The sequence below is a fragment of the Amycolatopsis sp. NBC_00345 genome (assembly GCF_036116635.1).
Taxonomy (GTDB): domain Bacteria; phylum Actinomycetota; class Actinomycetes; order Mycobacteriales; family Pseudonocardiaceae; genus Amycolatopsis.
The window spans coordinates 1196678-1423350 of the sequence record NZ_CP107995.1; the positions used below are offsets into that span (position 1 = coordinate 1196678).

Here is a 226673-nt window from a genome sequence, read left to right on the forward strand (position 1 = left end):
AACTGCGGATAGTTGGGCCATTCCCACACGTACAGCGCGCTCGTGGTGTCCAGCACCACCTGGCCGCCGAGGGTGGCGCGGACGCGCCGGGGCACCGGCTCCACGTGGTCGGTCTCGGTGATCATCGCCGGGTAACCGGGCACGGCTGCTCCTCAAAGAGCTGGGCACGGCGCGCGGATTCGCTGCCTGCGCGCCGTTCTGGGGGCCGTCAAGGCCTCCTTACCCGCGTGGGACGCGGGTAAGGAGTCCTTGACGGTTGTTGACGCCCTGAAGGCCACCTTGAGGGCGCGCTATGCCCTGAAGGTGGCCTTCAGGGCATAGGTCAGGCGGTCGCCCGCTTGGGCAGTTTCCAGCCGGGGCGGGGGAAGTGGCAGGTGTAGCCGTTGGGGATTTTCTGGAGGTAGTCCTGGTGTTCGGGTTCGGCTTCCCAGAAGTCTCCGGCGGGGGTGACTTCGGTGACGACCTTGCCGGGCCAGAGGCCGGAGGCTTCGACGTCGGCGATGGTGTCGGCGGTGACCTTTTTCTGGTCGTCGTCGGTGTAGTAGATCGCTGAGCGGTAGCTGGCGCCGAGGTCGTTGCCCTGGCGGTTTTTGGTGGTGGGGTCGTGGACCTGGAAGAAGAATTCGAGCAGGTTCCGGAAGTCGGTCTGTTCGGGGTCGTAGAGGACCTCGATGGATTCGGCGTGGTTGCCGTGGTTGCGGTAGGTGGCGTGGGGGATCTCGCCGCCGGTGTAGCCGACGCGGGTGGCGACGACTCCGGGCTGGTGGCGGAACAGCTCTTCCATGCCCCAGAAACAGCCGCCCGCGAGAATCGCCTTCTTCGTTGTCATCCGTATCTCCCTACTCGCTCTCGGCGGTGGTGAACAGGGCCCGGTAAGCGCCGTAGCCCTCTTTTTCCAGGTCGTTCAGGTGGATGAAGCGCAACGACGCGGAATTGATGCAGTACCGCAGGCCGCCCTGGTCGGCCGGGCCGTCCTCGAAGACGTGCCCGAGGTGGCTGTCGCCGTGCATCGAGCGGACCTCGGCGCGGATCATGCCGAGGCTGAAGTCCTTCTTCTCCACCACGTTCGCCTGCTCGATCGGCCTGGTGAAGCTCGGCCAGCCGGACCGGCTGTCGTACTTGTCCACCGAGGCGAACAGCGGCTCGCCGGAGACGAGGTCGACGTAGATCCCGGGCTCCTTGTTGTCCCAGTAGACGTTGTCGAACGGCCGCTCGGTCCCGTCCTGCTGGGTCACGCGGTACTGCTCGGCGGAAAGCCCGGCGACGGCATCCGGGTTCCGGTGGTATGACGCCTGTTCCTGGGACACAGCTCTCCCTTCACGGCCTCTCGGCGCGAACTTGGGAACCAGGTGAAACGCACCTGGACGTGCGGTTACCAGGACAATCTACGGCCGTTTTCTATTCCGCCGCCGCCCCGTGGCCACCAGTGTCGGAGTTTCGTAAGGTCTGCCGCCGCTTGCCCGCGCCGGGGCCCAGCGCGCCGTCGTCCAGGAGGTCGAGCAGGGTGCGCAGCGCGCGGCTCGGCGGCCGTTCCGCGTGGGACGCGGCGGTGAGCGGCCAGGTGAAGCCCACCTCCGTGAGCGGCACCACGATGACGCCGGGCACGGACAGCGGGACGACGTCGGGGACCACCGCGACCCCCAGGCCGGCGGCGACGAAACTGGGCACCGCGCGCAGGTCCGCCACCTCGACGGTGACGCGCCGCGGCGAGCCCATCGCGGCGTAGGCCCGGTCGACGGCGATCCGGTTGCCGAACCCGCGCGGGGTGTCGACGAACCGCTCGCCCGCGAGGTCCGCCAGCCGCAGCGAGCCGCGCCCGGCCAGCTCGTGGCCCGAGGGGACCAGCGCGTGGTACGGCACGGCGATCAGCTCCCGCACGGCCAGCCCGCCCAGCTCCGTTTCGGGCAGGCCCAGCAGCGCCACGTCGAGGCGGCCGTGCCGGATGTCCTCGGCGAGGCCGGTGGAACCGGTCATGGAGACCGTGACGTGCATGTCCACCAGCGGGTGCTGCGCGTGGAAGGCGCCGAGCAGCGCCGGCAGGTCGAGCGCGCTGACGCTGGTCATGGTCCCGATCCGCAGGCTTCCGCGCAGCCCGGCGGAGGCCTCCTGCACCACCGAGCGCGCCCGGTCGACGGCTTCGAGCGCGGTCTTCGCCTCCGGCAGGAACGCGCGGCCCGCCACCGACAGCGCGACCCGGCGCGTCGACCGGTCGAACAGGGTCGTGCCCAGCTCGGTCTCGAGCGTCCGGATCGTGGCGGACACGGTCGACTGCACGGTGAACAGCCGTTGGGCGGCGCGCGTGAAGCTCAGCTCCTCGGCGACCGCGACGAAGTACTCCAGCTGGCGGGTTTCCACGGCATCGATTATCGCTCAAGACGATAACTCTGACAATCATTTTTCGTTGGACCGAATGAGTCGGCGCTGGCATCGTCTAAGGCACCAGCCCTTCCCGGAAGGCCACCATGCTCGACATCTCTCCGCGCACCCTGTCCTCGTCCCCGGCCAGGCGTGTCAGCCACGGCTGGGGATTCGGCGTGATCGCGTTCGCCTTCGCCGTGTCCCTCTCCTTCTCGACGCTGCCCACGCCGCTGTACACGCTGTACCAGCAGCGAGACGGCTTCCCGACCTTCGTGGTCACCATCGTCTTCGCCGCCTACGCGGTGGGCGTGATGGCGAGCCTGTACCTCGCCGGGCACGTCAGCGACTGGCTCGGCCGGCGCCGCGTGATTCTCGCCGCGACGCTCGCCGAAGCGCTGTCGGCGGTGATCTTCCTGGCCTGGCCGGAAGTTCCCGGTCTCGTCCTCGCCCGGTTCGTGTGCGGCGCCGGGATCGGCGCGCTGACCGCGACCGCCACCGCGCACCTTTCGGAGCTGCGCGCGGTCGCGCGGCCGCAGGAGGACCCGGGCCGGGCCGGCCTGGTCGCCACCGTGGTCAACATGGGCGGCCTCGCGCTCGGCCCGCTCGTCGGCGGCTTCTTCGCCCAGTACGCGTCGGGCCCGCTGACGACGCCGTTCCTGGTCTTCCTGGTGCTTCTGCTCCTCAGCGCGCTCGCGGTGAGCCTGGTGCCCGAGACCGTGGAGCGGCGAGAGGAGCGCCCGGCCTACCGGCCCCAGCGGGTCTCGCTGCCGGCCGCGGCCCGGCCCGCGTTCTTCGCCGCGGCCATCGGCGTCTTCGCCGCGTTCGCGATCACCGGGCTGTTCACGGCGCTCGCGCCGACGCTGCTGGCCCAGGGCCTGCACGAGCCGGCCAAGCTGCTGGCGGGGACCGCTGCGTTCTCGCTGCTCGGCTCGGCGGCGCTCGCGCAACTGCTCTTCGCGCCGGTCGCGACCGGCGTCCAGCTGCGGATCGGCTACGCGCTGATGGTGGCCGGCCTGGTCGTGCTGCCGGTCTCCGTGCTCGTGCCCACGCTCTGGCTGTTCTTCGCCGGCAGCGTCCTCGCCGGTGCCGGGGTGGGGCTGGGGTTCCGCGCGTCCGTCCGGACCGTCGCCGCGCTGGCCGACCCGCGGTCACGGGGCGAGGTGCTCGCCGCGCTGTTCCTCGCCGCCTACGCGGGGCTCGTGGTGCCGGTGCTGTCCGTCGGGCTCGCCGTGGTGTGGGTTTCGAGCCCGGTGGCGCTGCTCGGGTTCTCGGTGGCCGAGCTGGTGCTGCTGGCCTTCTCCGCGCGCCGGGCGTTCAGCGGGGCAGCCGCCCGGCGGTGAGGCGGACGGTGAACCCGTCCTCGTCGCGGACCATCGCGACGTGCTCGCACAGCTGGTGCGTCAGCCACAGCCCGAGCCCGCCGGTGGCGCGGTCGGGTGCGGGCAGCAGCCCGGCGAACGGGTCGGCCGGGCCGGGGCCGGTGTCGTGCACGCTGACCACGGCGTGGCTGTCGTCGGACCACAGGCGCATCCGGACCGGGCCGCGGCCGTGGCGGTGCGCGTTCGTCACCACCTCGCTGACGGACAGCACCAGGTCGTCCAGCGCGTCCGGGGACAGCGCCGCCCGGTTCGCTTCGGTCACCGCGCGCCGCGCGGCCGCCGGATCCGGGTCGACCAGGTCCAGCTGCGGCGGCCGGAGCTGGACCGGGTGCGGCGGCACCGGCCACGGCGCGGTGAGGAACGCCCGCGGCTCGATGTAGTCCACTGTGGACACCCCGCCGGGGCCGGTGACGAGCGGGTGGGTGCGCCGGACGTCGTCGAGCACGTGCGGCGGCACGATCCGGGTGTCGTAGGCGCACAGCGTCCGCACCGGGAACTCGGCGTAGGCGTGGTTCACCGCGGACTCGTAACGCGCCCACCAGTCCCAGGAGTAGCCGAACGCGACGGGGGGCAGCTCGCCGATGATGCGGATGTCCACGGCACCGGCGGCGACGTAGTCCGCCATCCTCTTCCGGTACGCCTTGAGCACCGAAGCGGGCCGTGCGTACAGGTCCCCGGCGGCGACGAAGGTGAGCCCGGCCGAGTCCGGCACGGCCTCGTAGATCAGCTCGGCGCGCCGCGGCTCCAGCGACACCAGCGCCGGCTCGCCGGCCAGCAGCCCGGCCTGCAGGAACGGCACGGCGACGGCCAGGAACTCGTCGTCGGAGGAGTGGCAGAAGGCCTGGTGGTCGCTGCCCCGCAGGCCGGTTTCGGGCACGGCCGTCACGCGCGGTGCCCCGTTCGCCGGGACGCCGGGGCGGGCAGGGCACGGCCGCGCGGGCACTGAGGGTGCTCCTCGCGTGAAATCCCGGGCCTGCCCGGCAGCTGCATGGCGGGCAGCTTACGCCGCCGGGTTCCGGTCACCGGTCACCCGCCGTGTTCCAGCGCATGGTCACGGTGGTGCCGTCCGGTCGCTGCGCGTACTCGCTTTCGTGGGCGAGGCCGCGGATCAGCAGCAGCCCGCGGCCACGCAGGCCGTGGGTGTCCTCCGGCGGCTTCCACGTGCCGTGGTCGGTGACCACGACGGTGATCCGGCCGTTCCGCATCGTCGCGACGACGTCGAGCACCCCGGCCTGGCCGTCGCGGTAGGCGTGCTCGGCGGTGTTGGCCATCGCTTCGTAGCCGGCCATCACCACGTCCTCCTGCAGCTCGACGGCGATGCCGAGCGCGGACGCCCAGCGGGCCAGTGCGCGGCGCAGCTCGATCAGCGGCTCCGCGGTGGCGGTGACTCGGCGGCGGAACTCCGGCGGGGGAGCGGCGCGCTCACCCGTGGTGGGGCCGGTCATGCCGCGCCGCCGGGCCGGTGGTGCACGTGGATCAGGGCGATGTCGTCGTCGTGGCGGCCGCCGGTGAGGTCCTGGATCAGCCGGTCCCACGCGGCCCCGGCGCCCTCGCCCGCGCGCAGCCCGCCGAGCGCGGCCAGCAGCCGCTCGATGCCGAGGGTGAGATCGCGGGTACGGCCTTCGACCAGTCCGTCGGTGTAGAGCACCAGGCCCGTGCCGGGCGGGAATTCCGCTTGCCGCTGCGGGAATTCCCGGCCGACGCCCAGCGGCTGCGCCAGCGCCTCGCCGATCTGCTCCGGCGGGCCGCCGGGGTGCAGCAGGATCGCCGGCAGGTGCCCGGCGTTGGCGTAGGCGAGCGTGCCGGCCACCGGGTCGTGCACGGCGTAGAAGCAGGTGACGAAACTGGCGTCGCCCAGGCTCCCGGTGAGCTGGGAGACGTTACGCAGCAGCTCCGACGGCGGCAGCTCCAGCAGCGCGTACGAGCGGATCGCGGTGCGGACCTGGCCCATCACGGCGGCCGCGGTGACGCCGTGGCCGACCACGTCGCCGATCACGAACGCGGTGCCGCCCGAGGCCAGCCGGATCACGTCGAACCAGTCGCCGCCGATCTTGATGCCGGTGGCGGCGGGCAGGTAGCGGGTGACCAGGTCCAGCCCTGGGATCTCCGGGGTGGCGGGCAGCATGCTGCGGGACAGCTCGGTGGCGAGGTGGCGCTCGCGGTCGAACAGCCGCGCGTTGTCCAGCGCGATGGCCGCGTAGCCGGCGATGCCCTCGGCCAGGTACTCGTGCCGCTCGGTGAACCGCCCGGTTTCCGGGTGCCCGAAGAAGAATCCGCCGAGCACCTCGCCGCTGGTCGGGCTCACCACCGGCACCGCGAGGTAGCTGCGCACGGGCAGGTGGCCCTCGGGCATGCCGTGGTACGGCGCGTTGTGGCCGAACCGCGGGTCGGCTGTGATGTCCTCGCTGCGGACCGTGCCGAGGCCGTCGAAGGTCGGCGCGAACACGGCGGTGTTGCGGGGCATCGGGAAGCGGGAGAACGCCTCGCGCGGCACCCCGGAAAGCGTGTACAGCGTGTAGGACTCGCCCGTCTGGTCGATCAGGTTGTAGAAGAACGCGCCGAACTGCGCGCCGGTGGCCGTGGTGGCGGCGTCGGTGGCGTCCTGCACCAGGCGGGCGATGTCGAGCTGCGCGGTGAGCCGCCGCCCGATCGCGTGCAGCGCGTCGACGAGCCCGGCCTCCGCGCGCAGCTGCCGGACGGTGCCCGCCAGCTCGGCCGTCGCGGCGGCGATCCCGGCCGCCACCGGGGCGAGCCCCCGTCCGCCGGGTGCGCGGCTGACCAGCAGCACGGCGCCGGCGTCGTCGGCCAGCACCACGGCGCCGGTGACCGAGCGGGGGTCCGGGACGAGCCCGGCCAGCGTGGCCTCGTCCGGGACCACCACGGCGTCCCCGTCGAGGAACCGCGCCGGCTCCTCGCCCGCCAGCCGCCGCGCCTGCACGGCGACCGGGGCGCCGTCACCGTCCACGAGCGACTTCAGCACCGCGTCCACGATCGGGCCGAGCCCGCCGGCGCCGGTCATCTCCCCGCCAGCGCGGCGGCCAGCGTCGGGAAGACGGCCAGCTCGTCGGTCAGCCGCGTCATCTCCAGCGGCCGCAGCGTGAGCCGCCCGCTCGCCACCACCCGCACGGTCGAGGGCGCGGTGTGCCGGTGCGCCCGCACCAGCACGGCCATGCCCGCCGACGCCAGGAAGTCGACCGCGCTCAGGTCGATCACCAGCAGCCGCCGCCCCGGCCGGGCCGCGCGGTCCACGAGCTGCTGCAGCTTGGGCGCGAGGGCGAGGTCGAGCGCGCCGCTCACCCGCAGGACCGTCGCGTCGCCGTCCTCCGACAGCACCACCGCGCCCGCCGGGGTCTCCGCGCGGCCGAGCGGCTCCGCTCCCGAGTCAGCCATCCGCCAATACTGCCAAGCGCGGCGCCCGCGCGCCTGGTCATCTTCGCGAAGGCGCCGGTTCGGCGTAACCGGCCGTTCGCCCCCCGGCTGGTCCGCACCGGGCCCGCGGGCCGGGGCTAACCTTGGGCGGTGCCACTGGATCCGCGAGCCCAAGCCCGCCTGCGCCGGCTCGAGGCGATCACCGACGCCGCGCTGGGGCATCTGGAGCTGGAGCGGCTGCTGCACACGATGCTGGAGCGCGTCCGCGAGCTGTTCGGCATCGAAACCGCCACCGTGCTCGCGTACGACCACGAAGCGCGGCAGCTGACGGCCATCGCGGCCACGGGCATCGAGGAAGAGGTCTTCCAGGGCGTGCGGGTTCCGCTGGGCGCGGGGTTCGCGGGGCGGGTCGCCGCGTCGCGGGAGCCGGTGGTGGTCAACCGCGGCGACGGGTCGCCGGTGGTCAACGCGCTGCTGTGGGAGCGGGGCCTGGTGTCCTTGCTCGGCGTCCCCATGCTGGCGGGCGACGAACTGGTCGGGGTGCTGCACATCGGCTCCACCGTGGCCCGGGTCTTCGGCCCCGACGACATCGACCTGCTGCGGCTGGCGGCGTCGCGGCTGGCGCTGGCGATGCGCGTGGAGGTGGCGAGCGAGGACCGGGCCGCCGCCTCGGCGTTGCAGCGCAGCCTGCTCCCGGCGCGCCTGCCCGAGGTGCCGGGGCTGGAGTTCGCCGCGCGGTACGTGCCGGGTTCGGGCACCGCCGTCGGCGGCGACTGGTACGACCTGTTCCCCCTGCCTGGCGACCGGCTGGGCGTGGTAATGGGCGACGTCGCCGGCCACGGCCTCGGCGCGGCCGTGGTGATGGGACGGCTTCGCAGTGCGCTGCGGGCGTACGCGCTGGAATCCGGCAGCCCGGCCGAGGTACTGGGGAAGCTCAGCCGGAAGGCGAACCACTTCGAGCACGGCGTGATGGCCACCATCGCGTACGGCATCGTGGAGCCGGGCCGCGACCGGCTGGTGCTGTCGCTCGCCGGGCACCCGCCGCCGGTGCTCGCCGTGCCGGGCCGGCCGGCGGAGCTGGTGGACGTGCCGCCGGACGTCCCGGTGGGCCTGGGGCTCAGCACCTCCGGGCGTCGCGACACCGTGGTCGAGCTGCCGCCGGGGAGCCTGCTCGTGCTGTACACCGACGGCCTGGTCGAGCGCCGCGGCGAAGACCTCGACGACGGGCTGCGGCGGCTGGTCGGCGCCGTCACCACCGGCGCCCCGGAGTCGGCGTGCGCCCGGGTGATGGCGGCGCTGATCGGGGCCACGGCGGCCGAGGACGACGTCGCGCTGCTCGCGGTGAGCCGGACGCCGGCGGACACCCCGTGAGCACGCCGGTTTCCGCCGGCGCGTAATCCGGTTTTACCGGCCCCGGGAAATGTGCGTACAAATTAGACCGACATTTCCCGCGAATTGTTCGAACCGACCAGGATGTGAAACCGGTTGGCGCCCACCGGTTTCCGCTCTAGCTTCAGTTCGCGGCGGATCTTGTTCGCCGAATCGCGACGAGGGGAGCCGGGGCGTGGCGACGGGCGAGATCACGGCGATGGCACCGGTCGGCCTCGGCTGGCTCGTCGCCCGGATCGGCGAACGGACGGCGCGCGGCATCGCGAGTGCCGTCTCCGGATTGATCCGCGACGGCGAAATGCTGCCCGGCGCCCGCTTGCCGACCGTGCGCGCGCTCGCCGCGGAACTGTCGGTGAGCCCGACGACGATCGCCGAGGCGTGGGCGCAATTGCGCGCGGCCGGGCTGATCGGCACCGGCCGCCGGCGCGGCACCACCGTGCTGGCGCCGCCGCCCGGGCCTTCGGCCGTACGGTCGTTCGAAGGCTGGCGCACCATCGACCTCGAACACGGCCTGCCCGACCCGGCGCTGCTGCCGCCGCTGGAGGACGCCGTCGCCGCGGGGGTGCGCACGGAGCGGTTGAACAGCGCCTCCAAGGATTTCATCACCCCGCGGCTGCGCGCCGCGGTGAGGCCGACGTGGCCGTTCCCGGCCGAAGCCTGGACGGTCGCCACGGGCGGGCGCGAGGGCGTCGCGCTGGCCTGCCAGTCCGTCGCCCGCCCCGGTGACGTGATCGCGGTGGAGGAGCCGACGGCGCCGTGGCTGCTGGAAATGCTGCGCCGGTCCCGGATCCACGTCGTCCCGGTGCGCTGCGACGAGCACGGCCCGCAGCCGGAATCGCTCGCGGTCGCGCTGACGCACCGGCCCGCCGCGTTCGTCTACCAGCCGCGGGCCCACGTGCCGCTGGGCCATTCCGTGCCCGCCGAGCGGGTCGCCGCGCTCGCCGCCGTGGTGGCCGCGGGCCGCGCCGGCCCGGTCGTGATCGAGCACGACGACCTCGGGCCGCTGGCCTCCGCGCCCGCCGTCAGCGTCGGCACGCACCTGCCGGACCGGGTGCTGCTGGTTCGCTCGTACTGCACGGTGTTCGGCCTCGAACTGCGCAGCTGCGTGCTCGCGGGCGCGGCGCCGCTGGTGGAGCGCGTGCGGGAGCTGCGGACGTTCGGCATGGTCTGGTCGAGCCGCATCCTGCAGGACGCGCAGGCGTTCCTGCTCACCGACGCGGCCACCGGCGTGCTGCTGCGCCGCGCGCGCCAGCGGTACGCCGATCGCCGGGCCGCGCTCGCGGACGCGTTGGCGGACAACGGGATCCGGGTTTCCGCGCGGGACGGGCTGGCCCTGTGGGTGCCGGTGCCGGACGAGACCCGCACGCTCGTCACCCTGGCCGCGAACGGCGTCTCGGCCGGCCCCGGCAGCCGCTGCTTCGCCCGGCAGGCGCCCGCGCCGCACATCCGCGTCGCGATCGGGCAGCTGCCCGACGACCCGGCCCTGGTGGCTGACCTCGCGACGATGATCGCCACGGCCGCGGACCGCCGTCCGCAGCGGTCGGCCTGAAACCCCCGAACGAAGTAAAGGCATGAACCGATGACCGAGTCCGTCCTGGGCAACGCCGCGTGGGCCTCGCTCACCGGCCCGCACGCGCACTTCGCCGAGCGGAAGGGGCAGGTGCTGCGGTATCCCGTGGACGTCGCACACTTCCTCGCGGTGCCGGACGAGCCCGACGGGCACGTCTGGCGTGACATCGCGGACCTCGCCGGCCCGGGCGCGGTGGTGCCGCTGCCCGCGCAGGCCGGCCCGCCGCCGCCCGGCTGGGAGATCCTGCGCGACGCGACCGGCGTCCAGCTCGTCGACGACCACGTGGCCGCCGCGCCCGACCCCGAGGCGGTCCGGCTGACCGCCGCCGACGTGCCCGAGATGCTCGACCTGGTCGCCAGGACGAAACCCGGCCCGTTCCAACCGCGCACCGTCGCACTGGGCACGTACCTGGGAATCCGCCGGGGCGGCGCGCTCGTCGCGATGGCCGGGGAACGGCTGCACCCGCCGGGCTGGACGGAGATCAGCGCGGTCTGCACCGACCCGGCCTTCCGCGGCCGGGGCCTGGCCGCCCGCCTGGTCCACGCCGTCGCCGCGGGCATCCGCGACCGCGGCGAGACCCCGTTCCTGCACGCCGCCGCGACGAATACGAACGCCATCCGGCTCTACGAAACGCTCGGGTTCCGCCTGCGCCGCCGGACGGTGCTCGGCCGGGCCCGCGTCCCCGCGGACGAGCGGCTCAGCACCCCCGCCCGCTGACCCCGCACTTCAGGGCTTGTGAGTGTTTATGACGGTTAGAACCGTCATCGCCACTCACGAGTCCCTTGGGACGGACGCCGTCAAGGCCTCCTTACCTGCGTAGGACGCGGGTAAGGAGGCCTTAACGGACTTTGGCCGACGCGGGGCAGCGGCACGGGCGGGGTCAGGAGTTGGTCACCGGCAGCCCGGGCGGGTTCACCTGAGCGGCCGGCACGGCTTCGTTGCCGAGACCGTAAGCGGCGAGCCACTTCTGGTACTGGCCGTGCGCGATCAGGTAGTTGATCGCGTCCGCGAGGGCGGCGGCGAGGCCGTTGTCCTTCTTGGTGGTCGCGGCGATCAGGCCCTGCAGCGAGGACCCGGCGCCGGAGTACTTGCCCGCGCCGTGCGTCGGATTCGGTGTCTTCGCGGTCTGCGCGGCGTGGTAGGCGATGCCGGGGTTGGGCGCGAAGTAGGCGTCGATGCGGTGCGAGGACAGCGCGAGGTAGGTGCTGTTCTTGTCCCCGAACGTGCGGACGTCGAGCTTCTTCCCTTCCGACTTCAGCTTTTCCTGCCACTCCAGCAGGATCTTCTCCTGGTTGGTGCCCGAGTCGACGGCCACCGTCTTTCCGGCGAGGCTCTCGTAGTTCCCGTCGAAGTTCCAGACGTCGGCCTTGTCCACTTCGAAGCCGAGGTTGTCCTCGCGGTAGGAGGCGAAGTCGAAGCCCTGCTGCTTGCGCTGCTCGGTCACGGTGATGTTGGAGAACCCGGCGTCGAACTGTCCACTTTGGATTCTGACGAACAGGTTCTGCCACGACGCGTTCTGCAGCTCCGGCGTGAGCCCGAGCACGGCGGCGACGAGGCGCCCGAGGTCCGGTTCGGCGCCGGTGAGGTTTCGCTGGTCGGCGCCGACGTAGGCGAGCGGCGGGAACCCCGACGGCAGCGCGCCGACGCCGATGACCAGCTTCCCGCTGTCGAGGATCTTCTTCGGCACCTTCGCGCGGAGCTCCGGCACCGCGGTCACGCTGAGCTGCACGGGTTTCGCGTCGGCGGTGTTGCCGGCGACGGTGACGGACTGCGGCCCGTCCGGGCTGGTCGCGGCTTCGGTGGCGCCGCCGCAGGCGCCGGCCAGCAGCGCGACGGCGGCGAGCGCGGGCAGGATCGTGCGGGTTCTCATCGGTTCTCCTGGGTGGTGCGGACGACGCGGCCGAGGAACTCCCGGGTCCGTTCGTGCGCGGGACGGTCGAGGACGGTGGCGGGCGGGCCCTGTTCGACCACGCGCCCGGCGTCGAGGAACACGACGTGGTCGGCGATCTCGCGGGCGAACGCGATCTCGTGCGTCACCACGATCATGGTGGTGCCGGAGCGGGCGAGGTCCTTGATCACGGCGAGCACCTCGCCGACCAGCTCCGGGTCGAGCGCGGAAGTCGGCTCGTCGAACAGGATCAGCCGCGGCTCCAGCGCCAGTGCCCGCGCGATCGCGACGCGCTGCTGCTGCCCGCCGGAGAGCTGGCGCGGATAGGCGCCGGCCTTGTCCGCCAGGCCGACGCGCGCGAGCAGTTCGCGGCCGCGGGCCTCGGCGTCCGCCCGGCGCCGCCGCTGCGTCACCACGGGCGCCTCGACGACGTTGTCCAGGATCGTCAAGTGCGGGAACAGGTTGAAGCTCTGGAACACGAACCCGATGCGCGAGCGCTGCCGCAGGATGGCGCGCTCGCTCAGCTCCTTGAACCGGTCGCCGTGCACGCGCACGCCGATGAGCTCGCCGTCGATGCTCACGTAACCGCTGTCGAGCCGTTCGAGGTGGTTGATCGCGCGCAGCAGGGTCGACTTGCCCGAGCCGGACGGCCCGATCACGACGGTCACCTGCCCGCCGGGCGCGGTCAGGTCCACGCCGTCGAGGACCCGGGCCGCGCCGTAGGACTTCACCGCGCTGCGCAGGTGGACGGTGGCGCTCACCGGGCCACCCCCGCGGACCGCAGCCGGGCGCGGAAGCGCTGCAGCGGCGTCGGCGGGACGGTCCGCAGCGCGCCGCGGGAGAAGTAGCGCTCCACGTAGTACTGGACCACCGACAGCACGCTGGTCAGGATCACGTACCAGGCCGTGCCGACCAGCAGCAGCGGGATGATCTGCCCGCTGTTCGTGCTGGCCTGCGTCTCCACCACGCCGAACAGCTCCAGCAGCGACGTGATGTAGACGACCGACGTGCCCTTGAGCAGGCCGATCAGCTGGTTGGCGTAGGCCGGGACGATCGCGCGGGTCGCCTGCGGCAGGATGATCCGCCGGTACTGGCGCGAGCGCGGCAGGCCGAGCGCCGCGGCGGCCTCGAGCTGGCCCTGGTCCACCGAGATGATGCCGGACCGCACGATCTCGGCGGCGTACGCGGCTTCGTTGAGGCTCAGCCCGAGCACGGCTACCACGAAGAAGCTGAGCAGGTCGGTCGCGCTGAACCGGACGAACGACGGGCCGAACGGGATGCCGAGGCTCAGCGTGTTGTACAGCGCGGTGACGTTGACCAGGAACAGCAGCAGCACGATCAGCGGGATGGAGCGGAAGATCCAGACATAGGCCCAGGAAACGGCCTGGAGCAACGGGTTCTTCGACAGCCGCATGAGTGCGAGCACGACCCCGCCGACGAGCCCGAACACGGCGCTGAGGCCGGTCAGCTCCAGGGTGAGCAGCAGGCCGTCGAGGATCACCGGCCGGAAGAACCAGTAGCCGAACACGTCCCACTGGAACACCGGGTTGGTCACCAGCGCGTGGGCGAGCTGGGCCAGCAGGACGAGGACCACGGCGGCGGCCACCCAGCGGCCGGGCCGCCGCAGCGGGGCGACCTTCCGGGCGGCGAGCTCACGCAGGCGTTCGTCACCCGCGGGCTCGACGGCGGGCCGGGTGGCCGGGGGAGAACTCAACAGGGGCTCCTGGGGGATGCGGGGGCGTGCGGCCGCTAGCCACTGTCACCCGCGCGATCCGCCGTGTCGAGCGTCCTCTCGGGACTCCCACATGCTGAACCGGGCTTCTGTCAACGGTTTTCTGTGCCGGGCTTGTACCAGGATCGTCCACTGTGGATCCGGGACGGGATCGGTGGTACGTCAAGGGTGTTCAGGGAGTGGGACCGGGTGGCGGTGGTGTCCGGGTGCCGCCGCCCGGCTCCCCGGGGCTGTCAGCCCCACTGGTACTTGAGGAACTTCCCGTCCATGGTGACGACCACGCGCTCGCCGCCCGGGTCTTCCCGGCGGCCGACGTCGATCTTGAAGTTGATGGCGCTCATGATGCCGTCGCCGAACTGCTCGTGGATGAGCTCCTTGATGGTCGGCCCGTAGACCTGCAGGACCTCGTAGAACCGGTAGATCGTCGGGTCGGTCGGCACGGGGTCGGCCAGCGCGCCGCGCGTCGGCTGCAGCCGCAGGGCCGCCTCGACGTCCTCGGCGAGCTCCAGCACCTGGACGGCCTTCGCGGCCTTCTCCGCGGGCACCGGGTGCTGCCCGAGCAGGGCCGAGGTGGTCCACGCCAGCGGCGCGTCGAGCGTCTCGGCCAGCTGCGCCCAGCTCAGCCCCAACCGGGTCTTGGCCGCGAGCACCGCGTCGGCCGCTTCCTGTTTCGTCGTCATGTTTCCGCACGCTAGATCACCTCGTCCGGGAGGACCAGTGCCTCGGGGTTGTTCGCCGTCGGCGAGAGTGGTGGTGCCCGGGGCGGGCGGGCGCCAGAGTGGGGGCATGAGGCTTCTCGTACTGGGTGGAACGGCTTTTGTCGGGCGGACGGTGGCGGCGGAGGCGCTGCGGCGCGGCCACGAGGTGGTGTGCGCGGCGCGTGGGGAGTCCGGCGTGGTGCCGGACGGCGCCAAGCTGGTGCGTGTCGACCGGGACGCCGAGGACGGGCTCGCGCCGCTGGACGGCGAGGAGTTCGACGCGGTCGTGGACGTCGCGCCGCTGTCGTTCCCGTGGGTGGCGCGGGCGCTGCGCGCGCTCGGGGAACGCGCCGGGCACTGGACGTTCGTCTCCACGGTGAACGTCTACGCCGATGAGGCGACCCCCGGGCAGACCCCGGCCACCGGCCCGCTGCACGAGCCGCGCGAACAGCACGCCACGATCGAGCAGATGCGCGCCGAGGGCGGGACCGAGCTGTACGGGGCGATCAAGGTGGCGTCCGAGAACGCCGTGCGCGCGGCGATGGGGGAGCGCGCGTTCGTGGTGCGGCCCGGCCTGATCACCGGCCCCGGCGACGGCAGCGACCGGTTCGGCTACTGGCCCGGCCGTTTCGCCCGCGGCGGGCGTGTGCTCGTGCCGGCGGCGCCGGACCAGCCCGTGCAGCACCTCGATGTGCGCGACCTCGCCGAGTGGATCGTCACCGCCGCCGAGACCCGCCTGGGTGGCACCTTCGACGGCGTCGGCCCGGTCCACCGGCTCGGCGGGCTGCTGAAGGACATCGCGGCGGCGGTGGGCGGCGACGTCGAGCTGGTGCCCGCCACGGGCGACCAGCTGACGGCCGCCGGCGTCAACCCGTGGGGCGGGCCGCGTTCGCTGCCGCTGTGGTTGCCGGGTGATTACGCGGGCGTCGCCTCACACGATCCGGCGCCGTCCCTCGCGGCGGGCCTCCGGATCCGGCCGCTCGCCGACACCGTGGGCGCCGCCCTCGACACGGAGCGGGAGCTGGGCCTTGATCGCGAGCGACGCTCGGGGCTGTCGGCGGGGGAAGAAGCGGAGGTGTTGGCGGGGCTGTGAAACGGGGCAGCGACTGTCTGTTGTGGACGGTCGCCCGGTGGGCCGCGGGGATGGTCGCCCGGTGGAGTCCGGGGCGGGCTGGTGATCGGTCTGCCGGCTGAGTCCGCTATGGACAGTTCAGCTGGCGGCGAGCCATTTCGCGCGCCCGGCGCCCTCGGCACGGAGCGGGTGCTGGGCTTCGACCGCGAGCGACGCTCGGGGCTGTCGTCGGCGGAGGAAGCGGAGGTGTTGGCGGGTCTGTGAAACGGGGCGGCGACCGTCTGCAGTGGACGGTCGCCCGGTGGGCCACGGGGATGGTCGCCCGGTGGAGTCCGGGGCGGGGCTGGTGATCGGTCTGCCGGCTGAGTCCGCTATGGACAGTTCAGCTGGCGGCGAGCCACTTCGCGCGCCCGCCGCGGCCCGGCACCCAGCAGCCGCCGGAGGGGGCGTCGGCTGTGTCGTCTTCGGGCAGGGCGAGCAGTTCGGGGAACACTTCGGCGGCGGTGCCGGACGAGCGCCACAGCCAGGTCCGCGGCGTGAGCACCTGTTCCTCGGTGCCGGGCAGGCGCGCGGCGACGACGTCGTCCTCGGCGTTGAGCCGGATCACGTCCACCACCGAGCCGTGCGCCCGCACACCCACCACGGCGAGCACCTCGCCGTGCTCGTCGGCCGGGTGCACGAACTGGTAACCGCGGGAGATCAGTTCCCGGAGGCCGGCCTCGACGTCGAACGGAGCTGGGTCGGTCATGGCCCCCGCCTTCCGGTCCGGTACGTGCCGCCGTGGTCCCGGCGTTCGCTTCATCCCCTTGATGATCCGGACGCTAGCACGCTCACCCATTAGAGTGAGTAGACATACTTTGTCTTCTAGCCGAAAGTTTGATGTTCTGTAGAAGTAGTGACAACGCCGGGGAAAATGCACTCACCGGTACGCGAACCGCTCGGAGTCGCTGAGTCGACAAGATCTCGACGTTACTACGGCCAACTGTAGGGTGACACTTTGATCGACAAGTGTCACCACTGTCGGGTGGAAAGCCTGTTGGCGGCGTGGCAAGGACGGTTAGCATCGGAGGCGTCCCGCCGGCGGCTCCCACGCGCCGGGCCGGGAACGCGGGCGTGTCCGGCCGGTCCGTGGTTGACCCTGCTCTTGGTTGACGCTGTCCCTGGTTGACGCTGTTCTTGGTTGGCTCCTGTCCCCGGTTGACCCTGTAGCCGTGCCGCTCCCGTGTTCACACCCCTGGGGTCCGTGATGGTCCAGTACGCCCTGCTCGCCGGTGGCCTGCCGCTGGCCTACGCGCCCGCTTACCTGGCCTTTCTGCTGCGCCGGCGCAGCATCGGCGCCGGCCGCCCGCCGCTGTCGGCCGAGGAACTGCGTGCGATCGCCGACGTGCTGCCCCGGACCCGCCCGGTCGTCCCGGCCTCCGCGCCGTGCCCGCCGCCGCGGGCCAAGGACCCGAGCCCGGTGCTGCTGGCGGCCGAGCAGTGCGTGCCGTGCCTGAGCCGCCGCGCGCCGGTGGTTCCCGCGCCCCGCCGTCCGGAGTCCGTCCCGGCGCAACGGGCCGGAGCCCGCTGAGCCGTCTCGAACCGGGCGTCAGCGGAGCCGGCGCGGCGCCCCGAACCGGGCCGGGACGCCGGGGGAGAACAGCACGCTCACCGGTTCCCCGCTGACCGGGACACCGGAGGCGGGCACCAGTTCGTCGGAAAGGTGCAGCAGGGTCGCGCGGTGCAGCGGCCACTCCGGGTGGTCGTTGGGCACGTAGAGGGTGCGGCCGTGCCAGCGGACGTGCAGGCCCCAGCGCGCGGTCAGGAACCGGTCCAGCGCCGTGGGGTGCCGGACCGGCGGCCCGGTCCGCACCACAAGCGTGCTTTCCGTGTGCTGCCAACGCCTTCGGCAGTGGTAAGTGAGCACGTCGCCGTCGCGGTGGAGGCTCATCGACGACCACCGGTACGGCAGCGAGAACCCCAGCCGCCCGGCCAGCGCCGGGACGAGCCGCGCCGCGTCGAGCGACCGGAACACCACTCCACGGCGGCCCGCGCTGTCCATCGAGTACAGCCGCACGTTCGTCTCGCAGAAGCTCCCGAGGTACGGCACCGGCGGCCCGCCGAGCGGCCGCACGCGGTCCATCCGGAAGGGCACGAGCCCGGCGTACGTGACGTCGCCGAGCACGTCCGGCCGGGTGCCCGCGGGCAGCAGCCCGGCGACCGCCGCCGGGTCCACCGGCCAGTGCACGAACGTCAGGTCCCGCCACCACTGCGCCAGCACGCCCCGGCCCACGCGTCGCGGGCTCGTCACGCTGATCGGCTCCACGACGTTGTCCACTGCCCCCACGCTACGGAACGCGGTGACCGTCACGGCCTGGCACGAGCAGGGCGGGCACGACGGCGAGCGCGGTGAGCGCCACGGCGCACAGGAACGCCGTGCCGAACGCGCCCGTGGCGCCGCCCGACCTCGTAAGGACGGTGGCGAGCACTGCCGTCCCGAAGGAACCGCCCAGCTGCTGGAGCACGCGGACCAGCGCGCTCGCGTCGGGCAGGCGATCGCGCGGCACGTCGCGGAAAGCGCCGGACATCACGGCGACGTTGGCCATGCTCAGCGCGCCGCCGCGGACCACCAGGGCGGCGCCGAGCAGTACGAGGCTGGGATGCGTTCCGGCGAAGACGTAGGGGAGCGTCGCCACCGCCGCCAGCGTCACCCCGATCACGGCGAACCAGCGCGGCCCGGTCCGGTCGACCGCGGCGCCGACCCACCGCGTCAGCAGTGAGCCGACGCCCTGCAGGCCGAGGAAGAGCCCCGCGGCCAGCGCGTCCATCCCGCCGGCCCGCTGGTGGTAGAGCGGCAGCAGGAACATCGCGCCGTACAAGGAAAGCCCGCTGAAGAACAGCACCGCCGCCGCGGCCGCGAACGAGCGCACACGGAACAGGCTCAGATCGAGGCAGGCGCGCGCCTTCAGCCGGACTGAGCGGACGGTGAAGACCGCCAGCAGCGCGGCCCCGACCGCCAGCGGGCCGATGATCTTGGGCTCCCCGAATCCGCCGCCCTCGGCCGTTTCGGTGAGCGCGTAGATGAGGCCGACGAGCGCCGGGCCGAGCAAGAGCAAGCCGGGCCCGTCGAGCCGGCGGCGGCGCGCAGGGGCGTCGGCGGGCACGTACGCCAGGGCGAGGGCGAAGGCGGCCACGCAGACCGGGACGTTGACGAAGAAGATCGACCGCCACCCCGCCGTGGTCACCAGCGCGCCGCCGGTCAGCGGTCCCGCGATCGGGCCGATGAGCACCACGAGCGTGACGATCGTGAGCACCCGGCCGAGCTTCCGGGGCCCGGCGGCGCCCACCAGGATCGTCTGCAGCACCGGCTGCAGGATCCCGGCGCCCACACCCGTCACCGCGCGGAAGGCGACCAGGCTCGGCAGGTCCCACGCCAGCCCCGCGGCCACGGAGCCGGCCAGGAACAGCGCGAGGCCCAGCAGCCACAGGCGCCGTCCGCCGATCCGGTCGGTCGCCCAGGTGGTGACCGGGATGGTGACGGCCAGCGCGAGCAGGTAGCCGGTGGTCACCCACTGGACGTCGGCGACCCCGGCGTGGAACTGCGCGGCCAGCTGGGGCAGCGCGACGGTGACGATCGTCGTGTCGAGCAGCGGCGCGATGCCGCCGAGCACGAGCACGAGTGCGAGCCGGATCAGCGGCCGGCCGAGACGGTCCTCAACAGGGGACACAGCAGTATTAGACACAGTGTGTATCTAAACACGACTGGACCCGATTAGGAAACATTGTGTATCTTACGAGGGTGAGTACACCCCAGGTCCGGCGCCGCGGCGCCGCCCTCGAAGAAGCCCTGCTCGACGCCGCGTGGGCGGAGGTGAAGTCGGTGGGCTACGCGGCGCTGACCGTCGACGCCGTCGCGCGCCGCGCCGGCACCAGCCGTCCGGTGATCTACCGGCGCTGGGAGAACCGCGCGCAGCTCGTGCTGGCAGCGATGCGCGCGCACGTCACGTCGATCGCCGACGAGGTCCCGGACACGGGATCGCTGCGCTCGGACGCGCTGGCCGTGCTCCGCACCGCGATGGGCCGTTACCGGGACGTCGGCGCCGACGTGGTGAACGGCCTGCTGAGCGAGCTGGGCGACCTGCCCGCCGACGTTTTCGCGCTCGTGCCGGACGTCTTCCGCACGCTGACCACCCGCGCCACCGCCCGCGGCGAACTGCCCCCGGGTGAGGTCCCGCCCCACCTCCTGGACGTCCCGATGACCCTGGCCCGGTACGACGCCATCGTCACCCGGCGGCCCCCGTCGGAGGCCCGGCTGACCCAGATCGTGGACGACATCTTCCTGCCGTTGGTGCAGCGGCGGTGAATTCGCGGACCTGAGGGGTCCACTGTGGACAGGTGGGAGACGGGGCCGCCCCCAGGAAGGCCCCGCCTCCCGGCCGGGGTCAGCCGCAGTGGCCGGAGGGGGCGTCGAACTTCGTGGTGCCGATCGAGCCGCCCCAGGTGACGCACTGGCCGGCCGCCGAGGCGGTGACCGGGCCGGCGAACCAGGAGTACGGGCCGGAGTCGGTCTGGCGGGTGCTGCCGGCCACCTGGAGGTACGCGGCCGTCGCCGTGGCGGTGCCCGCGGCCGCCGCCTTCATCGTGGTCACGCAGTTCTTGCCGGTCGCCGCGTTGTAGGACAGGTAGACCGTGCCCTCGGCGCCGAGCGAGCCCTGGTCGACCACCGCGTAACCCGCGCCGCAGGCCGGGGCGCCGAGCTGGGCGTCGGTGAAGGTGGCCCAGCGGATCGCGGAGTACGGGCTGGTCGAGCCGGCCTCGAACAGGACGCCCGCCGTGCCGGCGGTGGCCGTCGTGCCGAGCGCGATGAGATCGGAGTACGCCGTGTCCTGGCTCCACACCAGGAACCCGTCGGTGTCGCCGGTCCAGCTGCCGCCCGCGTCGAACGACGAGCGGATGCGCAGCGCGTGCCGGTCATTGCACACCGAGGGCCCCGCGAACAGCAGCCGCGTGTACCGGCCGCCGGTGTCGGGCGTGCTCATCGCGACGGTCGAGCCCTGCACGTCCGGGGTCTTGGCCAGATCGGGCTCGGTGACGAACTTCTGGCTGAACGTCTGCCCGCCGTCCGAGCTGATCGCGTACGCGCGTTCCACTGTGGAGCACATGGTGCCCGCGTTGTTGCGCGCGGACGCGTAGATCCGGCCGTCCGGCAGCTCGGTGAGGCTGATCTCCTGCGGGTTGAGCGTTGTGCTCGCGTCGGTGGCGCCGCGGTGCCAGGTGGCGCCCCGGTCGTCGCTGTAGGCGATCGAGCCGGTGCCCGGCGAGTTGCTGGTCAGCTGATAGCTCATCCCGGCGACGATCCGTCCTTTGTGGGCACCGCGGGTGAGCACCGACGCGTGCGACGGCCCGGTCGCGAGCCAGCCCGGCGCCGTCGTGAAGCCGAGCTGCGTCGTGAGCACCTGCGGCGCGGCCCACGTGGCGCCGTTGTCCTTGCTGATGCTGACGCGCGGTGTCCGCCCGCACGAGGCGTGCGGGGCGATGCACTGCATCACCGACAGCAGCACGACCCGCCCGTCCGGCTCGGCCTCGGTCGGCGGGAGGACCACGGGGGTCGGGTTGCCCTTGGTGTCGCCGAAGCCCTGGATGACGATCTGCGGCGTCGCGGACCAGGTCTTCCCGTTGTCCTTGGACCGCTTCATGACGAGGTCGATGTCACCCGCGTCGGCACAGCTGTTCTTGCGGCCCTCGGCGAACGCGAGCAGGTCGCCGTTGGCAGCCTTGACGATCGCCGGGATGCGGAAGCACGAGTAGCCGTTCGTGCCCGCCTGGTACACCACGGTGGTGGCCGCGTCCGCCGAAGCGGCGGGGACCGCGCCCGGCAACACGGCCACCGCGGCGACTCCGGCGAGGCCCGCGAGCAGCGCTCGCACGGCACGTCTGATCTTCACTGTCCGTCTCCGTCCTGGGGAGTAAAAGTGCTCCCCAGGCTCCGGTGCCGCCGTACACACCTCGTACAACTGCGGCGGAAACACCTTTGTACCAACGGAAAGTGTTTCCCCTACGGTGACCTCGCCGTTATCATCCCACGTCCTACCTGTGGCTACTGGGCCAGCCGGGGGAACAGGGCTTCCGCCGAAGTGCGGTGCACGGCGGCCAGCTCGGCCTCCGACAGGTCCTCATAGGTGTCCAGCCAGGTGTCGTACTTCTTCCGCGACGGGGCCGGGTTGAAGGGGAAGTCGCTGCCGTACAGGATGTGGCCCGGGGCGGCGAAGGCGAGCAGTGACGGCAGGGACGTCGGCGTCGAGGACAGGGCCGTGTCGAAGTAGAAGCGGCGCAGGCCCTCGAAGATGCTTTCCTCGGTGGTGTCCGGGTTGAACATCGAGGCGAAAGTGAAGCGGTGCGCGGCGTAGGGCAGGAACCCGCCGGCGTGCGAAAGGATCACGCGCAGCCGCGGGTGGCGGTCGAAGACGCCGTTCGCCACCAGGTGCAGTGCGCTGCGCGTGGTGTCGAACGGGAAGTCCAGCACCGGGCTCGGCAGGCCCTCGAGCCGGGGCATCGGCGGCTCGGCCGGGTGCACGAACACCACCGCCGAGCGCGCGTCCAGCTCCGTCCACAGTGGCTCGTACGACGGGTCGCCCAGGTAACGCCCGTGCGCGTTGGACAGCACTGCGACGCCGTCCGCGTGCAGTTCGTCCAGCGCGCGCACCGCTTCGGCGGTCGCGCCCTCGACGTCCGGCAGCGGCAGCACGGCGAACTGGCCGAAGCGGTCGGGCCGGTCCTTGACGAGTTCGGCGTGGTAGTCGTTCGTCGCCCGGGCCAGCTCGCGCGCGGCGGCGTCGTCGCCGAAGTGGACGCCCGGGGCGCTGATCGACAGCACGCCGGTGGCGATCCTGGCCTCGTCCATCATCGCGAGCGCGGTCTTCGGGTCCCAGTCCGGCACCGGCCAGCCGCCCGGGGTCCGCCCACTGCCGGTGAACGCGCGCTGGTACTCGGGCGGGAGCAGGTGCTGGTGGACGTCGATCTTTCCGGTCATGGTCGCTAGGCTCCTAATAACTAGGTTGCTAACTATTGTGCTGCTAAGGTACCACTCGTGAAGACCACCGCGCTGACCGATCCCGAAGCCGACGAGCTCGCCCAGGCCGCCGACGAGCTGTTCTTCGCGATGCGCAAGGCGCGTTCGGCGGGCGCGGACCAGGACGGCGGCCTTTCCCTGCCGCAGCTCACGCTCCTGGAACCGCTGGTGGCCGAGGCGGAGCTGCCCGTGGGCCGCCTCGCGGCCGCCGCCGACGTCACCATCCCCACCGCCACCCGCATGCTGCAACAGCTGGAGACGGCCGGCGTCGTCACCCGGCGGCGTTCCCCGGAGGACGAGCGGAAGGTCATGGTCGGCCTGACCGAGGACGGGGTCACCCGGCTGACCCGCCTGATCGCCCGCCGGCGTGAGCGCCAGGCCCTCGCGTTCGAGGAGTTCACCGCGGCCGAGCGCCGTCAGCTGGTCGCGCTCCTCGGGCGGCTGACCGGGGTGATGAAGGAGTTCAGGGAATCGCCCTGAGCGGTGAACCGGACGGCGCGCACCCCCGTGTAGGGGAGAACTGCTTCGAGGGAAAGGATCCTCGTGTCTCCCTTCACGCGTTCACGGTCGCGCCCCGCCGCCGAGCCGCCTGACACTGAGCTACCCGACACCGAGCTACCTGACGCCGAGTCGACCGACACTGAGCCGTCGGCTGCTGAGCCGCCCGTCCGCAGCCGGGCCCGGCGTGTGGCGGCCGTGGTGCTGACCGTCGCGGCCGGCCTGCTCGTGCTGTTCGGCCTGCTCGCGCCGATCACGCTGGGCGCGATGACGCCCACGGCGTTCCTGCGGCTGCCCGTCGAGGCGCTGGTGGTCGCCGGGCTCGCGGTGGTGCTGCCGCCGCGCTGGCGGCGGGTGCTGGCCGTGGTGGCCGGCGCCGGGCTGGGTGTGCTGACCGTGCTGAAGGTCGTCGACCTGGGCTTCGACGAGGTGCTGAGCCGGCCGTTCGACCCGGTCCTCGACTGGAGTTTCGTCAGCGCCGGCCTGGACTTCCTCGCCGGCGAGCTGGGCGGGCCGGGCTCGATCGCGGCTGCGGCCGGGGTGGTGGCGGTGATCCTCGCGGTGGTCGTGTTCACCACACTGGCCGTGCTGCGCCTGACGCGGCTCGCGGCCGGGCGGCGCACGGGGTCCACCCGCGTGATCGCCGTGCTCGGCGTGGTCTGGATCGCCTGCGCGGTGTCCGGAGTGGAGCTGGCGCCCGGTCAGCCCGTCGCGTCGCGCAGCGCCGCCAACCTCGCGTACGCCGACCTGCGGCAGGTGGGCACGGACTTGAACGACAGCCAGGAGTTCGCGGACGAGCTGGCCACCGACGCGTTCCGCGCCACCCCCGGTGACCAGCTGCTCAACGGCCTGCGTGGCAAGGACGTGCTGCTCACCTTCGTGGAGAGTTACGGCCAGTTCGCGATCCAGGGCTCCGACATCGCCCCGGCGATCGACGCGCAGCTCGACGCCGGCACGGCCAGCCTGCGCTCGGCCGGGTTCTCCGCGCGCAGCGCGTTCCTCGACTCGTCCACCTTCGGCGGTGGCAGCTGGCTCGCGCACTCCACGGTGCAGTCGGGCACCTGGGTCGACAACCAGCAGCGATACAACGACCTCCTGGCGAGCGACCGGCTTTCGCTGACCCGCGCGTTCGGCCGGGCGGGCTGGAAAACGGTGCAGGACGTGCCCGCCCACACCCAGCCGTGGCCGGAGGGCCGGTACTACGGCTTCGGGCAGTACTACGACGCGCACGGCGTCGGCTACCAGGGTCCGGGCTTCGCCTACGCGACGATGCCCGACCAGTACACGTTTTCCGCGCTGCAGCACAACGAGCTGGCGGCGAAGGACCGCCGCCCGGTGATGGCCGAGATCGACCTGGTGTCGAGCCACGCGCCGTGGTCGCCGCGTCCGTCCCTTGTGGACTGGAATCGGGTCGGCAACGGCTCGGTCTTCGCCCCGATGCCCGCCGCGGGGGAGGCCCCGGACTCGGTGTGGCGCGACCCGGACCGCATCCGCGCGGCGTACGGCGCGGCCATCCAGTACTCGCTCGACACACTCGTCTCATACCTGAAGACCTATGGCACCGAGAACACCGTCCTGATCTTCCTCGGCGACCACCAGCCCCCGGTCGTCACGCCGCCGGGCGTCTCGCACCAGGTGCCGGTCACGATCGTGGCGAAGGACCCGGCCGTCCTGGACCGCATCGGCTCCTGGCACTGGCAGGACGGCCTCCGCCCGGCCGCCACCGCGCCGGTCTGGCGCATGGACACCTTCCGGGACCGGTTCCTGACGGCGTTCGCGAAGTAGCGTGCCGGTCCCGCGCGGGGCCACGGGATCGGGGAAGCTGTCGTGGTGAGCAGCGAGAGCGAGGCCCAGCCGGTGACTGACGGCCAAGGGGCGGGCTACCGCCGATCGGCCGGGTCGGCGCGGGGCGAGGCGCGGCGGCGAGAGTTGCTGGAGCGCGTGACGGACGACCTGGCCGTCAACGGGCTCGTCGACTTCTCGCTGCGGCGGGCCGCGCGTGCCGCGGGTGCCACGCACAAGGTGCTGCTCTACCACTTCGAGAGCGCGGAGGACCTGCTCGGCCAGGCCGTCTTCACGCTGCGCGAGCGGCGGATCGGCAACGCGATGGCGGCCATGGCCGAGGGGGCCGAGCGGCGCACGCTGGCCGAGCGGGTGCGCGTCGCGTGGCACACGTTGCGCGACGAGGACCCCGGGCTGCAGCGGGTGCTCGACCAGGCCATCGGGCTTGCCATGTACGACCCCGCGCGGTACGGCGAGCTGGGCCACGGCGCGTCGGGCCAGTACCTGCCGCTGCTCGTCTCGTTCTGCCCCGAGCACTGGACCGGGCCGCGCAAGCTGGAGGTGGCGCAGATGGTCCTCGCGACCCTGCGCGGGTTCACCGTGCACCGCGCCATCGGCGGCGATTCCGACGGCGCCGCGGCGGGGTTCGCGGCGCTCGTGCGCGCGCTCGACCACGAGGAGGCCTAAGCGCCGCACGATGGACAGTTTGCGAACCACGTGGTTCACTTCTCTCGGCGGGACGAGTCCGGGAGGTCGGCATGCAGCGTGAAAAGGTCAGGTTCGACAGTGGCGGGACGGAGTGCGCCGCCTGGCACTACCCGGGGACGAACGGCGCGTGCCTGGTCATGGCGGGCGGCTTCGCCGTGACCAAGGAGCCCGGCACGGACCTGTTCGCGAAACGGTTCCAGGACCAGGGATTCGGCGTGCTGGCCTTCGACTACCGCCACCTCGGCGAGAGCGGCGGCACGCCTCGCCAGGTCGTGCGCGTGCGGGAGCAGCTGGCCGACTGGCACGCCGCGATCGGCTTCGCGCGGACGTTGCCGGAGGTCGACCCGGCGCGCGTGGGGATCTGGGCGTTCTCCGCGTCCGGCGGCCACGTTTTCCCGGTGGCCGCCCAGGATCCGCGGCTCGCGGCCGCGATCGCGCAGACGCCGAACGCGGACGGCCCGGCCACCGCCCGCAACGCCGCGCGGTACCAGAAGCCGTTCGCGATGCTGCGGTTCACCGGACGCGGGATCCTCGACGCGCTCGGCAGCCTCGTCGGGCTCCGGCCGCGGCTGGTCGCGCTCGCCGGGCCGCCCGGCACCGTCGCGCTGCTCACCACGCCCGACTCGCTTGACACCGATCGCGCGCTGCACTCCGAGCGGTATCCGGACTGGCACCAGGCCGTGGCCGCCCGCTCGGCGCTACGGCTGACGCTCTACCGGCCCGGCCGTGCGGCGTCACGCGTGCGCTGCCCGCTGCTCGTGGTCGTCGCCGACCAGGACCGGTCGGCCCTCGCGGAGCCGGCCGCCACCGCTGTCCGCCGCGCGCCCCGGGGTGAGCTGGTGCGGGTGCCCGGCGGGCACTACGCGCCGTTCCTCGACGAGCACGAGCACGTCGTCGAGGCCGAGATTTCCTTTCTGCGCCAACACCTTCTGACGCCCGCGCGGACGGGGACGCCCCCGGCCTGACCCGGCCGCTCAGCGTTCCAGCGGGACCGCCGTCGCGGCGGCGAAACGGGGTGACTCCGCCTCGTCGAGCATGGCCGCGGCGACGGTCGCGCGGCTGACCCGCGCGGGGAAGAGCCGTTTCGGGACGTCGCCGAGGCCGACGGTGCGGCGGGTGCCGCTCACCGGCCCGGCCGACAGCGGGCCGGCGTGGAACACGGTGCCGCCCGCGGCCAGTATCGCGGTGTCGGCGCCGACCTTGTCGGGGATTTCCTTGCGCAGGACCAGCTTCAGCAACGTCCGGGTCACCGGGCCCGCGGCGGCGGCCGACGCGCCGGTGCCGAAGGCGCCGAGCCACAGCACCCGGCCGGGCCGGGCGTCCAGCACCGCCCGCGCGCCCGCCGTCAGCGTGCCCGGCGGGTCTCCGGCCGCGACGCCGAGGCCGGACAGCACCACCGGGGCGTCCCGCAGGGCCCGGGCGACGGACTCCGGATCGTGCACGTCGGCGGCCACCCGGCGCAGCCGTCCGGAACCCGTGACCTCGATGCGCTCGGGCCGCCGCGCGACGGCCGTCACGGTGTGCCCGCGGGCCAGTGCCTGGCGGGTCAATTCCAGCCCGGTGCCGCCCGAGGCGGCGAGAATCGTCAGTTCCACCGCGATCAGTCCACAGTAGACAGGACGGTGACCGCGGCCTCGTGCAGCGCGGGCGCCGCGACGAGCACGTCCGGGCTGCCGGGACGCCACGGCGAGCCGTCGATCCGGGTCGCGATGCCACCCGCCTCGGTGGCCAGCAGCATCCCCGCCGCGGTCCCGGACAGCACCGGTCCGTACTGCCAGAACACGTCGTTCTGCCCGTTCGCGAGCAGCAGCATCGGGAACGTCGACGGCACGGACATCCGGACCGCCAGCGCGCGGCCCAGCATGGCCGTCACCGACTCGCCGATCCGGCGGTACGTGCCCGCCTGCCCCGGCTCGGCCTGCCCGGTGGTGACGATCGCCGCGTCGAGGTCCCGCTTCGCGGAGACGTGCAGCCTTACTCCGTCACGCCAGGCGCCCTCGCCGTGCGCGGCGGTGTAGGTGAGGTCGCCGATCGGCTGGTGCACAACGGCCAGCACGGGCGCCCCGTCACGCAGCAAGGTCACGCTGACCGCCCACTCGGCCAGGCCGTGCACGTGGTTGACGTTGCCCTCCACCGCGTCGACCGCCCACCACTCGCCGGGTGGCAGCCCGGTCGTCTCCTGGTCCTCTTCGACCCAGCCGGCGCCGGGCCGCGCGGCCGCGAGTTCGGCGCGCAGGCCGTCGAGGGCCACGGTGTCGTTGCGGCGGACCGCGGTGTACATGTCGGCGCGGCCGGCCGGGCGCGCGTCGGGGGAGTGGACGGCGAGCAGCCGGGCGCCCGCTTTCTTGGCGGCTTCGGTGACGGTGGTGGACAGGGTCATGGGGTGCCTCCAGGGTTTCGGTGATCTCCTGCCCCCGACGCTAGGTCGGTCCACTCATGACTTCCAGTGCAATCTCGGCAACTCAACAGTTACCCTCGTGCAGGTGGACCTCAACCTGCTCGTCGCCCTCGACGCCCTGCTCGAAGAGAACAGCGTCGCCGCGGCGGCCGACCGGCTCCGGCTCTCCGCCCCGGCGATGAGCCGCACCCTGGCCCGGATCCGGCGGGCGACCGGCGACGACATCCTGGTCCGCACCGGCCGCACGATGAGCCCGACGCCGCGCGCGCTCGAACTGCGCGACGAGGCGCACGAGCTGGTCCGCCGCGCCGCCGCCGTGCTCACCCCCGCGCGGGAGCTGGACCTGGACGGGCTCGAGCGCGTGTTCACCGTGCGTGGGCACGACGCGCTGGTCGACGCGCTGGCCCCGTTGCTGGTCGGCGCGATCGCCGCCGTGGCCCCGCGGGCCGGGCTGCGGCTGCTGGCCGAGACGTCGGCCGACAGCACCGATCTCGCGCGCGGCCACGTCGACCTGGAGGTGGGCGCGACCCGGCCGGAGCGGCCCGAGATCGCGGCCGAGACGATCGGGTCCGACCGGGTGGTGGCCGTCGTCCGGCGCGGTCACCCACTCGCCGGCGGCGACCTCACGCCGGAGCGCTTCGCCGCCGCCGTGCACGTGTCGGTTTCGCGCCGCGGCCGCCGCCACGGCGCGATCGACGAGGCGCTGACCGGGCTCGGGCTGAGCCGCCGGGTGATCGCGTCCCTGCCCACCAGCGCGGCCGCGCTGGACCTCGCGGCGGGCAGCGACGTGGTCGCCGTGGTCGCCGAACGCGTCTGCCGTCCTTTGTGGACGAAACGGGACCTGGTGGTCCGGGTGCTGCCGTTCACCCTGCCGGCGGTGCCGGTGGTGCTCGCCTGGCACCACCGGCACGACAGCGACCCGGCCCACGCCTGGCTCCGCGACGAGGTCCGGCGCGCGCTGGAAACCGTGGTCGCGCCGGACGGCGGGCTCACGCCGTGACGAGCCGGTCCTCGCGGGCGGCGGCGCGGCGGTCCGACCGGCCGGACAGCAGCGCCAGGCCGAGCGCGAGCACCGTCATCACGGCGCCGACCCAGTTGGTCGACGCGTAGCCGTAGCCGGCCGTGATCACCACGCCGCCCAGCCACGCGGCGAGCGCGTTGCCGAGGTTGAACGCGCCGATGTTCACCGCCGACGCGACGGTCGGGGCCGCCTCGGCGCTCGCCAGCATCCGCATCTGCAGCGGGGGCACCGTCGCGAAACCGAAGCCGCCCAACAGGAACAGCGTGACGATGGCGGGCACGGCGGCGTGCGCGGTGAAGGCGAACACGGCCAGCACCACGGCGAGCGCGGCCAGCACCGTGTACAGCGTCGGCATCAGCGCGCGGTCGGCGAACCGGCCGCCGAGCAGGTTGCCCAGCACCAGCCCGACGCCGAAGAGCACCAGCAGCCAGCTGACCGCGCCCGCGGGCAGCCCGGCGACCTCGGTCATCATCGGCGCGATGTAGGTGAAGGACGCGAACACCCCGCCGAAGCCGAGCACCGTCGTCCCGATCGCCAGCCACACGCGCGGGTGGCGGAACACGGCGAACTCGGCGCCGATGCGGGCGTTCACGGGCCGCGCGGTGTCCGGCACGAGCGCGGCCACGCCGAGCAGGCCGAGCACCCCGAGCCCGGCGACGACCCAGAACGTCGCGCGCCAGCCGAGGTCCTGGCCGATGAACGTGCCCATCGGCACCCCGAGCACGTTGGCCAGCGTCAGCCCGGTGAACATCAGCGCGATGGCGCTGGCCTTCTTCTCGGGCTTGACCAGGTCGGCGGCCACCACGGAGCCGACGCCGAAGAACGCGCCGTGCGTGAGCGCCGCGACGATCCGGCCGGCCATCAGCAGGCCGTAGCCCGGGGCCAGCGCGGACAGCACGTTGCCGGCGATGAACAGGGCCATCAGCAGCAGGAGCAGGTGCTTGCGGCGCATGCGCGTGCCGAGCGCGGTCATCGGCAGCGCGCCGGCCGCCACGCTCAGCGCGTACCCGGTGATGAGCCAGCCCGCCGCGGGGATGGACACCCCGAATTCGACGGCGACCTCGGGGAGCAGCCCCGCGATCACGAACTCCGTGGTGCCGATGCCGAACGCGCCGATGGCCAGCGCGAGCAGAGCGAGCGGCATGGTGCTTCCTCCTGAGTGGTGGTGAGCGTTAGCTGTGCGTGCGAGAACTACCGTCGCTTACAATAGTTGCATACGCCGTATATATGCCAGAGCTGACTACGGGTGTGATCAGCTAGACTCGGGGGTGGCCGGACCGGCGGTGCCCGGCCGGCGCCGAAGGAGGTCAGGCCATGTCGTTGTCCGACGACGCCGAGGAAGCCCGCGCCCAGGGCTGGCGCACGCTGGCGGCCCTGCACGCGCGGCTGGAGACCCGCATCGAGCGCGGCCTGCAGGCGGGGCACAAGCTGGGCGTGAGCGAGTACAGCGTGCTCGACCTGCTCAGCCGCCAGGACGGCTGGCACATGCGGATGCAGCAGCTCGCGCGCGCCGTCGTGCTCAGCCAGAGCGCGACCACCCGCCTGGTCGCCCGGCTGGAGAAGCAGGGCTACCTCGCCCGTTACCTGTGCGAAGACGACCGCCGCGGCATCTACACCGAGGTCACCGACGCCGGCCGCGCGCTGCTGGCCGAGGCCCGGCCCACGCACGACACGGCGTTGCGCGAGGCGCTGGAAGAGGCCGCCGAGATGCCGGAGCTGCAGCCCTTGGTCGAGGCCGTGAACCAGCAGGCGCTGGCCCGCGGCTGAGGGGTCCCCGTGGTTGTCCCGTGGCGAAATCTTGCGGGCCGACCACGGGGACACGGGCTCGCCGGGCTGCCACGCTGGTGCCCCCGGCGAAAGGACGTCGCTCATGCGCTCAGCGAAGAAGCTGCTCGCGGTGGTCGCGGCTGTGCTCGTGGTGCTCGGCTCGGCGACCGGCCCGGCCGGCGCCGAAAGTGTGAAAAAAGGCGTCAGCGCGGCGAATTTCGACGGCGTGACGGACGCGCTGTCGGACGTGCGGGCCGGCTGGTTCTACACCTGGGCGTCGGACCCGCAGGGCATCAGCGCGCCGCCGGGCGCGGAGTTCGTCCCGATGATCTGGGGCCAGGGCTCGGTGACCGACGACCAGCTCGCCGCGGCCAAGGCGAACGGCACGACGCTGCTCGGGTTCAACGAGCCGGACCTCGACGGCCAGGCGAAGATGTCCGTGGACACCGCCCTTGACCTGTGGCCGCAGCTGGAGGGCACCGGGCTGCGGCTCGGCGCGCCCGCGGTGGCGTTCGGCGGCGACGTGGCGGGCGGCTGGCTCGACCAGTTCATGAGCGGGGCGCAGGCGCGCGGCTACCGCGTCGACTTCATCCCGCTGCACTGGTACGGCGGGGACTTCTCCGCCGCGGCGACCGGGGAGCTGCAGTCCTACATCGAGGCCGTGCACAACCGTTACCAGCTCCCGATCTGGGTGACCGAGTACGCGCTGACCGACTTCTCCGTGTCGCCTCCGAGGTACCCGTCTTCGGCCGAGCAGGCCGACTTCGCGGCCCAGTCGGCCGCGATGCTGCAGGGCCTGTCCTATGTGGAGCGTTACGCCTGGTTCTCCTTGTCCACCAATACAACCCCGACCGGCCTGTACGACGGCACCACGCCGAACGACACGGGGGTGGCCTACCGCGACGCGGGGTAGGTGGGCAGGTCGATGGCGTCCGAGGGCGGGTTGGTGAACCGGGTGGCGAGGCGGCTGACCCGGGGATGGGTGGCGAGGCCGGCGACGGTGGTCAGGAGCCGGATCCCGGCGCGGGTTTTCGGGGAGGCCAGGCGAGGCGCGATCCAGGAGACCTTCTGGGCTTGGTCGACGTAGGGCCGCATGATGGTTTCGTAGCTGCGGAAGGCATCGTGGTGGTCCTGGTGGCGGCTGAGTTCGCCGGCGAGGACGTAGGCGCCGACGAGGGCGAGGCTGGTGCCCATGCCGCTGAGCGGCGAAGCGCAGTAGGCGGCGTCGCCGACGGCGGCGATCCGGCCGCGTGACCACTGCTTCAGGTACATCTGCCCGACGGACTCGAAGTAGAAGTCCGTCGAGTCACCCATGTTGCCGAGCACGCGCGGGGTTTCCCAGCCGGCGTCGGCGTAGTGGTGGCGCAGGAACTCCTTCTGCGCCGGGAACTGCAGCCGTTCGAGCCCGGATTGTGGGGTGAGGAAGGACAATGAGGCCCGCGTGGTGCCTTGGTTGTCAGGTCGCAGGAGCACGACGCGGCGGCCGGGGGCGTTGTACCAGCGGGCCCAGCGCCCGTCGGATTCCGCGCGGGGAATGGTGAAGTAGGCGGTGTAGAGGCCGAACGACCGGGTGCGGGCGAGGTCGGCGAGGACGAGGTCCCGGGTTCGGGAGCGCAGTCCGTCGGCGAGGACGACGAGGTCGAAACGGCGGCCGGGACCGGTGCGGAAGGTGACGTCCACGCCGTCGCCGGTGTCGGTCAGGCCGGTGATCTCGTTGCCGAAGACGTACTCGGTGTCGCCGCGGGTCCGCTGGTAGAGCAGGTCGGCGAGTTCGCCGCGCAGGAGTTCCAGCTCGGTGACGAACCCGTCGCCGCCGAGGGAGTCCGCGCCGAACGAGGCCCGGACGCGGTCGCGGCCGTCGACGAAGTGCAGTCCCGCTTCGTGGGTGAGGCGGTCGCGGGCGGCCTGGTCCAGTCCCATGCGCTCGATGACGGTGCGTCCGGCGCCGCGCAGGTCGACGGTCTGCCCGCCGGGGCGTAATCCCGGTGCGCGTTCGATCACCGTGGGGGCCAAACCGTGCTCGTGGAGCCAGTAGGCGAGGGCCGGGCCGGCGATGCTGGCACCGGAGATCAGGATGCTGCGGGACACGAGGGTGTCCTCCTCACGGAACGGGGACGGGCGTGGCGGCGATCTCGGCCTCGTCGGGCCGGGCGCGCCGCGGGAACAGTGGCGAGATGAGCAGGAACAGCCCGATCACGATCGCTTGCACCACAAGGGCTTCTCGGAAGCTGTCGGTGGCCTGGCCGGTGAGGGCGCCGGCGAAGAACACGGTGCTGAACACCGCGACGCCGACCGAGCCGCCGAGGGACTGGACCGCGGAGAGCACGCCGGACGCGGAGCCGACCTCGTCGTCGGCGACGGCGCCGAGGACGGTGTTGAACACCGCGGCGATCACGATGCCCGCGCCGATGCCGGCGAGGACGCTGCCCGGCACGATCCGCCAGATCGTGAACCCGCTGGTGTCGGCCAGCGCGAACCACAGCCAGGCGATCCCGGCGAACTGGACGACGGCGCCGGCCTGCAGCACCCGGCGCCCGAGCTTGGCGGCGAGCAGCCCGCCGCTGATGCCGCCGCCGACGGCGGTGCCCAGCGCGACCGGGAGGTTGCCCAGCCCGGCCTGCCCCGCGGTGAAGCCCTGGCCGAGCTGCAGGAAGAACGTCAGCACCAGCTGGGTGCCGATCAGCCCGCCGAAGAACAGCGCGACCGCGACCAGCCCGACGGTGAACGCGGACTTGCCGAACAGGCTGGGCGTGACCAGCGGGGCGCGGTCCCGGCGCACGGCCCGGCGCTGCCACAGCGCGAACGCCACGTAGCCGATCGCCGCCGCGGACAGCGAAAGCCAGGTCCACAATGGCCACCCCGAGGACTGCCCTTGGTTGAGCGGAAGAACCAGCAGTGCGGAGGCGGCGGCGACGAGCACGGCTCCGGCGATGTCCACGCGCAGGGCCCGGGTCCGGCCGCCGCTGGGCACGAGGCGCCAGGCCAGCGCGAGCGCGGCGAGGCCGATCGGCACGTTGACCAGGAACACCAGCCGCCAGCCGAGGCCGAACAGGTCCCAGTCGACCAGTGCGCCGCCCAGCACCGGTCCCAGCACGCCACCGAGCCCGAGCACGGGGCCGAAGACGGCGAGCGCCTTGGTCAGGTCGCGCGGCGCGAGGTTGTCCCGCAGGAGGCCCAATCCCTGGGGCAGCATCATCGCGCCGGCCACGCCCTGGACCAGCCGGAAGGTGATCAGCAGGCCGATGCCGGGGGCGATCGCGCACAGCAGCGACGCGAGGGTGAAGCCCACGAGCCCGGCGAGGAACATCGGCCGCCGGCCGTAACGGTCGCCGAGGCGCCCGCCGAGCACGAGGCCCGCCCCGAGGGTCAGCGCGTAGCCGCCGATCACCCACTGCAGCCCGACCGGGCTCGCCTTCAGTGATTGCTCCAGCGACGGGCCCGCGACGTTGACGATCGTCGAGTCGAGCAGGTCCATCAGTTCGACGACCAGCACGGTGGCCAGCAGCCACCACATCGGCCGTGGTGTTTTTCCGGGCGCGGACATGTCTTTCGCTCCAGGCGTTGGCTATGAGCGCACCCTTTGGCGCGCAGGGGGAATCGCGGGACGCCGTGGCCGGCGCGCCCCGGTGGGTACGGGCGGGGTCAGCCCCGGGGGAGGGCGTCCGCGGTGTCGGTGTAGATCCGCACGACCCCGGTCAGGAAGTCCTCGACGACGTCCCGCTCGCCCGGGCTCAGCGCCTCGACGAGGCCCTCCACGCCGTGCAGCAGCGGGTGAATGTGGCCGAAGATCCGGGTCATCGACTCCGGGGCCGGCTCGACCAGCACCTTGCGGCGGTCGGTGGCGTGGGGCCGCCGGGTGATGTGCCCGGCCTTCTCGAGCCGGTCCACGATGTGGGTGCTCGCCGCGGTCGAGACCCGCAGCCGGTCCGCGAGTTCCTTCGCGGTCAGCGGGCCTTCGCTGGTGAGGTGCTCCATCGCCGAGAGGTCCGTGGGGTTGATCCCCAGTGCCCCGCTGACGCGCTTTTCGATCACCCGCGTCAGCGTGCCCACCTCTTGCAGCCGCTCCATCACGGCGTTGCCCACGCCGGGGGAGTCGACCTGCCACGAGTCCGGTGAGGAAGTCATGAGAAGAAGACTACTAAAGAAGTTACTAACTAGATTAGCGAACTACTGTGACGGTCGACACCCGGGCGGCGGCCCGGACGCGTCCCGCCGACCAGGGCTACCCGCGGTCGAGCAGGCCGGTGAGCGTGGTGGCGTAGTCCTCGACGGCCGCCGGGTGCAGGTCGAGGAACTTGACCGGGGCGACGGACTCGATTTCGAGCAACAGGAGCCTGCCGGTCCGGGGGTGGCGCAGGAAGTCGAGGCGTACTGACGCCGGATCCGTTTCCACCGTCGCCAGATAGGCCCGGTGGGCGGCATCGATGTCTTCGGCGTCCGTCTCCTGGCGGTCCAGGCAGATCCGGGCGTTCGGGTGAAAGCCGGAGCGGTCCTTCCCCGGTTGCAGGATGGCGTCCTTGGTGATCACGTGCGACAGGCGCCCGCCGATCATGACGGCCCCGACTTCGCCGAGGGAGTCGATCGAGGTGATGTAGGGCTGCACGCATACGGTCGTTCCCGCCGCCGAGAATTCTCGCAGCTTCGCCGACAGCTCCGCTTCGGTGGTCAGCCGGACGGCGTCGAGGGCGCCGCCGGAGGAGATCGGCTTGACCACCACCGCGCGGGAGCCGAATTCCCGCTCGGCCTGATCGAGCGATCCCGTGGCCGCTGCCGGGCCGCCCGGCCGGACGATCGCCGTCGGAATCGTCACGGCGCCTTCCCGCGCGACACGCGGAAGGTACGCCTTGCTCATCCCGCCGACGACGACCTCGTGCGGATTGGCCAGCGGGATCCCCCGTCGATGGAGGCTGCCCAGCCATTCGCCGAAGACGGCCAGTTTCCGCCACATGCTCCAGGGCGATTGCAGCACCACCAGGTCGAACGAGTCCCAGCGGGCGGAATCCCCGGTATCCCAGGCCACGACCTCGACCGTGTGCCCCTTCCCGCTCAAGCACGCTTCGAGCGGCGGAGTGTCGCGATCCTTCCAGTCCTCTCCCGGGAAGGCGGCGGAGGTCACCAGTGCGATCTTCTTGGGCTTCACAGAACAACCTCTTCCGGTTCGGGGAATCGCTCATGGCGCGTACGGGGGTCGTGAGTCATTCCTCTTCCTCACGAGGCGAGGATTTCCGCAGGTCCAGCTCCGCGCGGGTTCGCAGCACGCGTCGCAGCGTGTCGGCCACCAGAGTGGTGTGGTTGAAGAAGAAGATGCTCGCGGCCCGGTGACCGGGGTCGCCGGCCGGATCCCGGTGATCGGCGAGAAGGCCGAGTGCGCAGTCCGGGGCCGCGGTCACGGCCGCGGCGATCTCGTCCACCGCCGCCTGATAGCCGGGGTGCTCCAGCTGTCCCGGGACGCCGAGGGACAGTGACAGGTCGGTCGGTCCGATCCACACGGCATCAACACCGGCGGTGCCGGCGATCGCGCGGCAGTTCCGCACCGCCTGCCGGTCTTCGGCCTGGACGACGACCACGGTGTCCCGGGCCGCACCGGCCAGGTGGTCGGCCAGGCCGGTGCCGCCGTAACGCGCGGCCCGCGTGCTGAGCGCGAGGCTGCGCTCGCCCCTCGGCGGGTAATGGGCGGCGCGGACCGCGGCTTCGGCGGCCTCGGCGGTGGAGACGTGGGGCACGACGATGCCCGCCGCACCGGCGTCCAGCGCGCGCAGGATCACCGTGGGCTGCGGGCCGCCGACCCGGACCAGCACCGGGATGCCGGCCGCGTCGGCCGCCCGGAGGTGCTGTTCCAGCTCGCCGGTGTCGGCGCTGCCGTGCTCGGTGTCCAGCAGGACGAGGTCGAAACCCTCGTGCCCCGCCATTTCCACCATGGCGTGCGAGGGCATCTTGAGGATCAGGCCGTACAGGGTCTCCGCGCGGGCGATCCGGGATCGGAGGCTCATCGGCGGCCTCCGCTCCGCGGCCGGTTCCAGCCCCGGGCCCGGTCTCCGGGCGCTTCCCAGCCTCCGGCCGTCACGATCAGGGTGTCCTCGAGCTTCACGATGCCGACCTCGGGATGGGCCATCGTGGTCTCCAGGGACAGCACCATGCCGGCTTCGAGCGGGGTGCCGGCGTGGTCGGCGGGGTAGGGCACCGGACCGGTCGCGGTCAGCCGGGGAGCCTCGTGCGTGATCAGGCCCATGCCGTGCGCGACGAAGAACATCTCGCCGGCGTGCGGGCACCCGGCGAGCGCGGCCTCCGCCGCCGCGAAGATCTCGCCGCCGGGCCGTCCCGGCGCGACCGGCCGGCGCGAGGCCTGCTGGACCGACTCGACTTCGGCCAGCAGCTCGGTCATCAGCGGGGTCGGCTCACCGGCCACCCCCATGCGGGCCAGGTCCCCGATGTAGCCGCGGTACATCCCGCCGGAATCGAGCGAGAGCGCCTCGCCCTCCCGCCACACCCGGTTCGAGGGGGCGCGGTTGAACTCCGCGCCGGTGGAGACGAGGCAGTAGTCGAACACCATCCCCCGGCCGGTCTGCTCCCGGCGGAACCGCTCGACGATCTCGGTCTTCGTCTCCCCGGGGCCGGACGCGGCGAAAGTGGCGTCCATCGCGTCGATGATCCCGGCCGACGCGGTCCGGACGAGGTCCAGCTCGCGGTCCGACTTGACCGCGCGGACGCCTTCCAGGATGCGCCGGGCGTCCACGAACTCCACCTCCGGCAGTTCGGCCCGCAGCACCTCCCAGGCGTCCGCGGGCAGGAACGCCTTCTCGACGGCGACGGTCCCGCTGTCCTGGCGGCGCTTGCGCAGGCCTTCGACGACCGCGTAGGCGGTGTCCACGCTCGACCATGACCGGTGCTGGACGTCCGGTACCCACAGCGGGAACACGTCGGTTCCCCATTCCTCGTTGGCGCAGCCGACATAGAACGCCGCCTCGGCGTCCCCTTTCGGATACGCGAGCGCGGGAAGATACCGGGAAAGGCCGATCGCGTCCATGTTCGCGAAGAAGAAGTACCGATACCCCCCGAGTAAATGGTCCAGGGCAAAGCGCGTGGTGGCGACGACGACGTCTACCCCGGATTCGTCCATCAGTGAATCAAGTCGCCCGTGATCAAAAGGCAGGTTCATGTCCCTCTCCGGTCAGGCTCGTTGACGGGGCTTCTCGTGATCGTCTAGATTGCAGCGGAACCACATTTCCCGGAACTGAATGGACGAGATATGCCTGTACAACGCGATGACGTCTATTCCGGCATACGCGGCCAGAGCGTTCTGGAACGATTCCGGCTGGATGGCAAGGCCGCGGTGGTGACCGGTGCCGGGCAGGGCATCGGTCGCGCGTTCGCCCATGCCCTCGGTGAAGCGGGGGCCAGGGTCGCCGTGATCGACCTCGACCGCGGGCGCGCCGAGGACGTCGCGAAAGAGCTGGCGGACAAGGGGATCGAGTCGATGGCGGGCCAGGCCGACGCCGCCGGCCCCGCCTCGATCGAGGAGTTCGTCAATGAGGTGGTCCGCCGGTTCGGGCAGCTGGACATCGCGGTCAACAACGCCGGAATCAATCTCAACTCGGCGGCCGAAGACACGACTCCGGAAGAATGGGACATGGTGCACAACCTCAATGTCAGGGGCGTTTTCCTGGCCTGCCGGCAGCAGGCTCGGGTGATGTTTCCGCAGGGCTACGGAAAGATCATCAACACCGCGTCCATGGCCTCGATCATCGTTCCTCATCCGCAGAAACAGGTTTCGTACAACGTCTCCAAAGGGGCAGTGGTCACGCTGACCCGGACCCTCGCCGCCGAGTGGGCCGATCGCGGAATCCGGGTCAACTGCATTTCGCCGGGCATCATCCGGACCGCGCTGATCGACCAGTCCCCGGAACTCGCACCGCTGGTCGGGCAGTGGGTGGCGACGATCCCGGCGGGCCGCATCGGCGAGGTCACCGACCTGCAGGGCGCGATCGTCTACCTGGCCAGCCCGGCATCGGACTACATGACCGGTCACAACCTCGTCATCGAAGGCGGGCAGACACTCTGGTAGGCCGGATCCGGCGGGTGGCCGGCGGCGATCCCGCGCTGGAGCGCCACAGCTCCGGCGAGTTCGCCGTCGGCCACGTCGTCGACGAACGTGACACCGCCGATGCCGACGGGCAACGGCAGGCGCTGCTTCCCGTCACGATGCTTGACGGTGTCGCGCAGGGCTTCCGCGAGTATCCCGGGCGCCATCAAGGGGTTCCAGGTGGGCAGGCCGAGTGCGGACATGACCGAGAACACCCGCCGGCACTGCGCTTCGTCCACCAGTCCCCGGCGGGCTGCCAGCGCCGTCGTGAAGGCCATGTCCACGCTCACCGCCTCGCCGTGCAGCAACGAGGGAAGCGCCCGCATCTCCAAGGTGGGGCTGAACGTGTGCCCGTAGTCGACGCATCTCTCCAGCGTGTGTTCCCACAGGTTCGGCTCCAGCTCCTCGATCATCCCGTCGACCGCCGCGTCGAGCACGTGGACGGCGGCGCGTTCGCCCTCCGGGGACAATCCCTGGAACTTCTCCTCGACGAGGAGCTTCCCGTGGCTTTCCAGCACACCGAACAGGGCCGCGTCCTTGATGAGAGCGATCTTGAGGATCTCCGCCATTCCGTTGACGATGTGGCGCTCGGGCAGGGTCGACAGGAACATCCGGTCGAGCAGCGTCAGACCGGCCTCGGCGTAGGTTCCCAGCCGGTTCTTGCGGCCGTTGAAGTTCACGCCGTTCTTGACGCCCACCCCCGCGTCCGCCAGGCCGATCAGGGTCGTCGGAACCCGGATGAACGGAGTTCCCCGGCGGTACATGCCGGCCGCGAAGCCGACGATGTCCATGAGGACCCCACCGCCGACGACGATGACCGGCTCGCGCCTGCGGTCGATCCCGAACGCGTCGAGTTCTTCGGCTACTCGCAGGACCGGGTCGATTTCCTTCCGCTGTTCACCCGCGTCCATCGTGACGATGCGATGCACCACGTCGTGATGGTCGAAGTACTCCCGGATCGCGCTCCCGTACAGCTGGTCGACGGCGCTGTCCACCACGACGAGGCGACGCTGCGGGCCGGTGCCGGGAGGCCCGCCCCCTTCGAGGAGATCGCGGCGGCTCACGTCGAAGACCCGATCACAGGACCGGACCTCGTAGCCCACGACCTTGGTCGCGCGGACCTGCCACGAGGAACCGGTCGTCCGCTCCTCGTGCGACCGGCTCGGCGCGTTCTCGGAACGAGGCATTCGGCCACCATCCTTTTGCTGAAGACTCGCCGGAACGGGCGCCGTTGTTTTCTGGCGTGAACGGCGGCCGCACGCGTGCAGGCTTCCCCCGGCACTGGGCAGCAGCGCCGGCAGCGGGTGCAGTCCCACCGCGGTCAGCGACAATCCCGCTTCACGGGCGATGGCCTGCGCTTCCCTCAGGATGCGTCCTTCCGAGGGATCCCAGATCGTGACCAGCAAGCGGCTGCCGTGGCCGTGCAACTCGTGGCAGCCCGCGCGCAGCACTTCGGTGACGTACGCCAACCGCGCCAACGCCGGGTAGGAGTCCACAGTGCGCACGGAGGCGACGGCACTCCATGCTTCGTCGTTGCGGGCAAGGGCTTCGAGCGCGTCACGCGGCGTACGGCCGGGTGTGGCTCCATGCGCGGTGTCTTCCAGCTCCGCGAGCGAAGATGTCGAATCCACGCTGAGGCCCGCGGCCCGGGTACGGGCGTGGATGAGGCTTCGGACCAGGGCCGCGCGTTCGCGGGTGTCCACTTGCCACTGCCGCCACAGCGCGGGCCGCAGCAGTGGACGGGCCTGGTCGTCGAGCAGCTCCATGAGGTAGTGCAGCCGGGGCAGTTCCCAGCGCAGTGCCGGGTGGACATCGAGGGCGCTGGCGCTTTTCACCGCGCGGGCCAGCCCGGTCGTGGCCGCGCTGACGGAAGTCTCGTAGTCCGACAGGCCTGGCACGGTCGTGATGGAACTTACTTCGGCGGCGTCCCGGCCGTGGCTCGCCGTCAGCGCTATCTCACCGGCCGGGGAGGAAGCACGCAGCGCCCCGGTGCCCCACAGGCACATTCCCGAGTAGACCAGGACTTCGGAGCAGCTGATCTTGGCGCGTTGTGACAGCCCGGCACCGCGTACCCAGTGCCGTGTCCCGGAGTCGTCGTCGAGGGCGACGTACCACCCGGTCCCGGCCGGCGAAGTCTCCGCCACCGCGGCGGCGCCGGTACGGAGCCCGTCGGCGGCCAGTACCGCCAGCAATCGATCCAGGCCACGCTGTGCCCGCCGGGAGGCCCTGGTGTCCGGAGCGGCGTGCAGCGTGTACCGCGAAGTCAGCTCGACAGGTCCGCCATCCAGCGCGCCGGCGTGATGTCTCCAGCGCACGGGAATCGGTGCGGCAGGTGCTTGCCAGGTCATGGTTCCTCGCAGAAGGGTCGTTCATCCGGTCACGAAGAAAGGGGCCTGCGGTCAAAGAATCGATTCGCCGTCGTCCGCGGCCACTCCGGCCGGCCGGGGATCCGCCGGTTCATCCTCGCTGGGCGAGTGCCGCGTATTTTGGTGCGACTTCGCGGGTTTCGAATGTGGTTTTGCTGACGATGACAAAAGCCATCCAGCCGGTCCCGACCCGGCCGTGCGCGTCCAGGACCGTGACCTGCCATCGGCTGTAGGAACCCTGCGCTTTGACGCATCGGGCGGTGAGCCGGATTTCGGCGCCGATGACGACTGGCCCGCTGTGCTCGAACTGCTGGCCGTTGCCGAGCGAGCAGTGACCGTGGGGTGTCACGGCCAGCAGTGCCTGCATGCAGACCTGCTCGCAGAGGCGGATGATCGCCGCGGACGCGACCACCGGGGGTTTGTCCGACCACTCCCGGCCGGGGCCGGACTCCTGGACGCAGTCGCTGGGCTTGGTGAGGTAGGAAATGGTGTGCGTGGTCCCGGTTTCGGCGAGTGACAGGCGCCGCGGTTTTCCGAACCGGAAGGAACGCGGGCTGGGAATCCGGGTGGCTTTCATGCCCGCACCCGGGTTTGCACTGGCGGGATCTGCGCCGCCGTCGCCTGGGCGCGAAGATCCGCCTCGGTGGCGAAGTGGCTTCGGATGATTCCCACCTTGATCCCGGCGACGGCCGCGACCTCGTCGAAGCCGGCATCCGGTCGGCTCTCGTAGACATCACGTGCCGTTTCCAGAATGTATGAGAGCATGACGTACCCACCTCTCGTTGGTATTCATGCGAAAATGCTGATGCGAAGACAATGGGGGAGATGAACGCCGGCACTGGCGTTCGAGTCGATGCGTACCGCCATCTGGCCGAACGATAAGGTCGCGCCTTCGGCCACGTCAAGTGTTAAGTCGATCACCGGGTGCTACGAACTTCCTTTCGCCGCACCGTGTTTCGGCCGCGTTACCGCACTCGTCCTCTGGTGGCTGAAAAATGAACAAGCGGAGAAGATTACCCGGCTCATTGAGATAATCTTATTGCGACCGGAAGTAATTTTCACGGTGTTCGCCGTGCGGGCCGGTCGATGGTGGGGTACTCGGTCGCCGACGTCCAGTGGGTTGATCCCCCAAGTCCAGCTCACGCGCTTGGGCACTCGCCCACGTGCCAAAAATTCCCCACGCATCACTGACTTAGATGACAGATACCCATCATCGGGAATTTCGAGGTGTCGAGGGCCCGGCCGAGCCGTCCTCGTTCCGCTACCATCGCCTACCGCCGGACGAATTACCGTACGCGCAACCAGAAAGGGAGGCGCGACATGGATGACGGCGACGACCGTTCGGCGGTGGCGCAGTTGTTCGACCGGGCGTCGGAAACCTATGAAGCCGTGGGAGTGGACTTCTTCGCTCCTTTCGCCGGCGAATTACTGGCGAGGATCGGCTTGACCGAGGGTGAACGCGTCCTCGACGTCGGATGCGGACGTGGCGCGGTGCTGTTCCCCGCGGCCGGCGCGGTCGGTGCCGCCGGCTCGGTCCTGGGCATCGACCTGTCCGCGCGGATGGTCGAGCACACGGCGCTGAACCTCGGGAAACGCGGCGTGGCCAACGCTTCTGTCGTCGTGATGGATGCCCAGGCGCCGGATCTCGCCGACGCGTCGTTCGACGTCGTCGCGGCTTCCTTCGTGGTGTTCTTCCTGCCGGACCCGGTCGCCGGACTGCGCGCGTGGCACCGGCTGCTCAGGCCGGGCGGCCGCGCCGGGATCACGACGTTCGGGGGTGACGATCCCCGCTGGGCCGGCGTGCGCGAGCTGTTCAAGCCGTTCGTGACGCCGGCGATGGCGTGGAGCCTGGCGTCGCGGGCGGCCCTGTTCGCCTCGATGGCGACTTTCGACCAGGCCGTGGAGTCGGCCGGTTTCACTGACGTGCGGTCCGAAGAACGCCGGGTCCCGGTGACCTTCGCGGATCCCGAGCAGTGGATCTCCTGGTCCTGGTCGCACGGGCAGCGGATGTTCTGGGAGCTGGTGCCGGAAGACCGGCGGCTCGCCGTGCACGCCGCCGTGCTGCGCGCGCTGGAGCCGCTGCGGGAACCCGACGGTAGCGTGGTGATGAGCCAAGCCGTGCGCTACACCGTCGCGCGCCGCGGGTGATCGCGGTCCGGCCCTCGGTGGTGTCAGTCTCACTTCTCGGGACATATCCGGTCCCGGCGGCTAAGTTGCGTGGTGCAACCCACTCGTGCAGAGACTTGTGGAGAAGCCGGGAGGCCTCGTGAGCACCACCACGTTCGCCGCGGTGTCCGCCGTGAAGCAGCGGTCCGAGCACGCGTTCGACGTCGACCTGAGCCCGCAGTGGACGATCGGCGGCCGCCCCAGCGGCGGGTACCTGCTGGCCGCGATCGCGCGGGCCGCGGGGGTTGTCGGCTCGCACCCCGACGTCCTCGCCGCCAGCGCGCACTACCTGCGCTCACCCGAGCCCGGCCCCGCCGAGGTGGAGATCGAGCCGTTGCGCGCCGGCCGCGGCACGAGCCAGGCGCGCGGCCGGCTGGTGAAGGACGGCGTGTCGTGCGTCGAGGCGTTGCTGACCCTCGGGACGGTGCCGGAGGACGGCCGGGTGCGCTGGGCCGACGGGCTGCCCGACCCTCGGCTGACCGACCCGGCCGGGGGCGTGCGCGTCCCGGGCGGCACACCGGGCGGGGTCACCGCCGCGATCTTCGACGAGATCGAGGCGCGGCTGGACCCGGACAGCGCCCGGACGTTCCTTGAGGGCCCCCGAGGACTCGGCGAGCTGCGCGGCTGGCTGTCGCTGCCTGGCGACGAGCCGTTCGACCCGGTGTCGCTGCTGTTCGCCGTGGACTCCTTCCCGCCCGCGACCTTCGACATCGCCCCCAGCGGCTGGGTCCCGACGCTGGAGCTGACCGCCTACGTCCGCGCGCGCCCGGCGCCCGGCCCGGTCCGGGTCCTGCATCGCGCGCAGCTCATCGCGGACGACCGCGTCGACGAGTCGTGTTTCGTCTGGGACCGGACAGGCCGGCTGGTCGCGCAGTCCACGCAGCTGGCGGGCATCCGGCTGAGCTGATCCCCGGCCGGCGGCCGGTGAGAAAAGCTTGTCAGCAGGGGGAATTCGGCTTCACGGCACCGAGCACACCGGTGACCCGGCCGTCGGTCAGCACCCACGCGGCGTCGTGCGCGCCGATCCTGGCCGCGGCCGCCCGCCGGCTCTCGCCGAGGCCGACGGCGGGCAGGGTCTCCGTGACATGGGCGGTGATCGGCTCCTCCCGGCGAACCAGGCCGGCCGCGTCGGCCGCGCGCAGACGGCGGACGTCGAGCGTGCCCGTCACCTCCGCGACAGCGGGCGAGCCCGCGGCGCCCGGCCGCGGCACCGTCACCGCCCACAGGTCGCCCGGGCCGTCGTGGTCCAGGGCCTCGCCGACTGACGACGTCGAGGGCAGCCACGAGCACGGGCCCGCGGCTTCGGCGACGGTCGGCTCGTCGTGTCCGCCTTCGAGGAAACCGAAGCTGCGCAACCATTCGTCGTCGTAGTACTTCGACAGGTACGAGCGCCCGGAGTCGGGGACGACGACCACCACGAGGTCGTCCGGCGAGAGCGTGGCGGCCAGCCGCAGCGCCGCGGCGACGGCGGTGCCCGCGGACGCCCCGAGCAGCAGGCCTTCCTCGCGCGCCAGCCGCCGGGCGGTGAGGATCGACTCGCGGTCGCCGATCGGCTCGACGACGTCGAGCACGTCACGGTGGTACGACTCGGGCCAGAGGTCCTCGACGGTGCCCGGGTGCAGGTAGTGCCCGATGCTCTCGACGAAGTACGGGCTGCCGTCGCCGCCGGAGTACACGGAGTACTCCGGGTCGGCGCCGATCACCCGGACCCGCCCTTCGCTGGCCTCTTTCAGGTAGGCCCCGGCGCCGCTGATGGTGCCGCCGGTGCCGATGCCCGAGACGAAGTGGGTGACGCGGCCGCGGGTCTGCCGCCAGATCTCCGGGCCGGTGCCCTCGTGGTGCGCCGCGGGATTGGCCGGGTTGTCGTACTGGTTCGCCAGCCAGCCGCCGCTTTCCTCGGCGATCCGCCGCGCCAGCTGGGAGACGTGCGCGGGGTCTTCCCGGGGCACGGCACCGGGCGTGACCACCACCTCGGCCCCGTAGGCCTGGAGGATCAGCGTCTTCTCGCGGCTGCTCTTGTCCGGCACCACGACGGTCAGCCGGTAGCCGCGCTGCGCGGCGACGATCGCGAGGCCGATGCCGGTGTTGCCGGACGTCCCCTCGACGATGTGCCCGCCCGGCTTCAGCGCCCCGCTCCGTTCCGCGGCGAGCACCATCGACAGCGCGGCCCGGTCCTTCACGCTGCCGCCCGGGTTCAGGAACTCGGCCTTCACGTACACCGGCGCCCCCGCCTCGGGCGCGACCCGGGCCAGGCGGATCAGCGGCGTGCCCCCGATCGCCTCGAGCACCGAATCGAAGGCCGCTACGCCGATCGCCTCACCGTTGATCTCAGTCACCCGGCCAGCCTAGCCGTCTTCACGCCCGGCCCGCAGCTCTGTGCCACCTGGGCTCTTGGCCGCTTTGTGCCATTGTGCGTGCGAACAATTCCCGTTTTCCCAGCGCGCGGAATCCGTTGACGCACCGGGAGAACCACGGAAACCATCGGGGGCCTCACCCCCGATCGGAATCGAGTCCATTGTGGTCACTACGGAGAAGAGCGCCGCGGAATGGCTGGCCGTGGCGAAGGACGTCGCGGACAAGCTGGCGGTCGACGCGGTCGAGCGAGACCGGGCGAACGCAACGCCGTACGAGGAGGTCCGGCTGCTGAAGGACACCGGGCTGGTCACCCTGCTCGGCCCACCGGAACACGGTGGCGGCGGGCAGACCTGGGACACCGCGTACCGCGTGATCCGGGAGGTCGCGCGCGGCGACGGCTCGATCGGCCAGCTCCTCGGCTACCACTACCTGTGGGCCTGGGCGGCGCGGCTGGTCGCGACCGAGGCGCAGATCGCGGCCGTGGAAGAGCTGTACACCAGCGAAAACTACCTGTTCGGCGGCGCGGTCAACCCGCGTGACGGCGACCTGACGATCATCGACGAGGGGGAGGAGATCGTCTACAACGGACGGAAGTCGTTCTCCACCGGCAGCAAGGTTTCGGACCTGACGGTGCTCGAAGGCGTGCTCACCGGCACCGAAGACCACATCTTCGCGATCGTCCCCTCGGCGCAGGAGGGAATCGTCTTCCACGACGACTGGGACAACATCGGCCAGCGGCTCACCGAATCCGGCAGTGTGTCGATCACGGACGTGCGGGTGCCGTGGGCGAGCGCCGCGGGTTACGTCGACAAGGAATTCCGGCCGCTCACCTACAACACGCTGAACGTGCCGGCCATCCAGCTCGTCTTCGCGAACTTCTACCTCGGCATCGCCCAGGGTGCGCTGGAAACGGCGGCGGCCTACACCCGCGGCCACACCCGGGCGTGGCCTTATGGCGGCGACAACAAGGAATCGGCCGCCGAGGAGTGGTACGTCCTCGACGCTTACGGTGACCTGCAAGCGAAACTGTGGGCCGCGGAAGCCTTGGTGGACAAGGCGGGCGCGGCGATCTCCCGCGTGCTGCACGCCCCGCGCGAAGAGCTGACACCGCAGGAGCGCGGGGAAATCGCGGTGCTCATCGCCGCCGCCAAGCAGCGGGTGATCGACACCGGACTGGAGATCGCCACGAAGGTCTTCGAGGTCACCGGCGCGCGGGCCAGCGCGTCGAAGATCGGGCTGGACCGCTTCTGGCGCAACCTGCGCACGCATTCCCTGCACGACCCGGTCGCCTACAAACGCCGTGAGGTCGGCGCCTACGCGCTGCTCGGCGAGCTGCCGGAGCCGACCTGGTACACCTGATCCCCCGGGCGCCGCGCCGTCGGACATGCGGTTTTTCCCGGAAAGCCGGGTTCGCGGCGCAGGCCGCGCCGACGGCGCCTAGGGTGGCTGCCATGGCCGATCGTGCGCTGTGCCTGGAGCCAGTGGAGCTTTCCGGGCGGGAGCGGTCCGTGCTGCGGAGCGTCGCCGCCCGCGGTTCGGGATCGTCGCTGAGCTGCGAGCTGGAGGCCGGGCACGGCCACGAGCACGTGGCGTCCGTCGAGGACGGGTGGTGGCTGCGCTGGTGGCCGGGCCGCCGCGTGCTGGAGAGCCGGGCCGCCTGCGCGGTCGCGGCCGACGGCGGCGAGCGCTGCCGGGTGCCGGCCGGGCACGAGGGCGGGCACTCGTTCGACCTCGCCGTCCGCCCGGACGCCGACGGGGCCGACCAGGTCGTGGCCGACGCCGGATGGCTCGGCGGCCGCCGGTAAAGTGCCCCTTCATGCGCGAAGGCTTCCAGGACGACCTCAGCCGCCTCCACGGCCGGCTGGCCGCGATGTCCGAAGGTGCGGCGGAGGCGATGCGCGGGGCCACCCTGGCGCTGCTGAACGCCGACCTGCGGCTCGCCGAGCAAGTGATCGGCGCCGACAGCGAGCTCGACGAGCTGCGCTCCCGCTGCGAGGAGGAGGCGTACTCGCTGCTCGCGCTGCAGTCTCCCGTCGCGGGTGACCTGCGCATGGTGCTGGCGGTCGTCTACTGCGCGGAGAAGATCGAGCGGATGGGCGACCTCGCCGCGCACGTCGCGAGCACGGCCCGCCGCACCCACCCGGACCCGGTGGTGCCCGCCGAGCTCGAGCCGGTGTTCCGCGAGCTCGGCGAGGCCACCTCGCACATGGCCGACCGCGTGGCCGAGCTGGTGCGCACCGGCGCCAAGGGTGGCCACGCGGAGCTGAGCCACGAGGACGAGACCGTCGACGCCCTGCACGCGCGGGTCCTCGCCACCATCACCGCCGAGGGCTGGGAGCACGACCAGCGCACGGCCGTCGCGTTGACGCTGGTGACGCGGTTCTACGAGCGTTTCGCCGACCAGGCCGTCTCGGTCGCCAAGCGCCTGGACTTCGCCGCGACGGGCGATCTGCCCGCCTGACGTCCCGGCCCCGTCTTTGGCTCAGCGCGGCCGCGGGGGCCGTTGCTGCGGCGGTTGCTGAGGCCGTTGCTGCGGTGCCGGCGGCTGGTCGGGACGGGGCCGGACCGGCCGGTTCACCGGCGGCTGCTGCTGGACCGGGGCCTGGCGCTGAACGGGGGCCTGGCGACGGGCCGGGGGCCGCTGCGGGCGCTGGTCCGGCTGCTGCTGCTGGCCTGGCTCCGGCAACGGGCGCGTCCGGCGATCCTGGGCGGGGCGGCGTTCGGGCGGCGCCTGACGGTCAGCGGCCGGGCGGGCTCCGCCGACCGGGCGTTCTGCCACGGGATGACGACGTTCGGGCCCGTCGGCGGGGGGACGCTCGCCGGGGTGGCGCGGCCGGCGCCCGTCGGGCACGCGGCTGATCAGCTCGGTGCGGTCGTCGTCGACCGGGTACGGCTCGTCCGCCTCGGCGGGGTCGCCCAGCAGCCGCCATGGCACGCGGCCGGCGAAGCGGTCGACCAGGTCCGTGGCGCGGTCGAGCGCGAACCGGTGCGCCAGCCAGGCGATGGCCGCGCCGAAGAAGAGCCCGGCCAGCACGTCGTGCGGGAAGTGCGCCCCGACGAACACCCGGGAGAACGCCATGAGCGCGGCCAGCGAGAAGAGCCAGGGCATCGCCCGCCGCCACGCGTAGACGGCGCCGAGGGCGGCGGACGCGGCGATCACGGAGTGGTTGCTCGGGAACGACCAGTCCCCGGGGTCGGGGCACTTGCCGATGATCGAGGTCACGGGCAGCCCGCGGCACGGCCGTTCCTCGTGGATCATGGTCTTGAGGACCTCGCTGAACAGGTACGCGACCAGCGTCCCGGCCGGGGCGAGCAGGGCCAGCGCCATCCGCCGGGAGGACCCGCTCGCGCGCGCCTGCCACCACACCCACGCGAACAACGGGACGACCAGCACCAGCCCGTACTTCGTGTAGGCCAGCATCAGCCCCTGCAGGAAGCCGGGACTGTGGACGCCGAGGCTGGTGATAGCGTCATACACCCCGCTGCCGGAACTCGACGCGTGGTTCAACGCAGTCACCGTTCAGCTCTCCTTCGCCGTCTGTTCGCCTGGTGGCCATGCCGCGTTCAGCTGCAGATCACGAGGTTACGACGTCGTGGGAAAGTCCCGCCCAGCGCCTCCTGGTACGGGCCCGGGGCGGCCCCGTGCCCAGCGGAAACTCGCCGCGCGGGGGTCCGTCCACTATGGACAGCGTGAAGAGACTGTGTGGTGGCGCGGAATTCAGCGAGTGGTGAAGCGCTCGGACCATGCCCGGAGCAGTGCTCGGAGTGCCCTCCGGGGAGCGCCCCGACGGCGCTCCCCGGAGGCGGTTCAGGAGGAGCTGATCGCGGACGGTGCCGTCCGGGTGGTGGTCAGGAGGCCCGACAGGACCCGGCCGAGGGCGAAGCGGCCCGGGCCGGTGAAAACCAGGACCAGCAGTGTCCAGCTGAACAGCGCCGCGGCCTCGCCGCCGTTCTGGATCGGGAACGGGCCGTTCGCCAGGTGGACGGTGAAGTAGGCGAAGGCCATCGAGCCGGAGCCGATCAGGGCGGCGCCCCGCGTGCCGATGCCGAGGCAGACCAGCGTGCCCCCGACGAGCTGGATCAACGCCGCCCACCAGTCGGGCCAGGTGCCCACCTCGGCGGCGCCGTGTGCGCCGAGCACGCCGAAGATGGTCTTCACGCCGTGGCAGGCGAACAGGAAGCCGATGACGATGCGGAAGAGCCCGATCGCGTGCTCGCGGGTCGTGTCCAGCCGGTGCATTGTTCCTCCACAAAGGACAGTAGGCAGGTACCGGTCGGTGGGAACGTCGCCGCCGGCTGGGGGACGGGTCCAGTGGTCCAGACCAGTGGTCCGGTCAGCGCTGAACGGACGCGGTTGTGGTGGGAACACTCAGATATACCGGGCCGGCGAAGCGGCTCGATACCTGCGAAAGTCCTATCTCGGCGGACAATCGCCGTCACCTGGATGAAACATCACGCTCGGTTTCGCATCCCGCGACGCTGATCCGTGTCCGTCTGGGAGAGACGGGGGAGCCGGCGGTCAGGCCGAGGTGGCCGGGGCGAGCAGCCGGTAGCCGGCGTTCGCGGAGAACTCGGCGGTGAGCGCGTAACGGTCGCCGCGGACCAGGGTGTGCCGCCATTCCACCGGGCGCCCCTTGGTGTGGCTGAGCCGGTTGATGGAGAACGCGGCGACGTCGTGGGCGCAGTGCAGCTGGTTGCGCTCGGCGGCGGTGGGGATGACGGCGTGCACGTCCTCGCGGCCGTGGTCCAGCCGGATGCCGGTGCGCCGCGACAGCTCGGCGTACAGCCCGGTGTGGGTGAAGTCGGCCTCGAGCAGGGGAGTGGCGAGGTCGGCGGGCAGCCAGACGCGGTCCAGCGCCAGTGGCTCGTCACCGGCCAGCCGCAGCCGCTCGAGGTAGATGAGCGGGGTGGACGCCTCGAGTTCGAGACGCTCGGCGACCAGTGCGTCGGCGCGGGTGTCGAAGGCGCGCACGACGCTGTGCTGGGTGAGCCCGGCGGCCTCGACGGACGCGAAGAGGCTGTACAGCGCGCCCATCGGCACGGTGATCTCCGGGGGCGGCGCGACGCGGGGCTGGCGGCCGCGCTCGGCGACGATCACCCCGTCGGCCCTCAGTTGGCGCAGGGCCTGGCGCACAGTGTGCCTGCTCACGCCGTACTCGTCGACCAGTGCCAGCTCGCCGGGGAAGCCGCCGGTGAACTCGCCGGCGTCCAGCCTGGTCAGCAGCTCCTGCTGGAGCTGGCGCCAGAGCGGCTCCGGGCCGACCCGGTCGAGCGTGCGTGCTGGCATGTCGTCCTTCCCGCTCCTTTGTGTGGCTTGGGGTGACTCTACCGCTGGTCGTATGTCCGGACATGCGCTAATCTAAATGTACGTACATTTGATCGGCCCGCTTCTGGCGGCACATCTCGGTGAGGAGAGTGCGATGACGGCGACCCAGGACGCGCGACCGGCGCCGGCGGTGGAGCGGCCACCGGTCCGGGGCGTCGCCGGGCTCGTGGTCGCGCTGCTCGTCGCCGGGGTCGCGACGGCGCTGGGCACGCTGGTGCCGATCGTCGGCGGGCCGGTGTTCGGGATCCTGCTGGGCGTGCTCGCCGCGGCCGTCGTGCCGGCCCTGCGCGCGCCGCGGTTCGCGCCGGGCTACGCGGTGGCGGCGAAGCCGGTGCTGCAACTGTCCATTGTGGTCTTGGGCACCGGGCTTTCGCTCCAGCAGGTGGTCCGGGTTGGCGGCCAGTCGCTGCCGGTCATGCTGGGCACGCTCGCCGTCGCGCTCGGCGGGGCCTGGCTGCTCGGCCGGTGGCTCGGCGTGCGCGGCGACACGCAGATCCTGATCGGCGTCGGCACGGGCATCTGCGGCGCCTCGGCGATCGCCGCCACCACCGCCGTGATCAAGGCGAAGCAGGCGCAGGTCGCCTACGCCATCGGGACGATCTTCACCTTCAACATCGCGGCGGTGCTGCTGTTCCCGCCGCTCGGGCACCTGCTCGGGATGAGCCCGCACGCGTTCGGGCTGTGGGCGGGCACCGCGATCAACGACACCTCGTCGGTCGTGGCCGCGTCGTTCGCCTACGGCGGCGACGCCGGCTCGTACGGCCTCGTCGTGAAGCTCACCCGCACGCTGATGCTGATCCCGATCGTGGTGTTCCTGGCCGTCCGCACAGCGCGCCGCGACGCCCGGCTCGCCGCGGCGGAACGCGGTGAGCCCGTCGCCGGCTTCAGCCTGCGCGCCATGCCGTGGCGCAAGATCGTGCCGCTGTTCCTGATCGGCTTCATCGCCGCCGCGACGCTCGACAGCCTCGGCGTGATCCCCGAGTCCTGGCACCCCGTGCTCTCCGTACTGGGCACGTTCCTGATCACCACGGCGCTGGCGGGCATCGGGCTGTCGCTGCGGCTCGCGGACATGCGCCGGGCCGGGAGCCGTCCGCTGCTGCTCGGCGCGCTGCTGTGGGTCGCGGTCGCGCTGAGCAGCCTCGGGTTGCAGGCGCTCACCGGAACGCTCTGAGCTGTTCACTCGGTCACCGAACTATCTTGTGACGATGATGTGCGGTTATGCTAGCCATGTAGTTCTGTTGAAGAACTAAATCGGAGGTGTGTCGAGCGTGCTGCTGGCAGAGCGGCCCCGGCCGCGGGTGGTGCGGGAGCACCGGAACGCGGGCTGGTTCGCGGTGGGCGCGGTGTGCTTCGGCGCGTTCATGGGGCAGCTCGACGCCAGCATCGTCACGCTGACCTTCCCCGCGTTGCAGTCCGAGTTCGCCGAGCCGCTGGCCGCGGTGCAGTGGGTGTCGCTGTCGTACCTGCTGAGCCTGGTCGGGCTGCTCGCGGCGGTCGGGCGGATCGCGGACGCGGTCGGGCGCAAGCTCACCTACGTCTACGGCTTCGGCGTGTTCACCGCGGCGTCGATCGCCTGCGGGCTGGCCCCCGGGCTGGGCTGGCTGATCGCGTTCCGGGTGCTGCAGGCGGTCGGCGCGGCGATGCTGCAGGCCAACAGCGTCGCGCTGGTCGTCACCAGCGTTCCGGCGTCTCGGCGCCGCGCGGCCCTCGGCGTGCAGGCGGCCGCGCAGGCGCTCGGCCTGGCGCTGGGGCCCGCGGTCGGCGGGCTGCTGGTGGCCACCGCCGGGTGGCGCTGGGTCTTCCTGGTCAACGTGCCGGTCGGGGTGCTCGGCCTGGTCGCCGGGCGGCTGCTGCTGCCGCGCACCCGCGAGCGCACGCCGATGGGCCGGTTCGACGGCGCCGGGGTCGCGCTGCTGGCGACCGCCACGACGGCGGTCCTCCTGGCGTTGTCCGGGCTTTCCGGCCTGCCGGTGCCGGTGCCGTTGCTGGTGGCCGTCGCGGTGCTCGCCGCGGGCGGGTTCGTCTGGCGGGAGGCACGCGCGAGCAGCCCGGTGGTGCGGCTTTCGGTGTTGCGCCCGCGCGCGGTGTCGCTCGGCCTGGTGGGTGCGCTGTGCGGGTACCTCGTGCTGTTCGGGCCGTTGACGCTGCTGCCGCAGATCGGCGGTGCGCGGGGCTCGACCGGGCTGATGCTGACGGCGTTGCCGGCCGGTTTCGCCGTCGCCGCGCTGGCGGCCGACCGGGTGCTGCCGCCGGCGTTCACCACCCGCGCGCGTTCGATGCTCGGCGCGGCCGTCGCCGTCGCGGGCTGTCTCGGGCTGCTCGGCGCGACCGGGCCGTGGACCGGAGTGTCGTTGTTCGTCGCGGGCCTGGGTCTGGGACTGTTCATCCCGGCCAACAACGCGTCCATCATGGGCGCGGTCCCGGACAGGATGTCGGCGACCGGAGGGGGACTGGTGAACATGGCCCGTGGGCTGGGCACCGCGCTGGGCGTCGCGCTGGTGACGTTGTGCCTTCATGTCGGCGGGACCGCTTTGGCTTTAGGTGTGCTCGCGGCGGCGGGGGTGCTCGCCGGTGTCACGGGCGCGCTGGTCCGGGGGACCGCGCGGTGACCGACGAGACGGCGCTGGCCGAGGTCGTCGCCCGGCTGCGGCGGGCCATGCGCCGCGCGGCGCGCAGCGCGGACCCGGACAACCCGCTGTCGGTCGCGCAGCTGGAACTGTTGTCCTGCATAGGGGAGAACCCGGGCGCGCGGCCGAGCCGCTTGGCGCAGCTGCTGAAGCTCGCGCCCAACTCCGTCACCACCATGGCGAACGGCCTGCGCACCCGTGAACTGGTCACCCGCACCGGCGGCGGCGAGGACCGGCGCACCGTCGCGCTCGCGCTGACCCCGGCGGGCGAAGACGCCGTGCGGCAGTGGCAGGCGCACAACGCGGAGATCCTCCACGCGGCGACGGAACGGCTTCACCCGGCCTGGCAGCACCTGCTCACCGCGTCGCTGCCCGCACTGGGGGAACTGGTGGCGGCGATCGACGGCTTGGTGCTCGAAGATTTGGCGGAGGAGTAGGAAAGGGGAGTGGTCACCTCTTTCCCTTTCCAAGGTATAGCGCACCGGGGGGCTTGCCGCAAGACCCGGGTGGTGCCGCAGAATCGTCGTCCTCAGCCGGAATCGGCGAAAAGGGGAGTGACTGAGTGCGAGTGTTGTTGTCGACGTTTGGGTCGCGTGGGGACGTCGAACCGTTGCTGGCGCTGACCATGCAGTTGCGGTCGCAGGGCGCGGACGTGCGGGTGTGCGCGCCGCCGGATTTCGCGGAGCTGCTGGCCGGGGCCGGCGTGACGCTGGTGCCGGTGGGCCCTTCGGCGCGCGAGCTGATGAAGCAGGCGCCGACGCCGTCGTCCCTGCCCGAGCGCGCGGCCGAAGTGATCGCCGCGCAGTTCGAGGCGATCACCCCGGCGGCCGAGGACTGTGACGTCCTGGTGGCGACCGGCATGCTGCCGGCCGCGGCGGGCGCGCTGTCGGTGGCCGAGAAGGTGGGGATCCCGTCGGTGTACGCGAGTTTCCAGAAGCTCGTGCTGCCGTCGCCGCACCACGCGCCGATGGCGTACCCGGGCCGCCCGTTCCCACCGGGGGTGACGGACAACCGGGTGCTGTGGGAATGGGACGCCGCGAGTGTCGAGGTGCTGTTCGGGGAGGCGCTGAACACCAACCGGGCCCGGAACGGGCTGCCGCCGGTGGACCACGTCCGGGATTACGTGATCGGCGAGCACCCGTGGCTGGCGGCGGATCCGGTTCTGGATCCTTGGCTGGGCTCGGATCTCGGCTCGGGGTTGGGGGCTTCGGGGGCGGGCCTGGTTTCGCGGCCGGTGGCCACGGACCTGGACGTCGTGCAGACCGGCGCGTGGTATCTGCCCGACGACCGTCCGCTCCCGGCTGACCTGGAAGCGTTCCTGGAGGCCGGTGAGCCGCCCGTGTACGTGGGTTTCGGCAGCATGCCCATGCACGGCTCGGAGGATCTGGCCCGGGTGGTCGTCGAGGCGGTCCGCGCGCAGGGCCGGCGCGCTGTCGTCTCCCGTGGCTGGGCCGACCTGTCCCTGATCGACGATGCCGACGACTGTTTCGCTCTCGGCGAGGCCAACCACCAGGCACTGTTCGCCCGTGTGGCCGCCGTCGTGCACCACGGCGGCGCGGGCACCACATCGACGGCCACCCGGTCCGGCACGCCCCAGGTCGTGGTCCCCCAGCTGGCGGACCAGCCGTACTGGGCGGCCCGGGTGGCGGACCTGGGCATCGGCGTGGCCCACGACGGCCCGTCGCCGACCTTCGAGTCCCTGTCCGCGGCCCTCCGGACGGCCCTGACCCCGGAGATCCACACCCGGGCCGCCGAGGTGGCCGCCACCACCCGCACCGACGGGGCGACGGTGGCCGCGAAGCTCCTGCTCGAGATGGTCAGCCGGGAGGGAACGCCTGTGCCCGCTTGGATCGCGCGGGGGTTGGTTGGCCGGGAAGGGGCGCGCGTGCCCGGGCGAACCGGACGGGCAGGGCAGTCGGTGAGCCGCATGCACGCGCCTGAGCCGGGTGGCGGTGGTCGGCCGGGAAGCCGCCTGCACTCATCTGGATCGGATGGGCAGGGCCGCCGGTGAGTGGCTTGCGCTCGCCTGAACCGGGTGGCCGTGGTCAGTCGGGAAGCCAGTTGCGTTCGCCTGAACTGGATGGGCACGGGCAGCCGGTTGCACTCGCCTGAAACGGGTGGCCGTGGGCGGTCGGGAAGCCGCTCGCACGCGCCTGAGCCGGGTGGCGGTGGTCGGCCGGGAAGCCGGTTGCGCTCACCTGAACCGGGGCGGCAGTGATCAGCCGGCAAGCCACCAGCACTCGCCGGAACCGGATAGGCACGGGCAGCCACGAAACCCACGAAACCCACCCAGCACCCGCCTCAACCCACCCGGCCGCCGGCACCCAGGAAAAGCCGCCCCCACCCGCCGGAATCACGCAGGATCGTCAGATCCCGCACAACCGCCAAGCCCCACCCATTCCGCGTTCCGCGAAGAGGGGGCTTGACAAGAGGTGGACAATAAAAAATCGGCGTGTCTTCCACAGTTTCACCAGTAACCCGTGGAATACCCGCCGTCGATAACATCAGAATAGCCGCTGTGAGGGGTTTGTGTCAACTCAGGGGTACGAAGACGAATTGCGGTCCGAGCGGAGCTACGTGGCCGGGCTTTACGCGCGGCTCGACGCCGAGCGTGCGCGGGTGAAGGGGGAGTACACGACGGCGTTGGGGGGTAACGGCGGGACGCCCATGGAGCGGGACGTCGAGGTGCGGGCGCGGGCCCGGGAGATGCGGCGGCTGGACGTGGCCGACGACGGGTTGTGCTTCGGCCGGTTGGACGCGCTTTCGGGGGAGCATTCCTATATCGGGCGGATCGGGCTGTTCGACGAGGAGAACGCGTACGAGCCGGTGTTGCTCGATTGGCGGGCGCCGGCGTCGCGGGCGTTCTATGTCGCCACGGGGGCCAGTCCGGAGAACGTGCGGCGGCGCCGGCAGTTCCACACGCGCGGGCGCCGGGTGGTCGAGTTCACCGACGAGGTGCTCGGGCGTCCCGGTGAGGGCGAGCACGGGGACGCGGCGCTGCTCGCGGCGGTCAACGCGCCGCGTGGTGAGGGCATGCGCGACATCGTCGCGACGATCCAGGCCGAGCAGGACCGGATCATCCGGCTCGACCATCCTGGCGTGCTGGTCATCGAGGGCGGCCCGGGCACCGGGAAGACCGTGGTGGCGCTGCACCGCGTCGCGTACCTGCTCTACACCCAGCGGGAGCGGATGGAGCGCCACGGGGTGCTCGTGGTCGGGCCCAACCCGGCGTTCCTGGACCACATCGGCCGCGTCCTGCCCTCGCTCGGCGAGTCCGACGTGGTGTTCATGACCGCCGGCGACCTCGTGCCCGGCCTGCGCGTCACCACCGAGGACGGGCCGGAAGCCGCGCGGTACAAGGGTTCGCTCAAGATGCTGGACGTGCTGAACGCGGCGGTCGCCGACCGGCAGCGGTTGCCGGCGCAGCCGATCCCGATCCAGCTCAAGGACGTCACGGTGCGGATCGACGCCGAGACCGCCGAGTGGGCCAGGGACGAGGCGCGCGCGAGCGGGCACCCGCACAACGAGGCGCGCGCCGCGTTCACCGAGATCGTCACGTACGTGCTCACCGAGCGGGCGATCGCGCGGATCGGCCGGGGCTGGCTGACCCGGGACGACCGCGAGGAATGGGAGAGCATGCGGGCGGACCTGCTCAAGGAGCTGGCCGACGACGCCGAGTTCACTGCCGCGCTCGACGAGCTCTGGCCCGTGCTGACGCCGGAAACCCTGCTGTCTCAGCTGTATTCCTCCCCCGAACGGCTGCGGGCGGCCGGCGCCGACCCGGTACTCCAGCGCGCCGACGGTGACGCCTGGACCGTGTCGGACGTGCCCCTGCTCGACGAGCTGGTCGACCTGCTCGGCCGGGACAAGACGGCGGACAAGCCGGTCGACGAGGCGGCCGAGCGGGAGCGGCGGGCCGAGGCCGAGTACGCCGCGGGCGTGCTGGACGTGATGAAGCTGGACCGCGAGGAAATGGACGAGGACGTCCTGCTGTCCGCCGAGAACCTGCTCTACGCCGAGGACCTGGCCGACCGCTTCGTCGAAGCCGACACCCGCACCCTCGTCGAGCGCGCCACCGCGGACCGGGACTGGACCTACCGGCACGTGGTGGTCGACGAGGCCCAGGAACTGTCCGAAATGGACTGGCGGGCGCTGATGCGGCGCTGCCCCAGCCGGTCGTTCACGGTGGTCGGCGACCTCGCCCAGCGCCGGTCGGCGGCCGGGGCGACGTCGTGGGACGCGATGCTGGAGCCGTACGTGCCCGGTCGCTGGACCTACCGGTCGCTGTCGGTGAACTACCGCACCCCGGCGGAGATCATGGCCGTCGCCGCCACGCTGCTCGCCGAGTTCGCGCCCGGGGCCCAGCCGCCGGAGTCGGTCCGCGCGTGCGGGGTCCGGCCGTGGTCCCGGCACATCGGCGGGGACGAGCTGGCCTCGGCCATCGAGGAGTTCGTCCGGGACGAAGCCGGTCGTGAGGGCACCAGCGTGGTGATCGGGCCGCCGGGGGTGCCGGGCACGATCCCGGCGTCGGAGACCAAGGGACTGGAGTTCGACGCGGTCCTGGTCGTGGACCCGGACCGGATCCTCGCCGACGGCCCCCGCGGCGCGGCCGAGCTGTACGTCGCGCTGACCCGCGCCACCCAGCGCCTCGGCGTCCTGCACCAAGGCCCGTTGCCGGAGGCGCTGAGCGGGCTCGCGGAGATCGGCACCGAGGCCGTGAGCCGGCGGCCGGCGTGACCGGCGAGGCCGCCCGGGTACGCGCGCCGGGCGGTCTCAGGACCGGGTGAGCACGCAGTCGCCGCAGACGGCGCCGGAGCCGGTGGGGGCGACGCGGTAGATCAGGCAGCAGCTGCGCCGCCGGAACCGGCCCTCGGCGCGGGTGCTCGTGCCGAGCAGGGGTGCGCGGTCGAGCAAGGCCGTGGCGAGCGCGTGCGCCCGCACCGTCCATTCAGGACGGTCGGTGCCCAGCATTGTGGCGGCGCCGTTCACGGCGGAGGCGACGTTGCCCCACAACACCTGGCCGGACAACGGGAACAGCCCGGTGACGAGCCGGATCGGGCCGTCGAGAACCTGCGAGGCCAGGGCGTCCACCAGTGCGTCGTCCGGAAGCGGCGGCCCGGACGGCGGCCGGACCGACAGCGGGACCGCGCCGCCGGGCACCGGCTCCCACCAGGTCCCGGCGAGGCCGAGGTCGAGCACCGTCCCGTCGCGGACGGCGAACGCGAGCGCGGGGGAGAGCAGCCGGGCCACCATGCCGAGGTGTGTCACGGACGCCGCGACCCGCCACTCGACGGCGTCGTCCGGGCGGCCGCCCGCGAGCGCGGTCCGGACGGAGGCGATGCGGGAGCCGAGCACGCTCTCGTCGGCCACCAGCTCGTCGAGCGGGCGCCACGGCGGTGTGGCCGTGGCGCCCGTGACGTGCGTGTGTACCGCGAAGAACGGGCCGAGGCCGGCGAAGTCCTCTGTCACACGGCCTGCGTGGCGGTGGTCCGGCGTTCGCGGCTGAGCAGCCGTTCGGCGAGCGGGCCGAACGACAGCCCGAGCGCGCCCCACAGGATCACCTGCGCGATGAGGGAGTAGAAGCGGAAGTCGAACAGCGTGTCGGCCGGGAAGCCCGGGTAGACGATCGCGCCGGCCGGGTTCTTCAGCGGCAGCGGGGTTTCGGTGGGCTGGACGCCGTACTCGGCCACGTTCGCCGACAGGTGCCCGAACGGCGGCAGCACGGCCATCAGGATCCCGATCACGACCACGAACGCGGCGCCCGCGATCAGGGACGCGTTCCAGATCCCCAGCCGCGGGGCGAGCCGCCGGCCGAGCCAGACTGCGGCGGCCAGGAACACCAGCGAGCCCACGACCATGATCAGGTACAGCCCGCCGCGGTCGCCGATGGTGTCCGGGTGCCCGATGGACGGCGGGTTGGCCGGGTACTTCAGGAACGGCACCAGGTACATGCCGAGGAACCCGGCGCCGGCCACCAGCAGCGCCAGGGTGCGCGGCCGCACCTTGCCGACGCGGCCGAGGCAGACGGTGTAGACGACCGTGAACAGCAGGCCCATGGCCAAGCCGAAGAGGATCATCCCGGCGCCGATGCCGACGTTGGCCTGCACGGCGCGGCTGAACAGCTCGGGGCCCTCCGACTCGGCCGGCTGCCCGGCGGCCTGGTCCAGCACGGCCTGCGCCGCGTCCCGGCCGCTCTCGTAGTCGATCGCCGCCTGGATCTGCGGTTCGGCGAAAATGCGGGCGAAGACGAACGCCAGCAGGCCCGCGAAGGCGCCGGTGAGCGCGCCGCGCAGGAGGAGCTTCTTCTCCATGTCCGGTTGTCCCGATCTTTCCGTGGTTCTGGATCAGGTTCAGTGACAGGGGAAGCCGAGGAAGTGCCGGGAGTCGTGCACGAACTCGTGGATGTGCATGTCGCTGCCGAACACCGAGGTCGCGCCCTGGTCGATGCCGATGAAGTAGTACAGCGCGAGTGCCAGCAGGGTCGCGCCGGCGAGCCAGACAACGGCCTTGGTCACGGGCAGGACGACCGGCGTCGAGGATTCGGCGGGCAGGGTGGTCATGGGGCCTCCTTCAGGGGATAACGCGTCCCACATCGGCTGGAGCGGCCCGGCGGTTCCTCGACCTGACTTGCCCGCGGCTGCAGTACAGCCACGGGCACACAGTGGCGCGACCGTGCCGGAATCTCACCGGCTTCGGGAAACCGCCGCGCCGCACGACAGTACGTCGCGGCGCGCGGGGGCGTCAATTGCCGTTGCCACCACTGGCCCCGGCTGTGCGGACGGTCACCGCCGCGGGCCTGGCGGAGTTACTCGGACTAGATATAGTCGGACGTCCTAGTGTTCTGTGGAAGGGCAGCACCAGATGAGCTACGAGACCATCACCGTCGGGCGTCCGGAGCCGCGCGTCGCGCTGATCACGCTGGACCGGCCGAAGGCGCTCAACGCGCTGAACCTCCGGGCCATGGCCGAGATCACCGCCGCGGCGGCCGAGCTGGACCACGACCCCGACGTCGGCGCGATCGTGCTCACCGGGTCGGACCGGGCGTTCGCGGCCGGGGCCGACATCAAGGAGATGGCGCCGCTGTCGTTCGCCGAGGCCCACGCGGCCGACTGGTTCGCGGGCTGGGACGCGCTGGCCCGCGTCCGCAAGCCGCTGGTCGCGGCGGTCGCCGGGTACGCGCTCGGCGGCGGCTGCGAGCTGGCGATGATGTGCGACCTGCTGATCGCGGCCGACACGGCGAAGTTCGGGCAGTCCGAGATCACCCTCGGCGTCATCCCGGGCATGGGCGGTTCGCAGCGGCTGACCCGCGCGGTCGGCAAGGCGAAGGCGATGGACCTGTGCCTCACCGGCCGCACGATGGACGCCGAGGAGGCCGAGCGCGCCGGGCTGGTGTCGCGGATCGTGCCGGCGGCGGACCTGCTCACGGAGGCGGTGGCCGTCGCCGCGAAGATCGCGAGCATGTCCGCGCCCGCGACGATGATGGCCAAGGAGGTCGTCAACCGCGCGTTCGAGACCGGGTTGGCCGAGGGGCTGCTGTTCGAGCGCCGGGTCTTCCACTCGACTTTCGCCACGCACGACCAGAAAGAGGGCATGGCCGCGTTCACCGGGAAGCGACCGCCGGAATTCCGGCACGCCTGAGCTGCTCAGCCCGCCGACCGGCCCTCGATCCAGTACGACTGGGTGAAGCTGTGGGACCGGTCGAGGCCGAGGTGGTCGCGGAAGACCGGGCGCACGGCCTTGACCAGTGACCGCTCGCCGGCCGCCCACGCGTAGCGGTCGGGGGCGGCGCTTTCGGCCGCGGTGATGGCCGCGGCGAGCGCGGCGCCTCGCTCGCCGTCCGGGGTGACCCAGGTGAACTCGGTGCCGGCGCGGGGTTCCTGTGGCAGGGCGAGGTGGTCGTCGTGGGAGTCTTCGAGGTAGACGCGGACGGCGACGGTGTCCGGCACATGCGCCAGCCAGCTGGTGATCGCGGGCAACGCGGTCGCGTCGCCGGCCAGGAGCACGGCCGTGGTGCCGTCGGGCACCGAGATCTTCGCCGGGGTGAGCGCGGCCTCGAGCTTTTCGCCGGGCTCCGCGCGGCGGGCCCACTCGCCGGCCGGGCCCGCGGTCTCGTGGAGGACGAAGTCCAGCGCGAACGTGCCGTCGCCGGGCCGGACGTCGACGAAGGTGTAGCCCCGCTGGCTCACTTCACCCTCGCCGCGCGCCGGGTTCGGCACCCACAGCCGTAGCCACAGCGTCGGGAACACGTCCAGCCCGCGCACGAACTCCGGCGCGCTGAACACGATCCGCCGGTACCACGGGGTGAAGTCCTTGATCGACACCACTTCGACCGCGTGGTTGCGCACGCCCATGAGGCGCAGCACGCCCCGTTGCCAGTTGGCCATCTGCGGTTCCTTCTTCCGGGGGGATGCGCCCCAATGTGGCGTTCGGTGCGCTCAACGCACCCAATGTGGCGTTCGGTGCGTCCAACGCAACCAACGCCACATTGGGGCGGTTCACGAGGTCTTCCGGCTCCGGCGGGTGAACAGCACCAGGCCGGTGCCGGCCAGCAGCAGGACCGCGCCCCACCACAGCGGGGCGAGGGTCGCGCCGGTGGAGGCCAGGTTGCCCGGCCGGAACGCGACGTCGGGGACCAGGTCGTTGCCCCCGCCCGTCCCGGCGCCGGTGCCGCCGGTCCCGCCCGCGGCGGGCAGCTGCGCGCAGTCCGCGGCGAGGGTCACCGCGGGCTCGTCCGCCGGCTCGCCGCCGTGGTAGAAGTCCGCGAACACGTCCGTCGGGTTGAGCACGGCCTTGATCCCGGACACGGTGAGCAGCCCGGCACCGGGTTCGTTGCGGGCCGCGGTCAGGTCGAGGGTCGCGAGCGCCACCCCCGGCCGGCTGACCGGCGGTGACGGCGCGCCCGTGCTGGTGGCGAGTTCGGCGTCCGCGTACAGCGTGCCCTTTCCTTGCGCCACCTGGATCTTCGGGTTCGCCAGGGAGAGCGTGAAGAAGTGCGCGGGGTAGCTGAAGGTGACCTTCCCGCCGAACTGCGCGGTGAACCCGCCCGCCGAGGTGTACCGCCCGGACTTCAACGCGAACCGGTAGGCGCCGGACGGGAGCCGGGAGTTCGCCACCTCGTCGACGGAGGTGATCACCGCGCCGTCCGACGCGGTGATCGAGTTTCCGGTCCCGTTGCCGACGTACTGCCGGAAGCTCTTTTTGAAGCCCCACACCAGGTTCCCCTGCGCGACCGCGCCGGGCTGCAGCACACAGGACGACGGCGGGGTGTTCGTGGGCGGGGTCGTCGGCGGGCCGGTGGGCGGGTCCGTGGGCGGTTTACCGGCCTGGCCGGGGAAAACGAGCTGCCCGGCGTCCAGCGCGTCACCGGTTTTGTAGAAGCCCGCGAACGCCGAGGCGCCCGCCTCCGTCAGCGTGGCCGAGGCGATGTCGGCGACCACGTCGTCACCCTGCTGCCGCGGCGCCCCGGCGAACTTCAGCTCGGCGAACACCACCGGCGCGGGCGCGCGGACCTGCTGCGGCGCGTCCTTGGTGCCGTAGAAGGAATACCCGACCGTGCCGCTGAGCGTGCCGGTGCCGTCGCCGCGGAAGGTGACCTCCGGGGCGGCGAAGCCGAAGTCCCAGATCTGGTGCGGCTCGAGGGTGAACCCGACCTTGCCGCCGAACGCCACGGTGCCCTTGCCCGTCGCCGGGTCGTAGCCGGACTTCGTGAACGGCCAGGTGTAGGGGTAGGGCGCGGCGGCCGGCGCGGCTTGGTCAAGGGTGGTCCCGGCCGAGGGTGTAATCGTCCCGCCGAACCGGCTGATGTAGCCGCGCCAGGACTGCTTGACGCCCCAGTGCAGCCCGGCCGTCCCGGTGCCGGGATCGCTGCCGCCGCCGGTGAAGCCCAGCGGCGTGGTGCGGTCCCAGGTGAGATCCGGCGTGTCCCAGCCGAAGACGTACACGCTGAACGGCTGGGTCTTCGCGTTGTACGTGGTCCCGAGGCTGGTGTACTCGGCCTTGACCGTGACGGTCAGCTCCCAGCTCCCGTCGGCGGCCAGCGGCAGCTGGGTTCCCTGCGGGTCCTTCTTGACCAGCTTGGCCACCTGGAACCCGGTGCCGAGGCGGTCGCGCACGTCGGCCTTCGCCGGGCCGACGCGCACGCCGTAACCCTTGCCGCCGTTGGCATCCGGGTCGAAACCGGTGCCCTTGACGGTGATCGACGTGCCCGCCGGGTCGAGCCCGGTGGCCGGGGTGACGGTCACCGCCGGGGTGAACGCCGGGCGGTCCGCGGCCAGCGCGGGCGCGGCGGACAGCCCGCCGAGCTGTGTTGTGCCAAGCAGTGTGGCGGCGAGCAGGGCGCCCGCCCATCTGCGTACGGTCACGGGGGTCATTTCCCTTCCTGATCGGCTCCGCGCGTGCGGCGGCGCCGCAGCAGGAGCGGGGTGAGGACCGCGGCCAGCACGACCACGGCCGCGATGACGGCGTAGACCCACCAGGTACTGCCCGAAGACTCCGCGGCGGCGTCGCGCACGGGGGGAGTGGCCACAGCGGACGGAACCGGCGCGGCGGACGGGCTCGGCGGCGCGCTGGAAGTGGGCGGCGGCGGGGTGCTGCTCGACGGCGCGCTGGGGGTGGCCGGCGGTGGGTTGTCCGGCGCGGCTTTTTTCTGGCCCGGCACGGCGAAGGAGATCGGCGTGAACGTCTCGTTGTTCGCGTTGGCCACGCCGTGCGCGCCCACCGTGATCAGCCCGCAGCTGGTCTTGAGGCAGTCGACGTCGACCACGTTCCCGTCGCGGTCGGTCGCCTTGAACCGCGCGCCGGGCACGACGAGCTGCGTGCTCCACGAGCCGTCCGCGGTGATCTCGCCGCCGTTGGCCGAAGACGCGGTATCGCCGCCGGGGAAGGAGATGAACCGCTGGAAGCCGCGGTTGTCCTTGGTCTCCTTGTCGGGCACGTAACGGTAGGTGGCGCCGGACGCCCCGCCCTTGCTGGGCTGCCACGCGCCGTCGGACACCCAGCCGAACAGCAGGTAGATGCCGCCGAAGCCCTTCGGCACCGACTGGAAGCCGGAGCCGCTGACCTTCAGCACGGTCGCGTAATCGGGGTCGGCGGTCGAGGGGGACGCCTGGACGTGGGCCGCGGGGGCCGGAGCCGCCGACGCTGCCCCGGGCAGGGCGGTTAGCAACACCGCCAGGGGCAGTGCCGTCAGCATCGCGATGGGGGACTTGCGCATCAGCTCTCCTCGGCTGGTCGGTGGGGCTGGGCCGGTTGGCTGGATTCGGCTGGTTGGCCGGGCTGGGCTGGTTCGGCGGGCTGGGCCGGTTGGCTGGATTCGGCTGGTTGGCCGGGCTGGGCTGGTTCGGCGGGCTGGGCCGGTTGGCTGGATTCGGCTGGTTGGCCGGGCTGGGCTGGTTCGGCGGGCTGGGCCGGTTGGCTGGATTCGGCTGGTTGGCCGGGCTGGGCTGGTTCGGCGGGCTGGGCCGGTTGGCTGGATTCGGCTGGCTCGCCGGGCTCGGCTGGTCGGTAGGGCAGGGCCGGTCGGCCGGATTCGGCAGGCCGGCCGGGCAGCGCTGGCTCGCCGGGCGGGGCCGATCGATAGGGCAGGACCACAGGGCGGCCGGTCCGCGGGTGCGCGAACACCTCGACCGGATGCCGGTAGACCTCGCCCAGCAGCTGTTCGGTCAGCACGTCGGCGGGTGGTCCGAGCGCGGCCAGCCGTCCGGCCGACAGCAGGGCGACGCGGTCCGCGTGCGCGGCGGCCAGCCCGAGGTCGTGCAGGACCACCAGCACGGCGTCGCCGGCGGCGGCGCGGGCCGCGGCGACCGCGAGCACTTCCTCGGTGTGGCGCAGGTCGAGCGCGGCGGTCGGCTCGTCGAGCAGCAGCACGCCGGTGTCCTGCGCGAGCACCCGCGAAAGCGCCGCCCGCGCCTGCTCCCCGCCGGACAGCGTGGTGAACCGGCGCCCGGCGAACTCGGTCAGGTCAGTGGCCGCGAGCGCGCGGGCGACGGCGGCGTCGTCCTCGGCTTCGTTCGGAGTGCCCGCCCACGGGGTGCGGCCCATCCGCACGACGTCGCCGACGGTGAACGGGAAGGTCACGGTGTGCTGCTGCGGCAGCACGGACCGCCGCCGCGCCAGGTCCACTGTGGACCATTTACGCAGCGGGGCGCCCAACACGCGGACCTCGCCTTCGTCCGGGGTCAGGTCGCCGGCCAGCAGGGCCAGCGCGGTGGACTTGCCCGCGCCGTTCGGCCCGGCCAGCGCGAGCACCTCGCCCGCCCGGACGTCGAGGGAAACCTGGTGCAGCAACGGTTTCCCGTCCACCGAGTAGGAGACCCCGGCCAGTTCGGCGGCGACCGTGCCCGCTTCAGGACGCCGGGGCAGCGTGCTCGTGCGGCGGCTCATGCCCACCCGCCCGAACGGCGCCGCGTGCGCAGCAGCAGCCAGAAGAAGAACGGCCCGCCGACGAGCGCGGTGAGGATGCCCAGCGGCAGGTCGGCGTAGTCGAACAGGGTGCGCGCCGCCAGGTCCGCGGCGCTCAGCAGCAGCGCGCCCGCGAGCAGCGACGCCGGGATCAGCACCCGGTGCCCCGGCCCGGTCAGCATCCGGACCGCGTGCGGCACGATCAGCCCGACGAACCCGATGATGCCCGAGTAGGACACCGCCGCCGACACCATCAGCGCCACGGCCACGATCGCCGTCAGCCGCAGTGCTTCGACGTTCACGCCGAGGTGCCGCGCGGGCCGTTCGCCGAGCGCGAGCAGGTCGAGCCGCCGCGCCAGCGTGACGGCCACGGCGATGCCGGCGACCGCGAATGGCAGCAGCGTCACCACGTACGGCCAGCGCGCCGAGGACAGGGAACCCAGCTGCCAGAACACGATCTGCTCACGCGCGGCCTGGTCCCCGGCGAACAGCGTGAACGAGATGACGGCGCTCGCCACCGCGTTCACCGCCACGCCGGTGAGGATCAGCGTGACCACTTCGGACCGTCCGCGGGAGCGGGCCAGCGCGTAGACGCCGAGGGTGGTCACCAGCCCGCCGGTGAAGCCGAGCGCGGGCGTGGTGAACGCGCCGAGGAACGTCGCGCCGGACACGATGGACAGGCTCGCCCCGACCGCCGCGCCCGAGGAGACGCCGACCACCGCGGGCTCGGCCAGCGGGTTGCCGAACACGCCCTGCATCAATGCGCCGGACACGCCGAGCACCGCGCCGACCAGCAGCGCGAGCACCACCCGCGGGAACCGGACCTGCCACAGCGTGCCCTCGGCGAACGGGTCGGTGATCCCCGGGCCGAGGCCGGCGCGGTGGGCCAGCGACGCGGCGACGTCGCCGATCGGGATGCCGAACTGGCCGGTGCCCGCGGAGAAGAGCGAGACCGCCACCGTGGCGACGGCGAGCACCACGAAAAGCGTGGTGACGCGGACTTTCCGGCTCATCCGGCGGCACCGGGGGAGTAGAGGGTGCGGGCGAGCGCGTCGAGGACGTCGGCGGTGTGCGGCCCGAAGCTCAGGATCTGCGCGTCGTCCATGTCGACGAACCGGCGGTGCAGCCCGGCGGGGGTCTGCGCGACCCCGGGCACCCGCAGCGCGCCGTCGACCCCGCCGACGGACTGGAGTCCTTTGGTCATCACGAGGATCACGTCGGGCTTGGCCTTCACCAGCGCTTCGGGGTTGACCGGCCGCATGCCCTCGACGCCGGCCTCGGTGGCCACGTCCTCACCGCCGAGCGCGTCGATCAGCGAGTCGGCCCCGGAGCCTTTGCCGAACAGGTAGTAGACGCCGGCTTGCCCGCGCAGGTAAAGGAAGACGATCCGCAGCCGCCGCGCGGGATCGGCGGGGGCGACCTTCGTGATCTCCGCCTTTTTCGCGGTTATCTCGCCGTTCAGGCGCGTCGCGAGCTGTTCCCCGGCAGCCGGGGCGCCGAGCGCGTCGGCGACTCCGCGCACGAGCCGGCCGACGGTGTCGATCGTCCTTTTCGGATCCAGCACCACGACCGGCACGTGCGCGTCCCGCAGTTGCAGCACCGCGTCCCACGGCCCGATCGTCGTGTCGGTCAGCACGACGGTCGGGCGCAGCGCGAGGATCGCCTCGGCGTTGAGCTGGTGCCCGTTGTGCGTGACCAGCGGCAGTTTCCGCGCCGACGGGAACGCGGTCGAGACGTCCCGGCCGACCACCCGGTCCCCGAAGCCGAGGCCGAACACCGTCGCCGCCAGCGTGCCCGCCATGTCGAAGGCGAGGATCCGGCTGGTGTCGGTGACCGTGACGCGGGTGCCCTGGTGGTCGGTGACCGTGACCGGCAGGTGCTGGGCCGGCGCCGGTGGCGCGACGATGTCCGGCTGGCCGAGCACCGCCGTGGCCGGGCCGGTGAACGACCTCGGGTCCGACGGTGGTGTCAGCTCCGTGAGCGGCGGGCGTGGTCCGCCGGCCGGACCGGCCGGGCTCGCATCCGGCGCCGCGCATCCGGCCAGCAGCACCAGCGTGAGCAGAACCGCAGCAGGCAGCAACCCCCTTGACAGCATTAGGCAAGGCTAACCATATTGGCAACGCATAGGTAAGCCTTGCCTAATGCTGTTACTTCGTTGTGATGGAAGGACTTCCTGACATGTCGAAGAGATCCGTGCTGCTCCGTGCTGCCCTGGTCACCGCGGTCGCGGCCACGGCGGCGGGCCTGGCCGCCGCACCGGCGTCCGCTGCCCCGGGCAACGCCACGCACAACGGCCTGACGCTCTCGGCGTCCAACGCCACCGGGCTCGCTGCGGCGGGCGAGACGATCACCGTCACCGGCAGCGGTTACGACGCCGCGAAGGGTTACTACGTCGCGTTGTGCGCGGTGCCTTCGGATTACAGCTACGGCGCCAAGCCGGGCCCGTGCGCCGGCGGCAACGGGCAGGGCGGCACCGGGGTCGGCCCGTCGGCCTGGGTGACCAACTCGGCCGGCGGCACCTCGCCGATCGCCGCGAACGGCTCGTTCACCACGCAGATCCGGATCGCCCGCGCGAACAGCGGGCTCGACTGCGGCGACGCGGCCGTCACCTGCGCGATCGTCTCGCGCCGTGACCACCTGTCCGCGGACGACCGCACTGCCGACGTGTTCATCCCGGTCAGCTTCAGCTGATCTTCGCCCGAAGTCCCTGAAGGCCACCATGAGGGCACCGAGGTCCCTCATGGTGGCCTTCAGGGCAAGCACGTCCGGAGGAAGTCGTGAGCGGGGGTGTGGTTAGGCTAAGTTAAGTCCGGCCAACCCCGAGGAGTGTCCCCATGAGTCTGTCCCGTCGCGGTCTTCTGCTCGGCTCCGCCGGTGCGGCGCTGGTCCTGGCGGGCTGCGGCTCCGGGACGCAGGACTCGGCGGCCCCCGCCGCGGCGGCCGGGTTCCCGGTCACCGTGCCGGGAAAGCTCGGCGCGACAACCGTGACGGCGCCGCCGAAGCGGGTCGTCGCTTGCGGGTATCTGCGCGACACCGACCTCGCGCTCGCGCTCGGCGCGAACCTGGTCCTGTCGGTGCGGAACCAGTCGTTCGCGAGCGGGCTGGCGGAGTGGGCGAAACCCGGCGCGGGCGTCGAGGTCGTGTACAGCGAGAGCGGGCTGCCGTTCGAGAAGATCGCCGCGGCCAAGCCGGACCTGATCCTGGCGAGCGACGACTACGACCTCACCAAGGACTTCCCGACGCTGGGCAAGATCGCGCCGACGCTGGGCTACCTCAACGGCACCGGCAAGGACAGCTGGCAGCAGATGGCGCAGCGCACCGGCGACGTGCTCGGCCGGCGCCCGCGGGCCGACGACCTGATCAAGCAGGTCCAGGCAAAGGTCGCCGCGGCCAAGGCGGCGCACCCGGAGTTCGCCGGGAAGACGTTCACCTTCGGGCCGGCGTCCTCGGGCCAGATCTACACGATCAGCAGTGAGACCGACGCGGCGACGACGTTCTTCGCGCAGCTCGGGCTCAAGCTGTCGCCGAAGGTGACGAACCTGCCGGCTTCTTCGACTCCCGGCCGCTCGCAGATCTCGCCGGAGCGACTCGACCTGCTGGACGCCGATGTGCTGATCCTCAGCTACAGCGACCAGAAGTCGCGCGCCGAGCTCGAGGCCAACCCGCTCTTCCAGGCCCTGCCCGCGGTGAAGCGCGGTTCGTACGTGCCGCTGGACCAGGGCACGGCGATCGCGATGGCCTTCCCTTCGGTGCTCAGCATTCCGTTCGCGCTCGACGCGGTCGTGCCCAAACTGGCCACGGCGGTCAAGAGCGGGGCATGATCGCCGGTGTGCGAAGCCTGACCGAGATCCGCCGCCCGGTCCGCGGCCGGGTGACCGTGGCGGCGGTGCTGCAGGCGGTCGCCGCTGCGCTGTCGGTGGTGCCGATGGTGGCGGTGGTCGAGATCGGCCGCCGTCTGCTGGAGGGACGCACCGAAGGGCTGTGGCCGATCGCGTGGCTCGCCGTCGGGCTGCTCGCGGTGCGGCTGGTGCTCTACCTGGTTTCCGGGCTGGTGAGCCATTTGGCCGACGCCGAGCTGGCGATCACCCTGCGCCGCCGGCTGGCCGACCACCTCGCGGTGCTGCCGCTGCGCTGGTTCGCCGGCGGTGTCTCGGCGAAGGTCAAGACCACCGTGCAGGACGACGTCGCCGCGTTGCACCACGCGGTCGCGCACGCCCAGGGCGACCTCGCCGCGGCCGTGACCGGGCCGGTGGTGATCGTCGCGTACCTGCTGTGGGCCGACTGGCGGCTGGCGCTGCTGACCGTCGCCGTAGTCGCGGGCGCGCAGGCGATCCGGATGCGGCTGGCCCGGCGCGCCGCCGAGCCGGTGGGGCGCATCGCGGCCGCCAACGTCGAACTCTCCTCCGCCGCGGTCGAGCTGGTGCAGGGCATTTCGGTGGTCAAGGCGTTCGGCGCCGCGCAGGCGCCCGAGCGGTTCCGCGCCGCGGCCGAGGCGTACGTGGCCGCGAACGACGACGCCCAGCGGGTGTTCACCGGACAGCGCAGCCTGACCCGGGCGACGGTCGCGCCGGCCACGATCCTGTTGCTGGTCACCGGGTGCGGGGTCGCGTTCGCCGCGGCGGGCTGGACGCGGCCGATCGACGTCGTCGCGTTCGTGCTGCTCGCGGTGGGCCTATTCGAGCTGCTGACGCCGATCTACTCGGCCCGCGACCAGCGCCGTCGCGCGGTGGCCGCGGCGGGGCGGGTGAACGCGCTGCTGGACGAGCCCGCGGAGCCGGTGCCCCAGCGGCCCGCGACCGTGCCGTCCGGGCCGCTCACCGTCGAGTTCGCCGACGTCCGTTTCGGTTACTCCAACGGCCACGAGGTGCTGCACGGCATCAACGCGGTGCTCGCGCCCGGCACCGTCACCGCGCTGGTCGGCCCGTCCGGCGCGGGGAAGTCCACGCTCGGGCTGCTGCTCGCGCGCTTCCACGACGTCACCGGCGGCGAGATCCGGCTGGGTGGGACCGACATCCGCACCCTGGCGCGCGCCGAGCTGTACCGGCACGTCGGGTTCCTGTTCCAGGACGTGGTGCTGCTGCGGGCTTCGGTGCGGGAGAACATCGCGCTGGCCGACCCGGACGCGAGTGACGAAACCGTGGTGGCTGCGGCCAAGGCGGCGGCCGTGCACGAGCGGATTCTCGCCCTGCCAAGGGGTTACTGCTCGGTGGTGGGGGAGGACGCGCTGCTGTCCGGCGGGGAGGCGCAGCGGGTGAGCATCGCCCGCACGCTGCTCGCCGACACCCCGATCCTGGTCCTCGACGAGGCCACCGCTTTCGCCGACCCCGAATCGGAGGCCGCCGTGCAGGACGGGCTGGCCGAGCTGGCGGGCGGGCGCACCGTCCTGGTCATCGCCCACCGGCTCCGCACGATCGCCGACGCCGACCAGATCCTCGTCCTGGACGACGGTCACGTCGTCGAGCGCGGCCGGCACCAGGAGCTGCTCGCCGCGGACGGCCGGTACGCCCGCATGTGGCTGGCGCAGCAGGGGGGACGCTCGTGATCACGCTGCTGTTCCGGGTCGTCGGCGACACGCGCCGCCGGCTGTTCACCCGGTTCCTGGTGTCCACTGTGGTCTATTCGCTCGCCGAGGGCGCGGCGTTCGGGCTGCTGGTCCCGCTGCTCACGGCGTTGCTGGGCGGGCAGCCCGGGGAGGCGGCGTGGTGGCTGCTGCCGCTGGCCGCGGCCGTGGTCGTCGGCTGGTTCGCCCACTACGACATGGGATTGCGGGCGCTGGAGCTGTCCTCGGCGTGGCGGCGGTCGCTGTACGAGCGGCTGGGCCGGCACGTCGCGCGGCTGCCGCTCGGCTGGTTCACCGGTGCCCGCACCGGCGAGCTGCAGCAGCTGCTCGGCCAGGGCGTCGGCACCGCGGCGCGCACGCCCACGCTGGTGCAGGCGCTGATCGGCGTGGTGGTGACGCCGTCGGTGATCTTCGTGGTCCTGCTCTTCGCCGACTGGCGGGTGGCGCTCGCGGTGCTGGTCACGGTTCCGGTGGTGCTGCTGGTGTTCTTCTTCGGCGGACGGCTGACCGTGCGGGCCGAGGCGGCGCACGACGCGGCTTCGGCGGAGGCGAGCGCGCGCCTGGTGGAGTTCGCCGGCGCGCAGCCGGTGCTGCGGGCGAACGGCCGTTCCCGCGGTGGCCGCGCGCGGCTCGACGAGGCGCTGGACGGGCAGTACCTGGCGGCGCGGCGGGAGGTGCTGGGCGCGTTGCCGGGCCAGCACCTCGGCCAGCTCGCCATCCAGCTCGCGTTCACCGCGGTGCTCGTCGTCGGGCTGCTGCTCGCGACGGACGGGGTGGTGACGCCGGCCCGGATCGTCGCGGTCCTGGTGCTGGGCCTGCACTTCCTGCAGCCGTTCGGGGTGGTCGCGGGGGTCGCGAACTCGCTGCGCGCCTCCCGCGCGGCGCTGGAGCGGATCGACGCCGTGCTGAGCACCCCGCCGCTGCCGGAGCCGGCCGAGCCGGGTCGCGTCGGCGAGCCGTCGGTCGAGCTGCGCGACGTGCGGTTCGGCTACGGCGATTCGCCGGTGCTGGACGGCTTTTCCCTGACGGTGCCCGCCGGGTCGACCACGGCGCTGGTCGGCCCGTCCGGCGCGGGCAAGACGACGGTGACGAAGCTGGTCGCCCGGTTCTTCGACGTCGACGCCGGGTCGGTGACCGTCGGCGGCACGGACGTGCGCGAGCTGTCCACTGTGGATCTGATGGCCGCGGTCTCCCTGGTGTTCCAGGACGTCCACCTCTTCGACGGCACGATCGAGGAGAACATCCGGCTCGGCCGCCCGGCCGCGACCGCCGAGCAGGTGCGCGACGCCGCCCGCCGCGCCCGCGTCGACCCGATCGCCGACCGGCTGCCCGGCGGCTGGGCGAGCCGCGTCGGGGAGGGCGGCCGCCTGCTGTCCGGCGGCGAGCGCCAGCGCGTCGCCATCGCCCGCGCCCTGCTGAAGGACTCGCCGATCGTGCTGCTGGACGAGGCGACGTCCGCGCTCGACGCGGAGAACGAGGTCGCGATCCACGAAGCCCTGCGGGAGCTGGCGGACGGACGCACGCTGCTGGTCATCGCCCACCGCCTCTCGACGATCACCCACGCCGACCGTATTGCCGTGCTCGACGGCGGGGTCGTGGCGGAACTCGGCCGCCACGAAGAGCTTCTGGAGGCGGGCGGCCGTTACGCGCGTCTCTGGCACGAGCACGAGCGGGCCCGCGGGTGGCGGATCACCGCCCGGGAAGGCTGAGAGGTGTGTGCCCTGAAGGCCACCTTCAGGGTCGTATCTGCCCTCATGGTGGCCTTCAGGGCACAGCGCGAGGCGCCCGGTCAGTCCAGTGCTGAGTTCTTCGTCTCGGGTGCCCACAGCACCGACACGACCAGCCCGATCACCAGTACCACGGTCAGGATCAGCATCGTGGCGGAGAAGCCGATCCCGTCCAGGCTCAGCGGGAGCAGGAACGTGCCGATCGCCGACCCGATGCGGCTGAGGCCGTTGAGCAGGCCGACCCCCGAGCTGCGCAGGTCGGTGGGGAACAGCTCCGGCGGGTAGACCTGGTCCAGGTTGACCGCCGCCGACATGGTGAAGGTGAAGACCAGGAACAGCGGGAACAACAGCGCCGTCGGGGCGTCCGGCCAGATCGCCATCGGCGCCATGGACACGATCAGGACCACGAACGACCAGATGGTCAGCCCGCGCCGGCTCGACTTGGCGACCAGCCACAGGCCGCCGAGGCTGCCCGCGAGCAGGAAGAGGTTGAGCAGGCCGTCGCTGGTCGTGTCCTCCCCGCCGACGCCCATCTTCAGCAGCACCAGCGGCAGGAAGGTGTAGATGGCGAAGTACGGCACCACCTGCGCGTTGTAGAAGATCGCGCCGAAAGCCGTGTTACGCCGGTACTTCGGGCCGAACAGCTCCCGATAGGACACCCGCCGCACCGCGCGGTAGGTGCGGACCAGCGACTCGAACGCACCGTCGTCGCCGCCGAGCCGGCGCACCACGGCCCGTGCCTGCTCGACGCGGCCCTGCGTGAGCAGCCACCGGGGCGATTCCGGCACGCCGATGCGCAGCAGCACCACGGCGATGGCGGGCACACAGCTCGACGCCAGCAGCCAGCGCCACGAGTCGTCGCCGAGGGAGACGACGTAGTTGCCGAGGAAAAACGCCGCCACGTAGCCGACGGTCCACAGCACGGTCAGCGAGGCCAGCAGCCCGCCGCGGTACTTGCGGGGCACGAACTCCGCCACCAGTGTCGGCCCCAGCGCGTAGTCCGCGCCGATCCCGATGCCGATCAGCAGTCTCAGCACGAACAGCTGCACCGGGTCGTGCACGAAGAACTCGGCCGCCGAAGCGACGGCGATCAGCAGGAAGTCCACTGTGTACAGACGCTGCCTGCCGATCTTGTCGGCCGCCCAGCCCACCACGATGCTGCCGAGGAAGATCCCGATCAGCGCGGACGCCCCAAGTAGCCCCTCCCACACCGTGCCGAAGCCGAGCTGGGCGGCGATCACCGGCAGGGCGATGCTGATGATGCCCAGCTCGTAGCCGTCGGAGTAGTTGGCGCAGAAGGTCAGCGCGGTGATGCGGATATGGAAGCGGTTGAGCGGGACGTCGTCGAACACTGGGGAGTCGGACGCTGCTGTCTCTCCTCCCTTTTTACTCGGGGAGGAAGAGGTCTTGCTCTGCGGCATAGTCTTCGAAGCCTTCCAGTCGTTGCCGGGCCAGGGCGCCGGCCGCGTCGGCCATCGCCTCGACCAGCGCCACGGTCAGCGAGACGACCGCGGCGTGGGAGTCGAACACGAACTCGGAGGCGACGGCCGCGCTCAGCACGTCGTCGGCGTACGGGGTGAGCGCCGAGACGGGCCGGTCCGTGATCAAGAGGGTGCGCAGGCCCAGTGAGCGGGCCTGTTCGAGGGCGGCGGCGCTTTCCCGTGGGTAGCGGGGGAGCGCGACCACGACCAGCGTCCGCGCGCCACACCGGTCGGCGTGCCGCAGGGAGTCGCCGAAAACGCTGCCGGAGTCGGTGAGCAACCGGACGTCCGGGTGGATTTTGGTGGCCAGGTAAGCGAAAGACGCCGCCTGCGCGGCCGAAACCCGGTAGCCGGCCACGACCAGCGGGCGGGATTCCATCAGTCCCGCCGCGATGCCGCGCAGCCGTGTGTCGTCGGCCAGTTGTGCGCGCAGCGCGGTGAGGTTGCGCAGGTCGGCGTCGATGGCGTCCTGGAACTTGGTGCCGCCGGCCTCGGGTGCGGGCAAGGCCGAGGCGTCGCGCAGGTAGCGGCGGAACCCGGCGTAGCCGTCGAACCCGAGCAATGCCACGAACCGGGTCACCGACGGCTGGCTGACCTGCGCGTACTCGGCGAGCTCGGCGCTGGTGAGTGCCGCGGCGTCGGCCGCGTGGTCGGCGAGGTAGCTGGCGATGCGCCGCTGCGCCGGGGTCAGCCGGTGGGCGGTGAGCAGTTCGTGCAGCGACCGGGACACCCGGGCCTCCGTCCTCGCCGTCTGGTCTTGCCATCGGGGCGAATGAATAGTTTCATGTCACAATAGGAATGAATGAAAACTTGTCAAGAGGGATGGCGATGACCGACACCAGCCGGATCGAGATCAGCGGGGCCGGGCTCCGGTGCGCCGACGTGGTCCGTGTGGCGCGGCGCAGCGCGTGGACGGAGCTGGCCCCGGAAGCGCTGGCCCGGGCGGAGCAGGGTTACGAGCTGGCCGTGGAACTCGGGGCCAAGCGCGCTGTGTACGGCCGCACGACCGGCGTCGGCGCGAACCGGCACACCGTGGTCGACCCGGAGTCCGCCGACCACCACGGCCTGCGCCTGCTGCGCAGCCACGCGAGCGGCACCGGCGAACCGCTGCCCGACGACGTGGTGCGCGCGGTGATGGCGATCCGCCTCAACCAGCTCGCCGCCGGCGGCAGCGGGGTGCACCCGCGGCTGCTGGAGGCGCTGGCGACGGCGTTGCGGGTCGGCGCGCTCCCGCTCGTGCACTCACGCGGCGCCATCGGGACCGGCGACCTCACCGCGCTCGCGGAGATCGCGCTGACGCTGGCGGGGGAGCTGCCCTGGGCGGCGGGAAACCTCGACCCGCTCGCGATCAGCCCCGGCGACGCGCTCGCGTTCATCTCCAGCAACGCCGCCACGCTGGCCGAGGCCGTGCTCGCGTGGCACGACCTGACCCGTCTGCTCGCGGCGAGCCACGTCGTGACCGCGCTGACGTTCTGCGCGCTCGGCGGCTCGGCGGAGGCTTATTCGGAACGCGTGCACGCCGCCCGCCCGCACCCCGGCGCGGTGCGCTGCGCCGCCGAACTGCGCCGCCTGCTCACCGCGGCCGGCGACCCGCCCGAGGGGCGGCGGCTGCAGGACCCGTTCGGGCTGCGCGCTTTCCCCCAGGTCCAGGGCCCGGCGCTGGACGCCGCGGCCGCCGTCGAGCGGGTGCTCGGCATCGACCTCAACGCGGCCGCGGAGAACCCGCTCATCGACATCGAAACCCAGCAGGCCTACCACCACGGCCAGTTCTCCACGGCTCACGTCGCGCTCGCGTTCGACCACCTCCGCGCCGCGCTGCACCACGTCGCGGAGCTGTCCACGGCGCGCCTCGGCGACCTGGTGGAGCCGGATCTCAGCGGCCTGCCGCCGTTCCTCAGCGAGGGGCCGCCGGGCAGCTCGGGGATCATGATCCTCGAGTACGTCGCCCACGACGCGCTGGGCACGCTGCGCCACGCGGCCTCCCCGGTCACGCTCGGCACCGCCGTGATCTCCCGCGGCCTGGAGGACCACGCGAGCTTCTCGACCCACGCCGTGCGCAGCACCGTCGCCGCCACCGCCGCGTACCGGACGGTGCTCGCCTGCGAACTGCTCGCCGCGGTCCGGGCCCTGCGGATGGCCGGCACGGAACTGCCGGACACCCCGGTGCGCGAGGCCTTCCGGCTGGCCGCGGGCAGCCTGCCGCACATCGCGGAGGACCACCCGCTGAGCGCGGAAATCGGGCAGGCCGAGCGGCTGCTGGACCGGCTCGCGGTGCTCTGAAGCGGCTACGCCGGCAGGTCGGCCGTGGTCAGCTCGGCTTTGGCCGACGTCCGGCGAGAAGGCGGCGGGCTCGTGGAGCGTGCCGTCGGCCCGGCCGCCCGGCACACCAAACTGAGCCGCGGCACCGCGTCGGCCCGGTCTGCATCGAGGAGGCACGTGCCGCGATCGTCGCGGCGGAAGCGGCCGTGCTGGGGACGGCGACGTCGATCGGCGCGATGGACCTGGCTGTCGTCAGGCAGCCGAGTCCATCGCGCTTCGAGGAGCGATGCCGGCGGGGCTACGCCGGCAGGTCGGCCGTGGTCAGTTCGGCTTTGGCCATGGTGTGGTTGAGATAAGCGGGGAAGACCTGGCCGTGGCCGGCGGCGACCTCGTCGGCGGCCTCGGCTTTCACCGACCAGCCCTGGGCGCGCAGCCAGGTGGCGGGGTCGCGGCGGGGGACGGTGTTGAGCAGGCCGTCCATCTCGATTCCGACGCGCTCCGAGGCCTTCAGCTCCCGCATCATGCGGTCCATCGACTCGACGTCGCCGCCGGGGACCTGCTCGACGCCGATCCGGCTGCCGGGCGCGGAACGGGCGTGCACGATCTCGAACAGCTCTTCCTCGGCCCGCGCGGGCAGGTACGGCAGCAGTCCTTCGGCGAGCCACACGGTCGGCCGGGACCGGTCGAAGCCGGCGCTTTCCAGTGCGGCGGGCCAGTTGTCACGCAGGTCCGCGGCGACTGGGTGACGACGGCAGCGCGGGCGGGCGTTCAGGCTGTCGAGCACCTGCTGCTTGAACTCCAGCACTCGCGGCTGGTCCACCTCGTAGACGTCCCGGCCGGTCAGGTCCAGGCGGTAGGCGCGCGCGTCGAGCCCGGCCGCGAGGATGACGATCTGGGGCGCGCTGGAGCCGGCGATGAGGTCGTCGAAGAAGCGCGAGCGCAGGCCCATGTACGCGGACATCGCGGCCCACATCTCGTCGTCGCCGGCGTCCTCCGGTCCCGTCGGCATCGGCCGCGGCGGGTTCGCCGCGCGCACGAACGCGGCCGCGAACGGGTCGTCGACCAGTCCGTCCGCGGAGCCGGTCGCGATCGCCCGCGCCGACGCGACCGCCAGCGCGGTCAGGCCCACACCGGTGGTGATGTCCCACTGCTCGTGCGTTTCGGTCATCGGTGCCCCTCTCTACCTCCGGCTTTTCCGAGCCTCAGCATGGCACTGTGCGATCATCCGGGTGCGTACGGTGAGCGAAATGCCCGACTTGATCTTTGTGGCCCGCGTCACTATTCATGGGAATCCGTAAGGACTCGGCAACCGGTTCCGGCGCTTCGCGTGGCGTACAAAGGGACGCAGAGGTGATGCCCGTGTCCGTCGTACGGCGTGAGCGGTTATGGCGGTGGGCGGTGGCCGGCGTGGTCGCGGTGCTGCTCGTCGCCGCGCCGCTGGTCGCCGGCGCCGTGGGGCCGTCCGGGAATTCGATCGACGCCGGGCGGCTGCGGGACCTGGTGCAACGCTCGGATTCCGTGATGTACGACGGTGAGGCGCAGAGCACCGGCTCGCTGGCGTTGCCGGAGCTGCCGAACCTCGCCGACGTTTCGGCGCTGTTCGCCGGGACCACGACGATGCGCGCGTGGTACGCGGGGCCCGACCGGTATCGCGTGGCCACGCTGACCACCGCGGGCGAGCACGACGTCTACCGGCTGCCCGAGGGCGAGTACACCTGGGACTACGGCGCGAACATGCTCACCGAGCTGGCCGGGCGGCCCGCCGTCCGGCTCCCGCGCGCGAGCGACCTCCTGCCGCCCGAGCTGGCGCGGTGGATTCTCCGCTCGGCGCCGGGCGAGGCCGTGACCACGCTGCCCGCCCGCCGCGTCGCCGGGATCGACGCGTCCGGGCTGCGGCTCGTGCCCGCCGACCCGGACACGACGATCGGGCAGGTCGACCTCTGGGCCGATCCGGTGAGCGGACTGCCCGTGCGCGTCGAAGTGACCGCGCGCGGACAGCGGAATCCCGTGCTGGTCACGGGTTTCGAGGAGGTCGAGCAGCGCCCGCAGGTGGTCACCACCCCGCGCCCGGCGCCGGGCAGCGGCTTCACGGTGACCAACGCGCCGGACATCTCCAAGGCGCTCGGTTCGTTCGGGCGGACGCGGTTGCCCGGCACCCTCGCGGGAAGGCCGGTGCGCCAAGCGGAATTCGGCGGTGTCGAGGGCACGGCGCTGTACGGCTCGGGGCTCTCCACGTTCGCCGTCGTGGGCGTGCCCCGCAACGTCGCGGACGCGGCCGCCGACGCCGCGTCGAAGGCGGGCGGCACCGAGTCGGCGAACGCTGTGCTGCTGTCGATCACGCCGCTTTCCCTGGCCATCGTCCGCCCGCCCGGCACACGCCGGGCGTACCTGCTGGCGGGCCCGGTGGCGACGCCGGTGCTGGCGTCGGCCGGCGACGACCTGTCCCGACTGCGCCGGAGCGGCCGATGATCGTCACGCGCGCGTTGACCAAGCGCTACGGACGCACGCTGGCGGTCGACGCCGTCGACCTGGAGGTGCGCGAGGGCGACCGCTACGGCTTCCTCGGCCCGAACGGCTCCGGCAAGACCACCCTGGTCCGGATGCTGCTGGGACTCGTCTACGCCACCAGCGGCGAGATCGAGCTGCTCGGCCGTCCCGTGCCGAAGCGGGTCTCGGAGGTGCTGCCGGAGGTCGGCGCGCTCGTCGAGGGCCCCGGCGCGTACGCGCACCTGTCCGGACGGCGCAACCTCGCCCTGCTCGACGCCTCGGGGCGCGGCGGGGGCAGGCGGACGCGCCGCCGCCGGATCGAGGAGGCGCTGGAACGCGTCGGGCTGGCCGGCGTCGACCGGCGGCCGGTGAAGGCGTACTCGCTCGGCATGCGCCAGCGGCTCGGGCTCGCGGGCGCGCTGCTGAACCGGCCCCGCCTGCTCGTGCTCGACGAGCCCACCAACGGCCTGGACCCGCAGGGCATCCGGGAGATCCGCGAGCTGCTCGTCGAGCTGAACCACAACGGCACCACGGTGTTCCTGTCCAGCCACCTGCTGGCCGAGATCGAGCAGCTGTGCACCCGCGTCGGCGTCGTCGACCGCGGCCGGCTGGTGCTGGAGGACGACCTCGCGGCGTTGCGCGCGGAGACCGGGCGGGTGCTGCTCGGCACGCCGGACGCGGCGGCGGCCGTCGCGGTGCTGGACGGCCGGGTCGAGCACCGTGACGGCGACAAGCTACTGGTCCGCCACGACAATCCCGCGGAGCTGAACGCCTTGCTGGTTGCCGGGGGCGTGCCCGTCACCTCGCTGCAGGCCGAGCGGCGGACGCTGGAACAGGTGGTGCTGGACGTGACCGGCGCCGGGTCCGACCGGTTCGGAGAGCGCCGATGATCGGCGTCGAACTGCGGAAACTGGTGCTGCGGCCGCGGGTCTGGGTGAGCGTGCTGCTGCTCTGCCTGCTGCCCGCGATCGTCGGTGTTTTCCTGGCCACGGCGGACTTCGCGCCGCCGCCGGGGCAGGGCGGCGCGTTCCTGTCCGCGGTGGTCAGCGACGGCTCGCTGTTCCCGGCGGCCGCGCTCGCGCTGGTGCTGCCGCTGTTCCTGCCGATCGCCGTCGCCGTGGTGGCGGGCGACTCGGTGGCGGGCGAGGCGGCCGGCGGGACGCTGCGGTACCTGCTGGTCCGGCCGTCGGGGCGGACGCGGCTGCTCGCGGCGAAGCTGGTGGCGCTCGCAGTGTACGTGACCGGCGCGATTGTCATCGTGGTGCTGACTTCGCTGGTGATCGGGGTGATCCTGTTCGGCACCGGCGGGCAGGCGGTGGGCCCGGGCGGGCAGACGGCCGCCGCGGTTTCGCTTTCGGGCTCGTCGCTCAGCTCCTCGGGGCTCGGGCTGCGGCTGCTCGGCGCGGTCGCGTACGTCGTGCTGTCGATGCTCGGCTTCGCCGCGATCACGATGTTCCTGTCCACGCTGACGGACTCGGCGCTGGGTGCCGCGCTCGGCGGGCTGGCCGTGCTGATCACCAGCTCGGTGCTGGAAACGCTCGACGCGGCCGCGCCGGTGAAGCCTTACCTGCCCACGCACTACTGGCTTTCGTGGATCGACTTCTTCCGGGATCCCGTGCTGTGGCGCAACATCGACCACGGCCTGCTGCTGCAGGCGGGCTACATCGTGGTGTTCTTCGCCGCGGCGTGGGCGAATTTCGCGACCAAGGACATCAAGAGCTGAGACACCCCTGGCCGAGGCACGCTAGCTGAGAAACGCTAGCTGAGGCACCCGGTGGGCGCCCGCAGTGGTGCCGGGCCGAGTGCCCGCAGGACCAGCGCGGTGACGGCCGGGTCGGTGGGCAGGTCGCCGTGCGCGGCGCCGTCGGCGGGGCAGATCCCTTGCAGCGCAACGTTCACCGCGCCGTCGAGCCGGGCCGACTCGGGCGGGGTGACGGTCTCGTCGTGCTCCGTCCACACCGACAGCCACGGCAGTCCGGGCGGCAGCGGTGGCAGCGCCCGCAGCAGGGGACTGCCGGGGATCAGCTGCTGGCACGCGGTGGGGCACGCGCCGGGGACCAGAGCGCCGCCGGCCGCGGCGAGAGTGGTGCCGTGCATCGGCGAGCCGAGCGTGACGACGCGGCGGGCCTGGTGCTCCCCGCCGTCACGCGCCACCCAGAGCCGGGCCACGACGCCGCCGGCCGAATAGCCGATCACGTCGACGGACGGGGCGCCGTTGTCGTATGCGCGCTCCACCGCGTCGGCGAGGACATCGACCTGCTGCCCGAGGTCACCGGTCCCGTCGCCGACGAGGGTGAGCACCTGCGCGTCGCGGCCGGTGGCCCGGTGGATGCGGTCGGCGAGCTGCAGCAGCCCGCCGCGCCCGCCGCCGTAGCCGGGCACCAGCAGCACCGGGCCGGGCCGGTCCTGCGCGGGCCGGCCGGACCGCGGCGCGGCGCTGGACCCGGCCGTCGTCAGCACCGCGGCCACGACCCCGGCGACGACCACCAGCGCCGCACCGCCGAGCAGCACGCGGCGGCGGGGGCTCAGGCCGGTCCAGGGGTTCCGCATGCCTCCATGGTGCCTGCGCGGGTCCGGCGGTGCGCCCCAATGTGGCGTTCGGTGCGTTGGACGCACCCAATGTGGCGTTCGGTGCGTTGAGCGCAACCAACGCCACATTGGGGCGCTGGGGCGCTGGGGCGCCGCTGGAACGGCTCAGGAAGCGGCGGCGGCCTCGCGCTGGATCTGCTCGAACTGCGCCCCCATCGCGGCGGCCAGCGCCTGCGCGGCGGACAGCGGGCGGACCATCACCGTCAGCTCGTCGACCAGGCCGTCCGCGTCGAGGTGGAGGAAGTCGGCGCCTTCGACCCGGGTGTCGCCGATCCGGGCTTCGAAGACGAGGGCGTGGGCCCGGCCGTCCTCGCCGCTCAGCTCCCGGACGTAGCGGAAGTCCTCGAACACCCGCAGCACCCCACGCAGGATCGCGGCCGTGATCGCCTTCCCCGGGTACGGCCGGAACGCCACCGGGCTGGTGAACACCACGTTCTCCGCCAGCGACGCGGCGATCGCGTCGGGATCGCGTGCCTCGACGGCTTCGCGGAAGCTCTTCATGCCCTACCTCGACTTTCCGGTTCTCCTGGGTGCACGGACAGCTTAGGTCCCGGGTCCTTCGGCGGCGTCGGTGATCAGGTGCCGGTGGGCAGTCCGCCAGACCGAGCAGCCGGTACGGCCGAGCGGCCGCCACGGCGAGCAGGCGCGGCACCGGCCGCGCTCGTCGGGGTCGTGCGCGGCCAGCAACTCCCGCCACGCACCGGTCATCTGGGTGATCACGGTGTCGGCCAGCGCCGACTTCGACGCCTCGTCGGCCTCACCCACGATGATGTCGAGGTAGTCGAGGCGGCTGTACACCGCCGTCCGCAGCTTCGAGATCTCGTCCACGATCGTCTCCTCCTCCGGAAGGGGCCCGGACCGCCACGTCCGCGAATCCGGCGTACCGGGCGGTCATGCCGCGCTCACCGCGTCCGTGTCCGCGCGCGGCGCGGGCACCTGCTGCACCGGGGCGGCCGCGGTCACGCGGACGTCGGCCTGGCACAGCAGCCGCTTCGGGGTTTTGACGGTGCGCTGATCGCCGAGCGGATCGCGGCCGTGCGCGACCTGGCGCTGGTCGAGTACGAGCAGATGCCCGCGGCTCAGCCAGATCCGCCGGGTGAGCGGCTCCAGCAGCTCACCGAACCGCAGCAGCACCGGCCGGTGCTGCTGGTTGCGCGGGTCGGCCGGCAGGCTGCCCGCCCATCGGATCCAGCCGGCCCCGTCCGGAGCGGGCTCGAGCACGGGGAACGGCAGCCGCGGCCGCCCGACGCCGCGCGGCTTGTCGGCGCGGCTCTCGTAGAACACCGCCCGGGACAGCAGTTCCCGGTCGACGGTGGTGAGTTTTGCCGCCGCCTGGCGTAAATTCGCGATCCGGCAGGCGCCGCCGCCGGCCGGGTCCGGGCGCAGCATCAGCAGCGCGGTGTAGTCCGGCGGCCGTTCGACGCCGGGAGCGTCGATGTGCAGGGACTGGCCGCCGAAACCGCCAAGGCTCGCCGGGCCGGCCTCACGACGGCTTTCTCCGCGCAGCCATACGCCGCCCTCGGGCGGCACGACCGACTGGAACGGGTCGCCGACCGCGGCCAGCAGCCCCGCTGCCACCCGCAGGAAGGCCTGGTCGTTACGTTGCCGCGGCACGGCGAGGACGGCCCAGCCGCTTTCGCGGAGCCGCTCGGCCAGCCGTCCGGTGAGATCAGCGCCCGCCGGCGTGCCGGTGATGGCGTTCCGGGCCATGGCGACCTGTGCGGGGGCCGGCTGGTGCTTGTCCGTGTCGTCGGTGATGCGCAGCGCCCTCGCCAGTTCGGACGAGACGGGGATGCGGTATTCGGGCGTCACGAGATCGTTCCTTCACGTCGGGAATCCCTTGTCGGCGCTCCATGAAGCGCCCGGGACGGCACCGGCGGCGGGGTTCGTGCGCGCTTGGCACGCCGATTGCCAGATTGGCACTCGGACGGCCCATCTCGGCACTGTCGCCAGGGGGCGCCTGATGAGGGACCATGAGTGCGGGAGGTTCGCCGCATGGATCCCACGGACCCGTTCTGGAGAAGCCACGACCTGCTCGCCGCCTCGGCCCAGCGCCGCTACGGCTGGATCGTGCACACAGTGCGGATGCTGCGCGGCGAGACGTTGAAGCAAGTCGCGGCCCGCTGCTCGATGGCGGCGCCGAACCTGTCCCGGCTCGAAACCGGGCGGCGCGCGCTGCGCGACGTCGAGCTGCTGCAGCTGCTGGCCGAACAGCTCGAGATCCCCTGCCACCTCCTCGGTGTGGCGCCGCCGCCCCATGCAGCGCCCCGGCGGCCCGCCGCGCGGAAGACGAGTTTCGGCCCAGCAGCGGCCGATGATCGGAGTGACGCCGTGCGACGACGGAAGTTTCTCGCCGGGCTGGCCGGGCTCGCCGGTGCCGGGATCCTCCCCGGCGTCGCCGCGGCCGGCGGGCGCCAGGCCCAGCTCGACGACCTCCTGCTGGCCGCCCACATGTCGGCGGCACCGATCCCGCTGCCACAGCTCCACGCCCGGCTCGACCAGGCCAGGGTCGCGTTCGCCGCCTGCCGGTACGGCGAGCTGACCGCCGCACTGCCGCACATCGTCGCCGTCGCCCACGCCACCCTCGAAGCCGCATCCGGTGACTGGCAACGGGAAAAGGCCTCCGCCGCACTCGCCCGCGCCTACCTCGTCGGCTCCGAACTGGCCGTCAAGCACGGCCGCGCGACCATCGCGGCGATGATCGCCGACCGGGCCCTCACCCACGCCCGCGACGGCGGCGACGTGCTCGCCGTCGCCGCCGGATCCCGCCAGGTCGCGATCGCGATGCGCCTCGAAGCACTCGCGACGGCCGATCCCGTCGCCCGCGCCGACGGCATGAACGGCGCCATCCGGATCCTCACCGGCACCGCGGCCGACCTCGGCGCCGACCACGGCACCCCGCTCCCGCCGGTGCTCATCGCCTACGGTTCCCTGCTGTGCACGGCCAGCTACTCCGCCGCGCAACTCGGCCACGCCCGCGAAGCGATCGGACTGCTGCAGGCGGCCGAAGACGCCGCCGCCCGTGTCTCCGCCACGGCCGCGTTCACCGCGGACACCGTCGCCGTCTACCGGGTCAGTGTCCACAATGCACTCGGCGACCCGGCTTCGGCCCTCGCGCACGCGCGCATCGTCAACCCGGCCAACTTGCCCACGACCGAGCGCCGGATGCGGCTGTACACCGACACCGCCCGCGCCTGGCAGCAACACGGCGACATCGCCCGGGCCGCCACCACACTGGGCCGGCTCGCCCAGACCGCTCCCGAGGAACTCCGGCGGCCTTCCGTCAAAACCATGATCACCACGATGATCGACGCTCCCGGCCCCACTCCGCGTGAACTCGAACCGCTGGCCCGGGCGCTCGGCTGACGCCTGCCGCGCCCAGTATCCGGGGCCGGGCTTGCACGAACCTCGCAGCGGCTTCACCACGCCCGGCCCGGTCCGTCAGTAGGCTGGGCGCATTGGCCAGATCGGCGAACGGGAGTTATGCATGAAGATCGGGATCGGCCTGCCGAACCAGGTGCGGGACATGGACCCCCGGGTCCTGCCCGAGTGGGCGCGGCGGGCTGAGGCGGCGGGCTTCTCGACGCTGGGCACGGTGGGCCGCACGGCGTACCCCGGCGTGATGGACACTGTCGCGCTGGCCGCGGCCGCCGGCGCGACCGAGCGGATCGGGCTGCTCAGCAACGTTCTGCTCGGCCCGGTGTGGCCGCCGGTGCTGCTGGCGAAGGAGCTCGCCGGCATCGACGGCGTCTCCGGGCACCGGCTGACGATCGGCCTCGGCATCGGCGCCCGCGAGGACGACTTCGTCGTGGACGGGCTGGGCCCGAAGGGGCTCGGCAAGCGGATCGACGCCGACCTCGAGACCTACCGCGGCCTGTGGGACGGGGAGCCCGTCGGCGGCGGGACCAACCCGGGGGTGCCGCCGGGCACGCGCCGGGTGCCGTTGCTGTTCGGCGGATCGGCGCCGGCCTCGTACGCCCGGATGGCCAAGTGGGGCGAGGGGTACGTCGGCGGTTCCGTGCCGCCGGAGATGGTGGCGCCGGCGTTCGACCAGGCCCGGGCCGCCTGGACGGAGGCGGGCCGGGAAGGCACGCCCCGGCTGGTGGCCATCGCCTACTACGCGCTCGGGGACCCGGAGCAGGGGCGGGGCAAGGTCCGGGACTACTACAGCAACTTCGGCGATTTCGCCGACATGATCGCCAGCGGGGTCCGGAGCACGGCCGACGACCTGAAGAAGGCGGTCTCGGACTTCGCGGACCTGGGCGCGGACGAGCTGATCTTCAACCCGGCCACGGACCACCTGGCCGACATCGAGGCGCTCGCCGAGATCGTGCTGTAGCCGCTGAAGGTTCAGCCGCGCACGACCGCCTGGGCGCGGTGGCTCAGGCGGTCGTGCGCAAGGCGTCCTGCAGGGCGGCCAGGCCGACCGGGCCGACCGCCAGCGCGTCGTGGTGCCAGGCGCGCAGCGTGAAACCCGGGCGGGCCGACGCTTCCTCGCGGGCCTGGAGCCAGGCGCGTTCGCCGAGTTTGTACGCGATGGCCTGGCCCGGCCAGCCGAAGTAGCGGACCACCTCGGCGTGCACCTGGTGCTGTCCGGCCAGGCCGCGCTCGTGCAGGACACGGCAGGCGGTGCCGAAGTCCCAGCGGGAGCCGTCCGGCAGCGGCAGGTCCAGGTGGGCGCCGATGTCGATGACCACGCGGGCGGCCCGCAGCGCCGAGCCCGACAGCATGCCCAGCCGGGTACCGGGCCCGGTGTACCAGCCGAGTTCGTCCGCCAGGCGCTCCGCGTAGAGCGCCCAGCCTTCGGCGTGGCCGCTGACCGAGTGGACCCGCGCGAAGCGGCTGACCCGGTCGGCGGCCAGGCTCGCGGTGCCGACCTGCAGGTGGTGGCCCGGCACGCCCTCGTGGAACACCGTGGTCAGCTCCCGCCACACGGCGAACCGCTCCCGCCCGCCCAGCGGCCACCAGGTGCGGCCCGGCCGGGCGCCGTCCTCGCTCGGGCCGGTGTAGTACGGCGCGCCGGACGCCGAACCGTGCGCGATCGTCACGTCCAGCGCTTGCAGGGGTTCCGGGATGTCGAAGTGCTCCGCCGCCGCTTCGAGTGCGCGGTCGTGGGTGGCGCGCAGCCAGTCCAAATAGGACTCTTCGCCGTCCACGCTGTGCGCGGCGTCCAGCAGTTCCTGCGCCTGCGCGACGCTCGCGCCCGGACGCACCCGCGCGGCCTCCGTCGCCAGCTCGCGCTCGATCCGCTCCAGCTCGGCCCAGCCCCACTCGTACGCCTCGGCCAGGTCGACGTCCGCCCCCAGGCTCAGCCGCGCGCCCGCCGCGTAACGCTCGGCGCCGACGCCGTCCACCTCGGTCGCGCGCGGCGCGTACTCGTCGCGCAGATACGCGGCCAGCCCGGCATACCCGCGGTAGGCGGCGTCGGCCGCGGCGCGCAGTTCACCGGACAGCGGGCCGTCGCCGTAGCCGGCCAGCAGGGTCTCGTGTTTCCCCACGTACTGGTCGGCCTGCGCGGCCGTCTCCAGCGCCTGGCGCCGCGCCGCGGGCAGGCCCCGGTCCAGGCCTTCGCCCAGCGCCGAACGCCAGCCGGCCAGCATGGTCTCCACCCCGGCCAGCCGCAGGGCGATCACGCGCCAGTCTTCGTCACCGGTGCGCGGGAGCATGTCCACGGTGTCGCGCACCGAGGTCAGGGTCCCGAAGTGCGCCTTGACGGTGCGCAGCGGCTCGCCGAGGTCGTGCCAGGCGAGCTGCGCCTCCAGCCGCTCGCGCAGGTGCGCGCCCGCGATCCGGTCCTGCGCCGACTCGGGCGTGAGCCGGTCCAGTGCCGCGAGTGTGCGGCGGGCCAGCCCGGCTCGGGCTTCGATGCCTTCGGGGCTGTAGTCGGTCAGCGCGGCGGGGTCGGCCGCGATGCCGCGCATCGTCGCCGCCACCGGGTCCAGTGCGGCTTCGGCGGTCACATGGTCGTCGCAGAGCTGGAAGATCGGCGTCACCCGGCCACGCTATACCGGGCCGCTCCGGTAAGCCACGGCCCCGCCCGGTCCTTTGAGGACGGAGCGGGCGGGAACGGCGGTCAGCCGCCGGCGAGGCCGTCCGCCGCGTCGAGGCCGAGGACGTCGAGCAGCAGGGCGCAGTCGTCCGCGTCGGTGGACCTCGACGCGACCGTCCGGGCACAGCGTTGGCGCTGCTCCGGGGTCAGGCCGAACGGGTCGGGCAGCGAGGCCGGCTTGGGCGGCGGCCACTTCGCCGCGTGCCGGGCCGGCTTCACCGCAGGCTCCGCGGGGTGCCCGGCGGGTGGGCGTCGAGGATGTCGGTGGCGCGCACCAGGTCGGCGGGGGCGTCCGGGGCGGACTCGTGCGGCCGGACGGGCACCCAGGTGGTGCCGGTGTGCTCGTCTCGGAGGCTGCGGCCCGCGACGGTCCCGTCCTGCTCCCGCCAGTCCGGCGCCGGGACGTTCGCGGCGTCACGGGTGCCCCGGTGCGTGCGGCAGCGATAGCTGACCTGCCAGCCCGGCGGGTAACCGCCGCCGTGGCGGGTGGGCCAGGTGCGTTCCCCGGAGGCGAGGGCGCCCGGCTGCCCGGAGTCCTTGGCCTCAGCCATGATCCGGCTTCCGGTTCACCCGAAGACCGGGCCGGTGCGGAGTGCGCGGACTCTCTTCCGCTGGCATCTGCTCGCTCCGCTCTGCTCGGGGACACGTTTCGGTCGCCGAGGTCCGGGGCGGTGTTCCAGAGTAGGCGCCGCGGCGGCCCGGCGGCTGGGCCAGCCGGGTGGTTCCCGAACGGGCCAACGGCAAAGGTAGGAACTCTACTGAGAGTAGGTGGGCTGGTGTAGCCCCGGATCCTGTCCCGTATTGTCCGGAAAGCCCTGGGGTAAACCGGGAACGACGAGGATTCGGCCCGCCGGAGGTATCCGCGAATCGGCCCGGTGTGACTATATTCATCTGATGTCTATCCGCTGACCCGCCGGAGAGCCTGATGCGAATCGTCACCGTTGCCGCGCACCTGGTCACCGCCGCAGCCACTATCGCTGCCGTCGGCACCGCCCCGGGGCGGGCGCCCGACCTCCTCTACGCCGCCCCGTCCGGCCACGGCTCGTCTTGCAGCGCCGCCGCCCCGTGCGACCTGCCCACCGCGCGCGACCGCGTCCGCGGGCTGCTTCCGCACGCGGCGGGTGACGTCGTGGTCGAGCTGCGCGGCGGCACCTACCGGCTGACCGCGCCGTTACGGCTGGGCGTGCAGGACTCCGGCACCCCCGGCCACCAGGTGGTCTACCGTGCCGCGCCCGGGCAGGCCCCGGTCCTCAGCGGCGCGATCCCGGTGACCGGCTTCCAGAAGACGGACGCGGCCAAGAACATCTACCGCGCGCCGGTGCCGAAGGGGACCGTGAGCCGGAACCTGTTCGTCGACGGCGTCCGCGCGCAGCGGGCCCGCTCGGCCCAGGACCCGGCCGGGTTCTCGGTGACGGCCACCGGGTTCGGCACCGCCGACCCGTCGTACACCTCGTGGACGAACGCGAGCCAGGTCGAGGTCGTCGCGAACAACGCGTGGAAGCAGCTGCGCTGCCCGCTGGCCTCGATCACCCCCGGCGCCTCCGGCGGCTCCGCGCTGACCGTCGACCCCGGCTGCTGGAGCAACAACCACAGCTCGGTCCCGAACCCGGGCTTCCCGTTCAACGGCGCGGGCCTGCCGACGCTCGACCGCGTCACCTGGCTCGAAAACGCCTACCAGCTGCTCGGCACCCCGGGGCAGTTCTACCTCGACAGCGCCGCCGGCTACCTCTACTACGTGCCGCGCCCCGGTGAAGACCTGGCGAAGGCCGACGTCGAACTGCCCGTCGCGCCGGAACTGCTCGACCTCGCCGGCACGCCCGGGCACCTCGCGCCGCTGAACGACTCGGACTGGCGCGCCACCTACACCGGCAGCTGGAGCTACTCCTCTGGACGGCCCACCGGCGACCTGGGCGGCGACGTCCACTACACGCAGCAGAACGGCGACGCCGTCTCATACACCTTCACCGGCACCGGCCTCCAGGTCCTCACCGAGGCCAACTCCGACGAGGGCGACATGGACGTCTACGTGGACGGCGCCAAGGTCTCCACGGCGTCGGCCAAGAGCGCCGAGCGGCTCGCGCAGCAGGCCGTTGTTTCGGTCACCGGGCTGCCGAAGGGCAAACACACCGTGCGCGTGGTGAAGACGAGTGGTGACTACCTGCTGATCGACGGCTTCACCGTCATCCCGGACGTGATCGCGCCCGTGCACGACATCTCCTTCAGCGGCTTGACCTTCGCTTACACCGCGTGGAACGCGCCGAGCACCGCGGGTTACGTCGACAACCAGGCCGGGGTGCTGTGGGACCCGGCGACCCACGCGCCGATCCGCATCCCGGCCGCCGTGCAGGTGCACCGGGGCGCGCGGATCGGGTTCACCGGCGTCACCGTGCGGCACACCGGGACCGCGGGCGTCGACTTCGCCGACCAGACGCAGGACTCGACGCTGTCGGGCAGCTCCGTCACCGACACCTCGGGCGGCGGGGTCGCCGTCGGCGAGGTCGACGACTACTACCAGACCCAGCCCGCGCTGATGACCAGCGGCAACACCGTGTCCGGCAATGTGGTGCAGCACCCGGGCCAGGAGTACCAGGACGCGGTCGGCGTCTGGGTGGGCACCAGCCGCGGGACCACGCTGGCGCACAACGACATCGGCTACACGCCGTACTCCGGCGTCTCGATCGGCTGGGGCTGGGGCTGGGCGTCGAGCTGCGCGCTGCAGGCGAAACAGGGCCTGCCCGACCCGTGCAAGCACGGCAGCACCTACACCGGCGGCAACCATGTGACCGCCAACCACGTGCACAGCGTGATGGGCGTGCTGAACGACGGCGGCCCGGTCTACACCCTCGGCGGCCAGTCGTCCGGCTCGGACTTCACCGGCAACGTGCTGGGCGAGTGCGTCAACGGCTGCAACGAGATCTACCACGACGAGGGCAGCTCGCTGTGGGACACGCACGGCAACGTGGTGCGGATGAGCAACGGCTCCCCGTGGCTGCACCTGTGGACGCCGACCATCCACGACGACCACATCTACGGCAACTACTCCGACACCGCCCAGTACCAGAACAACGGCACCGACATCACCCTCGAACAGTCCACAGTGGTCCCCGACGGGCGCTGGCCCGCGGCGGCGCAGGCGATCATCGACGCCGCCGGGCCGGGCACCCCGCCGGGCCCGGTGATCGACGACGACGACCTCCGGATCTCCTACCTCGGCACCTGGTCCTCCAGCGGGTCGCGTAACGACGGTGACCTGGAGAACGGCGTGCACTACAGCCGGCAGGACGGGGACTCCGCGTCCATCACCTTCACCGGCACCGGGATCAGTTTCCTCACCGAAACGAATTCCGACGAGGGGGATATCGCGGTCACTCTCGACGGCGCCGCGAAAGGAAAGGTCAGCGCGAACACCGCCCAGCGGCAGAGCCAGGTCCCCGTTTATTCGGTGACCGGGCTCGCCGCCGGGCGGCACACGCTGACCGTTTCGAAAGCGGGCGGAAGCTATTTCCTGGTGGACGGGTTCCGCGTCGCTCAGTGATCCGTGCCGGCGGGCGAAGGAACGCCCTGAAGGCCACCTTGAGGGCATGTAGGTCCCTGAAGGTGGCCTTCAGGGCACGCAGGTCCGTCAAGGACTCCTTACCTACCTTGGAGGTAGGTAAGGAGTCCTTGACGGCGACGGAGAACCTCGGGCTAGGGGTTCAGGAGCCGCAGGTCGATCGCGTCGGCCATGGCCTGCATGCCGGCTTCGTTCGGGTGGAGGTGGTCACCCGAGTCGAAGCCGGCCCGCAGCGCGGCCGGATCGGAGGGGTCTTGCACCGCCTTGTCGAAGTCCACGACGCCGTCGAACTCGCCGCCGGTGCGGATCCAGGCGTTCGCCGCCTGGCGGATCGCCTCGGCGGGCGCGCTGTAGTAGCCGGCGCCCTTGTCCGGCAGCATGGTGCCGCCGATGATCCGCACGCCGGCCCGGTGCGCCTGGCCGATCAGCGCGCGGTAGCCGTTGATCAGGTCCTGGGTGGTGAGCGGCGCGCCATCGGGGCCGGCGTTGTTGCCGATGTCGTTGATGCCCTCCATCAGGATCACCGTGCGGACGCCGGGCTGGGCCAGCGCGTCGTGGCCGAACCGCTTGAGCGCGCTGACACCCTGCCAGATGTTCGGCACGTCGGTGAGCACCCGGTTGCCGCCGAGCCCGGCGTCGACCACGGCGGTCGGGCGCGGCCCGGCGAGCCGGCGAGCCAGGTCGTCGGACCAGCGGCGGTACGCGCTTGTCGGGGTGTTGTAGCCGTCGGTGATGGAGTCGCCGAACGCGACCACGGTGCCGCGGGCAGCGGGGGAGACCACGTCGAGCCCGGACAGGTAGTACCAGGAAGTCGTTGCGGTGACGTAGTTCCCGTCCTCGGCGTCGGCGGTGTGGTCGCCGGGCTTCGAGAGGTAGGAGACGTCGAACGCGTCCGAGTGCCAGGTCGCCGAGCTGGTGGCCTGCGGCAGGTAGACGCTCACCAGCACGTTCTGCTCGGCGCGCACCGGGATCGGCACCGGGTCGCTGACCATCTCCCGGCCGGCCGGGATCGTCAGCGACCGCGCGTGCGAAAACGTGACCACCCGCTGCGACCCCGCGACGGCCGTCGCCCGGTCCGCCTGCAGGGCCACGCTCACCGCGCCGACGGCGAGGGGGGTGGTGCCGCGCAGATTCGACAGGTGCAGGCGTAGGCCCGCGCCGCCGGTGCTCGGATGGGCGACCATCCGCAGGGTCTGGTCGGTGAAATTCGGCCCGCCGATCGTCATGCTCGGGGACCAGGAAGAAATCCACGGGCCGTTCGGATGATCCGCCGCGGCGGCGGTATTTGTGCTGCTCATTATTCCCAGAATAACCGCCATCGCGCACAGCAATGTCTTCTTTGTCATCACTGGTAATCGCCTTTTCTGTCGGAGAAATACAGTATTACTGTTCTCCGGTCCGAGAGGAAAGACTTATTTTCGAGTGGTGTCAGCGATGGGGGTAATGCGCGGCGAGGGCGGCCCAGACCTCGAGCACGTCCAGCGCCTGCCGCGGGCCGGCGGCGGCGAACCGGACCGTGCGCCCGTCGATCCGCTCGGTGCCTGGCACCCGGGCGGCCAGGTCGGCCGCGCCGTTGGGGCGCAGTTCGGCCTCGACGAGCAGTTCGTCCGGAATGGACAGTGGCCGGACGGCACCGGAGAGCGCGTTCCGGACGGCGCGCTCGGCCCCGGCGGTGATGGCTTCGCGGGCGACCGCCGGATGACGGCTGCGCGCGGCGGTGCGGCCGAGCGCGGTCTTCACCGGAACGGTCACCACGCCGGGGAAGACGCGCTCCGCGTGCGCGCAGACCACGTCGTCGCCGGTGACCAGCCCGACCGGCACGCCGTGTTCCGCGGCGATCAGCGCGTTCAGCTCGGCTTCGCCGATGGGCATCCCGCCCAGTCGGACGTCGGCGAACCCGCTGCCGCTGAAGGTGTGCGCGAGCACGCCGGTGGGGTCCGCGGCTCCGGCGTGGTAGCCCACGAAAAGCACCACGCCACGGCCGGACGGCACCTCCTGCATCATGCCGAGCGGTGTGGGCTCGCCGATCACGTAGTCGGCGCGCCGGTCGAGCTGCTCGCCGAGCAGGTTGTCCGACGGCCCGTGGCTGTCGTTGACCACCACGGAGGTCGCGCCGCCCTCGAACGCGCCGGCCACCGCGGCGTTGGCCTCGCCGGTCATCAGCTCGCGCGCCGCCGGGTAGTCCCGGCCGCCCGGCCCGATCTGCTGACGCGTGGCGATCCCCGCGACGCCCTCCAGGTCCACCGAAATCAGCACGTCCACGGCGTTGGCCCCCACTCGCTCGTCCTGGCCGGAGCCTACCCACGCGTGCGCGGCGGCCCGATCAGGTGTAAACCTAGTCGTACTAGGTTTTAAGGCCGCGAAAGGAGCCGCCGATGATCGAGACGCCGCTGCCCTCCCCGCTGGTCCGGATCGAGGGCGCCGCCGAGGTGCTGCCCGTCGACGGCGGCGTCCGGCCCAGCCGACTCCCGGCCGCGGCGCTGCGCCAGGCCCCGACGCCGTTCTTCGCGCTGGTCGCGGCCGCGACGGCCGGGATCAGGCTCCGCCTGCGCACGGCGGCGACCACGCTGGAGCTGGCGACCGTCCTGACCCGCGCCGCGGTGCCGGGCGTCGGCACGCTGCCCGCCGTATTCGACCTGTTCGTCGATGGCGACCGGGTCGCGCGGGTCCCGGCAGAGGGCGGCGCGGTGATCGGGCTCGAGGCCCCCGCTTCGGGCAGCGACGACGATGCCCGGCAGGTCATCCGGTTCGCGGGCCTGGCGGCGCGGGAGAAGGACGTCGAGATCTGGCTGCCGCACACCGCGCTCTGCGACGTGCACTCCGTCCGCGCCGACGCCCCGCTGATCGAGCCGCCGCCGTCGACCGCGCCGCGCTGGATCCACTACGGCTCGTCGATCAGCCACTGCATCGAGGCCGAAGGGCCCAGCGACACCTGGCCCGCGGCGGCCGCGCGCGCGACCGGGCTCGACCACGTGAACCTCGGCTTCGCCGGCAACGCCATGCTGGACCCGTTCGTCGCGCGGGCCATCCGCGACCAGTCCGCCGACGTGATCAGCCTGAAGATCGGCGCGAACATCGCCGAGCAGGCCACCATGCGCGTGCGCACCTTCCTGCCCGCGGTGCACGGTTTCCTCGACACGATCCGCGAGACGCACCCGGACACGCCCGTCATCGTCCTTTCGCCGATCATCTCCCCGGTCATGGAGGAGCTCGGCGGCCCGGTGGTGTACGACGGCGGCGTGACTAGGACGCTCGGCACCCGCCTCGACCTCGAACACGGTGCGCTGAACCTGCGGATCGTCCGGGAGCTGCTGGCGGAGCTGGTCGCCGCGCGTGTGGCCGAGGGCGAGGCGCTCACCTACGTCGACGGCCGCGAGCTGCTCGGCGAGCCCGAAGACCTCCACGACGGCATTCACCCGAGCGCGCCCGCGTACCTGCGGATGGGCGCGCGGTTCGCGAAAGTGCTTACGGGCCAGGGTTTCGGCCAGTCATGACGACCGCGGCACCGGGCGGACCCGGTGCCGCGGGGCTCTCTCAAGAGGGGATCAGCCGCGGGCCCACTTCTGGTTGCCGTCGCCCGAGCAGGTCCAGATCTGCAACGGTGTGCTGTCGGCCGTTCCCGCGTCCTTGGCGTCCAGGCAGGTGCCGGACGCGACGTTGACGACCGTTCCGTCCCCGTGGACCCGCCACTGCTGGGTGGCGCTGTTGTCGCAGCCTTCGATCTCCACGCCGGTGCCGTCCGTGGTCGTCCCGCCGATGAGGTCGAGGCATTTGCTGTCATAAACCGTCAACTGGTTGGCGCCGTTGGACGTCCAGGTCTGGTTGTCGGAGCCGAAGCAGTCCCACAGCGCGGGCTGGGCGCCGTCGTCGCGGCTGGCCGCGGGCACGTCCACGCACCGGCCCGAACCCTGTCCCCTGAGCGGGCCCGCCGCGTTCCGCCGGGCCCAGTTCTGGTTGGCGCCGCCGGTGCAGGTCCACAGCTCCAATGGTGTGCCGTTGGCGTACGACTGGCCGGTCGCGTCCAGGCACGTGCCGGAGGCGACGTTGACGACCGAGCCGTCGGGCTTGACCGTCCACTGCTGGCTTCCGCTGCCGGAGCAGTCCTCGATCTCCACCGGGGTGCCGTCGGCGGTGGCGCCGCCGGCGGTGTCCAGGCACTTGGTGCCGTAGACCATCAGCTGCTTGGCCGGGGTGGACGTCCAGCCCTGGTTGGCGCCGCCGTTGCAGTCCCACAGTTCGACGACGGTGCCGTTGGCCTGGCTCAGCGCCGGGACGTCCGCGCACAGCCCGGAGTTCTGGTCCTTGAGGAAGCCGCTGACGGAGCCCGCGGCGTTCGGCGTCACCGACAGGTTGTCGAACTGGTCGGTCTGGTAGCCGACCACGCCGACGCCGACCTGGCCGGTGGGATAGGAGTTGTCGTGGACGGTGCCGAGCGTGGCGCCGTCGAGCTTGGCCGTGATCTCGTCACCGGAGAAGCCAAGCGAGAGGGTGTGCCAGCTGTTCAGCCCCGGCGCCGCGTGGGTGCCGGAGAGGAGCGTGCCGAGATTGCCCGCGCTGGTGTTCTTGTTGATGGACCAGGACCCGGTGTCGCCGACCCTCAGCTCGTAGGCCGCCTGATGGCCCTGCGGCCGGGACTGGGTGTTGGCCCGTCCGAGCAGTTCCGCGGTGCCGGCCTGCTGGAGGTCGACGTCCGTGCTCACCGTGTAGTCGGACCAGGTCGGATCGCCGGCCAGCGTGAACGCGTCCGAGTCTTCCTGCCACTCGATCGGCTTCACCGGGGTGACCTGCTGGACGCACTGGCCGGACCGCCCGTCCGCGCACGGCCGCACCTCGTACGAGCCCTGCATGTCGGAGAGGTACTTCGCCTCGGTGCCGGTGGCGTCGTTGTCGAAGTTGTCGCTGTAGGGCAGGGCGAGCGCGTGGTCCGCGGGTGCGGTGGCGGTGCCCTTGCCCTGTCCGGTCGTCGTGGTGACGGTGTAGGCGTAGCCCGGCTGCATGGTCAGCGAGTACGACCCGTTGCTCGGCGTGATGTCCTGCGTGTGGATGAAGTCCGTCGACGCGCTGGGGTGGTTCACGTTCGTGGCCCACACGTGCACCGGGCCGGTGGACAGGCCGCCCGTGACGGTGAAGTTCGCGGTCTGCGCCGCCGTGGCCGTCGTGGTCTCCAGCACGGTCGAGTAGTCCGTGCCGTTCGGCGACTTCAGCGTCACGTAGCTGCCGTTGGACTCGGCGCCGCCGAGGTGGCCGGAGCCGGCGTCGATGAACTTCCAGCCCGGCTGGGCGAACTGGGTGACCTGCGCGGTCGCCCAGGTGTTCTCGCCGATGCTGTAGTGCCCGGACCACGGCGAGTTCGCCGTGGACAGACCCACTGTCGCATAAGGGAGATTGGGGTAGAGCGCCGCGAGCAGCGGCCAGTTCAGGTACGCGGTCATGTCGGCGTCGACGTACCCGCGGGTGATCGAGCGGATCAGCGCCGGCGCGCCGGCGTCCATGTCGATCGAGCCGTTTTCGCTCGCCCACAACGGTTTGCCGTTGTTCTTCGCGGCATCGGTGCTGGAGCAGCTGTTCGCGTTGCCGCCGTCGCCGCCCTCGCAGGGGTAGTGCGCGCCGATGACGGACACGGCGTCGTTGAACGCCGGGTTGGCCGCCATGTCGTCCGCGACGCCCCAGCCGCTGTCGTCACCGACGATCTGCACCCCGGAGTACCCGGCGCTGTTCAGCGCCGAGCGCAGCTGGATGTACCAGTTCACGTCGTGCCCGCGCTCGTTCCACCCGCCGAGGTAGTCGATGGTCAGCCCGTTCTGCTTGGCGCATCCCAGCCACGTGATCAGGTAGTCGATGGTGTCGGCCGACCAGAACCCGCCGTTGATCCAGCCCGGCGCCGTCCAGGCCAGCGCGGCGAGCTTGAGGTCCGGGTTGCGGTCCTTTGCCTGCTTCATCAGCCAGAACCCGTACCCGACATTGCAGTTGACCTGGCCCTTGACGTGCTCGACCGACGGCTCGGAGCCGTCCGTGGAGTTGGCGTCACCGCCGATCTCCGTCTTGAGGATCTGCAGGTTCGCGCCGTAGTGCGGCTTGAACAGGTAGTCGAGGATCTGCGCCTGCTGGGCGGCCGGATAGTCCGTCAGCAGCCGGGAGTTGCCGCCACCGCCGCTGATCGCGCCGATGCCGTCGAACGTCCGCCCGCCTTGGCCGCCGTCCACGGTCACGGACGTCTCGGTCGCGGCGGGCTTCGCCGGATCGGCCTGCACGGGTGCGGCGGTCGACGACAGCACGCCGGCGAGCAGCGCCATGATCCACAACGGGGCAAGTCTGTGTGCTCGGGACACCGTCGGCCCACCTCCACTCCGGGATGGTGAACAGTGTGCAGTTGTGTGTGTTTCACGGTCAAGATTCCCCACAGGTCAAACATGGACAAACATGCCGAGCGGCGCGGCCGAGGCGGGTGCCCGGCCGCCAAGATCAAAAGCCGCCGCTGCCGATTTGCTTACCATCGCCGGGTTATGGGTGCTTGACACGAATACCGGCCCGAGATCACACTGACCGTCATCGTCTCGGAACGGCCGGCGACATTTTCTTCCTGACCCCACGGCGCGACTCCGGACGCGCTCGCTGTCATGGCTGGGTAATTCGGAGGGTTTCTCTATGAATGCGCAAAAATGGGGCAGAAAAACTGCTTTCGCGATTATCTGCGGCGTCGCGGTGTCGGTGGCACTGGGCGCGTCCACCGGTACCGCGGGTGCGGCCCCGGTGATGGGGGTGCACAGCTCGCCCGCCGCGAAACCGTTGTTCCGGCAGCTGATCGGCCATGTCGTCGCCAGCGGATATTTCGAGGCCAGCGCGCCGGTCGCGGGCAGCTATGCCATCGAGTACGACGTGACCAAGGGCATCGTGTACTACGACACGCTGGTGGACGAAGTGGGGCTCGGCTCCGTCGGCGGCCCGGCCGGCACCACCAATCGGACGCAGCCGACGCCGTTGACCGCCGGTGGTCATCTGGTGAATGTGGCCGGGGGCGAGGGCGCCGGCGAAGCCGACCTCTATCTTGTGCAGATTTCCTGATCAGGCGACGGTGGGAATCGAAATAATTCGAGCTGTTTATTCGACGATTTCGCCGCGCTGAATCCTGGGCGCGTGCGTTTCCGGCTGGGTGAGCCAACGAGGGAGAGGGTCGGCGTGACTGTGCATTCGGGTCGTGTTGCTGCACGAAAGTACCTGTCCGTACTCGGCGCGGCCGTGCTCTGCGCCGCCCTGTCCGTCAGCGCGATGGGCCCGGCCGCCGCCGCGGCTCCGGCCGATTCGTCGCTGCCCTGCGACATCTACGCGGCGGCCGGCACGCCGTGCGTGGCGGCCCACAGCACGACGAGGGCGGTGTTCGCCTCCTACGACGGGCCGCTCTATCAGGTCACGCGGGCCTCGGACGGGGCCGCCCAGGACATCGGCCCGCTGTCCGCCGGCGGTTATGCCGACGCGGCGGCACAGGATTCGTTCTGCGCCGCCACCCCGTGCCAGATCACCAAGATCTACGACCAGACCCCGAACCACAGCGACCTCACCCCGGCGCCGGGCGGCACGGCGAACAATGCGGCGGACCGTGGCGCCGACGCGAGCGAGCTGGCGGTCACGGCCGGCGGCACCAAGGTGTACGGCGTCTGGACCTCACCCGGCGTCGGCTACCGGTACAACGGCGTGGCGAAGGGCGTCGCGACCAACGGCGCGCCCGAAGGCGCGTACATGGTCGCCAGCGGCACCCATGTCGGCAGCAACTGCTGCTTCGACTACGGCAACGCGGAGAGCAGCCCCGCCGACAACGGCAACGGGCACATGGACGCGGTCAGTATCGCGACCACCTGTTACTTCGAGCCGTGCAGCGGCTCCGGTCCCTGGGTCGAGGCCGACATGGAGAACGGCATGTTCCAGGGCGCCGACGGCTCCAACACCGCGAACACCGGCAACAACAGCAGTTACGTCACCGCCATGCTCAGGAACGACGGCCAGACCACCTACTCGCTGCAGGGCGGCGACTCCCAGTCCGGTGGGCTGTCGACCTGGTGGGACGGAGCGTTGCCGAACCGGGGCGGTTATCAGCCGATGCAGCAGGAGGGCGGCATCATCCTGGGCATCGGCGGCGACAACAGCAACTGGAACATGGGCACCTTCTTCGAGGGCGTGATGGTCGCCGGCTTCCCGAGCGACGCCACCCAGAACGCGGTGGCGGCCAACATCGCCTCGGTCGGCTACACCGGTGAGACCAACGTCCCCAACGGTCCGCAGGGGAACGTCACCGGTCCGGACGGCCAGTGCGTCGACGTGGCCGGAGACGACACGGGCGGCAACGGAACAGCCGTCCAGCTGTGGAACTGCCAGAGCTACGCGGAAGACCAGTATTGGACGCACCAGCCGAACGGTTCGCTGACCACCGTCGGCCGCTGCCTCGACATCAGCGGCGACAGCACGACCGCCGGCGCGCTGCTCGAACTGTGGGACTGCAACGGAGGCGGCAACCAGGTGTGGCAGCAGCAGCCGGACGGCTCGCTGCTCAACCCGCGGTCCGGTTTGTGCCTCGACGATCCGGGCGGCAACTCGGCCAACGGCACGCAGCTCGAGATCTGGGGCTGCACCGGCGGTGCCAACCAGAAGTTCACCCTGCACAGCGGTTCCTGACGCCGGAGGAATGAGCCCATGGACCAGATTCCCCGGCGCCGTTTCGTGGCCCTGGCCGCGGGGGCCGCCGTCGCCGGCGTGGCCGGCCCCCTCGGCGTTGCCTCCGCGCAGAGCCCGGCGGCACCGCGCCCGGCGCCCGGCGTCTCACCCGCGGACCCGGGTGGATTCGTCTACCCGGTTCCCGGGCAGACGACCGGCCCCGGCGTCCTGCCGGCGAAGCCCGCGAGCGTGGAATACCTGGGGCGGCAGGACTACGGCACGGAGGTCGCCCGTGACCTCGGCTTCTCCGGCGTCGTGAACGGCCAGTCCGTGTGGACCTTCGGCGACACCCTGCTCCCGGACGGCAACGGCGGCTACGCGCTGGTGGCCTCCGACAGCGTCGGGCTCGGTGACTCGTCGAATCCGCTGCGGGTGTACGACCGGGCCGACTCGTCCGGGCCGACCGAGTGGATCCCGCTCAACGACGCGGAGAACGCCAACGGCGGCCTGGGCCGTTACGGCATGGGCGGCACCAACGTCATCGAGTACGCGCCCGGCCAAGGGCTCGTCTGGTACCTGAAGAACGACCGGGGCGCGAACGGGCAGGGCATCGTCGGCGCCGGCGTCGCGACGGTCGCCATCGGCCCCTACGGCCCGATCGCGACCCGGGCGAGCGACACGATGTGGGGCCCGACCGAACCGTGGTGGGGCGACAACGGGGTCACCTACAACCCGCTCGACGGAAAGGCCTACGTCTACGGGCACGGCCCGGCCCCGTTCGACAACAACGTGTACCTGGCCCGGGCCACCGCGGCGGCCGCGACCGACGTGTCCGCCTACGAATACTGGGATCAGTCCTCGCAGTCGTGGACTCCGCGGCGGTTCAGCCTCAGCGGCGCTCTCGGCACGGTGGTGCTGTCCGACGCGCTGGCGATCTTCCCGAAGGGTGAACTGGGCCAGTCCAACGCGTTCTGGAGCAATTACTACAACACGTGGATGTACGTCGCCGGCGCCAATGTCGGCTACAGCGACATCATGGTGTCGACCGCGCCTGCGCTCGAAGGCCCGTGGACCACTCCGGTCACGATCGCGTCCTCCTGCCCGAGTGGTAGCTGCGGCCTGCGCTACGCCATCGCGCCACATCCGGAGTACGACCCGTCTGGGGCCAGCATTCTGGTCACGTGGACCGACTCGAACGTTATCTACACCGCGCGTATCCATTGGCAGTGAGATGTTTTGTTCACTCGATTTGGTGACGTTTTTGATGGGTGGCGTCGGTAAAATTGAAGAGTGAGCAATTATGGGGATTCTTCTTTACATGACGCTGGCGATGTGTTGTCTCGGATTCATGAACGGGCTGTCCGAGTGGCGCGGCTGGAGGCCGAGCAGGCTGCTGATGTCGCATTGTTTGCGGCAGCAGGTGGGTCTGCCCGGTCCGTGGCGGCCGAGTTGGCGTTGGAGTTGTCGGTGACAGAACGCCGCGCCGGTGCTGATATTGCGTTGGCGCAGGCGCTGACGACCCGGTTGCCGGAGACGTTCGCGGCGTTTCGTCGTGGGGAGATCGATGCTTTCAAGGCGCGGATGGTTTTCGAGCCGACGATAGCTCTCTCTGATGAGATGGCCGGTCGGGTCGATGCGATTGTGGCGGCCCGGTTGGCGGGGAAGAATCCGTCGTCGTTGCGGGCGGCGGTGAATCGGGTGGTGCAGAAGGTGGATGCCGAGGGATATGGGCGAAGATCCCGGGCGCGTCGGCGCGACCGTAACATCTGCTTGGTGCATCAGGACGAGACGATGTCCACGTTGCTGTGTGATCTGCCCGTGGAACAAGCGTCGGCGATCTACACCTCTCTCGATCAGGGGGCGCGGAGGCTGCGTCGCGGCGGTGAGGTCCGGACTTTGGATCAACTGCGTGCGGATGTCCTGGTCGATCGGCTGCTGAACCGGGCGCCGGGTGACAGCGGCATCAAGCCCGTTGTCTACTTGTATGTGGACCTTTTGACGCTGGCCGGGTTGAACGAGGATCCCGCCGAGTTGTCGGGTTGTGGCACGGTTCCGGCGTGGCTGGCGCGGGCGCTCGCGGCGGACTCGAACTCGGTGTGGCGGCGGATCATCACCGAACCCGACACCGGGCAGGTCCTCAGCGTCGGCCGCACCCGCTACCGGCCACCAGCCGCCCTCGCCGACCTCGTCCAGGTGCGGGACCGGGTGTGCCAGCACCCGGGATGTCATCAATACCACTAAGTTAAGCCGCTGGAGGCTGTAGGGTAATGGTCGGCGGGCCGGCGTGTCGAATGCTGCGGTCGGTGGACTTTTTGACTCTGTAGCGGTTGTATCTGAGTCTCCTGAGGGCGCGTGGGTTTGTTCGGTGTCGCCGCGGCAGGTGGCGACGTTCAAGAATTTCAGTCGTCGTCTCCGCGCGTGCCTTTTTCAGTTTTTGAGGGGGAAAAAGCCGCCTGACTTGTGACCTGGCGGCGGATGACGCGGAGAGTGCGCATGAACGACAATCGGTCGGGATCGACATCGGCTTCGTCGGCAGCCCGGCACATGAGCGCCCGTATGCTGTAGTGAGTCAGCAGCAACGCCCATATTTCTTGCCTGACCATATCCGGCGATTGAGACCTCAGCACTCGCCCTGGCCCGCGTTGATGAGTCTTGACCTCATCAAGTAGGCTTTCGTACTCCCAACGCTCACTATAAGCAGTAGCTAACTCGATAGCGGGTATGTCTTCAGGGTCGAGTATTGAGGTGATCAGGCGAATGGTGTCATGTTCCTCGGTTCGCTCACGGTCGGGAATCTCGTATTCGACGACACGCACCACCATGGCCTGAGTCGTGTGCGGCATGGCACCGTCTCGGATCCGTGTGAGGATTTCCTCCTTGTGGTAGTTGCGTAATTTCGGCGGGAACACGGCCGAGAGGTAGGAACCGTCCGGCAGGACACGCGCGACCGGCAGCAGAAGATTCGACTTCACCCGCCACAGGGCATCGGCGCCGGTCTCGAGCGTCTCCTGCCAGGCAGGGAAGCTGTAGAAGCTGCGGTCGGCGGTGATGAGCATGTCTGCCTCGAACGAGCGGGTCAGCTCCTTGGCCAGGGTCGTCTCTCCGACAGGCGCACCGCCAAGCGCGGCATCGACGAGGACATGTGAGCCGCATTCGCCAAGCCCGACGACTCGCACGATCGGGTAGGCACTCGCATTCGGACCGTTGTTGGATCGATTAAACTCGGCGACGTTGGCCGCGGTGTCCGGAATATTCAACGTGCACCCGTCAACCGACATCAACCGCCACGATCTCAGCCATGCGCCTTTCGTGCCCGGGCCCGCCACGGGAACCGCTATATCCTCGAACAACTCCCGCAACGGCTCGGCGCCCAAACGCTGCCGAGCCTGAGTGATCGCCGAGGTCGAAGGAACATGCCACGAATCCGACCACGATCTCATATCCTTCAAAGATCCCACGAGTTTACGCATCACTTCCTCGTAGTCATCATCGAAGAACAAGCACATCGCCATGCAGAAACGAACCATCACATGGGCTGGCAGCAGTCGAGATCGCTGCTCGCGACGCCCAGTTCTATTCAGCACGTCTTCAATGAAATCTCTCGGCACCACATCAGACAAGACCCCCAGTGAAATCCGGTCCGTCAACCGAACGCCCGCTCCACCGTTTCCCAGCAATTTCACATGCCCAGTTCGACTCACCACTCAATACTACCCAATCCCGATACCCAAGGAAAGCAATTTCCAGGCGTGTTGCCAAATCATTTCCACTGCGCAGACACCCTTAACTTAGTGGTATTGGGGATGTCATCGCCCGTCGCAGTACAGCGATATCGACCACACCCGAGACTTCGCGCAAGGCGGCCACACCGCCGAAGACAACCTCGGCCCGCGCTGTCGGCGACACCACCGCCTCAAAGACGAACCCGACTGGACCTACACCACAGCGCCCGGCGGTGAAGGCACGATCACCACACCGACCGGCCGGGTGTACGCGACAAACCCGCCGCCACTGCACGAAAGCCGAGTCAGGGACGCCGCAGGTGACACCGGGACCGGGCACGAAGCAGCCGCCTGATCCCGGCACATAGTCGTCGGCGACGAACAGGGCTCACTCGCGCGCCACATCAAGCGTGGCACCCCAGGAAATCACGCGGGGCCCCTGGACTCCAGGACTCGGTCTTCGCAAATCCAGTCCTACCGGCGGCCCCACGCCTCATTCCGCGACAACACCCACCCCTACTGGGAAAACCTCAATGTGGCGTTCGGTGCATGACGGGCAAGCGGGGAGACGACAATCCGGACGGCGGCCTGCGCGTCCCGCCACCGGCTCAGGAATTCACATACGCCAGCACAGCCAGTACCCGCCGGTGTCCGCTGTCCCCGGCCGGAAGGCCGAGTTTGCGGAAGATGTTGCCGATGTGCTTGGTCACCGCGCGTTCGGTCACGACGAGGCGCTCGGCGATGGCGAGGTTTTCGTGGCCCTGCGCCATCAGATGCAGCACCTCGCGTTCGCGCGCGGTCAGGGAGTCCAGCGGGTCGTGGCGGTTCATCAGCTGGGTGACGACTTCCGGGTCGAGCGCGGTGCCGCCCGCGGCCACGCGCTCGAGCGCGTCCAGGAACTCCTCGACTCGGCCGATCCGGTCCTTGAGCAGGTAGCCGGTCCCGTTGGCGCCGGTCGCGAGCAGTTCGGTGGCGTAGGCCTGCTCGACGTACTGCGAGAGCACCAGCACCGGCAGCCCGGGCAGCTGCTTGCGGGCCTCGACGGCGGCGCGCAGGCCCTCGTCGCGGAAGGTCGGGGGCATCCGGACGTCCAGCACGGCGATGTCGGGGCGGTGCGCCAGCAGCGCGGGCACGATCTCCGGCCCGCTGCCGGCCACGCCGACGACCTCGTGCCCGGCGCTCTTGACCAGGAGCACGATTCCCTCGCGCAGCAACGTGTTGTCCTCGGCGATCACTATCCGCATGGCAGCCGCACCTCGATCGTGGTTCCCCCGTCGGCCGGGCTGGTGATGCTCGCGCTGCCGTCCAGCGCGGCGACGCGGCGCCGGATGCCGAGCAGGCCCGAGCCCGAAACCGGGTCCGCGCCGCCCTGGCCGTCGTCGCGCACGACGATGCGCAGGTGCGCCCCGTCGCCGTCCACGGTCACCTCGGCGTGCCCGGCGGTGCTGTGCTTGGTCACGTTCGTCAGCGACTCGGCGACGACGAAGTACGCCGCGGCCTCCACCGGCGCCGGCGGGCGCGGCAGATCGTCCGGAATGGACACCGACACCGGGATCCGCTGCCCGCCCGCGAGCGCGTGCACGGCGCCGCCCAGCCCCCGGTCGGCGAGGATCGGCGGGTAGATGCCGCGGATGACGCCCCGCAGGTGCCCGAGCGAGTCCTCGATCCCGGTGCGCGCGTCCTGCAACAGCGACAACGCGGCGGTGGGCTCGGCCCGCAGCGCGCGTTCGGCGAGCCCGAGCCGCACCGCCACGGACACCAGCTGGGCCTGGACGCCGTCGTGCAGGTCGCGTTCGATGCGGCGCAGCTCCGCGCCGTGCGACTCCAGCGCCTCGGTCCGGGTCTCGGTCAGCCGTTCGACCTGCTGCTCCAGCAGCACCCGCTCGGTCGGCCGCAGCAGCGCCCCGGCGAACCGGGCCTGGCCGCGCGCGGCCGGCGGCACGAGCCACCACACCGCGGCGGCGTAGACCACGGCCTGGAGGAACGGCCACGTCAGCGCCTCCGGCCAGGTCTCCACCCGGATGAACGCGGTGACCGTGCCCGGCGGCAGCAGCTGCCACCACAGCGGCATGGTGAGGCTGTAGGGGACCGCGAGCCACAGCCCGACGGCAGTCAGGCCGGCGAAGACGCCGCCGATGCCGTGCCCGGCCAGCCACGCCAGGTCGCGCCAGGCTGCCGGGTCGGCCACGGCGGCCCGGACCCGCCGCCAGTGACCGCCCTCGGGCTTCCGGTACGGCCGGGGCACGTCGTGGCCCAGCAGCGGCGCGACCCGCCTCCGCTCGGCTTCGGCCAGCCGCCGCACCGGCGCCAGCGCGTCGGGGAAGACCACGGTGGCCAGGATCAGCAGCGGCGCGAAGGCGAGGCCGAGCATCGCGGGCAGGGCGGTCCGCAGGCCGCCGGCCAGCACCCTGGTCGCGTCCGCGCTGCGCCTGATCGCAGTTCTCATCTGGCTCCCCGGGTACCCGCTTGACGTGCGGTGACGGGGCCGGACTCTACCGGGCACCCCCGCCGGGGTGTAGCCGGCTACACCCCCGTTCGGGGTGCTGGAGCCGCTGTGTGGCAACCCATCCCCTCCTAGCGTCGGAAGCACCGGCCTAACGGGGAAGGAAACGAAGATGAGCACAACGGGGGACTCCCTCACCTGCGCGGTGCGGATGGAATCCGTGCGCAAGACCTACGGCAGCGGCGACACCGCCGTGCACGCCCTCGACGGGGTGTCGATTTCCTTGCGGCGCGGGAGTTTCACCGCCGTGATGGGCCCGTCCGGCTCGGGCAAGAGCACGTTCCTGCACTGCGCCGCCGGCCTCGACCGGCCGACCGGAGGCCGGGTCCTGCTCGGGGACACCGAGCTGACCGGCCGCGGGGAGGCCGCGCTGACCGAGCTGCGCCGGGAGCGGATCGGGTTCGTGTTCCAGGCTTACAACCTGCTCGACGCGCTCACCGTCGAGCAGAACATCCTGCTGCCGCTGCGCCTGGCGAACCGGCCGTTCGAGCCGGAGTTCCTCGCCGAGGTGGTGCGCTCGGTCGGGCTCGACGTGCCGCTGGACCGCCGTCCCGGCAAGCTTTCCGGCGGCCAGCAGCAACGCGTCGCGATCGCCCGCGCGCTGATCACCCGGCCCGACGTGATGCTCCTGGACGAGCCGACCGGCGCGCTCGACACCCGCACCGCGCGGCAGGTGCTGCTGGCGCTGCGCCACGCCGTGGACCGGTGGGGGCAGACCGCGCTGATGGTCACGCACGACCCGGTGGCGGCGTCGTTCGCCGACCAGGTCGTGTTCCTGGCCGACGGGCGGATCGTGGGTGAGCTGGCGCGGTCCGGGCCCGAGCTGATCGCCGAGCGCATGACGCACCTCGGGGAGTGGTGACGGCGTGTTCTCCTTGTCCTGGCAGATGATCCGCGCGCACCGCGCGGGCTTCGCCGCCGCGTTCGTGGCGGTGTTCTTCGGCTCGGCCCTGATCACGGTGTGCGGGGTGCTGATCGATTCGGGCCGGCGCGCCGGCATCCCGCCCGAGCGTTACGCCGCGGTTCCCGTGGTGGTCACCGCCCCGCAGGCGGTGACCGACAAGGACGGGATGGAGCAGCGGTTCGCCGAGCGGGTCCCGCTCCCGGCGTCGCGGGCCGCGGCGATCGCGCGGGTGCCCGGGGTCCGGTCGGCGATCGGCGATGTCAGCGTGCCGACCGGCTTGCGCACGGCGGGTGGCACCACGCCGCTGCTCGTGCACGGCTGGTCCGCAACCGGGCTCGGGCCTATCGCTCTTGCCGACGGACGCGCACCCCTCGCCCCGGACGAAGTGGTGCTCGACGCCGCGACCGCGGCCCGGGCGTCGGTGCGCATCGGCGACGCCGTCGACCTGGAGGCCGGTTCCGTCGCTACCCGGTTCCGGGTCGTCGGCACCACTGCCACGGCTGCGGGACCGGCCCCGGCGTTCCTCACCGGCGAGCGCGCCCGGCTGCTCGCCGGTCGTCCGGACCAGGTGGACGCCGTCGGCGTGCTCGCCGATCCGGGGGTCGGCGCGGACGAGCTCGCCACGCGGATCCAGGCGGCTGTGCCCGATGTCGTCGCCGCGGTCGGGAACGACCGCGCGGACGCCGAATTCCTCGACGTCGGGGCGGCCCGGTCGTTCCTCGTCCTGATCGCCGCGTCGTTCGGCGGCACCATGCTGATGATCGTGCTGCTGGTGGTGGCCAGCACGCTCGGGCTGTCCGTGCAGCAGCGGCGCCGGCAGTTCGCTTTGCTGCGGGCGATCGCGGCGACCCCGCGCCAGCTGCGCCGCCTGATCGGCGCCGAGGCGGTGCTGGTGTCCGCCGCGGCGTCGGTGCTCGGCGCGCCGGTCGGCGTCGGGCTGAGTCTGTTGCTGCGCAACGCATTGGCGGACCTGGGTGTGGTGCCGGCCGGGTTCCGGTTCGTCTTCGGCCCGCTGCCGATCGTGGCCGCGGTCGCCGCGTGTGTGGTCACCGCGCTGGGGGCCGGGCTGGTCGCGGCCCGCCGGGCGGCGCGGATCAGCCCCGTCGCGGCGCTGGGCGAGGCGGCCGTCGAGCCGGCGCGGCTCGGCCGGGGACGGCTGGTCACCGGCTGGCTGCTCGTCGTCGCGGGAGTGCTCGCGGGCGGGGTCGTGCCCCTGGTGCTGGCCGGTCCCGCCGCGACCGGCGGCGCGGCGGGCTCCGTGCTGCTGCTGGTCATCGCGGTGGCGCTGCTCGGGCCGCGGCTGCTCACCGCGACCGCCGGGCTGTTCCGCGGGCTGGGCCTCGGCCGCGGCGCCGCGGGCTACCTGGCCGGCGCCAACACCCGGGCCCGCGCCCGCCGGCTCGGCTCGGCGACCACGCCGTTGATCATGGGCGTCGCGCTGGCCGCGGTGCAGATCTTCACCCTGACCACCACGGCGGGCGCCGCCCAGCGGCAGGCCGACACCGGCCTGGTCGCCGACCGGGTGCTCGTCGCCGAAAACGGCGTCGCGCCCGCCGTCGCCGGTGCCGTGCGGCAGGTTCCCGGGGTCGCCGCGGCGACCCCGGTGGCCCGGACCCAGGTGCTGGTCACCTACCGGCAGTTCGGGGACGAGGCGATCGAGCCCGCGAGCGCGTTGGGCGTCACCCCGGAAGGCCTGCACGACGTACTGGACCTGGACGTCCGCCGCGGTGACCTCGCGGGCCTGACCGGCGACACGGTGGCGGTGAGCCAGTTCGCGGCCGACACCTACGGCGTCGATGTCGGCGGGACCCTCGCCCTGCGCCTCGGCGACGGCACCCCGCACCCCGCCCGCGTGGTCGCGGTTTACGGCAACGGGCTCGGCTTCGGCGACCTGACGCTGCCCCACGACGTGGTCGTCTCGCACACGACTTCCCGGCTGGACACGGAAATCCTGGTCGCGAAGGCGCCGGGAACCGGTGACGCCGCACTGGACGCCGGCCTGCACGCGGCACTCGTGGCGCACCCGGAGGTTCGCGTGGCGGGCCGAGACGCCTTCGCCGGCGGCCAGGACACGGCGGCGGCCGGGCAGTCGACCGTCGTCCTGCTGCTCAACCTCGTGCTGCTCGGGTTCATCGCGATCGCGGTGGTGAACATCCTGGTGCTGGCCACGGCGGCGCGGGTCCGCGAGTTCGCCCTGCTGCGCCTCGTCGGCGCGAAACCCCGCCAGGTGCGGGCGATGATGCGCCGCGAGGCGGGGGTCGTGGTCGTGGCGTCGGTGGTGCTCGGCTCCCTCGCCGCGCTCCCGCCGCTGCTCGGGGTCAGCGTCAGCCTGACCGGCTCCCCGTGGCCCACCGTGCCGCTGCCGGTCTACCTCGCGATCGTCGGCGTGGCCGCGGTGCTCGGCTGGGCGTCGATCGCGATCCCGACCCGGTTCGCCCTGCGCCCGGCGCCGATGGCCGCCCTGCGCACCGGCGACTGACGGTCCTCAGTAGACAGACGATTTCCCTCGAAAGGACGCTGTGATGGTAGTTCCCGGCCACGTGGGCTCCGAAGCCCGCCTCGCGCCGACCGGTCTCCGCGGTCTCATCGGCCGTCGCCGGCTGACCAGTTTCTTCGTGCTGGCGTTCGGGCTGAGCTGGCTCGCCTGGACCCCGTACGTGCTGTCCGGCAACGGTTTGGGCGTGCTGCCGTTCCGGTTCCCGGTGGTGCTCGGCACCACGCAGCTGTTCGCCGTGCTGCCCGGCGCCTACCTCGGCCCGATCCTGGCGGCGTACGTCGTCACCCGGGTCGCCGAGGGTCGCGCCGGGGTCCGGCGGTGGGCCGGGCGCCTGCTGAAGTGGCGGGTGAACTGGCGCTGGTACGCCGGGATCCTGCTCGGCGTGCCGCTCGCGCTGACCGTGACGAGCCTCCCGTTCGCGGGCGGCTGGGCGAACGTCCACCTGCCGGCGGTGACGGTGCTGGTCGCCTACCTGCCCGCGCTGGTGCTCCAGATGGTCACGACGGGGCTCGCGGAAGAGCCCGGCTGGCGCGACTTCGCGCTGCCCCACCTGCAGCCGCGGTTCGGCGCGCTGCGCGGCACCCTGATCCTCGGCCCGCTGTGGGGTGCCTGGCACCTGCCGCTGTTCCTGACGGAGTGGGGCGGCTGGCCGGACGTGGACTGGGTGCTGCCGGTCGAGTTCATCGCCGCGGCCGTGGTGCTCAGCGTGATCATGACCTGGGTGTTCAACCGCACCGGCGAAAGCCTGCCGCTGGCCATGCTGCTGCACACCAGCGTGAACAACTTCTTCTCGGTCGCCTGGCCGGCCATGTTCCCGGCGATCGACCCGCACGGCGCAGCCCATATCCAGCTGATCGCCTCGACGGTGATCGCGGCCGTCCTGCTGATCGCGACCCGGGGCCGGCTCGGCTACCGGGGCAAGACCGAGGCGGGCGGCTGACGCGATCACCCGCGACGCGGGCCGGCGGCGGGACGAGACCCGTCCCGCCGTCGTCGTGGCTCTGGAACGGCCGGGTCAGCCGACTTCGTTCAGCTTCCCGGTCGCGACGTCGAAGACGAACCCGCGCACCGAGTCCTTCTTGGGGATGAACGGGCTGGTGCGGATCCGCGTGAGCGATTGCCGCACATCGGTGTCGAGGTCGGCGAAGGCTTCGGCGGCCCAGGCGGGCTTGACGCCGACGTCCTCCTGGATGGACTTCTTGAACTCGTCGTCGGTGAAGGTCAGCATCCCGCAGTCGGTGTGGTGGATGAGGATGATCTCCTCGGTGCCCAGCAGCCGCTGGCTGATCGCCAGCGAGCGGATCTCGTCCTCGGTGATCACGCCGCCCGCGTTGCGGATCACGTGCGCTTCTCCCTCGTTCAGGCCGAGGACGCCGTAGACGTTGATCCGCGCGTCCATGCACGCCACGACCGCGACGTGCTTGGCGGGCGGCAGCGGCAGCGGGCCGGTGAAGCCCGCGGCGTACTCGGCGTTGTTGGCCAGCAGTTCGTCGGTGACACTCACAGGTGGTCCTCTCGGTAGGTCCCCGGAGAATGAGCAGACCGCTCCACGCGGCCGGGCGCAACTGTGCCCATGGGGTGGAAGCCGCCCGTCCCGGCGGGAGTGGCCGGGTGGGAAACACGGACGGGCCTTTCGGACATGAAACGGCGCGGCGCCCCCCAACGGCCCCGGACGGTGGCATCGTTTGTCTCGGGGAACTCGGCTCGGGAAGGGTGCTAGGCGGATATGGCGGACAGGTTCGAGTTCACGCTCGACACGGTCGAGGCCCTGGTGGTCGGACAGGCGACCGGCGGTGACATCCGGCAGTTCCCGTTGCGGATCGGCACGGTGCCCGCGGACCCGTCGCGGTTCGTGCGCGTCGCGACGCAGGTCTACCGGGGCATGGAGGACCGCAGGCTGTCCGTGCAGGGCGAGCTGCACCCGGCGGTGCGCACCGCGTTCGGGCTCCTCGCCGAGTCGCGTGTGTCGGTGGCGGTGAGCGGGGTCGACGGCCTCGGCTCGGACCTGGCGGTGCTCGCGCTGACCGACGGGCGGCAGGCGGTCGGCGTCACGCAGGACCCGCGGTCGGACGACCTGACCTTCTCGCTGTTCCCCGACGAGGACCTGGTGGAGGTCATCACCGGCGTGCTGCCCGCGGCGCGCGCGGCGACCACCCCCGCACAGACCGTGCACCGGGAGGCCCCGAAGGAGGTGTCCGCCATGACGGCTCGGCGGCGCGCCGAGGCCGCCGAGGACAAGGACGAGACCGACGCGTTCGGCAGCCTCCGCATCGTCAAGACGCGGTCCGGGCGTGGCCGTGCGCGGCCGGGCGAGCAGTCCGGCGGAGACGTGCTGCAGCAGGTGATGGCGGCGCCCCGGCTGGGCGGCGGGCACATCCTCACCACCGGCCACGGCCGCTTCGGCGAGCTTCTCAGCGGCGATCCGATGAGCTGGCTGGACACCGAGGACGGCCGGTACCTCGTCCACACGACCACCGGCCCGGCCGGTGAGCTGAGCGCGAACTACGTGCCGGCCGGACGTGCGGGCGTGGCCCGCGCGGTGCAGCAGGCGATTTCCGCCGTCTACTGACGATCCACTGTGGACGGCCGCTGAGTGGTGCTCCCGTCCCACCGACGCCGTTAAGGCCTCCTTACCCGCGTACTACGCGGGTAAGGAGGCCTTGACGGCATTGACGCGACAGGGCCGCGGCGCGGCTACGCTGGAGGACATGAAAGGGCTGCTCCTGCGCCTGTCCGCCGTCGATGCCGACGCGGAGGCCGCGGTACGGGTGATCGTGTGCTTCGACGAGCTGGTCACGCACCGGGCGAGCCTGCCGGACCTGGTGCGTTCGGCGGCGGCGCTGGCGGAGTGCCCGGCCGGGCTGGAACGGGACGGCGGCGCCACCCTGCGCTTCGGCCCGGACGGCGCCGTCCCGGCTGAGCCGGAGCCGGACTCGGCGGTGTCTTCGGCAGTGGAGCCGGGCGGGCGGGTCTGGCTGGAACGCCGGTCGCCCGGCCCGCTCGACGACCTTGTGCTGGAGCGGTTCGCGATCGCCGCGCGGCTGCTCGCCGGGCCCGGCCCGGCGGTGGCCACGCCGCACCTGGCCGATCCCGCGCTGGTCGAGCTGGTGCTGGGGGAGCAGGCCGCGGACGAGGACCGCGCGCGGGCGCTGGTGCTGCTCGGGCTGGCCGCGGGCAAGCCGCTGCGCGTGGTCGCGGTCGGCACCGACGACGGCAGCGACCCGGGCGCGGCGGCCGTCGCGCTGATGGCCCGCGGCGGGGCACCCCCGGCGACGCGGGTGGCGGTGGTCGGCGACGTCGCGGCGGTCCTGCTGCAGCCGCGTGAAGGCGCGGGCACGGTCGTCTCGTCGCTGCGGACCGCACTGGCCGAACGGGCGCGGGAACGCGGTGCGACGGGCTCGGTCCGCGTCGGCGTCGGCGACCCGGCCGACGGCCTCGAAGCGCGCCGTTCCTGGTTGCAGGCGCGGCTGGCCGAGCGCTTCGCCGTGCCCGGCGCGGAACCGGTGGTCGCCCATGACGAACTCGGCTCGCTCACCCTGCTGGCCGAGCTCCCGCCGGAGCGGCTGCGGGCCCAGCCCGACGTCCGCGCCCTCGACGACCTCGCCGCCACCCCGGCCGGCGCCGCCGACGTCGCGACGCTGGAAGCCTTCTGCCGCACGGGATCCCTGCGCCAGGCGGCCCTCGCGCTGCACCGCCACCACAGCTCGGTCGCCGGGCGGCTCGCCCACGTGGAGGACGCGCTGGGCTGGCGCCTCGACGACCCGGGCGACCGCTTCCGGGCCCGCCTGGCCCTGCTCGCCCGCCGCCTCGCCGCCCGCGGCTGAGCTGGCCGCCGAGTCGTGCCCTGAAGGCCACCATGAGGGCATCTACGTCCCTCATGGTGGCCTTCAGGGCACGAACGCGAAAGCCGCCCGCGGCTGAGCTGGCCGGAATGCCGTTAAGGACTCCTTACCTACCTCCAAGGTAGGTAAGGAGTCCTTAACGGCCGTGGAGAACCGGGACCAGCCGCTAGGCGGGCTCGACCCCCAGCGCCCGGGCCAGCACGGCCTTCGCCTCGGCCGCTTCACGGCGCGAGATCGTCGCCTGTTTCATCAGGCCCGAGCCGTGGAAGGTGCCCGGGAACAGGTGCAGCTCGGTGGTGACGCCGGCGGCCAGGAGGCCCTGGGCGTAGGCGATGCCCTCGTCCCGCAGCGGGTCGAACTCCATCACCGAAATGTAGGCGGGCGGCAGGCCGGTCAGGTCCGTCGCGCGGGCCGGCGCGGCGTGCGCCGGGACGCCCTCGGTGCCGCGGACGCCCGGGCCGAGGTAGCAGTCCCAGCTGAACTCCGCGCGCGGCCGGTTCCACAGCGGGGTGTCGACGAACGCGCGCATGCTCGGCGTCTCCAGCCGGTCGTCGATCTCCGGCACGCCGAGGAACTGGAACGCGATCGCCGGGCCGCCGCGGTCGCGCGCCAGCAGGGCCAGCGCGGCGCACAGCCCGCCGCCCGCGCTGACGCCGTGGATGACGATGCGCTCCGGGTCGACGCCCAGCTCGCCGGCGTGCTTGGCCGTCCAGACCAGCGCCGCGTAACAGTCCTCGAGCCCGGCCGGGTACGGCGCCTCGGGCGCGAGGCGGTAGTCCACCGACACCACGACGACGCCGAGGTCGCGCGCCAGCCCGAGGTTGCCCTCGTGGCCCATGTCCGCGTCGCCCACGATGAACCCGCCGCCGTGCACGTCGAAGAGCAGGGACGGTTCGGCGATCCGGTCCGGGGTGTAGACGAGCACCCGCACGTCGGGCGCGCCGTCCGGCCCTGGCACCTGTTCCTCGCGGAAGGTGACGCCGGTGGTGTCGGGCTCGTCGGTCAGCTCCGCGAACATCTCCTTCATCCGCAGGCGGGCCGCCGGCAGGTCGGAGAAGTCCTGCTCGGGGAGCATCGGGACCGCGGCGGCGATCTCCGGGTCGAAGGCGTAGGTCACTGGCTTCCTCCTCGAAGTCGTTCTGCCGTCCAGTCTGCCCGTGCGGGCGGGCGCGGGGACCCGCCACGCGTCGCCGGGCCGGGCCGCCGCGACCGCCATCCGCGCGCCGCGCCCGGCCCGATAGCGTGGGGCTGTGGAGATCTCTGAGTTCGGGTCCTGGGCCACGCCGATCACGGCGGAGCTGATCACCCAGTCGGCGGCGCGCGTGACGGACGTGCAGGCCGACGGCGACACGGTCGTCTGGTCGGAGGCGCGTCCCGAAGAGGGCGGCCGGGTCCAGCTGGTCCGCCGCGACGCCGACGGGACCATCACGGAGCTGCTGCCCGACGGCTTCGACGCGCGCACGTCCGTGCACGAGTACGGCGGCGGCGACTGGTGGGTCCGTGACGGCGTCGTCTGGTTCGCGAACTGGCGCGACCAGCGCCTGTACCGCCTCGACGGCGGCGAGCCCGAAGCGCTGACGCCCGAGCCCGAGGTGCCGCGCGGCGACCGGTACGCCGACGGCGGCTTCAGCCCGGACGGCACCCGCCTGGTCGTGGTGCGGGAACGGCACCCGGCCGGCGGCGGGGGAGCCGCCGACGTCCGCAACGAGCTGGTCGAGCTCCACCCGGACGGGGCGCCGGAAGTACTGGTGAGCGGCCCCGATTTCGTGGCCGGCCCGCGGTTCTCCCCGGACGCGCGACGGCTCGCCTGGGTGTCGTGGAACCACCCGGACATGCCGTGGGACGACACCGTGCTGACCGTGCGGGACCTCGGCACCGGCGAGGACACGGTGGTGGCGGGTGGCCCCGGCGAGTCCGTCGCGGAGCCGCGCTGGCTTCCCGACGGCACGCTGCACTTCGTCTCCGACCGCACCGGCTGGTGGAACCTGTACCGCTGGACGCCCGGTGGCCAGGTGGAGCCCGCCGTGGTGCTGGACGCCGAGATCGGCGTTCCGGGCTGGCAGCTGGGCACGGCCCGGTACGCCGCGCTGCCCGGCGGCCGCACGGTCTTCGCCCGCTGGACCGGCGGGCGGGACGGCCTCGCGGTCGCGGCCGCCGACGGCACCGTGACCGACCTCGACCTGCCGTTCACCGCGATCCGCGCGGTCCGGGCGACCGGGACCGGCGAGGTCGTGGTGCTCGCCGGTTCGCCGACCGCGGAGCCCGGCGTCTACGCCGTCACGGCCGAGGGCGCGGTCCGGTCGCTGCGCGAGCCCCGCGACACGGGCATCGCGACCGAGTACCTGTCGGTGCCCGAGGCGATCGATTTCCCTTCGGGCGAAAGGGTTTCGCACGCGCTGTTCTACCCGCCCGCGAACCCGGGCCACGCCGGCCCCGGCGGCAGCAGGCCGCCGCTGATCGTGATCGTCCACGGTGGACCGACGGGGAACGCGTCACCCGTGCTGTCGCTGGGAGTGCAGTACTGGACGAGCCGCGGGTTCGCCGTCGTGGACGTCAACTACGCGGGCTCGACCGGCTTCGGCCGCGCGTACCGCGAACAGCTGCGTGGCACCTGGGGCGTGCTCGACGTGGCCGACTGCCTCGCGGCCGCCCGCTGGCTCGCGGCCGAGGGGCGTGTCGACGGGGAGAAGCTGCTGATCCGCGGCGGCTCGGCGGGCGGTTACACCGTGCTGGCCGCGCTCGTGCGCGAGGACACGCCGTTCGCCGCCGGCACCGACATGTACGGCGTCGCCGACCTGGAGGCGCTGGCCGCCGACACGCACAAGTTCGAGAGCCGCTACCTGGACCGGCTGATCGGCCCGTACCCCGAGGCCCGCGACGTGTACGCGGACCGCTCGCCGATCCACCGCGTGGACGCGTTCGCCCGGCCGCTGCTGGTGCTGCAGGGCGCCGACGACCCGGTGGTGCCGCCGAACCAGTCCGAGCTGATCGTCAACGCCCTGCGCGCGCGGAAGGTCCCGGTCGCGTACCTGCTGTTCGAAGGCGAGCAGCACGGCTTCCGGCGGGCGGATACCATCCGCCGCTCGCTCGACGCGGAGCTGAGCTTCTACAGCCAGATCTTCGGCTTCCCGCTGCCCCCGGGCGAGGCCATCGAGCCGGTCGAGGTGGAGAACCTGCCCTGAAGAGCTTGTGAGTGTTTATGACGGTTCTAACCGTCATAAACACTCACGAGCTCTTTCCGGGCAGCGCGAGCCGGAAGATCTTGCGCACCACCGAACCGAGCTGCTTCGACAGGGAGCCGGTGTTGTACGGCAGCCCGTACTTCTCGCAGATCGCGCGGACCTCGCCGGCGATCTGCGGGTAGCGCCGCGACGGGATGTCCGGGAACAGGTGGTGCTCGATCTGGTGGCTGAGGTTGCCCGACATCAGGTGGAACAGCGGGCTGCCGCTGATGTTGGCCGAGCCGGTCATCTGGCGCAGGTACCAGCCGCCGCGGCTCTCGTCCTCGGCCTGCTCCTCGGTGAACACCTCGGCGCCGTCGGGGAAGTGGCCGCAGAAGATGATCGAGAACGCCCACAGGTTGCGCACCAGGTTCGCGCTGACGTTCGCCGCCAGCGTGAGCGGTGCCAAGGGTCCGGTGAGGGCGGGGTAGAGCAGGTAGTCCTTGCCCGCCTGGCCGGCCACCTTGCGCAGCATCGGCGCGACCAGCGGCCGGACGTCCGCCCAGCCCCGCTTGCCCTGCACGATCCGGTCGACCTCCAGGTCGTGCAGCATGATGCCGTACTCGAAGAACAGCGCCTGCGCGGCGGCGTAGACCGGGTTGCCGAGGTAGTACGGGTGCCACTCCTGGTCCTCGGTGATGCGGAGGATGCCGTAGCCGACGTCGCGGTCCTTGTCGAGGACGTTGGTGTAGGTGTGGTGCATGAAGTTGTGCGAGCGGCGCCACTGGCCGCTCGGGCAGACCATGTCCCACTCGAAGGTCTGCGAGTTGAGCGCGGGGTCCTTCATCCAGTCGTACTGGCCGTGCAGGACGTTGTGGCCGATCTCCATGTTGTCGAGGATCTTCGACACCGACAGGGCGGCGACCCCGCCGAGCCACGCGGGCGGGAACCAGCCGGCGAACAGCAGGACCCGGCCGGACACCTCGCACAGCCGTTGCACCGCGATCACCTTGCGGATGTAGTCGGCGTCGACGGCGCCGAGGTCGTCGACCACCCGCTGGCGCAGCGCGTCGAGTTCCTCGCCCATCTCGTCGATCAGTGAGGGGCCGAGCTGAGCGGTGGTCATCGTCATAAGCGGGTCTCCTCGGGTGGAGCGAGGCGTACACGCCGTGGCACCACGGCGGAACGGGAAGGGCGGGCGGATCCCTGGATCCCCGGGCGGCGTCGGCCGGAAAAGGGGGCAGCTCGGAGTCGCGCGCGGCGCGGGACGTCGTCGGCGGGTCCGCGGACGCTCAGACCGCCGAGGGTAGCCGCTGCCCCGGCCGGGCGGGCTCGGCAAACGGGTAACTGTGCCGCGGGTGGGCAGTGTCACCACGGCTTTTGTGGTCCCGGCTGACGCAGACGTGGAGGGCCACCCCCGGCGTTCCCGCCGTGGCCGGGGCCGGTGCGTGCTGGACGGACAGCGCGTCGAGCGCCGCGCGGATCCCGGGTTCGCCCGCCGCGACGGACAGCCGGAACCCCTCCGTCACGGCATGGTCGCCGGCCTCGCGCACCGCGGCCAGCGCCGTCTCGCCGAGGTCCTCGCAGGCGGTCAGGTCGACCACCAGCAGCCCCCAGCAGAGCTCCCGCGCCTCGGCGAGGTGCTCGGCCACCGCCGCGTCGCCGGCCTCGTCGAGCCGGCCCGACACCGAGACGGTCACTGTTCCCGGGCTGATCCGGGTGGCCACGCGCGCGACCCGTTTGGCGTGCCCGGGCTCGGGCGGCGCGGCGACTTTGGTGCTCACCGGTCTGTCGTTCACCGGTCTGTCCTTCACGACGGTCATCGGGCCCTCCTGGCTGGAAACGGTCACGGCCAGGGGCTGGGGTCATGGGCGACGTGAGCCCAGTGTAAGCCGTCCCGGTGGGGGCGCTTTCGTGACTTGCCCCAGCGCTGCGCACGGACGATGCTGAAGGGGGTAGTCGCCGTCGGCGACCATGCCGAGGGGTGGTCATGAGGGACACGTCGGCCGGGCAGGCCGATCTGGGTGGTTCTGCCGGAATTCGGGGGCGCCGGTGAGCTGGCCGGACACCCCGGAGGGGGCGTCGCCGGAGGGGCGGACCGGCGTCCTGCTCGTGGGCACCCGCGGCGGCGACGGTCCCGGTGAAGTGCTGCTCAAGATTCGCGGCGGCACCGAAACCTACCGGGCCTACTCCGAAGTACCACTCTCGAAGGGGACGACCGTGCTGGTCGTCGAGCAGCGCCCGCACCGCGCCGTCGACGTCGTGGCTTGGACGGAACCCTTCACCCCGTAGCACCCCGTTAGCTAGGAGAGAACGAAGATGTTCGGATACCGAGTGCCCGCGCCCGACGAGGCGATGCTGATCTCCGGCGGTAAGCGCGGGAGTTCGGGTGAGGGGCCGTTCCGCGTGGTCACCGGGCACGGCGCGTTCATCATGCCGTTCTTCCGCAAGGTCCGGTTCCTGACGCTGAGCATGGCCGAGGCGGAGGTGTCCGAGACCTGCGTGACCAAGCAGGCCATCACGCTCAACGTCCGCGCGGTCATCGCGTTCAAGGTCGGCAACGACACCGAGAGCATCGTCAACGCCGGCCAGCGGTTCCTCTCGGACCAGGGCCAGATGTCGGTGCTGACCGGGCGGATCTTCGCCGGGCACCTGCGCTCGATCGTCGGCTCGATGACGGTCGAGGAGATCGTCACCGAGCGGCAGAAGCTGGCCACCGAGGTGCTGGACGGCTCGGCCGCGGAGATGGCGAAGATCGGCCTGACCATCGACTCGCTGCAGATCCAGTCGATCGACGACATGAAGCTCGGCTACATCGCCGCGATGGCCGCGCCGCACAACGCCGCCATCCAGCGCGAGGCCCAGATCGCCCAGGCACGCGCCGACCAGGCCGCGGCCGAGGCGGCGCAGGAGTCGCACCGGCGGCAGGCGGAGTACTCGCGCAAGACCGCCGTCGTGCAGGCGCAGTACAAGGCCGAGGTCGACAAGGCGCAGGCCGAGGCCGCGCAGTCCGGGCCGCTGGCGGAGGCGACGGCGCAGCGCGAGGTGATCAACGCCCGGACGGAACTCGCCCAGCGCGAGGCCCTGCTGCGCCAGCAACAGCTCGTGACCGAGGTCGTCCGCCCGGCCGAGGCGCAGGCGGAGCAGGTGCGGGTGATGGCCCGTGCGGACGCCGAGGCGATGGAGATCAAGGCCGCGGCCGCCGCGTCGCACAACCGCGTCGCGCTCGACCGTCTGGTGATCGAGCAGCTGCCGGAGATCGTCAAGGAGGCGGCGCGCGGGCTCAGCGGCGCGCAGGTGACTGTCCTCAATGGAGCGGACGGTCTCGGCGAGATCGCCGCGGGCCTGGTCAGCCAGGGCATGGCGATCCTCGACTCGGTCAAGGCGGGCATCGGCCGCCCGGCTTCGGGCGAGTCGAAGGAAGAGCCGGCCACCGGGGGCAACCACGCCGTGCCGGACAAGGGAGCCCCGGCGATCGAGCGCTGAGCTTGGGTGCCCGGCCCGGGCCCGCGCCCCGTCCCTGAAGGCCACCATGAGGGACCTCTATGCCCTCAAGGTGGCCTTCAGGGCGGGGGATTCATCGGCCAGGCCGCCGGAGTGCCATCGCGACGAGCAGCGCGACCGCGACCAGGAGCGCGCTGGCCCAGACCGGGCCGAGGTCGCCGCTGCCGAGCGTGGCCGCCGCGATGACCGGACCGCCGGCCGCGCCGACGTTGAGGGCCGCGGTCGCGTATGAGCCGCCCATGGTGGGCGCGCCCGCGGCCTCGTAGAGCACCCGGGCGATCAGCGTGCTGCCCAGCGCGAAGGACAGCGCGCCCTGGACGAACACCAGGATCAGCAGCGCGACCGGATGGGCGGCCAGCACCGCCAGCGCGAGCCAGCCGAGCAGCAGCACCGGCCCGCCGGCCGCGATCACGAGGCCGGGCCGCCGATCGGACAGCCGCCCCGCGACGGTGACCCCGCCGAACGACCCGAGACCGAACAGCACCAGCGCGACCGGCACCCACAGCTCGCCCAGCCCGGCGGTGCCGGTGACGATCGGGGCCAGGAAGGTGAACGTCGCGAACGTGGCGGCGTTGACGAGCGCGCCGAGCACCATGACCAGGACCAGACGGGGTTTCGCCAGTTGCGCGATTTCGGCGCGCAGGGACGGTTCTGTCTTCTCGACCGGAGGCTGGGGATTCGCTGGCTGTGCGGTCCCAGCCGGTAGAGGCGGTTCTGTTTTCGGGGCTGGAGGCTGGGGCGGCGCGGTTTCGCCCGGCCGGGACGGTTCTGCCTTCCGGACCAGAGGCCGTGGCTTCGCCCACCGCCCGATCCCAGCCCGCGTCGAAGGCTCCGTTTTCCGCCCCGGAGCGGGAAAACCCTTCACCACGCCCCAAGCCGCGGGCAGGCAGAGGATCGCGATCGCCCAGAAGGTGGCCCGCCAGCCGAGCAGTGTGCCGAGGATCGCGCCGCCGGGGACTCCGGCGATGGTGGCGACCGTCGTCCCGGCGAGCAGGACCGCCAGCGCGCGGCCCTTCCGATCGGGGGCGACCAGGGTGGCCGCGGCGGTCAGGGCCGCGGCCAGGAAGCCCGCGTTCGCCAGTGCCGCGACGACGCGAGTGACAAGCAGCGCCGGGAAGCTCGTCGTCACCGCGCCCGCGAGGTGGGCCGCGGCGAACACCAGGACGAAGCCGAGCAGCGCGGCGCGGGCGGGCCACCGTCGCGCGAGTGCGGCCGTCAGCGGGGCGCCGACGGCCATCCCGGCCGCGAACGCCGAGGTCAGCAGCCCGGCGGTGCCGATCGGCACGCCGAGGCCGGTGGCGATGTCCGGCACCAGGCCGGCGAGCATGAATTCCGAGGTGCCCATGGCGAAAACGGCCACGGCCAGCAGGTAGAGCGAAAAAGGCATCAACGGCTCCGAGGTGAGGGAGAACGACCAGGCGTCTCGTCACCGCGGCCAGCGCCCAAGGCGCGCACCGGTCCCCGGCGCAGGGCGGTCAGCGCCTCGAGGGCGCGTGCACCAGTCCCGGCAAGGGGAGTCTCAGTGGTTCAGGGGGCTGACGGCGTGACCGAAAGCCCCCACCGTGTCCGCCTCAGGGCTCGACATGGCGCCCACCGTACCCACCGCCGCTGGTCGCCACGCAACCGGATTTCCCAGCGCGGGCACCGCCGTCGGCATCGGAGACGGCCCGGTCCGCCTCGCCGTCCGGGACCGGGGCCCGCTTGCGCAGCCGGGTCAGCGCGACGCCGGCCAGCACCACCACCATCCCGGCCGCGGCCCGGAGCCCGATCGCCTCGTGCAGCACGATCGCGCCGAGCGCCACCGAGACGACGGGCAGCAGGTAGCCGACCGTCGCGGCGTTGGTCGCGCCTTCGTCCGCGATGATCCGGTAGGTCAGGTGGAAGGTGAGCCCGGTGGAGCACACCCCCAGCACGACGATGGCGACCAGGCCCACGGCCGTGGGGTGGATCGGCGTCAGGCCGCCGGTCGGCAGGGCCAGCGCGGACAACCCCGTGGCGGCGGTGAGCTGGGCCGACGACAGCGACAGCGTCGGCACGCCCCGGCCGACGAGATGCCGTCCCATATAAGCGAAACCCACCGCGTAACTGGCCGCCGCGGCGCACAGGGCCAGCCAGCCCCAGCCGGCCGTCCCGGCCTGTTCCCACGGGGCGAAGATCAGTACCGTCCCGGCGAAACCGAGCAGCAGCCCGCCCAGCCGGGCCGGGCGCGGTCGCCGTTCCGAGCCCAGGAAGAGGCCGATCAGCAGGGACCACAACGGGGTCGTCGCGTTGAGCACGCCGGCCACCCCGGAGCCGACGGTCTCCTGGCCCACGCTGAACAGGAAAAACGGCAGCGCGTTGCAGAACAGCGCGGCCACGAACAGGTGCGCCCAGATCCGCCACCCGCGCGGGAGCCGCCGCCGCCCCACGACGGACGCGACCACGAGTGTCACCGCCCCCAGCACGCACCGCAGGAAGGTCACCTGCGCCGGCGAGAACACGGCCAGCGCCAGCTCGATCCAGAGGAACGTCGACCCCCACACCAGGGCCAGCACCGCCACCCGGGCCACCGCCCAGACCCGGCTCGCCGGCTCTTTTCCTTGTGTCATGAGGAAAAGCCTGCCCGCGCCGGACACCGAGGACAAGCGCGAACACCTTCACCATCGTTAAGCTGAGCTACACGGTCTGGGGCGTCCACATCGGACGGTCAGGCCTGTCGCCCGGTGGGCAGCGCGTCGTCGAGGGTGGCGACGATCGTGAGGATCCGGTCGAGCGCGGTGATCTGGAGCGTGCGCAGCACGGCGCGGCTGCGCGTGACGACCTTGAACGCGGCCTCGTGCTCGCGGCACCACTCGTTCAGCTGAACGAGCACGGTCAGCCCGGCGGAGTCGAGGAAGGTCACGCCGGTGAACTCGAGGACCAGCAGGGCCGGGACGGGCCCGTCAGGGAGCGCCTCGTGGCGCAGCTGCGGCGCCGTGGACACGTCGACCTCGCCGGTGGCGTGCACGACCCACGTGGTGCCGAGCTGCTCGCGGGAAAGGCGCAGCGAGGCGTCCGGGGGATCGGTGCTCTCCATCGTGGCGGCCTCTCGTGCCGGAACGATGGCCGGCCCTGCCCAGCCTACGGGCCCGCCGCCGCGACTTCCGCCGGCCGGCCGCGCCGCGCTGCGTGATTCAGCCGCTGGATTCAGCCGCCGGATTCAGCCGATCACCACCCCGCTCGCGATGCGGCCCTGGTCGGTCCAGCCACCGTGACCGTCGCCGCCGGACCAGGAGTACAGGGTTGCCGCGTTGGTGGCCGGGTCGCCGAAGAGGTAGTCGGCGCTGCCGTCGCCGGTGGCGTCGGCGAGGCTCACGCGGTCGGCGGTGGCGGTGAGGCCGGTCGCGACCTGGCCGTAGCCGATCCAGCCGCCGTGGCCGTCACCGCCGCGGTTCAGGTACAGCGTGACGGCGCCGTTGTCCCCGAGCACGCTGTAGTCGGCGCGGCCGTCGCCGTCGAAGTCCGCCAGCCGGACGTGCGTCGCGTCGGTGGTGGTGCCGGTGGCCACCTGGCCGAGGCTGGCCCAGCCGCCGTGCCCGTCGCCGCCGCGGTTGAGGAACACGGACACTGCGCCGTTCGCGTCGATGGTCAGGTAGTCCGTCTTCCCGTCGCCGTCGAAGTCGGCGAACCGTACGCGGGACACGTCGGTGGTGGTCCCGGTCGCGACCTGGCCGTAATCGACCCAGCCGCCATGGCCGTCGCCACCGCGGTTGAGGAGCACCGACACGGCACCGTTGGCGGCGATGGTCAGGTAGTCCGCCTTGCCGTCGCCGTCGAAGTCGGCGAACCGCGCGCGGGACGGGTCGGTGGTGGTGCCGGTCGCGACCTGGCCGAGCACGTCCCAGCCGCCGTGCCCGTCGCCGCCCCGGTTGAGGTAGGCCGACACCGCGCCGCTGCTCGCGACGGCGAGGTAGTCGGCGCGGCCGTCGCCGTCGAAGTCCGCCCAGCGCACCTTGCCCGAGCCGCCCGCCTCGGTGCCCGCCGCGAGCGGGGGACGGCTGGTGACCACGCCGTCGGTCCAGGCCTGGTCCAGCGCGCCGTAGAGGCTCTGCGCCATCCGCAGGTAGCCGGCGTCGTCCGGGTGCAGGCCGTCGGCCATCTCGGCCGGCGTCAGCGCGGGCGGCTCGACGTACCGCATCCGGTGGCCCGCCTGCTGCTCCGCCGCCTGGAACGCCTTGACCCGGCTGTTGAACGCCGCGACCTGGTCCTGCAGCCCGGGCGTGGTCGGGATCAGCCCCAGCACGAGCACCGCGACGCCGGGGCGGTCGGCGAAGACGCGGTCCAGCAGCGCCCGCATCCGGCCGGGCGCCCCCGGCACGTCGATGCCCCGGTTGAGGTCGTTGATCCCGAGGTGCAGCAGCACGACGTCGGGCCGCGCGTCGGCCACCCAGCCGTCGACGCAGGCGGCGACCTCGTCGATCGTGTACCCGCTGTGCCCCTCGTTCGCGGGCGCGACCAGGCTGCCCGACGCCTGGCTCCCGACGAACCTCGCGGCATAGCGCGACTGCCCGGCGATCATCGTCCACAGTGGAGCACGATAGGACGACGTGGTCGCGCTGCCCACGCCCCAGGTGATCGAGTCGCCCAGCGGCAGCACCCGGACGACCGGCCCGAGCGCGGCAGCGGGCGTGGCGGCCGATACAGCAGTGGTGCCGCCGATCCCCACCAGCGCCGCGGCGGCGAGGGTCAGCAGACGGCGCAGCGCCGGCATGTCAGGACGCCGCGTTGACGAGGTCGAGCACGCTCTGCTGGCGCGCGGCGTCGATCTTGTCCAGCGGCCCGGACCAGCGCAGGCCGTACTGGTCGAGGGAGTTGCGGTCCGAGCCGTACGCCCGGTCGGCCTGGCGCTTCAGATAAGCGGTGTACGGGTGATCGGACAGCGCCGCGTTCAGCGCGCCCAGCCCACGCGCGTCGGCGCCCTTGAACGACGGCCCGTCCCCGCCGCAATCGCCGGTTTCGCAGGGGTCGCGCAGGATCCCGTCGGCGGTGTTGAGCGAGCCGGCCGTGACGTTGGCGTCGCCGAGCTGGCGCGCGGTGGTCAGCAGGGAGCTGTCGCCGGTGGCGCGGTTCAGCTCCGTCAGCGCGTTGATCAGCACGCCCTGGTTGTACGACCACACGGTGCTTCCGTTGTTCTTGCAGGTGCTCAGGTCGGTGCCGTCGTTCACCAGGTTCGAGCTGTTGATCATCCCGGTGCCCTGGAACCAGGTCCAGCCGCTGCGTGCGCGGCCGAGGTAGGTGCTGTCGCCGGAGATCCGGTTGTGCAGCGCGGCGTTCAGCTGGATGTAGAGCGAGTCCGGGATGGCGTTCTTGTACGTCTTGGCGGTGCTCCACCAGACCCCGCCACCGCAGGTGTTGTCCCAATAGGACGCCATGTAGTCCGCGTCCGCGCGGGCGGTGCTGAGGTAACGGCTGTCGCCGGTCAGGTCGTACGCGGCCACCCACGCCAGGCCCCACCAGCCGGTGTCGTCGATGTAGTCGTTGCGGAACTGGCCCTGGCCGCTGTTGACGTTCAGGTCGTAGGTCCGCCCGACGGCGTACCGGTAGCTGTCCATCCCGGTCACCTTGATGTCGCCGATCAGGGCGGTCAGCGCGTTCGCGGAGTTCCACCAGCCGGTGGTCGAGAACAGGCCGGTCTGGAGGTTGTAGAACATCATCTGCGCGGTGGCCGCCGCGGTGCGCCGCTCGCCCGCGTTCCAGGGGGTGCGCGCCCACGAGGTGCACGCGATGTCCGCGCGGTCGCCGGCCTTGCCGCAGGCACGCAGCGCGCCGACGCCGAGGTTGTTCCAGTCGTCGACGTTGTACATCAGCGTGCGCCAGCCGCTCTGCCCGGCCGGGGTGACGGTGGCGCCCAGCCGGCTGCCCGAGGCCCAGCTGAAGCCGCCGTCGAACGAGCGGTCCAGCCAGACCTCGTCGCCGGGGTTGCCGTTGCCGATCGAGGCCCAGCCCATCGCGTCGGTGTCGTCGAAGTGCAGCACGATCGACCGGGAGAACAGGGTGACCGAGAGGGGCTGACGGTCGCCGGGCGACAGCGCGGGATCGGCGGCGTCGCAGCGTTTGTTGCAGATCGCGGCCTGCACGGCGGCGGTCTTGGACGGCGTGGCCGGAGCTGGGGCCGGGGCCGGCATGTGCGGGCCGGCCGGGTGGGCCGGGGGAGCGCTGACCGGGGGCGCGGGCACCGGGGGAGTGACGGGCGGATGCGCGGCCACGAGGAGCTGGGCGGCCAGCGCGGTGGCGGTCAGGAGTACTCGCACCGTCGTGGCGGAGGCAGGTCTGAACCGGGCAGCGGGCATGACGGTCCTCCTCGTCGAAACACGAGATCTGCCTCCCACGAAGGGGAAGCAGCGAGAAGACCGCACGGGCCCGGCGGTGAGCTGGACTCAGCGTGAACCCGGGATTGGCGGTGTGTCAACGGAAACCGGGGAACTGGTCCAGACAACTTTCTGTCCGGTCCGCCCGCCGATTCTTCGGTGCGACCGTAGGGACACCGGCCGCCGGGCGCGGGACAATGCCCGCCGGTCCGCGGCCTGCCGGTAGATCGCGGCGAACAGGTCCCGCTTGCCCGGGAAGTACTGGTACAGCGCCGCTCGTGAGATTCCCGCGCGCTCGGCTACGGCCTGATGCGGGTGTGGGCGGCCCGGCAGGCGCCGATCCCGGCCAGGGTGGTTCGCGGGCGTTTTCCGGCTCGCGGCGGCGAAGGAGAAGGCCGGCGTCAGACCTTGCGCGCGACCGCGCCGACGATCAGCCGCTGCGCCAGGTTCAGCGGAGTGAGGTGCGGCCCGTCCGGCCACCAGTTCGCCAGCTCGACGATGCCCGGCTCGATCATCTCCAGCCCGTCGAACAGCTCCTCGATCTCGGACCGGGTGCGGGCCGTGGCGCCGCCGAGCGAACCGCGCGAGACCGCCTCCTGGAAGACGCGCATCGACTCGCTGTCGGCGCCCTCGCCCGGGTCGAACAGGTGCGAGATCGCGACGAACGAGCCCGGGGGCAGCGCGGTGATGTACTTCCGCATGATCTCGGCCGGGGCGTGCCGGTCGCCCTTGTGATGGTGCAGCGTCGCGACGAAGAACAGCGCGATCGGCTGGTCCCAGTCCAGGTGGGTCCGCACGACCTCGTCGCCGGTGATGGTGGCGGGCTCGAAGATGTCGCCGGGCAGGAAGCGGGTCCGGTCGTTCTCCTCCAGCAGCGCGCGGCCGTGCGCGATCACCACCGGGTCGTGGTCGATGTAGACGACCCTCGCGTCGGGCTGGATCCGCTGCACCACCTGGTGCACGTTCTCGGCCGTGGGCAGGCCGGAGCCGCAGTCGAGGTACTGGGTGATGCCCGCGTTGGTGGCGAGGAACCGGCACATCCGGATCAGGAACGCGCGGTTCTCCCACGCCAGGTGCAGCGTCTCCGGCATCACCCGGGTGAGGTCGTCGAGCGTCCGGCGGTCGATCTCGTAGTGGTCCTTGCCGCCGAGGGCGTAGTCGTACATCCGCGCGATGCTGGCCCGCTCAGGATCGACGCCCGCCGGGGCGTTCGGGTCGGCACCTGCGGCGTTCGACGGCATTCCGGTCGCCTCCTGGGGTTGTGGCCGTGACGGCACCCAGGGTAGTCAGCCGGACGGGCCCGGTGAACCCGGCTCGCCCGGGGACCGCCTTCGTGCGGCGAGCGGTCCGCCGGTCAGGGAGGCGCCCGTCAGAGAAGCGCCCGTCGGGGGAGGCCTAGGATCGCCCGGTGCCGCCCGACTCGCCGCCCCCGGGGTTCGTCCTGCTGGAGTCCTCGCCGTTCGTCGAGCAGGTGGGGCCGATCTACCGCAATGGCGACGGCCGGCTCGGGGTCCGCGTCCGCCCGGCGCACACGAACACGATGGGCTCGGTCCACGGCGGTTTCCTGATGACGGTGGTCGACATCGCCGCCGGCCAGGGCGCGCGCCGGGCCATCGGCGCCGGCTCGGTGGTCCGCACGGTCAGCACCAACGTCGACTTCCTTGCCACGGCGGGCGTCGGCAGCTGGCTGGAGGCGGACCTCACGGTCGACCGCATCGGCCGGCGCACCGTTTTCACGTCGTGCCGCGTGACGTCGGGGGACACGGTTGTCGCGCGGGCGACCGCGGTGCTCATGCGCGGCTAGCTTCCACTCGGCCGGGTGATCGCCGACGCGTTCACTCTCTGACGCCGGGTTGACGTGCTGCTCCCCGTAGTGGAGCAAGCGGCACCCCGCGGCGGTCGCCACAATCGGATTCGGAATTCCGGCAGTCACCCGGATGCCGCAGGCGTGAAACCGAATCGCTCACACTACCGGGCGACGGTGGATCGCTTTGAGTGAGCTGGAAAAAACGGAAGACCGCCGGGGGCCATTGTTTTTCGCACCCGCTCAAGACACGGTCGAAATCGTCGTTTCCCCTGCAGTCGAGGAGTCGTCATGAGACGGAAAATAGCAGGTCTTGCCGCTTCGATTATTGCCTTGGCCTGTATTGCCGCCGCGCCGGCTTCCGCGGCGGGTGCCAGTCAAGGCCGGAACGGGTGCTTTTCCGAAACCTACGCGGTCGCGTTCGGCGTGGGCATCGCCGTGAACTGCGGCTATGGCGAGGGAGACGGATATCGGGTCGTCGCCCACTGCGCGAGTGGCGGAGACTTCTGGTACGCCCTGGGCACTTACGTGCCCTACGGTTTCGGTCCTTCGGTCGCCAAATGCGAAGGAGGGCTCTTCTCGCCGGCCGGCTTGGGCGGATATCACATCATCGAAGACTGACGACTGCGGGCGGGTGGCCGGGCGCGGTCATGCTGCCGTCGTGTGGCCGCTTCCGGATGAAGCGGCCACACGGTCTCGCGCTGACCTGCCAGCTCCACGAGTCCCCCTCGCAGCCATGGTCACTTCATGTCAGCTGACGAAGCGGTGGCCGAGCATAAACTGCGCTGAAGAGCGTCGTCAACCACGATGTCCGGTTTGCTCAAGATCGGCTTCACGCCAGTTGACGCCCGGTAGGGTGCGGGCATGTCCGACACGCTCGCCGCCAAGGTGGATCACCTGTTCAGCACCGTGCGGCCGCGCGAAGGCGACGAGTACTCGTTCGAAGAGGTCGCCGAGGGCATCCGCGCCAAGGGCGGGCCCACCATCTCCGCGACCTACCTCTGGCAGCTGCGCAAGGGGCTGCGCGACAACCCGACGAAGCGGCACCTGGAGGCTCTCGCCGGGTTCTTCGGCGTCCCGCCCGGGTACTTCTTCGACGACGCGGAGGCGGCCCGGATCAACGCCGAGCTGGCGTTGCTCAGCGCGCTGCGTGACACGCCGGTGCGGCAGATCGCCTTGCGCGCCAACGGTTTGTCATCGAAGAGCCTGGAAGCGATCGCCGACATGGTGGACCGGGTGCGGCAGCTGGAGGGGCTGCCCGAACCGGACTCCGGGCGGTGAACGGGCCCGGCACCCGGCAGCTGCGCAGGCGGTGCGCCGCCCGGCTGCGCGACCTGCCGCTGCCGGTGCCGTTCGACGTGCGGGTGCTCTGCGACCGGGTGGCGCGCCGTCGCGGGCGCCCGATCCGGCTGGTGCCGATGGCCGGGCTGACCGGCGTCTGCGGGCTGTGGCTGGCCACCGACGAGGCGGACCTGATCTGTTACGAGGAGGGGACCAGCCCGCCGCACCAGGAGCACATCATCCTGCACGAGCTGGCCCACGTGCTGTGCGACCACTATCCGTCTTCGCTGCCGGAGGCCGCCGCCCCGCTGCTGCCGAGCCTGGACCCCGCGATGGTCCGGCGGGTCCTCGCCCGCGCCGGCTACTCGACGGTGGAGGAGCGCGAGGCCGAGCTGCTGGCGTCGCTCATCCGGCAGCGGGCCCGGGCGGGTGGCACGCCCGCGGACCGGCTCCGCTCGGCGCTGGGGGACGGCGATGGCTGAGTGGCTGGTGCGGTACGGCCCGGTGCTGCTCGCCTGGATCCTGTTCCTGGCCCGGCGCGGCGGCGGCCCCGGCCGCCGGACGGTCCGGCAGGTGTTCCTCGGCCTGGCCGTCTCGCTGACGGCGCTGACCCCGGCCGGGCACGCGGTGATCCGCGCGGTCACCGGCGCCCCGGACCTGCCGCGGCTGGCCGGGCACGCCGGCATGCTCTACGCCGCGTGGTCGGCGCAGCGGTTCCTCGCGCACCTGAACGGGATCCGCCCGCCGCGCCGGCAGGGCTGGTGGATCGGCGGGATGTTCGCGGTGATGTGTGTGCTCTTCGCGCTCACGCCCGACCTGAAGCCCCACTCGCCGTGGGTGATGGAGTACTGCTTCGCCTACGCCGCGGCGCAGATCCCGGCCTTCGCCGGGGTGATCCGGCTGGGCCTGCGTTACGCGCGCCCCGCGGGCCCGGCGCCCCTGCGGACCGGCCTCTGCCTGGCTGTCGCGGGCACCGCGGCCGGCGTGCTGTACCTGGTGGACAAGACGGTGCTGGCCGCCGCGCCCCGGTGGGGATTCGGCTACCCGCTCGGGCACGCGTTCCTGGTGTCCCAGGCGCTGCCCGCCGCCGCGCACGTGCTGGTGCTCGTCGGCGTCACGCTGCCCGGGGCCGCGACCTGGCTGGACCGCTGCCGGCGATACCGCCACCTTCGTCCACTGTGGACGGCGTTGTACCGGGCCGACCCGGCGATCGCGCTGGACCCGCCGGACGGCCCGCACCGGCTGGTGCCGTGGGGCCTGCGGATGCGCCTCTACCGGCGGGTGATCGAGATCCGCGACGGGCTGCTCGCGCTGCAGCCCTACCGGGACCCGGCCGTCGCCCTCGCCGCGCGGGAAAGCGGGGCCAGTGCCGGGCTGCGCGGCCGTCGGCTGGACGCCGCGGTCGAGGCCGCCGCGGTCGTCGCGGCCCTGCGCGCGAGGGCGGGCGGAGTGGTGCCGGACGTCGGGGAAAGCGCCGCCGCGCTGGGTGGCGACGACCTCGACAGCGACACTGCGTTCTTGAGCGAGGTCGCCGTCGCCTATCGCCGCAACGCGGTCCCCGCGCGCTGACGAGCCAGGTCTTTGTCAAAGTGTTGACCACGGGCCGGGCGCGCGGAAAGGTCGGATGTCAGGTCAGGGTCGATCGGTTTCTGCCGTGGGAGGCACCCGGTGCGGTACAGGTTCATGGTGGCGGTCCTCGCGGCGGCGGTGCTCGGCGCGCCGAGTGTCGCCGCGGCGGCAGAGTCACCGGCGTCGTCCGGAGCGCAGCTGGTCAGCGACCCGTCGGCGTACGTCGACCCGCTGATCGGCACCGGCAGCGGTGGCGGCTCGGTCGGCGAGATCAACAACTTCCCCGGCCCGGCGACGCCGTTCGGGATGATGCAGTTCTCCCCGGACACCCAGGGCTCCTACGCCGGCTACCAGTACCACAGTGATCAGATCCGAGGTTTCAGCCTCGACCACGCCTCGGTCGGCTGCACCGCGTTCGGCGACGTGCCGATCCTGCCGGTGACCGGCGACGTCGGCTCGGCCCCGTGGGACCGCGTCGAGCACTTCACCCACGACGACGAGCAGGCGGCGCCCGGCTACTACGCGGTGACACTCGCCGATTCGAAGGTCCGCGCGGAGCTGACCGCCACCACGCGCACCGGCCTGGCCGCGTTCACCTTCCCGGCGGGCGCCACCGCGCAGGTGCTGGTCAAGGGCGGCGCGAGCCTGGCCGGGGACACCCACGCGGACCTGAAGGTCACCGGCGACCGCGAGGTCAGCGGCTCGGCCACCACCGGCAACTTCTGCGGCAAGGGCAACAAGTACACCGTCTACTACGACATCACGTTCGACCAGCCGTTCACCGCGCACGGCACGTGGGACGGCTCGTCGGTGAAGCCGGGCACGGACTCCGTCGACTCGCCGAAGGCCGGCGCCTACCTGACCTTCGGCGCGCAGAAGCTGGTGCACGCCAAGGTTTCGATGTCCTACGTGGGCGTCGACGGCGCGAAGGCCAACATGGCGGCCGAGGTCCCGGGCTGGGACTTCGACGCCGTGCGTCAGTCCACACGGGACACCTGGTCGGACACGCTCGGCAAGGTCCGCGTCGCGGGCAAGGACCCCGCGCAGCTCAAGACCTTCTACACCTCGCTGTACCACTCGCTGATGCACCCCAACACGTTCAACGACGTCGACGGGCGCTACATCGGCTTCGACGACAAGGTCCGGACGCTGCCCGCCGGGCACACGCAGTACGCCAACTTCTCCGACTGGGACACCTACCGCACCCTCGCGCCGCTGCAGGCGATGCTGTTCCCGAAGCAGGCCAGCGACATGGCGCAGTCGCTCACCAACGACGCGGTGCAGGGCGGCTGGTGGCCGCGCTGGCCGATGGCGAACGACTACACCGGCCAGATGACCGGGGACAGCTCCGTGGCGCTGATTTCGAGCCTGTACGCGTTCGGCGCGCGGGACTTCGACGTCAAGACGGCGCTGAAGTACCTGGTCAAGGGCGCGACCTCGGTGGACCAGACGCCGGGCGCGTACCAGGAGCGCCGGGGCGTCGCGGACTACGTGGCCCGCGGGTACATGCCGAACAACGACGCCTCCCGCGGCGACCACGCGCGGGTCGGCGCCTCGATCACCCTGGAGTGGGCGATCGACGACTTCGCGATCGCGCAGTTCGCCCAGGGCATCGGCGACCGCGACGTCGCCCGTGAGTTCACCCAGCGCGGCCAGAACTGGCAGAACGTCTTCAACCCGGCCACCGGCTACCTCCAGCCGCGCGGGGAGGACGGCCGCTTCCCGGACGGCCCGGCCTACCGGCCCCCGCCGCCGGGCGAGTTCGGCCAGGACGGCTTCGACGAGGGCAACGCCGCGCAGTACACCTGGCTCGTCCCGCAGGACCCGGCCGGGCTGGTCACCGCGATGGGCGGCCCGGCGAAGACCGCGGCCCGGCTGGACACGTTCTTCCAGAAGCTGAACGTCGGCCCGAACGAGCCGTACATGTGGGCCGGCAACGAGCCGGACTTCGGCGTGCCGTGGCTGTACAACCACGTCGGGCAGCCGTGGAAGACGCAGCAGGTGGTGCGGGAGATCGCGACCACGCAGTTCAGCGCCACCCCGGACGGCGAGCCCGGCAACGACGACCTCGGCGCGCAGTCGTCCTGGTACGTCTGGGCCGCGCTCGGCATCTACCCGGGCACGCCCGGCACGCCGGACCTGGTCGTGCACAGCCCGCTGTTCGAGCGCGCCGTGCTCACCCTGCCCACCGGGCGCACCATCGACATCCGCGCGCCGAAGGCGTCGGCGACCACGCCGTACGTCCAGGACCTGCGGCTGAACGGCCGGGACTGGGACCGCACGTCGCTGCCCGCCGGCACCGCGCACGACGGCGCCCGGCTGGACTTCACGCTGTCCGGGCAGCCGGACAAGGGCTGGGCCGCGGGCAGCCAGCCACCGTCCTATCGGGACAGTGAGAAGCCGTTCCTCGCCTCCGCGGACAACCAGGTGGCGGTCGCGCCGGGCACTACCGGCCAGGCGACGGTCACCGGGCAGCGGCTCGGCGGCCACGACCGCACGCTCGACGTCACCGCGAAGGCGCCCGCCGGTCTCAGTGTCACGGTGCCGCGTCAGCTCCGGCTCGACGACCGGACGGGCGGCGGGAGCGTGAAGCTGTCGGTTTCCGTGCCGGCCGGGACATCCGAGGGTTATTACCCGGTGCCGGTGACCGTCCGCGGCAGTGGCCCCGCCGTGACCACTTCGGTGATCGTGCTGGTGGCGCCGAAGGGCGGGCTGGCCGCCGCTTACGGCAACGTCGGCATCTCCGACGACGGCGACGCGGGCTCGGCGGACTTCGACACCGCGGGCAACAGCCTGTCCCGGCAGGCGCTCGCGGCCGCGGGCCTGGTCGGCGGGAAGACGGCGCAGGCCGTGGGCACGTCGTTCACCTGGCCCGCGGCGCCCGCGGGCCGTCCGGACAACGTCGTGCCGTCCGGTCAGGTGATCGACCTGGCGGGCCACGCCGCGACCCGCCTGTCCTTCATCGGCACCGCGACGAACGGCGACCACCGCGCCACCGCCACGGTCACCTTCACCGACGGCACCACCGCCCAGTCGGACCTGTCCTTCGGCGACTGGGTGCTGCCGGGCGGCGGCACGGACCCGGTCTTCGGCAACACACTGGTCGCGCGCGCCGACCACCGCAACCAGCCGGGCGGAGAGGGCGGCGCGGCGTCGATCTACGCTACGGCACCGTTTGTGGTGCCTGCGGGTAAGCAGCTTGCGTCGGTGACGTTGCCGGTCGCGGCGGACTTGCACGTTTTCGCGCTGGGGCTGGGGTGAGGTTGGCGGCCACCGCCGCGGTTCAGGCCGGTATCCGGCTCGCGACGACCGTGGCCGCCCGCACGGCGATGCCGCACATGGTGGCCGGGTCGTCGTCGTGCGCGGTGGTCCCGACCCGCACGTACTCGTCGGCGGTCACCTCCACGAACACCAGACAGCTCTGCGAGGCACCGACCTGCATGACTGCGGTCACCGCGTGGTGCCCGGCGATATCGGGCGCCGGCTTGGCCAGGGAGCCCTCGAAGTCCATCTCGTGGCCGGCCTGGTCGTTGTCGATGATCGTGACGCTGTAGTCGTCGCCCGCGCACAACGGGTGCAGGTCGGTACGGCGCTCCGGCGTGGTGTCGGAGTCCTGTTTGAGTTCCGGCACGTCGGCCGGCTTGAGCAGGGTGCACGGGTCGGTGCCCGCGAGCGGCGTCCCGGTCTTGCCGGACCCACCCGTGGGTGCCGCCGTGGTGCCGCCGGCCCGGGTCGCCGGGCTGCTGAGGCCCGGCGGATCGTCGTTGCAGGCCGAGAGCCCCAGCCCGCAGGCCAGGACCACAGCCGTCACCATCGCACGTCGCATTGAGTTTCCCTCGAATCCGGAAAGCGCTACTTCTTGACCGGGTAGGCCATCGGGGTCCGGTTGTCGCCCTCGGAGACGCCGATGGCCGCGTACTCGCTCACCCAGTACGGATCGACGCCGACCTCGGTGGACAGGTCCTTCCCGGTCTTGGCGTCGAGCGCGATCGGCTTCCCACCCTGGGTGGTGCCGTAGAGGACGCCGTGCCAGGCGACGAGCACGCCGGGCGCGACCCGGTTGGCGGCCTGGTCGGGCAGGCTCCAGAGTTTCCGCGCGGTCGCGGCGTCGTAGCCGGTCAGTACACCGGACATGGAGCAGGCCAGCACGGATTGCTGGTCGTAGAAGCAGTCACCGTAGCTGGAGACCGCGGAGCCGTAGTCGCCGACGAGCCGGGTCTTCTCGGCGCCGGTGGCGGGGTCGAGGAACACCAGGAACGTGCCGCCGTGGACGTTCTGGTCGATCTTGGCCTTCTGGTCGACCACGACCAGCGCGGGATCGGCGGTGACGACGTCGAGCGAGTAGGAGTCCTTGGCGGCGGCCCATTTCTCCTGCCCGGTCACGACGTCGAGGGCGGTGATCTGGCTCGTGCCGCTCTGGAGCCCCTGGCTGTGATCGACACCCGCCAGGGTGTCTCCATGGACGCTGCCGCCGGTGTAGTCCTTGCGAGTCCACAACGTCCTGCCGGTGGCCGGGTCCAGGCCGACCGTGATGTGCTGCTCGTCCTTGTCGTAGCCGGCGATGACGGCCTTGTCCGTGACGCCGACGACCTTGGTGACCGCGTTGCCGGCGTCGGCGTATTCGTCGGTGGAGACCTTGGTGTCGGTTTGCCACGCCTTCTTGCCGGTGGCGGCGTCGGCGGCGAGCACCGTGAGCGCGACGTAGCCCGGTGTCGTGCCCTGTTCGGGGACCGCGACCGGGACCGCCGCGACGGCGAGCTTGCCGGTGACCACGGGCGGCCGCGGCCCGGTGGTGTTGACGAACGGGCCGCTCTGGTTGTCCGGGTCGCCGGGCAGGCCCTCGATCGGCGCGGCCCACTGCTGCTTCCCGGTGAGGACGTCCACGGCGGTCAGCCCGGTCGGCGCGACGATGTAGGCGGTGCGGTCACGCAGGGTGAGAAACCGCGCGGTGACGCCGCCCCCGACGTTGGTGCTGAAGGACGTGGTGGGCAGGGGGACGCCCGCGGCGGCATCGAACGCGATGGGCGGGTCGGCGGTCGTGGCCGCCGGGGCGGCGGGTCCCCCGGACGGGGCGACCACATCGGACCGGGGTGACCGGGGTGACTGCGGGGCCGGCCCGCTGCCGCAGCCGGCGGCGGTGATCACCGCCGCCAGGCAGGTCATGGTGGCCAGTACTCGCCGCATCTGTGTGTTCTCTCCCCAAAAGTGCTGCTCCGGGCGATCGGCATCACCGTAGGCAAAGGGGTCCAACAGCTTTCTAACACTCGCGTAAAGTACGGCCCGGTTATGGACTTCTCAGTGCTCGGACCGGTACGGGCGTTCCTGGACGGGCGCCCCGTCCCCCTCGGCGTTCGCAAGCAGCGGTTCGTCCTCGCGGTGCTGCTGCTGGAAGCCAACAAGCACGTGCCGGCGGACCGGCTGATCGAGCTGGCCTGGCCGGAAGGCGAGGCGCCGAACACCGCCCGGGCCGTCATCCACACCCAGATCAGCCGCCTGCGCGCGACCTTCGCCGGGAGCGAGGACGTCACGCTCGTGCGCGAAGGGTCCGGCTATCAGTTGAGCATCGACCCCCTGCGGATCGACCTGTTCCGGTTCCGCGCCCTGTGCACGCGCGCCCGGGCCGGCACCGGCGAACGCCGGATCGAGCTGCTGGAGGAGGCGCTGGCGCTCTGGGAGGGACCCGCGCTCAGCTCGGTGGCCACCGAGGACGTCCGGCTCCGGGTGGCCGCGCCGCTGGAAGAGGAGCGGCTGGGCGCGCTGGAGGACCGGTTCGAGGCGTACCTGCGGCTCGGCCGCCAGGCCGAGGTCATCCACGAGCTCGCCGAAGCGGCCGCCGGGCACCCGCTGCGCCAGCAGCTGGTGGCCAAGGTGATGCTCGCCCTGTACCGCCTGGGCCGCACGTCCGAGGCGCTGGCCGCCTACCAGCGGCTCTACCAGCGCCTCGACGAGGAACTGGGCCTCGAACCGGCGCCCTCGGTGCGTCAGCTCCAGGTGCGGATCCTGCGCGACGACCTGTCGCTCATGCCGTTCACCGGACCCCGCCAGCTGCCGCCGGACGTCGACCACTACAGAGGCCGCCACGACCACCTGGACACCCTCGCCGGCCTGTTCGATCCCGAGGGCCAGGCCCTGGCCGTGGTCGCGATCACCGGCAAGCCCGGGCTGGGCAAGACCGCGCTCGCGGTTCGCGCGGCCCACCGCCTGGCCGCGCGGTTCCCGGACGGGCAGCTGTTCGTCGACCTGCACGGCGCCGGCCCCCGGCCGCGCGACCCGGCGGAGGTCCTGGCCCGGTTCCTGCGCGACCTCGGGGTCGCCGGCGCGGACCTCCCGGCGTCGGTGGAAGAACGGATCGGGCTGTTCCGGGACCGCACCGCGACCCGCCGCGTGCTGGTGGTCCTGGACAACGCCGCCGGCGAGGAGCAGCTGCGCCCGCTGGTTCCGGGGAGCCCGGAGTGCGGGGTGCTGATCACCAGCCGCCGCCGCCTCACCGGGCTGGACCTGCGTGGCCTGATCGACCTCGACGGCCTGGCCGACGCGGACGCCCTGGCGCTGCTGACCGACCTGGAGCCCCGGGTCGCCGACACGTCGCGCGAGTCCGCCCGCAAGATCGTCCGGCTCTGCGGCGGCCTGCCACTGGCCCTGCGGATCGTGGGCGCGAAGCTGCGGTCCCGCCCGCACCAGACGGTCGCCGACCTGGCCGCGCGGCTGGCGGACGAACGCGATCGGCTGGACGAGCTCGTCGGCGGCGACCGGGAGGTCCGGGCCAGCTTCCTGCTCAGCTACACCGGGCTGGAACCCGCCCAGCAGCGCGCTTTCCGGCTGCTGGCGGCCATGCCGGACACCGGTTTCGCGGCCTGGGCGGCGGCCGCGGCGCTGGGGGAGGACTTCCGGACCACGGAACGCCTGCTGGAAAGCCTGGTCGACGTGAACCTCCTGGAGTGCGGACGCGGCGAGTTCACGCCGACCCGGTACCACTTCCACGACCTGATCCGGCTGTACGCCAAGGAAAAGCTCTCGCCACCGGATCGCGCGGCGGTCTGGTCGAGGCTCACCGACGCCTACCTGCACCTGGGGAAACTCGCGGACGCCCGGCTGGAGTTCGGCGGCCTGCACCAGTTCACCCCGCCGCCGCTGGCGCTGGACGCGCCCCGGCTGGTGGATGACGTGAAGCGGAACGCGCCGGCCTGGCTGGCGGACGAGCACGCCGCGATCGTCCACGCGGTGGAACTGTCGGCGGCGGCCCGCGACGATTTGACGACCTGCCGGCTCTCGGCGACCGTCGCGGCCTTCCTGGAGCTGCGCGCCCAGTGGAGCGACCTGAAGCGCGTGGCGGAGCTCAGCCACGCCGCGGCGACCAGAATGGACAGTCCGTACTGGACCGCCTATGCCCTGTTCGCGCTCGGGCTGGCGGCCAGGGAGACGCGGGACTTCGCGACCGCGGAGCACTCCTTCCGGGCCGGTCTGGCGATCCTGCCGCGCGCGGGCGATCCGTTGCTGGAGGTCGTCACGCTGTTGTCGGTGGGCGTGTCCCACCGGCTGCTGGGGCGATGGGACGAGGCGGCGGCGTTCTTCACCGGCTGTCTGTCCAGATTGGACTCCCTGGCCGCACCGCGGTGGCGGGCCTATGCCCTGCGGGAGTACGGCGTGCTGCACCGTTACCGGGGCGAGTGGGCGAAGGCGAAGGAGTTCTTGACCGAAGCCATCACGACGTACCGTTCGCTCGGCGACGTGCGGTGGGAGGCGGCCAGCGGGCGCGAACTCGGGATTGTCCATCAGGACGAAGGGAATCACGCGGCGGCGGCCGACCAGCTGACGACCAGCCTCGAGGCCCTCAGGAGCGTGGGCGACCATCGGAGGGAAGGCGCCACGCTCCGCTGCCTCGGCTGGGTGGCGCTGGAAGCGGGCAGCCTTTCCGAAGCCCTCGCGTATGCCCGGCAAGCCCGGGAAACCCTCGGGCAGACGCTGGACACCCACGGCCTGGCCTGTGCGGAAGTGCTGCTGGGCGACATCCAGCTCGCGCTGGGCGACCCGGCGGCCGGGCGTGCCCACCTGGACCGGGGAGTGGCCTACCTCGACACCGCCGGCGATCCCCGGTGGCGTGGGAAGTCCAGGCTCAGCCTGGGCCGCCACCTGGCCGCGGCGGGCGATCACGCGGGCGCCCGGGCGGCGTGGGAAAAAGCGTCGGCCGACCTGTCCCGGATCGGCGCCCACGAAGCCGCGACGGTCCGGGCCCTGCTGGACCGGTGAGCCGGGCGGTACGGGCACGAGCCCGCCCCGGCCCTGGCAACAGGGTCCCTGGCAACGTCCCCGGCAACAGGGTCCCGGCGTCAGCGGCTGCGGACGACCCGGCGCTCGTCCCAGACCGGTTCCGGGGTTTCGCGCACCACGCCGTCCGAGCCGAAGACCAGGTAGCGGTCGAACGACTTGGCGAACCAGCGGTCGTGCGTCACGGCCAGCACGGTGCCCTCGTAGGCCTCGAGCCCGTCCTGCAGGGCCTCGGCGGATTCGAGGTCCAGGTTGTCCGTCGGCTCGTCCAGCAGCAGCGCCGTGGTCCCGGCCAGTTCCAGCAGCAGGATCTGGAACCGCGCCTGCTGGCCGCCGGACAGCTTGTCGAACGGCTGGTCGCCCTGGCGTTCCAGCTCGTAGCGGCGGAGCATGGCCATCGCCGCGCCGCGGTCCTTGGCGTGGCCGGTCCACAGGATGTCGACCAGCGGCCGCCCGGCCAGCTCCGGGTGCGAGTGGGTTTGCGCGAAGTGACCGGGCACGACCCGCGCGCCGGTCTTCCACAGGCCGGTGTGCGCGACGTCCCCACCCGCCAGCAGGCGCAGGAAGTGGGACTTGCCCGAGCCGTTGGACCCGAGCACCGCGACCCGCTCGCCGAAGAAGACCTCCAGCGAGAACGGTTTCATCAGCCCGGTCAGCTCCAGGTTCTCGCAGGTGACCGCGCGGACGCCGGTGCGGCCGCCGCGCAGCCGCATGCGGATGTCCTGGCGCCGCGGCGGCTCCGGCGGCGGGCCGGCCTCCTCGTACTTGCGCAGCCGGGTCTTGGCGGCCTTGTAACGGGACGCCATCTCGTCGCTGCGGGCGGCGTACTGCTGCATGTCCAGGACGAGCTTCCGGAGCTGCGCGTGCTTCTCCTCCCAGCGCCGCTTGAGCTCGTCGTACCGGGCGAACCGCTCCTGCCGCGCCTCGTGGTAGGTGGCGAAACCGCCGCCGTGCACCCACGCGTCGGAGCCGGCCGGGCCGGGCTCGACGCTGACGATCTTCTCGGCCGCCCGCGCGAGCAGCTCCCGGTCGTGCGAGACGAACAGGACGGTCTTCCTGGTCTCGTGCAGCCGTTCTTCCAGCCAGCGCTTGCCCGGCACGTCGAGGTAGTTGTCGGGCTCGTCCAGGAGCAGGACCTCGTCCGGGCCGCGCAGCAGCGCCTCCAGCACCAGGCGTTTCTGCTCGCCGCCGCTGAGCGTGCGCACCTGGCGCCACTGCGCCTTCTCGTACGGGACGCCGAGCGCCGCCACCGTGCAGACGTCCCAGGTGGTCTCGGCCTCGTAGCCCTGGGCCTCGGCCCAGTCGCTCAGCGCCTGCGCGTACTTCATCTGCGCGGCTTCGTCGTCGATGGTCATGATCAGCTCTTCGGCCACGTCCACGGCCGCCGCGGCTTCGCGGATGCGCGGCGGCGCGACCGAGACCAGCAGGTCGCGCACCGTCCGCTCGTCCCGCACCGACCCGACGAACTGCGCCATCACGCCCAGCCCGCCCGAGGACGCCACGGTGCCCTGGTGCGCCTGCAGATCACCGGCCAGCAGGCGCAGCAACGTCGTCTTGCCCGCGCCGTTCGGGCCGACCAGCGCGACCACGGCCCCGTCCCCGACCCGGAACGACACGTCGCCGAGCAGCGGCCGCCCGTCCGGCAGGTAGTAGTCGACGTGCGCCGCCTCGAGATGACCCATGGACGCGGAGTCTACGGACCGGGCCGCCCGCGGTGCCGCCTATTTTCCGGCGAGCATCGGCAGCGCCACGAAGTCGGCCAGTGCCCGCTGGCCCGCGATGTTGGCGTGGATGCCGTCGCCGTTGTCGTAGGCCGGGTCGATCCGGTTCGGCGCGAGCGGGTCCGCGAGCACCTGGTCGAAGTCGGCCGTGGCGGTGCAGGTGCCGGAACAGTTGTTGCCCCGCTTGACGAACAGGCCGACGGTGTGCCGGTCGCGGTTGTTCTGGTCGGAATACCCCGGGCGCGGCGTGACCGGGGTGACGTAGACCTTGATCCCGGCGTCGCGCAGCCGCTGGAAGGCCTGGTGGTAGCTGTCCAGGATGGGCGCGGCGGTGCAGTTGTCCGCGAGGTCGTTGGTGCCGTAGTAGTAGATCACCGCGGTGACGCCGTGCAGCGCGAGCACGTCGCGGCTCAGCCGGCTGAGCGCGTCCAGGCCCTTGACCCCTTCGGGCATGCCCGGGCACGCGGCCGAACTGGTGGTGCCGCCGATGCCCGCGTTGGCCACGGCCAGCTGCTCCCGGCCGGGCAGTCCGGCGACGATGCGCCGGGCCAGGTCGTCGGTCCAGCGCCGGTTGGTCCCGGTCTCGGTGCAGCCGGGCCCGCAGTTGGTGCTGCCGGTGCCGTCGACGACCGAGCTGCCGAACGGCACGATCGTGCCCTTCAGCGCGGGGTTGCGCACGTCCACTGCACTGACCAGATAGGTGGCGCCGACCTTCCGCGTGTACGCGGCGCCGCCGGGGTCCGCGACGTGCGAGCCGGAGCCGGGCGGCGTGAGGTAGTTGTCCCGCAGCGCCGACGTGTGCTCTCCCGGCACGGCGGTGCCCGCGACGTACATGCTGATCGCCACGTCCTGGTCCGGCGAGGTGACCAGGGGAGTGTCATCGCTCCAGGCCTCACCGCCCGCGGGCACCGTGACGGCCGGGCGGCCGCCGAAGGTGACCGGCTTCGGCGCGGTGACCGCCGGCGCGCCCGCGCTGCGCCCCGCCGTGACCTGGTCGACGGTCAGCGGGGCGGTGCCGAACGTGTTCTGCACGCGCACCCGGATCGCGTCGCCGCCCTGGCTCAGGTGCGTGATCATCCGCAGCGACTGGTGGTTCAGCGTGACGCCGGCCAGGCCCTGCTGCGACTGGGCCCACGAGGTGAACCACATCCGCGCGGCGCCCTCGGCCCCGGTGGAGGAGCCGAGCAACGCGGTGAGCGCCAGCGTCGCCACCGCGGCGAGGGTGATCGTTTTTCCCCTGAGTCCCATGGCTTTCCTCCCGGTCACGCGAGGGTGAGGTGCACGGAGTGGTGGCCGGTGGCACCGGCGGGCAGCAGCGGGCGGCTGGGGCGTCCGTCCACAGTGCACGAGACGACCCGGGTGCCGTCGCCGTCGAGGACGAGGTCCACTGTGGCTTCGCGGTAGCGCAGCCCGAGCAGGCTGACCCGGCCCCAGCCCGCCGGCAGGCAGGGCGCGAACCGCAGGCCGTCCTCGGTGAAGTCCAGCCCGCACAGGCCCGAATAGAGCAGGCGCAGGAACCCGCTGGCCGACCACGCCTGGTCCGGCTGGGAGGTGAACCGCTCGAGTTCGCCGCTGCCGCCGGTCTGCCAGCCGCCCTGCACGGCGCCGGTGCGGGCGTCGTAGATCTCGTAGAAGTTGCCGCCGGTGCCCGAAACCAGCGTGGCCAGGTCCGTCACGGCGCGGCCGAACAGGTCGGCCCGGCCGCCCGCCGCGGCGGCGTGCCCGAAGAACGAGTGCACCATCGGCCAGACGACAGTGTTGTGCCGACCCGGTTTCTCGTCGCTGAACATCGGGAAGTGCGGGCGGCTGTTGGCGATGCCGCGCGGCTCCCACTGCGCGTTCGCCAGTACCTGCCGCGTCCGGCCGGCGTCGGTGACGCCCAGCAGCACGGCGAACGCGAGCCCGGCGCCCTCCTGCGAGACGTCCAGCTGCCCGGCCAGCGCGCCGGTCCCGTGCACGAAGTAGCCGAAGCCGTCGCCGTGCCACAGACGGGAGTTGATCGCCGTGCGCAGCCGCGCCGCGTCGGCCCGGTGAGCGGCGTCGGGCTTGCCCACGGCGCGCGCCATTCCCGCCAGCGCGAGGAAAGCGCCGTGGTAGAGGCAGTTCGTGGACAGGCACAGGAGCTTGGCGGCGTCCGGGTAGTCGAGCACGAACGACGAGCGGATGCCCGGCTGCCACGGCGGCGCCGGGTAGCCCGCGATGCCGTCGTTCATGAAGCTGGGCCCCTCGAACAGCCCGGCGGCGGCGTTGAAGTTCGCGGCCTTGCGCGCGGCGACGGTGTTCACGCCGATCTCGTAGGCGTCGGCCAGGAACGCCGCGTCCCCGGTGACCAGGTAGTGGTTCCACGCGCCGAGCACCCAGACGACCTGGTCCCACCACTGGTTGTCCTGCTGCACGATCAGGCTGCCGTCGTCGCGTTTGTCCACAACGGACAGCAGCGTGTTCCGGCCGACGGCCGCGCTGAGCAGGCTGCCGGCGTTCCACGCATTCACGGCCGCGTCGCGCGTCCAGCGCTGCGGTGAGGGGTAACCGCCGCCCGCGCGGATGAACGTGCCGGGCGGGTAGGCGAGCCGGCCCGAGTGGTTGTAGGTCGGGGGATCGGCGTACGCGGTGTTGATGCCGACCAGGTCGGTGAGCGCGGCTTCGTGGAGCGCGGCCAGCAGGTCGCGGGTCGCGGGCTCGGCGAAGACCAGCGACGGCAGGGTGTAGTCCACCCGCAGCGACGGCGGCTTGCCTTGCGGGGGCTTGTTTTCTTCGGCGGCGGACGCGGGTGGCGCGCCGAGGCCGGTGGCCCCGGCTCCGGCGACTCCCGCGGCTCCGGCGAGGGCGAGGAAGCCCCGCCGGCCGACCCTGGGTTTGCCGTTTTCGGCCCGGTCGTTTTCAGCTCTGCCGTTTTCAGCCTTGTCGTTCTGGCCGGCCATCGCGCTCCCCGTTTCGGGACATCCGCTGGTGACATCGTTGTCAAGTGGGACGTCAACGATGTTAGGGGCGGATTCGGCCGGTGGGCAGCGGTGGCCGCGGTTCTGTCCGGTTTTGTCCGCTCGTCACCCTGATGCCCGCACGGCGGGAGGCCCGGGTGGGCGGCTCCCGCCGTACGGGGGGACTCAGCCGGTCGCGAGGACCTTCAGGCGGGAGATGTCCGCGCTGAAGGTGTCCTGGTCGATCGGGGTGGAGCTGTACTGCCAGAAGGTGTAGAAGCCCCACTTGTAGGGCAGCGTGCCGGCCGAGGAGGCGTAGCGCGCGACCCAGAGCGGGTTGGTGGAGCTGAAGTCGCCGCCGTTGCCGGTGCACTGGCTCCACCAGCTGGTCGCGGTGTAGATGACCGGCCAGCGGGTGGTCTTCTTGTGGTACTCGTCGCTGAAGGCCTTGATCCACGAGACCATCGCCGACGTGCCCAGCCCGTAACACGCGGAGTTCGGGCCCCACTCGATGTCGAGGGTGCCGGGCAGGGTCTTGCCGTCCTTGGACCAGCCGCCGCCGTGCGCGACGAAGTAGTCCGCCTGCGCGGCGCCGCCGCTGAGGTCCGGGCGGCCGTAGTGGTAGGCCCCGCGGATCATGCCGACGTTGTACGAGCCGTTGTACTGCTGGGTGAAGTACGCGTTGGTGTAGCCCGTGCCCTCGGTGGCCTTGACATAGGCGAACTTCTTGCCGGCGCTCCAGTAGGAGGCCCAGTTGACGTTGCCCTGGTAGGAGCTGACGTCGATCCCCGGCACGCTGGCGTCCACACTGGACGGAACGGCGCCGGGTGACGTCACGCTGTCGTGCGCCCGGATCGAGGCGCCCATCTCGTGGTTGTCGGACGTGTCGGCGGCGGTGGTCCCGGCGGCCGCCGCGCCGCCCGCGGTCACGACCGTCACCGCGGTCGAAACCGCGAGCGCGGCGCCGAGCAGGCGGCGCCACCCCCATCTTGCTGATGACATGGATGTTTCCCTTCGAGTGCCCTCGCGAAGCGCGGCTTTGCAGGGCCGCGCGGGTTGATTCTGTTACACCGATATGTGGAATGTCACTGCTCCATGTGAACCAATTTTCGGATGCGCGTGGAACGTGTCAATCGGTGACAAGGCCGGCCGGGTGTCGCAAATTGAGACCTGCGGGCCCTTCGGGATGCGGTGTGGTGAACGTCCCGCCCCCGCCACGACAGGAGCGTCCACGGATGTCCCAGGAGACCCACGAAGTGGCACCCCCGTCGAGCGCGCGGCAGCTGCGGACCCCTTCGGCGCTGGCGCTGGCCGACCTGGCCGCGATCTTCGACGACCTCCAGTTCACCCTGCGTTGCTGCGAGCGCCTGCTCACCGAGCTGGAACGCGGTCCGGACGGGCTCGACGCCGTGCTGGTCGAGTCGCTGTGGGTGTCCGCGCTGAACTCGTACGCGCGGTGCTTCCGCCCCGGCGAGCGCGGCATGGGCCTGACCGGGAAGGACCTCGATGCCACGGGTGTGCAGGGTGAGGTCGTCGAGTGGCACGGCCTGCTGGGCCGGATCCGCGACTTCCTCATCGACGGCGCGGTCAACCCGCGTGAGGCCTACTCGGTCGGAGTTTCGCAGGCGCCGACCGGGCGGCCCGACGGCATCGTCATCACGTCGGTGCCCCATCCGCTGGTCGACGAGGTCACGGTCCGCCAGACCGGCCGGCTGGCCTTCGAGCTGAGCCGCCTGCTGGACGAGCGCATCAAGGAGCACCAGAAGAAGGTCTTCGCGGGCGTCGAGGAGATGTCGGACGAGCAGCTCGGCGCGTTGCCCGCCATCGAGGTGGCTGCCGCGCCTTAAGCCCGCGGGTTGTCAGAGCTGGACGTCCGCCGCGGCGAACAGGGTGCGGGCGCACAGGTCCCGCAGCTCCTCCTGGGTCACCGTCTGGTGGTCGAGCCAGTGCAGGATCGCCTCGCTGGCGAACATCAGCCAGCCGCGCACGGCCAGCCGCGTCGCCTCCGTGACGGTGGTCAGCTCGCCGAGCGCGGTCAGGATCCGCTCGGCGTTGACGGCGGTCGCGACTTCGCGGATCTCCTGGATCTCGCGGTCGGTGCCGCCGGCGGCCCGGTGCACGATCCGGTAGCCGTCCGGGTGCGTGCGGGCGAACTCCAGGTAGACGTCGAGCCCCGCGCGCAGCTGCTCGACGACCGGCAGCGCGGGGTCCGGCTCGCTCATCGCCAGCAGCTCGTCGCGCTGGGTGCGCACGATCTCCGCGAAGAAGTCCTTCTTCGTCGGGAAGTAGTGGTACAGCAGGCCGCGCGAGACCTCCGCGATCTCCGCGACCTCCTCGATCCACACCTCGTCGTACTGCCGCTTCGCGAACAACCCGGCGCCGATGGTCAGGAGCTGCTCCCGCCGTTGCGCGGTGCTCAACCTGGTCCGCATCCGCCCATCTTACTTGACACGGGTTCAGTAGGACGGGATGGTGAAACTATTGGATCTGGGTTCAGTAGGAGGCGTTCGTGGACACCACCGGCATCCCGCACCGTCCGGGCCGGCTGCCCGTGCTCGGCGACCTGATCGGCTCGAACCCGCGCACGCCGTTACAGGACACCGTGCGCCTGGGCCGGCAGCTGGGCCCGATCTTCACGCGCCGGCTGATCGGCCTCGAGCTGGTCTTCGCCTCCGGGATCGACCTCGTCACGGAGCTGAACGACGAGAAGCGGTTCACCAAGCACGTCGGCCTCGGCGTCCGGAACCTCCGCGCGATCGCCGGCGACGGGCTGTTCACCGCCTACGGCACCGAGCCCAACTGGCGGTTCGCGCACGACATCCTGATGCCCGCCTTCACCGGCGAGGCGATGCGCGGCTACCACCCGATCATGGTGGACGTCGCGCGTGAGCTGGTCGCCTCCTGGGACGCCAAGGACTCGGTCGACGTCGCCGCGGACATGACCCGGCTGACGCTCGAGACCATCGGCCGCGCCGGCTTCGGGTACAGCTTCGGCTCTTTCGAGCGCGAAGAGCCGCACCCGTTCGTCACGGCCATGATCCGCGCGCTGCGCTTCGCTCAGATGCAGGGCATCAAGCTGCCGTTCGTCCGCCGCGCGCTGGCGGGCTCGGTGAAGCAGAACCGGGCCGACATCGCGCTGATGAACACCGTGGTGGACGAGGTGATCGACGCCCGCCGCCACGACGACGACCCGGGCCGCGACCTGCTGGGGCTGATGCTCAGCCAGAGCCACCCGGAGACCGGCGCGAAGCTGGACCCGGTGAACGTCCGGAACCAGGCCATCACCTTCGTCGTCGCGGGCCACGAGACGACGTCCGGCGCGCTGTCGTTCGCGCTGTACTACCTGACCCAGCACCCGGAACTGCTCGCCCGGGCGCGCGCCGAGGTGGACGCCGTGTGGGGCGACCGCGAGCCGGCGTTCGCCGACGTGATGAAGCTCCGCTACGTCCGCCGTGTCCTCGACGAGGCGATGCGCCTGTGGCCCACCGCGCCGGGATACGCCCGCGAAGCGCGTGAGGACGTGCTGCTGGGCGGGCGTTATCGAATGCGCAAGGGGGACTGGGTGCTCGTGCCGCTGCCGCTGCTGCACCGCGACCCGGCGGCGTGGGGCCCGGACGCGGAGTCCTTCGACCCGGACCGCTTCGAGCCGGCGGCGGTGAAGAAGCGCCCGGCCCAGGCGTACAAGCCGTTCGGCACGGGGGAGCGCGCGTGCATCGGCCGCCAGTTCGCCCTGCACGAAGCCGTGCTGGCGCTGGGCATGGTGCTGCAGCGGTACGACTTCACCCCGGACCCGGCCTACCGGCTGAAGATCGCCGAATCCCTGACCCTGAAGCCGGAGGGCTTCCGGCTGGGCATCCGGCCCCGCGCGGCCGCCGAGCCCCGGACCGCCGCGGCGTCGCAGACGGCCTGATCAGTCCGATGTAGACGGTGCTCCGGACATCCGCTGTGGTGGCCTCCGCCTCGGGCCGGGGCCGGGCGGCGTCGGGATCAGCCGCGCTGGTACTCCTCCCAGGTCAGCTTCGGGGTGACCGCCGGGCCGTCGTCGGCGCCGTGGTCGGCCAGGCCGTTGTACCCCAGGTAGTAGTCGCCGGCCTGGTGCTGGGCGCCGGAGGACAGGTCCGGGTCGGACAGCGCGATCGCGTGCACGTGGTAACCCCAGTCGCCCTGGGACGGGGTGCGGACCCAGGCGGCGAAGCCGACCTTGCGCAGGTTCTTCGCGATGTTCGTGCGGGCCGCGGCGGACAGGCCCGCCACGGAGACGTCGAACGCGCCGCCGCCGTCGTGCGTGCCCGCCGAAGCGTCGACCCCGCCCGGGTTGTAGGAGCCCTGCGTGAGGCCGACCTGAGAGCCGAGCAGCCCCTCCGCGGCGACCAGCATCGCCTTGGTGCGGGCGTTCAGCGTGACCCCGTGGTAGGTGACGTGGCTGCCGGCGGAGATCACGGCGGTGACGGTGAAGCGGCTGGCGCCGAGCTTCTCCAGCGACGTCTTGCCCGGCAGTCCCGAGGCGTCGATTCCGGTGTAGCCGAGGGACTTCTGGTACTGCGAGTAGGCCGTGATGGTCGTGGTGCCGAAGTACCCGTCGACGTACTTGGGGTCCAGCAGGCCCTTGGCGTTGAGGGCCTGTTCGACGAGCAGGACGCCGTCGTGCGCGCCCGGCGTCTGCGTCGAGTCGGCGCGGCGCGGGTCGATCTGGGCGGCCTTGAGCACGGCTTCCATGCTCACCGCGGGCAGTGCCGTGGTGGCGGCACCGGCTTGGGCCGGCGCCGCCACGGTGAGTGCGATGAGTGCCGTCAGTACGGCGACTTTCGTGCGCATCCCTGTCCTCCTGATCCGTGTTCTGCTACGGCTGGAGGATCACGGAACCGGATACAAGGGACGTACAAACGGCACTCGGCCGGCGCTCAGTCGGCAACCAGCACCCGGCGTCCCAGCAAGCCGGTGCGGCCGGTGCCGCGCTCCTGCTGGCGGCGCACCAGCCACCGCCCCGGCGCGACGCCGCTGCCGCCGTGCTCGGGGTGGATCAGGTACGCCGGCGCGGTGTTCTCGAAGACGGCGATGCCGAGCCGCAGCGGGTCGTGCAGGTCGGGCGTCCACCGGCAGGTGCCCGGGTCGGCGACGAGTGTGTGCGGGTTGTTGCCCGCGACGCCGCGGACGAGTTCGATGCCGCCGGGCGGGACGGGCTCCCCGTAGCCGCCCGCCATGGCCCGGACCGTGTTCGCGACGAGCGCCAGCGGCACGACGATGAGGTCGCCCTGCGCCTGGAGCCCGTCGAGCACGGGGACGGTGGTCTGGCGTTCGAGGTGGTCCAGTACGTCGAGGCCGGTCCGGTCGAGCAGTTGCGCGAGGTCCATTGTGGTCACCTTGGGTGGGAGAAGGGTCAGGTACGGCGGAGAAGGCCGGCGTACTGGGCTCCGGTGAGCCCGTACGACCAGCCGGCGGCGTCGAGCGCGTCGTCGAACCACGGCGGGACGTGCAGCCCGTAGCGGCGGCGGGTGCCGTCGCGTTCCTGGGAGCCGTTGACCGCCAGTAACAGCCGGGCGGACGCGCCTTTCTGCCGGTACGGCGCGTCGTAGAGCAGCAGTTCGGCGCCGGGGTTGCCCGGGTCCGGCGCCCGGGCCACGAGCGAGAGCCCGGCCTGCGCGATGAACTCCGGCCAGCCGATCCGCTCGATCGCGCACCGGCGGACCTCGGTGTTGCGCTCCTCGGTGATGCGCTCGGCGGTCGGGGATTCGATCACCCATGGCGGCACGGCTGTGCCATGCCAGGCGTAGCACGACCAGCCGTCGCGGAAGAGCACGGCGGGCCCTTCCGCGTTGTGCAGCCGGATTTCGCCGTACGCGCCGCCGGCGATCGGCTCGGTGTGGATCTCTTGTGGACGGTCGGACAGCACGCAGACGTCTTCGCGCGGCCACCACCAGCCGCAGGACCGGGCCAATGCGGCCCACAGCCCGAGGTGCGCGGTGTCGGACGCGCTGAACCGCGCGCCCAGCCGGCGGTGGATGTCGTAGTGCGCGATCCAGTGCGCTTCCTGCTGGCCGTACCAGCCGAACCGGGGCCGCGCGGGCAGCGCGGCCCGGATCAGCCCGGCCACGGACTCGTGCACGCTCTGCCGGAGCGCCCCGTGCACACCGGCGTCCAGGACGGTGCGCAGGGGAGTGCCGGAACGCAGGGCTGTCAACGGTTCGGCCGGCTCCTCCAGCCGCCGGCCGAACCCGTCGCGGTCGACGTCGAGGTGGCGTTCCAGCCGTCGCCGCAACGTCCACAGTGCACCGGCGATCCGGCTCTCCAGCGGCACCGGGGCGGTGGTGGACAACACCGGGTCCGGCGGCAGGTGCCTCCTGGCCGCGGCGGGAGAACCGACCCAGACGAACCGCGGCGGCGGACGGTGGTGCAGCGCGTAGAGCGAGACTGTCGCGGCCTCGGCCGCCGCCCGGTCCGCGGGCGCGCAGGACAGCGCGTGCCCCAGCCATTCGGCTCTCAGGCCGACGGCACGGAACCAGCGTTCCCGGTCAAGAGATTCTTGCTCAGGGGGTTTTCGGTCAAGAGAAGCGCGGGCACCCGGCCCGCGAGGCGCGGTCACAGCGCGAGGGCGGACACGCCCTTTCCATCAGACATACCCCGATCATGACAGGCCGGGGACTCTGTTGGCAACGGCCCGAAGAAAACGGTTGGACGGCTTCGCGGGGCTTTGGCACAGTGGCACACCATGACCGACGTCGAGGTGGTGACCGCCGCGGACCTGCGGCTCATGCAGGGCCTGGCGCAGCGGGTCGCCGCCGCGCGCCTGGACCTGGTGAACGCGGACGCCTCGTTCGGCGGGCTGGGCTGGAACTGGGGCAAGGGGCACGCGAGTGACGGCGAGAGCCGGCCGCGCCGGTTGTGGTTCTCCGGCGGGGAGCTGGTGGCCTGGGGCTGGGCCCAGCTTCCGCGCCAGGTGCGGCGCAGCGACGGTTCGGTGCAGGACATCACCGGCGCCTATCTCGCGTATCAGGTCCATCCCGATCACGCCGGGCTGGTCGACGAGGTGATCGGCTGGTACGACGACACCGCGGCGGGCCTCGAGCGCACGGTGGTGCCGAGCGCCGCCGACGAGTTCGGCCTGAATCGGTGGGCGGCGCACGGTTACGAGCCCGACCTGGCCGAGCTCGGCGACACGGGGTCCTGGACCCAGCTCAACGAGCGGGACCTCACCGACCTGGAACCGCCGGTGCTGCCGGACGGATTCCGGTTCCGCACCGCCGGCGAGGCCGGGCCGGCGGCCGCGGTCCGGGCTCACCTGGACGCCTGGCCTCGCTCGGCTTACACGGCCGAGAGTTACCAGGGCGTCCGGCGGACGCCGGGGTACCGCGACGACCTGCACCTCCTGGTGGAGGCGCCGGACGGGACGATGGCGAGCTCGACGATCATGTGGCTCGACGAAGTGAACAAGACCGCCGAGTTCGAGCCGGTCGGCACGCGTCCGGACTACCGGCGGCAGGGGCTGGGCCGGGCGATGCTGCTGCACGGGATGCACCTGGTGAAGGCGGCCGGGGCCACGCAGATGACGGTCGCATGCCTGGGGGCACCGGGGCATCCCAAGGCGCGCGGGCTGTACTACAGCGTCGGGTTCCGGGAGTTGTCGCGGGACGCTCCATTGATCAAAAACGACTGATCAAAAATCCCTGAGTCCGGCTGGAGCAGACACCTCAGCCGAGCTGGGCCTCCGGCCCGATCTCGATCGTGGTGCCCGGCTGGTGCAGCTCCAGGACGATGATCTCGTTCGCTCCCTTACGCCACAGTGGCTTCGGCGCGTAAAGAGTCCGTTGTGGACCAACCTTCCAGTAGCGTCCGAGGTTGAACCCGTTGAGCCAGACGATGCCCTTCTCCCAGCCCGGCAGCGCGACGAACCCGTCCGCGGGCTCGCCGACGGTCGCCGTGGCGCGGTGGAAGGACGGCCCGGGGCCCGGGGCGTCCGTGGTGAACACGAGCCGGGACAGGTCGTCCAGCGGCAACGGCCGGATCTCCCAGCCGAACAGCTTCTGCTGCGTGTTCATCGCGACCCAGCCGTCGATGCCCTTGCGGTCGGCCAGGTACGGGCCGTAGTTCACCCGGCCCATCGCGTCGACCAGGATGTCCAGCTGGTTCTCCGGCTCCTCGAAGGTCAGCGCGACGGTGCCGTCCGGTGAATTGCGATCGAGCACCCCGATCTCGTTGCCACCGGCGAAAACCAGCGCCCGGTCGGCGAGCCCGTGGATGCCCAGCGTGCCGGAGTGCGGGCCCTGCACCGTTGTCCGGTAGTGGATCAGGCCGGTCGACTGGCCGACGCTCTCCATCGGCTTCGGGTTCGCCGAGCGCACCGGCCGTGACAGCGCGTCCAGCGAGCCGAGCAGTGACGCGGTCGCGTCCGGCCGCACCGTTTGGGCGGGCAGCCGAGGCGAACGTCCGGGGAGCGGGCCGCCGGGCACCTTCGTGTACTTGCCGATCACGTCGCGCAGCGCGGTGAACTTGGCGCCGAGGTCGCCGGCCTCGCCGACCGGGGAGTCGTAGTCGTAGCTGGTGACCGTCGGCTGGTAGGTGGCGCCGGAGGTGTTGGCGCCGCTGGTGAAACCGAAGTTGGTGCCGCCACAGGCCATGTACAGGTTCACCGACGCGCCGGTGGCGAGCAGGGTGTCGACGTAACCTGCCATCTGCGCCGGGTCGCGCGTGTGGTGCGGCTCGCCCCAGTGGTCGAACCAGCCGTCCCAGAACTCCGCCATCATCACCGGCTTTCCGGGCTGGAACTTCTTCAGCGCGTCGATGCTCGGCTTCGGGTCGCCGTCGCCGGTGCCGACCTCCAGCGTGCCCGGCAGCGAGCCGAACCGCATGAAGAACTCGGACGCGCCGTCGGCGACGAACAGCAGGCTGTCCATCCCGCGGGCCCGCAACCCGTCACGCAGGTGCGCGAGGTAGCCGGTGTCGTTGCCGTAGCTGCCGTACTCGTTTTCGATCTGCGCGGCGATGACCGGCCCGCCGTGCTGGGCCTCCAGCGGCGCGAGCCGCGGCACGAGGTGGTCGTACCAGGCGTCGACGGCCCTGAGGTACGCCGGGTCCTGGCAGCGCAGCTCCAGCTCCCGGTCGGCGAGCAGCCACGACGGCAGCCCGCCGAACTCCCACTCCGCGCAGATGTACGGGCTGGGCCGCACGATCACCCGCAGGCCCAGCTCGCCCGCGAGGCGGATGAACCGAGGCAGGTCGCGCCAGCCGGTGAAGTCCGGCGCGCCCGGTGTCGGCTGGTGGAAGTTCCACGCCACGTAGGTCTCGACGGTGTTCAGGCCCAGCGCCCGCAGCCGCTCCAGCCGGTCGCGCCACTGGTCCGGGTGAATCCGGAAGTAGTGGATCGCGCCGGAGACGATCTGGAACGGCTTGCCGTCCAGCAGGAACCGCTCGCCGGAGACGCTGAGCCCTCGCCGTCCCTGCGCTCCGGCCGGACCGGCGAACACGGTGCTACCCAACACCGTGCTACCCAACACCGTGCTGCCCACCACCGTGCTGCCCAGCCCGGTGGTGGCCGCGGCGAGGAAACTCCTCCTGCTGACTGGACTCATGGGACGCGGGACCTTCCGTTCCGGGCGGGGGTTTCAGCCGACGGTCGCGGCGCGGGCCTTGGCGATGAACGCGTCCAGCACCCCGTCGCCGACCAGGGCCTGCCGGACGCCCCAGGGGTTGGTGTTGCCGGTCTTGACCGCTGTCGCCTGCGTGGTCAGGGCATCCGCGGACGCGGTGAGCCGCTGGGCGGTCGCGGTGTCGCCGTGGGCCGAAGCGACGAGCGCGTCGAGCTGGTCGGCCATGGCGCCGCCCCACAGCACGGTGGCGTCCAGCCAGGGCTTGGCCTCGTCGACGAACGCGGGGACGACCCGGCCGCCGCGGATGACGGCCGCGGCGTCCTTGATCTGCTGGGCGTAGGGCCGCAGCGCGCGCGCCGCGCCGTCGCGGTCACCGGCGTCCCAGCGTTGCCAGAACGACGCCGTCTTCGCGGCGAGCGCGGGCGCCTGCGGCTGCCACGGGGTGGGCGCGGACGCCGGCGCCAGGTGCTCCAGGTCGGCGAACACCAGCATCGCCGCGCTGGCCCGCGGGTCGCCGCCGGCGAGCCGGCTGAGTGCCAGCGGCCACGAGCGGTCCGGCGAGTAGGCCGCGTCGTTCCAGGCGAAGTCCGCGACGCCGAATTCGGCGATCTCGCTGGCCGCCTCCTGGTTCATCGGGTTCGACACGATCCCGTTGAGGTACTGGGAAAGACCGGCCTCACGGTGCCCGTACGGCGCGAGCAGCAGCCGTCCGGCGGACTCCTCGTAGTCGTTCACCGGGTAGTTGTCCCAGAGGAACACCTTGCGTCCGTACAATGTGGACACCTGCTTGGCCTGCTCGTTGGTGATGCTGGACGGCACCACGGCGGTGCCGGTCCACTGCACCACCACCGACGGGTCCAGGTGCTCCCGCAGCTCGGTCTTGTACGGCGAGTCCGCGAGGTCGCTGTACTCGGTCGGCACGGTCTGCAGCGGCCGCGCCCCGTCGTGGGTCTTGATGAACTGCTCGGTGACGGTGTTGAGCAGCGCCACCTGCGCCTTGCCCGCGGCGGCCTGGCCGGGGGCGCCGTACGCCGCCTGGTCGGCGTCGCAGTTCCACCTCGTGTACGAGATGTCGTCGAAGGGCATGGAGAACGACCGGACGCCGAGGTCGTAGACCGACTGGAGTTTCGCGGTCACCGCGGCGAGGTCGGTGGGCGAGGAGAAGCAGATCGAGACGCCGGGCGAAAGCGCGTACGTGAAGTCGACGTGCTGGCTTTCGGCGGCCTGCACGAGCTGACCGAGCGTGGCCAGTTGGTCGGCCGGGTACGGGTCACGCCAGCGCGAGCGCAGGTACGCGTCGTCCTTCGCGCTGTAGACATAGGAATTCGCCTTGACCTCACTGAGGAAGCCGATCTGCCGCAGCCGGTCTGCGGTGGTCCACGGCGGTCCGTAGAACCCCTCGATAGAGCCGCGCAACGCCATGTTCGGCCAGTCCCGCACGGCGGCGCCGCTCACGGCCCAGCCCCGGCCGGACCGCACGAACAGCTGGCGCAGCGTCTGCACGCCGTAGTACTGCCCGGCCGCGTCCCGGCCGCCGACGGCCAGTTCGGCGGACTTCGGCGAGCGCAGCGCGTACCCCTCCGCCTGGTCCGGCACGGTCACGGAGCCCAGCGCGGTGACGATGTCCGGCCGGTCCGCGCCGCCGAGGCGGACCACCAGCCGGCCGTGGCCGGTGGGCTGCCCGGGCGCGACCGTGGTGATCGAGCGGGCGCCGTGCTGCTGGAGCAACGTCGTGAGCAGGTCCTTCGCCGCCGGGTCGGTGGCGCCGTCGACGACGAGCACGGCCGAGCCGGGCACCCGCACGTCCGCGGAGCCGCGCGTCAAGGACTGCGGCGTCGGCGATACCGGGGGCAGCGCGGCTGAGGGCAGTGCGGCGGAGGGGACGGCCGCGGCGGCCGGCGTCGCGCCGATGGCCAGTGACGAGGCGGTGGCGCCGGCCACGACAACGGCGGCGAGCAGATGGAGACGCATCCTGGTGGGGACAGGCATGGGAGATCCCTTGCGTTAGCCGGGCGGGGGGTAGGGGGGTAACGGGGGCACGGTGCGGTAGAGGGCGACGGTCGCCAGGTACGGGGTGGCCCGCGCCTGCGTGAGGACAATCCGGACGCGGTCGGCGGTCACCGGCGCCGGCAGCGTGACCAGGCGGGTGTAGCCGACGGTGGTCACGGTCGCGACCGTCCGCCAGGCCCCGTCGACCTCGGCCTGGACGGTGGCGCCTTCGATGTGCTGGCCGCGGCTGACGTCCTCGCCGAGGCGGATCTGGTCGAACGTCGTGGGTCCCGGCAGCGGCAGGTCGAGCGTGCCCTCCCGCGCGCCGCGGGGCGGGGACCACGAGGTGGTGAGCGCATCGTCGGTCACCGCGTCGACTCCCGGTGCCGGCCGGTCGCCCGGCCCGGGTTTCGCGAGGTTCACGGCCTGGGTCGCCGCCACCGAAGCGCCGAAGCCCGCGAGCGCGGCGCTGTCCTCGGGCGGCACGGTTCCGTCCTTGGCGGGCGGCACGTTCAGCAGCAGCGACGAGTTGCGCCCGGCCGTTCGCCGGTAGATGTCGACCAGTTGCGCCGCGGTCTTCGGCTGTTCGCTCGCGTGGAAGAACCAGCCCGGACGCAGCGAAACGTCGGACTCCGCGGGCGCCCACTGCAGGTAGCGCACGGACGGGTCGGCGAGCACCTGGCGCGAGCCGAGGTCGTCGGTGGTCGCCCCGCCGATGAACAGCTCCTCGTTGTGGGCCGTGTTCGGATCGCCGGACGTCGGCAGCGGGCTCCACTCCGTCTCCCGCGCCTGGCCGGACTCGTTGCCGACCCAGCGGACGCCGGCGGGACCGGCGAAGGTGACCGTGTCCGGCGAGAGGGCGTGGATCATCCGGAACCACGTGGTGAAGTCGTAGTCCTCGCTGATCCCGTTGTCCCGCCAGGGGTTCGCGCCGTCGAGCCACAGCTCGTCGATCGGCCCGTACTGGGTGAACAGCTCGTACAGCTGGTTGAGGTAGTAGCTGTTGTAGTCGTCCTCGCGGACGGTGAACCGGGGCAGCCGGCCGGCCGCGAGCGCGGCGGCGCGGTCGTCACCCGGCACCAGGCTCGGGACGGTGCGCTCGGTGACCGCGCTGCCCGAGCCGTACCGGCCCTGTCCCGACGGGGCGAAGGCGCGGTCCTCGTAGGTCGCCTGCTCCTCGATCGACAGCTGCTGCCCGGCGGCGACCTTCGCCTCGATCCGCTGGACTTCCTTGGCGAAGAACGACGCGGGCAGCTCGGCGCCGTCCGCGGGGGAGAGGTAAACGCCGACCTTCAGCCCGGCCGCGCGGGCGGAGTCCACGTAGTCGCGCAGGAGGTCGCCGCGCGGGTTGGCGCAGCCGGTGGCGCGGACCTGCCAGAAGGCCGACGGGTCCTGCGTCCTGGCCTGCTGCGCGGCGGTGCGCGCCGGGTCGTCCCCGGCACAGCCCTGGATCCACCACGGGCTGGCGATCACCGAGTGGTTCGAATAGCGGGTCGGGTAGAGCACAAAACCGTCGTGGTGCTTGACGGTCAGCATCACCTGCGTGATGCCGGCCGCCTTCATCGAGCGCATCCACTGGTCCGTGCCGGCCCGCTGCGGCGCGAACGTCGACTCCCGCTCGGCGCCCGAGCCCCACTCCCGGTCGGTGAAGGTGTTCATGCCGAAGTGCGTGAACCCGGTGACCGGCCGCTGCTGCCACGCCAGCTGCCCCGCGCGCGGCACGACGGCGGCGGCCTTGGCCAGGATCCGGTCCATGCCGTCGCACGGCTGCACGGGGATGATGGCGGCGGGCCGGATCGAGCCGGTGCACCCAGCCGGGGTGGCCGCGGCCGGTGGGCTGCTCAGCCCGAGCGCGGCCAGCGCCAGCACGCTCAGAACCAGCGGCCCTCGGCGCGTCGAGATCGGCATCGGCCCCTCCTGACGGTCCCCGCAGCCCCGTGCCTGGTGAATCTTTCGCACACTAGGTCGGGAATCCGTCGGATGTCTAGACCTGAGTGGCTGAGACCGGCGACCGTCGCCCGGATGCCGATCGGTGGATCGATTCCGTTCGCTGGTCAGGTTTTCGCCGGTGGGGTCAGCGCTGCGGCAGACGGGTGACGATCAGCCCTCGGAACCGGCATTGGTCAGATCACCGACGCTCACCGTCCACTGTGGACGGGACGGCGCCGTCGCCAGGCGTCGGCGAGCGCGGGGGAGTGGTAGCCGGTGTCGGCCGGGTTCAGGTCGGTGCCCGGCGCCACGATCTCGTCGATGCGGTCGAGCACGGCCTCGTCGAGGGTCACGTCGGCCGCGCCCAGCTGGCTGTCCAGGTGCGCCAGGGTGCGGGGCCCGATCACGGCCGAGGTGACGGCCGGGTGCCGCACCACGAACGCCAGCGCCAGGTGGATCAGCGGCAGCCCGGCCTCGTCCGCCAGCTCGGCCAGCGCGGTGGCGGCGTCGAGCTTGGCCTGGTTGCCGGGCACGGACAGGTCGTAGTGGGCGTGGGTGGTCGGGTGCGGCATCTTCTCTGTGCGCCGGCTGGTCAGCTCGGCCGCCCCGGTGCGCCACCGGCCGGAAAGCCACCCGCCCGCCAGCGGGCTCCAGGCCAGCACCCCCAGCTTGTGCTCGGCGCAGGTGGGCAGGACCTCGTTCTCGACGCTGCGCGTCAGCAGCGAGTACGGCGGCTGCTCGCACACGAACCGCTCGCGGCCCCGGCGCTCGGCGGTCCACTGCGCCTGCACGATCGCCGCGGGCGGGAACGTCGACGAGCCGAGGTACCGGACCTTTCCCTGGCGCACCAGGTCGGTCAGCGCGCCGAGCGTCTCGTCGACGGCGGTGTCCGGATCGGGCCGGTGCACCTGGTACAGGTCGAGGTAGTCGGTGCCCAGCCGGCGCAGGCTGTCCTCGCAGGCGCGCAGGATCCAGCGCCGCGAGCTGCCCCGCTCGTTGGGGTCCGCGCCCATCGGGGAGTTCACCTTGGTGGCCAGCACGACGGAGTCGCGGCGCCCGGCCAGTGCCTTGCCGACGATCCGTTCCGACTCTCCGTTGGAGTAGACGTCGGCGGTGTCGACGAAGTTGATCCCCGCGGCCAGCGCCGCGTGCACGATCCGGGTCGAGTCTTCGTGATCGGGGTTGCCCCACGCGCCGAGCATCATCGTGCCCAGGCACAGGGGGCTGACCTTGACGCCGGTGGCGCCCAGGTTCCGGTAGTCCATCGGGTTCCGCTCGCTTTCGCCGGGGATTGGTCCCCCGATCGCACCAGCGGCGGCCCCGGACCGGTAGGCACATCGTGGCGCCGTTTGGCACGATCGTCGCGACCTTGCCGGGATCGTGCCGCCGGACTCTGCTGTCGGGATGGCGCCTTGCCGCGGCGCCCGGCGCCGTGCTTGGCTCATCGAGTGGATCTCCTCGACGAGCTGCGGGAGCTGATCACGCGGCACACGGGGCGCGGCACGTTGCGCAAGCGGCGGATCACGGACGACGCGTCGGTCACCTTCGCCAGCGAGCGCACGGAACCGATCGCGGTGATGTCCGAGCCTTCGCTCGCCGTGGTGGGCCAGGGCGTCAAGCGCACGGTGCTCAACGGCACGCCGTACGACTACCGCGCGGGCCAGTACGTCGTCGTCCCGGTCGACCTGCCGGTGATCGGCCAGGCCATGGCGGCGAGCCCGGCCGAGCCGCTGCTCGTGTTCAGCCTGACGCTCCGGCCCGCGCTCATCGCGTCGCTGCTGCTCGAGACGGCCGCCGCCCCGCCCGCGCCCGCGTTCGGCGGCCTGGTGATCGGCGACGCGACCGCGGACCTGCTGGACCCGGTCGTCCGGCTGCTGCGCGCCGCCGGGAACCCTGACGACCTCCGCGTGCTCGGGCCCGGCCTGGCGCGGGAGATCCACTGGCGGCTGCTCACCGGCGAGCAGGGCGGGCTGGTGCGCCGGATCGGCCTCGCCGACGGCGGCCTCGCGCACGTGGCCCGCGCGATCCGCTGGCTGCGGGAGCACTACGACGAGCCCGTGCACGTCGCCGACCTCGCGCGGCTCGCGGGGATGAGCGCGTCGACCTTCCACCGGCATTTCCGCGCCACCACGTCGATGACGCCGATCCAGTTCCAGAAGCAGATCCGCCTGCAGGAGGCCCGCGCGCGGCTGGCGGCCCGGCCGCGCAGCATGGCGGAGGTCGGCCACCTCGTCGGCTACGACAGCCAGTCCCAGTTCACGCGGGAGTACCGCCGGGCGTTCGGCCTCACCCCCGGCCGCGACGCCGTGCGGATGCGGACCGGCTCCTGACCGCCCGCGCACGATCAGGTGAGGCGGCGCACCTGGCGTGGCCGCGGACTTCAAAACCGAGTAATACTGGGTATTGAAATCCGGTCGTCCGTTCCCAGGGAGTTGCTTCGTGCGGGTGAGGAACCGGCGGCTGCTGACCGCCGCGGTGGCCGTGGTCGTCGCCGTGGGCGTGCCGTTCCTGGTCAACGCCGTTTCGGTGCAGCCCGGCGCGGCGATCGTGAAGGCGCTGTTCGAGCTGAAGCCCGCGGTGAACCCGCCGCCGGGGTACGGCGAGCTGGCGGCGAAGGTGTCGGCGGTCCGCGACGTCGCGGTGCCGGTCGACGGCGCCCCGGAGGCGAAGCTCGACGTCTACGCCCCGAAGGAGCGCTCCGGCGCGCCGCTGCCGATGATCCTGTGGATCCACGGCGGCGGGTTCATCTCGGGCAGCAAGGAAGCGGTCGGCGACTACGCGGTGATGCTCGCGGCGAACGGTTACGTCGTGGCCAGCCTTGACTACTCGCTCGCCCCCGGAACCCGTTACCCCGCACCGGTTCAGCAGGCCAACGCGGCGCTGCGGCAGCTCGCGGCCCACGCCGGCGAGTACGGCGGGGACCCGGCGAAGGTGTTCGTGGGCGGCGACTCCGCGGGCGCCCAGATCGCGAGCCAGACCGCCGCGCTCGTCACGAATCCCGCGCTGGCCTCGGCCATGCGGCTCACGCCCGGGCTGCCGGCCGCGTCCCTGCGCGGCGCGCTGCTGTTCTGCGGGCTGTACGACATGAAAACGGTCGGCGACAGCGGGTTCCCGGCCCTGCAGACGTTCACCTGGTCCTACCTGGGCCGCCGGGACTGGCCGGACGACCCGCGGCTGCCGCAGCTCTCGGCCACGGGTCAGGTGACGAATGCGTACCCGGCCACCCTGCTCACGGTGGGCGACCAGGATCCGTTCGAAGGACAGGGGCACGAGATGGTCACCGCGCTCCAGCGCGCCGGCGTCGAGGTGCGGAGCCGGTTCTACACCGGCGCCGGGCTCGGCCACGAGTACCAGTTCGACTTCTCCCACCCCGAGTCGAACGAGTTCTTCCGGATGACACTGGACTTCCTCACCGAGCGGAGTGCGGCGTGAGTGTGGGCCGAGTGCTGGCGTATGTCGCGTTGGTCCTCGGGGTCGTGATCGTCGCCGCGGTGATCTACGGGCTGCTGGTCTTCTTCAGCGTGTGACCGCGCGACATCGATGTCAGCGTGGCCGATTCTTGTCTCCCTTGTCTTCTTGACCTGCTCGCGGGCGGCGGCGGAAGCTTCCTGGCAACGTTGTCAGTCGTCGGTGCCGACGCCTCGCCAGAGGGCCGCGGCCGGGCGGCTGCCGCTGAGCGAACGGAGCCCCCATGGCGCACGACCACGGCGACGGACCGGACCCGGAACAGACGGAGCCGGCTGAGCCCGCGCTGTCCCGCCGGCACGTCCTGTCCGCCGGAACCGGTCTGCTGGCCGGGTTCGGGCTGGCGGCCGTGCTGCCCGGCGTCGCCTTGGCCGCCACGGCGCCCACCGCGGTCACGGGCGCCGACGGCCTGGCGGCGGGCGGCTCCGGCGCGACCGACCTCGCCCTGTTCCGCCCGGTCCAGGTGTCCTCGACCGACTACGCCGCCACCCCGGCCGAGTTCGCGGTGGACGGCCTCGCGCAGGTCGGCGTGGCCGGCTCCGGCTGGCGCGCCGCGCCGGGCGGCGGGCCGTGGATCATCGTCGACCTGCAGGGGAGCTGCCAGATCAGCTCGGTGGTGCTGACCTTCGAGGCCCGGCCCGGTGACCCGGCCTTCGATGAGACCGGCACCCGGACCAACACCAAGGGCACCGAGATCCTGTCGAGTTACGCGGTCGCGCTCGACCTCGACGTCTCCACCGACGGGAAGTCCTGGCGCACGGTCCACCACACCGATTCCGGCACCGGGGGAGTGCTGACGGTGCCGCTGGCCCCCGCCGTCACCGCGCGCTGGGTGCGGCTGTCGGCGTCCCGCCTATCCACGACCAACCCGTTGGGGCTCAACGGTTTCCAGGTTTACGGCAGCAGCCGCGACGCGCGTCCGGCGGTGCACGGCTGGACCAGCTGGCCGGTGCGCGACCGGGACGACCCGCCCGCGCTGAGCGTGGCGGCCGACGGCACCGTACCGCTCGAATCGGGCTGGTCCCTCACCATGCAGGACTGGGCGCCCAGCGCCGACGGCGCGGTGCTGTCGGGTCCCGATGTCGACACCCGCGGCTGGCTGCCCGCCACGGTGCCGGGCACGGTGCTGGCCTCGCTGGTCGAGCAGGGACAGCTGCCGGACCCGGTGGCGGGGATGGGCACCCTGCACGTGCCGGAGGCGCTGTCCCGGCACGCCTGGTGGTACCGGCGCCGGTTCGCCGTGCCACGCGGCCTGGACACCGGCGCGGGCCGGCACGTGTGGCTGGAGTTCGACGGGGTCAACCACGAGGCCGACATCTGGCTCAACGGCACCCACGCCGGGAACCTGGCCCACCCCTTCGGCCGGGCGGCGCTGGACGTCACCGGGGCGCTGCGACGCTCCGGCGACCAGGCGCTGGCGGTGAAGATCTCGCCGATGCCGTACCCGGGCAGCCCCGGCGACAAGGGGCCGGCCGGTCAGTCCTTTGTGGACGCGGGCACGACGATGTTCGCCAATTCGCCGACCTACCTCGCGGTGTCCGGCTGGGACTGGATGCCCGCCGTCCGCGACCGCGCGTCGGGCATCTGGAACCACGTCCGCCTGCGCTCCACCGGCGCCGCGGTGCTCGGCGACGCCCGCGTGGACACCGTGCTGCCGGACCTTCCGGGCACCGGCACCGCCGAGGTCACGATCTCGGTGCCGGTGCGCAACGCCGGCGGGGCCGCCCAGCGGGTGCAGGTCACCGCGGAGTTCGACGGCGTCCGGGTGAGCACCGCCGTCACCGTCGCGGCCGGCCAGGAGACCGTCGCCGTGTTCGCCCCGGCCGCGTTCCCGCAGCTGCGGCTGAAGAACCCGAAACTGTGGTGGCCCAACGGCTACGGCGACCCGGCCCTGCACGACCTCACCCTGACCGCGAAGATCGGCCAGGCGGTCAGCGACCGGAAGACGCTGCAGTTCGGCCTCCGACAGATCGGCTATCAATACGACCAGCCGATCGTGATCACCGACGGCCGGGCCGAGCAGAAGGTCGACGTCGGCGCGCAGAACGCCCGCTACGTCCGGATGCAGGGCGGCCAGCGCGCCACCGGCTGGGGCTTCTCGCTGTGGACACTGTCCGTTGTGGACAGCAAGACGCCGGGCACCGACCTCGCGCGGGGCAAGACCGCGACCTCGTCCTCGTTGGCCGACGGGAACCCGCCCGCCAACGCCGTGGACGGCGACCCGCAGACCCGCTGGACCTCGGCGTACCAGGACGGCGAGTGGATCCAGGTCGACCTCGGCGCCGCGACCGCGTTCGACCAGGTGGTGCTGACCTGGGAGACCGCCTACGCCGCGACGTTCAAGATCCAGGTCTCCCCGGACGGGACGACCTGGACCGACGCCGCTTCGGTCGACAACTCGGCCAAGCCGCTGACCATTCTCGTCAACGGGGTCAAGGTCTTCATCCGCGGCGGCAGCTGGGGCTGGGACGAGCTGCTGCGCCGGATGCCGGCCGAGCGGATGGATGCGGTCGTCGCGATGCACCGCGACATGAACTTCACCCTGATCCGCAACTGGGTCGGCTCGTCCTACCGCGAGGAGCTGTTCGCCGCCTGCGACCGGTACGGCATCCTGCTGTGGAACGAGTTCTGGGACGGCTGGTCCACCGACCCGGCCAACCACGACGTCTACCTGGCGCAGGCCGAGGACACCGTGCTGCGCTACCGCCACCACGCGTGCGCCACGATCTGGTTCGGCTGCAACGAGGGCAACCCGCCGACCGTGATCGACCAGGCGCTGCGCGACATCGTCACGCGTAACACCGACTTGCTGTACCAGAGCAACTCCGCGGGCGGCGTGATCACCGGTGACGGCCCGTACCGCTGGCTCGACCCGAAGCAGTACTTCACCGGCGAGGCGACCGGCGGGAAATCCGGCTTCTGGAGCGAGATCGGCCTGCCGACGGTGTCGGTGGCGGAGAGCATGCGCAACCTGGTCGGGAAGGACGACCCGGGCTGGCCGATCGACGCGCCGTGGTTCCTGCACGACTGGTCCGCGAACGGGAACCAGTCGCCGCAGACCTATCTGGCCGCGATCGACGCCCGGCTCGCGCCGTCGACGAGCCTCGAGGAGTTCTCCCGCAAGGCACAGTTCGTCAACTACGAGAGCATGCGCGCGATCTTCGAGGCGTGGAATTCCAAGCTGTGGAACGACGCCACCGGTGTGCTGCTGTGGATGTCGCATCCCGCGTGGCACAGCACGGTCTGGCAGACCTACGACTACGACCTCGACGTCAACGGCAGCTACTACGGCTCGCGCAAGGGCTGCGAGGCCCGCCACGTCCAGGCCGACCTCTCGACGTGGCAGGTGATCGCGGTCAACCACACGCCGGGCGCGCTGACCGGGGCGACCGTCACCGCGCAGCTGCACGGCCTCGACGGGCAGAGCCTGGGCGCGCCGTCGGTGCGGAAGGTCGACGTCGCCCCGATTTCGACGGCTCCGGCGTTCACCGTGCCGTTCGGCGCCGACCAGCCCGCGCTGCACCTGCTGCGGCTGACCATGACCGACGCCGGCGGCGCGGTGACCTCGGAGAACACCTACTGGCGCTATCGCACGGACACGGCGATGCAGGGCCTCAACCAGCTCGCCCGGACCCGGCTTTCGGCCGACCTGCGGGCGACCGGCCGGGGCGGCTACACCACGACCGTCCGCAACACCGGCCGGACGGCCGCCGCGATGGTCCGGCTGTCACTGCGGGAGCGCAATGGGACGGACCGGGTGCTGCCGACCCTGTACGGCGACAACTACTTCTGGCTGCTGCCAGGGGAAAGCCGCACGATCACCGTCGACCCGCGCCGCCCGGTCGACCACCCGCGGCTGCGGGTCGAGGCCTACAACGTGCCGTCACAGCTGGTTTGAAGTGTTTACTGGGGCAGCGTGCCTCCGGTGAGCAGGGCCGTGATGCTCTGGGGCGAGCCGTCGCCGAACATGAGTTCGTGGAGTTCGGCGCCGTCGGCGGCGGCCGCGGCGCTGCGGGGGAACATGGCCCGCTCGTACTCGGCGAGGGCGGCCTCGGGGTCGTCCGGGTGCGCGGCCAGTGCCTGGCCGAGTTCGGCCCCGTCGAGCATGGCGAGGTTGGCGCCCTCGCCGTTCGGCGGCGCGAGGTGCGCGGCGTCGCCGACCAGGGTCACCCCCGCCGCGCGCTCCCACCGGTGCTCGATCGGCAGCGTGTAGAGGGGGCGCAGGATCGGCGCGACGTCGGTTTCGGTGATCAGCGCGGTGACTTCCGGGGCCCAGCCGTCGAATTCCCGCGCGATCCGGGCGATGGCCGCGGCGGTGTCGGTGAAGTCGATGCCGGCGAACCAGTCCAGCGGCTTGGTGAGCGCCACGTAGGTGTGCAGGGTGTCGCCGCGCTCGCGGTGGGCCATGATCCCCGTGCCCGGTGCGGGCGCCATCAGTGACCCGCCGCCGGCCGCTTTCGCCGCGGCGGGATGACGGGTGTCGGAGTCGAACAGGTAGGTCTCGACGTAGGACATGCCGCTGTACTCGGGGACGGCGTCCGACAGCAGCGGCCGGACGCGGGACCACGCGCCGTCCGCGCCGACGAGCAGGCTCGTGGTGACCGTGGTGCCGTTGGCGAAGGTCACTTCGTGACGGCCCTCACTGAGGGCGCGCACGCCGCTGACCTTGTGGTCCCACCGGACGGTGCCGGCCGGGAGCGAGTCGAGCAGGGTCTGCCGCAGCTCGCCGCGTTGCACCTCGGGCCGCCCGCCGCTGTCGTCGTCGGGTTCGTCGAGCAGGACGGTCCCGTCCGGGCTGAGGACCCGCGTCGCCTGGCGGCCCTCCAGGATCAGGCTGCGGAATTCGCCGGTCAGGCCGGCCGCCGCGAGAGCCGGCTGGCCGTTGTCTTCGTGGATGTCGAGCATCCCGCCCTGCGAGCGCGCCTTCGGTGAGGGCTCCGCCTCGTAGACGGTGACCGGGATGTCGTGGACGTGCAGAACGCGGGCCAGGACGAGGCCGCCGAGCCCGGCGCCGATGATCGTGACTGGGGTCTTCATGGTGGGCTCCTCAAGGTCTATGGAATGTCGTTCCAGAACCCATGATGGAGCGCCGTTCCAATCCTGTCAAGCCGCGAGTGCCCGGGGCAAAGGCCGTCAAGGCCTCCTTACCCGCGTAGCACGCGGGTAAGGAGGCCTTGACGGACTCTCTCGTCCGTGGGGCAGGGCCGGTGTCAGCCGGCGAAGGCCGCGGCGCCCGGCACCGCGGCCAGCAGCTGCCGGGTGTAGGGATCGGCGGGCGCGGTGAGGACCTCGTCCACCGGGCCCTGCTCGACGACCCGGCCGTCCTTCATCACCAGCACGTCGTGGGCCAGCGAGCGGACCACGGCGAGGTCGTGCGAGATGAACAGGTAGCTCAGCCCCAGCTCCCGCTGCAGCGAGGAGAGCAGGCCGAGGATCTGGTCCTGCACCAGGACGTCCAGCGCGGACACCGCCTCGTCGCACACGACCAGGCGCGGGCCGGGCGCCAGCGCGCGGGCGATCGCGACCCGCTGGCGCTGCCCGCCGGACAGCTCGTTCGGGTACCGCTGCGCGAGCGCGGCCGGCAGCGCGACCTGGTCCAGCAGCTCCGCCACCCGCACCCGCCGCGAGGCGCGGTCGCCGACGCCGAAGGTGCGCAACGGCTCGGTGACGATCCGCTCGACCGTCCACATCGGATCGAGCGAGGCGTACGGGTCCTGGAACACCGGCTGCATGGCCCGCCGCGCCGCCCGCAGCCGCGCGCCGCGCAGCCCGGCCACCTCGGCGCCGTCGAGCCGGATCCGGCCGCCGGTCGCGGGCACCAGGCCCAGCACCATCCGCGCGGTGGTGGTCTTGCCCGAACCGGACTCGCCGACGATCGCGGTGGTGCGCCCACGCTCGACGGTGAACGACACGTCGTCCACCGCGCGCAGCACCCCGCCACGGCCCCGGACCCGGTATTCCTTGGACACGTGCTCCACTTCGAGCACCGTCTCCGGCACCGAGGCCACCGAGGCCACTGACGACGCTGACGACGCCGCGATGTTCTTGGCCGCGGTGCTCTTGGGAGCACCGAGCGACGGCGCGGCGGCCACCAGCCGTCGGGTGTAGTCCTCCCGCGGCGCGGTCAGGACCTGCCGCGCGGGGCCGGTTTCCACGATCTCGCCCTCGGACATCACCACGACCCGGTCGGCCCGGTCCGCCGCCAGGCCCAGGTCGTGGGTGACCAGCAGCAGCGCCGTGCCCAGCTCGCGGGTCAGCTCGTCGAGGTGGTCGAGGATCTGCCGCTGCACGGTGACGTCGAGCGCGGACGTCGGCTCGTCGGCGATCAGCAGGTCCGGCCGGCAGGCGAGGCCGATCGCGATCAGCACGCGCTGGCGCATGCCGCCGGAGAACTCGTGCGGGTACTGCCGCGCCCGGCGGGCCGGCTCGTTCAGCCCGGCCTGCCCGAGCAGCTCCACGGCCCGCGCCCAGGCCTCCCGGCGTCCGCAGATCCGGTGCGCCACCAGGGTTTCCGCGACCTGGCGGCCGACCCGCGAAACCGGGTTGAGGTTCGACATCGGGTCCTGCGGCACCAGCCCGACCTCGCGCCCGCGCAGCCGCCGCAGCCGGTTCTCGCCGGCGTGCGTGATGTCCTCGCCACGCCAGCGGATCGTGCCGCCGGTGACGTGGCCGGACCCGGGCAGCAGGCCCATCACCGCGTGCGCGGTGGTGGACTTCCCGGAGCCGGACTGGCCGACGACGGCGACGCGCTCGCCCGGCGCCACGCTCAGGCTCACCCCGCGCACCGCGGGAGTGTCCCCGAAGGACACTTCGAGGTCGTTGATCTCCAGCAGCGGTTCGGTCATCGCGGTCCCCTTCACCGGCTGGTCTTCGGGTCGAGCGCGTCGCGCAGGGCGTCGCCGAACAGGTTGAAGCCCAGGCAGATCACGGCGAGCGCGATGCCGGGGAAGATGCCGGGCCACGGCGTGCGGAACAGGTACTGCTGGGCGTCCGACAGCATGATGCCCAGGCTCGGGTCGGGCGGCTGGATGCCCAGGCCGAGGAACGACAGGATCGCCTCGCCCAGCACCGCCGCCGGCATGATCACGGTGGCCTGCACGATGATCACCGACAGCGCGTTCGGCAGCACGTGCTGGCCGAGGATCCGCCACGGCCCGGCGTGCATCGTGTGCGCGGCCAGCACGAAGTCGGTTTCCTTGAGCCGCAACGTGTCCGCCCGCACCACCCGGACCATGGTCGGGATCTGCGCGATGCCCAGCGCGACCGCCGCGTTGGCCAGCCCGCCGCCGTTGATCGCGGCCAGGCCGACGGCGAGGATCAGGAACGGGAAGGCCAGCATCAGGTCCGCCAGCCGGGAGACGATCGCGTCCAGCCACCGCCAGTACCCCGACAGCAACCCGAGCGGTACGCCGACGACCACCGCGAGCAGCACCGACAGCGCGCCGACTTCGAGCGAGGCGCGGGTCCCGTAGAGCACGCGGGACAGGATGTCGCGGCCGAGGTCGTCGGTGCCCAGCCCGAAGCCGACGGTGCCGGGCTGCTGGAACGGCGTCGAGAAGTGCACCTCGGCCGGCGCGTACGGCGCCAGCAGCGGCGCGAACACCCCGGCGACCAGCACGATCAGCAGCAGCACCCCGCCGGCCACGCCCATCGGGTTCCGCACCAGCCGGCCCAGCGTGCGCCCGCGGACCCGGGCCAGGGGAGCGGGGGTGCCGGCGTCGATCGTCATCGGGTCCTCCCGGAGATGCGCATACGTGGGTCGATGACGGTGTAGAGGAAGTCGACGACCAGGTTGATCACGATGTAGGCGCAGGTGATCACCAGGACCACGGCCTGGATCACCGGGTAGTCGCGGGTGAACACCGAGTCGAGGGTGAGCTTCCCGATGCCGGGCAGGCTGAAGATCCGCTCGGTCACCACCGCGCCCGCGATCAGCCCGCCGAGCTGGAGCCCGACGATGGTGGTGACCACGATGAGGCTGTTGCGCAGCGCGTAACGGAAGACCACCGCGCCCCGGCCGAGGCCCTTCGCCCGCGCGGTGCGGACGAAGTCGGCGGTCAGCGTCTCCACCATCGACGAGCGCGTCTGGCGCTGCACCACCGCGGCGTGTGCGAGGCCGAGGATCACCGCGGGCAGCGTGAGGTAGTAGAGCCCGCGTAACGGCTGTTCGAACGGCGAAACGTAGCCGGAGGCCGGGAACCAGCCCAGCTGGACCGACAAATAGAGCACGGCGAGGATGCCGAGCCAGAACGTCGGGATCGACAGGGCGAGCAGCGAGAAGCCGTTCGCGGCCCATTCCGGCCAGCGGCCGCGCGACACCGCCGCGACGACACCCCCGGCCATGCCCGCGAGCACCGCGATGACCATCGCGAACACCGCGAGCTGCACGGTCACCGGCAGCGTCGCGCCGATCATCTCGCGCACCGGCGTCCCGGTCCGGACGGACTTGCCGAAGTCGCCGGTCAGCGCGCGGGTGACGAACTTGAAGTACTGCACGGGCAGCGGGTCGTCCAGGCCGAGCTGGGCGCGCACCGCCGCGATGGCCGCGGGGTCGGCCTCCTCGCCCGCCATCGCCGTCGCCGGGTCGCCGGGCAGCGCCCGCACCCCGAGGAACACCACGACCGACGCGAGCACCAGCGTCAGCGCGGACTGCCAGAGACGGTGGAACAGGTGGCGCAGCACGGCTCAGCCCTCCTGGTTCAGCAGGTACGCGGCCTTGCCGAGCCGCACCACGCCGTCGGAGTACACCTCGACGCCCGCGACCCGCGTGGACCGCACGGTCAGGTTGCGCAGGCGGTAGGTGTAGACGATCGGGTTCTGCTGCTGGATCAGCTGCACGGCCTGCCCGTACAGCGCGGCGCGGGCCTTGACGTCGATGCTGCGCGAGGCGGCGCCGAGCAGGTTGTCCAATGTGGACGAGTTGAACCCGCCGTAGTTGCCGCCCGCGCCGGTGGAGAGGAACCGGGCGGTGTTGGCGTCCGGGTCGATGCGGCCGGACCAGCCGAGCATCAGCGCCTCGAACGTGCCGCGCTTCTGCACGTCCAGCAGCGTCGAGTACTCGACCGGCACGATCTTCAGGTCGAACCCGCCCTCGGCGACGCTCGCCTGCAGCGCCTGCGCGTACCGGAGCTGGTCCTGGGCGTTTGAGACCTGCATCGAGACGGGGTAGGGGATGGGCACCCCAGCCTCGTGCAGGAGTTGACGGGCCTTCGCGGGATCGAAGGCGGGACAGGCGTTCGCGGCGGCCGAGGCGTACGGCGTCTGCGGCGCGACGGGGGAGCAGGCCGGGTCGAACCAGTTGTTGAACACCGTGTCCACCAGTGTCTGCCGGTCGATCGCGAGGGAGAACGCCAGGCGGACACGCGGGTCCTTCGCGAGCGGCGTGTCGATCGGCTTGGTGGGCTTGCCGACGCCGTCGACGTTGCCGGTGTTGAGCGTGACGCCCTGGTAGCCCAGCGACGGCGCCTGCAGCACCTTGAGGCCGGGGTCCTTGGCCAGCGCGTCCACGTCCTGGGGCGAGATGGTGTCGGCGACCTGGACGTCGCCGGAGCGCAGGTTCGCGGCGCGGATGTTGGCGTCGGACATGATCCGGTAGGTGATCTTGTCCAGGTGCACGTTCTTCGCGTCGTAGTAGAGCGGGTCGCGGGTCACGGTGATCGAGGTCTGCGGCACGCGCTCGACGAACTTGAACGGCCCGACGCACACCGGGTGGTCGCCGAAGCCGTCGCCCTCCTTCGCCAGTGCGGCGGGCGACATGATCATGCCCGCGCGGTCGGCGAGCGCGGCGGTGATCGGCGCGAACGGGCGTTTGTAGTGCAGCACCACGTGGCTCGCGTCGGGTGCCTCGATGCTCTTGACCGGTCCCATTTCGCTGGCGCGCTGGGAAGTCTTGAGCGTGAGGTGCCGCTGCAGGCTGGTCGCGACCGCCTTCGCGTCGAACGGCGTGCCGTCGGCGAACACGATCCCGGTGCGGACTCCGATGGTGACGGTGAGGCCGTCGGGGGAGACCGTGGGCAGCGCGGTCGCCAGCTGCGGGACGACGGCGCTGCTCGAGTCGATGTCGTAGAGCTTCTCGCAGATCGTGCTCATCACGTAGCGCGTGTAGAGCGAACTGGACGTGGTCGGGTCGAGGCGGTCGGGCTCGGAGGACAGGCCCATCACCAGCTCGCCCCCGTCCGCCACCCGCTGGTCGCCGACCGGGGTGCCGAAGTCGTTGTGGTGCTCGCTGCGACCGCTCACGTGCTGCACGGGCACGCAGGCCGTCAGCGTCGCCGCCACCAGCACGGCTAGTGCCGCGTAAAAGGACCGGGGGGACATGGCGAACAAACTACGGCGGTTTTTCCCCGACGTCGTTTCCCTGGCGTTAATCCGTGTTAATATTGTTATGAGTTTAAATGGCAGGAAAAACAGCGGGCCGGGGATTTCGGTCCGCTGTTTCCCGAGACGGTTCCGTCATTATCGGCCGGCGGCGTATCCCTGCATTCCGCGGGGGTTGGCCGCGCCCGAGAGCACGCCGGTCTCCGGGTCGCGCGCGACGGCGCACAGCCGTCCCTCGGACCAGGATTCTCCCACGGTGACAAGGTGTCCGCGGTTTTCCAGCGAGGCGATCACGTCGGCGCCGACCCGCGATTCCACGGTCACCCCGCCGGGCACCATGGCGCGCGGGTAGAACGAACTCGGGAAGCTGTCGGTGTGCCAGTTCGGCGCGTCGATAGCGCCCTGCAGGTCGAGTCCGCCGCGCACATTTTCGCGCAGTGCGACGGCGAGCAGGAAATGCGTGCTCCACTGGTCCTGCTGATCACCGCCGGGGGTGCCGAACGCCATTACCGGGACGCCGTCGCGAAGGGCCAGCGAAGGTGTCAGCGTGGTGCGCGGGCGCTTGCCGGGGCCGAGCGAGTTGGGCAGGCCCGGGTCGAGCCAGGCCATCTGCAGCCGGGTGCCGAGCGGGAAGCCGAGCTCCGGGATCACCGGGTTGGACTGCAGCCAGCCGCCGCTGGGCGTCGCCGCGATCATGTTGCCCCACCGGTCGACCACGTCGACATGACAGGTGTCGCCGCGGGTCGCGCCGTCCTTGGCGACGGTCGGCTCACCCGCGCCCACCGGCGTGACGACGGCGCCGCCGGCCTCGACGTACTCCACGTGCCGGGCCAGCCGCGGCTCCCGGCCGTCCGGCCGTCCCGGGCGCAGCTCGTGCGACGCCCGATCGCCGATCAGCCGGCGGCGGTTTTCGTTGTACTGCGGGGAAAGCAGGGTCTCCAGCGAGACGTCCGAGCTGTCGCCGTACCACGCCTCACGGTCGGCCATCACGAGCTTCGTGCCCTCGATGAGCGTGTGGTAGTAGTCCGGCGTGGCGTAATCCAGCTCTCCGGGCAGGAGCGCGAGCTGCTGCAGGAGCACCGGGCCCTGGCTCCACAGGCCCGCTTTGGCGATGGTCCAGCCGTTCCAGGTGTGCGTGACCGGGTCCTCGTACGTCGCCTCGTAGGTCGCGAGGTCCTGGCCGGTGAGGGTGCCGGCGTGCCGCTCGCCGGAGGTGTCCATGGTGGGCTTCGCGGAGAACGCGGCGATCGCCTCGCCGATGAACCCCTCCCGCCAGACCTTGCGCGCCGCGTCGATCTGCGTCTCACGGCCCGGCCCCGCCGCCTCGGCCTCGGCGAGCACCCGGCGCCAGGTGGCCGCCAGGGCGGGGTTCTTCAGCAGCGCGCCCGCCGCGGGCGCCTTGCCGTCGCGCAGGTAGACGGCGGCCGAGCTGGTCCACTCGGTCTCGAACAGCTCGCGCACGGCCTCGACCGTGGCGCCGACGCGCTCGACCGCGGGGTGCCCGTTCTCGGCGTACCCGATCGCGTAGTCCAGCACCGTGCGCAGCGGCTTGGTGCCGTGGTCGCGCAGCAGGAGCAGCCAGGCGTCGAACGCGCCCGGGATCGCGGCGGCCAGCGGGCCGGTGCCGGGCACCAGGTCCAGCCCGAGCGAGGTGTAGTGCTCGATGGTCGCCCCGGCGGGCGCGGGGCCCTGTCCACAGAGGACCTTCGGCGCGCCGCCCGCGGGGGCGACGATCATCGGCACGTCGCCGCCGGGGCCGTTCAGGTGCGGCTCGACCACGTGCAGCACGAAGGCGGCGGCGGTGGCCGCGTCGTAGGCGTTGCCGCCGTCCTCGAGGACCGCCATCGCGGTGGCCGAGGCGAGCCAGTGGGTGGACGAGACCATGCCGAAGGTGCCCTGCAGGGTGGGACGCGTCTGGAACATCCCTGCATCGTCGCGCGTGAGGAGGGTGTACGTCCAAGACATGTGGGACACCATTCCGATAGCGTGATGCTATGGAACGACGCCAGCTGGAGTATTTCGTCGCGATCGTCGAGCACGGCGGGTTCACCCATGCCGCGAAGGCGTTGCGGGTGGCGCAGCCCTCGTTGTCGCGCGCGATCGCCAAGCTCGAGCACGAGCTGGACGTCGAACTGTTCCACCGGGTGGGCCGCAACGCGGTGCTCTCCAGCGCGGGCGAGCTGATGGCCGACCGGGCCCGGCTGGTGCTGCGCGACCTCGACGCCCTGCGAGCGGCGGCCCGCGCGGTCGGCGACGGCCTGGTCGGGCGGGTCGACGTCGCGGCCACCTCGTCCTCGGCGCTGGAACCGGTGATCAGCATCATCGCCGAGCTGCGGGAACGGCATCCCGGCGTGCTGGTGAGCACGTCCTCGGCCCTGTCTGCGGCCGAGGTGGTGGCGATGGTCCTGCAGGGCCGGTGCGAGGCCGGGGTGTGCGGCAGTGCCGAGCGGCCGTCGGGCCAGGGGCTCGTCGCGCACCACTTGCGGGACGAGGAGTTCCTGCTGGTCGCGCCGCCTGGCACGCGCATCGGTGGGGGTGGCGCTGCGGGTGGCGCCGGGGTTGGTGGGGGCGGTGCGCAGGCTGGTGGCGGCGAGCAGGCGGGCGGTGGCGGCGCGTTGGGAGGCTCGGATGGCACCGTGGCGTGGGATGACCTCAAAGGCATGCGGTTCGTGGTGTCCAAGCCGCCCACCGCGGTGCGCGCGCTGTTCGACCGGCTGGCCGCGAGCGTCGGCGACCTGGCCATCGCGGCCGAGGTGGGGGACCGCAGCGTGGTCCTGCCGATGGTGCTGCGCGGGATCGGCGCCGGCCTGATGCCCGACGGCTGGGCGGACCTGGCCCGCCGGGCGGGCGCCGAGGTCTACCGCTTCTCCCCGCCGGAGCGGCTGCCGCAGTGGCTCCTGCACCGCTCGGGCCCGATCACCGCGGCGACCCAGGCGTTCCTCGACACCACACTGGCCCGGCCCGCCTGACCACGCTCGCCTGACCCCGCGCCTGACTCGGCCCGGCCTGACTCGGCCCGGCCTCCCGCCCCGTCGGGCCAAGCGCCGTCAAGGCCTCCTTACCCGCGTCCAGCGCGGGTAAGGAGGCCTTGACGGACTCCAACCCAGCGCGGCGTCGTGACACTGTGGACATACCGCCGTTCAGCGGAGCGGAAGCCGGAATCACAGCTTCCATTGGCCTACGACGGAAGTCGCGTTCTTCCTTTACCGACCATCGTCGGGTACCGGGTAATCACTCACAGCCGAGACAGTGAGCGCGTCCTTCACCGTCCCCGTCACCGCGAGCCCGGCCCGCGGTTGGAGGTAGATCCCCAGTGCGTAAAGCCCGTGTCGCCGCGGTTCTGTCCGGAGTGGTCCTGTCGTCGCTGGCCGCGGCCGGGACGTCGGTCGCCGCCCAGCCGTACATCATCGACGGCGGCAACGCCGACTCGCTGCACGGCGCCGCCCGGATGTTCGCCGGTGGCCAGGAACTCTGCTCGGCGACGATCATCGCGCCGGACTGGATCCTCACCGCGCGCCACTGTACCCAGGGCGCCGACGGCCAGCAGATCAGCTTCCACGTCGGCAGCCTCGACCAGACCCAGGGCACCACGGTGAACGCGACCGAGGTGCACGAGTCGACCGACGCGGACATCTCGCTGGTGAAGATCGACCAGCAGGTGCAGACCGACTACGCGCCGCTGGGCAGCGAGGGCGACGTCAAGGTCGGGGACGAGGCCCAGGTCTACGGCTGGGGCGCCACCTGCACGGACAAGCCGGAGATCGAGTGCCAGTCGCAGCAGCTGAAGGTGGCCAAGGTGTCCGTCACCTCCATCGACTGCCCCGACGGCGCGGCGGGCACCTCGGTCTGCGCGAACCGCGGCGACGGCATCACCGCCGGCGGTGACTCCGGCGGCCCCATGTACGCCAACGGAAAGCAGGTCGGCGTCGCCTCGACGAGCGACCGCCAGTCCTACACCGCCTACATCAACGTCACCCTCTACCGCGACTGGATCTCCTCGGTCGCGGGCGTCTGAGTCACCTTCGCCAGTGCCGGTGTCGGGCTTCCCGGCACCGGCACTGGTGTGTTTCCCGGACGGACTCCTCGGTTACGGTCGTGCGGTCCGGACGAGTCGATCTTGAGGAGGACCGGGAAACGTGACCGAACCCGCCGTCCCGTTGCGTGTGCTGTTCTGCATCGGGGTCAACCAGAACTTCTTCGACCTGCCCACCGACGGCATCGGCGTCGTGTGGCAGGCCTTCTCCACCATGCTGGGCGACCTCGCCGCGCTGGACGGGGTCACCGTGCTCGGCACGATCGACGACGACCAGCACATGGTCGGCCCGTCGGCGTCGTGGCCGTGGACCTGTTACGTGCTGGCCGACGTCGCCGGCCAGCCGACCGTGGTGCGGGCGTGCAACCTGTTCCGCACCACCCCGGTCGGCGAGCACGCGCTCTGGCGGTACATGCGGATCGAGGCGCGGATGGGCCGTGAGCTGACCATCCCGGCCGCCGTGACCTTGCCCGACGGCGCGGCGGGGGACCGGTGACGGCGTCGCGGGTCGCGGTCGTGACGGGCGCCGCGCGCGGGCTCGGCCGCGTGATCGCCGGGCGGCTGCACGAGCAGGGGTACCGCGTCGTGCTGACCGACCGGACGGACGAGGCGGTGCGTCACGCCGCGGGCGAACTCGACCCCGGCGGCGCCACCGCGCTGGCGCTCCCGCTCGACGTGCGGGACAAGGCGGCGTTCGAACGCGCCCGCGACGAGACGCACCACCGCTGGGGCCGGATCGACGTGCTGGTCAACAACGCGGGAATGTCCACAGTGGAGCCACTGATGGAGATCAGCCCGGAGAGCTTCTCCGCCGTGGTGTCGGCCAACCTCGACGGCGCGTTCCTCGGCAGCCAGGTCTTCGGCGCGTACTTCGCCGAACAGGGGGCCGGCCGCATCGTCAACGTCGCCTCGCTGGCCGGGCAGAACGGCGGGACCGCCACCGGCGCGCACTACGCCGCGGCGAAGGGCGGCGTCGCCACGCTGACCAAGGTGTTCGCCCGGGAACTGGCGGGGCGCGGGGTCACGGTGAACGCCGTGGCGCCCGGCCCGCTCGACCTACCGGTGGTGCACGAGTCCGTGCCCCCGGACCGGCTCGCGGAGATCAAGCGCTCGATTCCCGTCGGCACGCTGGGCTCGCCGCTGTTCGTGGCCGACATGGTGGCGCTGCTCGCGGCGGAGCACGCCGGCTTCGTGACCGGCGCCTGCTGGGACGTCAACGGCGGCCTGTACCCGCGCTGACGCGTGATCAACTGCTCGTGAGTGTTTATGACGGTTCTAACCGTCATAAACACTCACGAGCAGTTCACCGGCAGGGTCAGTCGGTGCCGGACTCGATGGCCGCGTGGTCGAGCAGCTCGTCGTCGCCGGAAACGCGGCCGCGGGAGGCGATCGCTTCCGCGCCGCCCTGCGACATCGCGCCGATGAGGCCCGTCGAGGCCGCCTGCGCGGCGCCGATCAGCGCCGGGTGCGAGGTGCTGCCGACCATGCCGAGGCTCGAGTACTGCTCCAGCTTGGCGCGGGAGTCGGCGATGTCGAGGTTGCGCATGGTCAGCTGGCCGATCCGGTCCACCGGGCCGAACGCCGAGTCCACGGTGCGCTCCATCGACAGCTTGTCCGGGTGGTAGCTGAACGCCGGCCCGGACGTGTCGAGGATCGAGTAATCCTCGCCGCGCCGCAGCCGCAGCGTCACCTCGCCGGTGATCGCGGTGCCGACCCAGCGCTGCAGCGACTCGCGCAGCATCATCGCCTGCGGGTCCAGCCAGCGGCCTTCGTACATCAGCCGGCCGAGGCGGCGGCCTTCGTTGTGGTAGCTGGCGACGGTGTCCTCGTTGTGCACCGCGTTGACCAGCCGCTCGTACGCCGCGTGCAGCAGCGCCATGCCCGGCGCCTCGTAGATGCCGCGGCTCTTCGCCTCGATGATGCGGTTCTCGATCTGGTCGGACATGCCCAGCCCGTGCCGTCCGCCGATCGCGTTGGCCTCCAGCACCAGGTCGACGGAGGTGTCGAACTTGTTGCCGTTGATCGTCACCGGGCGGCCCAGCTCGAAGCCGATGGTGACGTCCTCGGCGGCGATCTCGACGTCGGGGTCCCAGAACCGCACGCCCATGATCGGGTCGACGATCTCGATGCTGGTGCCGAGGTGCTCCAGCGACTTGGCCTCGTGCGTCGCGCCCCAGATGTTCGCGTCGGTGGAGTAGGCCTTCTCCGTGCTGTCGCGGTAGGGCAGCTCGTGGGCGACGAGCCACTCGGACATCTCCTTGCGGCCGCCGAGCTCGGTGACGAAGTCGGCGTCCAGCCACGGCTTGTAGATCCGCAGGGAGGGGTTGGCGAGCAGGCCGTAGCGGTAGAACCGCTCGATGTCGTTGCCCTTGAAGGTGGACCCGTCGCCCCAGATCTGGACGTCGTCCTCGAGCATCGCGCGCACCAGCAGCGTGCCGGTGACCGCGCGGCCGAGCGGGGTGGTGTTGAAGTAGCCGCGGCCGCCGGACCGGATGTGGAACGCGCCGCAGGTCAGGGCCGCGAGCCCTTCCTCGACGAGGGCCTCGCGGCAGTCGACCAGCCGCGCGATCTCCGCGCCGTAGGCGTGGGCGCGCCCGGGCACCGACTCGATGTCGGGCTCGTCGGCCTGGCCGATGTCCGCGGTGTAGGTGCAGGGCACCGCGCCTTTGTCGCGCATCCACGCGACCGCCACAGATGTGTCGAGGCCGCCGGAGAAGGCGATCCCGACGCGTTCGCCGACAGGGAGGGAAGTGAGCATCTTGGACACGCGAATAATTATGCACGCTGATGCATCGTCGTGCAATTCGGGGGTCGATCTGCCGGTCGGCGCGCGGGCCGGGAAGGCGATGGCGGTGCGTCGCGCGGGTGGTGTTTCCGGGGGTCTACCAGGCGGAAGACCCGGCCGCGCTGGTGACTTCCGCGGCCGGGCCGGACGCCGGGAGCAGCCATTCGGTGAGCACGCGGGCCGCGGCGGTGGTGAGGGCGGTGCCGGCGCCGGCCGCGGCGTCACGCAGGGGCTGGGGGTGCAGGCCGAGCGCGGTGAGGGCCTGGGCGTGGCCGATCAGCCACCGTTCCAGGGCACGCGGGTCGGCTTCGAGGTGGAACTGCAGGCCGAGGACGTGTGAGCCGACGGCGAACGCCTGGTTCGGACACGCCGGCGTCGAGGCGAGCCGGACCGCGCCCGCCGGGATGTCGAACCGCTCTTGGTGCCAGTGCAGCACGGGGACGTCCGCGAGGTGCCGCAACGGCGAGCGGAGCCCTTCGTCGGTGAGGGTCAACGGCGTGTAGCCGATTTCGCTGTGCCCGGCGGCTTTGACCCCGGCGCCCAGCGCGCGGGCGAGCAGTTGCGCGCCGAGGCAGATGCCCAGCGTGCGCCCGCCGCGGCGGACCCGCTCCCGGATGGCGTCGACCTCGGCGGTGAGGAACGGGTAGCGCCCGGCGTCGGCGGCTCCGATCGGGCCGCCGAGCACGACGAGCAGGTCGGCTTCCACGGCGGTCTCGGCGCTGATCTCGTGGACGCCGGCGTCGAGGTACAGCACGTCGTACCCGAGGCGGTTCAGCACCGGCTCGATCAGGCCGAGGTCCTCGAAGGCGACGTGGCGGACGGCCAGTGCGGTCTGGGTCATCGTGGTCCTTCCGAACGGCGCGGCGGGGGTGGGGCGGGGTCAGGTCCGCAGGTGGGACGCCCCGTTGAGGTCGAGGATCGCGCCGGAGGCCCAGGCGGCCGGCGCCGAAGCCAAGTACAGCACGGCGTCGGCGACCTCCTCGGGGGTGCCGACCCGCCCGAACGGGCTCTGTTCCCGCAGGGCCGCGCCGTTTTCGGCCAGTTTCGCCGCCTGCCGCCCGGTGGCCACGAACCCCGGCGCGACCGAGGTCACAGCGATCCCGTGCGGCGCGAGCGCGACGGCCATCGACTGCCCGAAGGCGTGCAGCGCGGCCTTCGTCGTGCCGTAGGCGGGGAAGTCGGGCTCGCCCCGGAACGCGCCGCGGGAGCCGACGTTGACGATGCTGCCCCCGGCGCCGCGGCCGATCAGGTGCCGGGCCACGAGGTGGGTGAGGTTCACCGCGCCGAGCAGGTTGACGTCGACCATCCGGTGCCAGACCCGCTGCCAGTCCGCGTACGAGGTGTCGGCCACGCGGTGCTCGTTGTCCGCGCTCGGCGCGACGGCGGCGTTGTTGACCAGTACGTCGATCCCGCCGAGAGCCGCGATGGTCTCGTCGACGATGCGCTCGGCTGTCTGGGGGTCGCCGAGGTCGCCTTGGACCAGGGTGTGCCCGTCGCCGGCCAGAAGCGCGAGCGTCTCTTCGGCGTCGACGCGACCGGCGGAGTAGTGCACGGCCACGCGATCACCTTGACCGGAGAACGCGACGGCCACCGCGCGGCCGATCCCGCGGGACGCGCCCGTGACCAGGACCCGCCTCATCGCGCGGATCCGTTCGCCTCGGATGGTGACGGGACGGGGCGAGACATCGGGGCGGCTCCTCGGATCCGGCGGCTTCTTGATCGTGCCGGAAGTGATGTCCGAATGTCAACATTGATCCGGGTGCTGTGGGTGACGTCGCAGGTGCGGTGGGTGGTTCGGCGGCGGGGAGTGTCCGAAGTGGAGGGAGGCCGGTTTGTGGTGGGAGGTCGGCTGGCTGGCTGGATGGCTGGCTGCGGAGAGAGGCGGCTGGAGGTGGAGGAGGCAAGCGGGCTGGCGGTGGAGGAGGCAAGCGGGCTGGCGGTGGAAGAGAGCCAGTTGGCGCGGAGCGGCATCGATGCGCGGTGGCGGAAGGGGGCGAGTTGGCGAGGAAGGGTGGTGGAGGGGAGCGAGCTGGCTAGATGGCTGACTGCGGAGGGGAAGGCGGCTCGCGGCGAAGGAGGCAAGCGGGCCGGCGGCGGGAAGAGAGCCGGTTGGCGAGGAAGGGTGGTGGAGGGGAGCGAGCTGGCTAGATGGCTGACTGCGGAGGGGAAGGCGGCTCGCGGCGAAGGAGGCAAGCTGGCCCAGCTGCGGGAGAGAGCCAGTTGACGCTGAAGGGCGGTGGAGGGGAGTCAGGCCGCGGTCGAGGTGGGGAGTCGGCGCGCCGCAGGGGTGGCGAGCCGGGCGCGGCAGGGGCTGGGGCGGGGAGTCGGTGCGAGGCGGGAGTGGTGCGCCAGAGTCCAGCGGAGGTGGGGAGCCAGCGCGAGGCGGGAGTGGTGAGCCGGCGGGCGGCAGAGGCGGGAGATTTCTCTTCCCACTTCACGGTATAGCGCACCCCGGGGCTTGCCGCAAGGCCGGTTCGGCGGCGGATAATCGCTGCTCCGCGGGCTGGGCCGGTGGTTCGCGGGCTGATGAGTGAGGGGATTCCTGATGCGGGTACTGCTGTCGACGATCGGTTCGCGGGGCGACTTCCAGCCGTTGCTGGCGTTGGGGGTGCAGCTGCGTGAGCTCGGGCACGAGGCGCGGCTGTGCGCGCCGCCGGACTTCCGGGGGCTGGCCGAGGAACACGGTCTGCCGTTCGTGCCGCTGGGGCCCGAGTTACAGCCCCGCGCTGGGACAGCTGACAAAACACCGAACCCGACACCGAAGAAGCTCACGATCGAAGAGCTACGGGCGCTGGTGCCGGCCACCGTCGCCGGTCAGTTCGCCACGGTGGGGGAGGCGGCCGAGGGCTGTGACGTGATCGTGGGCTGCAACCAGCTCCAGGTCGCCGCGCGGTCGGTGGCCGAGTTGCGGGGGATCCGCTACTTCTTCGCCGACTACAGCCCGGTCAGCCTGCCGTCGCCGCATCACGCGCCGCCGCCGTTGCCCGGGCGTCCGCCGGCCGAACCGGGCGCCGACGACCGCGCCCTGTGGACCCAGGAAATCGAACGCCGCAACGCCACCTGGCGCACGGCGCTCAACGAGCAGCGCGCAGCGGCCGGCCTCGGCCCGGTCGACGACGTGCTCGGCCACATCCTGACCGACCGGCCCCTGCTGGCCGCCGACCCGGCGCTCGCGCCGTGGCTACGTCCGTCCGATGTGGACGTCGTGCCGACCGGCGCCTGGATCCTGCCCGACCGGCGGCCGCTGCCCTCCGTCGTGGAGGACTTCCTCGCGGACGGCGAACCGCCGGTCTACTTCGGCTTCGGCAGCGTGCGCTCGCCGCAGGCCCTCGGCCGGGCGGCGGTCGAGGCGGCGCGGGCGCTCGGGCGCCGCGCGATCGTGCTGCGCGGCTGGGCCGGGCTGGACCTGCCGGACGACGGGCCGGACTGCCTGGCCGTCACGGAGCTGAACCTGCGGGCGCTGTTCCCGCGCGTCGCCGCCGTCGTGCACCACGGTGGGGCGGGCACCACGACCACGGCCAGCCGCGGCGGCGCGCCGCAGGTCGTCGTGCCGCACCTCTACGACCAGTACTACTTCGCCCGCCGCGTCCAGGACCTCGGCATCGGCGCCGCGCACGCGGACGCCGAGCCGACCGCCGATTCACTGGCCACGGCGTTGAAGCAGGTCCTCCAGTCCGATGTGGAGAGTCGTGCGCGGTCGTTCGCCGCCGAGGTCCGCACGGACGGTGCCCTGGTCGCCGCGCGGTTCATCTCCTGAAGCGCGTCACCGCGCGGCGGCCATCACCTCGTCGAAACCGCCGTTCGCGCGCCACTTCCGCAGCAGTTCCTGGAGCACCAGCGGGCCGTCCCCGAAGCCGTAGGACCCGCCGCGCGCGCCCGGCTGGCCTTCGTTGTTGTAGTAGCCCGGTGTGCAGGCGAGCAAGAACTCGGTACGGTCCTTCGCCTTTCCCCGGATCAGCTCGATCCACGCGTCCTCCGCCTCGGCGGTCGGCTCGACCCGGTCGGCGCCGCGCTTGCGGGCCTCGGCGACGATCGCGCTGATGTGCGTGGCCTGCTGGTCGAGGCCGTGCACGAAGTTGATCGTGCTGGCGGTCTGCAGCTGCCCGACGTGGAACAGGTTCGGGAAGCCGTGGCTGGAGAAGCCGTGCAGCGTCCGGACGCCGTTTCGCCAGTGTTCCAGCAGCGCGGCGCCGTCGCGGCCGACGACCGGGAGGCGGCCGGACATCAGGTCCGTCGCGCCCAGCTCGAAGCCGGTCGCGAAGATGATGCAGTCGACCTCGTACTCCTGGCCGCCGACCACCACGGTCTTCCCGGAGATCCGCTCGACGCCGCCGGTGTCCGCGGTGTCGACCAGGGTCACGTTGGGACGGTTGAACGTCTGCAGGTAGTGGTCGCTGAACGTCGGCCGCTTGCACATGTAGCTGTACCAGGGCTTGAGCGCCGCCGCCGTCGCCGGGTCCCGGACCTCGGCTTCGACCCGGTCGCGCAGCTCGTTCATCTTCTGGAAGTCGACGAGCTCGCCGACACGATCGCGTTCCTCGTCGGAAAGGTGGGCGTAGGCGTCGGTGGGGATGATCTTCTCCAGCAGCCGGGCGCTGCCGGTCCAGCCGTCGGCGATCAGGTCCTCCTCGACCTGCCCGCCGGTGATGATCGTGAGGAAGTTGTCCCGGCGGGCCTGCTGCCAGCCCGGAGTGAGCGAGCGCGCCCACTCCGGGTCGGTGCGGCGGTTGCCGCGGACGTCCACAGTGGACGGGGTGCGCTGGAAGACGTACAGGTGCTTCGCGTCGCGCCCGAGGTGCGGCACGGCCTGGATCGCGGTGGCCCCGGTGCCGATGAGTGCGACGCGCTTGTCGGCGAGCCCGGTGAGGCCGCCGTCGGCGTTGCCGCCGGTGTAGCCGTAGTCCCACCGGCTGGTGTGGAAGGTGTGCCCCTCGAACGTCTCGATGCCCGGGATGCGGGGGAGCTTGGGCCGGTCGAGCACGCCGCTGGTGACGACCACGTACCGGGCCCGGATGACGTCCCCGCGGTCGGTGCGGACGGTCCACTCCGCCTCGTCCTCGTCCCAGCGGAGGCCTTCGACCGCGGTGCGGAAGCAGGCGTCGCGGTAGAGGTCGAAGTGCCGGCCGATCGCCCGGCAGTGCCCCAGGATCTCCGCGCCGGGCGCGTACTTCCACTCGGGCACGTAACCGAGTTCTTCCAGCAGCGGCAGGTAGATGTAGGACTCGACGTCGCAGTGGATGCCGGGGTAGCGGTTCCAGTACCAGGTGCCGCCGAAGTCCCCGGCCTTCTCGATCACCCGGATGCGGTCCAGGCCGGCCTGGCGCAGGCGCGCCGCGGCGAGCAGCCCGCCGAAGCCGCCGCCGACGACCACCGCGTCGACCTGGTCCTGCAGCGGCTCCCGGGTGAAACCGGGGGTGGCGTACGGGTCTTCGGCGTAGTAGCCGAAGTCGCCTTCGGCCCGCTGGTACTGGGCGCTGCCGTCGGGGCGCAGCCGCCGGTCGCGTTCGGCGCGGTACTTGGCGCGCAGCGCGTCCGGGTCGAAGCCCAGGCCGGACGGTGGCGAAGAGGTGCTGGACATGGGTGCCTTCCGGATCTGGTGATCTTCTCTCGACCCCAGGTAACCCACTAACGCGACGTTAGTCAAGCAAGTGATTTAAAATCGGGGTAGGCTTTCCGCCTATGGACGAAGCTCAGGCGAACGACGTTCGAAACGACACCGCGCCACCGGTCGAAGCCGCGCCCGGCGGGTGGCGGGAGCGGGTCACGGCGGGCCGGTTCGACGGCCGGACGGTGATCGTCACGGGGGCCGCCGGCTCGATCGTGAACGTCGCCTCCGAAGCGGCGCTGCGCGGCTCCACCGCCGGGATCGCTTACACCGCCTCGAAACACGCCGTCGCCCCGGGCGGGGTCGCCACCGGGATCGCGCGGATCGGCACGCCGTCGGAGTTCGGGCGGCGGCGGATCCGCGAGTTCCTCCAGCTCATCCCGCCCGTCGCGCAGGCGGAGCAGCTGGCGGCCTCGATCACATTCCTGCTCAGCGACGACGGCGTCAACGTCAACGGCGCCGTGCTGCCCTCCGACGGCGGATGGGTGGCGCAATAGCGATGGAACTGGAAAAGGTGACGCCGGAGCTGCGGGCCCGGGTGCGGTGGGTGCCGCGCGTTTCGATGCGGCGCCCGTGGGTGCGCCGGCTGGCCCGGGCGCTGACCGCGCGGATGCGTGCGGTCGAAGTGCCCGGCGTGCGCCTGGAGACGGCGGACGGGGTCCGCGTCTACCGCCCCGTCGTCGTCCGCTCGGACGCCGCGCTGCTGTGGATCCACGGCGGGGGACTGGTGGCCGGAAGCGCCGTGGCGGACGACCGGTTCTGCGGCGAGACCGCCCGTGAGCTGGGGATCACCGTCGTGTCGGCCGAATACCGGCTGGCGCCCGAAAACCCGGGCCCGGCGGCGATCGACGACTGCCACGCCGCGTGGACGTGGCTGCGGGAGCGGGCCGCGTCCCTCGGCGTCGACCCGGCCCGGGTGGCGGTCGGCGGGCAGAGCGCCGGTGGCGGGCTCGCCGCGGCGCTGGTGCAGCGGCTGCACGACGAGAGCGGCCCGCAGCCGGTCGCGCAGTGGCTGTTCTGCCCGATGCTCGACGACCGCACCGCCGCGCGGCGGGACCTCGACCGCGTCGGCCATCGGGTGTGGGACAACCGGCTCAACCGCTTCGGCTGGCGCTCCTACCTCGCGGCCGAGCCCGGGGTGTCGGAGGTGCCGCGGTACGCCGTGCCCGCCCGGCGCGGCGACCTCAGTGGACTGCCGCCCGCCTGGATCGGCGTCGGCGACATCGACCTGTTCCACGACGAAGACCGTGCGTACGCCGAGCAGCTGCGCGCGGACGGCGTCGAGACGGAGTTCCACGTCGTGCCCGGTGCGCCGCACGGGTTCGAGGCCTGGGCGCCCGGCGCGGACGTCGCCCGGGCCTATCTGGCCGCGGCCCGCACCTGGCTGCGGGCCCGCACGTAGGATCTCTGGTGCGATGAGGGGTGGTCATGACCGAGAAAACCGTCCGGGCGGACCGGGCCAGTGCCACCCGCGATGCGATCCTCGGCACGGCGGAGCGGCTTTTCGCCGAGCACGGGGTGCACGCGGTGTCCAACCGGCACATCAGCGAGGCCGCGGGCCAGGGCAACAACGCCGCGGTGAACTACCACTTCGGCACCAAAGTGGACCTCGTGCGCGCGATCACGCGCAAGCACGCCGTGCGGCTCGACGTGCTGCGCGCGGAGATGGTCGCCGCGATGCCCGAGGCCCCCGGCCTGCGCGAGTGGGTGGCCTGCCTGGTCCGGCCGACCACCTCCTACCTCGAGGAGCTCGGCACGCCGACCTGGTTCGCCCGGTTCGGCGCGCAGATCATGACCGACCCCGCGCTGCGCGAGATCATGGTGACGGAGTCGCTCTCCTCGCCGGTGCTGGCCCGGGTCGTCGGCGGCCTGAACCGCTGCCTGCCCGAGCTGCCGCCCGAGGTCCGCGCCGAGCGCGGTGACATGGCCCGCCAGCTGATGATCCACGTGACCGCCGAACGGGAGCGTGCCCTCGCCGAGGGCACCCCCACCCCGCGCGCGACCTGGTCGGACGCCGCGACCGGCCTGATCGACGGCATCACCGGGCTGGTGCTGGCCCCGGTGACCCCCTGAGCCGCCCGGGCTGGATCGTCCACTGTGGACGAACCAGCCCGGACGGCGCGGTCAGGCGAGGGTGATCGCGTACAGCTCGGCCCGCGGGTCGTTCGGCAGAGACAGCGACTGGAGCGTTTTGCCGCTGTCCAGGGCCGCCTGGGTGCCGAAGAGCCGGACCGGCGGCCCGTCCACGCCGCTGCCCGCCTTGATCCGGTGCGGCAGGTCGAGCACCACGGTGCTGCCCGCGGGCGTCGAGCCGGCCCAGTCGCCGAGCGTCACGCCGAGGGCGGCGCTGCTGCCGTCGGTGTAGTGCGCGGTCAGCGTGGTTGTCACCGGGCCGCTGTGCGACGAGCCGACGAGCCGCACGGTCGCGTGGCGCCCCGCCGGGACCAGCAGCGACTGGCCGCGGGCCTCGACGAAGTTCGCCGCCGTGCCGCTCGCGTCCGGGGCGGCGTAGGTGACGCCGTCCCACACGACCGGTCCGGCCGGCGGCAGCAGGTCCGCGTCGTACTGCGCCGTTTGTTACCAATCCGACCACAGCCACGGCGAATCGGCCGCACACCGGGCCGTCACCTCTCGATCGCCTACTTTTGGTCGGATTGGTAACGCCAGCCGGAGCCGTCGAAGTTGCCCTCGGTGGACGCGGCGACGGTGGCTGTGCCGTCGTGGTTGCGGTCCCGGCCCAGGTCGACCGCGCACGCCGTACCGGACGTCGCTGTAGTTGATGTCGCCGCGCAGACCGCCGGCGCCCGCACCTCGACGCTCACCGGCTGTGTGACGGTGTTCGCGCCCAGCCCGGCGGCCTTGACCTGCAACGGATAACTGCCCACCGGCGTGCCCGTGGGCACGGTCACCGCCAGCGAAACCGGTTGCTGCACGGGCAATCGGCCCGACCACTGCAGCAGCGGGTTGCGCGGCTTGGTCGTCACCGTCCAGCCCTTCGGCGCGGTCGTGGTCACCGTGACCGGTTGCGCCAGCGGGCTCTGCGTGAGCACGTCCAGGCCCACGTTCACCTGCTGCGCCTGGTCCGAAGCGGGGATCACCACGGAGCTCTGGCCCACCGAAGCGTCGACGTGCCGGCGCAGGTCGCCGACCGCGTTGTTCACCGAAGGCGGCTCCGCGTTCGCTGACGTGCCCCACTTCGACGGCGTGGAGCCGAGTTTGTGCGAGAGCGTGCCGCCGTGGGAGATCGCGGACCAGTCCAGCCACGTCTGCCGGACGTCACGGCCGTTCAGCGAAACGCTCTGCACGTACCGGTTGGTGTCGCTCGCGCCCGGCGCGGAAACCGTGAGCGTGCCGCCCTGCGAGCCGCCGTACTGTCCGATTCGGACGGTCGCCGACTCGAACTGCGGGCTGGACACCGCGAGGAAGTTCGAGCCGCTCATGGTCGGGTACAGGCCGAGCGAGGAGAACACGTACCAGGCCGACATGGTGCCGAGGTCGTCGTTGCCGGTCATGCCGTCCGGGCCGGTGGTGAACAGCGTCATCGCCGCGCGGACCACGGTCGCGGTCTTCGCCGGCGCGCCGACCCAGTTGTACATGTACGGCGCGAGCAGGTCGGGCTCGTTGTTCGGGTTGTAGGTGGGCTTGCCGTAGTAGTCGTACGGGCTGGTGATCCAGTCGGCGCGCGCGGTGCCCGCCGGGTCGGTGAGCAGCTTGTCGTAGGCGAAGAAGGAGTCCAGCCGCTTCTGCGTCGTGGCGCGCCCGCCCATCAGCGAGACCAGCCCGGCCGGGTCCTGCGGCACGAGCCACTGGTACTGGTAGGCGCCGCCCTCGTGGAACTGCTGGCCGGCGTCGACCGGGTTGTACGGCGTCACCCAGGTGCCGTCGGTGGTGCGCGGGCGGAACGCCTGCGTCGAGGAGTCCCAGAGGTTCTTGTACCACTGGCCGCGGTCGGCGAACATGCGCGCGTCGGACTGGTGGCCGAGGCCCTTCGCCATCAGCGCGAGCGCCGCGTCGGCCGCGGAGTACTCCATCGTCGCCGAGGCCGGGTGGTTGCAGTCGTTGTCGCCGCCCTTGGCCGCGCAGTCCGTGCCGAGGGTCAGTCCGCTGGGGATGTAACCGCGGTCGTTGTAGTAGTTCACCCCGGAGCGCCCGTTGTACGGCGAGTCGGCGGGCGGTGTGCTCGTGGCGTTCTTCTTGAGCAGCGCGTACGCCTCTTCCTCGTGCCCGGCGAGCAGGCCCTTGGACCAGGCCTCGACGAGGAACGGCGTCACCGGGTCGCCGGTCATGATGTTGGTCTCGCTCCCGGCCAGCGCCCAGCGCGGCAGCCAGCCGCCGTCACGCCCGATCGCCACCACCGACAGCGCGACGTCCTTCGCCACTTGGGGTTCGAGCATCTCCAGCAATTGGTTCTGCGGCCGATAGGTGTCCCACAGCGAGAAGTTCTGGTACGGCGTGTAGCCGCTCGCGGTGTGCACCTTGCCGTCGAAGCCGGTGTACGCACCGTCGGTGTCGCCGGCCAGGTTCGGGTGCAGCTGCGAGTGGTAGAGCGCGGTGTAGAACGCCGTCTGCCGGTCGGCGGTGCCGCCGGAGATCTTGACCGCGCCGAGCCGGTCGGCCCACGCCTGGTGCAGCGCGGTGCGCGTGGCGTCGAAGTCGTAGGAGTCACCGGTTTCCGCGGTCAGGTTCTTCCGCGCGCCTTCGGGGCCGGTGTAGGACAGGCCGACCTTGACCACGACGTCGCGGTCGGTGGTCGCGTCGAAGCTCGCCCACGCGCCGTTGCCACCGGTGCCCGCCGCGTCCCGGCTGCCCGGCGTCCGCGTCGAGCCGCGCCAGGTGCCGAAGGAGCTGAACGGCCGGTCGAACGTCGCGGTGAAGTACACCGTGTGCTCGTCGTGCCCGGCGCAGAACCCGCCCGCGCGCACGCGGCCCTCCAGGGTCCGGTCGCCGACCACGTGGATCTCGGAGTCCTTGACCGACTGGTTGGCCTGGCCGGTGTTGAACAGGACGTTCGCCGCGCCGGCCGAGGGGAAGGTGTAGCGCTGCCAGCCGGTGCGGGCGGTGGCGGTCAGCTCGGCGTTGATGTCGTACTTTTTGAGGCCCACGCGGTAATAGCCGGGCTCGGCGTGCTCGTCGTCGTGCGTGTAGGCGGACTTGTAGGCGTCCTTGTCGACGCTGTCCACGGCGCCGGTGGTCGGCATGACCGGCAGCTCGCCCATCACCCCGCAGCCGACGCCGGACAGGTGCGTCTGGCTGAAGCCGTAGATCGCGTTCTGCTGGTAGTCGTACCCGCCCTGGCCGCCGGTGTCCGGGCTGACCTGCACCATCCCGAACGGCGCGCTCGCGCCGGGGAAGGTGTTGCCGAAGTTCTGCGTGCCGACGAACGGGTTGACCTGTGAGACCGGATCGGCGGCCGTTGCCTGGGCCCCGGCCGCGGCGGGCGCCAGCGCGGCGAACACCAGGCCCGCGACCGCGAGCGCGGCCGCCCGTCTGCTCTGCGACCACATGGGGCGCACCTCCCAGAAGCGATGACATCGTTGTCAGAACCGAACTTTCACTATCCCAGCGAGCGTCGGTTCCCGGGTTGAGGATCGGAGAGCAGCTTTGCACCTCGGTGGGCATTTGCAAACCCCGTGACCGGTCAATCCGTTGTCAGGGCTGTGGGGGAGGGCGGCTGTGGCGTTGGCTACGCGTCGATCGTTTCGGTGAGCACGCGGATGCGCCCGCCGTCGACTTCCCAGCTCTGCAAGGCTTTCTCGCCGGACGTGAGCAGCTCCGGCTCCGGGTGGCCGCCGAGCAGGGCTTCGGGGCCGCTGGTGTCGTCGCGGTGGGCCGCGGTCATCAGGATGCCGTGCGCGGCAACGGGATCGGTCTCCGGCGGCACGACGAGCAGGGTCAGCCGGTGCCGGTCCCACGCGCCGACCACGGTCACCGTGGCGGCGGGCTGCGACCGGAAGCCCTCCAGACGGACGTCGGCGTCCTCGAAGCGGAGACGGCGTGGCGTAGCCGGCCAAGCGGCGAGGTTGAAGGTGACGCGTTCGACCTGGTCCAGCCGCACGGCCAGCACCGTCAGCAGGGACGGCAATTCGGCGGCCAGGTCACGGGAACGGGGCCACCACGCGCCGTCCACATAGCCGGTCCGGGGTGCCTTCGGCTTCAAGCGCAGGCGGACCGCGTGACGCGGGGGCTCGGGTACCGGTGCTTCGGTGCAGGGATCCGACTTCATGCCGGTGCTCCCGTCCCCGGCCGAGACCGCCGGCCGGACTGGGGCCGAGGACGACGCGGGCTCGGCCGCTCACGCACGGAGTGCTCTCGGACCCTTCTCATGATACCCCCGCGACACTCGCTGTTCCTGCCGTTGCCGGGCCGTGAAGTCCGCGACGCCCGGACTTCTGCAGAGCCGGACGCCGCGGGGTTCGAGGGGACGCTCAGAACTTCAAGCGCTTCAATGTCCTTCGGGGCCGGAGCTTCCGTTCCCGGACGCGGCCAGCGGGACGATCGCACCGGTGGCCGCGGGCTTGAGCGGCTCCTGGGCAGCAGGGTTCGAGCCACCGGAATTCGCGGCAGCCGTCTCGCGGGCCAGGAACGAGCCCAGCTCGCCGATGGTGCTCATCAGCGGGGCGGGGAACACGACGGTGGTGTTCTTGTCCACGCCGATCTCCACCAGGCTCTGCAGGTTCCGCAGCTGCAGCGCGAGCGGGTGCGCCATCATGGTGTCCGACGCGTCGCCCAGCGCGGCCGCGGCGAGGGATTCGCCTTCGGCGCTGATGATCTTGGCGCGCTTCTCGCGCTCGGCCTCGGCCTGGCGGGCCATCGCGCGTTTCATGGTGTCGGGCAGCTGGATGTCCTTGAGCTCGACGAGCGTGACCTCCACGCCCCAGTCGAGCGTGGTGACGTCGAGGATCTCGCGGATGCCGGTGTTGATGCTGTCGGTCTCGGACAGGGTCTCGTCCAGCGTGTGCCGTCCGACGACCTTCCGCAGGGTGGTCTGCGCGATCTGGTCGATCGCGGCGTAGACGTTCTCGATCGCGACCACGGACTTCACCGCGTCGGTGACCCGGAAGTACGCGACCGCCGAGACGTCGACGCTGACGTTGTCGCGCGTGATGATGCCCTGGGACTGGATCGGCATGGTGATGATGCGCAGCGGGACCCGGCGCAGCACGTCGACCACGGGGATGATCAGCCGCAGCCCGGGCTCGCGCACGCCCTGCACCCGGCCGAGCCGGAACAGCACCCCGCGCTCGTACTGCTTGATGATCCGCACCGTGGAGGCCAGCAGGATCAGCAGCACCACGACGATGACGATGATGATGACGATGTTCATGGTGCTCCTCGGAAAACGGCGTCCCGGCGAGGATGCGGTGGACCGGTACCCGCTCGCCGGTGGCGGGTACCGGCCGGCTCGGTGACGAGTCAGTCGGTGAGCGTCATCCGGTTGTCGACGGCGGTCACGCCGGGGGCGAACCAGGCGGTCTGCTCGGCCGAGCGGCGTTCGGCGGCGGTGGGCACGTCGCCGGTCAGGGTGACCTGGGTGCCGTCCACGCCGACCTCGACGTACTGGGACTGCTCGGGCATGTGCCGGGTCAGCGCGGCGGTGATCTTCGCCTGCATCTCGGCGGGCGCGGCGGTGGCCGAGGGCCGCAGCGAGATCAGGTTCCGCACGCCGCTGATCCCGGGCAGGCCGGCCACGGCGTTCCGGGCGGCTTCGCGCTGGAACTGCCACGGCACGGCGCCGCGCAGGGTGAGCACGTGGTCGCGGACCTCGACCTGCACGGAGTCCTTCGGCACGACGACGGAGCGGCGGTCGAAGACGTTCATGGCCTCGCGGGTGAGGTCCGCGTCGTCGGGGACGTCGTTGCCGTGGCGCACGACGACCTTGTCCGCGGTCACGGTCACGCCGTGGACCCGGGTCGCGGCGCGCAGTGCCTCTTCCTTCTCCGGGTAGGTCCCCACGTACCCCGACAGCGTCGCCTTGCCGTCGGTGACGGTCACCTCGATGTCTTCGGCGCTCACGCTGGGGGTCCAGGCGAGCTCTTCGGTGACGTCGGTCCGGAGCTGGTGGTCGGGCCGGTGCTGGATCTGGGTCATGCCTTCACGGTGACCTCGTTGGCCCACGCGGCGTAGGGCCGTGGGGCCTTTCTTCCGGGGTCGTTCGGCGCGGCGGGCGTAACCTGGCCGGGTGGCTGACCCTCCGCGTCCCGCGCCGCGCGTGATCACGGTGTTCCTGGTCGACGACCACGAGCTGGTACGCCGTGGCGTCGCCGAGCTGATCGACGACGAGGACGACCTGACGGTGGCCGGCCAGGCCTCCTCGGCCGCCGAGGCGCTGGCCCGGGTGCCCGCGCTGCGCCCGGACGTCGCGGTGCTGGACGTCCGGCTGCCCGACGGCGACGGCGTCGAGCTGTGCCGCGAGCTGCGGGCGAAGCTGCCCGAACTGCGCTGCCTGATGCTCACCTCGTTCACCGACGAGCAGTCGATGGTCGACGCGGTGCTCGCCGGGGCCGACGGGTACGTGATCAAGGACGTCAAGGGACTCCAGCTGGTCGAGGCCATCCGCCGGGTCGGGGCGGGCGGGAGCCTGCTCGACGAGCGCGCGGTGGCCGCGCTGGTGGCGAAGCTGCGTGAGGGCGCGGGGGAGCAGGGCCCGCTGGCCGGGCTGACCGCGCAGGAGCGGGTGCTGCTGGACCTGATCGGCGAAAGCCTGACCAACCGGCAGATCGCCGAGCGGATGTTCCTGGCCGAGAAGACCGTGAAGAACTACGTGTCCCGGCTGCTGGCCAAGCTGGGCATGGAGCGGCGGACCCAGGCCGCGGTGCTGGTCACCGGGATCCACGACGAACGGCGCCGTCCGGGCGGCTGATCACCGCAGGCCCGCGGAGAACGGGTGCTCGTCGCTGGTCACGACGTCCTCCAGGCGTACCGGGGTGTAGGGCGCGACCGGCGCGCCGTGCCCGAGCCGCAGCATCACCTGGGGCCACAGGCCGCCGCCGAGCAGCTGCCGCAGCTCGCGCCGTGGCCCGGGCTGGGCCATCACGGCGGACCACAGCGCCGAAGACAGGCCCGAAGCCGTCGCGGTGAGCAGGACCCGCTGCATGGCCTGGCCCGCCTGCAGCAGCGCGAGGTTGGTGTCGTGCAGGGATCCGACGACCACGAGCAACCGGTCCGGCTGCACGTCGAAGTCCGTCCGGTCGCCGTTCTCCGGCACCGCGCGGTCCATGATCTCGCGCAGCAGCGGGATCTGCTCGGGCTCGACCGTGGCGAGCCACGACCGCTCGATCTCCGCGGCCCGGCGCAGCTCGCGCTGGACCTCGGGCGGGACGGCCGCGGCGGTGAACGGGGACCGGTTGCCGCGGCGGACCGGGATGGCCTCGGCCAGCCGCCGGTCCACCGGCGAGACCGGCTCGTGCCCGCGGGGGCGCACGACGGCGAGCAGGTCCGGCCGCCCGGCCGTCGGCAGCAGCCGCACGTCGGGGTGGCTGCCGTGGGCCTTGATCGCCAGCCGGAGGTTCAGCAGCGCCACCCCGCAGCTGAGGAGCTGTTCCCGCCGCTCGGGGCCTTCGTCGATGTCCGCGTACAGCTCGATCGCCCCCGGCGTGCACTGGAACCGCCAGGGCCGAGCGCCCCGCAACGGCGGCGGGGTGGTCGCCATGACGAGGATCTGCCGTACCTGCTCGATGTTCAGGTGCCCCACGGGCATGACGCCGGTTTTCATCCCGCTTGCTCCCTGGATCCGTGCGTTCGCTGGTTTTTGGCTTGCCTGCCGACAATCCGCCCCGGCGGCGCGGGGGCACAGTGCCGAACGTCCCGGGTCGCGCGGCGAAGGTCGCCGGTTTCACGGGCGCTGAGCTGGCTCGCGATTGCTTGCGCGGCGTGCCCTGAAGGCCACCTTGAGGGCATATACGACCCTGAAGGTGGCCTTCAGGGCGGAACGGGCAGGGGAGCCCGCGGTGGCGGAGCGGGCCTGAAGCCAGTCCGGTGTGCGAGGGTGGGCCCATGGCCGACGCCGATTCCCGGCCGGCCGGGCCGCCCCCTGACCGGGGCGAGGCCGCGTCGGCGCGCGCCCGGATGGACGCGCTGCTTTCGGCCGTGCTGGCGTTCTCCGCGCGCCCCGAGCTTGAGCACACCGTCGGCCGGATCGTGGCCACGGCCGCGGACCTGGTCGACGCCCGGTACGGCGCGCTGGCCGTGCTCGACGAGGACGGGACGACCACCGAGTTCGCCGTCGCGGGCCTGGACGACGCGGCCCGCGACCTGCTCGGGCCGCCGCCGGCCGGGCACGGGGTGCTCGGCGCGATCGGCGACGCCCCGCTGCGCCTGGACGACGTCGGCCCGGTCGAGCTGCCCGCGGGCCACCCGCCGGTGCGGTCCTTCCTCGGCGCCCCGCTCCGGGCCCGCGGTGTCCTGCTCGGCCGGTTGTACTTGGCGGGCAAGCGGTCCGGGCCGGGGTTCACCGAGGACGACGAACGCGCGATCGTCGCGCTCGCGGGGGCGGCCGCGATCGCGGTGGACAACGCGCGGCTGCACGAGGAGGCCCGCGACCGGCAGCGGTGGCTGGAGGCGACCGGCGAGATCTCCTCGGCGCTGCTGAGCGGCACCGACGTGGTCGAGGTGCTGCGGCTGGTCGCGAGCCGCGCGGTCGAGCTCACCGGTGCGGACGACGCGCTGATCGCGCTGCCCGTCGAGCCGTCCGGCGCCCTCGTCGTGACGGTGTGCGCCGGCCCGCACTCCGATGCGCTGACCGGCCGCCGGATCCCGCTCGACGGGTCCACCTCCGGCGCCGTGCTGCGCGACCACGTGCCCCGCAACGTGCCGCGCCTGGAGTTCGACCTGGCCGGTGGCGCCGGCCCGGGCCTGGGGCCGGCGCTGGTGGTGCGGCTGCGGTCGGGGGAGTCGACCGCCGGCGTGCTGCTGGCCGTCCGCGCGCCCGGCGCGGCGCGGTTCGACGAGGGCCAGCTGCAGATCGTGTCCGCGTTCGCCGACCAGGCGGCGCTCGCGCTGCGGGACGCGGAGAGCCAGTCCGCGCGCCGTGAGCTGGCGCTGGTGGTGGACCGCGACCGGATCGCCCGCGACCTGCACGACCACGTGGTGCAGCGGCTGTTCGCGGTGGGCCTGTCGATGCAGGGCACCCACCGGCGCACGGACTCACCGGTCGTCGCCGAGCGGCTCACCCAGCACATCGGGCAGCTCCAGGAGGTCATCGAGGAGATCCGCAGCGCGATCTTCGACCTGCACGCCGCGCCGGGCCGGAAGCAGGGCCTGCGCGCGAGCCTGCAGCACGCCGTCAGCGACGCGACCGGCGACGCGGACATCCGGACCACGGTGCGGATCTCCGGCGCGCTCGACCGGGTGCCCGCCGGGCTGGCCGAGCACGCCGAGGCGGTGGTCCGGGAGGCGGTCAGCAACGTGCTGCGGCACGCGAACGCGGCCGAACTGGCCATCACCGTGTCGCTGGACGACAACCTCGTCATCGACGTCTCCGACACCGGGTCCGGCCTCCCGCCGGCCGTCGTGCGCAGCGGGCTGCGTTACCTCGAACAGCGGGCGGCCGAGGCGGGCGGGGAATTCCGCGTGGAGCGCCGGGAGTCCGGCGGGACCCGTCTCGTGTGGACGGTGCCGGTGCCCTGAACCCGTTCGGCGGCAACGGATCGACGACAACAGCGAGAACGCGCGGGCCGGGTTCTTGGCGGCATCGCACCGGCCGGGCCGGTCCCGGCGCTGGTGACCACACCGGTGCCGTGACACACTGGACGTACATCGTTCCCATGGCGCCCCCACGGCGCCGGCTCCGGACCGCGGCGGGGACGCCTACGCCGCTACCACCGGATTCCCGGCCCGCCGAAGGGAATGTCGCCGATGCCGACCACCGCCGCACCGTCGCACGGCCTGCCGCGCGACGACGTCAGCGCGACCGGGGGCATTTGTGTGGCCCGGTCCCGGGGCACGCGGACCGGCCGCACGGCGGAAGTCCCCGGCGCCCGGTGACCGAAGTCGAGGTACTGCGGGCGAGTGTGCTGGCCGCGCTCGGCGAGGGCGGCGCCGCCGGCGGGGTCGACGCCGTCGGGCGGGTGTGCCGCGCCTGCGTCCGGCTGCTGCCGGTGGACGGGGCCGCGGTGTCCGTGATGGCCGACGCCGGCCAGCGTGAGCTGGTTTACGCCAGCGACACGGTCAGCACCGTGTTGGCGGAGCTGCAGTTCTCGCTCGGCGAGGGCCCGTGCTTCGAGGCCCACCGCACCGGCGGCCCGGTGCTGGTGCCCGACCTCGCGGCCGGGCTGGTGTCCGGCTGGCCGATGTTCGCCGTCGAGGCGGCGGGGCACCCGGTGGCGGCGTTGTTCACCTTCCCGCTGCAGATCGGCGCGGTCCGGGTGGCGACCCTGGACACCTACCGCGCCACTCCCGGCTCCCTCACCCCGGCGGAGCTCGCCACGGCACTGCGGGTGGCCGACGTGGCGGCGCTCGCGTTGTCGGGGCTGCAGGCCGGGGGCGCGAGCTGGCTGGACGGCGGCGGGCCGTGGCTCACGGCGTCGGGCATGCGGCACCGGGAGGTACACCAGGCCACCGGCATGCTGATCGTGCAGCTGGACGTTTCGGCCGCCGCCGCGCTGGCGCGGATGCGGGCGTACGCGTTCGGCCACGGCCGTCCGCTCGCCGAGGTCGCCGCCGACATCGTCGCCGGGCGGCTGTCGTTGGACGGCGACCCGGACCGGGGACCACTATGAGTGAAGACAGCGAGGAAGAATTCAGGTGATGGCAGGCATGGCCGATCGCGAACGGCAGGTGACCCGGGCGTTCGTCGCGCTGGCCGACACGCTGGTCGACGACTACGACATCGCCGACCTGCTGCACACCCTGGTCCGGCAGTGCGTCACGCTGCTCGACGTCGCCGCGGCCGGGCTGACGCTGGTCGACGAGCGCGGCAGCCTGCAGGTGCTGGCCTCCTCCACCGAGCAGGCGCGGCTGATCGAGCTGTTCCAGCTCAACATCGACGAGGGACCGTGCGTCGAGTGCTTCACCGGCCAGGCGCCGGTGCTGGTCGCGGACATCGCCGCGCAGTCCGCGCGGTGGCCCCGGTTCGCGGTCGAGGCGGCCCGTGACGGGTTCGCCTCGGTGCACGCGCTGCCGCTGCGGCTGCGGAAGCAGACCATCGGCGCGCTGAACCTGTTCGGCCACCACACGGGTGAGCTCGGGGCCGACGACCTCGAACTGGCGCAAGGACTGGCCGACACGGCGACCATCGGCATCCTGCAGGAGCGGGCCATCCGGCGCGGGGAGATCCTGTCCGAGCAGCTGCAGACCGCGTTGAACAGCCGGGTGATCATCGAGCAGGCCAAGGGCGTGCTCGCGGTGGTCGGCCGGCTGGCCATGGACGACGCCTTCACCGTCCTGCGTGACTACGCCCGCGGCACCAACTCCCGGTTGAGCGAGGTCGCTCGCGCCCTCGCCGACCGGAAACTCGATCCGAGGGTCGTGCTGACCCGTTCGGCGGCGCGCAAGCGCTGACCGGGATCGGGGCTTCGAAGGGAAAACCATGGAAGTCCAGATCAGCAGCGACAACAACGTGCACGGCGGGGACGAGCTGAACCAGTACGTCGAAGCCGAGCTCCGGTCGGCGCTGTCGAGGTTCAGCGACCACCTGACCCGGCTCGAAGTCCACCTCGGCGACGAAATCGCCACCGAGGCCGAAGGCATGGACCGGCGTTGCGTGATCGAAGCCCGGCCCGCCGGCCGCCCGCCGGTCGCGGTCACCCACCACGCCGGCTCGGTGAACGAGGCGGTCGGCGGCGCGGTGCGCAAGCTCGAAAGCCTGCTCGAAAGCAAGTACGGCCGGACGGACCACCGCAAGGGCGGCGACTCCATCCGTCACAGTCCGACCGGCGATCCGCGGTAAAACCGCTCGCCCGCCGGCGGCAGGCGTAGGCTTCGGTCAAGACCCCAGACCTCGGTGACACCGATCGAGCCGCCCTGCGGCCGCCGATGACCGAGGAGGGCCGGACATGGGGAGAATTCAGCGAAACTCGCGTTGGCCGAGCCCTGCGAGCCCATGACCCGGCCCCTGGTCATCGAACGGCTTCTCTTGCGCGGGTGGGACGGCCCGGCCGAATGGGCTTTCCGGCGCGACACCAATGGGACCTTCGCGGTTGTGCGGCGGGGCGCCACGCGCGCCAGGATCCGCGACGACACCTTTGCGGTCGTGTGGCCGGGCGCCACCCGCGGCGTGGCCGAGGTCCGCCGCGACACCTTCACGGTTGCGCGGCCGGGCGCCAAGATCCGCCGCGACAACCGGCACTCGATTCCCGAGACGCCGCAGGTGCTCCGGCTGAGACCGTCCGGTCTCGGCCACGAGGCCCGGACGGGACACCCGCCCCCGGCGCCGCGTGCGATCTCCCCCTGACACCCCGGACCGACCACCGCGCCCACCGCATCCATCGCGGTGCCCGGCCGAGGCAGGCGCCCGGCACCCCGCTCTACACGGAGGTCCACAATGGACTACGTCGTACCCGCCGCTCCGCCGGAGCCGGGCCGGACCCGGGGCAGTGACTACGCCGAGCTGTCCGACCTGGTCAAGGCCGCCGGGCTACTGCGCCGCCGTCCGTACTACTACGCGCTGCGGGGCGGGGTGACCCTGCTGGTGTTCGGCGGCGCCTGGGTGCTGTTCGCGTTGCTCGGCGGCACCTGGTGGCAGCTGGGCACGGCGGTCCTGCTGGCCGTGGCGTACACGCAGCTGTCGTTCCTCGGCCACGACGCCGGGCACAAGCAGATCTTCCGGGGCCGCCGCGCCAACGACGCGGTGGGCTCGGGACTGGCCGGGCTGGTCGGGCTCAGCTACGGCTGGTGGGTCGGCAAGCACAACCGTCACCACGCGAACCCGAACGTCGAGGGCGCCGACCCGGACATCGACATGCCCGCGCTCGCGTTCAGCGCCCCGCAGGGCCGCGGCCGGACGGGATTCCTGCGCTGGATGGCGAAGTACCAGGCGTTCCTGTTCTTCCCGCTGCTCCTGCTGGAGGGCCTCGACCTGCACTGGTCGGGGATCAAGGCGGTGTGGCACGGCGGAATGCGGGCCCGGCGGCTCGAGGCCGGCCTGCTCACCGTCCACATCGGCGGCTACCTGGCCGCGGTGTTCCTGGTCCTGCCGGTCGGCCAGGCCTTCGTGTTCATCGCGGTGCACCAGGCCCTGTGGGGTGTCTACATGGGATGCTCGTTCGCGCCCAACCACAAGGCCATGCCGCACCTGGAAGAGGGCCACCAGCTGGACTTCCTGCGCCGGCAGGTGCTGACGTCGCACAACGTGAACGGCGGCCGCTGGGTGGTGGTCGCCCTCGGTGGCCTGAACTACCAGATCGAGCACCACCTGTTCCCGAGCATGCCGATGTCGACCCTGCGCCGTGCCCAGCCGCTCGTCCGCGAGTTCTGCGCCGCGCACGGCATCAGCTACAGCCAGGGCGGCCTGCTGGCGTCCTACCGGCAGATCCTGCGCCACCTGCACGAGGTGGGCGCACCACTGCGCGCCGCCGACGCCGCACGGTCACGGTCCTAGCCGGCTGCCGCGCCTTTCTGGCCCCACCGCTCTCGCCCCACCGTTGCCACCCCGCCGATCCCGGCCTCGACCCGAACGCTGAGGAGCGCCATGCTCACTCGAACCGTCGTCACCGTTCTTGTCGTACTGGCTGTCGCCTTCGGGGCCGTGGGGCTGGTGGCGATCCCGCCCGGCGCGCTGGCCGGCTGGGTGCTCCTGGCCGGGGCGGTCGGCCTGATCGCCTGGCAGGGCGCCGAACACCTGCCGGAGAACCGGTTCGTGACCCGGTCCCGGCGGCCCGCCTGGTGGGCCGGCACCGCGGCGGCGGCGCTGTGCCTGACGTTCTGCCTGGCGGTCACCGGCCTGGTCGCGGTCGCGGGCGCCGCCACGGCCGTGAGCTCGACGCTGCTGCTCCTGGCCGTGGTGGCCTGGGCCGGATGGCGTTCCACGGCCGCGAAGGCACCTCGGCCCGCGCGGGCCGAGGTGCCCCCCGCGCGCTTCTCGGTGGTCCCGCCGCCGCTCGTGGCCGCGGACCTCGCCACCGACGAGCTGTGCGTGGCCTGGCGCCGGAGCTACCTGGAACTGCTGCGGGCCGTCGACGAGCCGACTCGCCAACGGGTCGTCGTGCAGCGGCAGGAGTACCTCGACGAGCTGGAACGCCGCGACAGCCTCGGCTTCGCCCGCTGGCTCGACAGCGGTGCCCGCGCCGGCAGCGACCCCCGACGCTTCCTCACCAGCGGCGGCTGACGGTGCACCGGCCATGACCGAACTCGACGCCTGGGCGACCGTGAGACCGCTGGCCTGGAACGACAGCAGCCGCGCGGTGCTGCACGACGCCCTGGCACGGGCCACGCCGCGACCGTGGGCCGTCGACCTCGGCGACCAGGAAGTCGTGTTCCGCGAGCCGCCCGGCGGGCAAGCCCTCGACAGCGCGGCGCTGTACCGCTGTGGCGCGGCCCTGGCGGCGGCGTGGACGGTCCTGCGGGTCCTCGGCCACGACCTCGTCGCCGAATTCCCGGGAACGCCAGGACAACTAGCCGTCCTGCGAGTGGTCGGCCGCAGCTCACCGGCCGACCAGGACTGGCGGCGCTACGCGGCGATCCGGGACCTCACCGCCCCGGGCACCGTCCTGACGCCCGCGCCACCCGCCGCCCTGCAGGCGATCGTCGACGACAGCGCCTGGCCGGAGACCGAACTGGCGATTGTGGAAGACAGCACGCGGCCGAAGACCGAGCTGGCGATCGCGGACGTCAGCGCATTGCCAGTGGCCAAGTTGGCAGTCGTAGACAACGACGCGTGGCCGGCGACCGAGTTGGCGATTGTGGGCGACGGCGTGTTGCCGGTAACCGAGCTGGCGATTGTGGACGATGGCGCGTGGCCGGTAACCGAGCCGGCGAGCGTGGGCGACGGCGCGTGGTCAGCGACTGAGCCGGCACTGGTCCGTCCACAGTGGCCATTCGCGCCCGCCTCCGGCGAGTCTGCGGTCCTGGTGCTCACGAACGGCGCCGCGCGCCGTCACTACGTCCTGGCCGGGGCCGCGGTGCACCAGGCGCGGCTTTCGGCCGCCGCGTCCGGCTTCGGCACCGAGGTGATCACCGGTCCGCGGGCGCGCGCGGTGGCCGAGACGGCGGCGCTGCCCGGCCTCCCCCACGCGTTGCTGCGGTTCGGCACCCCTGGCTGAGCCCCAAGCCCCAAGCCCCGCACCCCCGGCGCCGGAAACAGAACCGGGCGAGCCGCACAGCGCGGCTCGCCCGGGTGTTCTGGCCGGAGTGCTCAGGCGCCCGGGCCGGAGTAGATCTCGCTCTTCGGCGGCTCACTCACGGTGACCGGCTTGTTCCAGTCGCTGAAGTTCATCGTGCCCTTGTCCGCGGCCTGCAGGAGCAGCAGGTAGTGCGGCTCGTCGGCGGCGACGTACGCGGTGCCCTCCGAGCTGGTGTACTTCAGCACCGAGGCGCCGTCGACGGTGCTCTTCTCGCCGCCGCTGAAGGTCGTCGTGCCGAGAGCGCCGACGGTGCCGTCCACGAAGGTCGTGTAGTCCAGGAACTCCTTGAAGGCGTCGCCGATGCCGGCGCCGATCTGGGAGGTCGACGGGACCCACTTGTCCTTGAGCTGCTTCACCACGCTGGAGGACGCCGGGATCCCGGCCTCCTTGATCAGCGAGTCGGTGAACCGGAAGAAGTACTTGTCCTTGACGCGCAGGACCGGCACCGCGACGCCGTCCTTGTCGACCGTGCCGCTCGCGCCGTCCTTGCTGAGCTTCAGGTCGAGCTTGACGGTGCCGCTCTCCGAGACAGTGCCCGAGACGTGCACCGAGGAGGCCTGCTTCGCGGCCTCGCTCACCGAGGTGCCGACCTTCGACGCTTCCAGCACGGCCGGGGTGGCGGACGACGAGGCGGCCGGGGCGGGGCCCGGGGCCGGCGCCCCGCTGGTGGGCGAGCCGGCGCAGGCCGTGCAGAGGACGGCGACGGCTCCGGCGGCGGCGAGCACACCGGGGCGGGCTCGGATCAGGCGTGCTCGAATCGGGCGTGCTCGGATCAGGCGCAGACGAATCATGTGGGAAATCCGTTCGTGAAGGCCCGAGTACTCCCCCGGGGCACGATCGGGTATCGCCCATAACGGTGATTCGTTACTGATCGTGCTCGCTGAGGGTGATAACGGGCGCCGGGGCGGGGTCGAGGGGGCCTGCCCATGACGCTCGCTCCACCTCCCGGGCCGCCTGGGTGGAGACGGTTCTCCACCCGGGATACAGCGCTGGGCGCACGACTCGCGAGGCCCGGATCCCTAGCGTTACTCCCATGACGGAAACACCCCGGATCGCGATCATCCGAAAAGGACAGTCGCAAGGGTGCGAACCCGTGGAAACCACCAAGCGAAGGGATCTTCCCGTGGCTGACACCACTGAAGAGGTAGCGGGGCGCACCGAGGGCCAGACGGGCGGGGCGCTGCGGAACCCGGCGACCAAGACCATGCTGAAGACCTTCTTCTGGGACTTCGGCCCCCCGGTGATCGTGTACTTCGTCGCGCAGATGTTCGGGGCGAGCACCTACGTCGCCCTGCTCGCCGGCACGGTGGTGTCGGGGGCGCGGGTGATCTGGGTCGCGCTCCGGCAGCGTCAGCTCGACCCGTTCGCCCTGTTCCTGCTGATCATGTTCGGCGTGGGCCTGGTCCTGACCTTCGTGACCGGTGACGTCCGCTTCATGCTGGCCAAGGACTCGGCCACGTCGGCCGCCGCCGGGCTGGTCATGGTGGGCAGCTGCGTGATCGGCCGCCCGCTCGTCTATTACGCGGCCAAGCGGATGGCCGTGTCGTCGGGGCGGCAGGCGGAGTTCGCCGCGACCGCGCAGACCCCGCCGATGCGCCGGCGCTGGTACCGCATCTCCCTGGTCTGGGGCTTCGGGCTGCTCGCCGAGTCCGCCCTCCGGATCCTGGCCATCTACGTGCTGCCGCTGAACGTCGCGGCCGACCTGTCGCAGGTGCTGCTGATCGGCGTCATCGCCGCGCTGCTGTTCTGGACCATCCGCTCGGCCAAGCGGGCGGCCCCGGCCCCGGCCGCACGCTGACCGGCCCGGCCCGCCCACCCCAGAAGACAGGAGCAAGGAAATGAACGGGACCCTGCAAGTAGTGCTGATCATCGCGGTGATCGCCTACGTGCTCATCCGCCGGCTGGCCGGGGAGCCGGCCGAGGCGAAGCGGATGCTGATCCTGCCGGCGATCCTGATCATCGTCGGCTTGAGCAACCTCGACGACCTGACCCACTCCGGGACGGCGCTGCTGTTCCTCATCGGGACCGTGCTGATCAGCGCGGCGCTGGGCGCCCTGCGCGGCATCAGCATCAAGCTGCCGCGGCGCGACGGCATCGTCTTCATGCGCTACACCGCCGTGACCATCGCGCTGTGGGTCGGCAACATCGGGGTGAAGTTCGGCGCGAACCTGCTGCTCGGCGCGATCGACAAGAGCGGCGCGGCGGCCCTCGGCAACACGATGTTCCTGACCGTGGGCGTCGGCATGCTGCTGGAGGGCGTGGTGGTGCTGGCCCGCGCGCTGCGCACCGGCGACCAGGTCATCTGGGCCCAGGGCCGGGACGGTGCGCCGCACCGGACCTCGCCGTGGCTCGACGACCTCCAGCGGCAGCTCTCCCACCGCGGCCGAGACTGACTCCCGGCCTGCGGGGCGGCACCCGGTCGTTAGGGTGTGAAACGACCGAGACGACATCGAGGACGGCCATGGAGCAGGTGCGGACGCCGCGGGCGCGGCCCGGCCGGAGCGTCGAGGACCTGCTCCGGCCGTTCGTCTTCGCCATGCTGGTCCTGGTCACCTCGTTCCAGTTCGCCACCCGCCCGCTGGTCTCCCCGGCGCTCGCGGTCACGCTGTTCGCCGCGGTCGTGCTGCTCGCGACCGTCGGCCTCTTCTCCTGGGCCCGGATTCCCGTGGCCGGCCAGGTCGGCCTGACGCTGGCCTTCTCGGTCCTTTCGGCGATCCTGCTGCCCCTGGCGCAGTCGACGATCGCGCCGGCCTTCGCGTTCATCGCGTCGGCGGTCGTGGGCGAGAAGCTCGCCTCCCGCCGCACGGCGGTCCTGGTCGCCGCGGCCGGCGCCGTCACCACGGCTGCCGCCGTCTGGCTGGTCGAGGACATCCACCCGCTGGGCTCGGCCTGGCCGTGGTGGCTCGGCCTGTCCGTGGTCGCCCCGGTCTACCTCGGCATCTCCCGCCAGAACCACCAGGACGCGGTGCGGAACGCGGAGCGGGCGTTCCGCTCGGAAGCGCGCGAGGTGGCGCTGCTGGAGCGCGGCCGGATCGCGCGCGAGATCCACGACGTGCTGGGGCACTCGCTGTCCGGCATCTCGCTGCAGCTGGACCTGGCCGACGCGCTGCACGGCAAGGGCCGCGACGGGGAGGCGAACCTCGCCGTCCGGCGGGCCCGCGCGCTGGCCGTCGACAGCATCGCCGAGACCCGGCACGCGATCGAGGCCCTGCGTGAGGACTCCCTGCCGCTGAGCCGGACGCTGGAGCTGATGGCCATCGGGGACTCCGTCCCGCTCGAGGTGACGGGGAAGCAGTGGCCGGTGCCGACCGAGGTCGCGCACGCCGTGATCCGGGCCGCGCAGGAAGCACTGGTCAACGCGGCGAAACACGCCCCCGGCGCGGACCGTTCGATGACGCTCCGGTACACCCCGGGCTCGGTCGGCCTGACCGTCGCGAATGGCCCCGCCACGCGGGAGGCCCGCCCGGGCCTCGCGGTCGGCGGCGGCATGGGGCTGGTGAGCATGCGGGAACGGATCGCGCTGCTGGGCGGCACGCTGCGGACCGGTCCCGGCACGGATGGCACGGGCTGGATCGTCGAACTGGAGATACCGAAGTGACTCTTTCGCTTGTCGTCGTGGACGACCAGGCCTCGGTGCGGGAGGCGCTCGCGGTGATGCTGGACCTCGCCGACGGCATCAGCGTCGTCGCGACCGCCACCCACGGGGGCGAGGCGGTCGAGGCCGTCGCGCGGCACGAGCCGGACGTGGTGCTGATGGACCTGCACATGCCGGTGATGGACGGCGTCGAGGCGACCGGGCGGATCAAGGCCGCCCAGCCCGCGGTCCAGGTCGTGGTGCTGACCACGTTCGACGACGACGAGTCCATCCTGGCCGCGCTCGAGGCCGGCGCGAGCGGCTACCTGACCAAGGAGGCCGACCGAGCGAAGATCGAGCAGGCCGTGCGCAGCGCGGGCGCCGGCCAGGTCGTGCTGGCCCCGGAGGTGCAGCGCCGCCTGCTCTCCCTCGCGACGCGCCGGTCCCGCGGGGGCGAGGAGCCCGGGTTCGACTTCACCGCGCGCGAACGCGAGATCCTGGGCCTGATCGGCGAGGGCCTGCGCAACCCGGAGATCGCGGGACGGCTGTTCATCAGCGAGGCCACCGTCAAGACCCACATCAACAACCTGTTCGCCAAAGCGGGCTTCCACTCCCGCGCCGACGCCGTCCGCTACGCGCTGAGCACGGCCGAGCCGGGCGGGTACCGCCGCCAGGACTGACGGCGGCGGCCGCCGGGAATGCGCCCCAATGCGGCGTTGGTTGCGCTCAACGCACCCAATGTGGCGTTCGGTGCGTCCAACGCACCGAACGCCACATTGGGGCGGATCCGCGTGCGGAGGCGGGGGACCGGGAGATCTGCGAAGCTGCAGCGATGACCTCCCGGAAGTCTTCTCCGTGGCTCAGCTGGACAACGCTGGCGCCGGCGATCGCGGTCGTCGCGCTGCTGCTGACCTGGGGCCGCACGCTCGGGACCCTGCCGGTGGTCGTGGTCGCGGTGGTGCTGGCGGCCGCGGTGCTGGCGGCGGTGCACCACGCGGAGGTCGTGGCGCACCGGGTGGGGGAGCCGTTCGGGTCGCTGGTGCTGGCCGTCGCCGTGACGGTGATCGAGGTGGCGCTGATCATCACGCTGATGATCTCCGGCGGCCCGAAAACCGGCTCGCTGGCCCGTGACACCGTGTTCGCCGCCGTGATGATCACCTGCAACGGGATCCTCGGGCTGTCGCTCCTGGTGGGCGCGTGGCGCAACCCGGTGACCGTGTTCAACGCCGAGGGCACGGGCTCCGCGCTCGGCACCGTCGCGGCGCTGGCGACGCTCTGCCTGGTGCTGCCCAGCTTCACCGCCGCCCGGCCGGGACCGGAGTTCTCGCCCACGCAGCTGGCCTTCGCCGCGATCGCCTCGCTCCTGCTGTACGGCATGTTCGTGCTCACCCAGACCGTGCGGCACCGCGACTTCTTCCTGCCGGTCGACGACGAAGGCGAGGTGCTCGAAGAAGAGGAGCACGTGGCGCCGCCGACCACCAAGGCGGCGCTGACCAGCCTCGGGCTGCTGCTGGTGGCGCTGGTCGCGGTGGTCGGGCTGGCGAAGGTGGAGTCGCCGGCGATCGAGTCCGGGGTGGCCGCGCTGGGGTTCCCGCAGTCGTTCGTCGGGGTGGTGATCGCGCTGCTCGTGCTGCTGCCCGAGACGCTCGCCGCGGCCAACGCCGCCCGCCGCGGCCGCGTCCAGGTGAGCCTCAACCTGTCGCTCGGCTCGGCGATGGCCAGCATCGGCCTGACCATCCCGGCGATCGCGGTGGCGTCCATCTGGCTCTCCGGGCCGCTGCAGCTCGGGCTGGACCCCACCCAGATCGTGCTGCTGGTGATCACCGTCGTGGTGGGGGTGCTGACCGTCGTGCCGGGCCGCGCCACCCGGCTGCAGGGCGGCGTGCACCTGGTGCTGCTGGCGGCGTTCGTGTTCCTCGCGGCGCTGCCCTGACCGGCGCCGACGTAAACTCGCCCGTACCGGTCAGTTTCGGGAGGGCGAGAGACGCATGGCACGACGCGGTGACGCGCTGCGGGAGCACATCCTGTGGGCGGCGAAGGACGTCTTCATCGAGATGGGCTTCGAACGCGCGTCGATGGACGTCGTGGCCGCGCGGGCCGAAACCTCGAAGCGCTCGCTGTACGCGCACTTCGAGAGCAAGGACAAGCTGTTCCTCGCCGTCCTCGACCTGGTGCGCGAGCTCTACTTCGAGCAGCTCAAGACCCCGCGCGACTACGCCGAGGACGCGACCGAGGCGACCGTGCTGTTCTGCGGCCGCTTGCTGCAGCTGCTGCTGTGGCGCTCGGCGCTCCGTACCTGTCGGCTGAGCATGGCCGAGGCCGAGCGCCTGCCGGAGGCGGCGGCCCGCTACTACGACGCGATCTTCGCGACGCCACAGGAGCGCCTCGCGTCCTTCGTCGGGGAGTCGTTCGACCTCGAACCGGGCGCCGCCGACGATCTGGCCCGCGAACTCCTCGGCCGCACGGTGTACCCGCGGCTCTTTCGCGCCCTCCTCGGCGTCGAACCGCCTTTGGACGAGCGGCCGGACGAAGCAGCTGTCACGCGTGACATCGACGTCGCCGCCATCCGGCGGGCGCTGGCGGACCTGCTGGCGGGAACCGCGCTAGGGTCGTGCGCGTTGGAAAAGCAGTGATCAAGACACCGGAATGAAGGACGAAGTGCAGGGGATGGCGACAACGAGGGAGTCCGGCTCCGCGGTGGACGGCGACCGGGACACGGACGGCTTCACGGTGCCCGCCGGGTTCCTGATGGTCTACAAGTTCGCCATCGAGGAGCTGATGACGAAGCTGCGGATCCTCAGCGAGGAGTTCGACTTCGCCCACCGGCACGACCCGATCGAGCACATCAGCAGCCGGGTCAAGCGGCCCGAAGCCATCGGGCAGAAGCTGCGCCGGCGCGGGCTGGCCACCGACGCCGGGACCATCACCGAGCAGCTCGACGACATCGCGGGTGTGCGCGTGGTCTGCCCGTTCCTCTCCGACGTCTACCACGTCGCGCGGATGCTGACCGGCCAGGACGACGTGGAACTGGTGCGCAGCAAGGACTACGTGGCGAACCCGAAGGACAACGGCTACCGCAGCCTGCACCTGATCGTGCGGATCCCGGTGTTCCTGTCCGACCGGGTGGAGAAGGTCAAGGTCGAGGTGCAGCTGCGCACCATCGCGATGGACTTCTGGGCCACCCTGGAGCACAAGCTGTTCTACAAGTACACCGACCAGCTGCCCGAGGACTTCGCCGGCGAGCTGGCCAGCACCGCGGTCGTGGCCGCGCAGCTGGACACCCGGATGCAGCAGCTGCACGAGCGCATGCGCGGCACCAGCAACCTGGTCGCCCCGCTGTAATAGTCCCCGCTGTAATAGTCCTTTGTGGACTGGTGGATTCGCCGGACGGCTGGGATGCTGGGTGCGGCCGGGTCGGCGAGGGACGGGGGAGCACGTGAACAGGTCCGTGAAGGTCAGGCTCGGCGTCGGCATCGGGGTGGTGGTCCTCGGTTCGCTGGCCGGGGCGTGCGGCGCGCAGCCGGGATCGGGCACGAGCGGGACGACGGCCGTGACAGCCACCCAGACCGTCACCGATACGGCCGGTCCCTCCGCGGCATCGGTGTCGCCACCGCCGCCGCCCACTGCGAGCGCCGACATCGTGGTCCCGGACGTGTCCGGCATGAACCACCAGGCCGCGCAGAACGCCATGCAGGCCGCGGGCCTGTACAACCTCCGCGAGGTCGACTCCACCGGCCGGCACCGGGCGATGATCCTCGACCGCAACTGGTGCCAGACCGGCCAGGATCCCAAGCCGGGCACCAAGGTCGCGGTGCATGCGGTGATCACCCTGTACGCCCGCAAGTGCGACGAGCACTGACCCCGGCCGGTTCGGGGGCGTTCGTGATTGAGTGTACAGTCGTGCACTGAAATAACTCGGCGCGGACGAGGCGGCCCGGTGGATCACGATCAGACGCTCCTGGACGAACCCGCCGGCCCGGCGGCGAGCACCACTTCCGAGCGCGCCCGCCGGGCGGCTCGTGGGCGGGGCACACGCCGGCCGTTCGGGTCCTGGCTGCTGGGGCCGGTGGACCAGGGCGTCCGGATGCTGCGGGTGCGGGTCCAGCTGCTGCTGACCGGGACGCTGATCGCCACCAACGTGATCGGGGCGGCGGTGGTCGTCGTGCTGGCGGTCCTGCTGGTGCCCGGGCCGGGGTTGAGTGCCGAGCTGGTGCTGGCGACGGCGGTGGCTGTGCCCGTGTACGTCGTTTCCGCGGTCGTGGTGGGCGCGCTGTGGGGCACCCGGGGCGCGTTGAAGACGCTCAGATGGGTGATCCAGCAACGCCCGCCGACCCCGGCCGAACGGGCCGCCACGGCGCGGGTGCCGCTGCGGCTGACCTTGGTGCAGGCCGTCTTGTGGGGCGTGGCGACGCTGCTGTTCGGCGGGCTGGCCCTGGCGCTGCAGCCCGCCGCGGTGCTGACGGAGGTGCTCACCGTCGGGCTGGCCGGCGTGGTCGTGTGCGCGAACGCCTACCTGCTGAGCGAATTCTCGCTCCGGCCGATCGCGGCCAGGGCGCTGTCGGACACGACGCCGGGGCACCGGCGCATCGGCGGGGTCACCCTGCGGAGCCTGCTGTTCTGGTGCCTGGGCACCGGTGTGCCGGTCACCGGGCTGGTGGCCACGGCGTTGCTGGCGTGGGTGCGCGAGGACGTGTCGAAGACCCAGCTGGTGGTCTCCGTCGTCGCGCTCGGGCTGGTGGTGCTGTGCTTCGGGCTGCTGATCACGGTGTTCACCACCCGGGCGACCGTCTCGCCGATCCGCTCGGTGCGGGACGCGCTGCGCCGGATCGAGCGGGGCGACTTCAGTGCCGAGGTCCCGGTCTACGACGGCACGGAACTCGGCCTGCTGCAGGCCGGCTTCAACCGGATGGCCGCCGGGCTGCGGGAGCGGGAGCGGATGCGCGACCTGTTCGGCCGCCACGTCGGCGAGGAGGTCGCCGACGAGGCGATGCGCGGCCGCGCCGGGCTGGGCGGGGTGGTGCGCACGGTGTCGGTGCTGTTCGTCGACGTCATCGGGTCCACCACACTGGCGGCGACGCGGCCGCCCGAAGAGGTGGTCGGGCTGCTGAACCGGTTCTTCACGGTGGTGGTCGACGAAGTGGACGGCCACCACGGCCTGGTCAACAAGTTCGTCGGCGACGCCGTGCTGGCGGTTTTCGGCGCCCCGGCGGCGATGGACGACCACGCGGCCCACGCGCTCGCGGCGGCGCGGGTGATCGCCGAGCGGCTCGTCCGCGAGGTGCCGGACTGCGCGGCCGGAATCGGCGTCGCGACGGGCGAAGCGGTCGCCGGGAACGTGGGCGACCCGCGCCGGTTCGAGTACACCGTGATCGGCGACCCGGTCAACGAGGCCGCGCGGCTGAGCGAGCAGGCGAAAAAGGTCCCGGGCCGGCTTGTCGCGTCCGGGACGGCCGTCGCGGCGGCGGGCGCGGACGAGGGCGCGCGGTGGCGGACGGCCGGCGAGGTGACGCTGCGCGGCCGCACCGAGGCGACCGTGCTCGCCGTCCCGGCCGGCTGAAGGGTCTCGCTTGCGCCGGCTGGCCTTCCTGGCCGCGCACACCTCGAAGATCGACTTCGGCCTGCTGGTCACGGGCGTGACCTACCGGCACCCGGGACTGCTCGCGAAAATCGTCACCACCTTCGACGTGCTGTCCGGCGGCCGGGCCGTGCTCGGCGCCGCCTGGTTCGAGCGCGAGCACCGCGCGCTCGGCAACCTGTACGCCACGTCGCCGGCCGACGTCGAGCACAAGCTGGACGTGCTGCGCCGGCACTGCGACGACCTCGGCCGCGACTTCGGCACGATCCGCGTCACCGTCGCGGCCATGAAGCCGCGCCCGGAGCCCGGCACCCGCGACCAGTTCGTCCGCCAGATGGCGGCGTACGCCCGGATCGGCGTGCACACCGCCATCATCACCCGGTCGTCGGCTCCGCGGCCGCCTGGATCGACGGCATGGCCCCGGTCGTCCCGCAGCTGGCCGAACTCGGCTGAGCTGCTTTTCGCGGCCGGGAGCGGGAAGAAAGCCACGGCCGGGACCCTGTCCGTCCATATCGGACAGTGTCCGGCCGGATACCGCCGGTGGCGGCTGAGCGGTGCGGCCCGGACCGGTGACCGCGGAACCGGGTGGCGGTGGGGTCACTGCGGGCCCGGTCACGTTGTCGCACCGTTTTGTCGGTGGTGACCCGTACCCTGAACAAGTGAGCAATTCGGCCGGCGGGAACCCCGTCGGCCCCCCTTCTTCCCTTGAGCGCCCCGGCGCGGATCTCCAGGAGCCCCACGCATGACGCACACCACGAACGCCGCCTCACCGGCCCAGGAGCGCGCGCCGTCCGCGCCCGGGCTGTTGATCGGGGTGCTGGTCGGATCGGCCTTCGTGATGATCCTCAACGAGACCATCCTGAGCGTCGCGCTGCGCGACCTCACCGCCGACCTCGGCGTGCCCACGACCACCATCCAATGGCTGACCAGCGGATTCCTGCTCACCATGGCCGTGGTCATCCCGACCACGGGCTTCCTGCTCGAACGGTTCAGCCCGCGCAGCGTGTTCCTCTTCTCGCTGTCGGCGTTCAGCCTCGGCACGCTGCTGTGCGGCGTCGCGCCCGGGTTCGGCCTGCTGCTGGCCGGGCGCATCGTGCAGGCCTGCGGCACGGCGGTGATGCTGCCGTTGCTGATGACCACGGTGATGCGGCTGGTGCCGGTGCACCGGCGGGGCGCGATGATGGGCACGATCAGCATCGTCATCGCCGTCGCGCCGGCCATCGGGCCGACCATCGGCGGCGCGGTGCTGTCCTCGCTGGGCTGGCGCTGGATGTTCTGGATCGTGCTGCCGCTGTCGCTCGCCGCGCTGGTCGTCGGCGCGGTGCGGCTGCGGATCGGCAGCGAGACCCGCAAGGTGCCGCTCGACGTGGTGTCGGTGCTGCTGTCCGCGATCGGGTTCGGCGGCGTGCTGTACGGGCTGTCCACGGCCGGCGAGTCCGGCGGTGCGGAGCCGTTCGTGCCGCCGTGGGTGGCCATCGTGGTGGGCGCTGTCTCGCTCGTGGTGTTCACCTGGCGCCAGACCCGGCTGCAGCGCCGTGACCGGGCGCTGCTGGACCTGCGGCCGTTCACGCACCGCGGGTTCGTCGTGGCGCTGGTGCTGACCGCGCTGCTGTTCATGTGCCTGATCGGCGCGGGCGCGATCCTGCTGCCGCTGTACCTGCAGACCGTGCTGCACACCTCGACCCTGGTGAGCGGCCTGGCCGTGCTGCCCGGCGGGCTGGTCCTCGGCCTGCTCGGCCGCCCGGTCGGCGCGTGGTTCGACAAGGTCGGATCCCGTCCGCTGGTCATCCCGGGCTCGGCGGCCATGGCGCTCTCGCTGTGGCTGTTCACCACGCTCGGGCCGGGCTCGCCGCTGATCGCGGTGATCGCCATCCACGTGCTGCTGATGGCCGGGCTGGGCCTGATGATGACCCCGCTGATGACCGAGTCCCTCGGCGTGCTGCCCGACCACCTGTATTCCCACGGCAGCGCGATCCTCTCGACGCTGCAGCAGGTGGCGGGCGCGCTCGGCACCACCGTGTTCGTCACCGTCGCCACGGTCGCGAGCTCGGGCGGTTCCGCCGCCAGCCCGGACTCCTCGGGCCTGCACGCCGCCTTCATCGTGGCCGGCTGCATCGGTGTCGCGGCCTTCGGCATGTCGTGGCTGGTGCGGTCCACTCGCACCTCGTCGGAGCCGGAGCCGGAGCAGTCCTGAGCGGTGCGCCTCGGCAACGGACACTGCCGCCGTTGCCGAGGCGCACCGTTCTTCAGCGGTGGCCGTAAGTGAGGCGCCGCAACGGGGACCCGGGGGAGCGCGAGTTCACGTTCGGCCCGGACCTGATCCTCGACGGCCTCGCCGCGACCGTCGCCAGGAGTCATCCCGCCTGAAGAAGAACGACGGCCGCTGCGGCTGTTTCCGTTGCGGTGCAAGGGAAACAGTCACAGCGGCCGAGGTAACCGCGCGGGCCAGCCGGCGCACGGCCGGCCGGCCCGGATCTCAGCCTCAGTCTCAGCCGAGGTCGAAGCGGTCGTTGCTCATCACCTTGTCCCACGCGGCCACGAAGTCGCGCACGAACTTCTCCTTGGCGTCGTCGCTCGCGTAGACCTCCGCGACGGCGCGCAGCTCGGAGTTCGAGCCGAACAGCAGGTCGACGCGGCTGCCGGTCCACTTGACCTGGCCGTCGGCGCCGCGGGCCTCGAAGGTCTCCGGGTTCGGGCCGTCCTCCGCCGGCTTCCACTCCGTGCCCAGGTCGAGCAGGTTCGCGAAGAAGTCGTTGGTCAGCGTGCCCGGGGCCGAGGTGAGCACGCCCGCGCCCGACTGCCGGTAGTTGGCGCCCAGCACCCGCAGGCCGCCCACGAGCACGGTCAGCTCGGGAGCGCTCAGGTTCAGCAGGTTCGCGCGGTCGACCAGCAGGTACTCCGACGGGAGCTGGTTGCCCTTGCCGCGGTAGTTGCGGAACCCGTCGGCGGACGGCTCCAGCGGCGCGAACGACTCGGTGTCGGTCTGCTCCTCCGTCGCGTCGGTACGGCCCGGGGCGAACGGCACCTGAACCTCGACGCCGCCGTCCTTCGCGGCCTTCTCGACCGCGGCGACGCCGCCCAGCACGATGAGGTCGGCCAGCGAGACCTTCTTCCCACCGGTCTGCGCGCCGTTGAAGGACTCCTGGATGCCTTCGAGCGTGCCCAGCACCTGCGCCAGCGTCTCGGGCTCGTTGACCTCCCAGCCGCGCTGCGGCTCGAGGCGGATGCGCGCGCCGTTGGCGCCACCGCGCTTGTCACCGGCGCGGAACGTCGAGGCCGACGCCCACGCGGTCGAGACGAGCTGCGCGACGGTCAGGCCCGAGCCGAGGATCTTCGCCTTGAGGTCCGCGATCTCGGCGGCCCCGACCAGCTCGTGGTCGACGGCCGGGACGCGGTCCTGCCAGATCAGCTCCTCCTGCGGGACCAGCGGCCCGAGGTAACGCTGGATCGGGCCCATGTCGCGGTGGGTGAGCTTGAACCAGGCGCGGGCGAACGCGTCGGCGAACTGGTCCGGGTTCTCGTAGAAACGCCGCGAGATCGGCTCGTAGACCGGGTCGAAGCGGAGCGCGAGGTCGCTGGTCAGCATGGACGGGCTGCGGTTGAGCTTGCCGTCCTGCGGGTCCGGCACGGTGTTCTTCGCCTTGCCGTCCTTCGGCGTCCACTGGTTCGCCCCGGCCGGGCTCTGGGTCAGCTCCCAGTCGTACTCGAACAGGTTGTGGAAGAACCAGTTGCTCCACTGGGCCGGGGTGGGCGTCCAGGTGACCTCCAGCCCGGAGCCGATGGCGTCGCGGCCCTTGCCGGTGCCGAAGTCGTTCTTCCAGCCCAGCCCCTGCTGCTCGAGCGGCGCGGCCTCGGGCTCGGGGCCCTTGTGCGATTCCGGTCCGGCACCGTGGGTCTTGCCGAAGGTGTGCCCGCCGGCGATCAGCGCGACGGTCTCCTCGTCGTTCATCGCCATGCGGCTGAAGGTCTCGCGGATGTCGCGCGCCGAGGCGAGCGGGTCCGGGTTCCCGTTGGGGCCCTCGGGGTTGACGTAGATCAGGCCCATCTGGACGGCCGCGAGCGGCTTCTCCAGCTCGCGGTCACCGGCGTAGCGCTCGTCGGCGAGCCAGACGCGCTCCGGGCCCCAGTACACGTCCTCGTCGGGCTCCCACACGTCCGCGCGGCCGCCGGCGAAGCCGAAGGTCTCGAAGCCCATGGTCTCCAGGGCGCGGTTGCCGGTGAAGATCATCAGGTCGGCCCACGAGATCTTGCGGCCGTACTTCTTCTTGACCGGCCACAGCAGCCGGCGCGCCTTGTCCAGGTTCACGTTGTCCGGCCAGCTGTTCAGCGGTGCGAACCGCTGCATGCCGGCGCCCGCGCCGCCGCGGCCGTCCTCGATGCGGTAAGTGCCCGCGCTGTGCCAAGCCATCCGGATCATCAGCGGGCCGTAGTGGCCGAAGTCGGCGGGCCACCAGTCCTGCGACGTGGTCAGCAGCGCGTCGACGTCGGCGGCCAGCTCGTCGAGGTCGACGGTCTGGAACGCGGCCGCGTAGTCGAACCCGGCGTCCATGGGGTTGGCCACGGCCGAGTGCTTCCGGAGGATCTTCAGGTTGAGCTGGTGGGGCCACCACTCACGGTTGCTGCCGCCCTCGGTGGGGTGGCCGAGGCGTCCGGCCGAGACCGGGCAGCCGCCCGCGCTCTCCTCGTTCTTCTCGCCGACGACGGCGTCAGGGCTGTCAGACACAGAAATCCTTCCGGTTTTCACTGGTGGTGCTCAGGATTTGAGCGCGGTGGTGCAGTCGGGACACAGGCCCCAGAAGATGACCTCGGCTTCGTCGATCGTGAAACCGTGATCATCGGAGGCAGTCAAGCAGGGCGCCGGGCCCACGGCGCAGTCGACGTCCGCCACCACTCCGCACGAGCGGCACACGACGTGGTGGTGGTTGTCCCCGACGCGCGCCTCATAACGCGCGACGGAGCCCGGCGGTTCGATCCGCCGCAGCAGGCCCGCGGTGGTCAGTGCCCGCAGCACGTCGTAGACGGCCTGGTGGGAGACGCCGCCGAGGTCGTCCCGCACGACGCCGATGATCGAATCGGTGTCGGCGTGCGGGTGGTCGTGGACCGCGGACAGCACCGCCAGCCGTGGGCGGGTCACGCGCAGGGAGACCCCGCGCAGCATCCGCTCGAAGTCCGAAGCCGTGGGCACGGGCGAAGTGTGCCCCATTTTCTGGAATCAATCAAGTTCAGTGGCCGATGCGCGAGTCGCCCGGGCGGGGGTTCGCGAGGTTCCGGCCGGGGTGTCCGGTGCGTGGCCTGGTCAGGCGGCGCGGCCAGTCAGGGCAGGCGGCCGGGTCGGCCCGCACGGGCGGAGCCGGCGGCCGGGCAACGCAATCACGGCCGCCGGCTCAGTCGGAGGGGCCGCGCAGGGTGAGCATCACCCGGAGGACGTGCTCGACGGCGGCGGGGAACACCGCGGCGCGCAGCTCGCCGCGGGTGGCCAGGTTCCGGGCCGCGAACTCCAGCATGTTGTCCGGTCCCAGCCGACGGACCAGCAGCGCGGCGACCTCCTCCAGGTCCAGGCCCGGGTGGTCCAGCCGCGTCAAGGCGAGTTCGACGACGAGTTCCTCGTCGGTCATGGCCCCCGGTGCCCCGTCATCCGTGCCCCGTGTTCGACCACGTGGCCATCACTGTCTGTTCCACGTCTTCGAGCTTAGCCACTTTTCGGCGACGGCCGGTGCCGTCGTGGTGCGGCTCGAGGTCAGCCGAGGTCGATCCAGTAGCGGTGCACCGGCCCGGCGCCTTCGACTACACCGCCTTCGAACGCACCGCCCCCGGGCACACCGTTTTCGAGCACGCCGCCGTGGCGTTCGATCGTCTTGGCGGAGGGCAGGTTGCCCGTCTCGCAGACGATCAGGACGCGGCCGAGGCCCGCGGTGCGCGCGACGTCGAGCATGCGGCCCAGCGCCCAGGACGCCAGGCCGCGGCGGCGCGCGGACGGGCGGATGCCGTAGCCGATGTGGCCGGCCCGGCGGGTGAAGTCGTCGTCCCGGTGCCGCAGCGCGATCCCGCCGAGCACCCGGCCGTCCTCGACGATCCAGCGGAACGTGCAGCGCGCGCGGGACGGGTCCGGCTCGTCGGCCAGCAGCGCCACCCAGGCCGCGAACCCGGATGGCGACTCGACCTCGTCGCCCGCGTCCAGCCCGAACCCGTCCTCGTGCGCGCCGGGCCCCCACTCGTGGTGCGCCTCGAGCCAGGCCGAGTGCAGAAGGGCGGTGGGCACGATCAACTCGGGCATGACCCGAGGCTACCGGGGGAGTCCCGGGGTAGCGGCGAGATCAGTTCACCAGCACGATCTTCCCGCGCGCGTGGCGGCTTTCGCTCAGTTCGTGCGCGGCGGCGGCCTCGGCGAGCGGGAACGCCGCCGCGACGGGCACCCGCAGCCGGCCCTCGGCGGCGAGCTCCACCGCGAGCGCGAGGCCATGCACCGCAAGGGGATCGGCGGTGCCCATGGTCTTGCCCGTTTCGTCGGGCGGGGCCCCGTGCGACAGGTGCACGCCGTGGGCCGCCGCGGTGGCGTCGGCGATCGTCACCACCCGCGCCGCGTCGCCCGCGATGGCGACGAGGTCCGGCAGGGCCCCGCCGGCGCAGTCGAACACCGCGTCCACTCCGGACGGTGCCAGCTCGTGGATTCGTTCTCTCAAGCCGGTTCCGTAGGTGGTCGGCACCGCGCCGAGGGAACGCAGGAAGTCGTGGTTGCGTTCGCCGGCCGTGCCGATGACCGTGGCTCCGCGGGCGACCGCGAGCTGGACGGCGACCGTGCCGACCCCGCCGGCCGCGCCCTGCACCAGCACGGTGTGCCCGGCGCCGACCGCGAGCCGGTCCAGCACCCGGGTGGCCGACTCGACGGCTCCCGCGGCGCCGCCCGCTTCTTCCCAGCTCCACGCGGCCGGTTTGGGGGCCCAGGCGGCGAGTGCGGCGAAGTCGGCGTTGGCGCCGCGCGCGGTCATCGTGGTCCAGCCGAACACCTCGTCGCCGATGGCCACGCCGGTGACGCCTTCGCCGACCTCGTCGACCACGCCCGCGGCGTCGAACCCGGTCCGGTACGGGAAGGGCACGGTCACCGCGGCCCGCATCTCCCCGGAGCGGATGCGCACCTCCCCGGCCGAGAGCCCGGAGGCCCGTACGGTGATGCGGATTTCACCCGGTCCGGCGTGCGGCTCCGCCACTTCGGCGACGTGCACCACGCCGGCCGGCCCGTATTCCGTGAACTCGACAGCTCTCATGAATCGAACGTAACCGGGGCACCCCGTCCGGTTGGCTAAAGTGAGAGTGGTGACGGCTCAAGTGGGAACGAAGCTCCGCTCGGACGCCCGCGACAACCGCGGGCGCATCCTCGCGGCCGCCCGTGCGGCCTTCGCGGCCGGGGGTTTTTCCGTGCCGATCCGCGAAATCGCCCGCCGTGCCGAGGTCGGCGTCGCGACCGTCTACCGGCATTTCGAGACCAAGGAAGCGCTGCTGGCCCAAGCTTTCGCCGACGAGCTGACCCCGTGCTCGGCGATCGTCGAGGAGGGGCTGGCGGCGGCCGATCCGTGGCGCGGGTTCGGCCTGGTGATCGAGCGGCTGATGGAGGTCCACGCCCTCGACCGGGGCCTCGCCCGCGTGTTCACGTCGCGGTTTCCCGACCCGGCCGAGTTCGCCGCGGACCGCGAGCGGACGCTGCGCCTGCTGCTCGAACTGGTGCGGCGCGCCAAGGAGACGGGCGCCCTGCGCGCGGACTTCGTGCTGGAGGACATCAGCCTGGCGCTGATGGCGAACGAGGGCATCCGCGCCGGGTCACCCGAGGCGCGGGTGGCGGCGTCGCGCCGGTTCGCGGCCCTGATGATCCAGTCGTTCCAGGCGGATCCCGTCGCGGCGGCGCTGCCGCCGGCCGTCCGGCTGCCGGTTTCGCGGCGCTGACCCGGCGCTGACTGCCGCGTGCCCTGAAGGCCACCTTGAGGGCATATACGACCCTGAAGGTGGCCTTCAGGGCGCAACAAGTTACTTCAGCAGCGCGCCCAGCCGGTGGGCCGCGGCGACGACCAGGCGGCCCAGCCCGTCCGGGTCCGGGGCCTCGAACAGGGACAGCCCGATGCTGGTCTCGGCGGCGTCGCGGCCGGTCGGGACCACCGCGGAGATCCCGGTGATGCCCGGCGCTATTTCCCCGGTGGACACGGCGTAACCCCGTTCCCGGGCCCGGGAAACCTCTTCGCGCTCGCCCGCCTGCGCGGGGCGGGCGGCGAGCATGGCCAGCCCGGCCGACCCGCGGCCGATCGGGTCCAGCTGCCCGGACCGGAACGCGACGTGCATCCGGGCCTGGCGCGGCTCGACGATCATCAGCATCCGGACCTGCTCCGCGTTCTCCCGCACGACGAGGTGCGCCGACGCCTGGGCCGCGTCCGTCAGCTCCTCCAGCACGGGCCGGGCGAGCGTACGCAGGTCCTGCTCGACCGGCTCGGCCAGCCGCACCAGCCCGGTGCCCAGCGAGATCCGCTTGAACCGGTCCCGGCGGCAGAGGTGGTGCGCTTCGAGCGTGCGGACCAGCCGGTGCGCCACGGTGCGGTGCACCCCGATGCCCTCGGCGATCTCGGTCAGCGACAGCCCCTGCGGGTGCGTGACCAGCAGCTCCAGCACCTGCAGCCCGTGGTGCAGCGTCTTGGACGTGCCCGAGGCGGGGACGTCCAAGACCGGGGTGTCCACGGCCGCGCCCGGCTCCCCGCTCGAATCCACGATGGACACACGACTCCCTTGACTACCGCCGATGGGGCGACCTACTGTCTCATTATATTCGCACACTGCGTGCGAATATAGCACGTTCAGCGGTGACGGGACAACGGAGGTTCCGATGACAGGTGGCACGCCCGAGCCTGAGGCAGTCGCGTTCGAGGACGTGGTCGCTGTGCACCAGCTCTACGGCCGCCAGAGTCACGCGATCGACTCGGGCCGGGCGCACGAGTGGGCCGCGACCTTCACCGCGGACGGGGAGTTCGCCTCGCCCAGCTACCCGGCGCCGTCCGTCGGCACGGCCGAGCTGGTCGCGTTCGCCGAGCGCTTCCACGCCGGCTGTGTCGCCTCGGGTGAGACGCTCCGGCACGTGATCAGCACGGTCGACGTCCGCCCGGGCCCCGCGCCGGACGAACTGTCCGCCCGCGCCTACCTGCAGATCATCGGCTCGCCCGCGGACGGTTCCCCGCCGCGGACGCATCGGCTGACCGTCGTCGCCGACGAGCTTCGCCGCACCGCCGACGGCTGGCGGATCGGTCGTCGCACTGTCCACCGCGACGCCTGAACTGCCGCTGTACCAAAGACAGTCGTACCAAAGAAGATGGAGAGAACCCGCATGACGAGCTACGAGCCTGCCGGTCCCGGCCGGGTGCGGCACCAGCCGGTCACCGCCCGCTACCCGGAGCTGCCGGGCCAGGTCGCGGTGATCACCGGCGCGGCCCGCGGGATGGGCGCCCGGTTCGCGGCCGGCCTCGCGACCAGGGGCGTCGACGTCGTCGCCGGCGACATCAACGCCGACGCCATGACCGCCACCGCCGAAGAGCTGAACGCGGCGCTGGCCGCCGAATCGCTGGAGGAGAAGCCGGGCCGGATCGTCGCGTCCACTGTGGACGTCACGAAGCCCGAAGACCACCTCGCGCTGGCGCAGCGGGCCGTCGACGAGTTCGGCCGCGTCGACTTCTGGGTCAACAACGCCGGGATCTTCCCGTTCGCGGAGGTCGCGGACATCTCCGCCGAGCAGATCCGCGCGACCCTGTCGGTGAACGTCGAGGGCGTGCTGTTCGGGGCCCAGGCCGCGGCCGCGCACCTGCGGCCCGGCGGCGCGATCGTGAACATGTCCTCGGTGTCCGCCGTCCGCGTGCGCCGGGGCCGGGGCGCCTACTGCAGTTCCAAGGCCGCGGTCGCGCACCTGACCGAATCGCTCGCGGTCGAGCTGGGGGACCAGGGAATCCGCGTCAACGCGATCGCCCCCGGCTACATCGACACCGAGATGACCCGCTGGATCCAGGACGACGCCCCGGCGCTGGCGAAGGCGCTCGACGCCGTGCCGCTGCACCGGATCGGCTCGCCCGAGGAGGTCTTCGGGGTGCTGCTGTTCCTGCTTTCGGACAGCGCGCGGTACGTCACCGGGCACAGCATCGCGGTCGACGGCGGCTCCCGGCATGTCTGAGGCCCGCGAAGCGGTGCGCTACCCGGACGTCGTGCTGGTCACCGGCGCGGCGAACGGGATGGGCGCGAACCACGCCCGCGCGCTCGGCGCCCGCGGGGTGCACGTCTGCGCCGCGGACGTGGCCGACGCGTCCGGGGTCGTCGGGGAGATCACCGCCGCCGGTGGCTCGGCGTCGGCGCACTCGCTCGACGTGACCGACCCCGCGCGGTGGGCGGCCGTGGTCGAGGAAATCCGGGTGGGCCAAGGTTCGCTCGGCGGGCTGGTCAACAACGCCGGCATCTCCCGGCGGCTGGAGTTCATGGACACCACCGCCGACGTCTGGGACCGGGTCCTGGCGGTCAACCTGTCCGGCCCGTTCCACGGGATGCGGGCGGCGGCGCCGCTGATCCGGGACTCCGGCGGCGGGTCGATCGTCAACATCTCGTCGATCTCCGGGCAGATCGGCTACTTCTCGCCCGCGTACTCGTCGAGCAAGTGGGGCCTGACCGGACTGTCCAAGTCCGCGGCGGGAAACCTGGCCCGCTGGGGCATCCGGGTCAACTCGGTGCACCCCGGCCTGGTCGGCACGGCGCTGCTCGGCGGCGCGGACGCGTTCGTCGAGTCCGCTGTGGACAGTATCCCCGCGGGCCGGGTGGGCACGCCGGACGAGATCACCGACGCGGTGCTCTTCCTGCTCTCGGACCATTCCACCTACCTGACCGGGAGCGAGGTCACCGTCGACGGCGGCCTGGTCTCCAACGGTCTCTACCACCGCATCCTCGCGGGAGCCGGAGGTGACCTCGGATGAGTGAGAACCAGGTCGACGTCGTCGTGGTCGGCGGCGGCGGGGCGGGGCTCGCCGCCGCCGTCTCCGCGGCCGAGCAGGGCGCGTCCGTGCTGCTGTTCGAAGCGGAACGGGAGCTGGGCGGTTCGACGCAGCTGTCCGCGGGCATGCTGACCGCGGCCGGCACCAGCGTGCAGGCCGGGCTCGGCGTCGAAGACAGCGCCGGGAAGTTCTTCCAGCACTACCAGGACCTCAACCAGTGGCTGCTGAAACCCGGCCTGGTGCGCGCGTTCTGCGAGCACGCCGGGCCGTCGGTCGAGTGGCTGCTCGGGCTCGGCGTCGAGATCCCCGCGAAGGTGTCCCACGACGCGCACACCCCCGGGCTGACCCGGGCGGGCGTGGAGGACGTGTGGCGCGGGCACGTGCCGAAGGACCAGGGTTACGGGCTTGTCCAGGTGCTCGACCGGGCGCGGCGGCGGCTCGGCGCCGAGGCGGTGCTGAACACCCGCGTCGAACGGCTCCTCGTCGACGACGGCCGGGTCACCGGCGTGGTCGCGGACGGGATCGACGTGCGCGCCGGGGCGGTGGTCGTGACCACCGGCGGGTTCGCCCAGGACCCCGCCCTGCGGGCCCGGTACTACCCGGACGCCGAGGCGGCGGGGGAGGACCTGTTCGTCGTCGCGGCCCCCGGTTCGCGAGGCGACCACTTCGGGTTCGGCGAGCAGGTCGGCGCGTCCGTCGCGGGCGAGGGCTGGGGCCTGCTGCTGCCCACGGCGTACTTCCAGCGGCTGCACCACTGGCAGTCCGGATTCCCGCCGCTGTCCCGGGTCCTGGTCAACTCCCACGGCCGCCGCTTCATGGACGAGGACGCCTCCTACGCCGTGTCCAGCGGCATCATCACCGCCCAGGACGGTCCGGTGTGGACGGTCTTCGACGAGCGCGCGCGGGCCGGGCTGCCCGCGGGGTACGCGCACTGGGACGCCGCGCACGTCCTCGCCGAGGCCGACGCCGGCCGCACCTTGCGCGCGGACACTCTGGAGGAGCTGGCCGGGAAGATGGGCGTGCCCGCGGCCGCGTTGCGCGCGACCGTCGACCGCTGGAACACCCAGCTCCCGGCGGGCGGCGACGACCCGGAGTTCCTGCGGCACCGCACCCTGGCGGCCAAGGGCGTCACCGGGCCGCCGGAGCCGATCGGGCAGCCGCCGTTCCACGCGGCGCGCACCCTGCCCGCCGAGCTGGTCTGCACCCACGCGGGCCTGGAGATCGACGCCGGCGCCGCGGTCCTCGACGAGCGAGGGGACCGGGTTCCGGGGCTCTTCGCCGCGGGGGAGGCGGGCGCCGGGGTGCTCGGCCCGCGGTACGTCGGGGGCGGCAACGCCGTCGCCAACGCGATCACGATGGGCCGGATCGCCGGCCGCGCTGCTTCGGGGACCGGCCGCGCTGCTTCGGAGACTGCTTCCGGAACCGCCGGTGCTGCGCTGGAAACCGGCCGCGCCGCCTCGGGGACCGCTTCCGGAACCTGAGCGCCACCAAGAGTTTTCACTCACCGTCGAGGAGAAACCACATGTCCGTCCAGACCGGCCCCGCCCCGGCGGAGAGCGAGCTCGGGAGGCGCACCGTCCGCAAGGTCGCGGTGCGGATCATGCCGATCATCGGCCTGCTCTACGTCTTCAACTACATGGACCGGGCCAACATCGGCTACGCCCAGCTCGGCATGGCGAAGGAGCTGACCATCACCGCCGCGACGTTCGGCGCCGCGTCGGCGATCTTCTTCCTGGCCTACGTCGTGTTCGAGATCCCCAGCAACATGGTGATGAAGAAGGTCGGCGCGCGGCTGTGGCTGAGCCGCATCGCGGTCACCTGGGGCATCGTGACCGTGCTGACCGGCTTCGTCGCGAGCGTGACTCACCTGGTCATCGCGCGGATCCTGCTCGGCGTCGCCGAGGCCGGGCTGTTCCCGGGGCTGCTGCTGTACCTGACCCTGTGGTTCCGCGGCAAGGAGCGCGGCCGCGCCATCGCCGCGCTCGCGCTGGCCCAGCCGATCGCGCTGATCCTCGGCAGCCTCACCGGCGGCTGGATCCTCGACCACGTGCACTGGCTGGACCTGAGCAGCTGGCAGTGGGTGTTCATCCTGCAGGGCGTGCCCGCGGTGCTGATCGGCGTCGTCACGTTCTTCTACCTCCCGAACCGCCCCGCCGACGCGCGGTTCCTGACCAAGGAGGAGAGCGCTTGGCTGCAGGCCGAGATCGACAAGGAGTATGTGCCGGAGGAAAAGGAGACTTTCCTCGGCCAGCTGCGCGTGATCCGCGACGGCAAGGTGCTGCACCTGGCGATCTCGAACCTGTTCATCGCCTGCGGCCTCTACGGGCTCACGTTTTTCCTGCCGCTGATCGTCAAACAGCTGGACCCGGCGTACGCGTCGACGAACATCGGCCTGCTGGGCGCGATCCCGTACGTCGTCGGGGCGGTGGGCATGCTGCTCCTGGCCCGCAACTCCGACCGGACGGGCGAACGCAAGGGGCACGTGATCGTGCTGGTGCTCGTCGCCGCGGTGGGCTTCTTCGGCGCCATCCAGTTCAAGTCCGTGCCGGTGCTGTCGCTGATCAGCCTTTCGCTCGCGGCGATCGGCGTGCTCGGCTATCTCGCGCCGTACTGGGCGATGGCGTCGAGGGTGCTGTCGAAGGAGCACACGGCCGTCGGGCTGGCGGCGATCAACTCGATCGCCGCGCTGGGCGGGTTCTTCGGGCCTTACGCGATCGGGCTGGCCGCCACCGACACCGACGTCACGGTCGGGCTGTACTTCCCGATCGGCTGCCTGGTGCTGTCGGCGATCATGCTCGTTTTCCTCAAGGTGCCGCGTGAGGCCGGCACCCGGGGCGTGCGGAAGTAGTTCAGCCCTTGACTTTCTCGCGGGGCCGGCCCGGGTTAGGGTTCGGCATGCCCGAGTCACCCGCCGAGCTGGACTTCTGGTCGTTCGTCGCGCTCGCCAACCGGCGGCTGCACGAGGAGTACGGCTTCCGGCACCAGCTGGCCACCGAGGTGCTGCTGACCCTCAACCGTGCCTCGGACCTGGTCACCTACGACCTCGAGGCGGCAGTGCACCGGCCCCGCGGGCGGTCCTGGTCGGGCTTCCGGCTGCTGTTCGTGGTGTGGCTGGCCGGGCCGCTCGAGCCCAAGGAGGCGGCCCGGCTGACCGGCATGAGCCGCGCCGCCGTGTCGAACCTGGTCAAGACGCTCGTCGCGGACGGCCTGCTGGACCGGACCCCGGTCGAGCACGACGGGCGGTCGGTCCGGCTGTCGCTGACCGCGGCCGGGCACACCGAGATGGTCGAGGTGTTCCGTGAGCACAACGAGCGCGAGTTCGGCTGGACGAGCGCGCTGACCGAAGCCGAGCAACGCGTGTTGGTGATGTTGCTGGACAAGCTGATCACCAGCCGCGCGGAGTTCGACGCCCGCAGCCGCAGCTAGCCCTACCGGTACCAGCCGCACGGGGCTAGCCTGGGGTTCAGGTAGTTAATACTTTGACTAAATAGATTTTCCCAGTGAGGAGGCGGCCATGGCCTACTACCGCAGCGCGGGCAGCATCCCGCCCAAGCGCCACACCCAGCACCGCACGCCCGAGGGCGGGCTCTACCGCGAGGAGCTGATGGGGGAGGAGGGCTTCTCCTCCGACTCGTCGCTGCTCTACCACCGCGGGGTGCCCTCGGCGATCGTCGACGCGACGCCGTGGGAGCTGCCGGACCAGACACTCACCGAGAACCGGCCGCTGGTCCCGCGCCACCTGAAGCTGCACACGCTCTTCCCCGGCGAGGACTGGAAGAGCGCCGACGTGGTGTCCGGCCGCCGTCTGGTGCTGGGCAACGCGGACGTGCGTATCTCCTACGTCGCCGCCGGGGAGTCTTCGCCGCTGTACCGCAACGCGATCGGCGACGAGTGCGTGTACGTCGAGTCCGGCGAGGCGCGCGTCGAGACGGTGTTCGGCGTGCTCACCGCGCGGCCGGGCGACTACGTGATCCTGCCCCGCGCGACCACCCACCGCTGGGTGCCGACCGGGCCGGAACCGTTGCGCGCCTACGTGATCGAGGCGAACTCGCACATCGCGCCGCCCAAGCGCTACCTGTCGCGCTACGGCCAGCTGCTGGAGCACTCGCCGTACTGCGAGCGGGACCTGCACGGCCCGGCCGAGCCGCTTGTGGCCGAGGACGGCGGGGATGTCGAGGTGCTGGTGAAGCACCGCAGCACCCGCGGCATCACCGGCACCCGCTACGTCTACCCGACGCACCCGTTCGACGTGGTCGGCTGGGACGGATTCCTTTACCCGTACACGTTCAACATCGCCGACTTCGAGCCGATCACCGGCCGCGTGCACCAGCCGCCGCCCGTGCACCAGGTCTTCGAGGGTAACAACTTCGTGATCTGCAACTTCGTGCCGCGCAAGGTGGACTACCACCCGCTGGCCGTGCCCGTGCCGTACTACCACTCCAATGTGGACTCCGACGAGGTGATGTTCTACTGCGGCGGGAACTACGAGGCGCGCAAGGGATCCGGCATCGCCCAGGGCTCGATCAGCCTGCACCCGGGCGGGCACAGCCACGGCCCGCAGCCGGGCGCCGTCGAACGGTCCCTCGGCGCGGAGTTCTTCGACGAGCTGGCCGTCATGGTCGACACCTTCCGCCCGCTGGACCTCGGCGAGGGCGGCGCGGCGAGCGAGGACCCCGGGTACGCCTGGACCTGGGCCGGCCGGGGACCCGCGTGAGCGGGCCGCTCCCGCTGTTCGCGCGCGGCATGCTCGACGACGCCGCGGTGTTCCCGCCCGGGCTGGCGCCGCTGCCGGAGGCGGTGGCGGCGCACCACGGGCACGAGACCGCTTGGTACGGCGGGCTGGTCGGGCCGTTGGTGATCGCCGCTTCCGCGCTCGGCGAGCTGGCGGAGCTGCAACGCGCGGGTGGCGTGGACCGCTCAGCCGGGGATTCGGCGTCCGGCGGTTCTGCGGCCGGGGGCCCGCTGCGGCTCGCGCTGACCTTCCCCGGCGGACCCGCGCGGATCGCCGAGGCGCTGGAAGCGAGCGCGGCGCTGCCGGTTTCGCTGGAGGCGCTGGAGGTCGCCGTCCCGGAAGGGATGGCACCGGACGAACTGCTTGCGGCGCTTGACAGTGTGGTTCCCGAAGCTGCTGTTCCCGAAGCCGCGCAGCCCGAGGTCTTCGTCGAGATTCCCCGTGACGCGCGGCGGGA

Annotated in this window: 207 protein-coding genes, 1 pseudogene and 1 riboswitch (2 of these 209 running past the window's edge); of the genes and pseudogenes, 103 read left to right on the forward strand and 105 right to left on the reverse strand. The window is 72.1% G+C overall.

What is annotated here, in order from left to right:
• The 4 genes from OG943_RS05460 to OG943_RS05475 form a co-directional block, all read right to left on the reverse strand.
• Positions 1-143: the start of a DUF427 domain-containing protein gene (locus tag OG943_RS05460; RefSeq protein ID WP_328608569.1), read on the reverse strand. 625 nt of this gene lie to the left of the window's left edge; 143 of the gene's 768 nt are visible here — the first part of the coding sequence; the start codon lies at positions 141-143; its stop codon lies off the left edge, out of view.
• A 179-nt stretch (positions 144-322) separates the two neighbouring features.
• Positions 323-829, reverse strand: coding sequence for a peptide-methionine (S)-S-oxide reductase MsrA (msrA, locus tag OG943_RS05465; RefSeq protein ID WP_328608570.1), 507 nt, complete (start codon positions 827-829; stop codon positions 323-325).
• Between the two features lie 10 nt (positions 830-839).
• Positions 840-1307, reverse strand: a complete 468-nt coding sequence (msrB, locus tag OG943_RS05470) for a peptide-methionine (R)-S-oxide reductase MsrB (RefSeq protein ID WP_328608571.1) — start codon at positions 1305-1307, stop codon at positions 840-842.
• Positions 1308-1398: 91 nt separating this feature from the next.
• Entirely contained in the window at positions 1399-2355 is a 957-nt protein-coding gene (locus OG943_RS05475) for a LysR family transcriptional regulator (RefSeq protein ID WP_328608572.1), read from the reverse strand.
• Between the two features lie 107 nt (positions 2356-2462).
• On the opposite strand from OG943_RS05475, the gene OG943_RS05480 reads away from it, so the two are divergent.
• The gene (locus OG943_RS05480) at positions 2463-3698 is read left to right on the forward strand and encodes an MFS transporter (RefSeq protein ID WP_328608573.1); all 1236 of its coding nucleotides are present in this window, start codon (positions 2463-2465) and stop codon (positions 3696-3698) included.
• Here the strand turns inward: OG943_RS05480 and OG943_RS05485 are convergent.
• The 4 genes from OG943_RS05485 to OG943_RS05500 form a co-directional block, all read right to left on the reverse strand.
• Positions 3673-4623, reverse strand: coding sequence for a sensor histidine kinase (locus OG943_RS05485; RefSeq protein WP_328608574.1), 951 nt, complete (start codon positions 4621-4623; stop codon positions 3673-3675). The genes OG943_RS05480 and OG943_RS05485 overlap by 26 nt on opposite strands.
• Positions 4624-4756: 133 nt before the next feature.
• The gene (locus OG943_RS05490) at positions 4757-5182 is read right to left on the reverse strand and encodes an ATP-binding protein (RefSeq protein ID WP_328608575.1); all 426 of its coding nucleotides are present in this window, start codon (positions 5180-5182) and stop codon (positions 4757-4759) included.
• Positions 5179-6756 (reverse strand): PP2C family protein-serine/threonine phosphatase, encoded by a 1578-nt coding sequence (locus OG943_RS05495; protein WP_328608576.1) that lies wholly within the window; start codon positions 6754-6756, stop codon positions 5179-5181. The genes OG943_RS05490 and OG943_RS05495 overlap by 4 nt, the downstream gene beginning before the upstream one ends.
• Positions 6753-7127 (reverse strand): STAS domain-containing protein, encoded by a 375-nt coding sequence (locus tag OG943_RS05500; RefSeq protein ID WP_328608577.1) that lies wholly within the window; start codon positions 7125-7127, stop codon positions 6753-6755. The genes OG943_RS05495 and OG943_RS05500 overlap by 4 nt, the downstream gene beginning before the upstream one ends.
• A 129-nt stretch (positions 7128-7256) precedes the next feature.
• On the opposite strand from OG943_RS05500, the gene OG943_RS05505 reads away from it, so the two are divergent.
• The 3 genes from OG943_RS05505 (at position 7257) to OG943_RS05515 (ending at position 10782) form a co-directional block, all read left to right on the forward strand.
• On the forward strand, positions 7257-8477 hold the full coding sequence (locus OG943_RS05505) for a PP2C family protein-serine/threonine phosphatase (protein WP_328608578.1): 1221 nt from the start codon (positions 7257-7259) through the stop codon (positions 8475-8477).
• Between the two features lie 193 nt (positions 8478-8670).
• Positions 8671-10044 (forward strand): aminotransferase class I/II-fold pyridoxal phosphate-dependent enzyme, encoded by a 1374-nt coding sequence (locus OG943_RS05510; RefSeq protein ID WP_328608579.1) that lies wholly within the window; start codon positions 8671-8673, stop codon positions 10042-10044.
• Between the two features lie 30 nt (positions 10045-10074).
• Positions 10075-10782, forward strand: coding sequence for a GNAT family N-acetyltransferase (locus tag OG943_RS05515; RefSeq protein ID WP_328608580.1), 708 nt, complete (start codon positions 10075-10077; stop codon positions 10780-10782).
• Between the two features lie 163 nt (positions 10783-10945).
• On the opposite strand, the gene OG943_RS05520 is transcribed toward OG943_RS05515, so the two are convergent.
• The 4 genes from OG943_RS05520 to cynS all read right to left on the reverse strand — a co-directional run bounded on the left by OG943_RS05520 (position 10946) and on the right by cynS (position 14365).
• Entirely contained in the window at positions 10946-11935 is a 990-nt protein-coding gene (locus OG943_RS05520) for a transporter substrate-binding domain-containing protein (RefSeq protein WP_328608581.1), read from the reverse strand.
• Positions 11932-12714: an amino acid ABC transporter ATP-binding protein gene (locus OG943_RS05525; protein WP_328608582.1), complete on the reverse strand. Its 783-nt coding sequence runs from the start codon at positions 12712-12714 to the stop codon at positions 11932-11934. The genes OG943_RS05520 and OG943_RS05525 overlap by 4 nt, the downstream gene beginning before the upstream one ends.
• Positions 12711-13667: an amino acid ABC transporter permease gene (locus OG943_RS05530; RefSeq protein ID WP_328608583.1), complete on the reverse strand. Its 957-nt coding sequence runs from the start codon at positions 13665-13667 to the stop codon at positions 12711-12713. The genes OG943_RS05525 and OG943_RS05530 overlap by 4 nt, the downstream gene beginning before the upstream one ends.
• Positions 13668-13918: 251 nt before the next feature.
• On the reverse strand, positions 13919-14365 hold the full coding sequence (gene cynS / locus OG943_RS05535) for a cyanase (RefSeq protein ID WP_328608584.1): 447 nt from the start codon (positions 14363-14365) through the stop codon (positions 13919-13921).
• A gap of 106 nt (positions 14366-14471) precedes the next feature.
• Here cynS and OG943_RS05540 point away from each other — a divergent pair, with 106 nt between their 5' ends.
• Together OG943_RS05540 and OG943_RS05545 are read left to right on the forward strand one after the other, a co-directional pair.
• Complete coding sequence (locus tag OG943_RS05540) at positions 14472-15476, forward strand: NAD-dependent epimerase/dehydratase family protein (protein WP_328608585.1); 1005 nt, start codon at positions 14472-14474, stop codon at positions 15474-15476.
• Positions 15477-15584: 108 nt separating this feature from the next.
• The gene (locus OG943_RS05545) at positions 15585-15719 is read left to right on the forward strand and encodes a hypothetical protein (RefSeq protein ID WP_328608586.1); all 135 of its coding nucleotides are present in this window, start codon (positions 15585-15587) and stop codon (positions 15717-15719) included.
• Positions 15720-15837: 118 nt separating this feature from the next.
• Here OG943_RS05545 and OG943_RS05550 read toward each other — a convergent pair whose 3' ends face one another.
• Positions 15838-16203: a hypothetical protein gene (locus tag OG943_RS05550; RefSeq protein WP_328608587.1), complete on the reverse strand. Its 366-nt coding sequence runs from the start codon at positions 16201-16203 to the stop codon at positions 15838-15840.
• Positions 16204-16677: 474 nt separating this feature from the next.
• Between OG943_RS05550 and OG943_RS05555 the strand changes: the two genes are divergently transcribed.
• On the forward strand, positions 16678-17025 hold the full coding sequence (locus tag OG943_RS05555; protein ID WP_328608588.1) for a hypothetical protein: 348 nt from the start codon (positions 16678-16680) through the stop codon (positions 17023-17025).
• An 18-nt stretch (positions 17026-17043) separates the two neighbouring features.
• Here the strand turns inward: OG943_RS05555 and OG943_RS05560 are convergent, their stop codons facing one another.
• Both OG943_RS05560 and OG943_RS05565 read right to left on the reverse strand, forming a co-directional pair.
• On the reverse strand, positions 17044-17772 hold the full coding sequence (locus OG943_RS05560; protein WP_328608589.1) for a YqjF family protein: 729 nt from the start codon (positions 17770-17772) through the stop codon (positions 17044-17046).
• A gap of 10 nt (positions 17773-17782) precedes the next feature.
• Entirely contained in the window at positions 17783-19162 is a 1380-nt protein-coding gene (locus OG943_RS05565; RefSeq protein WP_328608590.1) for a DHA2 family efflux MFS transporter permease subunit, read from the reverse strand.
• Positions 19163-19233: 71 nt separating this feature from the next.
• Here OG943_RS05565 and OG943_RS05570 point away from each other — a divergent pair, with 71 nt between their 5' ends.
• Positions 19234-19797, forward strand: coding sequence for a TetR/AcrR family transcriptional regulator (locus OG943_RS05570; protein WP_328608591.1), 564 nt, complete (start codon positions 19234-19236; stop codon positions 19795-19797).
• Between the two features lie 79 nt (positions 19798-19876).
• Here OG943_RS05570 and OG943_RS05575 read toward each other — a convergent pair whose 3' ends face one another.
• Entirely contained in the window at positions 19877-21379 is a 1503-nt protein-coding gene (locus OG943_RS05575) for a sialidase family protein (protein ID WP_328608592.1), read from the reverse strand.
• Between the two features lie 152 nt (positions 21380-21531).
• A complete protein-coding gene (locus OG943_RS05580) occupies positions 21532-22464 on the reverse strand; it encodes an amidohydrolase family protein (protein ID WP_328608593.1) in 933 nt (310 codons plus the stop codon).
• Positions 22465-22521: 57 nt separating this feature from the next.
• Between OG943_RS05580 and OG943_RS05585 the strand changes: the two genes are divergently transcribed.
• From OG943_RS05585 to OG943_RS05600, 4 genes are all read left to right on the forward strand, one after another.
• Entirely contained in the window at positions 22522-22983 is a 462-nt protein-coding gene (locus tag OG943_RS05585; protein WP_328608594.1) for a MarR family winged helix-turn-helix transcriptional regulator, read from the forward strand.
• Between the two features lie 216 nt (positions 22984-23199).
• Entirely contained in the window at positions 23200-24786 is a 1587-nt protein-coding gene (locus OG943_RS05590) for a sulfatase (protein ID WP_328608595.1), read from the forward strand.
• A 45-nt stretch (positions 24787-24831) separates the two neighbouring features.
• Positions 24832-25470 carry a TetR/AcrR family transcriptional regulator gene (locus OG943_RS05595; RefSeq protein ID WP_328608596.1) on the forward strand — a complete coding sequence of 213 codons (639 nt, stop codon included), beginning with the start codon at positions 24832-24834 and terminating at the stop codon, positions 25468-25470.
• Positions 25471-25541: 71 nt separating this feature from the next.
• Entirely contained in the window at positions 25542-26456 is a 915-nt protein-coding gene (locus tag OG943_RS05600; protein WP_328608597.1) for an alpha/beta hydrolase, read from the forward strand.
• Positions 26457-26465: 9 nt separating this feature from the next.
• Here OG943_RS05600 and OG943_RS05605 read toward each other — a convergent pair whose 3' ends face one another.
• Positions 26466-27086, reverse strand: a complete 621-nt coding sequence (locus OG943_RS05605; RefSeq protein WP_328608598.1) for an NAD(P)-dependent oxidoreductase — start codon at positions 27084-27086, stop codon at positions 26466-26468.
• Between the two features lie 5 nt (positions 27087-27091).
• The gene (locus OG943_RS05610; protein ID WP_328608599.1) at positions 27092-27871 is read right to left on the reverse strand and encodes an inositol monophosphatase family protein; all 780 of its coding nucleotides are present in this window, start codon (positions 27869-27871) and stop codon (positions 27092-27094) included.
• Positions 27872-27974: 103 nt separating this feature from the next.
• Here OG943_RS05610 and OG943_RS05615 point away from each other — a divergent pair, with 103 nt between their 5' ends.
• Positions 27975-28889 carry a LysR family transcriptional regulator gene (locus OG943_RS05615; protein ID WP_328608600.1) on the forward strand — a complete coding sequence of 305 codons (915 nt, stop codon included), beginning with the start codon at positions 27975-27977 and terminating at the stop codon, positions 28887-28889.
• Here the strand turns inward: OG943_RS05615 and OG943_RS05620 are convergent.
• A complete protein-coding gene (locus OG943_RS05620; RefSeq protein ID WP_328608601.1) occupies positions 28879-30054 on the reverse strand; it encodes an MFS transporter in 1176 nt (391 codons plus the stop codon). The two genes, OG943_RS05615 and OG943_RS05620, sit on opposite strands and share 11 nt — an antisense overlap.
• A gap of 170 nt (positions 30055-30224) precedes the next feature.
• Between OG943_RS05620 and OG943_RS05625 the strand changes: the two genes are divergently transcribed.
• Complete coding sequence (locus tag OG943_RS05625; protein ID WP_328608602.1) at positions 30225-30677, forward strand: MarR family winged helix-turn-helix transcriptional regulator; 453 nt, start codon at positions 30225-30227, stop codon at positions 30675-30677.
• Between the two features lie 103 nt (positions 30678-30780).
• Complete coding sequence (locus OG943_RS05630; protein WP_328608603.1) at positions 30781-31590, forward strand: glycoside hydrolase family protein; 810 nt, start codon at positions 30781-30783, stop codon at positions 31588-31590.
• Here the strand turns inward: OG943_RS05630 and OG943_RS05635 are convergent.
• The 6 genes from OG943_RS05635 to OG943_RS05660 all read right to left on the reverse strand — a co-directional run bounded on the left by OG943_RS05635 (position 31572) and on the right by OG943_RS05660 (position 37794).
• On the reverse strand, positions 31572-32765 hold the full coding sequence (locus OG943_RS05635) for an FAD-dependent monooxygenase (protein ID WP_328608604.1): 1194 nt from the start codon (positions 32763-32765) through the stop codon (positions 31572-31574). The genes OG943_RS05630 and OG943_RS05635 overlap by 19 nt on opposite strands.
• Positions 32766-32778: 13 nt before the next feature.
• Positions 32779-34221: an MFS transporter gene (locus OG943_RS05640; protein ID WP_328608605.1), complete on the reverse strand. Its 1443-nt coding sequence runs from the start codon at positions 34219-34221 to the stop codon at positions 32779-32781.
• A 98-nt stretch (positions 34222-34319) separates the two neighbouring features.
• Positions 34320-34802 carry a MarR family winged helix-turn-helix transcriptional regulator gene (locus OG943_RS05645; RefSeq protein ID WP_328608606.1) on the reverse strand — a complete coding sequence of 161 codons (483 nt, stop codon included), beginning with the start codon at positions 34800-34802 and terminating at the stop codon, positions 34320-34322.
• Between the two features lie 97 nt (positions 34803-34899).
• A complete protein-coding gene (locus tag OG943_RS05650) occupies positions 34900-35817 on the reverse strand; it encodes an ATP-grasp domain-containing protein (protein ID WP_328608607.1) in 918 nt (305 codons plus the stop codon).
• Between the two features lie 55 nt (positions 35818-35872).
• The gene (locus OG943_RS05655) at positions 35873-36667 is read right to left on the reverse strand and encodes an HpcH/HpaI aldolase family protein (protein WP_328608608.1); all 795 of its coding nucleotides are present in this window, start codon (positions 36665-36667) and stop codon (positions 35873-35875) included.
• Complete coding sequence (locus tag OG943_RS05660) at positions 36664-37794, reverse strand: Xaa-Pro peptidase family protein (RefSeq protein WP_328608609.1); 1131 nt, start codon at positions 37792-37794, stop codon at positions 36664-36666. The genes OG943_RS05655 and OG943_RS05660 overlap by 4 nt, the downstream gene beginning before the upstream one ends.
• A gap of 129 nt (positions 37795-37923) precedes the next feature.
• On the opposite strand from OG943_RS05660, the gene OG943_RS05665 reads away from it, so the two are divergent.
• Positions 37924-38739: an SDR family NAD(P)-dependent oxidoreductase gene (locus OG943_RS05665; protein ID WP_328608610.1), complete on the forward strand. Its 816-nt coding sequence runs from the start codon at positions 37924-37926 to the stop codon at positions 38737-38739.
• Here OG943_RS05665 and OG943_RS05670 read toward each other — a convergent pair.
• From OG943_RS05670 to OG943_RS05680, 3 genes are all read right to left on the reverse strand, one after another.
• Positions 38700-40949, reverse strand: coding sequence for a sedoheptulose 7-phosphate cyclase (locus tag OG943_RS05670; protein ID WP_328608611.1), 2250 nt, complete (start codon positions 40947-40949; stop codon positions 38700-38702). The genes OG943_RS05665 and OG943_RS05670 overlap by 40 nt on opposite strands.
• A 265-nt stretch (positions 40950-41214) precedes the next feature.
• Positions 41215-41700 carry a thioesterase family protein gene (locus tag OG943_RS05675; RefSeq protein ID WP_328608612.1) on the reverse strand — a complete coding sequence of 162 codons (486 nt, stop codon included), beginning with the start codon at positions 41698-41700 and terminating at the stop codon, positions 41215-41217.
• Positions 41697-41888: a hypothetical protein gene (locus OG943_RS05680; protein ID WP_328608613.1), complete on the reverse strand. Its 192-nt coding sequence runs from the start codon at positions 41886-41888 to the stop codon at positions 41697-41699. Before OG943_RS05680 ends, OG943_RS05675 begins: the two co-directional genes overlap by 4 nt.
• Before the next feature lie 555 nt (positions 41889-42443).
• Here OG943_RS05680 and OG943_RS05685 point away from each other — a divergent pair.
• Positions 42444-43271: a class I SAM-dependent methyltransferase gene (locus tag OG943_RS05685; protein ID WP_328608614.1), complete on the forward strand. Its 828-nt coding sequence runs from the start codon at positions 42444-42446 to the stop codon at positions 43269-43271.
• 118 nt (positions 43272-43389) lie between these two features.
• Positions 43390-44196 carry a thioesterase family protein gene (locus OG943_RS05690; RefSeq protein WP_328608615.1) on the forward strand — a complete coding sequence of 269 codons (807 nt, stop codon included), beginning with the start codon at positions 43390-43392 and terminating at the stop codon, positions 44194-44196.
• A 31-nt stretch (positions 44197-44227) separates the two neighbouring features.
• Here the strand turns inward: OG943_RS05690 and OG943_RS05695 are convergent, their stop codons facing one another.
• Positions 44228-45625: a PLP-dependent cysteine synthase family protein gene (locus OG943_RS05695; protein WP_328608616.1), complete on the reverse strand. Its 1398-nt coding sequence runs from the start codon at positions 45623-45625 to the stop codon at positions 44228-44230.
• A 181-nt stretch (positions 45626-45806) separates the two neighbouring features.
• On the opposite strand from OG943_RS05695, the gene OG943_RS05700 reads away from it, so the two are divergent.
• The 3 genes from OG943_RS05700 (at position 45807) to phoU (ending at position 48105) form a co-directional block, all read left to right on the forward strand.
• Positions 45807-47003 (forward strand): acyl-CoA dehydrogenase family protein, encoded by a 1197-nt coding sequence (locus OG943_RS05700; protein ID WP_328608617.1) that lies wholly within the window; start codon positions 45807-45809, stop codon positions 47001-47003.
• A gap of 92 nt (positions 47004-47095) precedes the next feature.
• The gene (locus OG943_RS05705; RefSeq protein ID WP_328608618.1) at positions 47096-47449 is read left to right on the forward strand and encodes a hypothetical protein; all 354 of its coding nucleotides are present in this window, start codon (positions 47096-47098) and stop codon (positions 47447-47449) included.
• Between the two features lie 11 nt (positions 47450-47460).
• Entirely contained in the window at positions 47461-48105 is a 645-nt protein-coding gene (gene phoU / locus OG943_RS05710) for a phosphate signaling complex protein PhoU (RefSeq protein ID WP_328608619.1), read from the forward strand.
• 21 nt (positions 48106-48126) lie between these two features.
• Here the strand turns inward: phoU and OG943_RS05715 are convergent, their stop codons facing one another.
• The 3 genes from OG943_RS05715 to OG943_RS05725 form a co-directional block, all read right to left on the reverse strand.
• Positions 48127-49161 carry a phosphatase PAP2 family protein gene (locus OG943_RS05715; protein WP_328608620.1) on the reverse strand — a complete coding sequence of 345 codons (1035 nt, stop codon included), beginning with the start codon at positions 49159-49161 and terminating at the stop codon, positions 48127-48129.
• 291 nt (positions 49162-49452) lie between these two features.
• Positions 49453-49884, reverse strand: a complete 432-nt coding sequence (locus OG943_RS05720) for a DoxX family protein (protein WP_328608621.1) — start codon at positions 49882-49884, stop codon at positions 49453-49455.
• Between the two features lie 279 nt (positions 49885-50163).
• The gene (locus OG943_RS05725) at positions 50164-50931 is read right to left on the reverse strand and encodes a GntR family transcriptional regulator (RefSeq protein WP_328608622.1); all 768 of its coding nucleotides are present in this window, start codon (positions 50929-50931) and stop codon (positions 50164-50166) included.
• Positions 50932-51064: 133 nt separating this feature from the next.
• Between OG943_RS05725 and OG943_RS05730 the strand changes: the two genes are divergently transcribed.
• The 5 genes from OG943_RS05730 (at position 51065) to helR (ending at position 58334) form a co-directional block, all read left to right on the forward strand.
• The gene (locus tag OG943_RS05730) at positions 51065-52141 is read left to right on the forward strand and encodes a YeiH family protein (RefSeq protein ID WP_328608623.1); all 1077 of its coding nucleotides are present in this window, start codon (positions 51065-51067) and stop codon (positions 52139-52141) included.
• A 97-nt stretch (positions 52142-52238) separates the two neighbouring features.
• Positions 52239-53579 (forward strand): MFS transporter, encoded by a 1341-nt coding sequence (locus tag OG943_RS05735; protein WP_328608624.1) that lies wholly within the window; start codon positions 52239-52241, stop codon positions 53577-53579.
• Positions 53576-54034 (forward strand): MarR family winged helix-turn-helix transcriptional regulator, encoded by a 459-nt coding sequence (locus OG943_RS05740; protein ID WP_328608625.1) that lies wholly within the window; start codon positions 53576-53578, stop codon positions 54032-54034. Before OG943_RS05735 ends, OG943_RS05740 begins: the two co-directional genes overlap by 4 nt.
• A gap of 125 nt (positions 54035-54159) precedes the next feature.
• On the forward strand, positions 54160-55608 hold the full coding sequence (locus OG943_RS05745; RefSeq protein WP_328608626.1) for a glycosyltransferase: 1449 nt from the start codon (positions 54160-54162) through the stop codon (positions 55606-55608).
• Between the two features lie 518 nt (positions 55609-56126).
• Positions 56127-58334, forward strand: a complete 2208-nt coding sequence (gene helR, locus OG943_RS05750) for an RNA polymerase recycling motor ATPase HelR (RefSeq protein WP_328608627.1) — start codon at positions 56127-56129, stop codon at positions 58332-58334.
• Between the two features lie 36 nt (positions 58335-58370).
• Here the strand turns inward: helR and OG943_RS05755 are convergent, their stop codons facing one another.
• From OG943_RS05755 to OG943_RS05765, 3 genes are read right to left on the reverse strand one after another with little or no spacing between them, the layout of a single operon-like run.
• Positions 58371-59066: a (2Fe-2S)-binding protein gene (locus OG943_RS05755; RefSeq protein WP_328608628.1), complete on the reverse strand. Its 696-nt coding sequence runs from the start codon at positions 59064-59066 to the stop codon at positions 58371-58373.
• Positions 59063-59908: a CbtA family protein gene (locus OG943_RS05760; protein WP_328608629.1), complete on the reverse strand. Its 846-nt coding sequence runs from the start codon at positions 59906-59908 to the stop codon at positions 59063-59065. The genes OG943_RS05755 and OG943_RS05760 overlap by 4 nt, the downstream gene beginning before the upstream one ends.
• 39 nt (positions 59909-59947) lie before the next feature.
• Positions 59948-60157, reverse strand: a complete 210-nt coding sequence (locus OG943_RS05765) for a CbtB domain-containing protein (RefSeq protein WP_328608630.1) — start codon at positions 60155-60157, stop codon at positions 59948-59950.
• A 34-nt stretch (positions 60158-60191) separates the two neighbouring features.
• Positions 60192-60317, reverse strand: a riboswitch (cobalamin riboswitch).
• A 141-nt stretch (positions 60318-60458) separates the two neighbouring features.
• Here OG943_RS05765 and OG943_RS05770 point away from each other — a divergent pair.
• Positions 60459-61235, forward strand: coding sequence for an enoyl-CoA hydratase (locus tag OG943_RS05770; protein ID WP_328608631.1), 777 nt, complete (start codon positions 60459-60461; stop codon positions 61233-61235).
• 5 nt (positions 61236-61240) lie between these two features.
• Here the strand turns inward: OG943_RS05770 and OG943_RS05775 are convergent, their stop codons facing one another.
• From OG943_RS05775 to OG943_RS05800, 6 genes are all read right to left on the reverse strand, one after another.
• Complete coding sequence (locus tag OG943_RS05775; protein ID WP_328608632.1) at positions 61241-61981, reverse strand: siderophore-interacting protein; 741 nt, start codon at positions 61979-61981, stop codon at positions 61241-61243.
• A 111-nt stretch (positions 61982-62092) separates the two neighbouring features.
• Positions 62093-63958, reverse strand: a complete 1866-nt coding sequence (locus OG943_RS05780; protein ID WP_328608633.1) for an HtaA domain-containing protein — start codon at positions 63956-63958, stop codon at positions 62093-62095.
• Between the two features lie 5 nt (positions 63959-63963).
• Positions 63964-64809, reverse strand: a complete 846-nt coding sequence (locus OG943_RS05785; protein ID WP_328608634.1) for a hypothetical protein — start codon at positions 64807-64809, stop codon at positions 63964-63966.
• The gene (locus OG943_RS05790) at positions 64809-65978 is read right to left on the reverse strand and encodes a heme ABC transporter ATP-binding protein (protein WP_328608635.1); all 1170 of its coding nucleotides are present in this window, start codon (positions 65976-65978) and stop codon (positions 64809-64811) included. The genes OG943_RS05785 and OG943_RS05790 overlap by 1 nt, the downstream gene beginning before the upstream one ends.
• On the reverse strand, positions 65975-67009 hold the full coding sequence (locus OG943_RS05795) for a FecCD family ABC transporter permease (protein WP_328608636.1): 1035 nt from the start codon (positions 67007-67009) through the stop codon (positions 65975-65977). The genes OG943_RS05790 and OG943_RS05795 overlap by 4 nt, the downstream gene beginning before the upstream one ends.
• Positions 67006-68091, reverse strand: coding sequence for a heme/hemin ABC transporter substrate-binding protein (locus tag OG943_RS05800; protein ID WP_328608637.1), 1086 nt, complete (start codon positions 68089-68091; stop codon positions 67006-67008). The genes OG943_RS05795 and OG943_RS05800 overlap by 4 nt, the downstream gene beginning before the upstream one ends.
• An 83-nt stretch (positions 68092-68174) precedes the next feature.
• Here OG943_RS05800 and OG943_RS05805 point away from each other — a divergent pair, with 83 nt between their 5' ends.
• The 4 genes from OG943_RS05805 to OG943_RS05820 all read left to right on the forward strand — a co-directional run bounded on the left by OG943_RS05805 (position 68175) and on the right by OG943_RS05820 (position 73265).
• Positions 68175-68687, forward strand: a complete 513-nt coding sequence (locus tag OG943_RS05805; protein ID WP_328608638.1) for a hypothetical protein — start codon at positions 68175-68177, stop codon at positions 68685-68687.
• Between the two features lie 143 nt (positions 68688-68830).
• A complete protein-coding gene (locus OG943_RS05810) occupies positions 68831-69817 on the forward strand; it encodes an ABC transporter substrate-binding protein (protein WP_328608639.1) in 987 nt (328 codons plus the stop codon).
• Between the two features lie 8 nt (positions 69818-69825).
• Complete coding sequence (locus OG943_RS05815; protein ID WP_328608640.1) at positions 69826-71538, forward strand: ABC transporter ATP-binding protein; 1713 nt, start codon at positions 69826-69828, stop codon at positions 71536-71538.
• Entirely contained in the window at positions 71535-73265 is a 1731-nt protein-coding gene (locus OG943_RS05820) for an ABC transporter ATP-binding protein (protein WP_328608641.1), read from the forward strand. Before OG943_RS05815 ends, OG943_RS05820 begins: the two co-directional genes overlap by 4 nt.
• An 80-nt stretch (positions 73266-73345) precedes the next feature.
• Here OG943_RS05820 and OG943_RS05825 read toward each other — a convergent pair whose 3' ends face one another.
• Positions 73346-74635 carry an MFS transporter gene (locus OG943_RS05825; RefSeq protein ID WP_328608642.1) on the reverse strand — a complete coding sequence of 430 codons (1290 nt, stop codon included), beginning with the start codon at positions 74633-74635 and terminating at the stop codon, positions 73346-73348.
• Between the two features lie 34 nt (positions 74636-74669).
• Complete coding sequence (locus OG943_RS05830) at positions 74670-75494, reverse strand: MurR/RpiR family transcriptional regulator (protein WP_328608643.1); 825 nt, start codon at positions 75492-75494, stop codon at positions 74670-74672.
• 98 nt (positions 75495-75592) lie between these two features.
• On the opposite strand from OG943_RS05830, the gene OG943_RS05835 reads away from it, so the two are divergent.
• Complete coding sequence (locus tag OG943_RS05835; protein ID WP_328608644.1) at positions 75593-77044, forward strand: aromatic amino acid ammonia-lyase; 1452 nt, start codon at positions 75593-75595, stop codon at positions 77042-77044.
• A 277-nt stretch (positions 77045-77321) separates the two neighbouring features.
• Here OG943_RS05835 and OG943_RS05840 read toward each other — a convergent pair whose 3' ends face one another.
• The gene (locus tag OG943_RS05840; RefSeq protein ID WP_328608645.1) at positions 77322-78191 is read right to left on the reverse strand and encodes an SAM-dependent methyltransferase; all 870 of its coding nucleotides are present in this window, start codon (positions 78189-78191) and stop codon (positions 77322-77324) included.
• A gap of 185 nt (positions 78192-78376) precedes the next feature.
• On the opposite strand from OG943_RS05840, the gene OG943_RS05845 reads away from it, so the two are divergent.
• From OG943_RS05845 to OG943_RS05855, 3 genes are read left to right on the forward strand one after another with little or no spacing between them, the layout of a single operon-like run.
• Complete coding sequence (locus OG943_RS05845; RefSeq protein WP_328608646.1) at positions 78377-79492, forward strand: hypothetical protein; 1116 nt, start codon at positions 78377-78379, stop codon at positions 79490-79492.
• Positions 79489-80400 (forward strand): ABC transporter ATP-binding protein, encoded by a 912-nt coding sequence (locus OG943_RS05850; RefSeq protein ID WP_328608647.1) that lies wholly within the window; start codon positions 79489-79491, stop codon positions 80398-80400. Before OG943_RS05845 ends, OG943_RS05850 begins: the two co-directional genes overlap by 4 nt.
• Positions 80397-81233 (forward strand): ABC transporter permease, encoded by an 837-nt coding sequence (locus OG943_RS05855; protein WP_328608648.1) that lies wholly within the window; start codon positions 80397-80399, stop codon positions 81231-81233. Before OG943_RS05850 ends, OG943_RS05855 begins: the two co-directional genes overlap by 4 nt.
• 35 nt (positions 81234-81268) lie before the next feature.
• Here the strand turns inward: OG943_RS05855 and OG943_RS05860 are convergent, their stop codons facing one another.
• From OG943_RS05860 to OG943_RS05875, 4 genes are all read right to left on the reverse strand, one after another.
• Positions 81269-82060, reverse strand: coding sequence for an esterase/lipase family protein (locus OG943_RS05860; RefSeq protein WP_328608649.1), 792 nt, complete (start codon positions 82058-82060; stop codon positions 81269-81271).
• Between the two features lie 144 nt (positions 82061-82204).
• Positions 82205-82600, reverse strand: a complete 396-nt coding sequence (locus tag OG943_RS05865) for a nuclear transport factor 2 family protein (protein WP_328608650.1) — start codon at positions 82598-82600, stop codon at positions 82205-82207.
• 42 nt (positions 82601-82642) lie between these two features.
• Positions 82643-82927, reverse strand: coding sequence for a hypothetical protein (locus OG943_RS05870; RefSeq protein ID WP_328608651.1), 285 nt, complete (start codon positions 82925-82927; stop codon positions 82643-82645).
• Positions 82928-82990: 63 nt separating this feature from the next.
• A complete protein-coding gene (locus tag OG943_RS05875) occupies positions 82991-83911 on the reverse strand; it encodes a TauD/TfdA family dioxygenase (protein WP_328608652.1) in 921 nt (306 codons plus the stop codon).
• 183 nt (positions 83912-84094) lie between these two features.
• Here OG943_RS05875 and OG943_RS05880 point away from each other — a divergent pair, with 183 nt between their 5' ends.
• Positions 84095-85465: an XRE family transcriptional regulator gene (locus tag OG943_RS05880; protein ID WP_328608653.1), complete on the forward strand. Its 1371-nt coding sequence runs from the start codon at positions 84095-84097 to the stop codon at positions 85463-85465.
• A gap of 121 nt (positions 85466-85586) precedes the next feature.
• Positions 85587-86438 carry an LLM class flavin-dependent oxidoreductase gene (locus OG943_RS05885; protein WP_328608654.1) on the forward strand — a complete coding sequence of 284 codons (852 nt, stop codon included), beginning with the start codon at positions 85587-85589 and terminating at the stop codon, positions 86436-86438.
• 43 nt (positions 86439-86481) lie between these two features.
• Here OG943_RS05885 and OG943_RS05890 read toward each other — a convergent pair whose 3' ends face one another.
• The 3 genes from OG943_RS05890 to OG943_RS05900 form a co-directional block, all read right to left on the reverse strand.
• Positions 86482-88092 carry a DUF885 domain-containing protein gene (locus OG943_RS05890; RefSeq protein WP_328608655.1) on the reverse strand — a complete coding sequence of 537 codons (1611 nt, stop codon included), beginning with the start codon at positions 88090-88092 and terminating at the stop codon, positions 86482-86484.
• Positions 88093-88172: 80 nt separating this feature from the next.
• Positions 88173-88367 (reverse strand): hypothetical protein, encoded by a 195-nt coding sequence (locus OG943_RS05895; RefSeq protein ID WP_328608656.1) that lies wholly within the window; start codon positions 88365-88367, stop codon positions 88173-88175.
• Positions 88364-88699, reverse strand: coding sequence for a hypothetical protein (locus OG943_RS05900; protein WP_328608657.1), 336 nt, complete (start codon positions 88697-88699; stop codon positions 88364-88366). The genes OG943_RS05895 and OG943_RS05900 overlap by 4 nt, the downstream gene beginning before the upstream one ends.
• A 374-nt stretch (positions 88700-89073) precedes the next feature.
• Between OG943_RS05900 and OG943_RS05905 the strand changes: the two genes are divergently transcribed.
• Positions 89074-91683, forward strand: a complete 2610-nt coding sequence (locus tag OG943_RS05905) for a hypothetical protein (protein WP_328608658.1) — start codon at positions 89074-89076, stop codon at positions 91681-91683.
• A gap of 152 nt (positions 91684-91835) precedes the next feature.
• On the opposite strand, the gene OG943_RS05910 is transcribed toward OG943_RS05905, so the two are convergent.
• Together OG943_RS05910 and OG943_RS05915 are read right to left on the reverse strand one after the other, a co-directional pair.
• Positions 91836-92999: an SGNH/GDSL hydrolase family protein gene (locus OG943_RS05910; protein ID WP_328608659.1), complete on the reverse strand. Its 1164-nt coding sequence runs from the start codon at positions 92997-92999 to the stop codon at positions 91836-91838.
• Between the two features lie 130 nt (positions 93000-93129).
• A complete protein-coding gene (locus OG943_RS05915) occupies positions 93130-93978 on the reverse strand; it encodes a M55 family metallopeptidase (RefSeq protein ID WP_328608660.1) in 849 nt (282 codons plus the stop codon).
• 98 nt (positions 93979-94076) lie between these two features.
• On the opposite strand from OG943_RS05915, the gene OG943_RS05920 reads away from it, so the two are divergent.
• Positions 94077-95195, forward strand: coding sequence for an SGNH/GDSL hydrolase family protein (locus OG943_RS05920; RefSeq protein WP_328608661.1), 1119 nt, complete (start codon positions 94077-94079; stop codon positions 95193-95195).
• Positions 95196-95246: 51 nt separating this feature from the next.
• Here OG943_RS05920 and OG943_RS05925 read toward each other — a convergent pair whose 3' ends face one another.
• Complete coding sequence (locus OG943_RS05925; RefSeq protein WP_328608662.1) at positions 95247-98030, reverse strand: ricin-type beta-trefoil lectin domain protein; 2784 nt, start codon at positions 98028-98030, stop codon at positions 95247-95249.
• A gap of 316 nt (positions 98031-98346) precedes the next feature.
• On the opposite strand from OG943_RS05925, the gene OG943_RS05930 reads away from it, so the two are divergent.
• From OG943_RS05930 to OG943_RS05945, 4 genes are all read left to right on the forward strand, one after another.
• The gene (locus tag OG943_RS05930; protein ID WP_328608663.1) at positions 98347-98763 is read left to right on the forward strand and encodes a hypothetical protein; all 417 of its coding nucleotides are present in this window, start codon (positions 98347-98349) and stop codon (positions 98761-98763) included.
• Between the two features lie 114 nt (positions 98764-98877).
• A complete protein-coding gene (locus OG943_RS05935) occupies positions 98878-100365 on the forward strand; it encodes an arabinofuranosidase catalytic domain-containing protein (RefSeq protein ID WP_328608664.1) in 1488 nt (495 codons plus the stop codon).
• 18 nt (positions 100366-100383) lie between these two features.
• Positions 100384-101574, forward strand: coding sequence for a DUF4185 domain-containing protein (locus tag OG943_RS05940; protein WP_328608665.1), 1191 nt, complete (start codon positions 100384-100386; stop codon positions 101572-101574).
• Positions 101575-101634: 60 nt separating this feature from the next.
• Positions 101635-102585 carry a DUF222 domain-containing protein gene (locus OG943_RS05945; RefSeq protein ID WP_328608666.1) on the forward strand — a complete coding sequence of 317 codons (951 nt, stop codon included), beginning with the start codon at positions 101635-101637 and terminating at the stop codon, positions 102583-102585.
• Positions 102586-102743: 158 nt separating this feature from the next.
• On the opposite strand, the gene OG943_RS05950 is transcribed toward OG943_RS05945, so the two are convergent.
• The 3 genes from OG943_RS05950 to OG943_RS05960 all read right to left on the reverse strand — a co-directional run bounded on the left by OG943_RS05950 (position 102744) and on the right by OG943_RS05960 (position 106512).
• The gene (locus OG943_RS05950; protein WP_328612011.1) at positions 102744-104027 is read right to left on the reverse strand and encodes an IS4 family transposase; all 1284 of its coding nucleotides are present in this window, start codon (positions 104025-104027) and stop codon (positions 102744-102746) included.
• A gap of 647 nt (positions 104028-104674) precedes the next feature.
• Positions 104675-105310: a response regulator transcription factor gene (locus OG943_RS05955; protein ID WP_328608667.1), complete on the reverse strand. Its 636-nt coding sequence runs from the start codon at positions 105308-105310 to the stop codon at positions 104675-104677.
• Positions 105301-106512 carry a sensor histidine kinase gene (locus tag OG943_RS05960; RefSeq protein WP_328608668.1) on the reverse strand — a complete coding sequence of 404 codons (1212 nt, stop codon included), beginning with the start codon at positions 106510-106512 and terminating at the stop codon, positions 105301-105303. Before OG943_RS05960 ends, OG943_RS05955 begins: the two co-directional genes overlap by 10 nt.
• Before the next feature lie 169 nt (positions 106513-106681).
• On the opposite strand from OG943_RS05960, the gene OG943_RS05965 reads away from it, so the two are divergent.
• From OG943_RS05965 to OG943_RS05975, 3 genes are read left to right on the forward strand one after another with little or no spacing between them, the layout of a single operon-like run.
• Positions 106682-107431 (forward strand): ABC transporter ATP-binding protein, encoded by a 750-nt coding sequence (locus OG943_RS05965; protein WP_328608669.1) that lies wholly within the window; start codon positions 106682-106684, stop codon positions 107429-107431.
• A 4-nt stretch (positions 107432-107435) separates the two neighbouring features.
• The gene (locus OG943_RS05970; protein ID WP_328608670.1) at positions 107436-109952 is read left to right on the forward strand and encodes an ABC transporter permease; all 2517 of its coding nucleotides are present in this window, start codon (positions 107436-107438) and stop codon (positions 109950-109952) included.
• A 43-nt stretch (positions 109953-109995) separates the two neighbouring features.
• Positions 109996-110910, forward strand: a complete 915-nt coding sequence (locus tag OG943_RS05975) for a CPBP family intramembrane glutamic endopeptidase (RefSeq protein ID WP_328608671.1) — start codon at positions 109996-109998, stop codon at positions 110908-110910.
• A gap of 75 nt (positions 110911-110985) precedes the next feature.
• Here the strand turns inward: OG943_RS05975 and OG943_RS05980 are convergent, their stop codons facing one another.
• Complete coding sequence (locus tag OG943_RS05980) at positions 110986-111474, reverse strand: beta-class carbonic anhydrase (RefSeq protein WP_328608672.1); 489 nt, start codon at positions 111472-111474, stop codon at positions 110986-110988.
• 222 nt (positions 111475-111696) lie between these two features.
• Between OG943_RS05980 and OG943_RS05985 the strand changes: the two genes are divergently transcribed.
• Positions 111697-112539, forward strand: a complete 843-nt coding sequence (locus tag OG943_RS05985; RefSeq protein WP_328608673.1) for an ESX secretion-associated protein EspG — start codon at positions 111697-111699, stop codon at positions 112537-112539.
• A 139-nt stretch (positions 112540-112678) separates the two neighbouring features.
• On the forward strand, positions 112679-113794 hold the full coding sequence (locus tag OG943_RS05990) for a PucR family transcriptional regulator (protein WP_328608674.1): 1116 nt from the start codon (positions 112679-112681) through the stop codon (positions 113792-113794).
• Positions 113795-113978: 184 nt separating this feature from the next.
• Here the strand turns inward: OG943_RS05990 and OG943_RS05995 are convergent, their stop codons facing one another.
• The gene (locus OG943_RS05995) at positions 113979-114929 is read right to left on the reverse strand and encodes an alpha/beta hydrolase (protein WP_328608675.1); all 951 of its coding nucleotides are present in this window, start codon (positions 114927-114929) and stop codon (positions 113979-113981) included.
• Between the two features lie 133 nt (positions 114930-115062).
• Between OG943_RS05995 and OG943_RS06000 the strand changes: the two genes are divergently transcribed.
• The gene (locus OG943_RS06000; protein WP_328608676.1) at positions 115063-116994 is read left to right on the forward strand and encodes a S9 family peptidase; all 1932 of its coding nucleotides are present in this window, start codon (positions 115063-115065) and stop codon (positions 116992-116994) included.
• A gap of 43 nt (positions 116995-117037) precedes the next feature.
• On the opposite strand, the gene OG943_RS06005 is transcribed toward OG943_RS06000, so the two are convergent.
• Positions 117038-118105 carry a fatty acid desaturase family protein gene (locus OG943_RS06005; protein WP_328608677.1) on the reverse strand — a complete coding sequence of 356 codons (1068 nt, stop codon included), beginning with the start codon at positions 118103-118105 and terminating at the stop codon, positions 117038-117040.
• A gap of 160 nt (positions 118106-118265) precedes the next feature.
• Complete coding sequence (locus OG943_RS06010) at positions 118266-118772, reverse strand: hypothetical protein (RefSeq protein WP_328608678.1); 507 nt, start codon at positions 118770-118772, stop codon at positions 118266-118268.
• A gap of 253 nt (positions 118773-119025) precedes the next feature.
• Here OG943_RS06010 and OG943_RS06015 point away from each other — a divergent pair, with 253 nt between their 5' ends.
• Both OG943_RS06015 and OG943_RS06020 read left to right on the forward strand, forming a co-directional pair.
• A complete protein-coding gene (locus OG943_RS06015; RefSeq protein WP_328608679.1) occupies positions 119026-119265 on the forward strand; it encodes a hypothetical protein in 240 nt (79 codons plus the stop codon).
• A gap of 27 nt (positions 119266-119292) precedes the next feature.
• Positions 119293-120459: an SPFH domain-containing protein gene (locus tag OG943_RS06020; RefSeq protein ID WP_328608680.1), complete on the forward strand. Its 1167-nt coding sequence runs from the start codon at positions 119293-119295 to the stop codon at positions 120457-120459.
• 91 nt (positions 120460-120550) lie between these two features.
• Here OG943_RS06020 and OG943_RS06025 read toward each other — a convergent pair whose 3' ends face one another.
• The 7 genes from OG943_RS06025 to OG943_RS06055 all read right to left on the reverse strand — a co-directional run bounded on the left by OG943_RS06025 (position 120551) and on the right by OG943_RS06055 (position 128044).
• Positions 120551-121864 (reverse strand): MFS transporter, encoded by a 1314-nt coding sequence (locus tag OG943_RS06025; protein WP_328608681.1) that lies wholly within the window; start codon positions 121862-121864, stop codon positions 120551-120553.
• A gap of 184 nt (positions 121865-122048) precedes the next feature.
• The gene (locus OG943_RS06030) at positions 122049-123065 is read right to left on the reverse strand and encodes a DMT family transporter (RefSeq protein WP_328608682.1); all 1017 of its coding nucleotides are present in this window, start codon (positions 123063-123065) and stop codon (positions 122049-122051) included.
• Positions 123066-123163: 98 nt separating this feature from the next.
• Positions 123164-123532 carry an anti-sigma factor antagonist gene (locus OG943_RS06035; protein WP_328608683.1) on the reverse strand — a complete coding sequence of 123 codons (369 nt, stop codon included), beginning with the start codon at positions 123530-123532 and terminating at the stop codon, positions 123164-123166.
• Between the two features lie 123 nt (positions 123533-123655).
• Entirely contained in the window at positions 123656-125206 is a 1551-nt protein-coding gene (locus OG943_RS06040) for an FG-GAP-like repeat-containing protein (RefSeq protein ID WP_328608684.1), read from the reverse strand.
• Position 125207: 1 nt separating this feature from the next.
• A complete protein-coding gene (locus OG943_RS06045; RefSeq protein WP_328612012.1) occupies positions 125208-126620 on the reverse strand; it encodes a glycoside hydrolase family 76 protein in 1413 nt (470 codons plus the stop codon).
• A 252-nt stretch (positions 126621-126872) separates the two neighbouring features.
• Entirely contained in the window at positions 126873-127283 is a 411-nt protein-coding gene (locus tag OG943_RS06050) for a helix-turn-helix domain-containing protein (protein ID WP_328608685.1), read from the reverse strand.
• Positions 127205-128044 carry an SAM-dependent methyltransferase gene (locus OG943_RS06055; protein WP_328608686.1) on the reverse strand — a complete coding sequence of 280 codons (840 nt, stop codon included), beginning with the start codon at positions 128042-128044 and terminating at the stop codon, positions 127205-127207. The genes OG943_RS06050 and OG943_RS06055 overlap by 79 nt, the downstream gene beginning before the upstream one ends.
• Before the next feature lie 167 nt (positions 128045-128211).
• Here OG943_RS06055 and OG943_RS06060 point away from each other — a divergent pair, with 167 nt between their 5' ends.
• The 6 genes from OG943_RS06060 to OG943_RS06085 all read left to right on the forward strand — a co-directional run bounded on the left by OG943_RS06060 (position 128212) and on the right by OG943_RS06085 (position 134718).
• The gene (locus tag OG943_RS06060) at positions 128212-128607 is read left to right on the forward strand and encodes a PaaI family thioesterase (RefSeq protein ID WP_328608687.1); all 396 of its coding nucleotides are present in this window, start codon (positions 128212-128214) and stop codon (positions 128605-128607) included.
• 291 nt (positions 128608-128898) lie between these two features.
• Positions 128899-129228 (forward strand): hypothetical protein, encoded by a 330-nt coding sequence (locus tag OG943_RS06065; RefSeq protein WP_328608688.1) that lies wholly within the window; start codon positions 128899-128901, stop codon positions 129226-129228.
• Positions 129229-129471: 243 nt separating this feature from the next.
• On the forward strand, positions 129472-129888 hold the full coding sequence (locus tag OG943_RS06070; protein WP_328608689.1) for a helix-turn-helix domain-containing protein: 417 nt from the start codon (positions 129472-129474) through the stop codon (positions 129886-129888).
• Positions 129885-130370: a hypothetical protein gene (locus tag OG943_RS06075; RefSeq protein WP_328608690.1), complete on the forward strand. Its 486-nt coding sequence runs from the start codon at positions 129885-129887 to the stop codon at positions 130368-130370. The genes OG943_RS06070 and OG943_RS06075 overlap by 4 nt, the downstream gene beginning before the upstream one ends.
• The gene (locus OG943_RS06080) at positions 130363-131457 is read left to right on the forward strand and encodes an MAB_1171c family putative transporter (RefSeq protein ID WP_328608691.1); all 1095 of its coding nucleotides are present in this window, start codon (positions 130363-130365) and stop codon (positions 131455-131457) included. Before OG943_RS06075 ends, OG943_RS06080 begins: the two co-directional genes overlap by 8 nt.
• Positions 131458-131556: 99 nt before the next feature.
• Entirely contained in the window at positions 131557-134718 is a 3162-nt protein-coding gene (locus tag OG943_RS06085; RefSeq protein ID WP_328608692.1) for a GH92 family glycosyl hydrolase, read from the forward strand.
• 22 nt (positions 134719-134740) lie between these two features.
• Here the strand turns inward: OG943_RS06085 and OG943_RS06090 are convergent, their stop codons facing one another.
• Both OG943_RS06090 and OG943_RS06095 read right to left on the reverse strand, forming a co-directional pair.
• Positions 134741-135283 carry a DUF3558 family protein gene (locus tag OG943_RS06090; RefSeq protein WP_328608693.1) on the reverse strand — a complete coding sequence of 181 codons (543 nt, stop codon included), beginning with the start codon at positions 135281-135283 and terminating at the stop codon, positions 134741-134743.
• A 26-nt stretch (positions 135284-135309) separates the two neighbouring features.
• Positions 135310-136641, reverse strand: coding sequence for an outer membrane protein assembly factor BamB family protein (locus OG943_RS06095; protein ID WP_328608694.1), 1332 nt, complete (start codon positions 136639-136641; stop codon positions 135310-135312).
• 102 nt (positions 136642-136743) lie between these two features.
• Here OG943_RS06095 and OG943_RS06100 point away from each other — a divergent pair, with 102 nt between their 5' ends.
• The gene (locus OG943_RS06100; protein ID WP_328608695.1) at positions 136744-139704 is read left to right on the forward strand and encodes an AfsR/SARP family transcriptional regulator; all 2961 of its coding nucleotides are present in this window, start codon (positions 136744-136746) and stop codon (positions 139702-139704) included.
• A gap of 80 nt (positions 139705-139784) precedes the next feature.
• Here the strand turns inward: OG943_RS06100 and OG943_RS06105 are convergent, their stop codons facing one another.
• The 4 genes from OG943_RS06105 to OG943_RS06120 all read right to left on the reverse strand — a co-directional run bounded on the left by OG943_RS06105 (position 139785) and on the right by OG943_RS06120 (position 145363).
• Positions 139785-141404 (reverse strand): ABC-F family ATP-binding cassette domain-containing protein, encoded by a 1620-nt coding sequence (locus tag OG943_RS06105; RefSeq protein WP_328608696.1) that lies wholly within the window; start codon positions 141402-141404, stop codon positions 139785-139787.
• 39 nt (positions 141405-141443) lie between these two features.
• On the reverse strand, positions 141444-142691 hold the full coding sequence (locus OG943_RS06110) for a GDSL-type esterase/lipase family protein (RefSeq protein WP_328608697.1): 1248 nt from the start codon (positions 142689-142691) through the stop codon (positions 141444-141446).
• 14 nt (positions 142692-142705) lie between these two features.
• A complete protein-coding gene (locus OG943_RS06115; RefSeq protein WP_328608698.1) occupies positions 142706-144364 on the reverse strand; it encodes an MGH1-like glycoside hydrolase domain-containing protein in 1659 nt (552 codons plus the stop codon).
• Positions 144365-144547: 183 nt separating this feature from the next.
• Positions 144548-145363, reverse strand: coding sequence for a GH25 family lysozyme (locus OG943_RS06120; RefSeq protein ID WP_328608699.1), 816 nt, complete (start codon positions 145361-145363; stop codon positions 144548-144550).
• A 233-nt stretch (positions 145364-145596) separates the two neighbouring features.
• Between OG943_RS06120 and OG943_RS06125 the strand changes: the two genes are divergently transcribed.
• Positions 145597-146208, forward strand: a complete 612-nt coding sequence (locus OG943_RS06125) for a hypothetical protein (RefSeq protein ID WP_328608700.1) — start codon at positions 145597-145599, stop codon at positions 146206-146208.
• Between the two features lie 12 nt (positions 146209-146220).
• On the opposite strand, the gene OG943_RS06130 is transcribed toward OG943_RS06125, so the two are convergent.
• A complete protein-coding gene (locus OG943_RS06130) occupies positions 146221-146793 on the reverse strand; it encodes a TetR/AcrR family transcriptional regulator (RefSeq protein WP_328608701.1) in 573 nt (190 codons plus the stop codon).
• Positions 146794-146870: 77 nt separating this feature from the next.
• On the opposite strand from OG943_RS06130, the gene OG943_RS06135 reads away from it, so the two are divergent.
• On the forward strand, positions 146871-148271 hold the full coding sequence (locus OG943_RS06135) for a cytochrome P450 (protein ID WP_328608702.1): 1401 nt from the start codon (positions 146871-146873) through the stop codon (positions 148269-148271).
• 77 nt (positions 148272-148348) lie between these two features.
• On the opposite strand, the gene OG943_RS06140 is transcribed toward OG943_RS06135, so the two are convergent.
• The 3 genes from OG943_RS06140 to OG943_RS06150 form a co-directional block, all read right to left on the reverse strand.
• Complete coding sequence (locus OG943_RS06140) at positions 148349-149176, reverse strand: peptidoglycan-binding domain-containing protein (RefSeq protein WP_328608703.1); 828 nt, start codon at positions 149174-149176, stop codon at positions 148349-148351.
• Positions 149177-149262: 86 nt separating this feature from the next.
• Positions 149263-149712, reverse strand: coding sequence for a hypothetical protein (locus OG943_RS06145; RefSeq protein WP_328608704.1), 450 nt, complete (start codon positions 149710-149712; stop codon positions 149263-149265).
• A 26-nt stretch (positions 149713-149738) separates the two neighbouring features.
• Positions 149739-150941: a DUF6745 domain-containing protein gene (locus OG943_RS06150; RefSeq protein ID WP_328608705.1), complete on the reverse strand. Its 1203-nt coding sequence runs from the start codon at positions 150939-150941 to the stop codon at positions 149739-149741.
• A 126-nt stretch (positions 150942-151067) separates the two neighbouring features.
• On the opposite strand from OG943_RS06150, the gene OG943_RS06155 reads away from it, so the two are divergent.
• Positions 151068-152012, forward strand: coding sequence for a GNAT family N-acetyltransferase (locus OG943_RS06155; RefSeq protein WP_328608706.1), 945 nt, complete (start codon positions 151068-151070; stop codon positions 152010-152012).
• Positions 152013-152046: 34 nt separating this feature from the next.
• On the opposite strand, the gene OG943_RS06160 is transcribed toward OG943_RS06155, so the two are convergent.
• The 4 genes from OG943_RS06160 to OG943_RS06175 all read right to left on the reverse strand — a co-directional run bounded on the left by OG943_RS06160 (position 152047) and on the right by OG943_RS06175 (position 159125).
• The gene (locus tag OG943_RS06160; RefSeq protein WP_328608707.1) at positions 152047-153924 is read right to left on the reverse strand and encodes a glycoside hydrolase family 35 protein; all 1878 of its coding nucleotides are present in this window, start codon (positions 153922-153924) and stop codon (positions 152047-152049) included.
• 33 nt (positions 153925-153957) lie between these two features.
• On the reverse strand, positions 153958-155931 hold the full coding sequence (locus OG943_RS06165; RefSeq protein ID WP_328608708.1) for a beta-N-acetylhexosaminidase family protein: 1974 nt from the start codon (positions 155929-155931) through the stop codon (positions 153958-153960).
• A gap of 15 nt (positions 155932-155946) precedes the next feature.
• The gene (locus OG943_RS06170; protein WP_328608709.1) at positions 155947-157839 is read right to left on the reverse strand and encodes an alpha-L-fucosidase; all 1893 of its coding nucleotides are present in this window, start codon (positions 157837-157839) and stop codon (positions 155947-155949) included.
• Between the two features lie 230 nt (positions 157840-158069).
• Positions 158070-159125, reverse strand: coding sequence for an aldo/keto reductase (locus OG943_RS06175; RefSeq protein ID WP_328608710.1), 1056 nt, complete (start codon positions 159123-159125; stop codon positions 158070-158072).
• A gap of 183 nt (positions 159126-159308) precedes the next feature.
• On the opposite strand from OG943_RS06175, the gene OG943_RS06180 reads away from it, so the two are divergent.
• The 3 genes from OG943_RS06180 (at position 159309) to OG943_RS06190 (ending at position 165223) form a co-directional block, all read left to right on the forward strand.
• Positions 159309-160190 (forward strand): AraC family transcriptional regulator, encoded by an 882-nt coding sequence (locus OG943_RS06180; RefSeq protein WP_328608711.1) that lies wholly within the window; start codon positions 159309-159311, stop codon positions 160188-160190.
• 109 nt (positions 160191-160299) lie between these two features.
• On the forward strand, positions 160300-161292 hold the full coding sequence (locus OG943_RS06185) for an alpha/beta hydrolase (protein ID WP_328608712.1): 993 nt from the start codon (positions 160300-160302) through the stop codon (positions 161290-161292).
• A 259-nt stretch (positions 161293-161551) separates the two neighbouring features.
• Positions 161552-165223, forward strand: a complete 3672-nt coding sequence (locus tag OG943_RS06190; RefSeq protein ID WP_328608713.1) for a discoidin domain-containing protein — start codon at positions 161552-161554, stop codon at positions 165221-165223.
• A gap of 5 nt (positions 165224-165228) precedes the next feature.
• Here the strand turns inward: OG943_RS06190 and OG943_RS06195 are convergent, their stop codons facing one another.
• From OG943_RS06195 to OG943_RS06220, 6 genes are all read right to left on the reverse strand, one after another.
• Positions 165229-166362, reverse strand: a complete 1134-nt coding sequence (locus OG943_RS06195; RefSeq protein ID WP_328608714.1) for an FAD-dependent oxidoreductase — start codon at positions 166360-166362, stop codon at positions 165229-165231.
• A gap of 173 nt (positions 166363-166535) precedes the next feature.
• Entirely contained in the window at positions 166536-168170 is a 1635-nt protein-coding gene (locus tag OG943_RS06200; RefSeq protein ID WP_328608715.1) for an ABC transporter ATP-binding protein, read from the reverse strand.
• An 11-nt stretch (positions 168171-168181) separates the two neighbouring features.
• Complete coding sequence (locus OG943_RS06205) at positions 168182-169054, reverse strand: ABC transporter permease (protein ID WP_328608716.1); 873 nt, start codon at positions 169052-169054, stop codon at positions 168182-168184.
• Positions 169051-170007 (reverse strand): ABC transporter permease, encoded by a 957-nt coding sequence (locus tag OG943_RS06210; protein WP_328608717.1) that lies wholly within the window; start codon positions 170005-170007, stop codon positions 169051-169053. Before OG943_RS06210 ends, OG943_RS06205 begins: the two co-directional genes overlap by 4 nt.
• Positions 170008-170010: 3 nt before the next feature.
• Entirely contained in the window at positions 170011-171642 is a 1632-nt protein-coding gene (locus OG943_RS06215) for an ABC transporter substrate-binding protein (protein ID WP_328608718.1), read from the reverse strand.
• Between the two features lie 138 nt (positions 171643-171780).
• A complete protein-coding gene (locus OG943_RS06220) occupies positions 171781-173565 on the reverse strand; it encodes a gamma-glutamyltransferase family protein (RefSeq protein WP_328608719.1) in 1785 nt (594 codons plus the stop codon).
• A 71-nt stretch (positions 173566-173636) separates the two neighbouring features.
• On the opposite strand from OG943_RS06220, the gene OG943_RS06225 reads away from it, so the two are divergent.
• From OG943_RS06225 to OG943_RS06240, 4 genes are all read left to right on the forward strand, one after another.
• Positions 173637-174611, forward strand: coding sequence for a LysR family transcriptional regulator (locus OG943_RS06225; protein WP_328608720.1), 975 nt, complete (start codon positions 173637-173639; stop codon positions 174609-174611).
• Positions 174612-174955: 344 nt separating this feature from the next.
• Complete coding sequence (locus tag OG943_RS06230; protein ID WP_328608721.1) at positions 174956-175657, forward strand: S1 family peptidase; 702 nt, start codon at positions 174956-174958, stop codon at positions 175655-175657.
• 121 nt (positions 175658-175778) lie between these two features.
• On the forward strand, positions 175779-176171 hold the full coding sequence (locus OG943_RS06235; protein ID WP_328608722.1) for a hypothetical protein: 393 nt from the start codon (positions 175779-175781) through the stop codon (positions 176169-176171).
• Complete coding sequence (locus OG943_RS06240; protein ID WP_328608723.1) at positions 176168-176914, forward strand: SDR family NAD(P)-dependent oxidoreductase; 747 nt, start codon at positions 176168-176170, stop codon at positions 176912-176914. Before OG943_RS06235 ends, OG943_RS06240 begins: the two co-directional genes overlap by 4 nt.
• A 76-nt stretch (positions 176915-176990) precedes the next feature.
• Here the strand turns inward: OG943_RS06240 and argG are convergent, their stop codons facing one another.
• The 3 genes from argG to OG943_RS06255 all read right to left on the reverse strand — a co-directional run bounded on the left by argG (position 176991) and on the right by OG943_RS06255 (position 180099).
• The gene (gene argG, locus OG943_RS06245; RefSeq protein WP_328608724.1) at positions 176991-178442 is read right to left on the reverse strand and encodes an argininosuccinate synthase; all 1452 of its coding nucleotides are present in this window, start codon (positions 178440-178442) and stop codon (positions 176991-176993) included.
• Between the two features lie 115 nt (positions 178443-178557).
• Positions 178558-179301, reverse strand: coding sequence for a glutamine amidotransferase (locus OG943_RS06250; RefSeq protein WP_328608725.1), 744 nt, complete (start codon positions 179299-179301; stop codon positions 178558-178560).
• Positions 179302-179340: 39 nt separating this feature from the next.
• Positions 179341-180099, reverse strand: a complete 759-nt coding sequence (locus OG943_RS06255; RefSeq protein ID WP_328608726.1) for an SDR family NAD(P)-dependent oxidoreductase — start codon at positions 180097-180099, stop codon at positions 179341-179343.
• Between the two features lie 129 nt (positions 180100-180228).
• On the opposite strand from OG943_RS06255, the gene OG943_RS06260 reads away from it, so the two are divergent.
• Positions 180229-180684, forward strand: a complete 456-nt coding sequence (locus OG943_RS06260; RefSeq protein ID WP_328608727.1) for a hypothetical protein — start codon at positions 180229-180231, stop codon at positions 180682-180684.
• Positions 180685-181005: 321 nt separating this feature from the next.
• Positions 181006-182217 (forward strand): glycosyltransferase, encoded by a 1212-nt coding sequence (locus tag OG943_RS06265; RefSeq protein ID WP_328608728.1) that lies wholly within the window; start codon positions 181006-181008, stop codon positions 182215-182217.
• Between the two features lie 6 nt (positions 182218-182223).
• On the opposite strand, the gene OG943_RS06270 is transcribed toward OG943_RS06265, so the two are convergent.
• Positions 182224-184038, reverse strand: coding sequence for a flavin-containing monooxygenase (locus OG943_RS06270; protein ID WP_328608729.1), 1815 nt, complete (start codon positions 184036-184038; stop codon positions 182224-182226).
• Between the two features lie 101 nt (positions 184039-184139).
• Between OG943_RS06270 and OG943_RS06275 the strand changes: the two genes are divergently transcribed.
• From OG943_RS06275 to OG943_RS06285, 3 genes are read left to right on the forward strand one after another with little or no spacing between them, the layout of a single operon-like run.
• The gene (locus OG943_RS06275) at positions 184140-184562 is read left to right on the forward strand and encodes an SDR family NAD(P)-dependent oxidoreductase (protein ID WP_328608730.1); all 423 of its coding nucleotides are present in this window, start codon (positions 184140-184142) and stop codon (positions 184560-184562) included.
• Between the two features lie 2 nt (positions 184563-184564).
• Positions 184565-185467 (forward strand): alpha/beta hydrolase, encoded by a 903-nt coding sequence (locus OG943_RS06280; RefSeq protein ID WP_328608731.1) that lies wholly within the window; start codon positions 184565-184567, stop codon positions 185465-185467.
• A 26-nt stretch (positions 185468-185493) separates the two neighbouring features.
• Positions 185494-186138 (forward strand): TetR/AcrR family transcriptional regulator, encoded by a 645-nt coding sequence (locus tag OG943_RS06285; RefSeq protein WP_328608732.1) that lies wholly within the window; start codon positions 185494-185496, stop codon positions 186136-186138.
• Positions 186139-186189: 51 nt separating this feature from the next.
• Here OG943_RS06285 and OG943_RS06295 read toward each other — a convergent pair.
• From OG943_RS06295 to OG943_RS06310, 4 genes and pseudogenes are all read right to left on the reverse strand, one after another.
• Positions 186190-189569: pseudogene (locus OG943_RS06295) on the reverse strand (GH92 family glycosyl hydrolase).
• A 179-nt stretch (positions 189570-189748) separates the two neighbouring features.
• Positions 189749-190288 (reverse strand): DUF5994 family protein, encoded by a 540-nt coding sequence (locus OG943_RS06300; RefSeq protein WP_328608735.1) that lies wholly within the window; start codon positions 190286-190288, stop codon positions 189749-189751.
• 219 nt (positions 190289-190507) lie between these two features.
• Positions 190508-191389 (reverse strand): slipin family protein, encoded by an 882-nt coding sequence (locus OG943_RS06305; RefSeq protein WP_328608736.1) that lies wholly within the window; start codon positions 191387-191389, stop codon positions 190508-190510.
• Between the two features lie 89 nt (positions 191390-191478).
• Positions 191479-192153 carry a BON domain-containing protein gene (locus OG943_RS06310; RefSeq protein WP_328608737.1) on the reverse strand — a complete coding sequence of 225 codons (675 nt, stop codon included), beginning with the start codon at positions 192151-192153 and terminating at the stop codon, positions 191479-191481.
• A gap of 121 nt (positions 192154-192274) precedes the next feature.
• Between OG943_RS06310 and OG943_RS06315 the strand changes: the two genes are divergently transcribed.
• Positions 192275-192925 (forward strand): response regulator transcription factor, encoded by a 651-nt coding sequence (locus tag OG943_RS06315; protein ID WP_328612013.1) that lies wholly within the window; start codon positions 192275-192277, stop codon positions 192923-192925.
• Here the strand turns inward: OG943_RS06315 and OG943_RS06320 are convergent, their stop codons facing one another.
• Complete coding sequence (locus OG943_RS06320; RefSeq protein ID WP_328608738.1) at positions 192926-193777, reverse strand: hypothetical protein; 852 nt, start codon at positions 193775-193777, stop codon at positions 192926-192928. It abuts the gene before it with no gap.
• Between the two features lie 281 nt (positions 193778-194058).
• Here OG943_RS06320 and OG943_RS06325 point away from each other — a divergent pair, with 281 nt between their 5' ends.
• The 9 genes from OG943_RS06325 to OG943_RS06365 all read left to right on the forward strand — a co-directional run bounded on the left by OG943_RS06325 (position 194059) and on the right by OG943_RS06365 (position 201260).
• On the forward strand, positions 194059-195690 hold the full coding sequence (locus OG943_RS06325) for a GAF domain-containing sensor histidine kinase (RefSeq protein ID WP_328608739.1): 1632 nt from the start codon (positions 194059-194061) through the stop codon (positions 195688-195690).
• Positions 195691-195918: 228 nt separating this feature from the next.
• Positions 195919-196047, forward strand: a complete 129-nt coding sequence (locus OG943_RS06330) for a hypothetical protein (RefSeq protein ID WP_328608740.1) — start codon at positions 195919-195921, stop codon at positions 196045-196047.
• A complete protein-coding gene (locus OG943_RS06335) occupies positions 196044-196781 on the forward strand; it encodes a GAF domain-containing protein (RefSeq protein ID WP_328608741.1) in 738 nt (245 codons plus the stop codon). Before OG943_RS06330 ends, OG943_RS06335 begins: the two co-directional genes overlap by 4 nt.
• Before the next feature lie 37 nt (positions 196782-196818).
• Positions 196819-197562 carry a GAF and ANTAR domain-containing protein gene (locus OG943_RS06340; RefSeq protein WP_328608742.1) on the forward strand — a complete coding sequence of 248 codons (744 nt, stop codon included), beginning with the start codon at positions 196819-196821 and terminating at the stop codon, positions 197560-197562.
• A gap of 28 nt (positions 197563-197590) precedes the next feature.
• Complete coding sequence (locus OG943_RS06345; protein WP_328608743.1) at positions 197591-197950, forward strand: HPF/RaiA family ribosome-associated protein; 360 nt, start codon at positions 197591-197593, stop codon at positions 197948-197950.
• 153 nt (positions 197951-198103) lie between these two features.
• Positions 198104-198454 (forward strand): hypothetical protein, encoded by a 351-nt coding sequence (locus OG943_RS06350; RefSeq protein ID WP_328608744.1) that lies wholly within the window; start codon positions 198104-198106, stop codon positions 198452-198454.
• 90 nt (positions 198455-198544) lie between these two features.
• The gene (locus tag OG943_RS06355; RefSeq protein ID WP_328608745.1) at positions 198545-199600 is read left to right on the forward strand and encodes a fatty acid desaturase family protein; all 1056 of its coding nucleotides are present in this window, start codon (positions 198545-198547) and stop codon (positions 199598-199600) included.
• A 90-nt stretch (positions 199601-199690) separates the two neighbouring features.
• Positions 199691-200326, forward strand: a complete 636-nt coding sequence (locus tag OG943_RS06360) for a hypothetical protein (protein WP_328608746.1) — start codon at positions 199691-199693, stop codon at positions 200324-200326.
• A gap of 13 nt (positions 200327-200339) precedes the next feature.
• A complete protein-coding gene (locus OG943_RS06365; protein WP_328608747.1) occupies positions 200340-201260 on the forward strand; it encodes a hypothetical protein in 921 nt (306 codons plus the stop codon).
• Positions 201261-201352: 92 nt separating this feature from the next.
• On the opposite strand, the gene OG943_RS06370 is transcribed toward OG943_RS06365, so the two are convergent.
• Positions 201353-202132: a hypothetical protein gene (locus tag OG943_RS06370; protein WP_328608748.1), complete on the reverse strand. Its 780-nt coding sequence runs from the start codon at positions 202130-202132 to the stop codon at positions 201353-201355.
• A gap of 332 nt (positions 202133-202464) precedes the next feature.
• Here OG943_RS06370 and OG943_RS06375 point away from each other — a divergent pair, with 332 nt between their 5' ends.
• The 11 genes from OG943_RS06375 (at position 202465) to OG943_RS06425 (ending at position 212684) form a co-directional block, all read left to right on the forward strand.
• On the forward strand, positions 202465-203139 hold the full coding sequence (locus OG943_RS06375; RefSeq protein ID WP_328608749.1) for a VC0807 family protein: 675 nt from the start codon (positions 202465-202467) through the stop codon (positions 203137-203139).
• A 40-nt stretch (positions 203140-203179) separates the two neighbouring features.
• Positions 203180-203734 carry a DUF1453 domain-containing protein gene (locus tag OG943_RS06380; RefSeq protein WP_328608750.1) on the forward strand — a complete coding sequence of 185 codons (555 nt, stop codon included), beginning with the start codon at positions 203180-203182 and terminating at the stop codon, positions 203732-203734.
• A 68-nt stretch (positions 203735-203802) separates the two neighbouring features.
• On the forward strand, positions 203803-204939 hold the full coding sequence (locus OG943_RS06385; RefSeq protein WP_328608751.1) for a sensor histidine kinase: 1137 nt from the start codon (positions 203803-203805) through the stop codon (positions 204937-204939).
• Positions 204936-205595 (forward strand): response regulator transcription factor, encoded by a 660-nt coding sequence (locus tag OG943_RS06390; RefSeq protein ID WP_328608752.1) that lies wholly within the window; start codon positions 204936-204938, stop codon positions 205593-205595. The genes OG943_RS06385 and OG943_RS06390 overlap by 4 nt, the downstream gene beginning before the upstream one ends.
• 152 nt (positions 205596-205747) lie before the next feature.
• Positions 205748-206848: a calcium:proton antiporter gene (locus OG943_RS06395; protein WP_328608753.1), complete on the forward strand. Its 1101-nt coding sequence runs from the start codon at positions 205748-205750 to the stop codon at positions 206846-206848.
• Positions 206849-206903: 55 nt separating this feature from the next.
• The gene (locus OG943_RS06400) at positions 206904-207548 is read left to right on the forward strand and encodes a TetR/AcrR family transcriptional regulator (protein ID WP_328608754.1); all 645 of its coding nucleotides are present in this window, start codon (positions 206904-206906) and stop codon (positions 207546-207548) included.
• Between the two features lie 115 nt (positions 207549-207663).
• Positions 207664-208257 (forward strand): GTP pyrophosphokinase, encoded by a 594-nt coding sequence (locus OG943_RS06405; protein WP_328612014.1) that lies wholly within the window; start codon positions 207664-207666, stop codon positions 208255-208257.
• A gap of 94 nt (positions 208258-208351) precedes the next feature.
• Positions 208352-208774: a hypothetical protein gene (locus OG943_RS06410; protein WP_328608755.1), complete on the forward strand. Its 423-nt coding sequence runs from the start codon at positions 208352-208354 to the stop codon at positions 208772-208774.
• Positions 208775-208999: 225 nt separating this feature from the next.
• A complete protein-coding gene (locus tag OG943_RS06415; protein WP_328612015.1) occupies positions 209000-210472 on the forward strand; it encodes an adenylate/guanylate cyclase domain-containing protein in 1473 nt (490 codons plus the stop codon).
• A 10-nt stretch (positions 210473-210482) separates the two neighbouring features.
• Complete coding sequence (locus OG943_RS06420) at positions 210483-211133, forward strand: LLM class flavin-dependent oxidoreductase (RefSeq protein WP_442874692.1); 651 nt, start codon at positions 210483-210485, stop codon at positions 211131-211133.
• A 99-nt stretch (positions 211134-211232) separates the two neighbouring features.
• Positions 211233-212684, forward strand: coding sequence for a DHA2 family efflux MFS transporter permease subunit (locus OG943_RS06425; RefSeq protein WP_328608756.1), 1452 nt, complete (start codon positions 211233-211235; stop codon positions 212682-212684).
• A gap of 294 nt (positions 212685-212978) precedes the next feature.
• On the opposite strand, the gene katG is transcribed toward OG943_RS06425, so the two are convergent.
• From katG to OG943_RS06450, 5 genes are all read right to left on the reverse strand, one after another.
• Positions 212979-215213, reverse strand: a complete 2235-nt coding sequence (gene katG / locus OG943_RS06430; RefSeq protein WP_328608757.1) for a catalase/peroxidase HPI — start codon at positions 215211-215213, stop codon at positions 212979-212981.
• Positions 215214-215243: 30 nt separating this feature from the next.
• Positions 215244-215675 (reverse strand): Fur family transcriptional regulator, encoded by a 432-nt coding sequence (locus tag OG943_RS06435; RefSeq protein WP_328608758.1) that lies wholly within the window; start codon positions 215673-215675, stop codon positions 215244-215246.
• Between the two features lie 199 nt (positions 215676-215874).
• The gene (locus OG943_RS06440) at positions 215875-216105 is read right to left on the reverse strand and encodes a hypothetical protein (protein ID WP_328608759.1); all 231 of its coding nucleotides are present in this window, start codon (positions 216103-216105) and stop codon (positions 215875-215877) included.
• Between the two features lie 122 nt (positions 216106-216227).
• The gene (locus tag OG943_RS06445) at positions 216228-216764 is read right to left on the reverse strand and encodes a GNAT family N-acetyltransferase (protein ID WP_328608760.1); all 537 of its coding nucleotides are present in this window, start codon (positions 216762-216764) and stop codon (positions 216228-216230) included.
• Between the two features lie 40 nt (positions 216765-216804).
• Positions 216805-217752 carry an NADP-dependent oxidoreductase gene (locus OG943_RS06450; RefSeq protein WP_328608761.1) on the reverse strand — a complete coding sequence of 316 codons (948 nt, stop codon included), beginning with the start codon at positions 217750-217752 and terminating at the stop codon, positions 216805-216807.
• A 49-nt stretch (positions 217753-217801) separates the two neighbouring features.
• On the opposite strand from OG943_RS06450, the gene OG943_RS06455 reads away from it, so the two are divergent.
• The gene (locus OG943_RS06455; RefSeq protein ID WP_328608762.1) at positions 217802-218425 is read left to right on the forward strand and encodes a TetR/AcrR family transcriptional regulator; all 624 of its coding nucleotides are present in this window, start codon (positions 217802-217804) and stop codon (positions 218423-218425) included.
• Positions 218426-218506: 81 nt separating this feature from the next.
• Here the strand turns inward: OG943_RS06455 and OG943_RS06460 are convergent, their stop codons facing one another.
• Positions 218507-219244, reverse strand: coding sequence for an IclR family transcriptional regulator (locus tag OG943_RS06460; protein ID WP_328608763.1), 738 nt, complete (start codon positions 219242-219244; stop codon positions 218507-218509).
• A gap of 106 nt (positions 219245-219350) precedes the next feature.
• Between OG943_RS06460 and OG943_RS06465 the strand changes: the two genes are divergently transcribed.
• The 8 genes from OG943_RS06465 to OG943_RS06500 all read left to right on the forward strand — a co-directional run.
• Positions 219351-219794 (forward strand): nuclear transport factor 2 family protein, encoded by a 444-nt coding sequence (locus tag OG943_RS06465; protein ID WP_328608764.1) that lies wholly within the window; start codon positions 219351-219353, stop codon positions 219792-219794.
• Positions 219795-219845: 51 nt separating this feature from the next.
• Positions 219846-220679: an SDR family NAD(P)-dependent oxidoreductase gene (locus OG943_RS06470; RefSeq protein ID WP_328608765.1), complete on the forward strand. Its 834-nt coding sequence runs from the start codon at positions 219846-219848 to the stop codon at positions 220677-220679.
• Positions 220672-221466 (forward strand): SDR family NAD(P)-dependent oxidoreductase, encoded by a 795-nt coding sequence (locus tag OG943_RS06475; RefSeq protein ID WP_328608766.1) that lies wholly within the window; start codon positions 220672-220674, stop codon positions 221464-221466. Before OG943_RS06470 ends, OG943_RS06475 begins: the two co-directional genes overlap by 8 nt.
• Entirely contained in the window at positions 221463-222965 is a 1503-nt protein-coding gene (locus tag OG943_RS06480; RefSeq protein WP_328608767.1) for an FAD-dependent oxidoreductase, read from the forward strand. The genes OG943_RS06475 and OG943_RS06480 overlap by 4 nt, the downstream gene beginning before the upstream one ends.
• 41 nt (positions 222966-223006) lie before the next feature.
• Positions 223007-224332 carry an MFS transporter gene (locus OG943_RS06485; protein WP_328608768.1) on the forward strand — a complete coding sequence of 442 codons (1326 nt, stop codon included), beginning with the start codon at positions 223007-223009 and terminating at the stop codon, positions 224330-224332.
• Between the two features lie 47 nt (positions 224333-224379).
• Positions 224380-224910 carry a MarR family winged helix-turn-helix transcriptional regulator gene (locus tag OG943_RS06490; RefSeq protein WP_328608769.1) on the forward strand — a complete coding sequence of 177 codons (531 nt, stop codon included), beginning with the start codon at positions 224380-224382 and terminating at the stop codon, positions 224908-224910.
• Positions 224911-224998: 88 nt separating this feature from the next.
• Positions 224999-226198, forward strand: a complete 1200-nt coding sequence (locus tag OG943_RS06495; protein WP_328608770.1) for a homogentisate 1,2-dioxygenase — start codon at positions 224999-225001, stop codon at positions 226196-226198.
• Positions 226199-226227: 29 nt separating this feature from the next.
• Positions 226228-226673, forward strand: the 5' portion of a protein-coding gene (locus tag OG943_RS06500; RefSeq protein WP_328612016.1) for a hypothetical protein. 445 nt of this gene lie beyond the right edge of the window; the window shows 446 of its 891 coding nt (coding positions 1-446); it begins with the start codon at positions 226228-226230; its stop codon lies off the right edge, out of view.

What these genes read in the sequence shown, in the direction of transcription:
- OG943_RS06300 (WP_328608735.1), bottom strand. Translation starts at nt 190,288, where the DNA reads ATGAAGTCGGATCCCTGCACCGAAGCACCGGTACCCGAGCCCCCGCGT.
- OG943_RS06345 (WP_328608743.1), top strand. Translation starts at nt 197,591, where the DNA reads ATGGAAGTCCAGATCAGCAGCGACAACAACGTGCACGGCGGGGACGAG.
- OG943_RS06205 (WP_328608716.1), bottom strand. Translation starts at nt 169,054, where the DNA reads ATGACGATCGACGCCGGCACCCCCGCTCCCCTGGCCCGGGTCCGCGGG.
- OG943_RS05705 (WP_328608618.1), top strand. Translation starts at nt 47,096, where the DNA reads ATGGCCGATCGTGCGCTGTGCCTGGAGCCAGTGGAGCTTTCCGGGCGG.
- OG943_RS06310 (WP_328608737.1), bottom strand. Translation starts at nt 192,153, where the DNA reads ATGACCCAGATCCAGCACCGGCCCGACCACCAGCTCCGGACCGACGTC.
- OG943_RS05580 (WP_328608593.1), bottom strand. Translation starts at nt 22,464, where the DNA reads ATGACCGGAAAGATCGACGTCCACCAGCACCTGCTCCCGCCCGAGTAC.
- OG943_RS05665 (WP_328608610.1), top strand. Translation starts at nt 37,924, where the DNA reads ATGCCTGTACAACGCGATGACGTCTATTCCGGCATACGCGGCCAGAGC.
- OG943_RS05840 (WP_328608645.1), bottom strand. Translation starts at nt 78,191, where the DNA reads ATGACCGAAACGCACGAGCAGTGGGACATCACCACCGGTGTGGGCCTG.
- OG943_RS05640 (WP_328608605.1), bottom strand. Translation starts at nt 34,221, where the DNA reads ATGTCCGCGCCCGGAAAAACACCACGGCCGATGTGGTGGCTGCTGGCC.
- OG943_RS06195 (WP_328608714.1), bottom strand. Translation starts at nt 166,362, where the DNA reads ATGAAGACCCCAGTCACGATCATCGGCGCCGGGCTCGGCGGCCTCGTC.
- OG943_RS06005 (WP_328608677.1), bottom strand. Translation starts at nt 118,105, where the DNA reads ATGACGATGACCACCGCTCAGCTCGGCCCCTCACTGATCGACGAGATG.
- OG943_RS05900 (WP_328608657.1), bottom strand. Translation starts at nt 88,699, where the DNA reads ATGGCTGAGGCCAAGGACTCCGGGCAGCCGGGCGCCCTCGCCTCCGGG.
- OG943_RS06400 (WP_328608754.1), top strand. Translation starts at nt 206,904, where the DNA reads ATGGCACGACGCGGTGACGCGCTGCGGGAGCACATCCTGTGGGCGGCG.
- OG943_RS06425 (WP_328608756.1), top strand. Translation starts at nt 211,233, where the DNA reads ATGACGCACACCACGAACGCCGCCTCACCGGCCCAGGAGCGCGCGCCG.
- OG943_RS06325 (WP_328608739.1), top strand. Translation starts at nt 194,059, where the DNA reads ATGGCCGACGCCGATTCCCGGCCGGCCGGGCCGCCCCCTGACCGGGGC.
- OG943_RS06385 (WP_328608751.1), top strand. Translation starts at nt 203,803, where the DNA reads ATGGAGCAGGTGCGGACGCCGCGGGCGCGGCCCGGCCGGAGCGTCGAG.
- OG943_RS06090 (WP_328608693.1), bottom strand. Translation starts at nt 135,283, where the DNA reads ATGCGACGTGCGATGGTGACGGCTGTGGTCCTGGCCTGCGGGCTGGGG.
- OG943_RS06405 (WP_328612014.1), top strand. Translation starts at nt 207,664, where the DNA reads ATGGTCTACAAGTTCGCCATCGAGGAGCTGATGACGAAGCTGCGGATC.
- OG943_RS05515 (WP_328608580.1), top strand. Translation starts at nt 10,075, where the DNA reads ATGACCGAGTCCGTCCTGGGCAACGCCGCGTGGGCCTCGCTCACCGGC.
- OG943_RS05655 (WP_328608608.1), bottom strand. Translation starts at nt 36,667, where the DNA reads ATGAGCCTCCGATCCCGGATCGCCCGCGCGGAGACCCTGTACGGCCTG.
- OG943_RS06475 (WP_328608766.1), top strand. Translation starts at nt 220,672, where the DNA reads ATGTCTGAGGCCCGCGAAGCGGTGCGCTACCCGGACGTCGTGCTGGTC.
- OG943_RS05845 (WP_328608646.1), top strand. Translation starts at nt 78,377, where the DNA reads ATGCCCGTGTCCGTCGTACGGCGTGAGCGGTTATGGCGGTGGGCGGTG.
- OG943_RS06255 (WP_328608726.1), bottom strand. Translation starts at nt 180,099, where the DNA reads ATGAGGCGGGTCCTGGTCACGGGCGCGTCCCGCGGGATCGGCCGCGCG.
- OG943_RS05960 (WP_328608668.1), bottom strand. Translation starts at nt 106,512, where the DNA reads ATGAGAACTGCGATCAGGCGCAGCGCGGACGCGACCAGGGTGCTGGCC.
- OG943_RS05795 (WP_328608636.1), bottom strand. Translation starts at nt 67,009, where the DNA reads ATGAGCCGGAAAGTCCGCGTCACCACGCTTTTCGTGGTGCTCGCCGTC.
- OG943_RS05675 (WP_328608612.1), bottom strand. Translation starts at nt 41,700, where the DNA reads ATGAAAGCCACCCGGATTCCCAGCCCGCGTTCCTTCCGGTTCGGAAAA.
- OG943_RS06025 (WP_328608681.1), bottom strand. Translation starts at nt 121,864, where the DNA reads ATGCCTTTTTCGCTCTACCTGCTGGCCGTGGCCGTTTTCGCCATGGGC.
- OG943_RS05730 (WP_328608623.1), top strand. Translation starts at nt 51,065, where the DNA reads ATGACGGCGACCCAGGACGCGCGACCGGCGCCGGCGGTGGAGCGGCCA.
- OG943_RS06040 (WP_328608684.1), bottom strand. Translation starts at nt 125,206, where the DNA reads ATGCCGGCGCTGCGCCGTCTGCTGACCCTCGCCGCCGCGGCGCTGGTG.
- OG943_RS06055 (WP_328608686.1), bottom strand. Translation starts at nt 128,044, where the DNA reads ATGCCGTCGAACGCCGCAGGTGCCGACCCGAACGCCCCGGCGGGCGTC.
- OG943_RS06190 (WP_328608713.1), top strand. Translation starts at nt 161,552, where the DNA reads ATGGCGCACGACCACGGCGACGGACCGGACCCGGAACAGACGGAGCCG.
- OG943_RS06480 (WP_328608767.1), top strand. Translation starts at nt 221,463, where the DNA reads ATGAGTGAGAACCAGGTCGACGTCGTCGTGGTCGGCGGCGGCGGGGCG.
- OG943_RS05545 (WP_328608586.1), top strand. Translation starts at nt 15,585, where the DNA reads ATGGACAGTTCAGCTGGCGGCGAGCCATTTCGCGCGCCCGGCGCCCTC.
- OG943_RS05810 (WP_328608639.1), top strand. Translation starts at nt 68,831, where the DNA reads ATGAGTCTGTCCCGTCGCGGTCTTCTGCTCGGCTCCGCCGGTGCGGCG.
- OG943_RS05910 (WP_328608659.1), bottom strand. Translation starts at nt 92,999, where the DNA reads ATGAGCAGCACAAATACCGCCGCCGCGGCGGATCATCCGAACGGCCCG.
- OG943_RS05480 (WP_328608573.1), top strand. Translation starts at nt 2,463, where the DNA reads ATGCTCGACATCTCTCCGCGCACCCTGTCCTCGTCCCCGGCCAGGCGT.
- OG943_RS05520 (WP_328608581.1), bottom strand. Translation starts at nt 11,935, where the DNA reads ATGAGAACCCGCACGATCCTGCCCGCGCTCGCCGCCGTCGCGCTGCTG.
- OG943_RS05490 (WP_328608575.1), bottom strand. Translation starts at nt 5,182, where the DNA reads ATGACCGGCCCCACCACGGGTGAGCGCGCCGCTCCCCCGCCGGAGTTC.
- OG943_RS06165 (WP_328608708.1), bottom strand. Translation starts at nt 155,931, where the DNA reads ATGCCTGTCCCCACCAGGATGCGTCTCCATCTGCTCGCCGCCGTTGTC.
- OG943_RS06120 (WP_328608699.1), bottom strand. Translation starts at nt 145,363, where the DNA reads ATGTCATCAGCAAGATGGGGGTGGCGCCGCCTGCTCGGCGCCGCGCTC.
- OG943_RS05765 (WP_328608630.1), bottom strand. Translation starts at nt 60,157, where the DNA reads ATGACCACCCTGCCCGCCGAATCCTCGACGCCGGTCGTCCTGCCCGTG.
- OG943_RS05920 (WP_328608661.1), top strand. Translation starts at nt 94,077, where the DNA reads ATGATCGAGACGCCGCTGCCCTCCCCGCTGGTCCGGATCGAGGGCGCC.
- OG943_RS05620 (WP_328608601.1), bottom strand. Translation starts at nt 30,054, where the DNA reads ATGCCGCTCGCTCTGCTCGCGCTGGCCATCGGCGCGTTCGGCATCGGC.
- OG943_RS05885 (WP_328608654.1), top strand. Translation starts at nt 85,587, where the DNA reads ATGAAGATCGGGATCGGCCTGCCGAACCAGGTGCGGGACATGGACCCC.
- OG943_RS06125 (WP_328608700.1), top strand. Translation starts at nt 145,597, where the DNA reads ATGTCCCAGGAGACCCACGAAGTGGCACCCCCGTCGAGCGCGCGGCAG.
- OG943_RS05625 (WP_328608602.1), top strand. Translation starts at nt 30,225, where the DNA reads ATGTCGTTGTCCGACGACGCCGAGGAAGCCCGCGCCCAGGGCTGGCGC.
- OG943_RS06105 (WP_328608696.1), bottom strand. Translation starts at nt 141,404, where the DNA reads ATGGGTCATCTCGAGGCGGCGCACGTCGACTACTACCTGCCGGACGGG.
- OG943_RS06365 (WP_328608747.1), top strand. Translation starts at nt 200,340, where the DNA reads ATGACCGAACTCGACGCCTGGGCGACCGTGAGACCGCTGGCCTGGAAC.
- OG943_RS06350 (WP_328608744.1), top strand. Translation starts at nt 198,104, where the DNA reads ATGACCCGGCCCCTGGTCATCGAACGGCTTCTCTTGCGCGGGTGGGAC.
- OG943_RS06470 (WP_328608765.1), top strand. Translation starts at nt 219,846, where the DNA reads ATGACGAGCTACGAGCCTGCCGGTCCCGGCCGGGTGCGGCACCAGCCG.
- OG943_RS06215 (WP_328608718.1), bottom strand. Translation starts at nt 171,642, where the DNA reads ATGTCCCCCCGGTCCTTTTACGCGGCACTAGCCGTGCTGGTGGCGGCG.
- OG943_RS05805 (WP_328608638.1), top strand. Translation starts at nt 68,175, where the DNA reads ATGTCGAAGAGATCCGTGCTGCTCCGTGCTGCCCTGGTCACCGCGGTC.
- OG943_RS06170 (WP_328608709.1), bottom strand. Translation starts at nt 157,839, where the DNA reads ATGCCGATCTCGACGCGCCGAGGGCCGCTGGTTCTGAGCGTGCTGGCG.
- OG943_RS06045 (WP_328612012.1), bottom strand. Translation starts at nt 126,620, where the DNA reads ATGCCGGCCCCGGCCCCAGCTCCGGCCACGCCGTCCAAGACCGCCGCC.
- OG943_RS05855 (WP_328608648.1), top strand. Translation starts at nt 80,397, where the DNA reads ATGATCGGCGTCGAACTGCGGAAACTGGTGCTGCGGCCGCGGGTCTGG.
- OG943_RS05760 (WP_328608629.1), bottom strand. Translation starts at nt 59,908, where the DNA reads ATGGAGAAGAAGCTCCTCCTGCGCGGCGCGCTCACCGGCGCCTTCGCG.
- OG943_RS06270 (WP_328608729.1), bottom strand. Translation starts at nt 184,038, where the DNA reads ATGTCCAGCACCTCTTCGCCACCGTCCGGCCTGGGCTTCGACCCGGAC.
- OG943_RS06020 (WP_328608680.1), top strand. Translation starts at nt 119,293, where the DNA reads ATGTTCGGATACCGAGTGCCCGCGCCCGACGAGGCGATGCTGATCTCC.
- cynS (WP_328608584.1), bottom strand. Translation starts at nt 14,365, where the DNA reads ATGACGACGAAACAGGAAGCGGCCGACGCGGTGCTCGCGGCCAAGACC.
- OG943_RS06380 (WP_328608750.1), top strand. Translation starts at nt 203,180, where the DNA reads ATGAACGGGACCCTGCAAGTAGTGCTGATCATCGCGGTGATCGCCTAC.
- OG943_RS06490 (WP_328608769.1), top strand. Translation starts at nt 224,380, where the DNA reads ATGCCCGAGTCACCCGCCGAGCTGGACTTCTGGTCGTTCGTCGCGCTC.
- OG943_RS05865 (WP_328608650.1), bottom strand. Translation starts at nt 82,600, where the DNA reads ATGAAGAGCTTCCGCGAAGCCGTCGAGGCACGCGATCCCGACGCGATC.
- OG943_RS06175 (WP_328608710.1), bottom strand. Translation starts at nt 159,125, where the DNA reads ATGGACTACCGGAACCTGGGCGCCACCGGCGTCAAGGTCAGCCCCCTG.
- OG943_RS06340 (WP_328608742.1), top strand. Translation starts at nt 196,819, where the DNA reads ATGGCCGATCGCGAACGGCAGGTGACCCGGGCGTTCGTCGCGCTGGCC.
- OG943_RS05905 (WP_328608658.1), top strand. Translation starts at nt 89,074, where the DNA reads ATGCGAATCGTCACCGTTGCCGCGCACCTGGTCACCGCCGCAGCCACT.
- OG943_RS06160 (WP_328608707.1), bottom strand. Translation starts at nt 153,924, where the DNA reads ATGAGTCCAGTCAGCAGGAGGAGTTTCCTCGCCGCGGCCACCACCGGG.
- OG943_RS05600 (WP_328608597.1), top strand. Translation starts at nt 25,542, where the DNA reads ATGCAGCGTGAAAAGGTCAGGTTCGACAGTGGCGGGACGGAGTGCGCC.
- OG943_RS06130 (WP_328608701.1), bottom strand. Translation starts at nt 146,793, where the DNA reads ATGCGGACCAGGTTGAGCACCGCGCAACGGCGGGAGCAGCTCCTGACC.
- OG943_RS06275 (WP_328608730.1), top strand. Translation starts at nt 184,140, where the DNA reads ATGGACGAAGCTCAGGCGAACGACGTTCGAAACGACACCGCGCCACCG.
- OG943_RS06450 (WP_328608761.1), bottom strand. Translation starts at nt 217,752, where the DNA reads ATGAGAGCTGTCGAGTTCACGGAATACGGGCCGGCCGGCGTGGTGCAC.
- OG943_RS05550 (WP_328608587.1), bottom strand. Translation starts at nt 16,203, where the DNA reads ATGACCGACCCAGCTCCGTTCGACGTCGAGGCCGGCCTCCGGGAACTG.
- OG943_RS06355 (WP_328608745.1), top strand. Translation starts at nt 198,545, where the DNA reads ATGGACTACGTCGTACCCGCCGCTCCGCCGGAGCCGGGCCGGACCCGG.
- OG943_RS05645 (WP_328608606.1), bottom strand. Translation starts at nt 34,802, where the DNA reads ATGACTTCCTCACCGGACTCGTGGCAGGTCGACTCCCCCGGCGTGGGC.
- OG943_RS06065 (WP_328608688.1), top strand. Translation starts at nt 128,899, where the DNA reads ATGAGACGGAAAATAGCAGGTCTTGCCGCTTCGATTATTGCCTTGGCC.
- msrA (WP_328608570.1), bottom strand. Translation starts at nt 829, where the DNA reads ATGACAACGAAGAAGGCGATTCTCGCGGGCGGCTGTTTCTGGGGCATG.
- OG943_RS06095 (WP_328608694.1), bottom strand. Translation starts at nt 136,641, where the DNA reads ATGCGGCGAGTACTGGCCACCATGACCTGCCTGGCGGCGGTGATCACC.
- OG943_RS06030 (WP_328608682.1), bottom strand. Translation starts at nt 123,065, where the DNA reads ATGACACAAGGAAAAGAGCCGGCGAGCCGGGTCTGGGCGGTGGCCCGG.
- OG943_RS06370 (WP_328608748.1), bottom strand. Translation starts at nt 202,132, where the DNA reads ATGATTCGTCTGCGCCTGATCCGAGCACGCCCGATTCGAGCACGCCTG.
- OG943_RS05610 (WP_328608599.1), bottom strand. Translation starts at nt 27,871, where the DNA reads ATGACCCTGTCCACCACCGTCACCGAAGCCGCCAAGAAAGCGGGCGCC.
- OG943_RS06200 (WP_328608715.1), bottom strand. Translation starts at nt 168,170, where the DNA reads ATGACCGAACCGCTGCTGGAGATCAACGACCTCGAAGTGTCCTTCGGG.
- OG943_RS05540 (WP_328608585.1), top strand. Translation starts at nt 14,472, where the DNA reads ATGAGGCTTCTCGTACTGGGTGGAACGGCTTTTGTCGGGCGGACGGTG.
- OG943_RS05720 (WP_328608621.1), bottom strand. Translation starts at nt 49,884, where the DNA reads ATGCACCGGCTGGACACGACCCGCGAGCACGCGATCGGGCTCTTCCGC.
- OG943_RS05660 (WP_328608609.1), bottom strand. Translation starts at nt 37,794, where the DNA reads ATGGACGAATCCGGGGTAGACGTCGTCGTCGCCACCACGCGCTTTGCC.
- OG943_RS05800 (WP_328608637.1), bottom strand. Translation starts at nt 68,091, where the DNA reads ATGCTGTCAAGGGGGTTGCTGCCTGCTGCGGTTCTGCTCACGCTGGTG.
- OG943_RS05880 (WP_328608653.1), top strand. Translation starts at nt 84,095, where the DNA reads ATGGATCCCACGGACCCGTTCTGGAGAAGCCACGACCTGCTCGCCGCC.
- OG943_RS05940 (WP_328608665.1), top strand. Translation starts at nt 100,384, where the DNA reads ATGGACCAGATTCCCCGGCGCCGTTTCGTGGCCCTGGCCGCGGGGGCC.
- OG943_RS05685 (WP_328608614.1), top strand. Translation starts at nt 42,444, where the DNA reads ATGGATGACGGCGACGACCGTTCGGCGGTGGCGCAGTTGTTCGACCGG.
- OG943_RS06415 (WP_328612015.1), top strand. Translation starts at nt 209,000, where the DNA reads ATGCTGCGGGTGCGGGTCCAGCTGCTGCTGACCGGGACGCTGATCGCC.
- OG943_RS06395 (WP_328608753.1), top strand. Translation starts at nt 205,748, where the DNA reads ATGACCTCCCGGAAGTCTTCTCCGTGGCTCAGCTGGACAACGCTGGCG.
- OG943_RS06070 (WP_328608689.1), top strand. Translation starts at nt 129,472, where the DNA reads ATGTCCGACACGCTCGCCGCCAAGGTGGATCACCTGTTCAGCACCGTG.
- OG943_RS06145 (WP_328608704.1), bottom strand. Translation starts at nt 149,712, where the DNA reads ATGGACCTCGCGCAACTGCTCGACCGGACCGGCCTCGACGTACTGGAC.
- OG943_RS06250 (WP_328608725.1), bottom strand. Translation starts at nt 179,301, where the DNA reads ATGACCCAGACCGCACTGGCCGTCCGCCACGTCGCCTTCGAGGACCTC.
- OG943_RS05630 (WP_328608603.1), top strand. Translation starts at nt 30,781, where the DNA reads ATGCGCTCAGCGAAGAAGCTGCTCGCGGTGGTCGCGGCTGTGCTCGTG.
- OG943_RS05775 (WP_328608632.1), bottom strand. Translation starts at nt 61,981, where the DNA reads ATGGCCAACTGGCAACGGGGCGTGCTGCGCCTCATGGGCGTGCGCAAC.
- OG943_RS06445 (WP_328608760.1), bottom strand. Translation starts at nt 216,764, where the DNA reads ATGCCCGAGTTGATCGTGCCCACCGCCCTTCTGCACTCGGCCTGGCTC.
- phoU (WP_328608619.1), top strand. Translation starts at nt 47,461, where the DNA reads ATGCGCGAAGGCTTCCAGGACGACCTCAGCCGCCTCCACGGCCGGCTG.
- OG943_RS05835 (WP_328608644.1), top strand. Translation starts at nt 75,593, where the DNA reads ATGACCGACACCAGCCGGATCGAGATCAGCGGGGCCGGGCTCCGGTGC.
- OG943_RS06110 (WP_328608697.1), bottom strand. Translation starts at nt 142,691, where the DNA reads ATGGGACTCAGGGGAAAAACGATCACCCTCGCCGCGGTGGCGACGCTG.
- OG943_RS05495 (WP_328608576.1), bottom strand. Translation starts at nt 6,756, where the DNA reads ATGACCGGCGCCGGCGGGCTCGGCCCGATCGTGGACGCGGTGCTGAAG.
- OG943_RS06360 (WP_328608746.1), top strand. Translation starts at nt 199,691, where the DNA reads ATGCTCACTCGAACCGTCGTCACCGTTCTTGTCGTACTGGCTGTCGCC.
- OG943_RS06330 (WP_328608740.1), top strand. Translation starts at nt 195,919, where the DNA reads ATGCCGACCACCGCCGCACCGTCGCACGGCCTGCCGCGCGACGACGTC.
- OG943_RS05770 (WP_328608631.1), top strand. Translation starts at nt 60,459, where the DNA reads ATGAGCTACGAGACCATCACCGTCGGGCGTCCGGAGCCGCGCGTCGCG.
- OG943_RS06485 (WP_328608768.1), top strand. Translation starts at nt 223,007, where the DNA reads ATGTCCGTCCAGACCGGCCCCGCCCCGGCGGAGAGCGAGCTCGGGAGG.
- OG943_RS06285 (WP_328608732.1), top strand. Translation starts at nt 185,494, where the DNA reads ATGACCGAGAAAACCGTCCGGGCGGACCGGGCCAGTGCCACCCGCGAT.
- OG943_RS06440 (WP_328608759.1), bottom strand. Translation starts at nt 216,105, where the DNA reads ATGACCGACGAGGAACTCGTCGTCGAACTCGCCTTGACGCGGCTGGAC.
- OG943_RS06225 (WP_328608720.1), top strand. Translation starts at nt 173,637, where the DNA reads ATGGAACGACGCCAGCTGGAGTATTTCGTCGCGATCGTCGAGCACGGC.
- OG943_RS06140 (WP_328608703.1), bottom strand. Translation starts at nt 149,176, where the DNA reads ATGCGCACGAAAGTCGCCGTACTGACGGCACTCATCGCACTCACCGTG.
- OG943_RS05860 (WP_328608649.1), bottom strand. Translation starts at nt 82,060, where the DNA reads ATGCGGAACCCCTGGACCGGCCTGAGCCCCCGCCGCCGCGTGCTGCTC.
- OG943_RS06495 (WP_328608770.1), top strand. Translation starts at nt 224,999, where the DNA reads ATGGCCTACTACCGCAGCGCGGGCAGCATCCCGCCCAAGCGCCACACC.
- OG943_RS06115 (WP_328608698.1), bottom strand. Translation starts at nt 144,364, where the DNA reads ATGGCCGGCCAGAACGACAAGGCTGAAAACGGCAGAGCTGAAAACGAC.
- OG943_RS06305 (WP_328608736.1), bottom strand. Translation starts at nt 191,389, where the DNA reads ATGAACATCGTCATCATCATCGTCATCGTCGTGGTGCTGCTGATCCTG.
- OG943_RS05725 (WP_328608622.1), bottom strand. Translation starts at nt 50,931, where the DNA reads ATGCCAGCACGCACGCTCGACCGGGTCGGCCCGGAGCCGCTCTGGCGC.
- OG943_RS05500 (WP_328608577.1), bottom strand. Translation starts at nt 7,127, where the DNA reads ATGGCTGACTCGGGAGCGGAGCCGCTCGGCCGCGCGGAGACCCCGGCG.
- OG943_RS06155 (WP_328608706.1), top strand. Translation starts at nt 151,068, where the DNA reads ATGACCGACGTCGAGGTGGTGACCGCCGCGGACCTGCGGCTCATGCAG.
- OG943_RS05990 (WP_328608674.1), top strand. Translation starts at nt 112,679, where the DNA reads ATGAAAGGGCTGCTCCTGCGCCTGTCCGCCGTCGATGCCGACGCGGAG.
- OG943_RS05985 (WP_328608673.1), top strand. Translation starts at nt 111,697, where the DNA reads ATGGCGGACAGGTTCGAGTTCACGCTCGACACGGTCGAGGCCCTGGTG.
- OG943_RS06265 (WP_328608728.1), top strand. Translation starts at nt 181,006, where the DNA reads ATGCGGGTACTGCTGTCGACGATCGGTTCGCGGGGCGACTTCCAGCCG.
- OG943_RS05975 (WP_328608671.1), top strand. Translation starts at nt 109,996, where the DNA reads ATGGTAGTTCCCGGCCACGTGGGCTCCGAAGCCCGCCTCGCGCCGACC.
- OG943_RS06280 (WP_328608731.1), top strand. Translation starts at nt 184,565, where the DNA reads ATGGAACTGGAAAAGGTGACGCCGGAGCTGCGGGCCCGGGTGCGGTGG.
- OG943_RS06100 (WP_328608695.1), top strand. Translation starts at nt 136,744, where the DNA reads ATGGACTTCTCAGTGCTCGGACCGGTACGGGCGTTCCTGGACGGGCGC.
- OG943_RS05680 (WP_328608613.1), bottom strand. Translation starts at nt 41,888, where the DNA reads ATGCTCTCATACATTCTGGAAACGGCACGTGATGTCTACGAGAGCCGA.
- OG943_RS06035 (WP_328608683.1), bottom strand. Translation starts at nt 123,532, where the DNA reads ATGGAGAGCACCGATCCCCCGGACGCCTCGCTGCGCCTTTCCCGCGAG.
- OG943_RS06080 (WP_328608691.1), top strand. Translation starts at nt 130,363, where the DNA reads ATGGCTGAGTGGCTGGTGCGGTACGGCCCGGTGCTGCTCGCCTGGATC.
- OG943_RS05790 (WP_328608635.1), bottom strand. Translation starts at nt 65,978, where the DNA reads ATGAGCCGCCGCACGAGCACGCTGCCCCGGCGTCCTGAAGCGGGCACG.
- OG943_RS05955 (WP_328608667.1), bottom strand. Translation starts at nt 105,310, where the DNA reads ATGCGGATAGTGATCGCCGAGGACAACACGTTGCTGCGCGAGGGAATC.
- OG943_RS05965 (WP_328608669.1), top strand. Translation starts at nt 106,682, where the DNA reads ATGAGCACAACGGGGGACTCCCTCACCTGCGCGGTGCGGATGGAATCC.
- OG943_RS06320 (WP_328608738.1), bottom strand. Translation starts at nt 193,777, where the DNA reads ATGAAAACCGGCGTCATGCCCGTGGGGCACCTGAACATCGAGCAGGTA.
- OG943_RS06220 (WP_328608719.1), bottom strand. Translation starts at nt 173,565, where the DNA reads ATGTTCCAGACGCGTCCCACCCTGCAGGGCACCTTCGGCATGGTCTCG.
- OG943_RS06465 (WP_328608764.1), top strand. Translation starts at nt 219,351, where the DNA reads ATGACAGGTGGCACGCCCGAGCCTGAGGCAGTCGCGTTCGAGGACGTG.
- OG943_RS05785 (WP_328608634.1), bottom strand. Translation starts at nt 64,809, where the DNA reads ATGCGCAAGTCCCCCATCGCGATGCTGACGGCACTGCCCCTGGCGGTG.
- OG943_RS05930 (WP_328608663.1), top strand. Translation starts at nt 98,347, where the DNA reads ATGAATGCGCAAAAATGGGGCAGAAAAACTGCTTTCGCGATTATCTGC.
- OG943_RS05850 (WP_328608647.1), top strand. Translation starts at nt 79,489, where the DNA reads ATGATCGTCACGCGCGCGTTGACCAAGCGCTACGGACGCACGCTGGCG.